At 36.2% G+C, this 230686-nt stretch carries 219 protein-coding genes and 2 tRNA genes (1 of these 221 running past the window's edge); 134 read left to right on the forward strand and 87 right to left on the reverse strand.

Going from position 1 to position 230686, the window contains the following annotated elements:
- Positions 1-2104: the 3' portion of a PD-(D/E)XK nuclease family protein gene (locus tag ICG50_RS00925; RefSeq protein ID WP_187659034.1), read on the forward strand. Its footprint begins 656 nt before the window's first position; the window shows 2104 of its 2760 coding nt (coding positions 657-2760); the start codon falls outside the window, past its left edge; its stop codon occupies positions 2102-2104.
- A gap of 48 nt (positions 2105-2152) precedes the next feature.
- On the opposite strand, the gene ICG50_RS00930 is transcribed toward ICG50_RS00925, so the two are convergent.
- The 3 genes from ICG50_RS00930 to ICG50_RS00940 form a co-directional block, all read right to left on the reverse strand.
- Positions 2153-2935: an alpha/beta fold hydrolase gene (locus ICG50_RS00930; protein ID WP_187659035.1), complete on the reverse strand. Its 783-nt coding sequence runs from the start codon at positions 2933-2935 to the stop codon at positions 2153-2155.
- Positions 2936-3099: 164 nt separating this feature from the next.
- The gene (locus ICG50_RS00935; RefSeq protein WP_187659036.1) at positions 3100-4392 is read right to left on the reverse strand and encodes an aminopeptidase P family protein; all 1293 of its coding nucleotides are present in this window, start codon (positions 4390-4392) and stop codon (positions 3100-3102) included.
- 105 nt (positions 4393-4497) lie between these two features.
- Complete coding sequence (locus ICG50_RS00940) at positions 4498-5094, reverse strand: Crp/Fnr family transcriptional regulator (RefSeq protein WP_187659037.1); 597 nt, start codon at positions 5092-5094, stop codon at positions 4498-4500.
- Between the two features lie 87 nt (positions 5095-5181).
- Between ICG50_RS00940 and ICG50_RS00945 the strand changes: the two genes are divergently transcribed.
- From ICG50_RS00945 to ICG50_RS00980, 8 genes are all read left to right on the forward strand, one after another.
- Positions 5182-6033: a ChaN family lipoprotein gene (locus ICG50_RS00945; RefSeq protein WP_187659038.1), complete on the forward strand. Its 852-nt coding sequence runs from the start codon at positions 5182-5184 to the stop codon at positions 6031-6033.
- 83 nt (positions 6034-6116) lie between these two features.
- Positions 6117-6986: a hypothetical protein gene (locus tag ICG50_RS00950; RefSeq protein ID WP_187659039.1), complete on the forward strand. Its 870-nt coding sequence runs from the start codon at positions 6117-6119 to the stop codon at positions 6984-6986.
- 161 nt (positions 6987-7147) lie between these two features.
- Positions 7148-7987: a succinate dehydrogenase cytochrome b subunit gene (locus ICG50_RS00955; RefSeq protein WP_187659040.1), complete on the forward strand. Its 840-nt coding sequence runs from the start codon at positions 7148-7150 to the stop codon at positions 7985-7987.
- Positions 7988-8005: 18 nt separating this feature from the next.
- Positions 8006-10015, forward strand: a complete 2010-nt coding sequence (locus ICG50_RS00960) for a fumarate reductase/succinate dehydrogenase flavoprotein subunit (protein ID WP_187659041.1) — start codon at positions 8006-8008, stop codon at positions 10013-10015.
- A gap of 7 nt (positions 10016-10022) precedes the next feature.
- Positions 10023-10784: a succinate dehydrogenase/fumarate reductase iron-sulfur subunit gene (locus tag ICG50_RS00965; protein ID WP_187659042.1), complete on the forward strand. Its 762-nt coding sequence runs from the start codon at positions 10023-10025 to the stop codon at positions 10782-10784.
- Positions 10785-10949: 165 nt separating this feature from the next.
- A complete protein-coding gene (locus ICG50_RS00970) occupies positions 10950-11789 on the forward strand; it encodes an endonuclease/exonuclease/phosphatase family protein (protein WP_187659043.1) in 840 nt (279 codons plus the stop codon).
- Positions 11790-11828: 39 nt separating this feature from the next.
- Complete coding sequence (locus tag ICG50_RS00975) at positions 11829-14672, forward strand: GH92 family glycosyl hydrolase (RefSeq protein WP_187659044.1); 2844 nt, start codon at positions 11829-11831, stop codon at positions 14670-14672.
- Positions 14673-14721: 49 nt separating this feature from the next.
- Positions 14722-15492 carry a nitrilase family protein gene (locus ICG50_RS00980; RefSeq protein ID WP_187659045.1) on the forward strand — a complete coding sequence of 257 codons (771 nt, stop codon included), beginning with the start codon at positions 14722-14724 and terminating at the stop codon, positions 15490-15492.
- 25 nt (positions 15493-15517) lie between these two features.
- Here the strand turns inward: ICG50_RS00980 and ICG50_RS00985 are convergent, their stop codons facing one another.
- The 3 genes from ICG50_RS00985 to ICG50_RS00995 form a co-directional block, all read right to left on the reverse strand.
- Positions 15518-17113 carry an Ig-like domain-containing domain gene (locus ICG50_RS00985; protein WP_187659046.1) on the reverse strand — a complete coding sequence of 532 codons (1596 nt, stop codon included), beginning with the start codon at positions 17111-17113 and terminating at the stop codon, positions 15518-15520.
- A gap of 122 nt (positions 17114-17235) precedes the next feature.
- The gene (locus tag ICG50_RS00990) at positions 17236-17556 is read right to left on the reverse strand and encodes a hypothetical protein (protein ID WP_187659047.1); all 321 of its coding nucleotides are present in this window, start codon (positions 17554-17556) and stop codon (positions 17236-17238) included.
- A gap of 73 nt (positions 17557-17629) precedes the next feature.
- Complete coding sequence (locus ICG50_RS00995; protein ID WP_187659048.1) at positions 17630-18313, reverse strand: ComF family protein; 684 nt, start codon at positions 18311-18313, stop codon at positions 17630-17632.
- Positions 18314-18410: 97 nt separating this feature from the next.
- On the opposite strand from ICG50_RS00995, the gene ICG50_RS01000 reads away from it, so the two are divergent.
- From ICG50_RS01000 to ICG50_RS01035, 8 genes are all read left to right on the forward strand, one after another.
- On the forward strand, positions 18411-19952 hold the full coding sequence (locus ICG50_RS01000; protein ID WP_187659049.1) for a glycine--tRNA ligase: 1542 nt from the start codon (positions 18411-18413) through the stop codon (positions 19950-19952).
- Positions 19953-20266: 314 nt separating this feature from the next.
- Positions 20267-21151, forward strand: a complete 885-nt coding sequence (locus ICG50_RS01005; RefSeq protein ID WP_187659050.1) for a LytR/AlgR family response regulator transcription factor — start codon at positions 20267-20269, stop codon at positions 21149-21151.
- 33 nt (positions 21152-21184) lie between these two features.
- Complete coding sequence (locus ICG50_RS01010; RefSeq protein ID WP_187659051.1) at positions 21185-21841, forward strand: response regulator; 657 nt, start codon at positions 21185-21187, stop codon at positions 21839-21841.
- Between the two features lie 324 nt (positions 21842-22165).
- A complete protein-coding gene (locus tag ICG50_RS01015) occupies positions 22166-22528 on the forward strand; it encodes a hypothetical protein (protein ID WP_187659052.1) in 363 nt (120 codons plus the stop codon).
- Positions 22529-22553: 25 nt separating this feature from the next.
- Complete coding sequence (locus ICG50_RS01020) at positions 22554-24581, forward strand: tetratricopeptide repeat-containing sensor histidine kinase (protein WP_187659053.1); 2028 nt, start codon at positions 22554-22556, stop codon at positions 24579-24581.
- Positions 24582-24916: 335 nt separating this feature from the next.
- Positions 24917-25189, forward strand: a complete 273-nt coding sequence (locus ICG50_RS01025) for a hypothetical protein (RefSeq protein ID WP_187659054.1) — start codon at positions 24917-24919, stop codon at positions 25187-25189.
- Positions 25190-25277: 88 nt separating this feature from the next.
- Complete coding sequence (locus ICG50_RS01030) at positions 25278-27329, forward strand: tetratricopeptide repeat-containing sensor histidine kinase (protein WP_187659055.1); 2052 nt, start codon at positions 25278-25280, stop codon at positions 27327-27329.
- Positions 27326-27991 carry a response regulator gene (locus tag ICG50_RS01035; protein WP_187659056.1) on the forward strand — a complete coding sequence of 222 codons (666 nt, stop codon included), beginning with the start codon at positions 27326-27328 and terminating at the stop codon, positions 27989-27991. The genes ICG50_RS01030 and ICG50_RS01035 overlap by 4 nt, the downstream gene beginning before the upstream one ends.
- Before the next feature lie 186 nt (positions 27992-28177).
- Here ICG50_RS01035 and thiL read toward each other — a convergent pair whose 3' ends face one another.
- A complete protein-coding gene (gene thiL / locus ICG50_RS01040) occupies positions 28178-29224 on the reverse strand; it encodes a thiamine-phosphate kinase (RefSeq protein WP_187659057.1) in 1047 nt (348 codons plus the stop codon).
- Positions 29225-29324: 100 nt separating this feature from the next.
- Between thiL and ICG50_RS01045 the strand changes: the two genes are divergently transcribed.
- On the forward strand, positions 29325-30251 hold the full coding sequence (locus tag ICG50_RS01045; RefSeq protein WP_187659058.1) for a 1-phosphofructokinase family hexose kinase: 927 nt from the start codon (positions 29325-29327) through the stop codon (positions 30249-30251).
- Positions 30252-30330: 79 nt separating this feature from the next.
- On the opposite strand, the gene lepA is transcribed toward ICG50_RS01045, so the two are convergent.
- The gene (lepA, locus tag ICG50_RS01050; protein ID WP_187659059.1) at positions 30331-32127 is read right to left on the reverse strand and encodes a translation elongation factor 4; all 1797 of its coding nucleotides are present in this window, start codon (positions 32125-32127) and stop codon (positions 30331-30333) included.
- Positions 32128-32316: 189 nt separating this feature from the next.
- On the opposite strand from lepA, the gene dusB reads away from it, so the two are divergent.
- Positions 32317-33309, forward strand: coding sequence for a tRNA dihydrouridine synthase DusB (gene dusB, locus ICG50_RS01055; RefSeq protein WP_187659060.1), 993 nt, complete (start codon positions 32317-32319; stop codon positions 33307-33309).
- On the opposite strand, the gene ICG50_RS01060 is transcribed toward dusB, so the two are convergent.
- Entirely contained in the window at positions 33306-34505 is a 1200-nt protein-coding gene (locus ICG50_RS01060; protein ID WP_187659061.1) for an FtsX-like permease family protein, read from the reverse strand. The two genes, dusB and ICG50_RS01060, sit on opposite strands and share 4 nt — an antisense overlap.
- Position 34506: 1 nt before the next feature.
- Positions 34507-34899, reverse strand: a complete 393-nt coding sequence (gene rbfA / locus ICG50_RS01065) for a 30S ribosome-binding factor RbfA (protein ID WP_171221360.1) — start codon at positions 34897-34899, stop codon at positions 34507-34509.
- Between the two features lie 216 nt (positions 34900-35115).
- Here rbfA and mce point away from each other — a divergent pair, with 216 nt between their 5' ends.
- On the forward strand, positions 35116-35517 hold the full coding sequence (mce, locus tag ICG50_RS01070) for a methylmalonyl-CoA epimerase (RefSeq protein WP_187659062.1): 402 nt from the start codon (positions 35116-35118) through the stop codon (positions 35515-35517).
- Between the two features lie 106 nt (positions 35518-35623).
- Positions 35624-35697, forward strand: a tRNA-Ile gene (locus ICG50_RS01075).
- A gap of 192 nt (positions 35698-35889) precedes the next feature.
- Here ICG50_RS01075 and ICG50_RS01080 read toward each other — a convergent pair.
- Entirely contained in the window at positions 35890-36096 is a 207-nt protein-coding gene (locus ICG50_RS01080; RefSeq protein ID WP_187659063.1) for a hypothetical protein, read from the reverse strand.
- Between the two features lie 77 nt (positions 36097-36173).
- Complete coding sequence (locus tag ICG50_RS01085) at positions 36174-36764, reverse strand: riboflavin synthase (RefSeq protein WP_187659064.1); 591 nt, start codon at positions 36762-36764, stop codon at positions 36174-36176.
- 60 nt (positions 36765-36824) lie between these two features.
- On the opposite strand from ICG50_RS01085, the gene pdxA reads away from it, so the two are divergent.
- From pdxA to accC, 6 genes are all read left to right on the forward strand, one after another.
- Positions 36825-37871, forward strand: a complete 1047-nt coding sequence (gene pdxA, locus ICG50_RS01090) for a 4-hydroxythreonine-4-phosphate dehydrogenase PdxA (RefSeq protein ID WP_187659065.1) — start codon at positions 36825-36827, stop codon at positions 37869-37871.
- Positions 37872-37956: 85 nt separating this feature from the next.
- Positions 37957-38496: a YceD family protein gene (locus ICG50_RS01095; RefSeq protein WP_187659066.1), complete on the forward strand. Its 540-nt coding sequence runs from the start codon at positions 37957-37959 to the stop codon at positions 38494-38496.
- A gap of 9 nt (positions 38497-38505) precedes the next feature.
- Positions 38506-38700, forward strand: coding sequence for a 50S ribosomal protein L32 (rpmF, locus tag ICG50_RS01100; RefSeq protein WP_121312109.1), 195 nt, complete (start codon positions 38506-38508; stop codon positions 38698-38700).
- A gap of 158 nt (positions 38701-38858) precedes the next feature.
- On the forward strand, positions 38859-39860 hold the full coding sequence (locus tag ICG50_RS01105; RefSeq protein WP_187659067.1) for a beta-ketoacyl-ACP synthase III: 1002 nt from the start codon (positions 38859-38861) through the stop codon (positions 39858-39860).
- Positions 39861-39884: 24 nt separating this feature from the next.
- The gene (gene accB, locus ICG50_RS01110; RefSeq protein WP_187659068.1) at positions 39885-40364 is read left to right on the forward strand and encodes an acetyl-CoA carboxylase biotin carboxyl carrier protein; all 480 of its coding nucleotides are present in this window, start codon (positions 39885-39887) and stop codon (positions 40362-40364) included.
- Between the two features lie 97 nt (positions 40365-40461).
- Complete coding sequence (gene accC / locus ICG50_RS01115) at positions 40462-41808, forward strand: acetyl-CoA carboxylase biotin carboxylase subunit (RefSeq protein ID WP_187659069.1); 1347 nt, start codon at positions 40462-40464, stop codon at positions 41806-41808.
- Positions 41809-42013: 205 nt separating this feature from the next.
- Here accC and ICG50_RS01120 read toward each other — a convergent pair whose 3' ends face one another.
- The 4 genes from ICG50_RS01120 to ICG50_RS01135 all read right to left on the reverse strand — a co-directional run bounded on the left by ICG50_RS01120 (position 42014) and on the right by ICG50_RS01135 (position 48801).
- Entirely contained in the window at positions 42014-43918 is a 1905-nt protein-coding gene (locus ICG50_RS01120; protein WP_187659070.1) for a S9 family peptidase, read from the reverse strand.
- A gap of 106 nt (positions 43919-44024) precedes the next feature.
- Complete coding sequence (locus ICG50_RS01125) at positions 44025-45329, reverse strand: DUF5689 domain-containing protein (protein WP_187659071.1); 1305 nt, start codon at positions 45327-45329, stop codon at positions 44025-44027.
- A gap of 5 nt (positions 45330-45334) precedes the next feature.
- Positions 45335-45946 (reverse strand): choice-of-anchor J domain-containing protein, encoded by a 612-nt coding sequence (locus ICG50_RS01130; protein WP_187659072.1) that lies wholly within the window; start codon positions 45944-45946, stop codon positions 45335-45337.
- A gap of 11 nt (positions 45947-45957) precedes the next feature.
- A complete protein-coding gene (locus ICG50_RS01135; RefSeq protein WP_187659073.1) occupies positions 45958-48801 on the reverse strand; it encodes a carboxypeptidase-like regulatory domain-containing protein in 2844 nt (947 codons plus the stop codon).
- 139 nt (positions 48802-48940) lie between these two features.
- Here ICG50_RS01135 and ICG50_RS01140 point away from each other — a divergent pair, with 139 nt between their 5' ends.
- From ICG50_RS01140 to amaB, 3 genes are all read left to right on the forward strand, one after another.
- A complete protein-coding gene (locus tag ICG50_RS01140) occupies positions 48941-50041 on the forward strand; it encodes an endonuclease/exonuclease/phosphatase family protein (RefSeq protein ID WP_187659074.1) in 1101 nt (366 codons plus the stop codon).
- Positions 50042-50101: 60 nt separating this feature from the next.
- On the forward strand, positions 50102-50638 hold the full coding sequence (locus ICG50_RS01145) for a 3-hydroxyanthranilate 3,4-dioxygenase (RefSeq protein ID WP_187659075.1): 537 nt from the start codon (positions 50102-50104) through the stop codon (positions 50636-50638).
- A gap of 135 nt (positions 50639-50773) precedes the next feature.
- A complete protein-coding gene (gene amaB, locus ICG50_RS01150; protein ID WP_187659076.1) occupies positions 50774-52327 on the forward strand; it encodes an L-piperidine-6-carboxylate dehydrogenase in 1554 nt (517 codons plus the stop codon).
- Positions 52328-52391: 64 nt separating this feature from the next.
- Here the strand turns inward: amaB and ICG50_RS01155 are convergent, their stop codons facing one another.
- From ICG50_RS01155 to ICG50_RS01175, 5 genes are all read right to left on the reverse strand, one after another.
- On the reverse strand, positions 52392-52967 hold the full coding sequence (locus ICG50_RS01155; protein ID WP_187659077.1) for a PhnA domain-containing protein: 576 nt from the start codon (positions 52965-52967) through the stop codon (positions 52392-52394).
- Between the two features lie 18 nt (positions 52968-52985).
- Positions 52986-53480 carry a DUF6646 family protein gene (locus ICG50_RS01160; RefSeq protein ID WP_187659078.1) on the reverse strand — a complete coding sequence of 165 codons (495 nt, stop codon included), beginning with the start codon at positions 53478-53480 and terminating at the stop codon, positions 52986-52988.
- A gap of 66 nt (positions 53481-53546) precedes the next feature.
- Positions 53547-54284, reverse strand: a complete 738-nt coding sequence (locus tag ICG50_RS01165; RefSeq protein ID WP_187659079.1) for a metallophosphoesterase — start codon at positions 54282-54284, stop codon at positions 53547-53549.
- Positions 54277-55428, reverse strand: coding sequence for an ATP-binding protein (locus tag ICG50_RS01170; RefSeq protein WP_187659080.1), 1152 nt, complete (start codon positions 55426-55428; stop codon positions 54277-54279). The genes ICG50_RS01165 and ICG50_RS01170 overlap by 8 nt, the downstream gene beginning before the upstream one ends.
- A gap of 75 nt (positions 55429-55503) precedes the next feature.
- Complete coding sequence (locus ICG50_RS01175; protein ID WP_187659081.1) at positions 55504-56370, reverse strand: aldo/keto reductase; 867 nt, start codon at positions 56368-56370, stop codon at positions 55504-55506.
- A gap of 251 nt (positions 56371-56621) precedes the next feature.
- On the opposite strand from ICG50_RS01175, the gene ICG50_RS01180 reads away from it, so the two are divergent.
- The 11 genes from ICG50_RS01180 to ICG50_RS01230 all read left to right on the forward strand — a co-directional run bounded on the left by ICG50_RS01180 (position 56622) and on the right by ICG50_RS01230 (position 67710).
- Positions 56622-57626, forward strand: coding sequence for an AAA family ATPase (locus tag ICG50_RS01180; RefSeq protein ID WP_187659082.1), 1005 nt, complete (start codon positions 56622-56624; stop codon positions 57624-57626).
- Positions 57627-57695: 69 nt separating this feature from the next.
- Positions 57696-58562, forward strand: a complete 867-nt coding sequence (locus ICG50_RS01185; RefSeq protein ID WP_187659083.1) for a DUF58 domain-containing protein — start codon at positions 57696-57698, stop codon at positions 58560-58562.
- A gap of 5 nt (positions 58563-58567) precedes the next feature.
- A complete protein-coding gene (locus ICG50_RS01190; protein ID WP_187659084.1) occupies positions 58568-60202 on the forward strand; it encodes a BatD family protein in 1635 nt (544 codons plus the stop codon).
- Between the two features lie 2 nt (positions 60203-60204).
- The gene (locus ICG50_RS01195) at positions 60205-61203 is read left to right on the forward strand and encodes a vWA domain-containing protein (RefSeq protein WP_187659604.1); all 999 of its coding nucleotides are present in this window, start codon (positions 60205-60207) and stop codon (positions 61201-61203) included.
- A gap of 70 nt (positions 61204-61273) precedes the next feature.
- Entirely contained in the window at positions 61274-62311 is a 1038-nt protein-coding gene (locus ICG50_RS01200) for a vWA domain-containing protein (protein ID WP_187659085.1), read from the forward strand.
- Positions 62312-63037: a tetratricopeptide repeat protein gene (locus ICG50_RS01205; RefSeq protein WP_187659086.1), complete on the forward strand. Its 726-nt coding sequence runs from the start codon at positions 62312-62314 to the stop codon at positions 63035-63037.
- A 94-nt stretch (positions 63038-63131) separates the two neighbouring features.
- Positions 63132-64898, forward strand: coding sequence for a BatD family protein (locus ICG50_RS01210; RefSeq protein WP_187659087.1), 1767 nt, complete (start codon positions 63132-63134; stop codon positions 64896-64898).
- Between the two features lie 8 nt (positions 64899-64906).
- Positions 64907-65650, forward strand: a complete 744-nt coding sequence (locus ICG50_RS01215) for a tetratricopeptide repeat protein (RefSeq protein WP_187659088.1) — start codon at positions 64907-64909, stop codon at positions 65648-65650.
- Positions 65651-65758: 108 nt separating this feature from the next.
- Positions 65759-66115: a hypothetical protein gene (locus ICG50_RS01220; protein ID WP_187659089.1), complete on the forward strand. Its 357-nt coding sequence runs from the start codon at positions 65759-65761 to the stop codon at positions 66113-66115.
- Positions 66116-66205: 90 nt separating this feature from the next.
- Positions 66206-67225: a phenylalanine--tRNA ligase subunit alpha gene (locus ICG50_RS01225; RefSeq protein ID WP_187659090.1), complete on the forward strand. Its 1020-nt coding sequence runs from the start codon at positions 66206-66208 to the stop codon at positions 67223-67225.
- Positions 67226-67302: 77 nt separating this feature from the next.
- The gene (locus ICG50_RS01230) at positions 67303-67710 is read left to right on the forward strand and encodes a hypothetical protein (RefSeq protein ID WP_187659091.1); all 408 of its coding nucleotides are present in this window, start codon (positions 67303-67305) and stop codon (positions 67708-67710) included.
- Here ICG50_RS01230 and ICG50_RS01235 read toward each other — a convergent pair whose 3' ends face one another.
- The gene (locus ICG50_RS01235) at positions 67711-67929 is read right to left on the reverse strand and encodes a hypothetical protein (protein ID WP_187659092.1); all 219 of its coding nucleotides are present in this window, start codon (positions 67927-67929) and stop codon (positions 67711-67713) included.
- A 1-nt stretch (position 67930) separates the two neighbouring features.
- The gene (locus ICG50_RS01240; protein ID WP_187659093.1) at positions 67931-68926 is read right to left on the reverse strand and encodes an NAD(P)H-dependent glycerol-3-phosphate dehydrogenase; all 996 of its coding nucleotides are present in this window, start codon (positions 68924-68926) and stop codon (positions 67931-67933) included.
- Positions 68927-69144: 218 nt separating this feature from the next.
- Between ICG50_RS01240 and ICG50_RS01245 the strand changes: the two genes are divergently transcribed.
- Together ICG50_RS01245 and ICG50_RS01250 are read left to right on the forward strand one after the other, a co-directional pair.
- Positions 69145-69735, forward strand: a complete 591-nt coding sequence (locus ICG50_RS01245; protein WP_187659094.1) for a hypothetical protein — start codon at positions 69145-69147, stop codon at positions 69733-69735.
- A gap of 306 nt (positions 69736-70041) precedes the next feature.
- Positions 70042-70611: a hypothetical protein gene (locus tag ICG50_RS01250; RefSeq protein ID WP_187659095.1), complete on the forward strand. Its 570-nt coding sequence runs from the start codon at positions 70042-70044 to the stop codon at positions 70609-70611.
- 96 nt (positions 70612-70707) lie between these two features.
- Here ICG50_RS01250 and nadD read toward each other — a convergent pair whose 3' ends face one another.
- The 5 genes from nadD to ICG50_RS01275 form a co-directional block, all read right to left on the reverse strand.
- Complete coding sequence (nadD, locus tag ICG50_RS01255) at positions 70708-71289, reverse strand: nicotinate (nicotinamide) nucleotide adenylyltransferase (protein ID WP_187659096.1); 582 nt, start codon at positions 71287-71289, stop codon at positions 70708-70710.
- Positions 71290-71361: 72 nt separating this feature from the next.
- Positions 71362-71931 carry a guanylate kinase gene (gene gmk / locus ICG50_RS01260; RefSeq protein WP_187659097.1) on the reverse strand — a complete coding sequence of 190 codons (570 nt, stop codon included), beginning with the start codon at positions 71929-71931 and terminating at the stop codon, positions 71362-71364.
- A 67-nt stretch (positions 71932-71998) separates the two neighbouring features.
- Entirely contained in the window at positions 71999-72859 is an 861-nt protein-coding gene (locus ICG50_RS01265) for a YicC/YloC family endoribonuclease (protein ID WP_187659098.1), read from the reverse strand.
- Positions 72860-72939: 80 nt separating this feature from the next.
- The gene (locus ICG50_RS01270; RefSeq protein WP_187659099.1) at positions 72940-73830 is read right to left on the reverse strand and encodes a DMT family transporter; all 891 of its coding nucleotides are present in this window, start codon (positions 73828-73830) and stop codon (positions 72940-72942) included.
- Positions 73830-74183 carry an arsenate reductase family protein gene (locus tag ICG50_RS01275; protein ID WP_187659100.1) on the reverse strand — a complete coding sequence of 118 codons (354 nt, stop codon included), beginning with the start codon at positions 74181-74183 and terminating at the stop codon, positions 73830-73832. Before ICG50_RS01275 ends, ICG50_RS01270 begins: the two co-directional genes overlap by 1 nt.
- Before the next feature lie 71 nt (positions 74184-74254).
- Here ICG50_RS01275 and ICG50_RS01280 point away from each other — a divergent pair, with 71 nt between their 5' ends.
- From ICG50_RS01280 to ICG50_RS01290, 3 genes are all read left to right on the forward strand, one after another.
- Positions 74255-74710: a DinB family protein gene (locus ICG50_RS01280; protein WP_187659101.1), complete on the forward strand. Its 456-nt coding sequence runs from the start codon at positions 74255-74257 to the stop codon at positions 74708-74710.
- Between the two features lie 73 nt (positions 74711-74783).
- A complete protein-coding gene (locus ICG50_RS01285; RefSeq protein ID WP_187659102.1) occupies positions 74784-75926 on the forward strand; it encodes a cystathionine gamma-synthase in 1143 nt (380 codons plus the stop codon).
- Positions 75927-76132: 206 nt separating this feature from the next.
- Complete coding sequence (locus tag ICG50_RS01290; RefSeq protein WP_187659103.1) at positions 76133-76372, forward strand: hypothetical protein; 240 nt, start codon at positions 76133-76135, stop codon at positions 76370-76372.
- A gap of 122 nt (positions 76373-76494) precedes the next feature.
- Here ICG50_RS01290 and ICG50_RS01295 read toward each other — a convergent pair whose 3' ends face one another.
- The 6 genes from ICG50_RS01295 to ICG50_RS01320 all read right to left on the reverse strand — a co-directional run bounded on the left by ICG50_RS01295 (position 76495) and on the right by ICG50_RS01320 (position 80465).
- Entirely contained in the window at positions 76495-77388 is an 894-nt protein-coding gene (locus ICG50_RS01295) for a DUF3078 domain-containing protein (RefSeq protein WP_187659104.1), read from the reverse strand.
- Positions 77389-77483: 95 nt separating this feature from the next.
- Positions 77484-77990 carry a DUF2480 family protein gene (locus ICG50_RS01300; protein ID WP_187659105.1) on the reverse strand — a complete coding sequence of 169 codons (507 nt, stop codon included), beginning with the start codon at positions 77988-77990 and terminating at the stop codon, positions 77484-77486.
- A 62-nt stretch (positions 77991-78052) separates the two neighbouring features.
- On the reverse strand, positions 78053-78376 hold the full coding sequence (locus tag ICG50_RS01305) for an SUF system Fe-S cluster assembly protein (RefSeq protein WP_187659106.1): 324 nt from the start codon (positions 78374-78376) through the stop codon (positions 78053-78055).
- Positions 78377-78382: 6 nt separating this feature from the next.
- Positions 78383-78802: a SufE family protein gene (locus tag ICG50_RS01310; protein WP_187659107.1), complete on the reverse strand. Its 420-nt coding sequence runs from the start codon at positions 78800-78802 to the stop codon at positions 78383-78385.
- Entirely contained in the window at positions 78799-79239 is a 441-nt protein-coding gene (locus ICG50_RS01315; RefSeq protein ID WP_187659108.1) for a hypothetical protein, read from the reverse strand. The genes ICG50_RS01310 and ICG50_RS01315 overlap by 4 nt, the downstream gene beginning before the upstream one ends.
- Positions 79240-79250: 11 nt before the next feature.
- Positions 79251-80465 carry an aminotransferase class V-fold PLP-dependent enzyme gene (locus ICG50_RS01320; RefSeq protein ID WP_187659109.1) on the reverse strand — a complete coding sequence of 405 codons (1215 nt, stop codon included), beginning with the start codon at positions 80463-80465 and terminating at the stop codon, positions 79251-79253.
- 169 nt (positions 80466-80634) lie between these two features.
- Between ICG50_RS01320 and ICG50_RS01325 the strand changes: the two genes are divergently transcribed.
- Positions 80635-81996, forward strand: coding sequence for a serine hydrolase domain-containing protein (locus ICG50_RS01325; protein ID WP_187659110.1), 1362 nt, complete (start codon positions 80635-80637; stop codon positions 81994-81996).
- A 116-nt stretch (positions 81997-82112) separates the two neighbouring features.
- On the opposite strand, the gene sufD is transcribed toward ICG50_RS01325, so the two are convergent.
- From sufD to ICG50_RS01345, 4 genes are read right to left on the reverse strand one after another with little or no spacing between them, the layout of a single operon-like run.
- Positions 82113-83429 (reverse strand): Fe-S cluster assembly protein SufD, encoded by a 1317-nt coding sequence (sufD, locus tag ICG50_RS01330; RefSeq protein WP_187659111.1) that lies wholly within the window; start codon positions 83427-83429, stop codon positions 82113-82115.
- The gene (gene sufC / locus ICG50_RS01335) at positions 83429-84181 is read right to left on the reverse strand and encodes a Fe-S cluster assembly ATPase SufC (protein ID WP_187659112.1); all 753 of its coding nucleotides are present in this window, start codon (positions 84179-84181) and stop codon (positions 83429-83431) included. The genes sufD and sufC overlap by 1 nt, the downstream gene beginning before the upstream one ends.
- Positions 84182-84211: 30 nt before the next feature.
- On the reverse strand, positions 84212-85660 hold the full coding sequence (gene sufB, locus ICG50_RS01340) for a Fe-S cluster assembly protein SufB (RefSeq protein ID WP_187659113.1): 1449 nt from the start codon (positions 85658-85660) through the stop codon (positions 84212-84214).
- 16 nt (positions 85661-85676) lie between these two features.
- Positions 85677-86006, reverse strand: a complete 330-nt coding sequence (locus ICG50_RS01345) for a HesB/IscA family protein (RefSeq protein ID WP_187659114.1) — start codon at positions 86004-86006, stop codon at positions 85677-85679.
- A 273-nt stretch (positions 86007-86279) separates the two neighbouring features.
- Between ICG50_RS01345 and ICG50_RS01350 the strand changes: the two genes are divergently transcribed.
- From ICG50_RS01350 to ICG50_RS01380, 7 genes are all read left to right on the forward strand, one after another.
- On the forward strand, positions 86280-87137 hold the full coding sequence (locus ICG50_RS01350) for an MBL fold metallo-hydrolase (protein WP_187659115.1): 858 nt from the start codon (positions 86280-86282) through the stop codon (positions 87135-87137).
- A gap of 365 nt (positions 87138-87502) precedes the next feature.
- Entirely contained in the window at positions 87503-89083 is a 1581-nt protein-coding gene (locus ICG50_RS01355) for a S8 family peptidase (RefSeq protein WP_187659116.1), read from the forward strand.
- Positions 89084-89125: 42 nt separating this feature from the next.
- Positions 89126-91015: a M1 family metallopeptidase gene (locus ICG50_RS01360; RefSeq protein WP_187659117.1), complete on the forward strand. Its 1890-nt coding sequence runs from the start codon at positions 89126-89128 to the stop codon at positions 91013-91015.
- A 72-nt stretch (positions 91016-91087) separates the two neighbouring features.
- On the forward strand, positions 91088-91501 hold the full coding sequence (locus ICG50_RS01365) for a hypothetical protein (RefSeq protein WP_187659118.1): 414 nt from the start codon (positions 91088-91090) through the stop codon (positions 91499-91501).
- 16 nt (positions 91502-91517) lie between these two features.
- Positions 91518-91892: a ribonuclease P protein component gene (rnpA, locus tag ICG50_RS01370; RefSeq protein ID WP_187659119.1), complete on the forward strand. Its 375-nt coding sequence runs from the start codon at positions 91518-91520 to the stop codon at positions 91890-91892.
- 78 nt (positions 91893-91970) lie between these two features.
- Positions 91971-93608 (forward strand): S41 family peptidase, encoded by a 1638-nt coding sequence (locus tag ICG50_RS01375; RefSeq protein WP_187659120.1) that lies wholly within the window; start codon positions 91971-91973, stop codon positions 93606-93608.
- 1 nt (position 93609) lies between these two features.
- On the forward strand, positions 93610-94422 hold the full coding sequence (locus ICG50_RS01380) for an OmpA family protein (protein WP_187659121.1): 813 nt from the start codon (positions 93610-93612) through the stop codon (positions 94420-94422).
- On the opposite strand, the gene ICG50_RS01385 is transcribed toward ICG50_RS01380, so the two are convergent.
- The 4 genes from ICG50_RS01385 to ICG50_RS01400 form a co-directional block, all read right to left on the reverse strand.
- Positions 94423-94869 carry a GNAT family N-acetyltransferase gene (locus ICG50_RS01385; protein ID WP_187659122.1) on the reverse strand — a complete coding sequence of 149 codons (447 nt, stop codon included), beginning with the start codon at positions 94867-94869 and terminating at the stop codon, positions 94423-94425.
- 5 nt (positions 94870-94874) lie between these two features.
- A complete protein-coding gene (locus ICG50_RS01390; RefSeq protein WP_187659123.1) occupies positions 94875-95846 on the reverse strand; it encodes a DUF4837 family protein in 972 nt (323 codons plus the stop codon).
- A 38-nt stretch (positions 95847-95884) separates the two neighbouring features.
- Complete coding sequence (locus tag ICG50_RS01395) at positions 95885-98152, reverse strand: LysM peptidoglycan-binding domain-containing protein (RefSeq protein ID WP_187659124.1); 2268 nt, start codon at positions 98150-98152, stop codon at positions 95885-95887.
- Between the two features lie 86 nt (positions 98153-98238).
- Positions 98239-99426: a phosphoglycerate kinase gene (locus ICG50_RS01400; RefSeq protein WP_187659125.1), complete on the reverse strand. Its 1188-nt coding sequence runs from the start codon at positions 99424-99426 to the stop codon at positions 98239-98241.
- 232 nt (positions 99427-99658) lie between these two features.
- On the opposite strand from ICG50_RS01400, the gene ICG50_RS01405 reads away from it, so the two are divergent.
- The gene (locus ICG50_RS01405) at positions 99659-100807 is read left to right on the forward strand and encodes a DNA polymerase III subunit (protein WP_187659126.1); all 1149 of its coding nucleotides are present in this window, start codon (positions 99659-99661) and stop codon (positions 100805-100807) included.
- Between the two features lie 4 nt (positions 100808-100811).
- On the forward strand, positions 100812-101195 hold the full coding sequence (locus tag ICG50_RS01410) for a DoxX family protein (RefSeq protein WP_187659127.1): 384 nt from the start codon (positions 100812-100814) through the stop codon (positions 101193-101195).
- On the opposite strand, the gene ICG50_RS01415 is transcribed toward ICG50_RS01410, so the two are convergent.
- From ICG50_RS01415 to ICG50_RS01440, 6 genes are all read right to left on the reverse strand, one after another.
- A complete protein-coding gene (locus ICG50_RS01415) occupies positions 101187-103460 on the reverse strand; it encodes a helix-turn-helix domain-containing protein (protein ID WP_187659128.1) in 2274 nt (757 codons plus the stop codon). The genes ICG50_RS01410 and ICG50_RS01415 overlap by 9 nt on opposite strands.
- Positions 103461-103567: 107 nt before the next feature.
- Positions 103568-104146 (reverse strand): OmpH/Skp family outer membrane protein, encoded by a 579-nt coding sequence (locus ICG50_RS01420; protein WP_187659129.1) that lies wholly within the window; start codon positions 104144-104146, stop codon positions 103568-103570.
- A 252-nt stretch (positions 104147-104398) separates the two neighbouring features.
- Positions 104399-105244: a class I SAM-dependent methyltransferase gene (locus tag ICG50_RS01425; protein WP_187659130.1), complete on the reverse strand. Its 846-nt coding sequence runs from the start codon at positions 105242-105244 to the stop codon at positions 104399-104401.
- A 54-nt stretch (positions 105245-105298) separates the two neighbouring features.
- Positions 105299-107170, reverse strand: coding sequence for a tRNA uridine-5-carboxymethylaminomethyl(34) synthesis enzyme MnmG (gene mnmG / locus ICG50_RS01430; protein WP_187659131.1), 1872 nt, complete (start codon positions 107168-107170; stop codon positions 105299-105301).
- 1 nt (position 107171) lies between these two features.
- Complete coding sequence (ybeY, locus tag ICG50_RS01435) at positions 107172-107594, reverse strand: rRNA maturation RNase YbeY (protein WP_187659132.1); 423 nt, start codon at positions 107592-107594, stop codon at positions 107172-107174.
- Entirely contained in the window at positions 107587-110961 is a 3375-nt protein-coding gene (locus ICG50_RS01440) for a DUF4175 family protein (RefSeq protein WP_187659133.1), read from the reverse strand. Before ICG50_RS01440 ends, ybeY begins: the two co-directional genes overlap by 8 nt.
- A 132-nt stretch (positions 110962-111093) precedes the next feature.
- On the opposite strand from ICG50_RS01440, the gene gltX reads away from it, so the two are divergent.
- Positions 111094-112599 (forward strand): glutamate--tRNA ligase, encoded by a 1506-nt coding sequence (gltX, locus tag ICG50_RS01445; RefSeq protein ID WP_187659134.1) that lies wholly within the window; start codon positions 111094-111096, stop codon positions 112597-112599.
- 35 nt (positions 112600-112634) lie between these two features.
- On the opposite strand, the gene ICG50_RS01450 is transcribed toward gltX, so the two are convergent.
- Complete coding sequence (locus ICG50_RS01450; protein ID WP_187659135.1) at positions 112635-113261, reverse strand: PorT family protein; 627 nt, start codon at positions 113259-113261, stop codon at positions 112635-112637.
- A gap of 78 nt (positions 113262-113339) precedes the next feature.
- Between ICG50_RS01450 and ICG50_RS01455 the strand changes: the two genes are divergently transcribed.
- Positions 113340-114326, forward strand: coding sequence for an SPFH domain-containing protein (locus tag ICG50_RS01455; RefSeq protein WP_187659136.1), 987 nt, complete (start codon positions 113340-113342; stop codon positions 114324-114326).
- Between the two features lie 29 nt (positions 114327-114355).
- Here ICG50_RS01455 and ICG50_RS01460 read toward each other — a convergent pair whose 3' ends face one another.
- The 4 genes from ICG50_RS01460 to ICG50_RS01475 form a co-directional block, all read right to left on the reverse strand.
- Positions 114356-114610, reverse strand: coding sequence for a DUF6327 family protein (locus ICG50_RS01460; RefSeq protein WP_187659137.1), 255 nt, complete (start codon positions 114608-114610; stop codon positions 114356-114358).
- Positions 114611-114613: 3 nt separating this feature from the next.
- Positions 114614-114964, reverse strand: a complete 351-nt coding sequence (locus ICG50_RS01465; protein ID WP_187659138.1) for a competence protein — start codon at positions 114962-114964, stop codon at positions 114614-114616.
- Positions 114964-115293 carry a YtxH domain-containing protein gene (locus ICG50_RS01470; RefSeq protein WP_187659139.1) on the reverse strand — a complete coding sequence of 110 codons (330 nt, stop codon included), beginning with the start codon at positions 115291-115293 and terminating at the stop codon, positions 114964-114966. Before ICG50_RS01470 ends, ICG50_RS01465 begins: the two co-directional genes overlap by 1 nt.
- 281 nt (positions 115294-115574) lie before the next feature.
- Complete coding sequence (locus tag ICG50_RS01475) at positions 115575-117260, reverse strand: glutamine--tRNA ligase/YqeY domain fusion protein (protein WP_187659140.1); 1686 nt, start codon at positions 117258-117260, stop codon at positions 115575-115577.
- A 117-nt stretch (positions 117261-117377) separates the two neighbouring features.
- Here ICG50_RS01475 and folB point away from each other — a divergent pair, with 117 nt between their 5' ends.
- Positions 117378-117737, forward strand: a complete 360-nt coding sequence (gene folB, locus ICG50_RS01480) for a dihydroneopterin aldolase (RefSeq protein WP_187659141.1) — start codon at positions 117378-117380, stop codon at positions 117735-117737.
- A gap of 98 nt (positions 117738-117835) precedes the next feature.
- Positions 117836-117906, forward strand: a tRNA-Cys gene (locus tag ICG50_RS01485).
- A gap of 210 nt (positions 117907-118116) precedes the next feature.
- Here ICG50_RS01485 and ICG50_RS01490 read toward each other — a convergent pair.
- Genes ICG50_RS01490 through rnr form a run of 4 tightly spaced genes read right to left on the reverse strand, consistent with a single transcriptional unit; the run spans position 118117 to position 122405 of the window.
- Entirely contained in the window at positions 118117-118770 is a 654-nt protein-coding gene (locus ICG50_RS01490) for a GldM family protein (RefSeq protein WP_187659142.1), read from the reverse strand.
- Between the two features lie 9 nt (positions 118771-118779).
- A complete protein-coding gene (locus tag ICG50_RS01495; protein ID WP_187659143.1) occupies positions 118780-119472 on the reverse strand; it encodes a LysE family translocator in 693 nt (230 codons plus the stop codon).
- 53 nt (positions 119473-119525) lie between these two features.
- The gene (locus ICG50_RS01500) at positions 119526-120191 is read right to left on the reverse strand and encodes a head GIN domain-containing protein (RefSeq protein ID WP_187659144.1); all 666 of its coding nucleotides are present in this window, start codon (positions 120189-120191) and stop codon (positions 119526-119528) included.
- Positions 120192-120224: 33 nt separating this feature from the next.
- Positions 120225-122405 carry a ribonuclease R gene (gene rnr, locus ICG50_RS01505; RefSeq protein ID WP_187659145.1) on the reverse strand — a complete coding sequence of 727 codons (2181 nt, stop codon included), beginning with the start codon at positions 122403-122405 and terminating at the stop codon, positions 120225-120227.
- Between the two features lie 112 nt (positions 122406-122517).
- Between rnr and ICG50_RS01510 the strand changes: the two genes are divergently transcribed.
- The 5 genes from ICG50_RS01510 (at position 122518) to ICG50_RS01530 (ending at position 128080) form a co-directional block, all read left to right on the forward strand.
- Positions 122518-122751 carry a DUF2007 domain-containing protein gene (locus tag ICG50_RS01510; protein WP_187659146.1) on the forward strand — a complete coding sequence of 78 codons (234 nt, stop codon included), beginning with the start codon at positions 122518-122520 and terminating at the stop codon, positions 122749-122751.
- 636 nt (positions 122752-123387) lie between these two features.
- The gene (gene rpiB, locus ICG50_RS01515) at positions 123388-123819 is read left to right on the forward strand and encodes a ribose 5-phosphate isomerase B (protein WP_187659147.1); all 432 of its coding nucleotides are present in this window, start codon (positions 123388-123390) and stop codon (positions 123817-123819) included.
- Between the two features lie 331 nt (positions 123820-124150).
- The gene (locus tag ICG50_RS01520; protein ID WP_187659148.1) at positions 124151-125053 is read left to right on the forward strand and encodes a cation diffusion facilitator family transporter; all 903 of its coding nucleotides are present in this window, start codon (positions 124151-124153) and stop codon (positions 125051-125053) included.
- 12 nt (positions 125054-125065) lie between these two features.
- Positions 125066-125887 (forward strand): NAD(P)H-hydrate dehydratase, encoded by an 822-nt coding sequence (locus ICG50_RS01525; protein WP_187659149.1) that lies wholly within the window; start codon positions 125066-125068, stop codon positions 125885-125887.
- Positions 125888-125956: 69 nt separating this feature from the next.
- On the forward strand, positions 125957-128080 hold the full coding sequence (locus tag ICG50_RS01530; protein WP_187659150.1) for a Tex family protein: 2124 nt from the start codon (positions 125957-125959) through the stop codon (positions 128078-128080).
- A gap of 77 nt (positions 128081-128157) precedes the next feature.
- Here ICG50_RS01530 and ICG50_RS01535 read toward each other — a convergent pair whose 3' ends face one another.
- Positions 128158-128361, reverse strand: coding sequence for a Sec-independent protein translocase subunit TatA/TatB (locus ICG50_RS01535; RefSeq protein WP_187659151.1), 204 nt, complete (start codon positions 128359-128361; stop codon positions 128158-128160).
- 140 nt (positions 128362-128501) lie between these two features.
- Between ICG50_RS01535 and ICG50_RS01540 the strand changes: the two genes are divergently transcribed.
- From ICG50_RS01540 to ICG50_RS01650, 23 genes are all read left to right on the forward strand, one after another.
- Positions 128502-129371: a M23 family metallopeptidase gene (locus tag ICG50_RS01540; RefSeq protein WP_187659152.1), complete on the forward strand. Its 870-nt coding sequence runs from the start codon at positions 128502-128504 to the stop codon at positions 129369-129371.
- 1 nt (position 129372) lies between these two features.
- Positions 129373-129741: an SdpI family protein gene (locus ICG50_RS01545; RefSeq protein WP_187659153.1), complete on the forward strand. Its 369-nt coding sequence runs from the start codon at positions 129373-129375 to the stop codon at positions 129739-129741.
- A 2-nt stretch (positions 129742-129743) separates the two neighbouring features.
- A complete protein-coding gene (locus tag ICG50_RS01550; protein ID WP_187659154.1) occupies positions 129744-131249 on the forward strand; it encodes a GH3 family acyl-acid amido synthetase in 1506 nt (501 codons plus the stop codon).
- 104 nt (positions 131250-131353) lie between these two features.
- Entirely contained in the window at positions 131354-132229 is an 876-nt protein-coding gene (locus tag ICG50_RS01555) for a carboxypeptidase-like regulatory domain-containing protein (RefSeq protein WP_222940121.1), read from the forward strand.
- Positions 132230-132271: 42 nt separating this feature from the next.
- Entirely contained in the window at positions 132272-133963 is a 1692-nt protein-coding gene (locus tag ICG50_RS01560; RefSeq protein ID WP_187659155.1) for a DUF6909 family protein, read from the forward strand.
- A gap of 9 nt (positions 133964-133972) precedes the next feature.
- Entirely contained in the window at positions 133973-134953 is a 981-nt protein-coding gene (locus tag ICG50_RS01565) for a hypothetical protein (RefSeq protein ID WP_187659156.1), read from the forward strand.
- An 87-nt stretch (positions 134954-135040) separates the two neighbouring features.
- Positions 135041-135898: a glucose-1-phosphate thymidylyltransferase RfbA gene (rfbA, locus tag ICG50_RS01570; RefSeq protein ID WP_187659157.1), complete on the forward strand. Its 858-nt coding sequence runs from the start codon at positions 135041-135043 to the stop codon at positions 135896-135898.
- The gene (gene rfbC / locus ICG50_RS01575) at positions 135899-136450 is read left to right on the forward strand and encodes a dTDP-4-dehydrorhamnose 3,5-epimerase (RefSeq protein WP_187659158.1); all 552 of its coding nucleotides are present in this window, start codon (positions 135899-135901) and stop codon (positions 136448-136450) included.
- Entirely contained in the window at positions 136444-137298 is an 855-nt protein-coding gene (gene rfbD, locus ICG50_RS01580) for a dTDP-4-dehydrorhamnose reductase (protein ID WP_187659159.1), read from the forward strand. The genes rfbC and rfbD overlap by 7 nt, the downstream gene beginning before the upstream one ends.
- Positions 137299-137301: 3 nt before the next feature.
- On the forward strand, positions 137302-138060 hold the full coding sequence (locus ICG50_RS01585; protein WP_187659160.1) for a class I SAM-dependent methyltransferase: 759 nt from the start codon (positions 137302-137304) through the stop codon (positions 138058-138060).
- Positions 138048-138761, forward strand: a complete 714-nt coding sequence (locus ICG50_RS01590; protein ID WP_187659161.1) for a glycosyltransferase — start codon at positions 138048-138050, stop codon at positions 138759-138761. The genes ICG50_RS01585 and ICG50_RS01590 overlap by 13 nt, the downstream gene beginning before the upstream one ends.
- A 286-nt stretch (positions 138762-139047) precedes the next feature.
- Complete coding sequence (locus ICG50_RS01595) at positions 139048-140013, forward strand: glycosyltransferase family 2 protein (protein WP_187659162.1); 966 nt, start codon at positions 139048-139050, stop codon at positions 140011-140013.
- Positions 140014-140016: 3 nt separating this feature from the next.
- A complete protein-coding gene (locus ICG50_RS01600) occupies positions 140017-140784 on the forward strand; it encodes a class I SAM-dependent methyltransferase (RefSeq protein WP_187659163.1) in 768 nt (255 codons plus the stop codon).
- Between the two features lies 1 nt (position 140785).
- Positions 140786-142642, forward strand: coding sequence for a glycosyltransferase family 39 protein (locus tag ICG50_RS01605; RefSeq protein WP_187659164.1), 1857 nt, complete (start codon positions 140786-140788; stop codon positions 142640-142642).
- Between the two features lie 57 nt (positions 142643-142699).
- Positions 142700-143248 (forward strand): hypothetical protein, encoded by a 549-nt coding sequence (locus tag ICG50_RS01610; protein ID WP_187659165.1) that lies wholly within the window; start codon positions 142700-142702, stop codon positions 143246-143248.
- Between the two features lie 111 nt (positions 143249-143359).
- Positions 143360-144601, forward strand: a complete 1242-nt coding sequence (locus ICG50_RS01615; RefSeq protein WP_222940123.1) for an oligosaccharide flippase family protein — start codon at positions 143360-143362, stop codon at positions 144599-144601.
- Between the two features lie 42 nt (positions 144602-144643).
- On the forward strand, positions 144644-145321 hold the full coding sequence (locus tag ICG50_RS01620; protein WP_187659167.1) for an acyltransferase: 678 nt from the start codon (positions 144644-144646) through the stop codon (positions 145319-145321).
- Entirely contained in the window at positions 145321-146547 is a 1227-nt protein-coding gene (locus tag ICG50_RS01625) for a hypothetical protein (protein ID WP_187659168.1), read from the forward strand. The genes ICG50_RS01620 and ICG50_RS01625 overlap by 1 nt, the downstream gene beginning before the upstream one ends.
- On the forward strand, positions 146544-147707 hold the full coding sequence (locus tag ICG50_RS01630) for a glycosyltransferase family 4 protein (protein WP_187659169.1): 1164 nt from the start codon (positions 146544-146546) through the stop codon (positions 147705-147707). The genes ICG50_RS01625 and ICG50_RS01630 overlap by 4 nt, the downstream gene beginning before the upstream one ends.
- A 50-nt stretch (positions 147708-147757) precedes the next feature.
- Entirely contained in the window at positions 147758-148873 is a 1116-nt protein-coding gene (locus ICG50_RS01635; RefSeq protein WP_187659170.1) for a DUF1972 domain-containing protein, read from the forward strand.
- Positions 148806-150170 (forward strand): O-antigen ligase family protein, encoded by a 1365-nt coding sequence (locus tag ICG50_RS01640; RefSeq protein WP_187659171.1) that lies wholly within the window; start codon positions 148806-148808, stop codon positions 150168-150170. Before ICG50_RS01635 ends, ICG50_RS01640 begins: the two co-directional genes overlap by 68 nt.
- The gene (locus tag ICG50_RS01645) at positions 150167-151150 is read left to right on the forward strand and encodes a UDP-glucuronic acid decarboxylase family protein (protein ID WP_187659172.1); all 984 of its coding nucleotides are present in this window, start codon (positions 150167-150169) and stop codon (positions 151148-151150) included. The genes ICG50_RS01640 and ICG50_RS01645 overlap by 4 nt, the downstream gene beginning before the upstream one ends.
- A 6-nt stretch (positions 151151-151156) precedes the next feature.
- Positions 151157-152524 carry an undecaprenyl-phosphate glucose phosphotransferase gene (locus ICG50_RS01650; RefSeq protein WP_187659173.1) on the forward strand — a complete coding sequence of 456 codons (1368 nt, stop codon included), beginning with the start codon at positions 151157-151159 and terminating at the stop codon, positions 152522-152524.
- Here ICG50_RS01650 and ICG50_RS01655 read toward each other — a convergent pair.
- The 4 genes from ICG50_RS01655 to ICG50_RS01670 are packed head-to-tail and all read right to left on the reverse strand — an operon-like array spanning position 152521 to position 157489.
- Positions 152521-153705, reverse strand: a complete 1185-nt coding sequence (locus ICG50_RS01655; RefSeq protein WP_187659174.1) for a glycosyltransferase family 4 protein — start codon at positions 153703-153705, stop codon at positions 152521-152523. The genes ICG50_RS01650 and ICG50_RS01655 overlap by 4 nt on opposite strands.
- Positions 153705-154790, reverse strand: coding sequence for a non-hydrolyzing UDP-N-acetylglucosamine 2-epimerase (gene wecB / locus ICG50_RS01660; protein WP_187659175.1), 1086 nt, complete (start codon positions 154788-154790; stop codon positions 153705-153707). The genes ICG50_RS01655 and wecB overlap by 1 nt, the downstream gene beginning before the upstream one ends.
- Positions 154787-156106: a phenylacetate--CoA ligase family protein gene (locus tag ICG50_RS01665; protein WP_187659176.1), complete on the reverse strand. Its 1320-nt coding sequence runs from the start codon at positions 156104-156106 to the stop codon at positions 154787-154789. Before ICG50_RS01665 ends, wecB begins: the two co-directional genes overlap by 4 nt.
- A 57-nt stretch (positions 156107-156163) precedes the next feature.
- Positions 156164-157489 carry a T9SS type A sorting domain-containing protein gene (locus tag ICG50_RS01670; protein ID WP_187659177.1) on the reverse strand — a complete coding sequence of 442 codons (1326 nt, stop codon included), beginning with the start codon at positions 157487-157489 and terminating at the stop codon, positions 156164-156166.
- A gap of 104 nt (positions 157490-157593) precedes the next feature.
- Between ICG50_RS01670 and purD the strand changes: the two genes are divergently transcribed.
- Positions 157594-158868: a phosphoribosylamine--glycine ligase gene (gene purD / locus ICG50_RS01675; RefSeq protein WP_187659178.1), complete on the forward strand. Its 1275-nt coding sequence runs from the start codon at positions 157594-157596 to the stop codon at positions 158866-158868.
- Here purD and ICG50_RS01680 read toward each other — a convergent pair.
- Complete coding sequence (locus ICG50_RS01680; protein ID WP_187659179.1) at positions 158860-159090, reverse strand: DUF6341 family protein; 231 nt, start codon at positions 159088-159090, stop codon at positions 158860-158862. The two genes, purD and ICG50_RS01680, sit on opposite strands and share 9 nt — an antisense overlap.
- 45 nt (positions 159091-159135) lie before the next feature.
- Here ICG50_RS01680 and ICG50_RS01685 point away from each other — a divergent pair, with 45 nt between their 5' ends.
- Entirely contained in the window at positions 159136-160065 is a 930-nt protein-coding gene (locus tag ICG50_RS01685) for a DUF6427 family protein (protein ID WP_187659180.1), read from the forward strand.
- 80 nt (positions 160066-160145) lie between these two features.
- On the opposite strand, the gene upp is transcribed toward ICG50_RS01685, so the two are convergent.
- Positions 160146-160799: a uracil phosphoribosyltransferase gene (gene upp, locus ICG50_RS01690; RefSeq protein WP_187659181.1), complete on the reverse strand. Its 654-nt coding sequence runs from the start codon at positions 160797-160799 to the stop codon at positions 160146-160148.
- A gap of 133 nt (positions 160800-160932) precedes the next feature.
- On the opposite strand from upp, the gene ICG50_RS01695 reads away from it, so the two are divergent.
- Together ICG50_RS01695 and ICG50_RS01700 are read left to right on the forward strand one after the other, a co-directional pair.
- Complete coding sequence (locus tag ICG50_RS01695) at positions 160933-161538, forward strand: DUF4254 domain-containing protein (protein ID WP_187659182.1); 606 nt, start codon at positions 160933-160935, stop codon at positions 161536-161538.
- Between the two features lie 59 nt (positions 161539-161597).
- Positions 161598-162599 (forward strand): glycosyltransferase family 9 protein, encoded by a 1002-nt coding sequence (locus tag ICG50_RS01700; RefSeq protein ID WP_187659606.1) that lies wholly within the window; start codon positions 161598-161600, stop codon positions 162597-162599.
- 28 nt (positions 162600-162627) lie between these two features.
- Here ICG50_RS01700 and ICG50_RS01705 read toward each other — a convergent pair whose 3' ends face one another.
- The gene (locus ICG50_RS01705) at positions 162628-163683 is read right to left on the reverse strand and encodes a ferredoxin--NADP reductase (protein ID WP_187659183.1); all 1056 of its coding nucleotides are present in this window, start codon (positions 163681-163683) and stop codon (positions 162628-162630) included.
- A 120-nt stretch (positions 163684-163803) separates the two neighbouring features.
- On the opposite strand from ICG50_RS01705, the gene ICG50_RS01710 reads away from it, so the two are divergent.
- The 22 genes from ICG50_RS01710 to ICG50_RS01815 all read left to right on the forward strand — a co-directional run bounded on the left by ICG50_RS01710 (position 163804) and on the right by ICG50_RS01815 (position 183727).
- Complete coding sequence (locus ICG50_RS01710) at positions 163804-164139, forward strand: PadR family transcriptional regulator (RefSeq protein WP_187659184.1); 336 nt, start codon at positions 163804-163806, stop codon at positions 164137-164139.
- Positions 164140-164141: 2 nt separating this feature from the next.
- On the forward strand, positions 164142-164762 hold the full coding sequence (locus tag ICG50_RS01715) for a hypothetical protein (RefSeq protein WP_187659185.1): 621 nt from the start codon (positions 164142-164144) through the stop codon (positions 164760-164762).
- A 1-nt stretch (position 164763) separates the two neighbouring features.
- Positions 164764-165456 carry a hypothetical protein gene (locus ICG50_RS01720; protein ID WP_187659186.1) on the forward strand — a complete coding sequence of 231 codons (693 nt, stop codon included), beginning with the start codon at positions 164764-164766 and terminating at the stop codon, positions 165454-165456.
- A gap of 55 nt (positions 165457-165511) precedes the next feature.
- Complete coding sequence (locus ICG50_RS01725; RefSeq protein WP_187659187.1) at positions 165512-166978, forward strand: DUF5687 family protein; 1467 nt, start codon at positions 165512-165514, stop codon at positions 166976-166978.
- Between the two features lie 33 nt (positions 166979-167011).
- Positions 167012-167710 carry an ABC transporter ATP-binding protein gene (locus tag ICG50_RS01730; protein WP_187659188.1) on the forward strand — a complete coding sequence of 233 codons (699 nt, stop codon included), beginning with the start codon at positions 167012-167014 and terminating at the stop codon, positions 167708-167710.
- 89 nt (positions 167711-167799) lie between these two features.
- A complete protein-coding gene (gene porW / locus ICG50_RS01735; protein ID WP_246448706.1) occupies positions 167800-170580 on the forward strand; it encodes a type IX secretion system periplasmic lipoprotein PorW/SprE in 2781 nt (926 codons plus the stop codon).
- A 4-nt stretch (positions 170581-170584) separates the two neighbouring features.
- Positions 170585-170989 carry a bactofilin family protein gene (locus ICG50_RS01740; RefSeq protein ID WP_187659189.1) on the forward strand — a complete coding sequence of 135 codons (405 nt, stop codon included), beginning with the start codon at positions 170585-170587 and terminating at the stop codon, positions 170987-170989.
- Positions 170958-171191 (forward strand): AtpZ/AtpI family protein, encoded by a 234-nt coding sequence (locus tag ICG50_RS01745; protein WP_187659190.1) that lies wholly within the window; start codon positions 170958-170960, stop codon positions 171189-171191. Before ICG50_RS01740 ends, ICG50_RS01745 begins: the two co-directional genes overlap by 32 nt.
- Before the next feature lies 1 nt (position 171192).
- Entirely contained in the window at positions 171193-171591 is a 399-nt protein-coding gene (locus ICG50_RS01750; RefSeq protein ID WP_187659191.1) for a hypothetical protein, read from the forward strand.
- Between the two features lie 116 nt (positions 171592-171707).
- Positions 171708-172862 carry a F0F1 ATP synthase subunit A gene (atpB, locus tag ICG50_RS01755; RefSeq protein ID WP_187659192.1) on the forward strand — a complete coding sequence of 385 codons (1155 nt, stop codon included), beginning with the start codon at positions 171708-171710 and terminating at the stop codon, positions 172860-172862.
- A gap of 96 nt (positions 172863-172958) precedes the next feature.
- Positions 172959-173150, forward strand: a complete 192-nt coding sequence (gene atpE, locus ICG50_RS01760) for an ATP synthase F0 subunit C (protein ID WP_171221220.1) — start codon at positions 172959-172961, stop codon at positions 173148-173150.
- An 84-nt stretch (positions 173151-173234) separates the two neighbouring features.
- The gene (locus ICG50_RS01765; protein WP_187659193.1) at positions 173235-173735 is read left to right on the forward strand and encodes a F0F1 ATP synthase subunit B; all 501 of its coding nucleotides are present in this window, start codon (positions 173235-173237) and stop codon (positions 173733-173735) included.
- Positions 173735-174268, forward strand: coding sequence for an ATP synthase F1 subunit delta (gene atpH, locus ICG50_RS01770; protein WP_187659607.1), 534 nt, complete (start codon positions 173735-173737; stop codon positions 174266-174268). Before ICG50_RS01765 ends, atpH begins: the two co-directional genes overlap by 1 nt.
- Before the next feature lie 21 nt (positions 174269-174289).
- Positions 174290-175867 (forward strand): F0F1 ATP synthase subunit alpha, encoded by a 1578-nt coding sequence (gene atpA, locus ICG50_RS01775; RefSeq protein WP_187659194.1) that lies wholly within the window; start codon positions 174290-174292, stop codon positions 175865-175867.
- Positions 175868-175949: 82 nt separating this feature from the next.
- The gene (gene atpG / locus ICG50_RS01780; protein ID WP_187659195.1) at positions 175950-176810 is read left to right on the forward strand and encodes an ATP synthase F1 subunit gamma; all 861 of its coding nucleotides are present in this window, start codon (positions 175950-175952) and stop codon (positions 176808-176810) included.
- 79 nt (positions 176811-176889) lie between these two features.
- Complete coding sequence (locus ICG50_RS01785; RefSeq protein ID WP_187659196.1) at positions 176890-177327, forward strand: GNAT family N-acetyltransferase; 438 nt, start codon at positions 176890-176892, stop codon at positions 177325-177327.
- A gap of 41 nt (positions 177328-177368) precedes the next feature.
- Entirely contained in the window at positions 177369-178835 is a 1467-nt protein-coding gene (locus tag ICG50_RS01790) for a lipopolysaccharide biosynthesis protein (RefSeq protein WP_187659197.1), read from the forward strand.
- A gap of 1 nt (position 178836) precedes the next feature.
- Positions 178837-179271, forward strand: a complete 435-nt coding sequence (dut, locus tag ICG50_RS01795) for a dUTP diphosphatase (protein ID WP_187659198.1) — start codon at positions 178837-178839, stop codon at positions 179269-179271.
- A 25-nt stretch (positions 179272-179296) separates the two neighbouring features.
- Positions 179297-180307: a sugar phosphate nucleotidyltransferase gene (locus ICG50_RS01800; protein WP_187659199.1), complete on the forward strand. Its 1011-nt coding sequence runs from the start codon at positions 179297-179299 to the stop codon at positions 180305-180307.
- 6 nt (positions 180308-180313) lie between these two features.
- Positions 180314-181663: a tetratricopeptide repeat protein gene (locus tag ICG50_RS01805; protein WP_187659200.1), complete on the forward strand. Its 1350-nt coding sequence runs from the start codon at positions 180314-180316 to the stop codon at positions 181661-181663.
- Complete coding sequence (gene lolB1 / locus ICG50_RS01810) at positions 181660-182448, forward strand: lipoprotein insertase outer membrane protein LolB1 (protein WP_465254281.1); 789 nt, start codon at positions 181660-181662, stop codon at positions 182446-182448. The genes ICG50_RS01805 and lolB1 overlap by 4 nt, the downstream gene beginning before the upstream one ends.
- A 22-nt stretch (positions 182449-182470) precedes the next feature.
- Positions 182471-183727, forward strand: a complete 1257-nt coding sequence (locus tag ICG50_RS01815; RefSeq protein WP_187659202.1) for a murein hydrolase activator EnvC family protein — start codon at positions 182471-182473, stop codon at positions 183725-183727.
- Positions 183728-183777: 50 nt separating this feature from the next.
- On the opposite strand, the gene ICG50_RS01820 is transcribed toward ICG50_RS01815, so the two are convergent.
- Positions 183778-184287, reverse strand: coding sequence for an acyl-CoA thioesterase (locus tag ICG50_RS01820; protein WP_187659203.1), 510 nt, complete (start codon positions 184285-184287; stop codon positions 183778-183780).
- A gap of 60 nt (positions 184288-184347) precedes the next feature.
- Positions 184348-185292, reverse strand: coding sequence for an HU domain-containing protein (locus tag ICG50_RS01825; protein ID WP_187659204.1), 945 nt, complete (start codon positions 185290-185292; stop codon positions 184348-184350).
- 101 nt (positions 185293-185393) lie between these two features.
- Between ICG50_RS01825 and dprA the strand changes: the two genes are divergently transcribed.
- Positions 185394-186497 (forward strand): DNA-processing protein DprA, encoded by a 1104-nt coding sequence (gene dprA, locus ICG50_RS01830; protein WP_187659205.1) that lies wholly within the window; start codon positions 185394-185396, stop codon positions 186495-186497.
- 10 nt (positions 186498-186507) lie between these two features.
- The gene (locus tag ICG50_RS01835) at positions 186508-187941 is read left to right on the forward strand and encodes a hypothetical protein (protein ID WP_187659206.1); all 1434 of its coding nucleotides are present in this window, start codon (positions 186508-186510) and stop codon (positions 187939-187941) included.
- A gap of 10 nt (positions 187942-187951) precedes the next feature.
- Here the strand turns inward: ICG50_RS01835 and trpS are convergent, their stop codons facing one another.
- Positions 187952-188929, reverse strand: a complete 978-nt coding sequence (gene trpS, locus ICG50_RS01840; RefSeq protein WP_187659207.1) for a tryptophan--tRNA ligase — start codon at positions 188927-188929, stop codon at positions 187952-187954.
- Between the two features lie 73 nt (positions 188930-189002).
- On the opposite strand from trpS, the gene ICG50_RS01845 reads away from it, so the two are divergent.
- Positions 189003-189740 carry a lysophospholipid acyltransferase family protein gene (locus ICG50_RS01845; RefSeq protein WP_187659208.1) on the forward strand — a complete coding sequence of 246 codons (738 nt, stop codon included), beginning with the start codon at positions 189003-189005 and terminating at the stop codon, positions 189738-189740.
- Positions 189741-189822: 82 nt separating this feature from the next.
- On the opposite strand, the gene ICG50_RS01850 is transcribed toward ICG50_RS01845, so the two are convergent.
- From ICG50_RS01850 to recA, 4 genes are all read right to left on the reverse strand, one after another.
- Positions 189823-191451, reverse strand: coding sequence for an outer membrane beta-barrel protein (locus ICG50_RS01850; RefSeq protein ID WP_187659209.1), 1629 nt, complete (start codon positions 191449-191451; stop codon positions 189823-189825).
- Entirely contained in the window at positions 191448-191999 is a 552-nt protein-coding gene (locus ICG50_RS01855; protein WP_187659210.1) for an RNA polymerase sigma factor, read from the reverse strand. Before ICG50_RS01855 ends, ICG50_RS01850 begins: the two co-directional genes overlap by 4 nt.
- 27 nt (positions 192000-192026) lie before the next feature.
- Positions 192027-192437, reverse strand: coding sequence for a hypothetical protein (locus ICG50_RS01860; protein ID WP_187659211.1), 411 nt, complete (start codon positions 192435-192437; stop codon positions 192027-192029).
- Between the two features lie 103 nt (positions 192438-192540).
- A complete protein-coding gene (recA, locus tag ICG50_RS01865) occupies positions 192541-193545 on the reverse strand; it encodes a recombinase RecA (RefSeq protein ID WP_187659212.1) in 1005 nt (334 codons plus the stop codon).
- A gap of 246 nt (positions 193546-193791) precedes the next feature.
- Here recA and ICG50_RS01870 point away from each other — a divergent pair, with 246 nt between their 5' ends.
- Genes ICG50_RS01870 through ICG50_RS01880 form a run of 3 tightly spaced genes read left to right on the forward strand, consistent with a single transcriptional unit; the run spans position 193792 to position 196211 of the window.
- Entirely contained in the window at positions 193792-194526 is a 735-nt protein-coding gene (locus ICG50_RS01870) for a lysophospholipid acyltransferase family protein (protein ID WP_187659213.1), read from the forward strand.
- A gap of 3 nt (positions 194527-194529) precedes the next feature.
- Positions 194530-195519 (forward strand): acyl-ACP desaturase, encoded by a 990-nt coding sequence (locus tag ICG50_RS01875; protein WP_187659214.1) that lies wholly within the window; start codon positions 194530-194532, stop codon positions 195517-195519.
- 47 nt (positions 195520-195566) lie between these two features.
- The gene (locus tag ICG50_RS01880) at positions 195567-196211 is read left to right on the forward strand and encodes an HD domain-containing protein (protein WP_187659215.1); all 645 of its coding nucleotides are present in this window, start codon (positions 195567-195569) and stop codon (positions 196209-196211) included.
- Positions 196212-196263: 52 nt separating this feature from the next.
- On the opposite strand, the gene ICG50_RS01885 is transcribed toward ICG50_RS01880, so the two are convergent.
- The 5 genes from ICG50_RS01885 to ICG50_RS01905 form a co-directional block, all read right to left on the reverse strand.
- Positions 196264-197046 carry an enoyl-CoA hydratase/isomerase family protein gene (locus ICG50_RS01885; protein ID WP_187659216.1) on the reverse strand — a complete coding sequence of 261 codons (783 nt, stop codon included), beginning with the start codon at positions 197044-197046 and terminating at the stop codon, positions 196264-196266.
- A gap of 12 nt (positions 197047-197058) precedes the next feature.
- Positions 197059-198471, reverse strand: a complete 1413-nt coding sequence (locus ICG50_RS01890; protein ID WP_187659608.1) for a sensor histidine kinase — start codon at positions 198469-198471, stop codon at positions 197059-197061.
- A gap of 122 nt (positions 198472-198593) precedes the next feature.
- Positions 198594-199133: a CopD family protein gene (locus ICG50_RS01895; protein ID WP_187659217.1), complete on the reverse strand. Its 540-nt coding sequence runs from the start codon at positions 199131-199133 to the stop codon at positions 198594-198596.
- Between the two features lie 8 nt (positions 199134-199141).
- A complete protein-coding gene (gene hemH / locus ICG50_RS01900) occupies positions 199142-200155 on the reverse strand; it encodes a ferrochelatase (protein WP_187659218.1) in 1014 nt (337 codons plus the stop codon).
- A 99-nt stretch (positions 200156-200254) separates the two neighbouring features.
- Positions 200255-201127: an AraC family transcriptional regulator gene (locus ICG50_RS01905; protein ID WP_187659219.1), complete on the reverse strand. Its 873-nt coding sequence runs from the start codon at positions 201125-201127 to the stop codon at positions 200255-200257.
- Positions 201128-201355: 228 nt separating this feature from the next.
- On the opposite strand from ICG50_RS01905, the gene hemA reads away from it, so the two are divergent.
- The 10 genes from hemA (at position 201356) to ICG50_RS01955 (ending at position 210866) form a co-directional block, all read left to right on the forward strand.
- The gene (hemA, locus tag ICG50_RS01910; protein WP_187659220.1) at positions 201356-202615 is read left to right on the forward strand and encodes a glutamyl-tRNA reductase; all 1260 of its coding nucleotides are present in this window, start codon (positions 201356-201358) and stop codon (positions 202613-202615) included.
- Positions 202616-202664: 49 nt separating this feature from the next.
- On the forward strand, positions 202665-203597 hold the full coding sequence (gene hemC, locus ICG50_RS01915) for a hydroxymethylbilane synthase (protein WP_187659609.1): 933 nt from the start codon (positions 202665-202667) through the stop codon (positions 203595-203597).
- Positions 203598-203600: 3 nt separating this feature from the next.
- Positions 203601-204272, forward strand: coding sequence for a uroporphyrinogen-III synthase (locus ICG50_RS01920; protein ID WP_187659221.1), 672 nt, complete (start codon positions 203601-203603; stop codon positions 204270-204272).
- A 30-nt stretch (positions 204273-204302) separates the two neighbouring features.
- Entirely contained in the window at positions 204303-205331 is a 1029-nt protein-coding gene (gene hemE, locus ICG50_RS01925; protein ID WP_187659222.1) for a uroporphyrinogen decarboxylase, read from the forward strand.
- 7 nt (positions 205332-205338) lie between these two features.
- Positions 205339-207171, forward strand: a complete 1833-nt coding sequence (locus ICG50_RS01930; protein ID WP_187659223.1) for a hypothetical protein — start codon at positions 205339-205341, stop codon at positions 207169-207171.
- 23 nt (positions 207172-207194) lie between these two features.
- The gene (gene hemF / locus ICG50_RS01935; protein WP_187659224.1) at positions 207195-208097 is read left to right on the forward strand and encodes an oxygen-dependent coproporphyrinogen oxidase; all 903 of its coding nucleotides are present in this window, start codon (positions 207195-207197) and stop codon (positions 208095-208097) included.
- Between the two features lie 17 nt (positions 208098-208114).
- Positions 208115-209113: a porphobilinogen synthase gene (gene hemB, locus ICG50_RS01940; protein ID WP_187659225.1), complete on the forward strand. Its 999-nt coding sequence runs from the start codon at positions 208115-208117 to the stop codon at positions 209111-209113.
- 108 nt (positions 209114-209221) lie between these two features.
- Positions 209222-209596, forward strand: a complete 375-nt coding sequence (locus ICG50_RS01945) for a c-type cytochrome (protein WP_187659226.1) — start codon at positions 209222-209224, stop codon at positions 209594-209596.
- A gap of 19 nt (positions 209597-209615) precedes the next feature.
- Positions 209616-210086 (forward strand): methylated-DNA--[protein]-cysteine S-methyltransferase, encoded by a 471-nt coding sequence (locus tag ICG50_RS01950; protein WP_187659227.1) that lies wholly within the window; start codon positions 209616-209618, stop codon positions 210084-210086.
- A gap of 66 nt (positions 210087-210152) precedes the next feature.
- Complete coding sequence (locus ICG50_RS01955) at positions 210153-210866, forward strand: 3'-5' exonuclease (protein ID WP_187659228.1); 714 nt, start codon at positions 210153-210155, stop codon at positions 210864-210866.
- A 48-nt stretch (positions 210867-210914) separates the two neighbouring features.
- Here ICG50_RS01955 and ICG50_RS01960 read toward each other — a convergent pair whose 3' ends face one another.
- Complete coding sequence (locus ICG50_RS01960) at positions 210915-213857, reverse strand: S8 family serine peptidase (RefSeq protein ID WP_187659229.1); 2943 nt, start codon at positions 213855-213857, stop codon at positions 210915-210917.
- Positions 213858-214083: 226 nt separating this feature from the next.
- Here ICG50_RS01960 and ICG50_RS01965 point away from each other — a divergent pair, with 226 nt between their 5' ends.
- Genes ICG50_RS01965 through ICG50_RS01975 form a run of 3 tightly spaced genes read left to right on the forward strand, consistent with a single transcriptional unit; the run spans position 214084 to position 217096 of the window.
- Positions 214084-215526, forward strand: coding sequence for a nucleoside recognition domain-containing protein (locus ICG50_RS01965; protein WP_187659230.1), 1443 nt, complete (start codon positions 214084-214086; stop codon positions 215524-215526).
- Positions 215526-216683 carry a DUF6438 domain-containing protein gene (locus ICG50_RS01970; RefSeq protein ID WP_187659231.1) on the forward strand — a complete coding sequence of 386 codons (1158 nt, stop codon included), beginning with the start codon at positions 215526-215528 and terminating at the stop codon, positions 216681-216683. The genes ICG50_RS01965 and ICG50_RS01970 overlap by 1 nt, the downstream gene beginning before the upstream one ends.
- A 17-nt stretch (positions 216684-216700) precedes the next feature.
- Complete coding sequence (locus tag ICG50_RS01975) at positions 216701-217096, forward strand: hypothetical protein (protein ID WP_187659232.1); 396 nt, start codon at positions 216701-216703, stop codon at positions 217094-217096.
- Positions 217097-217212: 116 nt separating this feature from the next.
- Here ICG50_RS01975 and ICG50_RS01980 read toward each other — a convergent pair whose 3' ends face one another.
- The 7 genes from ICG50_RS01980 to ICG50_RS02010 form a co-directional block, all read right to left on the reverse strand.
- On the reverse strand, positions 217213-219672 hold the full coding sequence (locus tag ICG50_RS01980; RefSeq protein WP_187659233.1) for a T9SS type A sorting domain-containing protein: 2460 nt from the start codon (positions 219670-219672) through the stop codon (positions 217213-217215).
- Positions 219673-219869: 197 nt separating this feature from the next.
- On the reverse strand, positions 219870-222356 hold the full coding sequence (locus ICG50_RS01985) for a T9SS type A sorting domain-containing protein (protein WP_187659234.1): 2487 nt from the start codon (positions 222354-222356) through the stop codon (positions 219870-219872).
- 47 nt (positions 222357-222403) lie between these two features.
- Complete coding sequence (locus ICG50_RS01990) at positions 222404-223063, reverse strand: 3-oxoacid CoA-transferase subunit B (protein WP_187659235.1); 660 nt, start codon at positions 223061-223063, stop codon at positions 222404-222406.
- A gap of 2 nt (positions 223064-223065) precedes the next feature.
- Positions 223066-223767 carry a CoA transferase subunit A gene (locus ICG50_RS01995; protein ID WP_187659236.1) on the reverse strand — a complete coding sequence of 234 codons (702 nt, stop codon included), beginning with the start codon at positions 223765-223767 and terminating at the stop codon, positions 223066-223068.
- Between the two features lie 231 nt (positions 223768-223998).
- Positions 223999-226314 carry a penicillin-binding protein 1A gene (locus ICG50_RS02000; protein ID WP_187659237.1) on the reverse strand — a complete coding sequence of 772 codons (2316 nt, stop codon included), beginning with the start codon at positions 226312-226314 and terminating at the stop codon, positions 223999-224001.
- 4 nt (positions 226315-226318) lie between these two features.
- Entirely contained in the window at positions 226319-226810 is a 492-nt protein-coding gene (locus tag ICG50_RS02005) for a gliding motility lipoprotein GldH (protein WP_187659238.1), read from the reverse strand.
- Positions 226788-227984 carry a PSP1 domain-containing protein gene (locus ICG50_RS02010; RefSeq protein WP_187659239.1) on the reverse strand — a complete coding sequence of 399 codons (1197 nt, stop codon included), beginning with the start codon at positions 227982-227984 and terminating at the stop codon, positions 226788-226790. The genes ICG50_RS02005 and ICG50_RS02010 overlap by 23 nt, the downstream gene beginning before the upstream one ends.
- Positions 227985-228167: 183 nt before the next feature.
- On the opposite strand from ICG50_RS02010, the gene ICG50_RS02015 reads away from it, so the two are divergent.
- Positions 228168-228581: a lipocalin-like domain-containing protein gene (locus ICG50_RS02015; protein WP_187659240.1), complete on the forward strand. Its 414-nt coding sequence runs from the start codon at positions 228168-228170 to the stop codon at positions 228579-228581.
- Between the two features lie 59 nt (positions 228582-228640).
- Here the strand turns inward: ICG50_RS02015 and trhO are convergent, their stop codons facing one another.
- Together trhO and ICG50_RS02025 are read right to left on the reverse strand one after the other, a co-directional pair.
- Positions 228641-229999 carry an oxygen-dependent tRNA uridine(34) hydroxylase TrhO gene (trhO, locus tag ICG50_RS02020; RefSeq protein ID WP_187659241.1) on the reverse strand — a complete coding sequence of 453 codons (1359 nt, stop codon included), beginning with the start codon at positions 229997-229999 and terminating at the stop codon, positions 228641-228643.
- A gap of 207 nt (positions 230000-230206) precedes the next feature.
- Positions 230207-230617, reverse strand: coding sequence for a BrxA/BrxB family bacilliredoxin (locus tag ICG50_RS02025; RefSeq protein WP_187659242.1), 411 nt, complete (start codon positions 230615-230617; stop codon positions 230207-230209).
- Positions 230618-230686 lie beyond the last annotated feature (69 nt).

The following is a 230686-nucleotide window of genomic DNA, read 5'->3' on the forward strand; positions in this document are numbered from 1 at the left end:
CCTAGACAAAGCCAAAATCTATTGGGATATCGACGAGACTTTGCTTCACGATTCCTTTCACGATGCGGGTTTGTTCCAAAGAAAATTCAAATCGGAATGGATTTATTACAAAACACATCCTTACGAATGGATTGTCAACGACTTTACGGAAACCAAAAACATCCACGTCATTGCGACATCAAAATCTATCGGTCAAGCCAAAATCACCGGAAGTATTATTGAAAAACACATCGCCAAAAACGATTCTAATCTTCAGAATGTTGCTGTCGTTTTAGGCGAAGAAAATTTGTTGTTACCGGTTTTACATTCGTTACCCGATAGCGTAAATGCTTTGAACGTAACCATGGGATTTTCGAGTAAAAACAATCCCGCACAATTGCTGATTGCCAAATTGTTCAAGCTGCACTCCAATGCGCTGTCTAGGAATCCGAGCAGTTATGTGATGTACTACAAAGATGTGCTCGATGTTTTGACGCATCCGCTTATTGAACCTTATGTTTATGCCGGCGAATTGGTCAACCGAATCAACAAAAACAATTACACTTTTATTACCCATAAAAAGCTTGAAGAATTATATACTCAAGAGAATGCTTTGTTCGGAATGTTGTTCCGAAAATGGGATACAAGCTCTGTAAATGTACTTGAAAATCTGTCTCAGATTCTACTCCAAATCAAAGCCAATCTGAGTTACGACAACGAAGATGAAAAAATCACCAATGCCTTTGTCTATTCCGTCTTTAAAGTGATTAACAAAATGACCTCTTATTTTGGCCAACACCAAAACATTGACGACATCAAAACGCTGCACGCCATTTACAAACAAGTGATTGACGTGGCTGAAGTTTCCTTTGAAGGCGAACCTTTAGACGGTCTGCAAATCATGGGTGTTTTAGAAAGCCGTGTGCTCGATTTTGAAACCGTAATCATCACATCGGTTAATGAAGGTAAATTTCCTGCGGGAAAAAGCACCAATTCCTTTATTCCGTATGATGTGAAGCGAGAATTAGAGTTGCCCACTTACAAAGAAAAAGATGCTATTTATACGTATCACTTCTACCATTTATTGCAACGTGCCAAAAACATTTATCTGATTTACAACGCCGACAGCGATGGATTTGATGCTGGAGAAAAAAGCCGGTTCATCACTCAGTTGGAAGTCGAAAAACAACCGAATCACAACTTAACCTTTCAATATTTTAATCCGAAGGTGCCGAATATTGCGCACCAACCGATAGTGGTTCCCAAAACAGAAAGTGTTTTAACACGCTTGCGCGAAATTGCCGAAAAGGGTTTTTCACCTTCGTCATTAACGACTTATATCAGAAACCCGATTCAGTTTTATTTCCAACGCGTGTTGCGCATTTCCGAAACCGATGAAGTGGAAGAAAATATTGCAGTCAACACTTTGGGAACGATAATTCACGGCGCTTTAGAAGCTTTATACAAACCATTTATCGGAAGGGTTTTAACGAAAGTTGATATCGAAAGTTGTTTCAAAAAAATAGATGACGAAGTGCTGACGCAATTCAAAGAAGTTTACAAAGAAGGTGAAATCAAAAAAGGCCGAAACCTATTGGCTTTTGAAGTAGCCAAACGCAATGTGTATAATTTCCTCAAGCTCGAATTAGAGTTGCTGGAAAAAGGAGATGAAGTGCAAATCATCGCTTTGGAACAAACCTTTGAAAGAACTTTGGAAGACGAACGCTTACCGTTTCCGGTATTAATCAAAGGAAATGTGGACCGAATTGAGCTTCGCAACGGCAAAATCAGAATCATTGATTACAAAACAGGTAAAGTGGAGCAAAAAAGTGTCACTTTAAAAGATTGGAACGGTTTAACCGAAGACATCAAGAACGATAAAATCATTCAGATTTTGGCGTATGCGTTTATGTTTGAAGAACAAGCCAAAGGTCGCGACATTGAAGCCGGTATCATTTCATTTAAAAATTTAAAATCGGGGTTTTTACCGTTTAATTTCAAGCAAGATAAAGAAGTAGCGGAGGTTATTTCGCCTGAAATTATGGAAGCTTACTTAGAACAGATTGTGGTTTTACTACAGGCCATTTTCAATGTGGAAATGCCTTTTGAGGAGAAAATAAATTGATTTAACCGCAAAGGTCGCAAGGGTATTACGCGAAGAGCGCAAAGGTATTTATACCTTCTTCAAGAAATTCAACAACACTTTCAGCAATTCCTTTTCGTTTTCGATGTGGCTCATGTGACCGTCGGGGAAAGTGGTGAGTTCGACTTTGGTGCCTTCAATTTGTTCCAAACTGTCTTCGTAAAGGAGTACGCCGTCTTTTTGGCCCAGAACCAACTGCATCGGATAGGGCGCAAAATGGAGAATGACTTCGCGGTCTTTACGGATTTTCATACCTTCTAAGGCCGCAACGATACCTTGCAATGGTGTTTTTAGCGCTTGTTCTTTTACCTTTTCTATTTCATTGGCTAAGCGTTCGCGGTTGTCTTCAGCAAATAAATTGGCGATGGACATACTGACAAAGGCGCCATAATTTTGTTTGACACAGACAACAGCGCGGTCGCGATTGGTTTTACGCTCGTCACTATCTGCTCGAGAAGTGGAATTCAACAAGAACAAGCCTTTCATGTGATCGGGATACAATTCGGCGAAAGCCAAAGCCACATAACCACCCATAGAATGACCAACGAGAACTACTTTCCTGATTTTTAAATGCAAGAAAAGCGAAAACAGCATATCGGCGTGGTCTTCCATTGCGTGAACATAACCGAGACATTCGGTATCGCCGTGGCCTAACAAATCAACGGTAACGACGCGGTGCTTCTTAGCCAGTTCAGGCACGAAAGCGTTCCACATCGTTTTGTTTTCTAGAAAACCGTGCAATAACACCACAGCGGTTCCTTTACCTTCGTCGGTAAAAGAGATTTTAGTGTTTTTATAGGTAATGGTTTTCATAGATGCAAAAATAGATTTTTACCAGTAAGAAGTTAAGTTTTTCCCTAAGAATAATTAAGCTTAATGAAATTCTTAATTACTCTTAACTCCTTAATGTTAAAAAGTAAAACGACCCACTTTCGTGAGCCGTCTTATCCCTTATTTCATTTTCCTTATCCCTTTAATTAGGAATTCATCAAACTCTCAATTTCCTCCACTTCAATCGGGATATTTCTCATTAGGTTGAATGGTTCTCCTTTTTCCTGAATCACCACATCATCTTCGAGACGGATTCCGAAACCTTCTGCCGGAATGTAGATTCCGGGTTCAACAGTAAAGACCATATTGGCTTGCATTGGCTCATGCAGTAAACCGTAATCGTGGGTGTCTAATCCCATATGATGTGAAGTTCCGTGCATGAAATATTTTTTATAGGCCGGCCAATCGGGGTTTTCGTTTTGGACATCGGCTTTGTCGATTAGGCCTAAGCCTAACAATTCCGAGGTCATGATTTTGCCCACCTCAACGTGGTATTGTTTCCAGTAATTTCCGGGCACCAACATTTTGGTGGCTTCGTTTTTCACGCGCAACACGGCATTGTAAACTGCTTTTTGTCGGTCATTAAATTTTCCCGAAACCGGAATCGTTCTGGTCATGTCGCTGGAATAGTTGGCATATTCGGCACCAACATCCAACAGCAATAAATCGCCGGCTTTGCATTGTTGGTTGTTTTCAATGTAATGCAACACATTGGCATTGTTTCCCGAAGCGATGATTGGAGTGTAAGCGAACCCTTTGGAACGGTTGATTAGGAATTCGTGGGCGAACTCGGCTTCGATTTCGTATTCCATTACATTTGGCTTAGTGAAATTCAAGACTCTGCGGAATCCTTTTTCGGTGATGTCACAGGCCTTTTGGATTAAATCCAACTCTTCGCTTTCTTTTACCGAACGCAATCTTTGTAGAATTGGGTTTGATTTTTCGACTTTGTGCGCCGGATAGTTTTCTTTCCACCATTTGACAAAACGCGCTTCACGGGTTTCGGTTTCGATGGTCGCACGGTAATGTTCATTGGTGTTGATGTACATCGTTTCGGCATACGTCATCACTTCTTTCAAAGTCTTGTGGAAATCCTGTAACCAAATCACCGATTTGATGCCTGATACTTCGAATGCTCTGTCTTTGGTAAGCTTCTCGCCTTCCCAAATGGCAATGTGTTCGTTGGTTTCTTTTAAGAATAAAATTTGTTTCAAATGCTCATACGGTGCATTCGGATAAAGCAACAAGATGCTCTCTTCTTGGTCGACACCTGATAAGTAAAAAATATCACGGTGCTGTGCAAAAGGCAAAGTGCTGTCGGCCGAAACCGGATAAATATCATTGGAATTGAAAACCGCTACACTGTTGGGTTTCATTTGTGCGGTGAATTTGGCTCTGTTTTTTACGAACAAATCGCGGTCTATTGGATGGTATTTCATTTTTAGACTATGTTAGATTATTAGATTGTTAGACTTATTGGATTTAGTTTACCAAAATTACGGATTAGTCCAAAGCGAATAGTAGCCAAATGGCGTTATTTTTTATCACCCAATATTTTTCCGGATGCGGCTCATGTGTCGATTGGAGATGCCGAGGAAAGACGCCAAGTAATGCAATGGCACTTCTTGTAAAAGTTTGGGTTCGGTGGCTAATAGTTTTTTATAGCGTTCTTCGGGAGTTAATGTCAGTAAATCAATGCGGTAATCGTCAATCAGCATGATTTGTCTTTCGATTAAGTTGTGGTAAAACTGTTGGAACGCTTCGTTATTGGCTAACAAATCCTTGAAACTATCCAAATCAATCACCCAAAGTTGGCAGTCAACTAGTGCTTTAATACTTTTTCGGGAAGGTATTTTATTTAGAAAGCTGTTTAAAGACGAAGTAACCGAATTGCGCAAGGCTAAATAGGTGGTTTTTTCTTCGGCCTCGACTAAAATGGCGTGTTGCAAAATGCCGCTTTCGACATAACAGAAATAGGGACAAACTTGGTTTTCATCGACTAAAAGTTGGTTCTTTTTTAAAGTCAAAACCTTGAAACGATTGGCTATTTCGGGAAGCTGTTGTTCCAAATGATTGTCAGCATCATTAATAAAATGATGCAGATACTCCAAAAAAGCCGTACTGTCGATTAGTGTTTTCATGAATAAAGTGCAGTACAAAAATATTCTTTTTTGGGTCACATTTTTTTATTCGCTCATTAATGAATAATTTTAAACAAAATTAATCTCATGAAAAAGGTCTCATTTCTCCTCGCATTATTGGTTTGTTTTGGTTTATCGGCGCAAGACAAAAAAGCTTACCAACTTTTTGATAAAAAAGGTAAAAAAGTAACCTACGAAAAACTGCTCAAAGCCGCTGAAAAAGCGCAAGTGGTTTTGTTTGGCGAATACCATAACAATTCGGTGGTGCATTGGTTACAATTGGAACTCACGAAAGATTTAGCCGAAAAAAAACCATTAGTTCTTGGTGCAGAAATGCTTGAAGCCGATAATCAAAAACAGTTGGACCAATACTTGAAAGGAGAAATCAACCAAAAACAATTGGATACTACTGCGCGACTTTGGCCCAATTACAAAACCGATTACAAACCCTTAGTTGATTTTGCTAAAGAAAATAAGTTGCCTTTTATCGCTACCAATATTCCCAGAAGATACGCGTCTATGGTTTCCAAAAAAGGATTTGAAGCTTTGGAAACTTTGACATCAGAAGAAAAATCATGGATTGCTCCATTGCCTATTGCTTATGACGAAAATTTACCGGGTTATGTCAATATGATGAAAATGATGGGTGATCATACGAGCCCAAATATGCCAAAAGCGCAAGCCAGTAAAGATGCTACGATGGCTTATTTTATTCAAAAGAATTTAAAACCGGATTCGATTTTCATTCATTACAACGGCACTTATCATTCCGATAACTTTGAAGGAATCAGTTGGTATCTGAATAGAAATGAGCCTAATCTGAAAATAATCACTATTGCGACAATAGAACAAGAAGATTTAGAAAAAATATTGCCAGAAGAATACAATAAAGCAGACTATATTCTCGTTATAGATGAAGATGTAACAAAAACGCATTAACAACGTCTTAACACTATCAATCAAAATCAATCACCCAAAGCGTTATCAAATTATTTGGAACATAGCGGAAAAATCAAAATCAAATGAAAAAAGTTTATATTCTTCTAATCTTCTTTATCGCAGCGCTGCCATTTTTTTCATGCAGTAGCGATAGTGCGCCGGAAGAACCAATGTTAATTATCAAATTCCAATTTGATGAAAATCAGGCGCGCCTTAATAATTTAGGGCAACCTTCAATCGTTGCCTCAGGAAATGCGGCACAATCACCAATCTTCAATACAATATCGGCTCATTATATGGAATTGGCACCGAATGCCTTTACGCAAATTGGTCAAGGAACTGTGATTTATCATGCTCCGGAAACTAATTTAGGCGGTGCTTCGGCCATCGATTTTGATCAATCTAAAATAGTGTCTGAAGGTGAAACATTCTTGAAAATCCCTTTGAGTCAAGTAACTTCGGGCAGTTATGAATGGATGCGTGTTTCTTTGTCGTATCAGAATTACCAAATTAACATTCGCCACCAAAATGTAGATTACACCGGAACTTTAGCCAGTTTTGTGGGATTTAATACTTATGTTAGCGAATTTAATATTGGCAACAACATTTTTCAAGTGAATGGCAACAGAGCTCAAGGATATTGGGCCTTTGGATTGAATAATCAACCTTATTCTGCTTCGGGCCAAGCTCCGGCAAATGCCACTACCGTTCCAAATCCGATTGCCACAACTTCTCCAATTCCACAAGGATCTTGTGTAGTCACCGGAAAGTTTGCCTCCAATTTGGTCATCAATGGAAATGAAACAGATGACATTGAAATTAAACTTTCACTATCGATTAACAACAGCTTTGAGTGGCAGGAAGTCAATGCCGACGGAAAATTTGAACCTTCGATTGGTGAAAATGTAGTCGACATGGGATTAAGAGGTTTGATTCCGAGTTATGTTCGATAGTTTTGTTTAAGTTTTTAACCTAAAAAAAGCCGTTTAAACAGTTGAAAATCAACAAGTGTTAAACTCACTTTAAATTCATTATAAATTAGAACGAAAAGGTTGTAGTTAATACCAAATAGGTGTATTTTTGTGTGATTTTTTTAAACAAACTATACACAATTATGGCGAAATCTGCACTTTTAAAGTCATCCCTAGCAAAAAAATACTGGATGGCTCTTACAGGTTTATTTTTATGCTTGTTTTTAGCGGGTCACTTAGCGGGAAATCTTCAATTAATTTTTAGCGATGCATCAGCCTTCAACAAGTATGCGTTGTTTATGACCTCTAATCCGGCGGTAAAACTTCTATCTTATCTAACTTACATTTCAATTCTTTTCCATGCAGTCGATGGATTTTTATTGACGTATCAAAACGTGAAAGCAAGGCCAATTGGCTATGCTAAAAACAATCCTTCCAAAAACAGTAGTTTTTCTTCGAGAAACATGGCGGTTTTAGGAACATTGATTTTGGTTTTTATCGTTACTCACATGGTTAACTTTTGGGCCGTAATGCATTTTGATGAAAAAATGCCTTTGCAAACCATTAGTGTTAACCAAATGGGAGCCAAAATAGATTATTACATCACAACAGATACCGGAAAGTTTTTCCCGACTGATTCTTTGCAATTAAACCAAATGGGCATAGAAATCAGAAACAGAACAGAGTTTTACAACAAAGAAGCCAATGTAATAATGGGTGAAGGCTACAAGGACTTACACAAAATTACGGTGGCCTTCTTTAAAGATGCTAAAACCGGATTGATAGCTACGATAGCCTATGTATTGGCGATGTTTGTTTTGGCTTTCCATTTGCTTCACGGTTTCCAAAGTGCTTTCCAATCACTTGGTTTAAACAATCCTAAGTATACGCCGGCCATCAAAGGCTTCGGAAAAGCATTTGCCATTATAGTGCCGCTATTATTTGCTGCTATTCCGGTTTACATTCACTTTTTTCTAAAATAATCAACATCAGTATACATCATGAAGTTAGATTCTAAAATACCAGAAGGTTCTATTTCAGAGAAATGGACTAATCATAAAAATCATTTAAAATTAGTTGCCCCAAATAACCGTCCTAAAATCGATGTAATCGTTGTTGGGACTGGATTAGCCGGTGCTTCTGCTGCCGCTTCTTTAGGGGAAATGGGATACAATGTAAAAGCATTTTGTTTCCAAGATTCTCCAAGAAGAGCGCACTCTATTGCTGCCCAAGGTGGAATTAACGCTGCCAAAAATTACCAAAATGATGGCGACAGTACTTACCGATTATTCTACGACACTATCAAAGGTGGCGATTACAGAGCTCGAGAAGCAAACGTTCATCGTTTGGCTGAAGTTTCTGCCAATATCATTGACCAATGTGTGGCACAAGGTGTTCCTTTTGCCCGTGATTACGGCGGAATGTTAGACAACCGTTCGTTTGGTGGAACGCAAGTGCAACGTACTTTTTACGCTGCCGGACAAACCGGACAACAGTTACTTTTAGGAGCTTATTCTGCTTTATCAAGACAAATTGGGGTTGGAAATGTAGAAATGTTCAACCGTCACGAAATGTTGGACTTGGTAAAAGTTGACGGAAAAGCCCGTGGAATTATTGCCCGTAACTTGGTTACCGGAGAATTAGAAAGACATTCGGCTCACGCCGTAATTATAGCTTCAGGTGGTTATGGAAATGTATATTTCCTATCCACCAATGCCATGGGAAGTAACGTAACTGCCGGTTGGAAAGTTCACAAAAGAGGCGCATTATTTGCCAATCCTTGTTTTGTGCAAATTCACCCAACTTGTATTCCGGTTCACGGGGTAAACCAATCGAAACTGACTTTGATGTCGGAATCGTTGCGTAACTCGGGTAGAATTTGGGTACCAAAGAAAAAAGAAGATGCCGAAGCCATTCGTGCCGGGAAGTTAAAACCAACGCAATTAAAAGAAGAAGACAGAGATTATTTCTTAGAAAGACGTTATCCTGCTTTTGGAAACTTAGTACCACGTGACGTAGCTTCTAGAGCCGCTAAAGAGCGTTGTGATGAAGGTCACGGAATTGAAGCCAATGACACTAACGAAGGTGTTTACTTAGATTTCTCTACCGAAATTCAAACCAAAGGTCGCCAAGCGGCTTATTCTCAAGGAAACCACAATCCGTCCGCGGAAGAAGTGACCAAGCTGGGGAAAAAATGGTTGGAAGAAAAATACGGGAACCTTTTCGCGATGTATGAAAAAATTACCGACGAGAATCCATACGAAACGCCAATGAAAATTTATCCGGCGGTTCACTACACTATGGGTGGCGTTTGGGTAGATTATAATTTACAATCCACCATCCCGGGTTGTTTCGTTGCCGGAGAAGCGAATTTCTCTGATCACGGAGCGAACAGATTGGGAGCTTCGGCTTTGATGCAAGGTTTGGCGGATGGTTATTTCGTATTGCCTTACACGGTTTCCAACTATTTGGCTGACGAAATCAGAACCGGAAAAATTTCAACCGATTCTCCTGAATTCGCCGAAGCGGAAAACAGTGTTAAAGAAGCGATTGATAAATTCTTAAGCAATAACGGAACGAAATCAGTTGACCATTTCCACAAACGTTTAGGTTTGATTATGTGGAACAAAGTAGGTATGGCTCGTAACGAAAAAGGATTGAAAGAAGCCATCGAAGAAATCGCAGCGCTTAAAGAAGAATTCTATAAAGACGTTTACGTTCCTGGAAGTTCAGACGAATTAAATCCTGAATTAGAGAAAGCACTTCGTGTAGCCGACTTTATCGATTTAGGACAGTTAATGGCGATGGATGCACTTCAAAGAAAAGAATCTTGTGGTGGTCACTTCCGTGAAGAATACCAAGATTCAGAAGGAGAAACCCTTCGTGATGACGAAAACTTTGCCTTCGTTGGCGCCTGGGAATACATGGGCTACGACATCAGCAAAGAAGTGCTGAACAAAGAAGAATTGAAATACGAGTTTATCAAAATAGCCGCTAGAAACTATAAATAATTACATTATGTCTGCAGCAAAAAACATCAATATAACCCTTAAAATTTGGCGTCAAAAAAACGCTAAAGCCAAAGGTCAAATAGAAACTTATAAACTAGATAACGTTTCTACTGCCAGTTCATTTTTGGAGATGTTAGACCAATTGAACGAGCAATTAATCAACAGCAAGAAAGAACCTGTGGCTTTTGACCACGATTGTCGCGAAGGAATTTGCGGTATGTGTTCTTTGTACATCAACGGTCGTGCTCACGGACCGGATACCGGAACAACGACTTGTCAGTTGCACATGCGTAAATTCAACGACGGTGATACCATTTATATCGAGCCATGGAGAAGTAAAGCTTTCCCGGTGGTAAAAGATTTAGTAGTTGACCGTAGTGCTTTCGACAGAATCCAACAAGCCGGTGGTTTCGTTTCGGTAAATACTTCCGGAAGAACGATTGATGCCAACGCCACTCCAGTGCCAAAACATGACGCCGACAGGGCTTTTGAAGCGGCGGCTTGTATCGGTTGCGGAGCTTGTGTAGCGACTTGTAAAAACGGTTCCGCTATGCTATTCGTTGGTGCCAAAGTATCACAATACGCTTTATTACCGCAAGGAAAAGTAGAAGCTACCCAACGTGTTTTAAACATGGTACGTCAAATGGACGAAGAAGGATTCGGAAACTGTACCAATACCGGTGCGTGTGAAGTAGAATGTCCGAAAGGCATTTCTTTAGAAAACATCGCTCGTATGAACAGAGAATATTTAAAAGCAAGTATAATATAGGCATTAGCCAAAAGGCATAAAGCATTAGAACGCATTCATTCATTTGGATGCGTTTTTTTATGGCGTTCCCCTGCGGTCAGGCTGTCCGCAGTACACGGTACTTGCTCCCATCCTTAACGCAAACTCTGCTGAAAAGATGTATATTTGATACAAACAACATCCACCATGAAAACCTATTTAACTGGCTTGCTTTTGCTGCTTATTTTTTCCAACACAATTTCAGCACAAAAACTCAAGCTAATGACTTATAACATCCGATTAGACATCGCTTCTGATGGAGAAAACGCTTGGCCAAATCGCAAAGACTATTGGGCTTCACAAGTAACTTTTCACGAACCGGATATTTTCGGAATTCAAGAAGCTTTACCGAATCAAGTAACAGATATTGCGACAATGTTTCCGGATTATAGTTATGTTGGAATCGGCAGAGACGGCATTGGAAAAGGAGAATCATCCAATATATTCTATAAAAAAGACCGATTTAAAGTCTTGCAAGAAAACACGTTTTGGCTCTCAGAAACACCCGATAAAATCTCTAAAGGTTGGGACGCAGCGCTCAATCGTGTTTGTACTTATGCTTTATTCAAAGACACTAAAACCAAACAAACATTTTGGGTTTTCAACACGCATTTAGATCACATGGGCGAATTGGCGAGAACGAATTCGATTCTTTTAATCCTGTCCAAAATAAAAGCTCTCAATACCAAAAACTATCCGGTGTTTTTTATGGGCGATTTCAATTCGGAACCCAATGAAGAACGAATTATTAATTTGAAAAAAGAAATGCTCGACAGCCAAGATATTTCAACAGAAAAACCTTTTGGCCCAAGCGGCACTTTTAATGGGTTCAAACACAATGAACCCGTAACCAAACGTATCGATTATATCTTTTTGTCCAAAGACAATCCGTTTAAAGTTAAGAAATACGGAATTTTGAGTGATTCCAAAAACCTAAAATATCCTTCAGATCATTTGCCGGTTTTCATCGAACTCCAATTTAATTAAATGCATTTTTTATATTTGGCATTACAAACAAACTACACAATGAAAATTCAATTCTCCAACTTACTTTTTCTGTTTTCGATTTCCATTTTTGGTCAAAATCTTCACCAACACATCAACCCCATGATTGGAACCGGTGGTCACGGACACACTTATCCTGGTGCCACTGTGCCATTCGGAATGGTGCAATTGTCACCCGATACCCGAATCGACGGCAGTTGGGACGGCTGTTCAGGTTATCATTACGACGACAATACGATTTATGGCTTTTCACACACCCATTTAAACGGAACCGGTTGTACTGATTATGGCGATATTATGTTGATGCCAACTATGGGCGAACCTATGTTGAGTCCAAAAGATTATAGCTCTACATTTTCACATGGTAACGAAAAAGCAACTGCCGGATTTTACAGCGTGAAACTTGACAAGCACAATATTGATGTGGCTTTAACTTCTTCTTCTCGCGTTGGTTTTCACCAATATACTTTCAATAATTCAGGTCAAGCCAATATTATTTTGGATTTAAACCACCGTGATAAATTGTTGCAAGGCGAAGTTCGAATCGTGAATGCCAAAACCATAGAAATCCTCCGAAGAAGTGAAGCTTGGGCGAAAGACCAATACGTTTTTGCTCGAATTGAGTTCAGCCAACCGATGCTAATCAATAAAATCAGAAGTAATAGTTCGGCTAAAGCTTCTGTAACCAACAAGGTATTTTCCGGTACGCAATTAGCTTTAAGTTTCTCTAAAAAAGTGACTAAAGGCGATAAAATTTGGGTCAAAGTCGCTTTATCACCAACGGGTTACGAAGGCGCAAAATTAAACATGAGCGAAATTCCGGGTTGGGATTTTAGTAAAGTTCAAAAGGCCGCCGAGCAACTTTGGGACCAACAATTGGCCAAAATTGAAATCACTGAAACCAATAAAGACAAACTATCAATTTTCTACACCGCTTTATACCATACGATGGCGCAACCGAATATTGCGCAAGATATCGACGGTAAATACCGTGGTCGCGACAACAAAATTCATAAAGCGGAAGGTTTTGATTATTACTCGGTATTCTCACTTTGGGATACATTCCGTGGCGCGCATCCTTTGTATACTTTAATCGAAAAGAAACGCACGGTCGATTTTATCAATACGTTTTTAAAACAATACGAACAAGGCGGAAGATTGCCCGTTTGGGAATTGGCGTCGAACGAAACCGATTGTATGATTGGCTACCACTCGGTTTCCGTGATGGCGGATGCAATGGCGAAAGGCTTGACCGGTTTTGATTACGAACTGGCATTTAAGGCGGCCAAACATTCTGCTATGTTGGATCATTTGGGGATAGAAGCCTATAAAAGACAAGGTTTTATCTCGATGGACGACGAACACGAAAGCGTTTCTAAAACCGTTGAATATGCCTATGACGATTGGTGTATTGCACAAATGGCCATGATGCTGAACAAAAAAGACGAGTACGATTACTTCATGAAACGTTCCCAAAGCTGGAAAAACGTCTTCGATTGGAATACGGGCTTTATGCGTCCAAAGAAAAACGGCGGTTGGGACAAGCCTTTTGACCCGCGCGAAATCAACAATAATTTTACCGAAGGCAACAGTTGGCAGTATTCATTCTTTGTGCCGCAAGATATTCCGGGCATGATTCAAGCGTATGGCGGAAATCAAGCATTTGAAAAAAAACTGGACGAAATGTTCAACAGCGAAAGCAAAACTACCGGTCGAGAACAAGTTGATGTTACCGGTTTGATTGGTCAATACGCGCACGGCAATGAGCCAAGTCATCACATGGCCTATTTATACAATTACATTGGCAAACCCGAAAAAACAGCAGCGAAAGTCAATTTTATTCTGAATAATTTCTACAAAAACACGCCAGATGGTTTGATTGGTAACGAAGATTGCGGCCAAATGAGCGCTTGGTATGTGTTGAGTTCGATGGGGATTTATGCAGTAACACCTGGTAATTCGGAATGGAGTGTTACACAATCCCATTTTGAAAACATTAAAGTAAATTTTGAAGACAATACATCCAAAAACATTTCAAAAACAATGCCTGTGGATGAAATGAAATATTTCGGAATAAAAAACAACGGCTTAACTGTAGCTGATGGTTTTTCTTTCAAAGATATTGTTCCCGTTCCGGTTATACTGGCGAAAAGCAAATCGTTTAAGGATTCTATGGAAATTGACTTTGATCATCCACATCCGGATCATTTGGGTAGTTATTCCTATAGAATTGTTTATAATGATGAAAAAGGCGTGCCTTTTAAACCATACCAAGGAGAAAAAATTATTTTGAAAGAAACGGCGAAAATAGACGTAAGATTTGCCGAAATGATTGACAATCAACCTTTCAAAAGCCAGATTATTTCGGGTAATTTCTTCAAAAAACCCAATAATTATACTATAGACATCAAATCAACTTACAATCCACAATACCATGCCGGTGGTGCTGAAGGTTTATTAGACGGAATCAACGGCACAACCAACTGGCGCAAAGGCGATTGGCAAGGCTACCAAACTCAGGATTTTGAAGCTATTATTGATATGCAAAAAGAACAATCCGTAAGTGAGTTTCACAGTACTTTTCTGCAAGACCAACGTTCCTGGATTTTGATGCCGACCAAAGTGGAATATTATATTTCTTCGGACAACATCAATTTTACTTTAGCCGGAACGGTTGACAACAATATTGACCCAAAAACCGACGACAATCAAATAAAAGATTTTAATAGTAGTCTGCCAAAAACGCTGAAAGCACGATATGTTAAAGTGAAAGCCTATAATTACGGAAAACTACCGGAATGGCATTTAGGTTACCCATACAATGGTGATGCTTTTATTTTTATTGATGAAATAGTCATAAAATAATCTGTATCAATCTATTCAATCCGTTTAATCTGTGGCTAAATTATAACCCATGAAATTAAAAATTGCTCTAATCCAATCGTCTTTAACTTGGGAAAATCCAACCGAAAACCGCAGCCATTTGGCCCAAAAAATAACCGGATTTATGGAAGATGTTGACTTAATCATTCTTCCCGAAATGTTTTCTTCAGGCTTTACGATGAATCCGAAAACGGTCGCGGAAACCATGCATGGCGAAACGATTTCCTGGCTCCAACATTTGGCGAAAGCCAAAAACTGGGCGATTACCGGAAGTTTGGTGATTGAAGAAAACGGTCATTTTTACAATCGATTGGTGTTTGTTTTTCCGAATGGCGAAATCAAAACTTATGACAAAAGGCATTTGTTTACTTTGGCCGGAGAAGACAAAGTGTATACCGCCGGAAAAGAAAAACTCATCATCGATTACAAAGGATTCAAGATTTGTCCGCTGATTTGTTATGATTTGCGTTTCCCGGTTTTTGCTCGAAATGTGGAAAATTATGACTTATTAATTTATGTAGCCAATTGGCCCAAACCACGCGTCAATGCTTGGGATATTTTGCTCAAAGCGCGTGCGGTAGAAAACATGAGTTATGCGATTGGTGTGAATAGAATTGGAACCGATAGTAATCATTTAGAATACGTAGGTCATTCACAAGCGGTCGATTTTCTTGGCAACTACATTTTGGAACCACAAGAAATTGAGGGCGTTTTTATAGTAGAACTGGATAAAGAAAAACTACTCGAAACCAGAAGTAAATTGGCTTTTCTGGATGATAAAGACAAATTCAAAATAGTTTAAATCCCAAAGGCATAAAGAAAAAAACCTATCCGCCAAGATTAAACGGCTGAATCCAATCCCAATTGGGACGAACATCAATTTCTCCCGGTAGATAAATCACCTCTTCCGTTTGCCGTTTTTCTTGGAAGCTTCCCGTGTCCCAAACCTTATTTTTGTTGTTATCGTAGATGATTCTCAAAGTATATTTTGAAGGTTCAATGGCGTCAAAAGTAATAGTTGTAGCACTTTCCGAATATTCTGTGTATTTGACTTTCCCCTCTTTATCTGTAAGTTGCACAATCAAGGGAAAACTATTCACATTTTCCAAAACAACCTTTAAATTGGCATAATCAGAACTGTTTTTGGTACTGACTTTATAAGTTAACGTATCATTTTCTCTTTCAAAAAAATCAGTCATGGCGCCAGGCATTGCTTTTATGGTATATCGTTCCAACGGTTCTCTTTTAAAATCCAAGTATAATTTTTGATTGAAATCATCATATTCGGTTGTAAAATTAATCGCGACAGAATCTTTATTGGTGATACTTATTTTAGCTTTATCCAATTTCACAATAGGTGTCGTACTGTTCAAAACATATCGTTCTCGAAGGGGCAAATTACCCGAAAAATCAGCACTAAAAGAGAGCGTGTCTGCTTTTGCGGCTTTCATTTTAACAATAAAATCGGTTTTATATTGGTCTTTTTCAACATTTACTTGAAGCGAATCTGCTTTTAGGGGTTTGAACCAAATTTGCAACGAATCCTTTTTAGGCATTTGAGTGACTATTGACGGAATGATTTCAGTACCATTTTTAACGATTACTTTAGTGTCTTTACCTTTGCCTTCATAACCCATTACCATTCTTGATTTTGCAGCCAATGATGGTTTGAAAGCTTTAAAAGGTAAAGTTTCTTTGAATAATTCTAATTCAAAAATGGTATCATTGGGTATGGTAATGTATTGTTTTTGAAAACCAATCTTGTCTGATTTCGGGTTAAAAACATTATTGTTGTTGTCTTTCAAAGCTACCAAAAGGTATTTTCCTTCTTTCAAATTTTCGAGCTTGACTACTTGCAAACTATCTAAAGTATTGGTAATATATCTTGGTGTCTCTTTATAGATAGTAGAATCGTTAAACTTTTCATTGATTTCATACAACATTACCGATACAAAATTATCGGTTTTCCTTTCCAAAGCGTCTTTGACCTTCACACTCAACGCCAAGGAATCAATATAACTGCCGGTAGAAAAAACGTATTTGAATTGGGAATACGGATTGCCTTCGTTATTGTCTTCTATACTTTGACCAAAATTAAAACTGTAAGTAGTATTTGGCTGCAAAGTGTCTTTTATTTTGATCGTCAATGTTTTGCTGGCACTGTAAGGCAAAATCTCCGGTTGATTTTTCATAGGAGGCGAAATAATCAACTGTTTGTTGGCATTTTTGAGCTTTACATATTCATCAAAAACCAACTTGATTTCTTTTCCGGTAAAATTGGTGGAGAAATTTTTCGGCAAACTCGATTTTAAAACCGGCGCAAGGGTATCCTTATCTCCACCGGTAATCGAGCCACGCTTGGCGCAACCAATGGTTAAAAGCACCAGCAGTAAAGAAAAATATTTGAAGTTCTTGTTGGGCATAAAGCATTTTTTCAATGCACAAAATAACAATTATATTTAGTGCGAATGAAATGTTTTAGCCGAAACTTAACAAATTGGGTCTTGCTCCATTATTTATAAAGCTATTTCCCGTTGCACTATGGTCAATTATACGATAGTACAAAGAGTCCAACCAAACCAGCTACTATTGATAAAGGTAACGCTACAGTCTTGACTACTGAGAATTTTCTTTTTTTGATCTCTGTAATATCATTTATAGGAATTTGTTTTTCCTCAAAATCTTCTGAAACAAGTATAGTGTTGTCTTTGACATTATGAAAAACTACTTTGGAATACTTTTGATTTCGTTCAATCTTGTATGTTTTTCCGGTTTCCATCTTTGCTGGGTCGTTTTCCATGGCTTTGTAGCTAAAACAACTTTGGAGTAAAATTAAAAGGGCAATTCCTAAAAATATTTTTCTCATATCTATAAATTTAAGGAGTTAATACATCACGAATATAGGAAAATATTTTCATTTTATAAATTTTTGTAAAAAATTAGCTATGTGACATGGCCATGCAAATGATACTGATTTTGGCATTCGGAATTTTTAAGAGTTCTCGACTACAAGCTTCCAGTGTTGAGCCGGTCGTAATCACATCATCTATCAACAAGAAATGCTTGCCATGATGATTTTCGGAAAAAGTAATGTCGAAAATTGTGTTGCTAATCTCTGCTCTGCCTAAAAGTGACTTCTTGGTTTGGGTTTTGGTGTATAATTTTCGATACAAAATGCTTTCTTCATAGGGAATGGCTAAATTTTGTGCCAATGCTTTGCCGAACATTGTCACTTGATTATAACCTCGTTCTCGAAACCTTCTCTTATGCAACGGAACCGGAATGATGTAATCGATGTTTTTTAGTGGTTCCACATCTTTTAATTCTGCTGCATACCAATCGCCCACAATGGTTCCGATTTCTTGATGCCCTTTGTACTTTAATTGGTGCATCATTTCCTGAACAATGCCTTTTTTGTGGAAATAAAATAACGCGGCACCAAACTCTAACGGGATTCTCCCATAGAACTTTTGGAACATTTCGTTCTCTTGATTTTTGTGGAAATTAGTCAGCGGAATTTCATGCCGGCAATGCGTACAAATCACCAATTCGTCACTCAATAAAAAGGAATGACAACCGGCGCACGATTTTGGAAAAAATAAATTCAGCAAGTGATTCCACATAAAAAAGTAATTTTCTTACATAAAATTATAAAAAAATTCTATTCTAATTGATTTTTAGGCCTTTTTTTATCATCACTTTTTATATTTTTGCAGCATTATGGCAAAACAAGAAGATTTATTTAAGAATGTAGTTTCGCATGCAAAAGAGTACGGCTTTATTTTCCCGTCGAGCGAAATATATGATGGTTTGAGCGCAGTATATGATTACGCGCAAAACGGCGTCGAATTAAAAAAGAACATAAGAGAATATTGGTGGAAAGCTATGGTGCAAATGCATGAAAATATTGTTGGTCTTGATGCCGCGATTTTGATGCATCCGACCACTTGGAAAGCTTCGGGTCACGTGGATGCGTTTAACGATCCGTTGATTGACAATAAGGATTCTAAAAAAAGATACAGAGCCGACGTTTTAATTGAGGATTATGCCGAAAAATTAAACCTGAAAGCCAAAAAAGAAATTGAAAAAGCCCGCGAGCGTTTTGGCGCTTCTTTTGACGAAGAGCAATACAAAACGACCAATCCGCGAGTGATGGAATATTTGGCCAAAGAGCGTGAAATTCTGGAAAGAATGGGTCGTTCGCTTGGTGCCGGAGATTTAGAAGATGTAAAAGCCTTAATCGAAGAACTGGAAATTGCCGATCCGGAAACCGGATCGAGAAATTGGACGGATGTGAAGCAATTCAACTTGATGTTTGGCACCAAACTCGGAGCTTCAGCTGAAAATGCTATGGATTTATACTTGCGTCCGGAAACCGCTCAAGGTATTTTCGTGAATTTCTTAAACGTGCAAAAAACCGGAAGAATGAAGATTCCGTTTGGTATTGCGCAAACCGGGAAAGCTTTCCGTAACGAGATTGTAGCGCGTCAGTTTATTTTCCGTATGCGTGAGTTTGAACAAATGGAAATGCAGTTTTTTGTAAAACCGGGTGAAGAAATGAAATGGTACGAGTACTGGAAAGATACCCGTTTGAAATGGCATTTGTCCTTAGGTTTAGGCAAAGAAAATTATCGTTTCCACGACCACGAAAAATTAGCGCATTATGCCAATGCGGCTTCCGATATTGAATTTAATTTCCCTTTTGGTTTTAAAGAATTGGAAGGTATTCACTCGAGAACCGATTTCGATTTGAAAGCACACGAACAATTTTCGGGTAAAAAACTGCAATATTTTGATAACGAGACCAATTCAAACTACGTTCCTTATGTAGTAGAAACTTCCGTTGGTTTGGACAGAATGTTCTTGTCGGTTTTCGCTACTTCTTTAAAAGAAGAAACTTTAGAAGATGGTTCAACACGAACGGTTTTACGTTTGCCGTCTGTTTTGGCGCCGACCAAAGCTGCGGTTTTACCATTGGTGAAAAAGGATGGTTTACCGGAAGTCGCTCAAAAAATCATCGAAGATTTGAAATGGGATTTCAACGTAGCTTATGACGAAAAAGATGCGGTTGGTCGTCGTTACCGAAGACAAGATGCCTTGGGGACGCCTTTCTGTATTACGGTGGATCACCAAACCTTAGAAGATGAAACGGTAACCATTCGCCACCGAGATACTATGGCGCAAGACCGCGTTAAGATATCGGCATTGAGAGACATTATCGGCAATGAAGTTTCTATGAGAAATTGGTTGATGAAGATGTAACATTATAGTATTCATTCCTGCAAAGGATAAAAACCAAAATCCCAAATTCTAATAAGAATTTGGGGTTTTCTATTTTTGTAAGTATTTATCCTGAATAAAATCCACATATCAACAGATTAGGCGTTTCTGTCAACAATTTGAAAAACAAAAAATTCGATGGTATATTTTCGTTACAACGAAAATCGATTCGTTTGGTCGTTTTTATTTTTGTTTTTAATTTTTAATACTAATATTTAGTTTAACATAAAGTTTCCCCAAAACTACCTGTTAATTTAATCAGAAAATGCTGTCCCTAAATCAACGGATAAGCGTTAATGAGCCACACTTATATAATTATTGATGACAATCAAGACGATGTCACGAAAACTCAGATTATAGCTGAGCGCTTTCGTAACTTGTCTTTCGTCGCTTCTGCCAATAGTTATGACGAAGGAGTGAATCTTATTTTAGAACACCAACCCCATCTTGTTTTTCTCGAGATTGATCCTTCAGACAAAAAGAGTAATCTTGCTTTGTCACTAATAAACGAGTTGTATCGTTATTTAAGTGTTGTACCCAAAATCATCATTACAACTTCTAAAAAAGACATGGCCTACGAAGCCTTGAAATATGAAGTGGTTGATTATTTGCTGAAACCATTAGACATTAATGATTTCAGAAAAGCAATTTTGAAATTTGACCGCGCTATTAAATCGGACTTACCACATATGGAACTGAAAAATCCGGTGGCAACTTTTGAAGTATTGGATGAGACGATGACCGAAGCACCGGAAACTGCTGAACATGATGTTGAATTGAAAAGCATTCCGGTATCAGCTGAAATGCCGATTGTCGAACAAAAACAACAATCACTTATAATATGTATTAAGTCGTACGGCGATTACCGATACATTGACTCAAATGATGTATTGTACTTTGAAGCCGATAACAATTCGACTGATATTCACCTTAATAATGGTGAAATGATAACTGCTTTTAAAACTTTGAAGCATTTCGAAACCGTTTTACCGCAAACCCAATTTCTTCGTATTCATAACAGTTACATTATTAATGTGGACCAAGTTTCGAGGATTCATACCGGAAATACCGTTTGCTACATTAAAAACTCCACCACCAAATTACCGTTCTCAAAATCCTATAAAGACAATGTCGATTTGATTATTACTCGCATCGCCGGCGGAAATTATTTGGAGATATAGAAGAAAAATAGTACGTTTACTAAAATTTAGAATATGGAAGTAAATGTATTAATGATTGATGATCATCCTCCGATTATTGAAGGGTATAAATCCATACTGTCATACAATTCCCATGGTTATGTCCTTAATATTACTACAGCTTTAAGTTGTGAGTCAGCCTATGAGTTGATTTCAACTACAAAAAATTCATTTGAAATCGTTATGATAGATTACACAATGCCGCCTTATTTAGAGCGAAATATCGAATGTGGTACCGACTTAGTTCCAATCATTCGAAAATATTTAGGACAATCTAAAATCATGATATTGACTTCCCATTCGGAGTCATTTTTGCTCTTAAAGCTATTAAACGAATGCAATCCTGAAGGATTGTTGGTAAAAAGTGACATTATGGCTGAGGAATTTCTAGAGGCTTTCGATGCCGTTGTAAGAGGCGAAAACTATTATAGTAGTACCATTACTCGTCTCAAACAAGAGGTAAAAGAAACTGCCAAAGTTCTCGATAGTTATAACAGACAAATAATTATGTTATTGGCACAAGGAATTAAAACCAAAAACCTTCCCGACTATCTATATCTTTCAAAAAGTGCAGTTGACAAAAGGAAAGCTTTTATCAAAGAATTTTTCTGCATTGAAAAAGGCAACGATGAAGACATCCTAAGAGAAGCTCGAAAAAAAGGATTAATATAGCTGTTGCATTCTCTAAATCAACATTTTTATCGATTTTAGAAAAATGTACACTTTTAGTGTACCTAAAAGTCATTTTCATCCATTAATTTTACCTCAATAAAAAACTCAATTTTATTATGGGTAATAAAAGCAAGACTCACCATCTTGACATGTAGCTAAATCTGAGTGGTATCATATTTGGTGAAAATTAATTGAAATTTGTTCTGTTTATTTTGGGTTTGTTATTAAACAGGAGTATGCAAAAACCAACCTAAATGCAGCCTTGGCTTTGATGTTTGGACGACTTAAAGCTCGGGCTGTATTGTTTTAACCGATGACTGATTTATGAGACCATTATTTATTATACTATTCTTTGTACTGTTTTCTTCTTTAGGTTTTGCCCAAGATAGCGACCAACAAGAATATGCTTATTTAAAAATAAAAACCGGTGAAGAAACCATTACCTATGAATTTGATTCTGTTATTGACTTTAATGAAAATACTGAGAAAATATTAAACGAAATCACAGTATCTCATCCTACTAATAAAAAAGAAAAAGAACCTTTACTTACCATTGAAATCTCATTCACCATTACTTCTAAGAATGAGTCGAGTACCATAACGGGTTCTATTACCGCAGCTCATTCTTCAATAATCGCTTCTGCAAAAAAGCTTCAAACACAATTGCTGGCAATAGCAATAGGATAATTATATTTTTAATTAAATTGGCTACATGAACAAAAGCGCTGGGTTTTTTATACTTATTTTAATCATCATTTTAGGTTGTAACTCTAAATCAACCCATAAAACAAGCAACGCCACCAACGACTCTATTCAAAAATACCTTGACTTAGCCGGGAATGATACTTTAGATTTTGATAAAAGAATAAAGTACAATGATAAAGCATTAGGGTTTTTGGATTTGGAGAGGAATGATAGTTTGAGTAGGGAATATTTGAGTAGAGTTAATTATTTATATTTAAAAGCAAATAATTTTCAAAGTTTTGAAAAAGTAATAAACCATTACAAAATCAAAGTTTTTGAAAAAAATGATAGTTTAGGAATTGCAAGATATTATAAATACAAAGGGCATTATCATCATTTTAAGAACGCAAATGACTCTGCTTTTTACAATTACATTGAAGCTGAAAAGATTTTTCAATTTTTGGATAATAAATATGAGATTGCTCTAATAAATCTCAACAAATCATTTATACAAAACAACATAAACGACTATTTAGGAGGTGAACTCTCTGCTAAAAAAGCACATAATTACTTTAAAGAAAAAAAATTTTATAATAAAGAATTTAAAAGTTTAATTTCACTTGGTAATATTTATCAATCAATAGGTGTAAATGAGAATGCCATAAAATGCTATAAAGATGCAATGAATTTAATTGATAAAATTGATGATTATGATTATGTTGAAAAAAACCCTAAAGTAACTTGTCTAAACAATATTGGAAATGTTTATAGAGAACAAAATAACTTTAAAAAAGCGATATTTTATTTTAACCTCGCCCTGAAAGAAAAAAAAATAACTGAAAAAGACCCTGTATTATATGGGTTATTGTTAAATAATTTGGGCTATTGTTATTTAAAAACAAATCAAAAAGGGACAAAAAATTTATTTGTAAAGGCACAAAAAATTTTTGATAGTATCGGGTTAAAAGATGAGAATGCTATCTGTAATATTAATCTGTCTGAATATTTTTCCAAAAAAGGTGATTCGTTAAAAGCTAATTTTCATGCTGAACTAGCTTTAAAATTAGCTAAAGAATCAAAAGCTTCTTATTACTACTTAACCGCCTTAAGTCATGCCGGAAGTATCAACTCAAAGAAAGCACCTAATTACATTAAAGAGTACCATCGGGTTAACGACAGTATGCTATTTGCGGAAAGAACCGCCAGAAATGAATATTATAAAATTCAGTTAGACACAGACGAAATAGCACAACAAAAAGACACTGCGGTTAAACAGAAATCAATTCTGATTTTAATCGCTGCTCTTCTTTTTTGTATTTGTTTCTTGATTTTTATTATTGCCCGCCAAAGATTAAAACAAAAAGAATTCCGGTTAAAACAAACCGAACAAAATGCCAGTGAAGAAATATACCAACTCATGCTTGTCCAAGAGGATAAAGAAGAAAAAGTACGTCAATTAGAAAAAAAGCGAATCGGACTTGAATTGCATGACGGGATTTTAAATAAGCTGGTCAGCACTCGGCTTAATCTTTCCATATTATCCATTAGTCATGATGAAGGGACGGTTAAAAAATGCTTAGACTACATCAAGAGCATTCAAAGTATAGAAAACGAGATTCGGAATGTTGCCCATGATTTAAACCAAGATTCCTTTTCAGACTCCAATAGCTTCAGCAAGCTGTTAAACAACTTAACGGAAGACCTGAACGCAACAACCAAGACATTGTTTAAACTTGAATTCAATGATGCCATGGATTGGAATAACGTTTCCAATAGCAAGAAGATGAATTTGTACCGTATTACACAAGAAGCTAGCCACAACATTATCAAACACGCCAAAGCGAAGAATGCCGAAATCAATATTGTAATGGATGACCATAAAATAAACCTCTCGATTATTGACAACGGAATTGGGTTAAAGCCATCCCGATCTGAAAATGGAATTGGGTTAGAAAATATGAAGCACCGCATAAAAAATTTAAATGGTAAATTTAAAATTACTTCACAGCCCAACCTAGGAACTTCTATCCATATCACAATTCCCAAAATTGACTAATTGAATAGTCGAGATATATTCTTTTACTCCCAAGAGAATAATATTGCTGTTTGCAACTTTAAAATATGCCTCAATCGCAACTTCTTTAAACAACGTTGTTAACATATCCTGAAAATTATCAACATTTTTAGGAAAATTGCCAAAATCATCCACCCGAATTTGACTATCATTCACTCACAAACGAGGTCATTCTACCATAAACACCAATATATATAGGGATTCCCAGAGACATCCTTTTTAGTTTTACATCGTGAAAGTGTGAAAGCCCTCAAATCATTTAAAGCCCACACTCATTAAAACGAAACAAAAACATTAACAATAAAAAGTCTCAAATTATGAAAAAATTAGCAACAACTTTCGGACTATTGGCTTTAATGCTTGTAGTTACTTCATTTACCACTCCAGTAGATACAGGTGGTAGAACTCCAGGTGGTATGGGTTACACTCTTGAAACAGGTGGTAGAACTCCAGGAGGTATGGGTTACACTCTTGAAACAGGTGGTAGAACTCCAGGAGGTATGGGTTACACTCTTGAAACAGGTGGTAGAACTCCAGGAGGTATGGGATTCAATTTAGAAAGAGGATCTGTTATGCCAAGCGTAAACTAAAAAATTAAAAAAATATTATTTAAGCTATCAAGATTTCTTGGTAGCTTTTTTTTATTGTATATATTTACCTTTTATAAAAAAGACAACTTTGAAAAAAGGATTATTTATAATTATAATGCTGTTTTTTTTGGGATGTAAACAAAAAAAAACAACTAACCTTGGTTTAAATAAAACTAAAGACAGTTTATCTTATTTTAGTAAAGAGTTATCAGATGACAGAAAAAATCTTGAACAAAAAAAACAAGTTGTAAAAAAAACTTTGTCATACATTGAAGACAAAGAAAATTCACTTGAAAAAAGGGAAGTTCTCCTTTCAATAATATCCTTTCAAGTATTAAATCAGGAATATTATAAGTTTGATTATGTTTATAAATCTTTACTTGAAAATTCAATTCTCTCAAATGACTCTCTCAACATTGCTAATGCCTACCGTTTTAAAGCAAGTTATTTAAAAAATAATATTGTTTTTGATAGTGCTTTTTATTTTTATGGTAAGTCTGAAAAAATTTATAGTAAAATTAATGATCAAGAAAATTTAGGTAATGTTCTACTAAACAAAAGTGTTACGCAATATTTTGCAAATGATTTTCTCAAAGCTGACTTAACAGCAATAAAAGCATATAATATTCTCAAGAAACAAGACGATAAATATAAAATCTATTTGAATTTAACAGTTCTTGGAAACATAAACAATGAATTAAATGAGTATGAAAAAGCGCTTAATTACCACAAAAATGCTCTTGAGATAATTGAAAAATATAAAATAGATAATAATCAACATCCAAAAGCAACTTGTTTGAATAATATAGGTCATACCTATAAACTACAAAAAAAATATAATGAAGCTATAACTTATTTCAATTTAGCATTATCAAATAAAAATTTATTAGTCGACACACCTGATTTATATGTTTTATTACTCGACAATTTAGCTTATTGCAAACTAAAAATTAAGGACAATAGGGATTTACCTAAAATGTTTTTAGAATCATTGAATATAAGTGATAGTTTAAAACTTTACTCAAGTTCTATTTATAGCTTAAATCATCTTTCTGAATTTTACGCAGAAAAAAAAGATTATCAAAAAGCAAGAATTTACTCTACGAGAGCTGTAAATCTATCAAAATTGACGAAGTTGCCAGTTGATATTCTTAGCTCTTTAAAACAAAGTTCTTTAGTCTTCCCTCCAGAAGAAGCTAAGAAACTCTCGTTAAATTACATCAGGATTAATGATAGTCTTCAACAAGTTGAAAGAAAATCACAAGAAAAATTCGCACGGATCCAACTCGAAACCGACGAAATCATTCAAGAAAACGAAGGTTTAGCCGAGAGTAACAGAAACCTTCTCTATGTATTTGTGGTTTCATTCATCTTGGTAGTCCTATTGTTTGTCGTTAGAGCACAAAGAGCGAGAACTAGGGAGTTATTGTACAAACAAGCCCAACAAAAAGCCAACGAAGACATTTACAACCTCATGATGTCACAACAAGCTATTATTGATGAAAGTCGAAATAAGGAGAAAAAGCGTTTGGCTCAAGATTTACACGATGGTGTTCTGGGCAGAATGTTTGGTTTGCGCTTAAACTTAGACAGCTTAAATTCCAGTACTGAAGAAGATGCGGTTCGAAAACGTTTCGAATTATTAAACGAACTCAAAACCATCGAACAAGACATCCGCGAAATATCCCACGACTTAAATAGAGAAAAACAAGTTTTAATTAATAACTTTGTTTCTATCGTTCACAATTTATTAGAAGAACAAAAAACGGCATTTGAAGTGAATGTCAACTATACTATTGATGAAAATGTAGTTTGGGATAAAATAGGTAACGCCATCAAAATCAATTTATACCGTATCCTACAAGAAGGTTTGCAAAATATTAATAAGTATGCCAATGCTAAAAACATCTTGGTAGAGATAAAAGGCGATGAAGAAAATGTATATTTGAAAATCCAAGACGATGGCGTTGGATTCGATGTCAATAAGAAAAGTAAAGGAATCGGCATGCAAAACATGATATCCCGAACCAATGATTGCAAAGGAATCATCGACATCAATTCTAAAAAAGACAACGGAACCAAAATTGTAATTACTATTCCAATCGAAACAAAACAACCTATAATTGTAGAACAAGAATGAAAAGCCCTATCCAAATTTTAATCGTAGACGACCATCCCTTTATTATCGAAGCCTACAAAAATGCCATTAATAAATATGGCCAAAAAGGCTTTGATTTTGTGGTAACCCAAGCCAACAACTGTAAATCGGGCTACGAGAATATTATTGATGCAACTAAAAAATTTGATATTGCTTTTTTTGACATCAGTATGCCGGAATATGCCGAAAAAGGAATCTACTCCGGAGAAGATTTAGCCATGTTGATGAAAACCGAAATGCCGGAATGCAAAGTGATTTTGTTGACCATGCACACCGAATTACTTAAGATAAATAACATCATCAAAAACATCAATCCAAGTGGCTTAATCATTAAAAACGACTTGACTTTTGACGAGTTGCTTTTTGCTTTTGATAAAATCATTAACGACGAAAGTTATTACAGCCAAACCGTAATTAAATTAGTCGGTCAAGCCCAATACAATAATATCGAATTAGACGTTTTTGACAAACAAATCCTATTCCACTTATCAAAAGGGGTAAAAACTAAAGATTTACCAACCTATATACCGCTTTCCTTAAGCGCTATCGAAAAAAGAAAACTAAATATTCGCGAAATATTGGAAGTTGCAGGCGGAACAGATGTTGATTTAATCAGAGAAGCCAAGAATAAAGGTGTCATTTAACGATATTACGGGAAACCGTAACAAATATGCGGGAAACCGTAATTAAACGCTTAGCTACAATGACTAACTTAGCTGAATGATTTCAGGGTTAGTATTTGTAGAATTAATCCAGTAGTTATAAAACTTAAAACTACTACTTAATTTACAAGACTTAGGGGGAAGCGATACTTTCGGGTATCGCTTTTTTTATGCTTCCATAGCGTCCCAACCACGGGCTTTCAAAGGAATTTTGGTATTAGCTCTGGTAATTAAGTGTATGCCTTCGCTTTCTTGTGTTAAATGACCAATAACCGTAAAATTAGGATTGGCTTTGATTTTATCAAAATCTTCTATGGCAATTGTAAACAACAATTCATAATCTTCACCACCATTAATCGCAACAGTTGTCGAATCAATATTGAACTCTTCACAAACATTAATAAACTGTGGGTCAACCGGAATTTTCTCTTCGTATAAATTACAGCCGACTTTACTTTGCTTACAGATATGAATAATCTCCGAAGACAATCCATCCGAAATATCAATCATCGAAGTCGGTTTAACTTCTAGTTTTTCCAATAAAATTCTTATGTCATGACGCGCTTCCGGTCTTAATTGGCGCTCAATTAAATAAGTATACGCATCCAAATCGGGTTGGTTGTTTGGGTTTACCTGAAAGACTTGTTTCTCGCGTTCCAAAACCTGTAATCCCATGTAAGCTGAACCTAAATCACCTGTTACCACCAGTAAATCGCCCTCTTTCGCACCATCTCTGTAAACAAGTTCGTTTTCATTCGCTTCCCCAATGGCAGTAATCGAAATAATTAATCCTTTTTGAGAAGAAGTTGTATCGCCTCCAATAACATCCACATTATAAAATTTCGCCGCCAAAGCAATCCCATCAAACAGTTCTTCCAAGGCTTCCAGCGGAAAACGATTTGAAACCGCTACTGAAACGGTTATCTGAGATGGTTTTGCATTCATAGCGCAGATGTCGGAAACATTCACTACAACCGCCTTATAACCTAAATGACGCAATGGCATATAAGACAAATCAAAATGCACTCCTTCAATCAACAAATCAGTGGAAACGACTGCTTTTTTATCTTTAAAATCTAAAACAGCGGCATCATCGCCTATACTTTTCAAGGTCGAAGGTTGCTTTACATCAAAATTTTTAGTCAAATGGTCTATCAAACCAAATTCACCCAATTGTGATAATGAGGTACGTTGCGGTGTTTTATCTTCTAACATAGTTACTCGATTTTAGGTTGCAAAGTTACAAAGTTTTTTAGCCATAGTTTGCACAGATTCTCGTTGATTATTTGCAACTTTATAGGAATAAATTTTTACCATGAAATCACACCAAATTATAACGCTAACCCTCAATCCTTCATTAGACAAAAGCACTCATTTTTCCGGATTAGTGGCTGAACAAAAAATCCGTTGTGACAAACCAAGATACGATGCCGGCGGTGGCGGAATAAATGTTTCCAAAGCGATTGCCAAACTTGGCGGAAATTCTCTTTGTATCCATACTTCGGGCGGTTCGTCTGGCAAAATGTTAGAAGAATTAGTAAACAACGAAGGCATTGAAAGCCAAGTTATTCCAACACAAAATTGGACCCGCGAAAATTTCATCGCTTTTGAAAACCAAACTAAAGCACAATACCGATTTGGGTTTCCCGGAAATGAACTGACAGAAGCCGAAAAAGAAACCGTAATCGAAACCATCAAAGAAATAAAAACCAATTATTTAGTCCTCAGCGGAAGTTTAAATGAAGGTTTACCAACCCATTTTTATCAAATAATCGCTGAAACGGCAAAAGCTTCCGGAATAAAAGTAATTGTAGATACTTCAGGCGAAGCATTGCAGAAAGTGCTGGACAAAGGCGTTTATCTAATTAAACCCAACATTGGTGAATTGGCCAAATTAATCAGAGCAGAAAGATTAGCATTACCCGAAGTAGAAAAAGCAGCCAAAACCTTAATCAAAAAAGGAAGTGCTGAAATTGTAGTGGTGTCACTTGGAGCAGAAGGCGCCATTTTAGTCTCAAAAAACCAAACCGAATTTGTGGCTGCGCCAAAAGTTATAAAGAAAAGTACGGTAGGCGCCGGAGACAGCATGGTCGGTGGAATGGTTTGGGCTTTGTCACAAAATAAAACCTTAAAAGAAGTCCTGCAATGGGGTGTTTCCTGCGGAACAGCAGCTACTATGAACGAAGGCACTCAGCTTTTCAAAAAAGAAGACGCCGTGAAATTATTTGAAGGTATTCAGTAACAAAAAACCCAGCAACTTTCGCCATTGGGTTTCTTCTATATTCTCAGCTACTTAGTTACTCAGCAACTCAGTCAATTATTTAATCATTCAATTTTAAAACGGCCATAAACGCTTCTTGTGGAATTTCAACATTGCCTACTAAACGCATTCTTTTCTTTCCTTTTTTCTGTTTTTCCAACAGTTTACGCTTACGCGAAATATCACCACCATAACACTTGGCGGTAACGTCTTTACGCAACGCTTTGATTGTTTCACGAGCAATAATTTTTGCCCCAATCGCAGCTTGAATCGGAATGTCAAATTGTTGTCTTGGGATTAATTCACGCAACTTCTCGCACATTTTTTTACCAATATTGTAAGCATTACTTTCATGAATCAAAGCCGAAAGCGCATCAACCGATTGTCCGTTTAACAACACGTCTAATTTAACCAGTTTGGATTCTTTCATACCAATTGGCGTATAGTCAAACGACGCATAGCCTTTGGAAACTGTTTTCAATCTATCATAAAAATCGAATACAATCTCCGCCAATGGCATGTCAAAATTCAATTCTACTCTTTCTGTCGTTAAATAAGTTTGATTGGTAATCACACCACGCTTTTCAATACACAAACTCATTACGTTTCCAACATAATCAGATTTGGTAATGATAGTAGCTTTTATAAATGGTTCTTCCACTCTATCTAAACGAGAAGGTTCAGGTAAATCAGAAGGATTATTCACTACAAAAGGCGTAGTAGGTTCTTTTTTGGTGTAAGCCATATACGAAACGTTGGGAACCGTAGTAATTACGGTCATATCGTATTCGCGTTCCAAACGTTCTTGAATGATTTCTAAATGCAGCATTCCTAAGAATCCACAACGGAAACCAAACCCTAAAGCGGCTGAACTTTCCGGAGTAAACACCAAGGAAGCATCATTCAATTGCAATTTCTCCATCGAAGCACGTAAATCTTCGTAATCTTCAGTATCTACAGGATAAATTCCGGCGAAAACCATTGGTTTAACATCTTCGAATCCTGTAATCATATTGGTAGTTGGCGTTTTAGCATCGGTTAAAGTATCACCAACCTTTACTTCTTTCGCTTCCTTAATTCCTGATATTAAATAGCCAACATCTCCTGTAGAAATGACATTCTTAGGAACTTGATTTAACTTCAAAGTACCTACTTCATCGGCAAAATACTCATTGCCGGTCGCCATGAATTTGATTTTTTGACCTTTTTTTATTTCTCCGTTTTTGACACGGAAAATAACCTCGATTCCTCGGAAAGGATTGTAATGCGAATCAAAAATTAAGGCTTGTAAAGGCTCGTCTTTGTTTCCTTTTGGTGCCGGAATTTTTTCAATAATGGCAGCTAAAATATTTTCCACGCCAAAACCGGTTTTACCCGAAGCATGAATAATATCTTCCAATTTACAACCTAATAAATCGATAATATCATCGCTAACTTCTTCCGGATTAGCGCTTGGCAAATCCACTTTATTTAAGACCGGAATAATTTCCAAGTCGTTTTCTAAAGCTAAATACAAGTTAGAAATGGTTTGTGCCTGAATACTTTGCGCAGCATCAACAATCAAAAGCGCACCTTCACATGCGGCAATGGAACGAGAAACTTCATAGGAGAAATCAACGTGTCCGGGAGTATCAATAAGGTTCAGAATATAATCTTCGCCTTTGTACTTATATTCCATCTGAATGGCGTGACTCTTAATGGTAATGCCACGCTCGCGTTCTAAGTCCATGTTGTCCAACAACTGGGCTTTCTCTTCACGAGCAGTAACGGTTTGTGTAGCACCAAGCAATCGGTCCGCAAGCGTACTTTTTCCGTGGTCAATGTGTGCAATAATGCAAAAATTTCTAATATGCTTCATCTTCGTAAATCTGTCATTTTTTAGCTGCGCTCTGTTCGGCTTATGGCCTCGGGTGGGCAAAAACACGTTTGCGTTTAATCGGCAAATATAGGCTAAATTCATCAGTTTCAAAACGCAAAAAAAGTCTTTGTTCGTTTGTCTTTCTTCTATTCTCTTAAAAATCGTATTTTTGCCAAAAAAAATTAAAGCATGCCCAAAATCGGCAACATTTTATTACCTGATTTCCCTTTGCTACTTGCGCCTATGGAAGATGTGAGCGATCCTCCATTCCGCAGACTTTGTAAGTTACACGGTGCTGATTTGATGTACTCAGAATTCATCTCTTCCGAAGGCCTGATTCGCGATGCGATGAAAAGCCGAATGAAATTGGATATTTTCGATTACGAACGTCCTGTTGGCATTCAGATTTTTGGTGGTGATGAAGAAGCGATGGAGATGTCTTCAAGAATTGTTGATGCAGTACAACCTGATTTAGTGGATATTAATTTTGGCTGTCCGGTTAAAAAAGTAGTTTGCAAAGGCGCCGGTGCCGGAGTTTTAAAAGATGTCGATTTGATGGTGCGTTTGACCAAAGCTGTTATCAAAGGAACTTCGCTTCCGGTTACGGTAAAAACGCGTTTGGGTTGGGATGAAAATTCCATCAATATTGATGAAGTTGCCGAACGTTTACAAGATATTGGGGTACAAGCTTTGACGGTTCATGCCCGAACCCGTGCCCAAATGTACAAAGGTCATTCAGATTGGTCGCACATTCAAAGAATCAAAGAAAACCCAAGAATTACCATGCCTATTTTCGGAAACGGAGATATTGATTCGCCCGAAAAAGCATTGGAATACAAAAACAAATACGGTTTAGACGGGATGATGATTGGTCGCGCTGCGATTGGTTATCCGTGGATTTTTAACGAAATCAAACACTACTTCAAAACCGGAGAACATTTGGCACAACCCACAATGACCGATAGAGTCGAAGCCGCCAGAAATCATTTAACTTGGTCAATGGATTGGAAAGGAGAACGCGTTGGGATTGTAGAAATGCGCCGTCATTACACCAATTATTTTAAAGGAATTCCCAACTTCAAGGAACACCGTTTAAAATTGGTTACCCTAGAATCCGCTGAAGCATTATTCAAAGCTTTGGACGAAATTCAAGATGTATATTCGGGTTTTCAGTTTGTTTAATCCAACAACTTTTTGCTTACTCTACTACTCGCAATCCAACTGGAAATAAAACCCAAAGAGATGATTGTCAAGAAAACAATCAACACATTTTGAACACTAAAAACCACCGGATAAGCCAAGGTTTCAGTGATCATAACCAAACTAAACTGTTGCTGAATCACCACAATAATTATTCCCAAAAGCAATCCGATAATACCGCCAAAAACACTCAGTAAACTGCCTTGCAACAAGAAAATTCTCTTCAAATCTTTAATTTCTGAACCCAAATTGTAGAGTGTTTTCAAGTTAGATTTTTTATCCAAAACCATCATAATTAGCGCTCCTATTAAGTTAAAAAGCGCAATAATGATTACCAAAGTAAAGATCAAATACACCGCTATATTCTCGGTGTTCAACATTTTGTATAGAGTCGCGTTTTGCTGCGCTCTGTTTTTGATGTCGACTTTATTTTGAAAAAGTGTATTCAGTTTTTCAATGACATTCGCTTCATCAACATTGGGTTTCAGCTTAATCTCCACACCCGAAATCTGATTCGGTTTTAATTCTAATAAATATTGCGCCAAAATCAAATCACAAAACACATATTTACTATCTAAATCTTCACTAATGGCATAAATTCCTATCGGAATCAACTTGGCTTTGTTGAACGCTTCGGCTTCACTTTCAATAACGCCTTTGCCCTTTCTCGGGACATAAACCTCAAACGGATTATTAAAATCAAAAAGGCCTAAAGACAATTTCTCTGAAATTCCATAACCAATAACAACCTGAACCGTATTGGGCTCTAACCATTTTCCATTAATCAAATTTTGATCTACCACATTGGTTTTGGTAAAATTGGCATCGACACCTTTTAAATAAGTCACTTGTTCTTTGCCGTCAAAAAAGAAAAGCACTCGTTCTTCCACAACTTTACTGAAAGAAGCAACGCCTTCCATGCTTTTGAGTTGGGATTCTTGTTCGGGTGAAATAACAAAAGATTTTCCTGAAATGGGATTGACTTTTAAATCGGGATCAAAGTCATTGGAAAAAGACAAACTAAAAACCCGCAATCCGCTAAAAACAGAAAGCACCACAAACAAAGCCATGGCGCCAACAATAATTCCTACCGAAGCGATACCCGTAATAATATTAATAGCATTGTTTTTACTTTTGCTAAAAAGGTATCGTTTGGCTATGTATAGCGAAAAGTTCAAATTAGAATTTCTTGCGTTTGTCTAAAAGGTCGCGGTTTTCAATCGGATTTTCTTTTCCGGCCAAAGCATTGTCAATTTTTTCAATGTAATCCAACGAATCGTCGATATAAAAAGCTAAATTCGGCACTTTGCGCAATTGTAGTTTTACTCTTTGCGATAAATCATGCTTAATCAAAGGCGCATTGGTTTTAATGGCTTCCAATAAATCTTTAGCCTTATCTTGTGGAAAAACGCTCAAATACACTTTGGCAATCGACAAATCGGTAGTCACGCTTACTTTTGAAACTGAAATCACCAAGTTAGAAATACCGTTTTTACGCACTTCTCCTTGAAGAATATCTACCAAATCCTTTTGCAATACACTGCCAATTTTTTTCTGTCTGTTCGTTTCCATGGGGCAAAAATACAACTTTTAAGTTAGAAAGTAACTGAGCAACTGAGTAACTGAGTTTTTTTCAGGAGCTATTCCTGCTGTCCGTTATATCTTTTTCCGGCTAAAAATCCGTAAAAAGGATGCCACTTCCATCAGGGCTAATTTGTGAAATCCTTATCTTTGAATTTTTAATCTGCTCAGCGACTCAGTCCCTCAGCAACTCAGTAACTCCATAAAATGAGAAAAATAGAACATATCGGCATCGCCGTAAAAAGCCTGGAAACTTCCAACCTGCTTTTCGAAAAACTCTTCGGAAATCCGCCTTATAAAGAAGAAGAAGTCGCCAGTGAAGGCGTAAAAACTTCTTTTTTCCTGAACGGGCCAAACAAAATTGAACTCCTCGAAGCCACCAATCCAGAAAGCCCAATTGCTAAATTTCTAGAAAAAAAAGGCGAAGGCATTCACCACATCGCTTTTGATGTAGAAGACATCCTTTCTGAAATGGAACGCTTAAAAAATGAAGGCTTCACCATCTTAAATGAAACGCCTAAAAAAGGTGCTGATAATAAGCTGGTTGCATTCTTACATCCAAAAGGCACTAACGGCGTTTTGATTGAACTTTGTCAAGAAATCCGCTAAAAATAGTTGCAACGAAACAAAAATAGTAGTAATATTGCAACCTCTAAATAAAGCCATGGCTTTATTCACTGAACTCCAAAACCAATAAAAGTCAGTGAAGTAAACCGGTCCTATAGCTCAGTTGGTTAGAGCACCTGACTCATAATCAGGTGGTCCTTGGTTCGAGCCCAAGTGGGACCACAGTAAAAAAGACCTCCTTTTGAGGTCTTTTTTATCTAATTTAAAATCCCATAAAGGGAAATTTTCGTTAATTAGAAATAGGATTATGTCATAATTTTTAGAAATAAAATACTAATTCACTTTAGAATCAGTACTTTTGGACATTAAATTTCTATTAACATAATGGATTAAATATTTAATTTATTTTGGAGATTAGATTTTTTTTATACTTTTACGCACTATGAAAATTGTCCCGAATAGAATAATTACCATTCTGGTTTTGCTTTTGTGGAGTTTCGCAAGCCATGCTGCGCCTGCTGAACCACCGCAACCATCACTGCCGCCACCCCCGCCTGGCTTGCCTTTGGACGGAGGTGTATTGATATTGATGGCCATTTCATTAGCCTTCGGATTATACAAAATTTACCAATTGAACATAAAAAAAGCATCCCGTTAAAAGGATGCTTTTTTCTTTATAAATGCACGAATTTTAAAAATTAGTGCCTCAAAGAAGACAATCGTGCCACGTATTTTCCCACAACATCAAATTCTAAATTTATTTTTGTGCCTATTTTGAACGATTTAAAATTAGTGTGTTCATAAGTGTAAGGAATAATTGCTACACTAAATTCATTTTCTTTAGAATTCACAACAGTCAAACTAACTCCATTTACCGTGATTGATCCTTTTTCAATGGTAATATTGTTTAATTGTTTATCGTATTCAAAAGTAAAATACCAACTCCCATTCGCTTCTTCAATTGATTTACAAATTCCGGTTTGGTCCACATGCCCTTGAACTATATGTCCGTCTAGCCTATCTCCTAATTTCATGGCGCGTTCTAAATTGAGCAAATCACCAACTAGCCAATCCGCAAGATTGGTTTTTTCAATAGTTTCTCTAATGGCCGTTACAGTGTATTCGTCATTATTGATGGCTACTACAGTGAGACAAACACCATTGTGAGCTACACTTTGGTCAATTTTTAACTCATGAGTTATGGCAGAAGAAACCGTTATATGAACATTATCCTGGTCTTTTTTAATTTCTTTGACTATTCCAAGGGTTTCAATTATTCCTGTAAACATTATGGTTTTATTTTACTAAATTTGCACTTCAAAATTAGCAATAAATAACTAGTCCTTCTTATGAAAAAAGCAGAAAATATCATCGTTGGGATTTCAATTGGAGATTTAAACGGTATTGGAAGCGAAGTAATCCTTAAGACTTTTGAAGATTCCAGGATGCTGGAGCTTTGCACACCGGTTATTTTTGCCAATGTAAAAGTGCTTTCGTTTATCAAAAAAACTTTGGAACTCACTGCTCCGTTGCACGGTATTGATAAGATTGAGCAATTGGTTGTTGGTAAAATCAATGTGTTGAATATTTGGCGAGAAGGTGTTGATTTGAATTTTGGGCAAAATGATGAAAACATCGGAAAGTATGCCATAAAATCATTTGTCGCTGCTACCAAAGCTTTAAAAGAAAATCATATTGACGTTTTAGTTACAGCGCCTATTAATAAATATAATATACAATCCGAAGAATTTAAATTTCCGGGACATACTGATTATTTAGACCAAGAATTAGAAGGAAATGCTTTGATGTTAATGGTTCAGGACAACTTAAGAGTAGGTTTATTGACTGACCATATTCCTGTAAACGAGGTAGCCAAACATTTGACTGAAAAATTAATCATTCAAAAAGTAGAAACCATCAAACAATCTTTGATTCAAGATTTTGGTATTAACAAACCTAAAATTGCAGTTTTAGCTTTGAATCCACATGCAGGAGACAATGGCGTGATTGGCAAAGAAGATGACGAAATTTTGAAACCATCATTAAAAAAATTATTTGAAAAAGGCACTTTGGTTTTTGGCCCATTTGCTGCCGATGGTTTTTTTGGGAGCAACCAATATGATAAATACGATGCAGTAATTGCTACTTATCACGACCAAGGATTGATTCCGTTTAAAACTTTGTCTTTTGGGAATGGTGTAAATTACACCGCCGGTTTAAATAAAATCAGGACATCTCCCGATCATGGAACGGCCTATGAAATCGCCGGAAAAGGAATTGCCGATTACAATTCATTTAAGGAAGCGGTTTACACAGCGATTGATATCTATAATTCTAGATTTCAACACTTGGAAATCAGCAAGAACCCCTTGAAAACAAAAGAAAAACAGTTATAAACAAAAAAATGTTCATAAGGTTATTGGAATTCCAATAATTTTATATCTTTGCACTCCCGAAATGTCGGGTCAAATTGTTGTTTAGATGAAAAGTACAAATGAATATTTAATTCCTTTTGTAGGGTTAAAATTAGGAAAGCATCAGTTTGAGTTTAAAATAAACAAAAAGTTCTTTGACGAATTTAGTTTTGATGAATTCGAAAGTTGTGATATTGACGTAGAGGTTGTCTTAGACAAAAAATCAACTATGTTGGAAATCAGCTTTAAACACAAAGGAACTGTAAACGTTCCCTGTGACTTAACCGGAGAACCATTTGATTTACCTATCAAAGGAAAAATTAAATTGGTAGTACAGTTTGGTGAAGAATTCAACAATGATAATGATGAATTATTGATATTGCCTCATGGCGAACATCAAATAGATTTATCGCAATACATTTATGAAATGATTGTATTGTCTGTGCCTCTCAAAAGAGTTCATCCCGGTGTAAAAGACGGCACATTACAAACAGAAGCATTGAAAAAACTAAACGAATTACAAGTTAAAGAAGTAAAAGAAGTAAAAAAAGAAGATGATATTGACCCGCGTTGGGACAAATTAAAACAACTATTAACGGATAAATAATATAGTACAATGGCACATCCTAAGAGAAAAATCTCGAAAACTAGAAGAGACAAAAGAAGAACTCATTATAAAGCAACTGTTGCTCAAATCGCTACTTGCCCGGTAACCGGTGAAGCGCATTTATACCACAGAGCATACTGGCATGAAGGAAAAATGTATTACAGAGGACAAGTTGTTATTGATAAATCAGTAGCTGTTGCTTAATTAAGGTTTTTTTACAAAACAAACTCCCACTTTATGGGAGTTTTTTGTTTTCATTAATTTTAGCAAATATCCAATCCTAATCAGCTTAGGTATAAAATTTTTTTGTAATTTCCACAACTTTACGATTTAACAAAATCGACTGGAAAAATACCATTTTTATGACTAAAATTACAGCCGCAATAACCGCAGTTGGAGCTTATGTTCCGGAATTTGTACTCTCAAATCAAGTACTGGAAACTATGGTTGATACCAATGACGAATGGATTACCACTCGCACCGGAATCAACGAAAGAAGGCTTTTAAAAGAAAAAGGTAAAGGCACTTCACATATGGCCATCAAAGCCGCTCAAGATTTAATTTCCAAAGCCAATATCAATCCTGAAGAAATCGACCTGGTTATTATGGCTACGGCAACTCCGGATATGCCGGTCGCAGCCACAGGTGTTTACGTAGCTAGTCAAATTGGTGCGGTAAACGCTTTTGCCTATGATTTACAAGCGGCTTGTTCGAGTTTCTTATTTGGCATGTCGAATGCTGCAGCTTACATAGAATCAGGAAGATACAAAAAAGTACTGTTAATTGGTGCCGATAAAATGTCTTCCATCATTGATTATACTGATAGAGCTACTTGTATCATCTTTGGTGATGGTGCAGGTGCGGTTTTATTTGAACCAAACTATGAAGGTTTAGGTCTTCAAGACGAATTTTTAAGAAGCGACGGAATCGGTAGAGAATACCTAAAAATTGATGCCGGTGGTTCAATCCTTCCTCCAACAGCCGAAACGGTTGCCAACGGACAGCACTTTGTTTTTCAAGACGGAAAAACCGTTTTCAAATACGCCGTTTCAGGCATGGCAGATGTTAGTGAAAAAATAATGGAGCGCAACAACTTAACCAAAGACGATGTCAATTGGTTAATTGCACACCAAGCTAACAAAAGAATTATAGATGCGACTGCAAACCGAATGGGCTTGGATGAAGAAAAAGTCTTAGTAAATATTCAAAAATACGGCAATACAACCTCAGCTACATTACCTTTGCTGTTGAGTGATTTTGAAAATCAATTTAAAAAAGGCGATAATTTAATTTTTGCCGCATTTGGTGGTGGATTCACTTGGGGTTCTATCTACTTAAAATGGGCATACAACAAACAACAATAAAACTAATTCTAAAACTAACTAATTATGGATTTAAAAGAAATTCAAAACCTAATCAAATTTGTATCCAATTCCGGGGTTGCTGAAGTAAAGTTAGAGACAGGTGACATTAAAATTACAATCCGAACTACCTTAGAAGGCAATTCACCTGATATCACTTATGTGCAACAAGCGCCAATGCAACAAGCCATTGCTGCTCCTGCTGCTGTTGCTCCAGTTGCTGCTGCACCGGTTGCCGCTGCTCCTGCTGCTGATGACAACTCAAAATATGTTACTATAAAATCACCAATGATTGGAACATTCTACCGCAAACCATCTCCGGACAAACCGGTATTTGTGGAAGTTGGTAGTACTATCCAAAAAGGTGACGTACTTTGTGTAGTTGAAGCGATGAAGTTGTTCAACGAAATCGAAGCAGAAATCACCGGTAAAATCGTTAAGATTTTAGTAGACGATATGTCTCCGGTAGAATTTGACCAACCGTTATTCTTGGTAGATCCATCTTAAACTATTTTAAATTATGAATTATAAATTATAAATGATGGCAAGCTGTCAATTATAATAATTTAAAATTTAAAATTTCTAATTTAAAATTCTTAAAAAGATGTTTAAAAAAATATTAATTGCCAATAGAGGGGAAATTGCGCTTCGCGTCATCAGAACCTGTAAAGAAATGGGCATCAAGACTGTGGCGGTTTACTCTACGGCCGATGCGGAAAGTTTACACGTAAAGTTTGCAGACGAAGCCGTTTGTATTGGACCACCGCCAAGTAATTTATCTTACTTGAAAATGTCGAATATCATTGCGGCTGCCGAAATCACTAATGCCGATGCCATTCATCCGGGTTATGGTTTCTTGTCTGAAAATGCGAAATTCTCTAAGATTTGTCAGGAACACGGCATCAAGTTTATTGGTGCTTCGCCTGAAATGATTGACCGTATGGGTGACAAAGCTTCGGCTAAAGCGACCATGAAAGCGGCCGGAGTTCCTTGTGTTCCCGGTTCTGACGGTTTATTAGAATCTTACGAGCAAGCTTTAGAATTGTCTAAAGGTATGGGCTTCCCGGTAATGTTGAAAGCTACTGCCGGTGGTGGTGGAAAAGGAATGCGTGCCGTTTGGAAAGAAGATGAATTATTAAAAGCGTGGGAAAGTGCGCGTCAGGAATCAGCGGCAGCGTTTGGGAATGACGGGATGTATTTGGAGAAATTAATCGAAGAGCCACGCCATATTGAAATACAAGTAGTAGGTGATTCTTATGGAAAAGCCTGTCACTTATCAGAAAGAGATTGTTCGGTGCAACGTCGTCACCAAAAATTGACTGAGGAAACGCCGTCTCCGTTTATGACGGACGAATTGAGAACTAAAATGGGTGAAGCCGCTGTAAAAGCCGCAGAATTCATTAAATATGAAGGTGCCGGAACAGTAGAATTCTTGGTGGACAAACACCGAAATTTTTACTTTATGGAGATGAACACTCGTATCCAAGTAGAACACCCAATTACGGAACAAGTTATTGATTACGATTTGATTCGTGAGCAGATATTAGTTGCGGCCGGTGTGCCAATTTCGGGTAAAAATTATTTACCGCAATTGCACTCTATAGAATGTCGTATTAACGCTGAAGATCCGTACAATGACTTCCGTCCTTCACCGGGTAAAATTACCGTTTTACATGCGCCGGGTGGACACGGAGTGCGTTTAGATACTCACGTTTACGCTGGTTATACTATTCCGCCGAATTATGACTCGATGATTGCCAAGTTGATTACAACTGCGCAAACCAGAGAAGAAGCCATCAACAAAATGAAGCGTGCTTTGGATGAGTTTTACATTGAAGGGATTAAAACAACCATTCCATTCCACAGACAATTGATGGAAGAGCCGGATTATGTAGCCGGAAATTACACTACGAAGTTTATGGAAAGTTTTAAAATGAACGATCCGGAATAGATAGAAAATAGAAACCCAACTTGAGAGAGTTGGGTTTTTTGTTGGGCTAAGTTTCCAAAAATTAAAACGGCTTTCCCTTTAGCCCCGATTGTAGCTAGCTACCGTGTAGCGCGGAAAGCGGGAATATGGATGGCAAGAATGCTCAAACCAATCGCTCCTGATTAAAAAAACAAAACCCAACTTTTTCAAGTTGGGTTTTTCATTATTATAGCGTTTCTTTTAGCCATTTGTAAAACTCACGTTGCCATACTAAAGCATTTTGTGGTTTTAAAACCCAGTGGTTTTCTTCGGGGAAGAGCATGAAACGGCTTTTGATGCCTCGTAATTGAGCCGCTTGGAAAGCTTCTTGTCCTTGCCCGATAGGCACTCGGTAATCTTTTCCACCTTGGATGATTAAGATAGGTGTGTTCCATTTGTCGACCATTTTTATTGGATTGAATTTGGTATAGGCTTTTTGGGCATCAGCATTGTCTTTTTCCCAATAAGCGCCGCCGTGGTCCCAGTTGTTGAAGAAGACTTCTTCGGTGGTGCCGTACATACTCTCTAAATTGAAAACTCCGCAATGCGAAATAAACGTTTTAAAACGGTTGTTATGAATGCCGGCGAGGTAGAATACTGAATAACCGCCATAGCTCGCTCCAACAGCACCTAAACGCGTTTTATCGACATAACTTTCTTTGGCCACATCATCAATCGCTGAGAGATAGTCATCCATTACTTGTCCGCCCCAATCTTTAGAGATTTGTTCGTTCCAAGCTTGTCCGTGACCGTACATGCCGCGGCGGTTTGGCGCTACGATTACATAGCCTTGAGATGCCATTAAGGAGAAGTTCCAACGGAAAGAATACGTTTGGGTTAACGGTGATTGCGGTCCGCCTTGGCAGTATAAAAGCGTTGGGTATTTTTTGGTTTTGTCAAAATTCGGAGGAAGAATTACCCAAACCAACATTTTCTTACCATCAGTGGTGGTTACATAACGTCTTTCGTATTTGGGTAAGGCCAATTTGGCGTAAGTCTCGTCGTTGGTTTTGGTGAGTTGTAGCCAAGTTTTTTTCTTGAAGTTGTACGAATAGATTTCGCTGGCGTGGTTCATGTCGGTGCGCGTTACGATGATGTTATCGCCTGAGAAACCTACCAAGTCATTCACGTCAAAATCGCCTGAAGTGATTTGTCTCACGGTAACTGCAATTCTAGTTAAACCCGGGAAATTGACTTCGAATAAATGTTTGGCTCCGTCAACCGCTGCGGTGAAATATACTTTTTTACCATCGACACTCCAAAGGAAATTATCGACACTGCCGTCCCAATTGGCGGTAAGATTCATGTCGATTCCTTTGAAACGAACGATTAAATCGTTTTTATCGGCTTCGTAACCGTCACGTTTCATTTGCAACCATGTTAGGTTTCCGGTTGGGGAAAACACCGGATTCATATCATAACCTGGATTGTTTTCGGTTAGGTTTTTGGTGGTTTTGGTTTCGAGGTTGTATTCGTATAAATCGGTGTTGGTAGAAACGGCATAATCGGTTCCCGCTTTCTTTTTGCAAACGTAGATGATGCTTTTGCTATCAGGAGACCAAATGTAATCTTCATCGCCACCGAAAGGTTTTTGTGGACTATCATAGGGTTCGTTAGGCATAATGTCGATTGGCCTTGCTTTGGTTCCTTTGTTTAAAGCATAAAAAACGTGGTTATGGGTACCGTTGTTCCAGGTATCCCAATGGCGGTAATCTAAACCATTGTAGACTTGTGCATCGGATTTGCTTAAATCGGAGTGAATGTCTTTTCCTAATACGTTTTCGGTTTTTACTTCTTGACTCGAAAGAATATACAAACCATCCGGGGAAACATTTTTGTCTGTCATTATTTCTTTGGTGTCAGCTACTTCCGTTGGTGTTCCGTCGGTTACCGGAATGGTGTAGAACTTAGTAGTTGACTTGTTGTCGGCCACTGATGGTGTGGCTACTTTGTAAACGATAGTTTTTCCATCGGTTGAAATTCCTAAAGCGGTTACTCTTCCTAATTTCCATAGGGTTTCCGGACTAAGGACTTCTTGGGCTGTGGATTGTAAGGCCATAAAACTAATGAGGGTAATAAAAATATTTTTCATTTTGATTTCATTTTGATTTCATTTTGAAGTACGTAAAAGTAATGAATTTATAAAATAAAAAAAGTCCCGATTACTCGAGACTTTTATAATTGTATTTTGGTACTACTTATTGCACTTTTACATTGTCAACTTTCCATTGGGAAGCGCCGGCAGTCGTTGATACATATTTGAAAGCTATGCGTACGTTTGGTTGTCCGATGAATGCCGCTAACGATACGTTGCCTGAATCTCTCCAAGTGGTACCGGATGTAGCTAAATTAAACCCGGACAGAGTTGTCCAGGTTGCCGCTGTTGGCGTACCCGAACCTGAATAGTTGGTCGATACCAATACTGCAAGAGCTGTTCCGGAGAATGGTCTTACTGTTTGGAAAGTCAAGTTGGCTGATGGCACACTTGTCAAGTCAATTGATGGTGAAATCAACCAGTCTTCATTGTTTTGAGCACCACTTGAAAAACCATTCATGTTGGCACAATTCCCTGGGTTACCTGCTGAATCTAATGACCAAACTTGGTTGCCAATTACACTGAATTTTGTCCAGTTAGGAAAATTGGTTGTGAATGTTTCTTCGAACAATGGTTGCACTCTTGGTCCGTTTAGCTGAACATCATCCAAAGATCTGATCATGAACTGGAAAGTACTTCCGAATTTAGTTAAAACACCTCTTAGTTTTCCGTTCCCTGAAGGAATAGCTGCGGAAGCAAAAGTGGCATATTCACTTACTCTAACGATAAGTGTATTTCCTGCAGCATCAACCACATTGTGATTAGTTCCACCACCAATCGTGAATACATCTTCATCAAAATAATTTTGGTTTAAAGAAGCGTCCGTAAATTGAACGTTATCTAACTCAATTAACTTATTAATGTTATTGTTATTCAATGTTTGAGCGATGGTTAAATGGTTCACCAATTCGTCTTCATTTACTTTAGTACAAGAACGGGTTAAAACACTTTGGTATTCTACCGGAGAAATTCTACCTACTTCATCGTCTGAAGTATCCTCTAGTGTGTTACCATTGTACAAAGACCCGATAACTGTTGAATTGTTTTCTTTAACGAAATACCTGTCTTTCATATTTACAAATACTTTTCTTCCCGGTTCGTATTTTGTATAAAGATTGTAATCATCTACTGAAACACTGAATCCAACGGTTCCATCTACTGAAACAAAAGAAATGGATTTGTAAAAGTTTCCTCCAACATCACTTGAAGTAACATAAGCTTCAATAATGTCATCGCCTGTATGTTGGGCATAAGACGTTGCCGCTAAATTAGTGAAGTAGCTCACATCTTTGGTGGCTGTTAAATCTGTACATTCGCCGCTTAAATCAGGATTGTCGTACGATTCATCTACACAACTTGCAAAGGTTGCAAAAAGTGCAATGGTCAAAAGTTTTAATAAATTTTTCATAGCTATTAATTGTTTTCGTAAACTTTTACTTTGTCAACTTGGAAAAGACCGTCAAGTGTAGTTCCGTTTCCGGTTACTCTGAAGGCAATGTGAATGATTCCGCTGTACGAAGATAAATCAATTTCTCCGGATGGAATATATACGTAACCGTTTGTTGTTTCGTTTGCTACTGTTGCGTCTAAGGCAGTCCAAGTAGCACCTAATACGTTTGTTCCGTCAAAATCTGTAGAGATCAATACTTCTAATTTATTGGCTGGATTGTCTACAAAGTTTGTTGCTGATGAAAATGAAAATACTACATTTTCAGCATTGCCTAAGTCAATGGCAGGTGTGATAGCCCATCCGATATTTGAGGCTTGTCCACTTCCGAAAGTACTAAACTGGATATAGCCATCGTCGTTGAATTCTCTTTCTGTCCAAAGTCGCGTTCCGGTTTCTGCATAATTGGTCCAACCCGGGAAGTTGAAATTTCCGTTGAAATTAAAGAAAGGACTATCAGAAGAAAACCCTTCTGAAAAAATCAACGCTTTAAAAGGGGCAATTTCTGCCTCTTCGGAACAACTCCAAAACATAGTCGAAGCCACTAGTGTTAAGCATAATTTATATATATTTTTCATAGTATATTTTATTAGAAATTAATGTAAAAATTAACAAAATATGTTCTGCCGTAACCGTAGAAATATTTTGGCCCGAATGATGGCGTTCCGTTTGCATTATCTTCTTGAAACTCTGCAAATGTTGCTTTTCTTGATTGCTCAAAACCACCTGTTTTGTAGATTACATCAAATACATTGTTGATTGATGCGAAGAAACCAAAAGTAGAACTGTTCACTCTCCATGATTTTCCTCCTACTAAGTTTACCAAAGTAATTGGGTCAAATTTCTCTTGTTTCAAAGCAGCGCGAACTGCTTCGTTTGTACCTCCGTCAAACCCTGTACCTGTTGTAGGATCTTCGACCACAAAGTTAGTAGTTCTTAAAATACTTGAAACATCAATATAAGTGTCTGCTAAATAGTTGACATTAGCTCCAATCCACCAAAATTTAGGATCGCGGTATTCTAGACCAAGAGAGTAAGCTTGTTGCGGAATTCCCGGCTGTTTGTACCCTTTTAAGTAAGCTCTGCCAAAATCAGTAATTGGATTCGCGTTCGTTTCAGAGGCTTGTCCGTCGTCATTTACTTTTAAGTTTGGATTTTCATCGTAGGTGTATTGACCGTAAGAAGCCGCACCGTTTACTTTAATCGTAGAAGTCAATTGGTATTCAAAACCAAACTCTCCACCGATGTTTTTCTTGCTGATTCCGGTTACAATTTCACTAATGAATGAATCGGTATCGGTGTCACCGTCTTCACCTGCATCAAAAAGGCCTTCTCCGTAGTAGAACGATATTTCAGTAGCATCTTTTACTTTAGCAAAGAAACCTGTTAATCTTGCTTTGAATTTAGGTGCTTTGATGATATAACTTGCATCTGCACTCATGATGGCTTCACTTCTTAAATCAGGCGTAATGTTGTTGTTAAGTCTGGCATTTGAAAACGAGTTTCTTAAGTTAGGCGCTTTGGTCATGTAAACTCCGTTGAAGTCTAACATTTGGCGACCGGTAAGTTTATAAGTTAAACCTCCTTTGAAACCAAAGTTTTCGAAGATAACTTTTTCACTTTTTCCAAATGAATTGTTGGCATAAATACCATTTCTGTATAATCCTTCTCTCTGGTATTCCGATCTTGCGAAAGATTGAGCCATATAGAAATCGATTGTTTTGTAAGTGAATTTAAACTGTGTAAATCCTTCAAAAGTTGTCGCTAACAATTTATAGTTGTAACCATAAGTATCACCTACTCTTACTTGTCTGTTAGGATTGTTCAAATCAGTCTGTGAAGCAGCACCTGTAAAGAAAGGATCTATATCTTCAAAATAAGTTCCTCCCAACAAATCCAATAATTTTTGGTAGTTTCTTGAGCTTAGTTTTTTGAAGTTAACTCCCGCATTTAAAGTAATGTTGTCGGCAATTTGCGAATTGATGTAAGAGTTTGCACTCCATAATTTATCGGCTGTTCTGTCTTCGTATAAAACGTAGGCACTTTTACCGGCTCTATCTTCATCTGTATTAACGCGATAAATATCAGTCCAATCAACTTGCCCATCGTTAACAAAATTATTTCTGGCAATATCGGCACTTGGGTTGTTATAAGTTGGATTCCCGTTTTCATCTAAAATCGGATTCCCGGAACCATCAAGAGCCGGCACATAATAACTAGGTGAGTTTAAATAGTAACTTGGTAAGTTTTTATAGTAAGTTGGATCAGGATTGTTGGCCAATTGAAAATCAAGTCTACTGTTTCCAATATGTCCAATTTGATAAGCTACGTTAGTGTTTAAGTTAGTCTTATCAGATATTTTCCAATAATGACTTAACATATTGATTGGTTCTTCAATCTCTTTTACTCTTGAATTTCTCTTTTCACCGTCTTGCCATCCCCAATATGAGTTGTATTTAAAATCTTTTAATCGGGTAACCTCATCCGTGTTTGGTGACGTTTTAGCTCTGCTGTTTTGTGCAAAGATGGAAGTAAAGTTTAAACTGTGTTTGTCATTAAATTTTTTCTCAACACTGGCAAATAAAGAGTTGGCACTATAATTAGTTCCATCAAAGAATCCTTCTTGAGCCCATCGTCTTGAAGCAGAAACCACAAAAGCCCATCCTTTGTTGTTCATCCCTGAAGCATGTGTTCCCATGGTTCTCCAACTGTAATTGGTGTTGGTTCCTGAGAAAGATATTCTTGATCCTTTTCTATAAATTGAAGCTCTGGTGTTAATTTCTTGTGTTCCAAGAATTCCTCCAAAAGTATAATCTGACGGTCCGGAACCCATAGTAAACTCTTGGTTTCTGGTGGCATCGTTTAATCCACCCCAATTACTCCATTGTGGTCTTCCGTCATAAATTTTATTCATTACAATACCATTAATCATGGTAGTCCCATACTCGTTATCTAAACCTCTGATTCTGAAACGGGCTTGACCCCAATTAAAAGCTGCAGCTTGTTGAAAAACATCTCTGGAAGCTTGTAATAATCCCGAAGTACTTTCAGAACCACTGTTGTCATCCCCTAAATCATTTTCGGTAATGGTAACCAAACTCAGCTGTTGTTCTGAGGTAATGTCTTCTTCAAAAACAATAACCCCTAAATCAACTACTTTCCCGGTTTCTACTTCAACTACTAATAATTGATCTTTGTAACCGAAACTTTTAATTTGCAGTAATTGACTGCCTTTTTCAACTTCCGTAAAAACAAAAACACCCGCTCCGTTAGTTAAAGCAGTCAAAGTAGTGTTTTGAATAGAAGCAACGACATTTTGTAATGGTTTCTGTGTTTTAGAATCTACAACTTTTCCTGTAATTCCGGTCGTGGTTTGTGCAAAACCAAAAAACACTTGCATCACAAATAAAGTACTAATAACAAGTTTTTTCATAAATAAAAATAAAATTAATTTTTCTATAGTTAAGTGTTAATGAAAACTTAACAGCCGACAAATGTACATCTTTTAATAATATTATCTACTTTTGGCCCGAAGTTTGTAAAAAACTTGATATTAAATTAATATACATTTTATGAGAATTAGAAAACTGATAGCTCTTTTCTTTGTTTTATTCGCAGTTTCTGCGGCAAATGCCCAGACAAAAAAGTATAATATACATACGGTTGCGTTTTACAATTTAGAAAATTTATTTGACACCATTAACCAGTCGAATAACGACGAAGAATGGTTGCCTAACGGAGCTCAAAACTGGACTTCCAGTAAATACAAGCAAAAACTACACAATTTAGCCCGAGTACTTTCTGAAATCGGAACCGGTGAAAACCCTAATAATGCTCCCACGTTAATTGGTGGTTGCGAGATTGAAAACAGAGGCGTTTTAGAAGATTTGGTAAAAGAACCACTCCTTATTAATAAAGACTATGGTATTGTACATTTTGATTCTCCTGATAAAAGAGGAATTGATGTAGCATTATTGTACCAAAAGAAACACTTTAAACCGACAAGTTTTAAAAATATTCCGTTATTAATTTATCGCAATCAAGAAGGCAAAGCTGACAAAAAAGACAATGAAGAAGTAACTGACGATAAAGCAGAAGCGGGCAAAGACGACAGAGTTTATACTCGTGACCAACTTTTAGTAACCGGTTTCCTTGATGGTGAAGAAGTAAGCATCATAGTGAATCACTGGCCATCCCGTTCCGGTGGTGAAAAGAAAAGTTCCCCTTTTCGTGAAGCTGCCGGTAGATTGAACCGACAAATTATGGATTCCATTTTCAAAATCAACCCAAATGCAAAAATCATTACCATGGGTGATTTAAACGACGGAACCTACAATAAAAGTGTTAAAGAAGGTATTGGTGCCAAACGCAAAAAAGAAGAAGTAAAACAATCCGGTATTTACAATCCGTTTGAAGAAATGTTCTACAAAGGAAACTCTTCATTATTTTACCGCGATGCCGGAGATATTTTTGACCAAATCATGATTTCCGAAGCGTTCATTCAAAAAGACTATTCGTCATACCGTTACTGGAAAGCCGGTATTTATAACAAGCCTTATATGATTACCAAAACCGGACAATACAAAGGATATCCGCTCAGACATAGTTTAACCGAAATTGGTTATAGCGACCACTTTCCCGTCTATATCTATTTGATTAAAGAAATCAAATAATTTAAAAGTCCCGATAGTTCGGGACTTTTTTATTTTATAACTTTACCTAAAATTTAAACCATGACTGTAGCCAAACCCTTTAACCTCAACCAATGGATAAACGACAACCGTCATTTGTTAAAACCACCCGTTGGCAACAAAAATTTATACGTTGATTCAGGAGATTATATTGTCATGATTGTCGCCGGTCCAAACGCCCGAAAAGACTACCACTACAACGAAACCGAAGAACTATTTTATCAACTCGAAGGCGAAATCACCGTTTACATCCAAGAAGACGGCGAAAAAAAAGCCATGAAACTCTCCGCAGGCGATATGTTTCTGCTTCCAGCCAAAGTGCCGCACTCACCGTCACGTTCGGAAAATTCTATAGGATTAGTCGTGGAAAGAAAAAGAAACGGAAAAGACATCCCAGATGGTTTGCTTTGGTTTTGTGATCACTGCAACCATAAATTGTATGAGGTTTACTTCGAGTTAAACGATATCGAAAAAGACTTTTTACAACATTTCAATCATTTTTACAATTCCGAAAAGCTGAGAACCTGCGACAAATGTGGTACTGTAATGGACACCGACCCCAGATTTACTTCAAAGTAATTTTTAGGAGCTAATCCGGCTATCCATTATATCTTTTCATGATTAAAAAAATCATAAAAAGGATACCATTCCTATCCGGGCTAAAATTCAAAATAAACGATTACTTTTGCAATCACTAAAACAAATAAACTTATAATGTCAACAATTGCACAACAATTCGGCATGACCGAAGCCTTAGAAATATTAGGCATAAAAGCCATCAACGAAGGAACTTCTACCGGGAATAACCATTTTTCAAACGGTGAAATTTTAGAAAGTTATTCTCCCGTAGACGGACAATTAATCGGAAAAGTAAAAACCACTACGCCTGCAGATTACGAAAAAGTAATGCAAACCGCCAGCGAAGCTTTCAAAACTTTTCGCTTAATGCCGGCGCCAAAACGTGGCGAAATCGTAAGACAGTTTGGTGAAAAATTAAGACTATACAAAGAACCTCTTGGAAAATTAGTTTCCTACGAAATGGGGAAATCTTTACAAGAAGGTTACGGAGAAGTTCAGGAAATGATAGACATTTGTGATTTTGCAGTAGGTTTATCGCGCCAATTACACGGATTAACGATGCACTCAGAACGTCCGGGTCACCGCATGTACGAACAATACCATCCGCTTGGAATCGTCGGAATTATTTCGGCTTTTAATTTTCCGGTTGCTGTTTGGGCTTGGAACACCGCTTTAGCCTGGATTTGCGGAGACGTTTGCGTTTGGAAACCCTCTGAAAAAACGCCTTTATGCGGAATCGCTTGTCAAAATATCATCGCCGAAGTATTGAAAGAAAACAACCTTCCGGAAGGAATTTCTTGTTTAATCAACGGGGATTATAAAGTAGGTGAATTAATGACACATGATAAAAGAGTGCCTTTAGTTTCAGCTACCGGTTCAACTCGTATGGGTAAAATCGTAGCGCAAGCTTGTGCGGCTCGTTTAGGCAATTCCCTTTTAGAATTAGGCGGAAACAATGCCATCATCGTAACTCCGGATGCGGATATCAAAATGACGGTTATCGGCGCAGTTTTCGGTGCTGTTGGAACCGCAGGACAACGTTGTACTTCAACTCGCAGATTAATCATCCACGAGAGTATTTATGACAAAGTAAGAGATGCGATTGTTGGTGCTTATGGCCAATTGCGAATCGGAAATCCTTTAGACCAAAACAACCACGTTGGACCACTAATCGATACGCATGCGGTTGAAATGTACAGCAAAGCCTTAGAAAAAGTTATTGCCGAAGGCGGAAAAATATTAGTGGAAGGCGGTGTTCTTTCTGGCGAAGGTTACGAAAGCGGTTGTTACGTAAAACCGGCTATTGCCGAAGCTGACAATTCATTTGAAATTGTACAACACGAGACTTTTGCTCCGGTTTTATACTTATTAAAATATTCGGGCGATGTGCATGATGCTATTGCGATTCAAAACGGCGTTGCACAAGGTTTATCTTCTGCGATTATGACCAACAACTTGCGTGAGGCAGAAGCTTTCTTGTCGGTTGCCGGTTCAGATTGTGGTATTGCCAATGTAAACATCGGAACTTCCGGTGCTGAAATCGGAGGTGCTTTTGGTGGTGAAAAAGAAACCGGTGGCGGCCGTGAATCAGGTTCTGACGCCTGGAAAGTCTATATGAGAAGACAAACGAATACGATTAATTATACTACTAGTTTGCCATTGGCACAAGGGATTAAATTTGATTTATAGCCGAAATAAATCGATAAAAAAAGTCCCGAATTATCGGGACTTTTTTATTGGTATAAACTTAAAGTTATTTAGTTTTCTTAACGTATTGCGTCAAAATCACTATATGTTGTCCTTCAACTCTGCCTTCAATTTGTTCGGCGTTGTCCCAAACTACTTTAATATTGTGAACCGCTGCGCCGCGTTTTGCAGTGAAATTCGCGCCTTTCACATCCAAATCTTTAATTAACACCACTGAATCTCCGTCGAATAAAAGATTGCCATTAGAATCTTTGTGTACAATTTTGCCTTCTTCATCTTCTCCTTCTCCTGTGGCTTTCGCCCATTCTAATGCCTCTTCATCCAAGTACATCATGTCGAGTAAATCGTGGTTTTTTAATCGCGCTAACATGCGCCAAGAAACAATTTGCACCGGAAGATTTTCATTCCACATGCTATCGCTCAAACCACGCCAATCATTGGCATTAGTGGTGTCAGAATTTTCGATTTGGTCTTTTAAAGATTTTGTAATTAAAATACAATTTTCAGGAATGTCTTCGGTTTTTGGCTCAACTAAATAGACAACTAAATTCTCTTCGCTTCCGCTGATTTCACATTTGGAATCGCTTCTGTCTTTTAATCTTTTCTCGGTAACAATACTCATTAGGTTTGGCTTAAATTATTATAGGTTGAACGAAGCACCAATAGTAAACACGAATTGGTTATTATAGTTTTCAAATCCGTTTACATCGGTATCATATCTGGCTAATGGCACATTGGCTTCGGCAAACATTCCGAATCCATTAGTGAAAAAATATCTCGCACCAAGATGTCCGCCAAAATTTCGCAACCCTAAATTCAATCCCGGATAAACATCAATATTATCACTCAATTTTAAAACGTTTCCGATATTGGCATTGAAACGCACTTTCAAATCGGCTCTATCTTCAAAACGAGGCTTAAAGCCTGCTATTTCATTGGCATTGAGCATATAACCTGCCACGATTCCGAAAGACATGTTTTCGCCCACTCCGAAATCAGCGGAAACACCTATTCCGGTTCCGCCATCTTGCATAGTCATACCTACTTGTCCTTTAATGTCTCCTTTTCCTTTAAACGCTTGTGCATTGGCAAAACTTACCACAGCCAAAGCTACCATAGTGATTATTTTTCTCATAATTATTTAAATTAAAGCACAAATATAAGGTATTAGAAAATAGTAATTTGCAGAATTATTTTGAAATCAATTCCTGCCTTTTTCGTTAAAATACAATTCGTTTAAAGGTTCACTTTGCCAAAATTCTTTAGTGTGGACATCCATAATCGTCAATGGTCCTTTAAAAGCGGCTCCGGTATCCACATTCCAAACACAAGCTTTTTGCACCGGAATGGTTTCTCCTATTCGCGTGACCGGAGTGTGACCAATGTAAATCTCGTCATACAAAGTGAGCCTTCTTGGATACAACCAACTGTCTTTAGCAATAGTGGAATCTAAAGCCAATGCCGATTCCCACAGCGTTCTGTCCCAATAAAATAATTTAGGGAAATATTCATAATGAATGCCATTCATATTCGTAAATCCGGCGTGAATAAACAACCGGTTTTCCTCATCGAGAAAATAATTGTCCAATCCAATTAGAAAATCAATATGCAGTTTCTTCGTCGCTTCCGATATTTTTTCATAAGCCAAAACCGTAGCTTCACCGCCGTGTTTGTACCACATTTTTTCGTCAAAATTCTTTGTATTGCCTTCTAACCAATCTAACAATAACTCATCATGATTGCCTCGAAGAAAAATGCAATGCTGTTTTTTACCCAAATCGATTAAATAATTAATGACTTGTGGCGATTCGCTCCAACCATCGACATAATCACCCAGAAAAATAAGTGTGTCATTCGTGGTTACCTTAGCCCTTTCCATGACTTGGTGAAGTGCTCTTAATCCGCCATGAATATCGCCGATTACTAATATTCTATCCATTAATTTCGTTGTATTTCATTTTTCTTAAAATGCGCATCGCCTCTTTAAAACTCAAATAAACATTGGCTTTCTTTTGGGCTTTCAAGAATGGCTTGGCTTCAATTAATTTTTGCTTGGCTTCTTCAAAACCGTTCAAATAACAAATCATCAAAGTGGAAGACAAATTCTCTAAGTCTTTTTCTTCGCGTTCGGAAATCGTGATTCCTTTTTGCAATTTATTAATTAAAGCCAAATTAGAATTATAAATGTGATGCAGCATTTTTTTATTGTAAGCCGGTGGTTCAAACAGCATTTTGGTTTCCATTTTGTAATACCCATTGTCAAAAAAATGTATCGTCAATTGTTCCAATGGATAAAAACTGGTTTTGTCATTCAACCCAAGCGGAACATGTTCTACAATCGTAAAACTATGGTCGTCATACTGAATAGAAACCACATCGAGTGCCGAATAAAAAAGCTTTACTTGTTCGTTAATCAATTCAATATCGACTCGGGAAAGATAAGTCGTATCGCGGATTTTTTTCGGAATTCCGGCCCAACAAATCACAAATAACTCTTTGAAAACTTTATATTTCGAAGGCATATCACCGTGTCGTACATTCATGAAATCCATCACACCATCGAGCGTGTAAGCTATGCTGTTTCGCGAATTGTTTTCAATGCTAATCACCGTTTCGATATTCTGCTTCGAATACGGAATTTTATCTTCTGTTGGCATCGAATTACTGCCCACTCTCACAAAAACGGTATTCGCCAAAATCGTGTGAATGTTTTTCTTGAAAAAAGACGTTTTGTGTTTCGGTTTAATCGTTACCAAGCCAACAACTCTGTCTTTGGGCAAATTGGGGAAAGGCACATTTTCGTATTGAATTTTAGGCGGATTCTCCAAGTAAGCGTTGACCAAATTCTGTATCCGACTGTCGTCAAAAAAATCGTCGCCCAAAATTTCGTTTTCCTGATCTTCAACACCAACAACAATATAAGAATTATTCGAAGGATTAGAATTAGACAACGCGCAAATATGTTTTAAAAACTTGGCTTTTCCTTCTTTGGTATGCAAATTCAACTGACGCTTCTTATCATAAAAACTGCACTCATCGTTGTGAGCTAGGAGGTTTTTTATGAGAAGACGCTTGTTTATCATATAGTGGTCAGTGTTCAGTAATCAGTGTTCAGCACTCAGTCACTGCCAACTGAATACTGAACACTGAATACTAATTTACGGTACTTCATTCCCCATACTTTCCGTCCAAATGGCAAACCAATCTTCTTGTTCCAATTGCAATTCTGTCGCTTTCATTAAGGATTGAATTCGGGCGACATTAACCGTTCCGGCGACCGGAAGCACTTTGGCCGGATGTTTTAAAATCCAAGCCAATAAAATCGTATCCGAACCAAAATGGTATTTTTTTACCAATTCTGCCAATAGTTTTTTTAGTCTTCTGGTTTGTTCAATGTCTTCTCTAAATACGGTTCCCAATGGATTCCAACTCATCGGACGAATGTTATGCAGTTGCATATAATCAAAACTGCCGTCTAACATCGCTTCATGATGTGTTGCCGAAAATTGCACTTGGTTGTAACTGATTTCGGTTTTTTGACGAATCAATTCGGTTTGCCACGCGGTAAAATTGGACAAACCAAAATCTATAATCTTGCCTTCTTTTTTGAGTTTTTCAACGGCTTCCACAATTTCATCAGCTTCCATCAACGGACTTGGGCGATGCAAAAGGAAAACATCCAAATAATCGGTTTGGAGATTTTTTAGGGATTGCTCTGCCGACCAAATAATATAGTCTTTGGAATAATTATAGTGTTTGATTTTATTGTCTCTACCATGAGTAAGTTGTATGCCGCATTTTGAAATCAATTGCATGTCTTTTCTATCTATTTTACTTTGGGCGAAAGCCTTTCCAAAATCGGCTTCGGTAGTGTAACCTCCGTAAATATCGGCATGGTCGAAAGTGGTGATTTGGTTTTCAATACAAAGCTGTATGAGATGCGCCATTTCGGAAGTATTAAGCTTTTTATCCCAAATGCCCCAATTCATAGTTCCGGCAATTATGGGCGATAGTTTTGTTTGCATTTTTATGATTTTTAAGAAATGTATTGTAATTGTTTTTGTTTTTTGCGCTTTGGAAAAATTTCTTATTTTGCCGACGAAAAATAAGAAAACAGTTTAGGTCTTAAAATTATAAAAAGAAAATCATAAATCGTCCTTAAAATTGGGATGTTTTGCAAAGTTTTAACGCATTATTAACATCGCGTAACCTAATAAATTTTCACTTTTGAAATGTTAAAATTATAATGTACATATAGTAGAACAAATAGAACACTATGGAAGAAAATGGTACTGCTTTAGATATCAGAGCAATTAATGCAAAAATAGAACATGAAAGTGCTTTTATCGACTTGTTGACGATGGAAATGAACAAAGTCATCGTAGGTCAAAAGCACATGGTTGAGCGATTGTTAATTGGACTTTTAGGACAAGGGCATATCCTTTTGGAAGGTGTTCCGGGTTTGGCAAAAACCTTAGCCATTAACACCTTATCACAAGCTGTTCACGGGAGTTTCAGCCGTATTCAGTTCACACCCGATTTATTACCGGCAGACGTTATCGGAACGATGATTTACAATATCAAAGCTAATGAGTTTTCGATAAAAAAAGGACCCATCTTCGCCAATTTCGTTTTAGCCGATGAGATCAATCGTGCGCCGGCCAAAGTACAATCGGCTTTATTGGAAGCCATGCAGGAAAAACAAGTGACGATTGGCGATACGACTTTCAAATTAGACAAACCGTTTTTGGTATTGGCTACGCAAAATCCAATCGAGCAAGAAGGAACTTATCCTTTACCGGAAGCTCAAGTTGACCGTTTTATGCTAAAAACCGTTATCGATTATCCAAAAATGGAAGAAGAGCGAATGGTAGTTCGTCAAAACTTAAAAGGTGCTTTTGAAAAAGTAAATCCGGTAGTTACTGTTGAGCAAATTCTTCGCGCCCAAGAAGCCGTTCGTGAAGTTTATATGGACGAGAAGATTGAAAAATACATCTTAGACATCATTTTTGCCACTAGAACTCCTGAAAAATACAAATTAGAAAGTTTAAAACCATTGATCAGTTTCGGAGCTTCTCCTCGTGGAAGCATCAACTTGGCTACTGCAGCCAAATGTTATGCTTTTATCAAACGTCGCGGTTATGTAATTCCGGAAGACGTTCGTGCTGTGGTTCATGATGTGTTACGTCATAGAATCGGAGTAACTTACGAAGCCGAAGCCGAAAACATTACCTCAGTTGACATCATCAACAAAATCGTAAACGAAATTGAAGTACCTTAATTTAGTTGGCATTGCTCAGTAATCAGTTGGCAGACTGAACACTGAACACTGAATACTGAACACTAAAATATGGAGACCAAAGACCTTCTCAAAAAAGTTCGTAAAATCGAAATCAAAACCCGAAGATTGAGTGATCACATCTTTTCGGGCGAGTACCACACGTCATTCAAAGGCCGCGGTATGACGTTTTCGGAAGTGCGTCAGTACCAGTTTGGCGATGATATTCGTGCCATCGATTGGAATGTGACCGCACGCTACAACGAACCGTATGTAAAGGTTTTTGAAGAAGAGCGCGAATTGACCATGATGTTAATGGTAGATATTTCGGGTTCGGAAAGTTTTGGAACCAAAAACCAACTGAAAAGCGAAATCGTAACCGAAATTGCAGCCACGATGGCTTTTTCAGCGACACAAAACAATGATAAAATAGGTTTGATTTTATTCTCAGACCAAATCGAATTGTACATTCCGCCCAAAAAAGGAAAATCGCATGTATTGCGCATCATCCGTGAACTAATCGAATTCCAGCCAAAAAGTAAACGAACCGATTTGTCTCAAGCATTGAAATTCCTATCAGGAACCCAAAAAAAGAAAGCGATTGTATTCGTGATTTCAGATTTCATGGTCGAAGACGATTACGAGAAAACCTTGAAAATAGCCGGAAAGAAACATGATATCACCGGTGTCAGAGTGTATGACATTCGGGAAGAAAAAATGCCAAACATTGGGATGGTAGAAATGGAAGATGCCGAAACCGGAGAAGTTTTAGTTGTCAATACCGGGGCTAAAAAAACGCGTTTGAACTACGAAAAACAATACCAAGACAAAGTGAATTATTTTAAAGATATTTTCTCCAAATGTGGTTCAGGTACTGTAAACACTCGCGTGGATGAAAGTTATGTTACCAAATTATTGGGTTATTTTAAATCGAGATAAGCAACATGAAAAGTAAATTAGTTCTGTTTTTATGCCTGCTATCAATTACTGTTTGGGCCCAACCCAAAAAAGTAACAACCTCTATTGACACCACCAAAAACAAAATCGGCGCCGAGTTCCAACTGACTTTAAAAACCGATGTCGATACCTTATCCAAAGTAAAATTTCCGGAAAGCAAGTTTTTTGGTGCTTTGGAAGTGATTCAATCTTATAAAATTGACACGGTTAGAAAGGGCGAGCGTTACGAATTGATCAAAAAATACGGCTTAACGCAATTCGATTCCGGAAAATATACCATTCCAAGAATTCCGGTTATGATAAACGGAAAGGTGTCATTTTCAGACAGTCTTAAAGTCGAAGTCAATGATGTAAAAGTCGATACATTAAAACAAAAAATGTACGACATCAAAGACATCGTTAAGGTAGAAAGTCCAATGGGAACCTGGTGGATTTATGTATTGATTGCTTTGTTAATTGCCATTGCCGGATTCTTTATCTACAAATTCATCAAAAAGATTCAGACCAAAGAGAAAGGCGAAGTTATTGTTTTCAAAACACCCATAGAAAAAGCAACGACTTTACTCCAACAATTGGAAGGCAAAGAGCTTTGGCAAAAGGGCGAAATCAAAAGTTATTATTCAGAACTGACTGATATTGCCCGTAATTACATTGAAGAAGAAATTCACATTCCGGCCATGGAAAGCACCACTTCGGAACTCATCGAAGGACTGCGAAGAGCCGCAAAACAAAAAAAATTAAAGCTTTCCAATGAAACCGTTGAAAACTTAGAAAAAGTCTTAAAACAAGCCGATTTGGTGAAATTCGCCAAAGTAAAACCGCTCGACTTTGAAATCGAAGAAGACAAAAAACGCATCTCAAATTCAATCGTAACCATTCACAAATCGATTCCGGAAATGGTGGAAGAGGACGATGAATTGGCGCTTTGGAACGAACAACAAAAAGAGTTGGCCCGATTGCAAAAACTCAAAAAACAAAAACGCATCAGAATCATTACTACCATAGGAATCGTATTGGGAATGATCGTGATTGCTCTCGGTAGCTTGATTTATTTCAAAGGTTTTGATTATGTCAAAGACAATCTGATTGGTCATCCGACTAAAGATTTGGTGGAAGGCGAATGGGTTTACAGCGAATACGGAAATCCGGGTGTAAAGGTGGAAACGCCAAAAGTCTTAAAAAGAATTGATGCCGAAAAAGCGCTTCCAAAAGAAACCATCGCATTGCTCAAAGAGATGCAAATCTTTATTTACGGCAGTATGATTGATAATTTCTACCTTGGCGTGTCAACAGCAACTTTCAAACAAGAAACCCAAATCAATTTAGAACAAGCCGCAGAAGGTAGTTTGAAAGTATTTGAAGTCCAAGGCGCGAGAAATATTATTGTGAAAACTGAAGATTTCGATACACAAAAGGGAATCAGCGGGAAAAAAGCTTACGGAACCTTGGTTATGATTGATAAAAATAACGGCAAATCGACCAAGTTGTATTACGAAATTCTGGTTTTTGCACAAAGCAATGGCTTGCAACAAATCACCATTATGCATGAAGAAAGCGATAAATATGGTAAACAAATTGCTGAAAGAGTGTTGAATTCGGTGGAATTAAAAATAGCAGACTGATGATGAAAGAAGTGAGTTTTTTAAATCCTGAATTTTTCTGGTTGTTTTTATTGCTTCCGGCGGCTCTAGCATGGCAGTTTTGGAAAAGAAAACAATCGGCGACTTTAATAATAAGTTCCGTTAGAGGTTTTAAAACCGAAAAATCATTGGCAGCCCAATTAAAACCATATTTGTTTGTACTGCGATTATTGGCGTTAAGTGCATTAATTATTGCAATGGCGCGACCGCGAAAAGTTGACATCAGTAGCCAAACTAAATCGACTAAAGGAGTTGATATTGTCATGGCAATCGACGTTTCCGGCAGTATGTTGGCCAAAGATTTAAAGCCTAATCGTATGGAAGCTTTAAAAAAAGTGGCCGAAAACTTTGTCTCCGGCAGACCCAATGACCGAATCGGAATTGTGGTTTACGCTTCTGAAGCTTATACCAAAACACCGGTTACCAGTGATAAAGCCATTGTTCAAGACGCCATTAGAAGCATTAAATACGACAACGTTTTACAAGACGGAACCGGAATCGGAATGGGATTAACCACAGCGGTGAATCGTTTGAAAGACAGCAAAGCGAAAAGCAAAGTAATCATTCTTTTAACCGACGGGGTAAACAATGCCGGATTTATAGAACCCGAAACCGCTTCGCAAATTGCCAAAGAATACGGAATTAAAGTGTATACGATAGGAATTGGAACCAATGGCGACGCGATGTTTCCCTATGCCTATGCACCCAACGGTGGCTTTTTATTCCGAATGATGCCGGTGGAAATCGATGTGGCTTTGTTAAAAACCATAGCCAGAAATACCGGTGGAAAATATTTCAGAGCCAATAACAATAGTAAACTGGAAGCCATTTATAACGAAATCAACAAACTGGAAACCACCGAAATTCAAGAACTGAAATTCTATGATTATGATGAAAAATTCAGGCCCTTTGTTTGGATTGCCGGCCTCTTGCTCTTGTTAGAATTCGGATTGCGAAATACAGTTTACAGAAGTTTTATTTAATTACGAGTTAAAAGAATATCATGTCAAAAGATTTAATTCATAATTTAAAATTTTTAATTCATAATTGAATATGTACGAGTTAGAAGAAAAAGGGTATTTGTATTTCTTGATTGCCATTCCGGTATTGGCGATGCTTTTCTTGTACGTACAATACTGGAAAAGGAAAAAACAACGAGAATTTGGCGATTTGGATTTATTGAAAAAATTAAGTCCCGAAAAATCTATTTTTAAACCCGTTTTGAAGTTGATTGTATTTCTTTTGGCTTTGACTTGTTTAATTATTGGTTTAGTCAATCCAAAAATGGGAACCAAAATAGAAACCGTAAAACGAGAAGGAATCGATATTGTTTTTGCCATTGATGTTTCGAAAAGTATGTTGGCCGAAGACGTAGCGCCAAGTCGATTAGAAAAAAGTAAACAATTGGTCTCTCAAATCATTAATAATCTGGGCAGCGACCGAATCGGAATTGTAGCCTATTCCGGAAGTGCTTTTCCGGTTTTACCGATAACTACCGATTATAGCGTAGCCAAAATGTTTTTGCAAAGCATGAATCCGGGCATGATTTCCTCGCAAGGAACTTCGATAGACCAAGCGATAAACTTGGCTACGACATTTATTGACAAAAAAGACAAAACCAATAAGTTATTAATTATAATCAGCGACGGCGAAGATCATTCTGAAAGTTCCCTTAATGCTGCAGAAGAAGCTAAAAAATTAGGCTTGAAAATCATCACAATTGGTGTTGGAAGTGAAAAAGGCGGTCCCATTCCTTTAAAGAGAAATGGGGTTGTAGAAACTTTCCAAAGAGATCAAAATGACGAAGTAGTTATAACCAAAAGGAATCCGGATGTTTTAAAAGAAATTGCAAAAGCTACCGGTGGTGGTTATGTCGATGGCAATTCCACTAAAACTGTTTTAGATTATGTAAAAAATGCTTTAGACAATATTCAAAGAACCGAATTTGAAAGCACACAAATGGCCGATTTCAAATCGCAATTCCAATGGTTTTTAGGGTTTGGGTTTTTCCTTTTGTTTTTAGATATTTTCTTATTGGAGAAAAAAACCAAATGGGTAGAAAAGATGAATTTATTTAATGAAAAAGAATAAATGAAGAAGTTATTGATTTATAGTTTACTGCTAATTTCCTTTTTGGCGAAAGCCCAAGAAAAAGGAAAAGATAAAAATTTGCCCAGAGGAAACGAATCTTTTGTAGAGAAAAAATATGCTGATGCTGAAGCAGAATACCGAATTTCCGAATCCAAAAACCCCAAAAAATCGATCGCGCCTTATAACTTAGGGAATGCTGTTTACCGTCAGAATCAGAATAATGAAGCCAAATACCATTATGCCAAAGCGTTGAAAAATGCCAAAACGAAAACTGAAAAACACCAAGCGTTTCATAATATCGGAAACACTTTGATGAAAAATAAAGATTATTCCGGCGCCGTGGAAGCTTATAAAAACGCTTTGCGCAATAATCCGGCAGATGATCAAACCCGCTACAATTATGCTTTGGCTAAAAAAATGCTAAAAGACAATCCGCCCAAAAAGAACGACGATAAAAGCAAAGACAAAAAGAACCAAAAGGAAGACGAAAAGAAAAAGAAAGACAATAAAGACAAAGACAAGGACAAAAAAGGGCAAAACGATAAAGACAAAAAAGAAGACAAAGAAAAAAATCAAGGAAAACCTCAACCACAACCGGGCGGAATTTCCAAACAGCGCTTAGAGAATTTATTAGATGCTGTAAACAACGAAGAGAAAAAAGTGCAGGATAAAGTCAACAAACAAAAAGTGCAAGCCAATCCGAAAAAAGCGGAAAAAGATTGGTAATATTTAGGAGCGAATTTTAAAATTTCGTTAAATAACAACCTAGAAAACAAAGACTTTACCAACTTTGTGGGTCGAAATAAATGATAAAAGGAAAATGAAAAAGGGAATTGTTTTATTACTCTTATTGTTCGCAAGTTCGCTTGTGGCACAAGTTCAATTTGAGGCCAAAGTGAGCAAAAATTCATTGGGTATCAACGAAAGATTGCGCATTGAATTCAATATGAATGCCGACGGCGATAATTTTGTAGCACCGGCTTTTGAAAGTTCAGGTTTTAGGATTGTTGGCGGACCAAGTCAATCGGTAAGTCAATCCTGGATTAACGGTAAAAGTACCTTCCAAAAATCTTACATCTACATTTTATTGCCTACTCAAAAAGGACAATTGACCATCAAACAAGCGTCAATTGAAATCAACGGACAGATTTATAAAACTTCTCCGGTAAAGATCAATGTAACCAATGCTGTAGAATTACCCAAAGACCCAAACGAAGCACCGTCTATTTCAGCAGATGACAATATCTACTTAGTGGCTGACATATCGAAAGCCAATCCCTATTTAAATGAACCAATTACTGTGGTTTACAAATTGTATTTCAGTTACAACATTGGAATTTCTAATTGGCGTGAATTGAACAAACCTAAATACAATGATTTTTGGAGTCAAAATATCGATATCAAACAACTCAAAGCCGAAGACGGTATGTTTAAAGGCGAGCGTTATCGTTATGTGATTTTAAGAAAAACCGTTTTATACCCACAGAAATCGGGTAAATTAGAAATCGAACCGCTCTCTTTAGATATCGATTGTCAAGTACCAACCAACCGAAGAAATTTTTGGGGCCAACCTCTGATGGTTGATGACAGCAAACGTGTTTCAGCCGGTAGCAAAGTCATCAATGTAAAACCATTACCTGAGTCCGGAAAACCGGAAGATTTCAGCGGTGCTGTAGGTCGATTTGACTTTCAAGTAAAACCTTCTAAAACCGTGCTGAAAAATGGTGAATCTTTTGATTTGAACATAAGTGTAGTTGGAACCGGAAACCTAAAATTGTTCACTTTACCGAAACCTATTTTGCCTTCCGCATTAGAAATGTATGATCCGGTACACGATGAAAATGTCAATACACCATTAACTGGAATGTCGGGAAGAATTTCAGACAAATACACCATTATACCACAATATAAGGGCAATTATCAAATCAAGCCCATGAGTTTTACTTATTTCGATTTGCCTTCCGGTAGGTATAAAACCATTACTTCAAAACCAATAACAATCAATGTTATGGACGGTCCAAGTATAGCATCCACCGAAAAAACAAACCCAAATGAAGTAGCCAAAACCAAAGTTGAAGTGACTAAATCATTTGCCTATAACAAACAAAAAACGGCTTTGAAATCGATGGAGAAAGAAGATTTCTTGGGTTCAGGATTGTTCTATTCTTTGGTATTTTTACCGTTTTTAGCCATACCTTTATTGATTGTCGGAAAACGAAGAAAAGAAGCTTCTGATAATGATGTGGTTGGTAATAAAATCAAAAAATCGAATGCATTGGCGAAGAAATATTTGGGTGATGCCAAAAAACATTTGGGTCACAAAGAGCCTTTTTATATCGCTTTAGAAAAAGCTATGCACAATTTCCTGAAAGCCAAATTAAACATTGAAACTTCAGAAATGAGTAAAGAAAAAATATCCGAAATTTTACAATCAAGAAGCGCAAATGCAGAGACGATATCTGAATTTATAGCTTTAACCGAAAACTGTGAATTTGCCCGATATGCGCCTTCTTCAGAAACCGCGATTCAATTAGATTATGACAAAGCGGTGAGTATTATTTCTGCCTTGGAAAAACAAATTAAATAAGTAGCAACATGAACAAATTACTCTTTATTTTGCTATTCGTTTCCCAAATCATTTGGGCACAAACGCCTTTTGAACAAGGCAATCAATACTACCAAAAAGAAAATTACCAAGCTGCAATTAACAGTTTTGAAAGTATTGTCAATGCGGGAAAAGAATCAGCAGAAGTGTATTTTAATTTGGGTAATGCTTACTACAAATTGCATAAAGTTGCTCCGGCTATTTACAATTATGAAAAAGCATTATTACTTAGTCCGAATGACGAAGAAATTAAAACCAATTTAGATTTCGCCCGAAAAATGACCATTGACGACATCAAAGTCATTCCGAAAGTTGGGTTTCAAAAACTGATTTCCGATTTTACTTCGAAATATTATTATGATACTTGGGCATGGATTGCCGTGGCTTTTGCTTTCTTGTTTTTGGCTTTTTTTGCCGGATATTATTTTTCAAAAAAAACCATTCTAAAACGCATTTTCTTTTTTGGAATGTTTGGTTGGTTGGCCGGGATTGGCCTTAGCGCAGCATCGGGATTTTATGAAAAAAACAGAATAAACAATGAAAAGCCTGCCATCATTTTTGCCGAATCTACTGCTTTAAAAAACGAGCCAAAAGTGAATAGCCAAGAGGCAACCGTATTACACGAAGGCACAAAAGTCTACATCTTAGAAAGCATAGCCAACTGGAAAAAAGTGGAACTCACCGACGAAACTACCGGTTGGATTGAAGACAGTGCGATTAAGGAGATTAAATAGTTTTCAGTCGCAGTCACAGTTTTCAGTTTACATTGGTTTTCAATAACTATCTTTGCCGACTGACGTTATGAACTTATAATTCATAACTCATAATTCATAACTCAAAAAATGTCAAGAGACGAACAATTAAAACAACGCTGGGATAAAGTCGTTACCATTCTTTCCAATCAATTTGCGGAAGGAGATTTACTCGACTTAGACGCTATTATATACCTAATCGGAGTGCAAGAACTCGGGAAAGTGCACCAAACTTTCAAAAAAGACGAAAAACTCAACCTGATGCACATCGCCATCTGTCGTTTGCTCGAGCCTTATGGTTACTACGAATTTGACTATGTTGACAAAGAAGGTTGGCCGCATTACAATGTCAAAGAAGCATTACCGCCGTTAAAAGCCGGAGAACAATCGGTTTTGATGAAAGAAGCGATTGTGAATTACTTTTTAGAACGAGAAGTAATAGAATAGCATTTGGTCTAGGTTTTTCATTAAAAACTTCCAACTTCCAACTCCTAACTTCCAACTTTTCCCTAAATTTGCACCTTCAAAGTACGACCGATGATAGATAAGATTAAAGAACACATAGAAGAAGCTAAAGCCTTCAATACCAAAAATAAAGAAGCTTTAGAAAATTTCCGTATCAAATATTTGGGCAGCAAAGGCTTGTTGAAAGAGCTTTTCACCGAATTCAAAAATATCCCGAACGACCAGAAAAAAGACTTCGGACAAGTAATCAATACCCTGAAAACCGTTGCGGAAGAAAAAGTAAAAGCGATTCAGGAAGAATTGGAAAGCAAAGAAGAAGTCAAAGGTTTCTATGGCGATTTAACGCGTCCGGCGGAACCGGCGATTATTGGTTCGCGTCATCCTATTTCCATAGTAAAAAACCAAATCATCGATATTTTCTCTACCATCGGATTCAATGTTTCTGAAGGTCCGGAAATCGAAGACGACTGGCATAACTTCACCGCTTTGAACTTACCCGAATACCATCCGGCAAGAGATATGCAAGACACATTTTTCATCCAAACCAATCCCGATGTATTGTTAAGAACGCATACCTCATCGGTTCAGGTTAGATACATGGAAAACAACAAACCACCCATTCGTACCATTTCACCGGGAAGAGTGTTCCGTAACGAAGCGGTTTCATCTCGCTCGCACTGTATTTTCCACCAGGTTGAAGGTTTGTATATAGACAAAGACGTTTCATTTGCCGATTTAAAGCAAACGCTTTTATATTTCACCAAAGAAATGTTTGGCAAGTCCAAAATCCGTTTGAGACCAAGTTATTTCCCATTTACTGAACCAAGTGCTGAGGTTGATATTTATTGGGGATTAAAAACCGAAACCGATTACCGCATCACGAAAGGAACCGGTTGGTTAGAAATCATGGGTTGCGGAATGGTAGATCCCAATGTTTTGAAAAACTGTGGTATCAACCCCGAAGAATACAATGGTTTTGCCTTTGGAATGGGCATTGAGCGCATTGCCATGTTATTGTACCAAATCGGCGACATCAGAATGTTTTATGAAAACGATGTTCGTTTCTTGGAGCAGTTTAAGTCGAGTATATAAATAAAAGTCAAAAGGGATAAGCGAAAAGACATAAGAACTTTTACTTATCCCTTATTACTAATCCCTTTTCCCTTACAATGAAAGCAGACATCACCATTCCCAAAGTAGAAAACGTATTCCTGGCGGCCGTGCAGGAATGGAGTGATGATTTTATGGATAAGGTTTGGCATGTTTATTTGGTCAACGATTCTGACTACGATTTAGACAGCGTAATGGTCGTTTCCAAAGCTTTTGGCACCATTGATGGCGAAATGAAAAAAACGGCGCTCTTACGTCATGCCTTTATGCAAGTGCCTTCGGTTTCTGTGGCCAAAATAGAAATGATAGAAAACAACGTACTTCGTTTGAACAACGAGTTTATGGTCACATACTTTATTGGAAGTACTTTATACGACAAGAAATTCATCTTCAAAGCGCAATCCATCACTCCGGATTATGTGGAAGAAGTGCCGATTTTATTTGTGGATGGTGTTATCGCAAGATAGCTATTGATTGTTTTGTTGTTTTACTTTTTGTTTCCAGTTGACATAACCTAAAACAAAAACTCCAACCAAAATAAAAACCAAAGCCCTAAAATAAAAAGCGGGAGCAGAAAGTTGAACCATTAAAGGTTTCTCTTGAATTTCAAATAGTACATTAAAGACCGACATAAAAATTCCCCAAAAAGCACCGGTTTTGATTTGGTATTGCCATCTTTCACTCATCTTAGTCTAGTTTATCGGTTAGTTTTTTGAATACTTTCTTAGCCTCTTTACCTTCATATAAAACTTCATATACTGCATCAATAATGGGTGTCTTCGCTTTGTATTCTTGGTTTAGTTTGTAGGCACTTTTTACGGCATAATAGCCTTCAGCCACCATACTCATTTCCATTTGAGCGGCTTGAACCGTATACCCTTTTCCAATCATATTCCCGAACATTCGGTTTCTTGAAAACACGGAATAACCCGTTACCAATAAATCGCCTAAATAAGCCGAGTTGTTGATATTTCGTTTCATCTTGTGCACTTTTCGGATAAACTTTTTCATCTCGCGAATGGCATTGCTCATAATCACCGACTGGAAGTTATCGCCATAGCCTAAACCATGGGCAATTCCGGCAGCTATGGCATAAATATTTTTCAACATAGCGGCATATTCGGTTCCGATAATATCGTCTGAAATTTTGGTTTTAATGAAATGACAGCTCAAATTATTAGCGACCACTTTGGCTTTTTTTGGATCAGCACAGGCAATAGTTAAATAAGATAATCTTTCTAAAGCCACTTCTTCCGCATGACACGGACCGGTTATTACACCAATATTGTCGTATGGAATATCAAAATTTTTATGGAAATGTTCCCCTACAATTAAGAAAGTCTCAGGCACAATTCCCTTAATCGCAGAGAAGATTACTTTGCCTTTCAAATCAACCGTTAACTTTTCTAATTCTTTGCTCAAAAAAGCTGACGGGATTGCAAAAATTAAATAATCGGCATAAGCCACAGCTTCATTTATATCATTGGTCAGTTTTAATTTTTTGATATCGAACTCAACTGAACTTAAATAATTTGGATTATGTTTCTCGGTTTTTAAATGGTCTATAGCCGATTGGCTTCTCATATACCAAGCAATTTCATCAAGGTTTACACAAAGCATTTTTGCAATAGCAGTAGCCCAACTTCCGCCACCGATTACTGCAAATTTTGGAGAATCATTCATGAATAGTAACTTTAATTATGCCCAAAAATACTCAATTTTAAATGATTAAAGGGGAAGTTTTTAAAATAGCAATCAAGGAAAATCATTATTGACTATTGTTCTAAAAATAATCATTTTTACTATTATTCTTATTTATTGACATTTTTTATGCATTTCGTCGTTTTTATTATTCATTTTAAAGGCAATGTTATAAATTAGTATTCCCAAATCTTTTAAATATGAAAACAAAATTACTTTATCTTTTTGTTGGCGTCATTGCGCTGACATTTGCCTCTTGTGAACAAGACAATGTTTCTGAAACGAAACAACTTTCACAATCTAAAAACAACAACAACAATCTTGTGGTCAACACCGTTGGTTTGACGCCCTGTACAGTAGCTAATTTAATGGCCGGTCAAAATTACGATGCCGGAGACTTAAGCGTTTATTTCGATCTAAATAATGTTTATGTTGAATATACTACTACAGATAATTGGTACATTAGGAAAACCCATTTATATGTTGGCAATTGTCAATTAATTCCAAGAAACAATAGTGGAAATCCTATTCCGGGACAATTCCCTATAAGTAATGCACTTTCTAATGGCACTCAAACAATAACGTATACCATTCCAAAATCTACATTGCCGGCTTGTTTTTGTATTGCCGCTCATGCGGAAGTATATCGTTTACAAAATGGAACTGTTTTTCAATCAGAAACTGCTTGGGCAGCCGGTGAAAGATTCACTCAAAAAAGTTGGGCAACGTTTTTCAGTGTATGTCAAGATGATTGTTTTGATATTGAAGATTACTACTTTGGCAAACCGTAAAAAATAATTCACAGCATGCTAAAAACCAGCTTTAATCAAGTTGGTTTTTTTTATGCTCATTTGTATCATACCTAAAATTTTCAAGTTTGAGTCACCTATTTTGCTGTTTTAAGCGAAAAACTGACGTTTTTTTAGTAAATCTAACCATGTTAATCTTACAATAAAAAATATTGAAAAATATCATTACATTAATCTTTTTCTTATTTTTTATCTTAATTTATGCATTTCATCGATTATTTTGCGCACTTTGCAGATTACTTTTATACTTTAGCAGTCCCAAATCTACTAATTTAAGATCTACAAATTATGAAAACAAAATTATTTTATCTGTGCTTAGGTGTAATCACCTTAACTATGGCTTCTTGCGAATCTGAAAACAATTCTGATTCTAGTGTTAACAATCTTGCCGCTAAACAAAATGAAGTGGTCAATAGTACTAATGTAAATTTGCCCGACTTTTCACCTTGTGTGACAACAGATCTTCTAGCCGCGAGACGTTTTGATGCTGGAGAATTCAGAGTTTATTTTGACGCAGAAAAAGTCTACGTTGAATACGAAACAAACGAAGATTGGTATATTAGAGAAACCCATTTGTACATTGGTGATCAAGAATTAACCCCATTGAACCGAAGAGGTGAGCCGGTTCCGAATAATTTCCCATTTGGTGGAGTACACCCTGATGGAGAACAAAATGTGGTTTATTCTGTTTCTAAAAGCACCCTGCCAAAGTGTTTTTCTATCTCTGCTAACGCAGAAGTATACTTTGTCCAAAATGGAGAAATTGCTCTAGTTGAGACCGCTTGGGCAAGAGGCGAGCGCTTTACTCAGACTAGTTGGGGTATGTTTTTTGACGTGTGTCAATCAAGCTGTTGGTAATAAAGTCCGATTTTAATGAGTCCACAATATCTTTTGGATAAATCATAAACAAACCTTCCTTTTGGGAGGTTTTTTTTTGATAGCTCTCAAACAAATCTATTTCTTATAAAAATTATTGTGGTCTATATATTCCCAAACCTGGTGTGGTAATAATGGTCGAATGTTTTTTTTACTTTTAATATTGTCACGAATAAAAGTCGAGGATATTTCTACAATAGGCGCGTCGATTTTGCAAATACTAGCGTGATTTTTAAGTGCTATATTTTCCGGTTCATCCGAAATTCTGGGATAAATATAAATATCATGATTTTGTAAAATATATTCATAGTTTTTCCATTTATGGAACGATTTTAAATTGTCTTCTCCCATGATTAACGAAAACTCATGTTGTGGATATTTGTCCATCAAATGTGCTAAAGTATTCACCGTATAATTCGGTTGAGGTAATTTAAATTCGATGTCGGAAGGTTTGATTTTTGGATACTCTTCGGTAGCCAATCTGACCAAATGCAACCGTTGGTAATCATCCAACAAAGTGTTCTTTTGCTTCAACGGATTGTGTGGCGTTACAACCATCCAAATTTGCTCCAAATCAGAATGTTCAGCCATATGATTTGCAATAATCAAATGCCCAACATGAATAGGGTTAAAGGTGCCGAAATATAAACCAATTTTCATCTTTACAGAGATAAGGGATAAGGCATAAGGCATAAGGCATAAGAAACTTACTTATCCCTAATCCCTTGTTGCTTATTTTACAAATTCTTTCACCAACTCATACGCTTCCGCTTTAGCCACATCCAAATCATAATTCTTGATAATGGTATCAAATTGTGGCGCAGTGGCCAATTCTACGTGGGCTTTAGCAATGCGCATGTTGATTTTCTCATCGCTTTCGGTGGAACGTTCTTTTAAGCGGCGTTTTAATTCATCGACGCTTGGTGGTTTTACGAAAACGGCTAACGTTTCTTGCGGAAATTTATGTTTGATACGCAATCCACCGGCCACATCGATGTCGAATATCACGTTTTTGCCTTTGGCCCAAATGCGTTCTACTTCGCTTTTTAAAGTTCCGTAAAAATTATCGCGATACACTTCTTCCCATTCGATAAAATCCTCGGCTTTGATGTGTTTTTTGAACTCTTCAATGGTGATGAAATAGTAATCTTGACCATGCACTTCTTCGCCACGTGGTTCACGAGTTGCAGCCGAAATAGAGAACTCTAAATTCAACTCCGGTTGCGCTAATAAATGCCTTACTATGGTGGTTTTCCCCGAACCAGATGGCGCTGAGAATACTAATAATTTTCCTTTGTTCATTTCTTTCTTGTGATTAGTGACTAGTGATTAGTAATTAGCTATTCACTAATCACTAATTACCAATTACTTATAAAACATTAAGCACTTGTTCCTTAATTTTCTCCAACTCATCCTTCATCATCACGACCAATTTCTGCATTTCGGAATGGTTTGATTTTGAACCCATGGTGTTGATTTCTCTACCCATTTCCTGAGTGATGAAGCCTAATTTTCTTCCATTGGCTTCCGTTCCGGCTAAAGTTTCTATGAAATAGTTTAAATGGTTTTCCAAACGCACTTTTTCTTCGGTGATGTCGTATTTTTCGAGGTAAAAAATCAATTCTTGTTCGAAACGATTTTCATCTACGTTTTCTTTTAATTCGTCTAAAGCCGTTCTCAATCTTGTTTTAACCGTTTCCACTCTTTCGGCATCATAAGCCACGGCATTGTTCATCAACGTCATGATATTGGCAATACGGTGTAGAAATTCTTTTTCCAATGAAACACCTTCGTCTTTTCTGAACTGAACGATGTTTTCCAAAGCTTCATCTGTAACGGTTTGTATTTTCTTCCATTCGTTTTCGTCAATTTCATCGCGCTCGGTTTTTAACGCATCAGGCATTCTGACGGCCATTTTCATCAATTCGGTTTCATCCGCATTGGGAATCACGGCTTTCATTTGGTTGATATATCCTTTGACAATCGGCACATTGATTTTAGAAGAAGTTTCTTCGCCGGTTACCTCAACATACAACGAAAAATCAATTTTTCCGCGCTCTAATCTTTGCGAAAGTTGGTTGCGCAATCCCAATTCCATTTCTCTGAAAACAGAAGGCATGCGCGTGTTTAAATCCAAACCTTTGCTGTTAAGCGATTTGATTTCTACTGTAATTTTTTTGGTTGGTAATTGCAAACTTGCTTTCCCGAAACCGGTCATCGATTGTATCATTCGTGTGTATTTCTAATATTTACAAATATAATTAAAAGTTTACAGTCGCAGACGCAGTTTGCGGTTTTTGCTGTGACTGATTACTGAGACTGAGACTTTTTTTGGAGCACTAAATAAACCCCAACAAATATCAAAACAGCCGAAAGAATCTTAACCCAAGTCAGTTGGTCTTTGCCCAAACTCATGGCGAAAACGGTTGCAAAAAGTGGTTGCAAATAAATAAAAACCGCCACGGTTGTCGGCTTCAATTCGCGCATGGAAACCAAATTGAACAAGTAAGTGAAGAATGTGGTGAAAACCACCACAAAAACAATTTCCCACATAATTACTGACGGAATGGTTTGCCATTGAATTTCCTGGTATTCACTCCAACCAAAAGGAATGACCATCAGCAAACCAAAAGTATAAATCCATTTGACGAAAGTGAAAGCGTTGTATTTGTCCATTAATTTCTTAACCACAATCAGGTAAAAACCATAGGAAACCGCATTGATAAAAACGAGGAAATTACCCAACATTGCATTGGTGGCATTACCCATCGATTTGCCATACAAAATCAAAAATCCGGTACCGAAAAGCCCGAGTAGGATACCAAAAATCTTTCGGGTTTCCATGCGCTCTTTCATGATTATGGCAGATAAAATCAAGACAATAATTGGCGTCGTTACCATAATTACCGCAGAAGAAATGGGCGAGGTGTAGCTCAATCCTTTGAAGAAAGTCAGCATGTTTAATGCCACACCAAAGAAAGCGGCGACTATAATTCGCGGAAAGTCATTGCGTTGGATTTTTTCTTTTGGCCCAAAAAAAGAAACCAGCCAAAACAAAATCGTAGCGCCTAAAACCCGAAGCAAAATAAATCCAAATGGTTTGATGTAAGTTGGCATCACATCTTTGGCAATCGTAAACGAAACGCCGTAAATCAATGATACCATTGTCGCTGCCAATAATGCCCATGCTCTTTTTGACATTAGCTCAAGACTTTTATAACTTCAATGATGTTTTTTTGGCCGTTGCCAATGTAAATTTTGTCATCAATGATAAAAACCGGACGGCTCAAAAAAGTATAATGTTGTAATAAATATTGTTTATAATCGGCTTCCGTCAAAGATTTGTTTTTCAAATCCATCGACTTGTACAACTGAGCTTTCTTACTGAACAACGCTTCATAACTGCCCGAAAGTTGGTGCATTTCTTCCAATTCCTGTTCGGTTATCGGGTTTTGACGAATGTCGTGAAACTGCAATCTATCAGCGTTGGGAAGTGATTTTATGATTTTACGGCAAGTGTCACAAGAAGCTAAATAATATATTTTATCGGTCATAAAAATTCTTTTTGCAAAGGAAATTCATTTCCACTTATAATCTGTAATTTTATCGAAAATTTAAAAAAATTATGGACGCTACCTTCAAAATTTGGGAAACCAACAGAAAGCATTTTGCCCAACTGATTGACCGCTATACTTTGGAACAACTGAACAAAATTCCGGAGGGTTTTAGTAATAATTTGGTTTGGAATTTAGGTCATATCATTGTGGCGCAACAAGGTTTGGTGTATCGCCTTTCGGGATTGCCAATCAATGTTACGGACGAAATGAATGAAAAGTACAGAAACGGTTCTAAACCAACCGGAACCACAACACAAGCCGAGTTAGACGAGCTAAAAGCGCTTCTTTTTTCACTTTTGAAACAAACCAAAGAAGATTATGCGGCTGGAAAATTTGTTACTTACAATGAATACACAACCGGAACCGGATTTCATTTGGCCAATATAAAAGATGCGATGGAATTCAATAATTATCACGAAGGATTGCATTTTGGTTTTATGATGAATATTCGAAAATTTGTGTAGCGTTAATAAAATCGAAAAGAGTCTTTTCAACCGAATAATAAAAAGTAAATTTGCGCTTTAATACAATACCAAAATGAAATTCAACACCAAAGTTATACATGGTAACCAACACCATGAAGAAGTAACCGGAGCGGTTATGCCACCGGTATTTCAAACCTCAACGTATGCACAAACATCACCCGGAAAACCCGTTGGTGATTACGAATATTCTCGTGCTGCCAATCCAACCCGACAAGCTTTAGAAGATGCTTTGGCAAGTATTGAAAACGGTGCTCGTGGTTTGGCTTTTGCCTCAGGATTAGCCGCAACCGATTGTTTGTTGCGTATGTTCAAAGCCGGTGACGAAATCATCGCGATGGACGATTTATATGGCGGAACTTACCGTTTGTTTACCCGTTTGTACAAAGATAGCGGCATCAAATTCCATTTTGTGGATATGAATGATTTCGATACATTCCAATCGTTGATTAATGAAAACACGAAGTTGGTTTGGGTAGAAACGCCTACGAATCCGTTGATGAAATTGGCAGACATTGCCGAGATTGCTAAAATCACTAAAAAGCACAACATCCTATTTGCGGTTGACAATACTTTTGCTACGCCTTATTTGCAAAAACCTTTGGATTTAGGCGCTGATATTGTGATGCATTCGGCCACGAAATATTTAGGCGGACACTCTGATGTAATTGCTGGTGCTTTAATTATCAAAGACAAAGATTTAGGGGATGAATTGCATTTCAAACAATTTGCCACCGGCGGAACCTTAGGTCCAATGGACAGTTTCTTGGTTTTACGTGGTATCAAAACTTTGCATTTGCGTGTACAAAGACATTGTGAAAACGGAGAAAAAGTAGCGAACTTTTTAGCCAATCATCCTGAAGTAGCAACAGTTTATTATCCGGGATTGCCTGATCATCCTTTTCATGAGATTGCCAAAAAGCAAATGAGTGGTTTTGGCGGTATGGTTTCTTTCACCTTCAAATCAGGGAAAAAAGAAGACGCAATTTCATTTTTGGAAAAACTAAAAGTATTCACTTTGGCCGAATCACTTGGCGGAGTGGAATCTTTGGCTAATCATCCTACTTTGATGACGCATGCTTCGATTCCGGAAGACAAACGAAAAGAAATTGGAATTACTGATGACTTAGTGAGATTAAGCGTTGGAGTAGAAGATATCACTGATTTATTAGCTGATTTAGAGCAAGCTTTTCGATAGCTAGACTTCTTTTAGCCAATACTTAAAGCCAGATTGTAATACTTCTGGCTTTTTTTGTAAATTCAATTAGGCTTATAAAAAATTGTATAAGAAAAATTGTCTTTTTATTGATTTTTTGTGTATTTCATCGATTATAATTGTTGTTTTGGCGATTATTTTATTTTAATTACTTAGGTTTATCTTGTATAATTAAAAAATTTGACCCCATGAAAACAATTAACCTAGAAAATACTTCTAAAGTATTACTTATGTTGTTCTTACTATTTAGCACAACTTCTTTTTCATTTACAAAATTTCCAACTGAAGCAAGTTCCAGTGGTCATGAATCCAGAACATGTTTTGTGAGTAAAGCGAAAAAAGCGCCTAAAACAACTGCCAAAACTTATGCTAAACCATCCAAAGCATTTGCCATGCAGTCTAAAAGTAAAAAATTCTTTAAGAAATAATTTTAACCCAAAAGTAACGCTAAGTATTGTTATTGATTAATAGTAATAAACCTCTTAGCTGCATAAAAGAGAGAGCCGATTTATCAAATAAATCGGCTCTCTCTTATTAAAATAGATTAGAATCAGAATCCATAATTGACACCAATTCCAATAATCTGACGGGTTTGAAATCCTCGGTAAGCGTTGTCGTCATAAATAGTTTGAAAGGCAAAATTGGTGGTCAAATATTTATTCACTTTCATCACAATATTTAACGTGTAATCTATATCTACGTTATAAACTTCTTCTAAATAGTTGGTATAAGAGTTAAAAATGTTTTCAGCACTAACATTTTCCATGATATTGAATTTGTAGTAAGCGTTTATCGCTGCTCCAAACTCATATCGAGAGTTATCCCCTTGCGCCACACCAAAAGCCGGTCCGAGATCTGTAAAGTGCTTGTGTACCATAATTACTTTTGAAGTAGCAGGAGCAACGTTTATTTTTAGATTGTCACTCTTTTTCCACATCATACCAGGACCAAATTGGGTGAAAGTTGGGGATAAGAAATGAGATATTTTAATGGTGTTATCGGCAGGATCAAAACCGGAATCAAATTGGGTTTTAAAATTAAAGAAGAAAGAGTAAAACCATTCCCCGGATGCTTTTTTTCCTAATAGAGAATTAATCTCAAATCGGTCATCTGTTTTTTGCAATTCCTGACCATTGATTTTAGTCAAACCGTAATTTGCATTTATTTTGTTATCCCAAGTCCAAGTGTCACTTTTATAATTGATATCATATTTTAATGCTGTATTCCCGGAGATACTGCTTTGACCACCGGCCAACCAATTATTAAAACTTGCCTGATTTAGCAATACAGTTGCAAGACCTTTTTTCTCCCATCCATTTGGTTTTTCTTCTTTGATCTTGGCTACTGTTTCTTCCGTTTTTTTCAATAGTTCTTTTTCACTGACTTGTGAAAACACTTTGTTTACTGATAAAAGAAATAATGTTGCCAATAAAACTCTTTTCATTTTTTACTTTTTTAAAATTCGATGCAAAGGTAAGAATAGATTCGATTAAAACAAATCTAAAAGAAAAGGTAATTGTTTGATTATCAGATTAAAATCTATTTTGATTTTTTAAATAATGGAACTGCAGAGCAGGCTTCGCCATACATTATGCTTTTGGCGATGGGTTGCAGTTTTTGAACTGCCATGATGTAGGCGCTTTCCGGAACAGGTTTTTTAGAACAACCTTTGATGATGACCGGCTTGTCTTGGTAAGGAGTATAATCCAAAGTCGGAAGAATTTCTTGGTATAAAGCTGTTTCCAAATCGTTTAGATTTCCACTCACCACTTTTTGAGCAAAAGGCGTGACTTGGGTAGCCACTAAAATAGTAGCCCAAGCGGGAACTATAGCATCTGTTGAACAATGAATAGCCACGAAATGATTTTGGTATTGCGCCCAATCGTGATTTTTTAAGGCTTCGCGGAAGTCTTTTTCTTTAAGAATAAAACCCTCCAACAACCATTGTGAAATGTCAATTTGCGTCCGAATGCCGTTTGGATAATAATCTTCCAAATCGAACACTTCTAACACGGAATTGGCTACTCTGTTAATGATTTCGTCCATAGTTTTAGTTTGCAGTCGAAGTCTAAGTCGCAGTAACTGAAAACTGCGACTGAAGACTAATTTTACAACATTCCCAGTTCTAATTTAGCTTCTTCACTCATCAAATCTTTGCTCCATGGCGGATCAAAGGTGATTTCCACTTCACAATTCTTAACGGTGTCTATTTTTTTGATTTTTTCTTCTACTTCACGAGGTAAAGTTTCCGCCACCGGACAATTTGGTGAAGTTAGTGTCATTAAGACTTTTACTTCATTGTCTTCGTTAATCATCACGTCGTAAATTAAGCCTAATTCGTAGATATCTACAGGAATTTCCGGGTCATAAATGCCTTTTAAGGTTTTCACCACATTTTCGCCTAAATTGATATCGTCTTTAAATTCTTCCATAGTTTTTTAATTTTTAGCATTAAACGCCAAAGCATACATTTTAAGTTTTTTTATCATCGAAACCAATCCGTTAGCTCTTGTTGGCGACAAGTGCTCTTTTAAGCCAATTTCATCAATAAAATCGGTATTAGCCTCTAAAATATCAGAAGCTTTTTGATTGGAAAAGGCACGAATCAGAATCGCAATAATCCCTTTGGTTAAAATCGCATCGCTATCGGCGGTAAAGATTACTTTATCTCCTAATTGCTCGGCATGAACCCAAACTTTCGATTGGCAACCGGTAATGATATTCTCTTCGGTTTTGTATTGCTCTTCAATTAATGGCAGCCCTTTTCCAAGGTCGATAATGTATTCGTAGCGTTGCATCCAATCGTCAAACATCGAGAACTCGTCTACGATTTCGTCTTGTATTTCTTTTATGCTCATTCTTCTTTTTCTTTGGCCAATGCCACAATTTTATTGACTAATTTCTCTATTTCCTTTGGTGGAAAACCATGATCAAAATCAGTGGTTTCATAATCTTTTTCTTGGTAACGGATTTTTAGATTGGCAATTGGCGCACCATCGTAAAATCGTTTTTGCGTTGGGTCTTTTAATTTGGGCACTTCTTCTAAATTGATTTTGGCAAAAGCCCCTACTAATAAGGCCCAATCAGCATCAGAAATCGTAATTTCTTCCTTTGGCGCTTTTTCACTTCGGTCTCTTGAAATGGTTGCTTTTTGATTGACAATGACAATCTTTTGATAAAATCCTCGGGTATTAGCTGTGTATTGAATTACCGTATTGGTCAAATCGTTTTGCGCTTCATTGGTACAACTTTTTCCAAGAAAAATCGTTAGTAAAATCATAGTAATTGCTTTCATCTGTCTTTGTTTTAAGATAACATCATTTGGGCTTTTTTTATCGCTTCAACCATAACATCTATTTCTTCTTTGGTGTTGTAAAAAGCAAAACTTGCTCTTATCGTTCCCGGAATTTGGTAGAAGTCCATGATCGGCTGTGCGCAATGATGTCCGGTGCGCACCGCTATTCCTAGCTTATCTATAATTGTGCCAATGTCGTAAGGATGTATGCCGTCGATGTTAAACGAAATTACGGAAGTTTTTTGTTCTGCGGTGCCGAAAATTTTCAATCCTTCGATTTCTGATAATTTCTCCGTGGCATATTCCAATAATTCGTGTTCGTATTTTGCGATGTTATCAAAGCCGATTTCGTTCAAATAATCTATCGCGGTACCGAGTACAATTCCGTCGGCTATATTGGGCGTTCCGGCTTCGAACTTGTGCGGCAAATCGGCGTAAGTCGTTTTTTCGAAAGTGACTGTGGCAATCATTTCGCCGCCGCCTTGATATGGTGGTAATTTGCGTAACCATTCCTCTTTTCCGTATAGAATTCCGATTCCGGTTGGGCCACAAATTTTATGTCCCGAAAAGACATAGAAATCACAATCCAAAGCCTGAACGTCTGGTTTTAAATGTGGTGTAGCTTGAGCGCCATCGATTAAAATAGCGGCTCCAACTTCATGCGCTTTGTCAATCATATACTGAATCGGGTTTATCGTTCCCAAAGCGTTTGAAATATGATTTACGGTTACGATTTTGGTTTTAGCCGAAAGTAATTTGTCGTATACCGACATGATTAATTCGCCATTTTCATTCATCGGAATGACTTTCAATGTTGCACCGGTTCTTTCGCAAAGCATTTGCCAAGGCACGATGTTGCTGTGGTGTTCCAATGCGGAAACCAAAACCTCATCGCCTGGTTTTAAAAAGTCCGCAAAACCATTAGCAATCGCATTAATTCCATGGGTTGTTCCCGAAGTAAAAATAACTTCATGGGCATGTTTAGCGTTGAGGTGCTTTTGTATTTTACCTCTGGAAACTTCATACGCATCAGTGGCCAATTGGCTCAAAGTATGCACACCACGGTGTATATTGGCATTGATTTCTTGGTAATATTTAGATATCGCATCGATAACCACTTGTGGTTTTTGCGAAGTTGCGCCGTTATCAAAATAGACGAGCGGTTTGCCATTAACTTTTTGGGAAAGTATCGGAAAATCGGCTCTGATTTTTTGGATGTCTAACATGGTATTATTTAGAAAAATTCTAAATACAAAAGTAGCTAAAATGGAATTGTTTTTTGCTAAACAAATATTAATATTTTGTGTTCATTAAACCCTATAGCTAATCTAAGAAATAGAGGCGTAAATAACTTATATGGTTGAAATTTTATAAATTGCTTCCAAATTAATTTCCATGAAAAAATTCCTCAAAATATTCGTTGTTTTGTTGTTGATTGCCTTGGTTTATCTCCGCATTGAAAATTATCCGCAACTTGATTTGATTTCAGGTTTTTCGGCTAAAAGCGTAGCTTCCGGTCATTTTATTGATGGCAGAAGTATAGAAACCATTCAGAAAGGGGACAATGATATTGACAAAGTCGATTGGGCCACCAATGAAATAGATGAAAACGGAAAATTGGCGGTTTCTAAAGTCTATGGTTTAAAAACCCGCAAAGCCATTTACCGTGAAGGATTGGGCGCAACATTAATTAATGATGATTTTGATGTCACCAAACCTTACAATACTCCGAAGCGAACTTTTTTAAAGAACAATTTGCCTTATCCTTATGGAAACAATAATCCGGTAGACACTGTTTTTGCTAGTGTTGATTATTACAAATTGCAAAAAGCGGTAGAAGCTGCTTTTGATAAAGCAGGAGAAAAGAACAAACGAACACGTTCGGTGGTTGTATTGTATAAAGACCACTTGGTTGCCGAAAAATATGCGCCCGGTTTTACGGCTACTTCTAAAATTTTAGGTTGGTCGATGACTAAAAGTTTAACCGCCACTTATTTCGGAATTCTTCAAAAACAGGGCAAAATCGACATCATGAAACCGGCACCGATTGCTGAGTGGAAAAATGACTCACGCTCCAAAATCACCATTAATGATTTATTGCACATGAATTCCGGTTTGGAATGGGAAGAAAGCTATTCTAAAATTTCCGATGCCACAAAAATGCTTTTTATTGCTGAAGATATGACCAAACCTCAAATCGACAAACCTTTGGTTGGTCAACCGAACAACAGTTGGAATTACTCTTCGGGAACGACTAATTTACTTTCCGGCATTTTGCGAAAACAATTCAAAACCCATCAGGAGTATTTAGATTTTTGGTATAGCAGTTTGTTGGATAAAATTGGGATGAATTCTGCCATAGTGGAAGTCGATATGGCCGGAAATTTTGTGGGTTCTTCCTATGGTTGGGCAACAACGCGTGATTGGGCGAAGTTTGGTTTGCTTTATTTAAATGAAGGAAACTGGAATGGGGAACAAATTTTTGATCCGAGTTGGGCTAAATATGTAGCCACACCAACCAATAGTTCTAACGGTCTTTACGGCGGTCATTTTTGGCTAAACGCCAATGGTAAATATCCTGACGTTCCGAGAGATTTATACCATTGCAGCGGTTTTCAAGGGCAAATGGTGTTTATCATCCCGTCGATGGATTTGGTAGTAGTTCGAATGGGATTGAGTGAAGACTTTGACAGTAATGCGTTTTTGAGAGAGATTATTGGGAGTTTGAAAAAAGACAACAAGAACTCAAAAGGCTAATACTCTAGCCCCGATTGCAGAGAAATTAAAAAGTCCCGAGTTTATCGGGACTTTTTAATTGTAACGAAAAGCGGGAACACGGACTCCAAAAATGCCCAAGCCATTCGCTCCTAATTTTATAAATCGAATCCTAAATTCACGCCCAATTTCGTGGCGATGATTTTGGTGATGCGTTTTTTCAATTCCGGGATTTTGATGCTTTCAATGACTTCGTTGGAGAAGGCGTACATCAATAAAGCTTTGGCTTCTTTCTTCGGAATACCGCGGGATTGCATGTAGAACATGGCGGTTTCGTCTAATTGTCCAATCGTACAACCGTGGGAACATTTTACGTCATCGGCAAAGATTTCCAATTGCGGTTTGGCGTTGATGGTAGCTTTGTCGCCTAACAAAATGTTGTTATTTTGTTGGAACGCATCGGTTTTTTGCGCTTCTTTTTCCACGTAGATTTTACCGTTGAAAACGCCTGTTGAACTTCCGGCCAAAATGGTTTTGTAGTTCTGGTGGCTTTCGCAATTGGGCGTCGCGTGATTGACCAAAGTGTAATGATCAACATGTTGCTTGTCGCCAATAATGGTAATACCTTTTAAGGTTGAATCGATTCTTTCGCCAAAGTGGTAGAAATTCAGGTTATTTCTCGTGATGTTGCCACCAAAAGAAAACGTATGTACCGAAACTCTGCTTTCTTGTTTTTGAGAAATATAAGTGTTGTCAATCAGGTTGGCTGATTGTAAGTCGTTTTGAATTTTATAGTAATCAACGATGGCGCGTTTTTGGGCGAAAATCTCGGTAACCGAATTAGTCAGCACCGGATTTTCGTTTAAGCATTGGTGTCTTTCAATGATTTGAACGTGTGCATTTTCTCCAACAATGACCAAATTTCTAGGTTGAACCATTAGGGCATTTTCAACGCCTGTTGAGAAATAAATGATTTCGATTGGCTTTTCCACCACTTTGCTTTTCGGGATGTTGATGTACGCACCTTCATTGGCGAAAGCCGTATTCAACGTTGTCAAACTTTCGTCTTTACTGGCAATTTTATTGAAATACTCATCGATAATCATTTTGTATTTCGGTTTGTTTAAAGCGGATGACATCAAGCAAACATCCAAACCGTCATGTGTAGTTGCCGATAAAAACGAAGCAAATTTTCCATCTACAAAAATCACTTTGTGCGTGTCGATTTCGTGTAAGAAGTATTTTTTTACCTCAGCAAATTCAATCGCATTTTCGTGTTTTGGGAATACGGAATAGTCATTTTTTAAGATGGCATTCAGCGAAGTATATTTCCAAGCTTCCTCTTTTTTGGTTGGAAACCCTTTATTTTCAAAGTTTTTTATGGCGGAAGTACGCACATCGTGCAATTCCGAATGAACATCAATATGTTCTTCGAAAGCCATGAAAGACGAGATTAATTTTTCTTTCAATTCCATTATGCTTCTTGCTCTTGTTTAATCCAATCGTATCCTTTTTCTTCAAGTTCAAGCGCTAATGAAGCGTCGCCTGATTTTACAATTTTTCCGTCCATTAAAACGTGAACAAAATCAGGTATGATATAATCTAACAAACGTTGGTAGTGCGTGATTACCAAAACAGCGTTGTTTTCGTTTTTAAGCTTATTTACTCCGTTGGCAACAATTCTCAACGCATCGATGTCCAAACCAGAATCGGTTTCGTCAAGGATGGCTAATTTGGGTTCCAACATCGCCATTTGGAAAATCTCGTTACGTTTCTTTTCTCCACCCGAAAAACCTTCGTTTAGCGAACGCGATAAAAATTTGCGGTCGATTTCTAATAATTCTGATTTCTCACGGATTAGTTTCAGCATTTCGTTCGCCGGCATTTCCTCTTTACCGTTGGCTTTGCGGCTTTCGTTGATGGCGGTTTTCATAAAATTCGTCACTGAAACGCCAGGAATTTCTACCGGATATTGGAACGATAAGAAAACGCCTTTGTGCGCTCTTTCTTCGGGAGCTAATTCTGAAATATCTTCGCCTTCCAAAAGGATTTCACCTTCGGTTACGTTGTAATTTTCATTTCCGGCAATGATAGACGAAAGCGTACTTTTTCCGGCACCGTTTGGTCCCATGATGGCGTGTACTTCTCCGGCATTCACCGTTAGGTTGATTCCTTTTAAAATCTCTTTATCTTCAACACTTGCGTGTAAGTTTGTTATTTGTAACATTTTTGAAATGTGTTTTATTCTGATTTATGATTATCCTACTGAACCTTCTAACGAAATCTCCAATAACTTTTGAGCTTCCACCGCAAACTCCATCGGCAACTTATTCAATACATCTTTGCTGAAACCGTTTACGATTAACGCAATGGCTTTTTCGGTTGGGATTCCGCGTTGATTACAATAGAACACTTGGTCTTCACCGATTTTGGAAGTCGTGGCTTCGTGCTCAATTTTGGCTGAAGAATTTTTACTTTCGATATAAGGAAAGGTATGCGCGCCACAATTATTCCCCATTAACAACGAGTCACATTGTGAGAAGTTACGAGCGTTATCAGCTCTGGCACCAATTTGCACCAAACCTCTGTAGCTGTTTTGTGATTTTCCGGCAGAAATACCTTTGGAAATGATGGTTGATCTGGTGTTTTTACCCAAATGAATCATCTTGGTTCCGGTATCGGCTTGTTGGAAATTATTGGTTACGGCGATTGAATAAAATTCGCCTATAGAATTGTCGCCTTTCAAAATCACAGACGGATATTTCCAAGTGATGGCTGATCCGGTTTCGACTTGTGTCCACGAAATTTTTGCGTTTTTCTCGCAGAAACCTCTTTTGGTTACAAAGTTGAAAACACCGCCTTTGCCTTCTTTGTTCCCGGGATACCAGTTTTGAACAGTCGAATATTTGATTTCGGCATTGTCTAAAGCAATGAGTTCTACAACCGCTGCGTGTAATTGATTTTCGTCGCGACTTGGCGCAGTACAACCTTCTAGGTACGAAACATAACTGCCTTCATCGGCAATCAACAATGTTCTTTCGAATTGACCGGTTCCGGCTTGGTTGATACGGAAATACGTGGATAATTCCATTGGACAACGAACGCCTTTTGGAATATAACAGAATGAACCATCGGAGAAAACCGCTGAGTTTAAAGCAGCATAAAAGTTATCTTTTTGCGGTACAACTGTACCTAAATATTTTTGAACCAAATCCGGATATTCGCGAATCGCTTCAGAAATACTCATGAAAATGATGCCTTTTTCGGCTAAAGTCTTTTTGAAAGTTGTGGCTACAGAAACTGAATCGACTACAATATCCATTGCGATATTGTTCATTTTTTTCTGTTCGTCTAAGGAAATTCCCAGCTTTTTGTACATCGCTAAAAGTTCAGGATCTACATCGTCTAAGGTTTTATTTGGATCCGCTTTTTTAGGTGCTGAATAATATGAAATCGCTTGAAAATCGGGTTTTTCGTAATTCACATTCGCCCAATCCGGTTCTATCATTTCCTGCCAAGCGCGAAACGCTTCAATGCGCCAATCAGTCATCCATTGCGGTTCTTCTTTTTTCAAAGAAATAGCACGAACGATGTCTTCGTTGAGCCCAATAGGAAACGTCTCCGACTCTAATTCAGTATAGAAGCCGTATTCGTATTCTTTATTTTCGAGTTCAACTTTTAAGTCGTCTTCGGTATATTTTGCCATTTTGTTTGTTTAATTTTTAAAGCGAAAAACTTTCGCCACATCCGCAAGTCCTTGATGCATTCGGATTGTTGAATACAAATCCTTTTCCGTTCAATCCGCCTGAAAACTCTAAAACAGTTCCGGCTAAGTATAAAAATGATTTTTTTTCAACGGCAATTTTAACATGGTTGTCTTCAAAAACCTTGTCGTTTTCACCCAATTCTTTGTCAAATTTTAATTCATAGGACAAACCGGAGCAACCGCCACTTTTTACGCCTACTCGAACATAATCTTGGGCTGCGTCGAAACCGTCATCTTTCATCATATCGATGATTTTTTTGCTCGCTGTATCGGAAACTTTAATCATGGTTATTTTGATTTTGTCTAAATAAAAGGCAAAGTTAACACAAATATCTTTTTTTTCTGCATAATGAGGCATTTTTATAACTAATTTAAGAATAGAAAAAAATGATTTTGGAGAATTGAAAGCGTTGGATTTTTAGTAATTTGCAAACCATTTTACAAGATTAACCGAAGAAAATTCAACAAATGAAATAGTCTTTGAACCATTAGACAAATAAACTAGGTTTTCGTTCTAAAGACTATCACATATGACCAATTAAAAAAAATAAATCTTCATATGAAACTATATCCCATAGAAGCAGGAAATTTTAAACTCGATGGCGGCGCAATGTTTGGCGTAGTGCCAAAAACAATTTGGTCCAAAACCAATCCGGCAGACGAGAATAATTTAATTGACATTGCGGCAAGATGCCTATTGATTGAAGACGGCAACCGGCTGATTTTGATTGACACCGGAATGGGCAACAAGCAATCCGACAAATTTTTTGGGTATTATTCCCTTTGGGGAAGCCATTCACTTGATGGTTCTTTGGCTAAATATGGTTTCCATCGCGATGATGTTACCGATGTTTTTATGACCCATTTGCACTTTGACCATTGTGGCGGAAGTGTCAATTGGAACAAAGACAAAACCGATTATGAAGTCGCTTTCAAAAATGCGAAATTTTGGACGAATGACAACCATTGGGAATGGGCAACTAAACCTAATCTTCGAGAAAAAGCCTCTTTTCTTTCGGAAAATATTTTACCGATGCAGGAAAGCGGGCAATTAAATTTCATCAAAAGACCGGTTGGTGATTTTGGACATTCAAACGAATTAGGATTTGGAATTTTTTACGTTGATGGACATACCGAAAAAATGATGATTCCGCATATTCAATACCAAGACAAAACGATTGTTTTTTGTGCAGATTTGATTCCGACTGCCGGTCATTTACCCTTACCTTATGTTATGGGTTACGATACGAGACCATTGTTGACTATGCCGGAAAAGTCAAAGTTTCTTCAAGCCGCTGCCGCAAACAATTACTTTCTTTGGTTAGAACACGATGCTCATAACCAAATCATTACGGTGGAAAACACCGAAAAAGGGATTCGTTTAAAAGAAGTGTTCCAAGTGGAAACCGTTTTGTAATCAAATCATTTTAACGAAATAAAAGCCTTTGGTTTAGTATGATGATATTGAGTCAATCATTGTTGGCTCAAACTTCTTCCGTTTTTTTACTTTAAAATAATTTATCTATGACTATTTTTCTTTTGAAGCCGCCTAGACCACGCCGATAAAGGAATTATCAAAATAGTAGCTATTCAGAAATTCACTAAAATTGAAAGGGTTAAAATATTTTTACTCAAGACTTTTTATATTTTTGAATAGCTATAAAATTTTAAGCTGTTCTTTTGGGCTTGATGTTTGAACCGATACTAAATTATTGTTAATCCCTTTTTTGTTGGTGTAAAAGAAATTATTTTTACTGCTTGTAAACAATCAAATGATTTAAAATGAGAACTTTAACACACTTGTTTTTATTATCGGCTACTTTATCAATGACTGCCCAACAAGTAGCACCGACAAAATCTTATAAAAATTCACCATTAACGGAAGACCAAGAAAAGCGTTGGAGTCATCTTGATTTAGAGAAAGATTCTATTCCGGGGATGAGTGTAGATAAAGCTTACGCTGAGCTTTTAAATACCAAAAAAGGCAATAAAGTGATTGTCGGCGTCATTGATTCAGGTGTTGATATTAGTCATCCAGATTTGAAATCCGTGATTTGGACCAATAAAAAGGAAATTCCCAGAAATGGCAAAGACGATGACAAAAACGGGTATACTGACGATGTTAATGGTTGGAATTTTTTAGGCAATTCGAATAATGAAACTTTAGAGTTGGTTCGTTATTTAAGAAAGGGTGACGATGGTTCTGAAATGTATAAAAAAGCACAAAAAGAATATGAAGCTGAATACCAAAAAGTCTTTCCTGAAAAAGAAACGGTTGATTTATTGGTAGAGGCTGATAAAATAGTTAAAGCGCATTTAAAAAAAGACAAATACACTGTTGATGATTTGAACAATATCTCTTCTATTAAATATGAACTATACAAGAGCAAAAAAATTATGTTGTCTTATGCGGATTATGCGGGGGAAAAATTTCACCAAAGTTTGGAAGAATACAAAGAGTATGTTTACGACAGACTAAACTATAATTTGAACAAAGAATTCGATGGTAGAAAACCGGTAGGCGACAATCCAGAAGATTTTAATGATAAAAAATATGGCAACAATGTGGTTTATTCTAAAGAAAGAAAAGACTCCTCTCACGGGACGCATGTTGCCGGAATTATTGCCCAGGTAAGAAACAATGGAATCGGAGGCGATGGCGTGGCCACCAATGTTGAAATTATGCCAATTCGCGCTGTACCCAATGGAGATGAATACGATAAAGATATCGCATTAGCCATTCGATATGCCGTTGACAATGGTGCCAAAGTCATTAATGGAAGTTTTGGAAAAGACTACTCTCCACATAAAGAATGGATTTGGGAAGCTATGAAATATGCCGAAAGCAAAGATGTTTTAATCGTTCTCGCGGCAGGAAATGACGGAAAAAATGTAGATGTTGAACCCAATTATCCTGAAGATACTGCAGATAAAAAAAATGAATTGGTCAACAATGTGATTAAAGTTGGTGCTGTCAATTACAATTACGGAGAAAATGTTGTTGCTGATTTTTCAAACTTTGGCTCTGATAATGTAGATGTTTTAGCACCAGGTGTTAGAGTATATGCCACGGTGGAAGATCATGATTTTAAATACCAACAAGGCACTTCTATGGCATCACCAAATGTGGCCGGAGTTGCAGCCTTAATTCGTTCTCATTATCCTAATTTAAAGGCAAAACAAGTAAAGCATATCATAATGCAATCAGGAACGCCAATAGATTTTGAGGTTTATGTTGGAGAAAATAAAGAAAAAATGCCTTTTTCAAAAGCAAGTGTTTCGGGTAAGATTGTAAATGCTTACAATGCCTTGAAAATGGCCGAAGAACTATCAAAAGAAATTCCGAAAGAACCAAAATTATAATTGTATCGGGAAGTTTAAACTTTCCCAATTTTTTTAGAAAGCATGACAAACAAACTTTTTTCTATTGCCGTTTTACTATTCACCTCAACAATCATTGCCCAAACAGATAGTTATTGGCAACAAAAAGTTGATTACAAAATGGAGGTTTCCATGGATGTTAAAACCTATCAATACAAAGGACAGCAAGAATTACTTTATACTAATAATTCAAAAGACACTTTAAGAAGCGTTTACTACCATTTATTTAACAATGCGTTTCAACCGGGAAGCGAAATGGATGCTCGCCTACAAACCATTCCCGACCCGGATAGAAGAATGGTTCATAAAGTCAAAACCGCTGATGGAAAAGAAATCAAGGAAAGCCGACTCAAGTCTTTAAAACCAAGTGAGATGGGCTTTTTAAAAATATCGAATTTTAAACAAGACGGTGTTTTAGCCTCAACCAAAGAAGTAGGAACCATTTTAGAAGTCGATTTAGCGCAACCGCTTTTGCCAGGAAAATCCACTTTATTAACCTTAGATTTTGAAGGACAAATACCAATTCAAATAAGACGTTCCGGCAGAAATAACATCGAAGGTGTTGAACTTTCAATGGCACAATGGTATCCGAAAATGGCCGAATTTGATTTTGAAGGTTGGCATGCTGATCCCTATATTGCAAGAGAATTTCACAGTGTTTGGGGTAATTTCGATGTCAAAATTACAATCGATAGAGACTATATTTTAGGAGGAACGGGGTTTTTGCAAAACAAAAACGAAATTGGTTACGGCTATCAAGACAATGGCGTTGTGGTTAATATCCCGAAGAAACAAAAAACACTAACTTGGCACTTCTTAGCACCAAACGTATTAGATTTTACTTGGGCAGCCGATAAAAATTACCTTCATGATGTAGTGAAAACAGATTTCGGTACCACTTTACATTTCTTGTATAAAAACAATCCGAAAATCATTGACACTTGGAAAAAAGCACAACCGAAGACAGTACAGTTAATGGACTTTTACAACAAAACCGTAGGTAAATATCCATACGACCAATACTCTGTGATCCAAGGCGGCGATGGAGGTATGGAGTATGCCATGTGTACGCTGGTTTTAGGCGAAGGTACACTTGATGGCTTGGTGAATAGTGTGATTTCTCACGAAATGGCCCATTCTTGGTTCCAACATGTTTTGGCCTCTAATGAAAGTAAACATCCGTGGATGGACGAAGGTGGCGCGTCATTCTTAGAAGATTTAGGGGTAAACGAAATTGCAGAAACTAAAACTAAAAACCCATTTTCAGGAGCTTACAAAAGTTACCTGGATTTGGCCAATTCCGGTTTAGAAGAACCGCTATCCACTCATGGTGATCGTTTTAGTTATAATAAGGTTTACAGTACTTGTTCGTATTATAAAGGCGAGTTGTTTTGGACGCAATTAATTTATTTGATTGGTGAAGAAAACACCATGAAAACATTAAAACGTTATTACGAAGATTTCAAATTCAAACACCCAACACCTAATGATCTTAAGCGAACTGCGGAAAGAGTTTCGGGCGCCAATTTAGATTGGTATTTAACCGAATGGACACAAACCACCAACAAGATTGATTATGGCATCAAAGAGGTTAACGAAAACAACGATTCAACAACAGTCACTTTAGAAAGAATTGGTAGAATTCCTATGCCAATGGATATTTTGGTAGACTATACCGATGGTAGTCAAGAAAGTTTTTACATCCCGTTGCGGATGATGAGTTTTGAAAAAGAAAACCCAAATCAAAATCTTAAAAGATCTACACTTGCTGATTGGGCATGGGCTTTTCCAACTTATAACTTATCCATCAAAAAACCCAAAAACAGCATTAAAAAAATCACTATTGATCCTAGCGGCTTAATGGCCGATGTGAAAAAGGAAAACAACACCATGATTTTTTTGAATAGAAATTAATCCGAAAGCGTCTCCATGGAGGCGCTTTTTTTTGGAATAGAATTTGTAGATTTACCACAAATATTTTTCACCATGAAGAACTTAAAAATTCTATTGCTTTTGATGGCTTTTGGCTTTGGTTTTCAAAAAAGTTATGCCCAACCCATACGATTTAAATCGAGCAGCGTTAGTTTTACCGATAAAAAAAATGACGGCACTTGGAACGAATGGTCCGATTTTGTTGAAGCCAATGTTTTAATCACTTTAGATCCTAAAAAAGATTTGATTCTCATCAATTCTGCCGAAGTGCAATCCTTTAAAATCAAAGCTTATGGAGAAATTGAAGACAATGATGAGGTAAACATTGTTCCCTTTGAGTGTGTTGACAACCGGTATTCCAACTGCAAAATATTAATCATTACCAAGAAAAAAGAAAGCAACAGAATGCAGATTTACATCAATTACAACGAAGTAAAATTTGTTTACAACATCTACAATTCCAATTAATTTACCTCCAAACAAAATGGATTTCTCTTATCCAAAAGCTGAAAAACTCAAAAGCAAAACCATTATAGATTTATTGTTCTCCGAAGGAAATTCAGTGGGCAAATATCCTTTGCGTTTGGTGTATGTCGCTCATGATTTCGAAGAAGATGTTCCGCTGAAAATGGGGGTTTCTGTATCCAAAAAACACTTCAAAAAAGCCGTTGACCGTAATTATTACAAACGGGTACTTCGGGAATGTTACCGACAAAACAAAGCTCAATTAATCGCCTCTTTGGACAAAAAATACTGCTTTATGTTCTTCTATCAAACCAGTGATAAATTATCTTATCAGGAAATCGAAGAGAAAACGAAACAGCTTTTCGAAAAATTTGGAAAGACCATCCAAGAATAAAAAAATGTTAACAGATAACCTATCCGTTTTTGTTTGAAGTAATTTAGTATATTCGTTATCCCAATAAATCAAAGCGTTATGTTTTTATCATTCAAAAAAAGATATATTATCCCAACAATATTAAGTGTTTTTCTATTTGTTGGCGTAAGTTTTAAAGACGATTTCTTCGAAATTTCTAAACAAATAGAAATCTTTACCACGCTTTTCAAAACCATCAATCAAAACTATGTCGACGAAACCAATCCGGCTGAATTAATGGACAAAGCCATCAAAAGTATGTTGGCCGATTTAGATCCTTACACCAATTATTTCAACGAACAAGATGTTATCAAATTCAAAATCAATAATACCGGAGAATATACCGGAATTGGTGCATTAATTACCCGAAAGGAAGATAAACTAATCATCAAAGAACCTTATAAAGGTTTTCCTGCTGACAAAGCCGGATTGAAAGCGGGCGATGAAATCATTCAAATTGGAGATGTGCTGTTAGCCGATTTTAAAGACGATGCTTCACAATTGTTGAAAGGTGCCAAAAATACCAAAGTTGACATTAAATATATCCGACAAGGCAAACCGCTAACTACACAATTAATTTTAGACGAAGTAGAAGTAAAAGCCGTTCCTTTTTATGGAAAAGTAGATGATAAAACCGGTTATATTGTCTTGTCACAATTCAACAAAAAAGCCTTTCTGGAAACCAAAGAAGCCTTGGAAAAATTAAAAGCCGATGGCGCAACCCAAATCATCTTGGATTTACGTGGCAATCCGGGTGGCTTGTTACATGAAGCGGTAAATATTTGTAATTTATTTGTGCCAAAGGGCGAAATCATAGTAACTACCAAATCGAAAAACGAGAAATACAACAACACTTATAAAACCACTCGCGAACCTATAGATACCGAAATTCCTTTGGTCGTAATTGTTGATGGGAAAAGTGCTTCGGCTTCTGAAATTGTTTCCGGTGCTTTGCAAGATTTAGACCGTGCCGTAATTGTAGGCAGCCGAAGTTTCGGAAAAGGATTGGTACAACGTCCGATTGATATGACATACGGAACGCAAGTAAAAGTTACGATTTCAAGATATTACACTCCGTCAGGAAGATGCATCCAGGCTTTAAATTACAATAAAAAAGACAAAAGCGGTAAGGCAACAAGGACTGAAGAGAAAAACTTTAATGCTTTCAAAACCAAAAAAGGCAGACCGGTTTTTGATGGCGGTGGCGTTTTACCTGATGTAGAAATCGAGGAAACTAAAACGAGTGCAATTGCAGACGCTCTTCAAAAAAATGACGGTATTTTTAATTACGTAACTCATTATTACTATAAAAACCCAACCCTAGGAGATAAAATCCCAACCATTACTGATGCTGATTTTTTAGATTTTAAAGCCTTTTTAAAACGTGAAAAAATTGAGTTCAATACCGAAACTGAAATTGCCCTCAAAAATACTTTAGAAAAAGCCAAAAAAGAACAAGTAGATTCAGCCATTAACTCGGAATACCAACAATTATTAACTGCTTTACAAAGAAGTGAAGAAATCCTAATTGACAAAAACCAAAAAGAAATTAAGAATTTGATTCTAGATGAAATCATTAAGCGATATCAATATAAAGAAGGATTGTATCAGTATTATGCCAAAAGCAATTTAGAAATCAAAAAGGCCATAGGCGTGTTGAACAATACTGCAGAATACAACAAGATTTTAAAAATTTAACATGAAACTACTAAAATATTTGCCCCTACTTTTATTTGGTTTTTTAAATGCTCAAGAAGAAGTAGTTCATTCGGTTTATTTTGACTTTGACAAGTTTACATTGAATGAAACTCAAGTTAAAGATGTTATTGATTTTATCAAAAAAACGGATTCCACTCGAATTGAATCTATTCAGATTTTTGGTTACACAGATGATATTGGTAAAGAAGCTTATAATTTTAAACTTTCCACCCAACGCGCTACGGAGATTCAGAATAAATTTATTGAAAACGGAATCAAGAGCAAAATCATTGTCACCATTGAAGGTAAAGGAAGAATTTTGATTGATGATGACATATTGGATAATCTGCCGGAAAAACGCTCTAAAAATCGCCGTGTTGATGTGGTTTTAAACTTAAAGCCATTACCTAAAATTGAAATCCCCGGTTTTTACAATACGATTCAAAAGAAACATATTGTAGGTGATCACATTTACCTCGATAATGTATTATTTGAAAGAGGAAGCAGTAAATTGACCTTTAAATCAAAGACAGAATTAGACAAAATTGCCAAACTTATAATGAAGTACAAAAACCTGCAATTTGAGATTCAAGGTCATGTTTGTTGTACACCACCATACCAAAAAGAAGCGATTGACAAAGACACCAAAAAACGCCAGTTGTCTACCAACAGAGCGCAAACCGTATACAAGTATTTGATTTGGAAAAAAATTCCAAAGGAAAGAATGTCGTTCAAAGGTTATGGCAACACCGTTCCGCTTGGAAAGGGCGCAGAATATGACCGTAGAGTAGAATTGGTGATTTCAAAAGTATAATTACTCCTTCTTCATTTCAATGTGCGGAATGTCATCTTCCAAATACATTTCACTGGTTTGTATAAACCCGTGACTTTCATAAAATTTCTTCAAATACAACTGCGCTGAAATCGTAATTTTTCTCTGATCGAAATGGGTTTTGATGACTTGAATGGCTTCACGCATTAAAATGTGGCCTAATTTTTTGGCCCGCGAATGTTCTTTAACCACCACTCGACCGATAGAGGCTTGCTCAAAATAATCATGCGGTTTGAAAAGTCGGGCATAAGCCACGATTTCTTCATTATCTTCTCCTATCAAGTGCAATGCCTTCTCGTCTTTGCCATCAATGTCCTGATAAACGCAATTTTGCTCCACTATAAAGACTTCTGCTCGCAATTGTAGCAAATCATAAAGCTCTTTAGTCGAAAGTGCTTCAAATCGCTTTATTTTCCATTCTAAATACATGCTTTCTATTTTTTGAATTGAATCGACTTGATGATGGCTTCTAATTCGAACATCAAATCGCGTTTTTCTTTCGATGGTGCATAACAAAAACCTTCCAGCACCAATATTCTTTTATTCTCTTTATCAAAAATAACATAATTGATAAAAGGTCCCGACATGAAGTCGTTTTTCATTTGCCAAGTTCCTTTAGTTTCATAGGCTTTTCTTCCGGCCAAAGTGGTTTTAAAAAAATAGGGCGAATAGGCTTCTTCTGTTACCATCTGAGTTCTGTAAGCCGAGCCGTGAATATATTTTCTACCGATAGAATCTCTAGTTCTTACAATATCATTCACTGCGTTGTTGGGATTAATACCTTTCCAAGGAATTTGGTAGATAATTACACTGGTATTGCCACTAGTAATTTCGCTTTTGAGCCAAATAAAATTCTTTCTTCGCATGACATATTCATATTTCGAAGGAATCAATAAATCGATATTGAATTTGGTTTGAATTTTTTTGGTTTCCAACAAGGAGTCTTTGAATATTTTATGGCTTTGCGCAATTTCGATGGCTCTCATTTTTTGAATGATATCCGGTGCGTTTTCCTCTAAAATTTCTATAATTTCAGCCGTGGTTTTTCCCGAAATATGAACAGCATTTTGTGGAGCTGAAAATTCGTTTTCCTTGATTTCAAATTTAGTTTCATTGCTCTTTTTGATAATGATGATATTTCTGGCGTCTGTTGAAAAACCTTCAAAAAGTTTAACGGGATATTGATTAATGGTGAATAAAGGTTCTTCCTGTGGTAAACCCAAAACTGGAGAAGCAAATTTATTTCGAATGCTGTCGCCTACTTCACCATTCCAAAGCTGGTCATCAATAATTACAGCAATAGTGTTTATTGCGGCCTTTGAATCGACCGGAAACTTGTCCTTTTTAAACGAACAAGAACTCACGACAAACGTGACAAAAAGCCATAAAAAAAGGGTTTTATTCATAATTGAAATAAAACCCAAATTTATAGAAGATTTTCGGATTAACCGTTGTTAATTTTTAACTTCATGCCTGGTTTCAAACTTTCGTTTTTGATGCCGTTCCATTTTTTGATATCAGAAATCGTAACACCCGGATATTTTTTAGCAATGCTGAATAAAGAATCCCCTTTTTTCACGTAATAAGTTTTAACTTCGTTTCTGTCAATAGCAGCAATATTCTCTTTTTTAGATGATTTGGTTTCATTAACCGCCACTTCTTTTTTAGAAACGATAAGGGTTTGACCCACTTTTACATTATGGTCTTCCATATCATTCCAATCTTTAATTTCCGCTAAAGAAACATTGTATTTTTTGGCAATTGTACCAAGATATTCTCCTTTTCTAACTTTGTGTTCAACAATTTTAGTTTCGGTTTTAGGCTCTTCTGTTACTGCGTTTTCATCTTTGTTAGCCAAGGCTAATTTTGAACCCGTTTGAACATGCAAATCATCCAAATTGTTCCATTTTTTCAAGTCTTCTAAGCTAACATTGAATTTTTTAGCGATGCTGAAAAGGTTATCACCTCTCTGAACTTCGTAATAATCACTTGGATTTTCGTTAGCATCAACAGTATTGTTGTTAAAAGCAACAGCAGTATCTACTTTGTTTTCAACGATAGCTCTATCGGATTTCACTTCTTTTCTAACCGTAGTAACAACTCTTTCGTTTTTGATGATTTTTAAATTAGCACCTAATGCGATATTATTGCTTCTTAATCTGTTCCATTTTTTTACTTCTGCAACTGAAACACCATATTTATTTGAAATCTCTCCTAAATTATCACCTTTTCTTACTTTGTGGTATTTCACAACGTCTTTATAAGAAACCACTCTTTCTTCTTTGAATATTTTGCTTGAATTCGACGCCACAACAGAGGAATCAGAAGGATTTGTAGGCTTACTTTCGTTGGAAGCAACTTCATTATTTTCGTTTTCAGCTACATAAATTTTTAAGTTTCTACCCAATGGTGCTTTGCTACCTCTTAAATGATTCCATTTTTTCAACTCACCAATGGTGATGCCGTACCTATTTGAAATCTTACTTAGACTTTCACCTCTTCTGACTTTATGGTATTTAACATTGGAAGAAGGACTAGAATTTGAAGAGGCCAACATCGTTCTTTCAAACGGCTTTTCTCTTTTGCTGTCTTCATAATCTGCGTAAGCGTAAATTTTATCTTCATTAGAGGTAAACACCGCAATTTTATCAACCGGCAATCTCAAAAAGTGATTTTGACCTGAAATAAACGGAACAACTTCTCTTTTGTAGGACGGATTTAAAAACTGCAATTCTGCAACAGAAACATCCATTAAATCAGCTATTTGCTTGAAGGTCATTGTTCTTTTTACCATTACGGTATCCGTAGCAAAATGATTTGCTACAGCTCTGTCCGGTTTGATTCCATGCTCTTTGTGGTACTCAAAAATATACATCGTAGCCAAGAAAGCCGGAACATAACCTTGTGTTTCTTTGTGCAAAAAAGGCCTGATATTCCAATAGTTTTGTTTTCCACCTGAACGGCGAATTGCTTTCGCTACATTTCCCGGACCGGTGTTATAAGACGCTAAAACCAAATCCCAATCGCCAAAAATGGCATACATGTTTTTCATGTATTGTGTTGCGGCATTACTGGCTTTCAAAGGATCACTTCTTTCGTCAACGTATGTATCTACTTTTAAACCGTATTGTTTTCCGGTTTGGTACATAAACTGCCATAAACCTGTAGCGCCAACTCTGGAAACCGCTCTTGGATTTAAAGCAGATTCTACAACCGATAAATACTTAATTTCCAGTGGAATATTTTGTGCCGCTAACGACTCTTCAAACATTGGGAAATAATACTGAGAAATTCCGATTAATCTTTCGAAAGAACGTTTTCTGTTCTTTAAAAACGATTTGATTACGTTTTCTAAACCTTGGTTGTATTCGATGTTGAACGGCGATTTTTCGTCTAATGCTTTTAATCTTTCCTTCAAAAGCTCTGTTGGCAGTTCATAGTCGACTTTTTGATCCACATCAATATTCTTAATGTCGAAAGTCAATTCGTTATACAAATCTAAACTCGCCAATTCCTTCATCCACATGCTGTCGATGCATTTGGCAATATTGTCGTGAACAAAACTCGCCTTTATAGAATCCAGAACTTCTCTTTGGGTTAGTTCTCTTTTGGGTAATTTATTCTGAACCGGAATCACCTTGATGGTATCTTGGGCAAAAATTGCCGAAGAAGCCAAAAGGAGTGCCATCGTGGTTATTTTTTTAATATTCATATGTAATATTATAAGTGGTATTTATTTCAGATTGTTAATTGTATAATTAACAACGTAATTAATTGTCTTTTATTGTGTTGCAAATGTTAATTTAAAATAGCAGCTATTCCCGGTAAATCTCTTCCTTCTAACATTTCCAACATGGCGCCACCGCCTGTTGAAACATAACTCATTTTTTCTTCTAAACCGAATTGTTTTACGGCTGCTACTGAATCTCCTCCTCCAACAAGTGAAAATGCACCGTTAGCTGTTGACTCTGCAATATAATTGCCTAATGTAATCGTTCCTTTGGCAAAATTCTCCATTTCAAAAACGCCTAATGGTCCGTTCCAAAGTATCGTTTTTGATTCCATAATTACTTTTTTGAAATTCTCCAACGATTTTGGTCCGGCATCTAAACCTTGCCATCCGTCAGGAATTTCGCGAACGTCCACTACTTTTGTATTGGCATCATTTGAAAAAGCATCGGCTGCAATTACATCCACCGGAATATGTATTTGAACGTTTTTTTCTTTGGCCAAACGCAAAATTTCCAAAGCCAATTCTTGTTTGTCATCTTCACAAATAGAATCACCAATTTTTCCACCTAAGGCTTTTACGAAAGTAAACGTCATTCCCCCACCGATAATCATGTGGTCTACTTTGTCTAAAATATTTTCGATTACCGTAATTTTGGAAGAAACTTTCGAACCTCCAAGTACTGCGGTTACCGGTTTTACTGAATTTTTCAATACACGATTCAAACTCTCAATTTCTTTGGCCAAAAGCATACCGAAACATTTGCTTGTTGGGAAAAACTTTGCAATGATTGTGGTTGAAGCGTGTGCTCTGTGTGCTGTTCCGAATGCGTCATTCACATAAATATCGCCTAATGAAGCTAATTCTTTGGCAAAATTTTCATCTCCGGCTTCTTCTTCAGCATAAAAACGAAGGTTTTCTAATAATAAAACTTCGCCCGGTTTTAAATTTTTTGCAGCATTTTGTGCAATTTCACCTCTGCAATCTTCTGCAAAAAGAACATTAACTCCTAAAACTTCTGATGTTTTGGCGACAATATGTTTTAACGAATATTGGTCTTGCTTTCCTTTAGGTCTTCCTAAATGTGACATCAAAATTATACTTCCTCCATCGGCAAGAATCTTATCTATCGTTGGCTTTGCGGCTTCAATTCGGTTAGCATCAGTAACCTTAAAATTCTCGTCTAAAGGCACATTAAAATCAACTCTTATTATCGCTTTTTTGGCTTGGAAATTAAAATCTTGAAGTGTTTTCATCTAAAATTTAAGTGGTTATGATTCCTTGCAAATATAATAAAATTTAATTTCATCGGTGAATTTTGTGCGTTTGTCGATGATTTTTAAGAAAAAATTAAGTTGTAAGCCATTTATTGTCAATCAAATAGTGTTTTATCACCTAATGACATACAACAAGATTAACTAATGGGATTTGAATCCGATTGGTGAATTTTGCTTTTCTTTTAGCCAAAAATTTGCTCTATATTTGCTCATGCAGTTTTCAGAAATACTTGGTCAGGAATACCTGAAAAAACATCTCGTTACCAGTGCTTTGTCGGGAAGAATTCCGCATGCACAGTTGTTTGTTGGTCCGGAAGGCAGCGGAACCTTAGCTATGGCGATTGCTTATGCGCAGTTTGTTTTGTGCAATAACATTGGTACCGAAAATGCCGGTGGAAATGAAAGTTGCAATTTAAAATTCCAATCGCTATCTCATCCTGATTTGCATTTTGTTTACCCGAATGTAACTAATGAAGATGTCAAATCTAAACCTAAAAGTGCTGATTTTATATTGGATTGGCGTGAATTCGTTTTGAAAAACCCTTATGGCGGTTTGTTTGATTGGTACAAACATTTAGGTGTTGAAAAAAAGCAAGGAATGATTCGCGTAGAAGATGCTCAAGACATTCTGAAATCATTGGCTTTAAAATCCTATGAAGGTGGTTATAAAATTATGATTGTTTGGATGGTTGAAAAGATGAATCTCGAAGCCTCCAATAAGTTGTTGAAACTTTTAGAAGAACCACCGGAGAAAACACTTTTCCTCCTGATTTCGGAGAATGAAGAAGACATCATTCAAACGATTCGTTCTCGTTGTCAGGCATTGCATTTTGGTGCTTTACCAGAAGCATCAATAGTTAAAGCCATGAGAGAACGGTATTTTTTAGATGAGTCTTCTGCCTTAAAAGTAGCACATTTGGCTCAAGGAAATTACAACAAAGCCCTCCATATTTTGAACAATGACAACAAGGATTTTCCTTTTGAAGAATGGTTTGTAAATTGGGTAAGAGCGGCCTTTAGGGCTAAAGGAAATGCAGCAGCCATACACGATTTAATTTCCTGGAGTGAAGAATTGTCGAGCATCGGTAGAGAAGGTCAAAAACAGTTTTTGGCTTACTGTATTGATATGTTCCGTCAGGCACTGTTGTTAAACTATCAGACCGAAAAATTGGTGTATTTAGAACCTGAGGTTGAGGGTTTCAAATTAGAAAAATTTGCTCCATTTGTGACCGGTAACAACATTAATGAAATTTTCAAAGAGCTATCAGATGCTTCTTATCACATTGAACGAAATGGCAATGCCAAAATAATATTAACTGATTTATCGATAAAACTTACCCGATTAATCCATAATAAATAAACCTATGAACAATACTGCTTCTATCTTAGTTTTGCTTTTTTTAGCGGTTACTTTTGTACAATCTGCTTATGACAAAGTGTTTGAATGGAAAGGGAATGTGGAATGGCTTAAAGGTCATTTTGAAAAGACCATTTTAAAAAATAACGTTCCGCTTGCCTTATTTATTATTCTAATTTTAGAATTAATTGCCGGAATTTTTGCGCTGGTTGGTTGTGTTGAATTAATGGTTAATGGCGGAAAAACATTTGGTTTTTATGCCGGCGTTTTTTCTTCAATTACCTTAATTTTGTTATTATTAGGTCAAAGATTAGCCAAAGATTACGATGGCGCCAGAACCATCGCTATTTACTTCGTTCCCTCGGTTTTAGCGGTTTGGTGGTTAAGTTAGGCCACTTTTTCTGGCGGCTTGAAACATTTTTAATTCGTCCCAAGTAAATTGGTCACCATATTCTTCTTTCAGTCCGCTTAAAGACTCTTCTTTAAATCCTTTGAATACAATGGCTAATGCTTCTATTTTATCTTCCGGCAAAATATCGTAAATCTTAATGGTTTGGGTTTCTATTAATTTGGCTAAATGACTGCCAATGGTTTGGGTTGTTAATTTTCTGATAGCGGCAATTTCTTTAATGGAATTCTTTTGCAACCACAATTCATAAGTTTCTTGAACGGTTGATTTCTTAGGTTCTTTCGCTGTTTTCTTTTTGGCATATCTTTCAATATCATCATCATCTTCTACAAGTGTGACATTGACATTCTTGAACTCTTGTTTGATGGTTTCCAACTTATTAACTCTGTAATTTCGAATTTCTTCTGAAGACAGTTTTTCCTTTGAAATGGTTTCCCCTTTTACAACTGTTTCTATCAATAATTTGGCTTTCATCAAGCGCAAAACGGCTTTGATTTGAAGCTCTTCCAAAACCAATAATTCTTCATAATACCCTTTTACTTTTTTGAGGCGTTGGACTTCTTCTAATTTCCAAAGAATTTCATAAACCAAGTTATCCATTGGTAACATAAAATAGTTAAACGCGGCTTGAACTCTTTCATTTATAAATTGAAAATCAAGGTTTTCTGAAAACAATTTATTCAATTGGGAAATGAATTTTCTAGATGGATCAATTAGTTTCTCTATTTCTTTAGCTTGTTTTTTGGCCCAAGTAGCATGTTTAGATTTTGTCGAAACTGTTGATGCGTCGTTGTAACTGTATTGGTGATTGCGCCATTCCTGGGCTAAATCATTCCAATCAAAACTGTTCCTTACAAATTGTTGAATAAAAGCTTTGGTGTCTTGTTGTAAAGTGGTTTGAAGCAATTCTTCGGTAGCTTTGTTTAAGGAATACTCCATCACATCTTGGTCGTTGGAAATGCCATTCATTTGTAACGGAGAAAGCAAAATCAAGCCGTTTAACGAACGCAAACGTGAAAGTGCCACATAGGCTTGTCCGGGAAGAAAAACTTGTGAAACATCGAGTGCTGCTTTATCAAAAGTTAATCCTTGACTTTTGTGAACCGTAATAGCCCAAGCCAATTTGATTGGATAATGGACAAACGTCCCTAAAACCTCTTCTTCGATTTCCTTTGTGTTTTCATTTACAGAGTATCGAATATTTTCCCATTCATATTTTTCGACTTCAATGGTTTTGTTTTCATCGGGGAAATGCACGAGGATTTCTCTCTCGGAAAGCGATTTGATGATGCCCATTTTTCCGTTAAAGAATTTTTTTTCGAAGGACAAATCGTTTTTGATGAACATGATTTGAGCGCCAATTTTCAATTCCAAATCCAATTCTAAAGGATATATTTTATCTGGAAAATCGCCAATAATTTCTGCAGTATATGATCTTTCGCTTCCCTCTAAATCAATCAATGATTGAGCATTTATGTTGTCTGCTTTGGCGTTGTGTGTGGTTAAAATGATATAACCTTGGTTGGTTTTCAAATCGAAATCAGGTTTGATAAATTGGTTTAAAATCTGAATATCATCCTTGGTGATTTTATTGTTTCGAAGATTATTCAAGACCGAAATAAAAGTATCGTCTGTTTGTCTGAAAATAGTAGACAGTTCAATATATAAAGGCGGATTTCTTTCGATTACATGGGCGTGAAAAAAGAATTTCCCTTTATAATAATTGCGAAGTGTTCTCCATTCATCCTCTCTTATGACTGGAGGAAGTTGCAGTAAATCGCCAATAAACAAAACTTGAATACCGCCAAATGGCAGGTTGCTTTTTCTAACGGATTGCATCATAAAATCCATTGCGTCCAATAAATCGGCACGTAGCATACTAACTTCGTCAATAATGAGCAATTCCATATTTCGGATGACTGCTTTCTTTAAGCCACTCATTTTGAAATGTCTTCTCAAAGTAGACCGACTTTCGAACTTAGTGTTTTCGGTAAATTGTGGCGATGAATTATCCGGTAAAAATCCGCCAAAAGGCAGTTGAAACATCGAGTGAATGGTAACGCCACCGGCATTTAAAGCGGCGATTCCTGTGGGCGCTACAACTACCGTGTTTTTGTGTGTAGTTTGAATGATTTCTTTTAGCAGCGTCGTCTTTCCCGTTCCCGCTTTTCCGGTAAGAAAAACAGATCGGTTGGTTTGGTTGATGAATTGCAAAACATAGTTTGCTTCGGCAGTTACAGATTTCATGGCTTGTAAGTTTTATAAGACACAAAGTTAAAGTATTGTCTGTCAATATACAACAAAAAAACGCCTCTATTTTGAGGCGCTTTATAATCTGTTAAATTGAATATTAATTATTTCTTATCTTCTTTTTTAACTTCCGGTTTCTCTTCCTTCTTATCAGCAGATTTGTATTTATCGTTAATCAATTTAATTACTTCTTTTGTTATGTCATAACTGTCTTTAGCATATAAAATGGAAGGAGAAACATCACCGGATCCGTATATATAATCGTACCCTTTTTCTTTTCCGTAGTCTTTAATTACTTTTCTGTAGCTTTTTACTAATGAATCCATTTCAACACCACTTTCATCTTGTAGCTGTCTTAACATGGCTTGTTGTGCATAACTTAATTCTTGTTCTCTTTGTTGTAATTCGGCTCCTTTTTGTTGCGCCCAAACTTGCCCATTTGCTTGTGCATTTTTTTGGAAATTGGCTGCTTCAGATTTGAAACGATTGACTTCGACTTCCAATTGGCTTCCCATAACTTTAGATTTGTCTTTGTATTTCTCTCCGATATCTTTAGCTTCTGTTGATTCTTCCATTAGTAAAGAGGTATCAATATAAGCGGTTTTAAATTCTTTCGTTTCTGTAGTTTTATTGCAGGATATTATTGAAATGGCCAATGCAAAAAGTAGAACTGTTTTCTTCATTATTTATTGTGATTTGATAAATTAATTTTCGGTTTCAAAAGTATAAAAATAAAAAGCAATAATCTAACTGAAAAAGCATGATGATAGTCTCTTTAAAGCTGTATAAGATTTAATTATTGCTTTTGTTAAAACAATAATCATGCGCTATAGAATTTGGGTTTAAATAAAGCGTTTTAAGCGAGCTTTAAATCCCAGATAGCGTTTACCTTTCTTGTTGGGGTTTTTTATAGAATACGGTCTTCTATTTGGTTTTTATTGGTTTTTTATGATATAAATCTGCGATGAAAACTCTTTGGTCTTCTGTCCGTTTAAATTTGACTTCCATCCAACAAAAAAAGCCCGAACAAAGTTCATTTTCCCAGTTTTGTATTTTTCAGAAAGTAAGCTGACATAAAAGCTGTCAAATTTCATTGGTAGCACTTCTGCCAATTTCATTTCTTTTTCTGCAAATAATTTTTCTATAGCTGTTTTAGAGAAATGCCAAATGTGTCTTGGCACATCATAAGCGGCCCAATGTCTTCCATAAAAATTGGCGTCAAAAGATTTGAAATTTGGAACAGCAATTACAATTGTTCCGGAAGGCTTTATCAATCTCTTTAATTCTGTTAGGTATTCATCTAAATTTGGAACATGCTCTAAAACATGCCACATGGTAATTACATCAAATGAATTACTTTCTAAAGCTGATAAACTTTCTGCAAAAGTTACGCCTTTATTGAGGGCAATTCCTTTAGCTTTTTCACTAGGTTCGACTCCTGTTGTTTGCCAACCGTCATTTTTGGCTACCACTAAAAAATCTCCGGTTCCGGCACCAATGTCTAAAATTTTCCCTTTAGGAGACTGTGCGTTGATTAACTTCAATTTATTTTTAAGGGCTATGCCTTTGATAAAGTGATAGGCTCTTTCAAACAAAGATCGTTTTCCATCCGTATGAGAAATGTAGTCGTCGCTTTCGTAATAGCTTGGTAATTTTTCTAAACTTGGCTTAGGAAAAGTAATTAAAATGTCATATTCGGGATTGTGGTGCAATTCGAATATTTCTTTTGAAACCGAATAATCTTTTACTTTTTGAAAAAAAATATTATTTTGAAAACTCATATAATGCTTTATTGATAAGGCTTGGCAAAGATAGTTTCACGTGGAACACAACAACTATCTTCCCATGTAAATTAATAAAACCGAAATATCGGCTGGTGAAACACCGCTAATTCTAGAGGCTTGTGAAATAGTTACGGGACGAATATTGCTAAGTTTTTGTTTGGCTTCTATTGACATTGATTTGATTTTATTGTAATCAAAATTCTCCGGAATTTTTATATCTTCTAATCGAATTAATTTTTCGGCATTGTTTCTTTCCTTTTCAATATATCCCGAATACTTCACCTGTATTTCTGCTTGCTCAATTATTTCTTTGTCCAAATCATTTTCCTGGATGTATTTTTGAACTTTATCAAATTTCAAAATATCTTCTAATTCCATTTGAGGACGGGAAAATACTTTAAACATTTTATCCGATTGAACCATTGGAGCACTTTCTTTTTCGACTAAAATAGGATTCGCTTCTTCTTGCGTAACGCTGGTTTCTTTGAAGAAATTGACCATTTTTTCGCTTTCATTGAACTTGTGTTCCATTCTTCTCATTCGTTTTTCAGACGCTAAACCAATTTCGAAAGACTTTGGTGTTAATCTGAAGTCTGCATTATCCTGACGCAGTAGTGTTCTATATTCCGCTCTTGAGGTAAACATGCGATAAGGTTCTTCTGTTCCTTTGGTAATTAAATCATCTATTAAAACGCCAATATAAGCTTCATCGCGACGAAGTATCATTGGTTCCATTTCTTTTACTTTCAACGCGGCGTTCATTCCGGCCATCATCCCTTGAGAAGCGGCTTCTTCGTATCCGGTCGTTCCGTTGATTTGCCCGGCAAAATATAAGCCTTCAACCAACTTGGTTTCGAGCGTATGTTTTAATTGCGTTGGCGGAAAATAGTCGTATTCAATGGCGTATCCCGGACGGAAAAACTTAACCTTTTCAAATCCTTCTACCGAACGCAAAGCTTTGAATTGAATGTCTTCGGGTAAAGACGTTGAAAAACCATTCACATAAACTTCGACAGTATTCCAACCTTCCGGTTCTATGAAAAGTTGGTGTCTTTCTTTGTCTGCAAAACGATTTATTTTGTCTTCAATTGACGGACAATATCTTGGGCCAATACTTTTAATTCTTCCATTAAACATTGGTGATCGATCAAATCCTTCGCGTAAAATATTGTGTACTTCATTCGAAGTATAAGTCATATGACACAATTTCTGATGTGTCAAAGGTTTGGTTTCATCTGAATACGAAAACTTATCCGGAATCAAGTCTCCTGGCTCTTCTCGCATTTTAGAATAATCCAAAGAACGGCCATCAACTCGTGGAGGCGTCCCTGTTTTCATTCTTCCGGATTCGAAGCCTACTTTGATTAAATCTTCGGTAATTCCATACGCGGCACTTTCACCGGCTCTACCTCCTCCAAATTGTTTGTCGCCAATATGAATCAATCCATTTAAAAAAGTTCCATTAGTCAGAACAACTGTTTTGGCTTTTATTTCGATTCCTAAAGAAGTAACAATGCCTTCAATTTTGTTATTTTTAATCAATAGCCCTTTGACCATTTCTTGGTAAAAATCCAGATTCTCTGTTCGCTCCAACATCAAACGCCATTCTTCAGCAAAACGCATTCTGTCACTTTGGACTCTTGGCGACCACATGGCCGGTCCTTTTGATTTGTTAAGCATTTTAAACTGCACAGCGGTCTTATCCGAAATAATTCCTGAATAACCTCCAAGCGCATCGATCTCACGAACAATTTGTCCTTTTGCAATTCCTCCCATTGCAGGGTTACATGACATCTGCGCAATGTTTTGCAAACTCATGGTTACCAATAAAGTTTTGCAACCTAAATTGGCTGATGCCGCTGCGGCTTCGCAACCTGCGTGACCCGCTCCTACAACTATGGTATCGTATTTTTCTAAAAACATTTTAATTTTGTTTCACGTGGAACATCTTCATTTTCTCTTCTTCTTTATCACGCATTATTTGTTCGTCTGCATCAGACTTGTCTTTATATCCGCAATAATGCAAAACTCCATGAACCATTACACGTTTCAATTCGTCTTCAAAAGAAACTTTGAAATCTTGCGCATTTTCGCGAACTCTTTCAACGGAAATAAAAATATCTCCGTGTAGCTCATTTCCTATAGAATAGTCAAAGCTAATGATGTCGGTTAACGTGTCGTGATTAAGGTATTGTTGGTTTATTTCCAACAAATAATCATCATCGCAGAAGATGTAATTAATCTCTCCTTCGTTCTTTATTTCGGAGCTTATGACTTTGGAAAGCCAATCGGCATAAACCGATTCGTTGTCTAAATTGAAATCTGACTCGTAATTAAAACTAATCATTCTTGATAAAATATTCTTGAACCTTTTGGTTAAAATTGGAGCGCAAAGGTAAGCTTTGTCTATTTAAAATTTCTATACTATTCAAATATTCTTGAAGCTTGCTCGGAAGCGCATTCGCCTGATTGCTAAATTCTTTCTTATTCGTTTCTGATTGTCGTTTCTTATCTTCTCCTTGTTGCTGTAAAGCTTTTTCTAATTTTAACAACTCATATTTTACATTCAAAATCTTTTGAAGTGTTTCATTGTTAAACCCTTTATTTAATAATTGCTTCTCGATTTGTTTCATTTGGTCCAAAGTATTTTGACCATTTCCGCCAACGCCTTGCTTTTTCAATTCCTTTTCTAAAGCTTCACGTAATTGCTGTTGCTCTTTGTAAATCTCCATGATTGCTTTTGCATCTCCTTCGCCGTCTTGTCCTTGTTCTCCACCTTTTTCATTGCCTTGTCCTTGACCTGATTTTCCGCCTTTTTGACCTTGACCTTCTTTACTGCCTTGTTGTCCTTCACCAGGTTTTTCGCCCTCTTTTCCTTCTTGACCCTCACCTGGTTTTTCTCCTTTTTTCATTCCCTTTTTCATCTTTTCACCAAGGCCTTCTTGCTTCTTGATGATGTCCGGTAATTGCATTCCGGCTCCTTGTCCTTTTCCGGGTTTTGGTTTGCCTTGCCCTTGGCCTTCCATTTGCATCTGCATTTGCATGCCGTTGAGAATGTCACTCAACATATCAGCCAATTTATTCGAAGAAGAAACAGCATACTGTTGGTGTGAATTTCCCTTTGGCACATTGGCTTCCGCTAAATTTTCTAAAGCTTTATCTACATTGTATTGGACATTTCCAATTTCTTTAGTTACATCCTCAGCGATTTTTGGATTGCGTAAAGACATGGCAAATAAACTGTCATCCACATGTTTGAATTGTTGTTTTAAATCTTGTTGTATTTTTAAATTTTTATTGAACGATGGTGCACCGCGTTTCAGATTTTTAAACTGTTTCATCACATCTTCTTGAGAAAATGAATACGCTAAAAGATTGTCCAAAATCTGACGCAACATCGCCACATCTTCTTCCATTTGTTCCATGTCGCCGGATTGCATTTGTTCCGCCATTTGCTGGCTCATTTGCTTCATCTTTTTGGAAGCGCTTTTTTGCTTAGGCTTTGCTTTGTCTTTTTGTTGCTTTTGCAATTGGTCTTTAGCGTTCTTTAAATCTTCGTCTATGCTTTTCTCTTTTTCATCGGTGTTAGGCAAATCCATTGGAGATTTTAATTCCTTATTGTCTTTGTCTAACTCATTCAATTCTTCTTGAAGTTTGTCAAACTCTTTGTTGATGTCATCCTGTTTTTCAGCATTGTTCTCCTCATTCTTATCGGCCAATTTATCTTGCTTTTCAGCTAGTTTGTCTAGTTTGTCTGCAATCTGCTCCGTTTTTTTCTCCACGTAATAACGCTTGGTTAATTCCACTAATTGTTCCAAACTCTTGGTTTGGTTTTTACTAGCTTGTTGGAATTTCTCCATCTTTTCAAACAACTCTTCTTTGCTTATTTTGTCATTCAGTTTTTGAAGTTCGTCTAAAAGCTTTTGGTTTTTCTCTAATTCTTCTTTGGTTTTCTCCAAACGTTCTTGCAACAATTCTTTCTTCTCGTCTTTTTTATCTGCCTTGAACTGTTCCAAATTGTCTTTCATCTTCTCCGAAAACTCTTTCATCAATTCGTCTTGTTGTTTCTGACGTTGGATAAAATCGTTGACTTTTTGCTGTTCTTTATAATCCAGATTGTCTTTTTCTTTGCCCATTTTTTGCAACTTCTCCATTTCGGATAATTGTTTGTCTTGTGCTTTTAAAGATTTGGCCAATGAATTAATGTTTTCGTTTTGCTGTTGCAACATTTCGTCTTGCTTCTCGGTTTCAGTCGATATACGATTGCTGAATATAGAAGATTTAGTGCTTTTAGAATTGTGAATCGCATCGTTATCAAAAATCTCAAAATAGTATTCATACGAAACGCCTTCTTCCACCGGAAGATTGCTTGGAAATGAAAACACAAACTGGTCATAAACATCTTTCTTAACGTTTATGAAAGCTTTTTTAGCAATATTTGGCGTGTCTTTAGGATAATAGACTATTTGCAATTTAGAAAGTCCGTAATCGTCTGAAACTTGTCCGAGCACATAATTTTTATTCACTTTCAAACTATCTGGAGCATTGTTAACCGTGATGGTTGGAAATTGATCTTTGATAACCGAAATCTGATAATTCAATTTCTCGTAATTCTGAACTTTCTCATTTGAGGTCAAAATTTGATAATCGGTGTTTTGAAGAATGCTTTTTGACAATGAAAACACATTTTCGTTCTTGATAAAAGCAAAGCGATTGTTGGCATTTACCCAATCCACTTTTTGTGTAGCCAAAGTGTTCATTCTCCAAGTTACTTTAGTTCCTTCAGGAATAATCGCATTACCGGTTCCTTTAATGACTTCTGCTTTTTTATTCAAATAACCTGGGAAATTCAAGACCATTTCAAAGTTGGCTATCGACGGAACGGTTACTACTTTCAACTCATAATCGCGGGAAGAAACCTCATTGGCTTCAATATGAAATTCTAAATCTTCTGTAGGTTTCGGAATTACAAACTGGAATTCACCGGCTTTACTACTTTCCATAAAATAACTTTCCTCACCAATATAAATCATAGCATTCTCCGGAAAAACTTTACCAACGGTTTTCACTTTTAGTAAAAAATCTTTGTTTTGTTCAGTTTGCAAATTGTCATTCACCAACACAAATTCGAATGGAGCCGGTGGTAAAAATTGTTGTTTAAAATTGACCACGCGATTCAAACTTTGGGACAAAATGTCGCCTTTGCCTGAAATCAGGAAAAACAAAAAGAACAAAATCGGAATAACAGCCAACGGTAAGTATTTCTTGTTCTTACCTAAATTTATGGCGTTGCCAAAAGGAATCGGCTGCAAAGTATTCGCTTTTTGGTCGATTGACGCTAATAGTAATTCAGATTTATTTTGGTCTTGAGATAATTGCAAAAAGTTGGTCAACTTGTCGCCAACTTCGTTAAAATGATTTCCAATGATGTTGGAAGCTTGGTTGTAATCAATTCCTTTTTGGAGTTTGAAAAGCTTGAAAATCGGGAAAAGAATAAATCGCAAAAGCAGAAACAATTCCACAACAACGAATACAGCAAACAAAATAGTTCTCGCCGTTGGTTTCAACCAAAGAAAATATTCCACAAAAAGTGTGAAGATAAAATACAACAATCCTAAGCCGACGAAAAATATCGTTCCGCGCAGCAATTCATTGGTATAAAACTTTCGAATAAAGTCTTCTAACTTTTGATAAATAAGGGTTGATTTTTCCACTTTTTAGCCAATCTTTTATATAACCGATAAATGTACAATTTTTGGCGAATAACCAACGTTAAAAATTTGCCAATGAAAATTCGTGAAATTCTTGGCTAATTAAATTTTATCTTTGCACAAAATTTTACTAAAATGTCAAGACCTGTTAGAGTTCGTTTTGCCCCAAGTCCGACCGGACCATTGCACATTGGTGGCGTGAGAACCGCCTTATTTAATTATTTATTTGCCAAAAAACATAACGGTGTTTTCTATTTACGAATTGAAGATACCGACCAAAATCGCTTCGTTCCCGGAGCGGAACAATATATTTTTGAAGCTTTGGAATGGTTGGGCATTGCGCCAAGTGAAACCGTTGGAAAGAATGAAAAATTCGGTCCGTACCGTCAAAGCGAAAGAAAGCCTTTATACAAACAATACGCTGATCAGTTGGTAAATTCGGGTTGGGCTTATTATGCTTTTGATACAACAGAAGCATTAGACTCATGGAGAAAACATTATGAATCTAAAGGAGAAACTTTTATTTACAATTGGAAATATAACCAGCAATTGGATAATTCTCTAAATATTTTTCCAACAGAAACCGAAAAAAGAATCGCGGCTGGCGAAGCTTATGTGATTCGTTTTAAAACGCCTGTGAATGAAACTTTGCATTTGCACGACATCATCCGCGGCGATATTAATTTTGAAACTAATTTGTTAGACGATAAGGTTTTATTCAAGTCTGACGGCATGCCAACTTACCATTTAGCGAATATTGTGGATGACCATTTGATGGAAACTTCTCATGTTATTCGTGGGGAAGAATGGTTGCCATCGATGCCTTTACACTGTTTGTTATATAAAGCTTTTGGTTGGGAAGCACCTGAATTTGCACATTTACCTTTAATATTAAAACCTATCGGTAACGGAAAATTATCCAAACGCGATGGCGATAAAATGGGATTCCCGGTATTTCCATTAGAATGGAAAAGTGAAGAAGGCGTTTCATCAGGTTACAGAGAAAAAGGATTTTTCCCGGAAGCTGTAGTTAACTTCTTGGCTTTGTTAGGTTGGAATGACGGAACTGAACAGGAATTGTTTTCACTCGAAGAATTGGCTGAAAAGTTTGATTTAAACCGTGTGCACAAAGCCGGAGCCAAATTTGACCCGGATAAAAACAAATGGTTCAACCACCAATATTTGCAAAAACAAAGCGATGAAAGTTTGGCCGAAGCCTTTGCTCCTACTTTAGCTGATAAAGGAATTACGATTGAAAAAGATAAATTAGTAAGAATCGTTTCTTCGATAAAAGAACGTGCCAATTTCGTTTCCGAATTTTGGGATTTGGCGGATTATTTCTTTGTAGCACCAACATCTTATGATGAAAAAGCCGCTAAGAATTGGAAAGAAGAAACGCCGAATTTAATGCAACAATTGATTTCTGTTTTGGAAAATGTGGGCGAATTCTCTTCGGCAAACATTGAAACTATCGTCAAAGATTGGATGACCAAAAACGAAATCGGTATGGGAAAAGTGATGCAGCCGTTTCGTTTGAGTTTGGTTGGTGCTTTAAAAGGGCCACATCTTTTTGACATTGTGGAATTGATTGGCAAAGAAGAAACCATTAAGCGATTGGAGAAAGCGATTGCTACTTTATAAAAAAGAAAAGTCCCGAGTTAATCGGGACTTTTTTATTAGAAGTAAAAAATAATATTTCCGTTTACCACCGAAGCATTTCCTTTAAAATCTCCATCAATCTTTCCAAACATATTGTTGATTCCGTATTGATAAGTAACATTCAACCTAACGTTTCTAACACCTGCCGTTAAGCCCACAACCGGATAAATAGTAACATTACTGATATCGGTTAAATCTTTGGCTAAAACACCCGGATTGCCTTTGACAATATAGTCTTCATCGGTTTCATCTAAAGCCAATTTGCCATTGACTTGGACCATTGGGCCAAATTCAACACTCAAGTGGTTTTCTATAAACTTATAACTCAACTGAAAAGTGATATTAGCACAAGATAATTTGTAATTGGTTTCTCTTTCATTTAAAAATTGACTTAAAGTCGCTACTGTGAAATTGTATTCACTAAACTGCAACCCGTAAATCGCATCCCAATCGTTAAAGGCATTTCCTCTCATGGAAAGTCCAACATTCCAACCATCGCCGGGTTTGGTTTCGAAGTCTGAAGTATTGACATTGAATTGATTTAATCCTAGGGTTATTCCAATCATATTGGAATCTCTGTAGCCGTGTTGTGCTGACCCGATTGTTGTGGCCAACAACAAAAGGATGATAAGATTTTTGTTCATGAAATGATGACAGTTAATTTGTAACAAACATACATATATTTCGTATAAAGACTGTAGTAACAATTTAAATAATAAGAAATGGACATTTTTTTAATTGGCTTTTTGGTCTTCGGACTTTTTGTATTGCTCTCTTCTTTTTTTACTGTCAAGCAGCAAACCGCTGTAATTATTGAACGTTTTGGGAAATTTTTGAGTATCCGACAATCCGGACTTCAATTAAAAATTCCGTTGATTGATAGAATTGCCGGTCGTGTGAATTTGAAAATTCAACAATTGGATGTGATTATTGAAACCAAAACCAAGGACAACGTATTCGTTAAACTAAAAGTTTCTGTACAGTTTATGGTAGTAAAAGATACGGTTTATGATGCTTTTTATAAATTAGAATATCCGCATGACCAAATTACTTCTTATGTTTTTGACGTGGTTCGTGCCGAAGTACCGAAATTGATTTTGGATGATGTATTCGAAAGAAAAGACGATATCGCCATCGCTGTAAAAAGAGAATTGAATGAAGCCATGACGACTTATGGTTACACGATTATCAATACTTTGGTTACCGATATTGATCCGGATATTCAAGTAAAAAATGCGATGAACCGAATCAACGCAGCCGATAGAGAAAAAACCGTAGCCGAATTTGAAGCCGAAGCCTCAAGAATTAGAATTGTAGCCAAAGCCAAAGCGGAAGCAGAAAGCAAACGCTTACAAGGACAAGGTATAGCCGACCAAAGAAGAGAAATCGCCAAAGGTTTGGTAGAAAGTGTGGATGTTTTGAACAAAGTTGGAATAAATTCACAAGAAGCTTCGGCTTTGATTGTAGTAACGCAACACTATGATACTTTACAAGCGATTGGTGCCGATACCAATTCGAATTTGATTTTGTTGCCTAATTCGCCACAAGCCGGAAGCGACATGCTAAATAATATGGTAGCAAGTTTTACGGCAAGTAATTTGGTAGGAGAATCCATGAAAACCGGATTGAGAAAAGTAGAACCTAAAAAAGGTAAAAATCTTCCGAGTGCCGGACATTCAGAAGAAGAAACTCCGGAATCAGAATCATAATTCAGATAATCACAATAAAAAAAAGAGGCTTAATCGCCTCTTTTTCTATTTATAAACCAACTAATGGCATACGGAATCAACATTTTTAAAATCATGCCGAAAGTACCTGAAAATACATTTTTATATATTGTATACAAACCTTCCAATGGTTCGGCCGGAAGAATACTTTCTTTGGTTTTCTCGAAACTCAATTTCATTTTCTGATAATGAATTTCCTTTTCCAATTTCAGGATTTCTAAATCGTGCTCGATTTCGGCGTAGGATGCGTATTTTTTTGTTCCCATAATTTATTCGTCAAAAAAGATTTCTGAGAATTTCTCTAAAATTGGTCCTTCCACGATTTTGTCTTTAACCAAGAATAAAAGCGCCGCTAAAATCGAATAGATTCCGGCCACAGCCAAAAATCCTAAAGGATAACTATCGAACATTTTTCCTAAAGCCAAAGCTCCGGCTATCGAAACGAAAAGTAAAACAATCGTCAAGCAAATGGCAATCAGCATAAACTTAACCATCAAAGTCGTTGACTTCATGGCCACTTTAAAACCCCAAAGTTTATAGTAAGCTATACTGCTTTCCATATAAGCTTTGGCATTTTCCTGAATATCGTCTACGTTTTCTTTTATTTCTTCGAAAGCCATTATTTCTGCAATTTGGCGTTTTGTTTTTTAAGTTCGGCTAATTTCTCTTCCAAGAAGGAAATGGCTTCTTCGGCTTTATAACTCGATTTCGAAAGAAGATTATCTACCGTTTCTTTTAGCTCGTCTTTGGACTGCGAAAATTTTTCTTTGGCTTCTTCTTCAAAAGAACCAAACTTTGATTTGGCTTGGTCTTTTAAATCATCCAAACTGTCTTTGATTTTTTCTCTCGTTTTCGAACCTTTATCAGGCGCAAATAAAATTCCGATTCCAACTCCGATTGCAGCACCGGCCAAAAGAGCCAAAATGCTATCACCACTTTTACCAGACATAATTTTTGAATTTTTAATTTTATTAAAGTTACGAAAATTTTACTGAAAAGCTGTTAAGATGTCGTTAAACAGCCAATATTCATTTTAAAGCGATATAATCACTGTTCGTTTATGGTCTTATAAATTGACATTCCGAACTTTAAAAAATCCAACAAAACCAATTTATGAAAGCTGATTTTAATTGTCTAAAATTATATGGTTTTAAGTTACAATAACTTTTACTAATAATAGAAAAAGCCTGCTATTACACAGACTTTTCATTTATAAAATCTATACTGAATTTATTCTTTGCTTTCTACTTTGGCCCAAGTATCTCTTAAGCCAACCGTTTTGTTAAAAACCAATTTTTCGGCAGAAGAATCTTTGTCGACACAAAAATACCCTAAGCGTTGGAATTGGAATTGGTCTAAATTTTTAGCCGATAGCAAACTCGGTTCTACATAACCGGTAATGACTTCCAAAGAATTTGGGTTGATAAATTCTTTAAAATCTATTTCTTTATTGCCATCCGGACTTTCATTCGAAAATAAACGGTCATAAATTCTAACTTCTGCTTCAATGGCATGCGTTGTTGAAACCCAATGAATCGTTCCTTTTACTTTTCTTTGAGAAGCTTCGGTTCCACTTCCGCTTCGGGAATCAGTGTCGTATGTACAATGAATTTCGGTTATATTTCCGTCAGCATCTTTGACAACACTTTCGCCTTTAATGATATAGGCATTTTTCAAACGCACTTCGGTTCCTAAAGTCAGGCGGAAAAACTTCTTATTGGCTTCTTCTTGAAAATCTTCTCTTTCGATGTATAATTCTTTAGAAAACGGGACTTTTCTATAGGTCATCACTTCCTCTTCGGGATTGTTTTCGGCTTCTAACCATTCTTCCTGACCTTCCGGATAATTGGTAATCACCAACTTCACCGGATTTAAAACTGCCATTACACGAGGTGTGGTTTTATTCAATTCTTCGCGAACGCAAAATTCTAAAAGCGAAACATCTATCAAATTGGTACGTTTAGCAATTCCAATAGTTTTGGCAAAATTCCGAATCGCCATCGGTGGATAACCACGTCGACGCATACCTGAAATCGTACTCATTCTTGGATCATCCCAACCGGTAACGTGATTTTCTTCTACTAATTGTAGCAACTTTCTTTTGGAAACTACGGTATGAGAAAGATTTCTGCGGGCGAATTCTCTTTGCTTTGGACGAACTTTAGTTTCATCATAAACTTGGTCTAAAAACCAATCGTATAATTCACGGTGAGGCAAGAATTCAAGTGTACAAAACGAGTGTGAAATTTGTTCCAAATAATCGCTTTCGCCATGAGCCCAATCGTACATTGGATAAATACACCAATCATTTCCGGTACGGTGATGATGTGAATGTAGAATACGATACATAATCGGATCACGCATTAACATATTGTTGTGAGACATGTCTATTTTGGCTCGAAGAATATGAGTTCCGTTCGGAAATTCACCATTTTTCATTCGTTCCAAAAGGTCTAAATTCTCTTCAATTGTGCGATTTCTATAGGGAGAATCGGTTCCAACTTGTGTCGGAGTTCCTTTTTGCTTAGCCATTTCTTCCGAAGATTGGCTATCAACATAAGCTTTTCCTTTTTTGATAAATTCAACAGCCCAATCGTATAATTGTTGGAAATAATCTGAAGCATAACACTCCTTATCCCATTTATAGCCTAACCATTCGATGTCTTTTTTAATTGCGTCAACGTATTCCTGCTCTTCTTTGGCCGGATTAGTATCATCAAAACGCAAATTGACAGGCGACTGATAATCGATTCCTAAACCAAAATTTAAACAAATAGCACTAGCATGCCCAACGTGTAAATACCCGTTAGGTTCAGGCGGAAAACGAAAACGTAATTTGCTTTGAGGCAATCCGTTTTTCAAATCTTCTTCAATAATTTGTTCGAGGAAATTAAGGGACTTCTCTTCTGTTGACATTATTTTTGTAATTTTAGCAAAGATATTAAAAACGTTACGAGTTACAAGTTGCGAGTTGTAAGTTTGTTCAAAACCAAACAACTCGCAACTTGTAACTCGAAACTGGAAACTTAACAAATGGGAACTATTAAATTACAAAATATAAGAACCTTTTCCTTTCATGGTTGTTTGGAAGAAGAAGGCAGAATTGGTTCAGATTACCGAGTTGATTTGGAAATTAAAACCGATTTAAGAAAATCTTCAATCACTGATGAACTCAAAGACACAGTTGATTACGTACTTTTAAACCGAATCGTGGAAGAAGAAATGGCGATACGTTCCAAATTATTAGAACACGTTGCCCATAGAATCATCACCAGAATTTTTGGGGAAATACCTTCAGTATCAAGAATTTTATTAGCCGTTTCCAAGCTCAATCCACCTATTGGCGGTGATGTTGAAGCGGTTACAATTGAAATGGAAGAATACCGTAGCTAAGTACGATTTACAAAGATAGAAGTACAAAGGACTAAAACAAAACTTTTTGCCTTTTGCCTTTTGCCTTTTAACTTTTTTAGTATATTTGCCGTCCAACTGGCATCGTGGCCGAGCGGCTAGGCACCGGTCTGCAAAACCGACTACTCCGGTTCGAACCCGGACGATGCCTCAAAAGAGTTACAGTAATGTAGCTCTTTTTTTTGTGGTTAATTTTTAGAAAAAATTAAGTAAAGATTATGTTCGAACCCGGACTGTGCCTCTTAAACCTTCAAGGAAACTTGGAGGTTTTTTTGTGGTTAATTTTTAGAAAAAATTAAGTAAAGATTATGTTCGAACCCGGACTGTGCCTTCTAAACCTTCAAGGAAACTTGGAGGTTTTTTATATTACTCTTATTACCATTGGACTTATCAAAATACAACTTATTGTGATATTAACCTTTACTTTTATATCGAAAATTGCAATTTCATCTCCTTTAGAAGCATACTTGCTTATCTCTTTAAAAGTTTTTTCGTCAATTTTATTACCTTGAATAACAATGGTTTTTCTGCCAGGAATCTTAAGACTGAAACTATTTATTGTATGGACTATATTTAAGTTTTTGTCACCAGGGATAACTCTAATAATAGCATCTTTAAATTGATTCATATTAGCCAATATTAAAGAATCACCTTTTATATAATTAAAACAAGTAATTGAACTTTTTGTGTTTCTTATCTCAAAAACATGCTTTTCTTTAATTCTCTTATTATCCTTTAAAATAATATCAATGTTTACAATTGTTTCAGTACCAGGACCGGGATTAAGTGTGTAAATATTTTTATCCTTTTTTATAACATCTCTTCCTGAAACCTCAAATGATTTGCTATTGGGTACATCAATAAATAATTCATTCATCATTCCCCTAAAAACAGTTTTTAAATCCTTTGGAATAATCAAATCCTTATCTGTATGTTTTACGACAGAAAGCGTATCATTTTGGCCGTAAAATGAAATAGATAAGAAAGACAAAAAGAGGAAAATTATTTTTTTCACAAGGAAAGTTTATTTTTTTTCTTCCAACTTTTCAAAAGCAGAATTGACGATTTTTTGTTCTTTGGGAAACCAAGCTTGAGACAACAAAACCACACCGCAAATAATCAAAGCAATGCTAATAATTTTTTTGATCAAAAGAATATTTTTAGGGTTAAGTTGGTTTCGCAATTGCTTTGCCAATATGATTTTAAATAAATCGGTGATAAAATACACTATGATTAATGTTGAAAAAAAAGTCAACATTCTCGAAGTCTTTAATTCTAGTTGTGGACCAATAGTGATTAGGATTGCTAACCAAAATCCGAGTACACCGATATTGATAAAATTTAAAAAGAAACCTTTGATAAAGAGCGATAAATAATTGGTTTTAGCCAATTCTTTTGGGTCAATCTCATCGATACTTTTTTTAGATTCTTTTTTGTTTTTTACAAAAGAAATAATGCCGTAAGTGAGCATTACCAATCCGCCAAAAATAAACAAAGCGGGATCATCTTTGATGCTTTGAATCAATCGGTAACTACTAAAAAAAGCAATTAAAATAAAAATAATATCCGCTAAAACCACACCTAAATCAAACATCACAGCAGCTCGAAATCCTTTTACTACACTGGTTTCAAGTAATACAAAAAATACAGGTCCAATCATAAAACTCAGAAAGAAACCCAGCGGAATGGCAGATAAGATATCGTTAAGAAAAATCATGTTTTGAATTTTGACAATGCAATTTAGAATTTAATTTTAACTATTTAAAACTATTATTGTTTTGCTTCTTCAATGTTTCCACCTGCTATCACTTTTTGATTGATTTGTTTTGGTTTACCATAAATAGTGATATCACCACCGGCACGAACTTTAGCTTCCACTAAATCCGTTGCATAAATATCTGCTTCTCCTCCGGCATTTAGTGCTATAACTGTTTGGTTGGTTTTGAAATTTTTAGCCTCAAAAATACCACCGGAATTGACTAAAACATCTTGAGTATCTGCATTTCCTTCTAAGTTAATAGTAGAACCATTTGCCACTCTAACATTTAGTTTTCCAACCTCTAAAGTCAATCTGATTTGAGAACCTTCTTTAGCATTAATTTCAAAAGAAGTAGAGTTAATTTTATCACCGCAGGCAATTCTTGATCCTTCATTGGCTTCCACAGCAGTAAGATTGTTGAAATAAACGGTAACTGAAATATTATCACCTGAAAGTAATTTAGTTAATGGCATTCTTATTTTTAATTCGCCATTTTTATTGACTAATTCCACTTCATTAGCTTCTTTACCATCAATTACAACTTTGTTTTGATTACTTTTTACTAAGTAAACATCTATTTGGTCAAAAGAGGTCACTTTTGTAAAATCACCCACATTTTTCTCTACTTGTCCGAATGCTATCGAACTGAATACTAATAAACTATAAACTAATCTCATTTTTAATTTTTTATAATTATACTAAAATTTTCTTTATTCATTTCGCCTAATAAAATGAAAATCCAATTGTTTTTTAACCAAATCGGCATTTTTTACTTTGACATAAACTTCATCACCTAGTTGTAAAATACTATTAGTAGCTTGACCAACCAATGCATATTGTTTCTCATCAAAAGTATAATAGTCCTCTTTTATTTCTCGGATTCTTACCATTCCTTCACATTTATTTTCGATGATTTCTACATAAATTCCCCATTCGGTTACGCCTGAAATTACCCCTAAAAACTCTTGGTCTTTGTGGTCTTGCATGTATTTTACTTGCATGTATTTCACCGAATCTCTTTCGGCTTGCGCTGCTAAACCTTCCATATCACTGGAATGAGCGCATTTTTCTTCGTATTCTTCTTGGCTGACACTTTTTCCGCCATCGAGATAAAATTGCAACAAACGATGTGCCATAACATCAGGATAACGTCGGATTGGTGAAGTAAAGTGACTGTAAAAATCAAAAGCCAATCCATAATGACCTATGTTTTCCGTAGAATATTTAGCTTTACTCATACTTCGAATGGTTAATGTATCTACTAAATTCTGTTCTTTTTTTCCATTAACTTCATTCAATAAATTATTCAACGACTTAGAAATATCTTGTTTGGATTTCATATTAATGGAATACCCGAATTTCGAAATCACTGTTTGAAGATTAATCAACTTGTCTTCATTAGGTTCATCGTGAATTCTATAGATAAAAGTTTTCTTTTGTTTTCCAATAAATTCGGCTACTTTTCTGTTGGCCAACAACATAAATTCTTCAATCAAATGATTGGCATCTTTAGAAATTTTAAAGAAAACACCAACCGGTTCTGATGCTTCATTCAAGTTGAATTTTACTTCTACTTTGTCAAAGGATATCGCGCCATCAGCCATTCTTTTTTTACGAAGAATTTTAGCTAAATCTTGCATTTTTAAAGTCGCTTCTACAATTTCCTTAGGTGCTTTATACTCTTTTCCCGTTAGTGAAATTTCTGCCGGAATTACATCCGAACGCGTTTCAATAATTTGCTGTGCTTCTTCGTAAGCAAAACGTTGTTCTGAATAAATGACCGTTCTTCCGAACCAAGAATCTAAAACTTCAGCTTTATTATTCAATTGAAAGATAGCGGAGAACGTATATTTTTCTTCATTTGGTCGAAGTGAACAAGCAAAATTAGACAATACTTCGGGTAACATTGGTACAACTCTATCTACTAAATATACCGAAGTAGCTCTTCTGTAAGCTTCATCATCCAGAATAGTTCCTTCTTTTAAATAATGGGAAACATCAGCAATATGAACACCAATTTCGTAATTTCCATTATCTAAAACTTGGAAAGATAACGCATCATCAAAATCTTTTGCATCTTTTGGATCAATAGTAAAAGTCAACACTTTTCGCATATCACGACGCTTAGCTATTTCCTCTTCAGTTATTGAAGTATCTAATTTATTAGCAAAGGCATCCACTTCAATTGGGAAATCATACGGTAAACCATATTCGGCTAAAATCGCATGAATTTCGGTATTGTGCTCTCCTGGTTTTCCTAAAACTTTGATTACGGAACCGAAAGGAGAATCCGCTTTTGCCGGCCAATCTTCTAATTTTACTAAAACTACATCGCCGTGTTCGGCATCGCCTAATTTGTTTTTTGGAATAAAAATATCGGTGTACATTTTAGCATTCGCTGTAGTAACAAAGCCAAAATTCTTTTGAATATCCACTACACCAACAAATTCTTCTTTGTGTCGTTCTAAAATCTCAAGGACTTCAGCTTCCGGTTTTCTGGAACTTCTTCGGTCATAAACATAAGCTTTTACTTTATCGCCGTCTAAAGCATGATTCAAATTAACAAATGGAACAAAAACGTCGTGTTCTAATTCGTCACAAACAAAATAACCGGCTTTTCTACTGGTCATGTCAATGGTTCCTTCGTAATATTTTTGGCTGGTCGCTTTAACTAAATACTTCCCGGGTTCGGATTCGATAATCAATTTTTGTGCAGCTAATACTTTTAAATCTTTGATGATTTCGTTTCTGCTTTTGGTATCATCCAACTCAAGGATAGCAGCTATTTGTTTGTAGTTGAATGGTTTATTGGCATTCTTGGATAATATTTTAAAAATCTTCTCGGAAAATGTTTTTTCGTTTTTCCCGAACTTTTTAGGTTTCTTACTCATTGTATCTCTTCTATTAATGCTGAAAATTACGAAATAGTAATTAGTAAATAGTAATTAGTGATTAGTTTTAATTAAAAAATAACAATTTGTATCTTTATAAAAAATAATAAAAATGACCGAATTTATAACGATTGCTACTTTTAATTTCGCTCATGAAGTCATGGTTTTAAGAACCATTTTAGACCGGGAAGGCATTCCTTATTTGTTTCAAAATGAGAATCTGGTTTCTGTTGATCCACTAGCCAGTTTGGCTTACGGTGGAATTCAATTGAAAGTACATCCGAACGATATTCAACAAGTTCAAACCATTTTAGATGACTTAAATAATAATTTAAAAATCGTTTAAAATCTCAAAGTTGTTAACACTTATTAAAAACAACAAAAAGTTTTTTAAAATTATTTAAAATTTATGATGGTTATTATAGGGTGTTAATAGATGCAATAACTTTTTTGAATTGACAGCGTTTTAAAAGTTATGCAAACTTATACAGAGAAATTAACAACGGAATGAAAAGATAAAAGTCTTAAAATGAGTATTTTTTTTAGACTTGTCAACAGTTGTTAACATGTGAAAAACAAAGCAAATTTTTAATAAGTTTAATAACGAATTTTTGTTGAAAACCATCTTTTTAATATTGATAAGTATTCTAAAAAAAGAGCAAACTAAATTTGATTTTCTCATTCCCCTTTTTGATTAGAAAAAAAAGCCATACAACCTCAAAAAACTTCTAATTTTCTATCCAAAGTTGTTAACAATCCGTGTTAATTTAAAGTTAACTGATTATCAAGGATTTGCAAAACACTATCAACATTATATAATTTTAACATTTGATTTAAATATTATGTAATGATTTTCAAATAGATATAAATAAATCGCAGTTAAAGGAAAACCTTAAGTTTTTAAAATCAAGTAGTTACAAGAAAGTACAAAACCAAGCAATAGTTTGCGTAAATTTGTGATCTAAACAACAAAAAAAACAACATGAAAATATCCATTGGAAACGATCACGCCGGACCGGATTACAAAAAGGCCATAGTCTCATTTTTAGAACAAAAAGGTCACCAAATAGTTAACCACGGAACCGATACTTTTGATAGTGTCGATTATCCTGATTTTGGTCATTCGGTTGCGACTGACGTTGAATCTAAAAAAGCCGATTTTGGCATAGTGATTTGTGGCTCAGGAAACGGAATAGCTATGTCAGCCAATAAACATCAAGGCATACGTGCTGCACTTTGTTGGACTAAAGAAATTGCCGCCTTAGCGCGGCAACATAATGATGCCAATGTGATTAGTATTCCGGCAAGATATACTTCTATTCAACAAGCAGTAGAAATGGTGGATACTTTTTTAAATACAACTTTCGAAGGTGGAAGACACGCCACAAGAGTTGATAAAATTTCTTGTCAATAAAGAATGATAGCCTTAAACCCTAAAACTGTAAGTGATTACAATACCTTAAGCAGAAAAGTGGCATTGCTTACTTTTCTGTTAGGGAGTTTAATAGTATCACTTTACTATTTTACAGCCTATAGCGGGGTAATTTACATTAGTTTTTTATTCATGGTTTCTTTTTTTCTTTTAAACAGTCTTCTTTTTATCATTTTAGTTTCTTTTTTCTTTAAAAATAAAAACGATAGAAAATCTATTCTGATTTCTCTTCTTATCATGTTTATGAATATACCCATAGGGTATTTGTATTTGCAAATAGGATTTAAAATTTATGGACATTTAAATTCATAAAATGAGCGAAGTTCACATTCACAAGCATGAAGTAAAAGGGAAAAACCTAGTGCTTTCTATAATCCTAAATTTGATTATTACCATAGCGCAAGTAGTGGGTGGCATCATTTCAGGAAGTTTGGCGCTAATTTCCGATGCTTTACACAATTTTTCCGATGTGCTTTCGTTAGTTTTTAGTTTGATTGCCCATAAATTATCAAGAAGAAAGGCATCTATCAACAATACTTTTGGTTACAAAAGGGCTGAATTGATTGCGGCTTTTGTCAATGCTTCCACTTTGGTCATTGTAGCCTTTATTTTGATTTATGGAGCGATTGGTAGATTTATTAGTCCGCATCCAATTGAATCCGGATTGGTAATTTGGTTGGCTTTGTTGGGTATTATTGTCAATGGTCTTTCTGTGGTTTTTCTCCGAAAAGATGCCGAGCATAATATCAATATGAAATCAGCTTATTTGCATTTGTTAACCGATATGATGGCTTCTGTGGCGGTTTTAGTTGGTGGTTTGCTAATGAAATTTTATGGTTGGTTTTGGGTTGATAGTGTAATGACTATTGCCATTGCGATTTATTTGATTGTGGTTGGTGTTAAATTATTAATCACTTCCACTAAAATGCTGATGCTTTTCACCCCTGATTTTATTGACATCAAAGAATTGGTTCGCGAAGTACACAAAATTCCGGGTGTGAATAAACTGCACCACATCCACGTTTGGCATCTTAACGACGAAGAGTTGCACCTCGAAGCGCATTTAGATTGTTCACAGGATATTAAAATGAGCGAATTCAATGAATTATTACACGAAGTTGAACAGGTTTTGTTTTTAAAATTTAACATCAATCATATCAATATACAACCCGAATTCAAAAAACAAGATCCAAAACATTTTATAGTTCAGGATTAAAAAGATTTCAAAATGATTATCGTTGACCAAAATCTTATCCGAAAAATAATCAAAAAAAGGTTGCCCGATTCACACAAAGGCGAACACGGCCATGCCTTGATTATTGCAGGAAGCCGAACCAAAATGGGTGCAGCGATTATTGCGGCTAAAGCTTGTTTAAGAAGCGGAATAGGTTTAGTAACATTGAACATTCCCAAAAAAGAAAGAGGTGCAATTTTTACGGCTATTCCCGAAGCGATGATTGAACTAAGAGAAGAAAATAACGATTGGGAAAAGTACAACGCCTTAGCTATCGGGCCGGGTTTTGGAACTGATAAAACAGCCGAAAGAAAAGTAGAATTTCTACTAAAAAATGCAAAATCACCGGTTGTTTTTGATGCCGATTCGCTAAATATTTTTGCCCAAAAGCAACAATTATTGACTAAACTTCCACCAAATTCAACGTTAACTCCTCATGTCAAAGAATTTGATCGCTTGTTTGGCATTCATTTTTCAGTCGAAAAAAGACAGCAAAAAGCCATGGAGAAAGCCATAGAACTAAATTGCATTATCGTTTTAAAAGGACACAAAACGTTTGTCACAGACGGCAAGCAATGTTTTCAAAACACCACCGGAAATCCCGGTTTAGCCAAAGGTGGTTCAGGCGATGCATTAACTGGAATTATTACGGCATTTTTGGCCCAAGGCTACGAACCGATAAACGCAGCAACTTTAGCCGTTTATCTTCATGGAATGGCTGCTGATTTAACATTGGAAACCCAAAGCGTAGAAAGCATGTTGATTACCGATGTGATAGCTAATCTCGGGAAAGCTTTTCAAAAAGTTTTAGAATAAATCTTTGCGTCCCGAAGTTTCGGGATTGCGCAATACTTTGCATCTTTGCGGTTACAAGAAATTTACACAATGACCAACATACAATTCATTCAAAACCAAGTTACGGCTTCACCAAAAAGCATTGAAGCCACTCTAAAATTACTTTCAGAAGATTGCACAATCCCTTTTATTTCTCGTTACCGAAAAGACCAAACCGGAAACTTGGACGAAGTCGTTATTGAAAATATCGCTAAACTTTCTAAACAGTTTGACGAAATCGTAAAAAGAAAAGACAGCGTTTTAAAAGCCATTGATGAACAAGGACAGCTGACTTCAGAACTAAAAAATAAAATAGAAAACAGCTTCGATTTGCAGGAGATTGAAGATTTGTATTTGCCTTATAAAAAGAAGAAAAAAACCAGAGCCGATGTAGCTCGTGAAAACGGTTTAGAACCTTTGGCTAAAATCATCATGGCGCAAAATTCGGATGATATTGAGTTTATGGCTTCCAAATATTTGAATGCTAAAGTACCAAATGAAGACGACGCATTACAAGGCGCACGCGACATTATCGCCGAATGGATCAACGAAAACATCTTTATCCGAAAAAATCTCCGTCGTTTGTTTCAAAGAAAAGCAGTTGTGGAAACCAAAGTCGTGAAAACCAAAAAAGACGATGAAGCGGCTCAAAAATTCTCGCAATATTTCGACTGGGCTGAACCGATTTCCAAAGCGCCATCGCATAGATTATTGGCCATGTTGCGCGCCGAAGCGGAAGGGTTTGTCAAATTAAATGTCGAAATCGAGAAAGAAGAAGCGATTGAATTCATCGAAAACAATACGATAAAAAACAATCGCGAAACAGCAGACCAACTGCGCCTAGCCATCAAAGACAGTTACAAAAGATTATTAGAACCGGCCATTTCCAACGAAACGTTGCAAGAAGCTAAAGCCAAAGCCGACGCGAAAGCGATTGAAGTGTTTGCCGGGAATTTAGGCCAACTTTTATTAGCGCCACCATTAGGAGAAAAGCGAATTTTAGCGATTGATCCCGGATTTAGAAGCGGTTGTAAAATTGTTTGTTTGGATGAAAAAGGCGATTTGTTATACAATGAAACCATTTATCCGCATCAGCCGCAAAATGAAATTGCAATGGCGATGAAGAAAATCAAATCGATGGTCAATGCCTATAATATTGAAGCGATTTCCATAGGTAACGGAACAGCAAGTCGCGAAACCGAATTCTTTATCAAAAAAATTCCTTTCGACAAACCGGTTCAGGTTTTTGTGGTTTCAGAAGCCGGCGCATCAGTGTATTCTGCCAGCAAAATTGCCAGAGATGAATTCCCCAATTATGACGTAACCGTTCGAGGCTCAGTTTCCATTGGAAGACGACTTTCAGATCCTTTGGCAGAATTGGTGAAAATTGATGCCAAATCCATAGGCGTCGGACAATACCAACACGATGTCGATCAAACCAAATTAAAAGAAGAATTAGACACCGTTGTCGTTCGGTGTGTGAATTCGGTTGGAATCAATATCAACACAGCCAGCAAATCACTATTGAGTTATGTTTCAGGAATCGGCGAAAAAATGGCTGAAAACATAGTCGCTTTCAGAAGTGAAAACGGTCCGTTTGAAGAGAGAAAACAATTGAAAAAAGTACCTCGTTTGGGTGACAAAGCATACCAACAAGCCGCAGCTTTTATCCGAATCAAAGGCGGAAAAAATCCGTTAGACAATTCGGCCGTACATCCGGAAGCTTATCCAATTGTAGAAAAAATGGCGAAAGATTTAGGGTTAAAAACAACCGAATTAATCGGCAAGAAAGACAAAATCAGTTTAATAAAACCCGAAGTTTATATCACTTCAGACATTGGAATTCTGGGAATCAAAGACATACTAAAAGAACTCGAAAAACCGGGATTAGATCCAAGAAAAGCCGCCAAAGTTTTCGAATTTGATGCCAATGTCAAAACCATCAAAGACGTCCGTTCCGGCATGATTTTACCCGGAATTGTCAATAACATAACGGCGTTTGGTTGCTTTGTTGATATCGGAATTAAAGAAAGTGGTTTGGTGCACATTTCCCAACTCAAAGAAGGTTTTGTGTCTGATGTAAATGAAGTAGTCAAATTACACCAACACGTTCAAGTTAAAGTCGTTGAAGTCGATGAAGAACGAAAACGCATTCAGTTGACCATGGTGTTTTAAAAGCATCAAAAATAAAATCCCAAATACCAATTGATTATTGTTGGTATTTGGGATTTAAAATATTAAATTTTGTGAAGTTATTCTTTTGCAGTAGTTTCTTCTTCTTTTTTAGGCTCGGTTGTATCGTCTTTAGCTGCTTTTTTGAATTCTTTCACGCCACTACCCAAACCTTTCATTAGTTCCGGAATTTTTTTACCTCCAAAAAGCAATAAAATAACGGCCAAAATCAACATCATTTGTGGGAATTCAATTGTGCCAAGAAATATGGTTAAAAAGTTCATGATAATTTGAATTAGATTAAATATTTGACAAATGTAGAAAATAAATCAATAACTGCTATTGATTTACTCTCAAAGAACGTTAAACTTTATAAAATCTTAAGCAGATTTAATTTCTATATTTGTGGTATAATCTAAGACCAATGTCGGAAAAACGGCTTAAACGCAAAATCATTAAGAAAAAGTTATTCACTAAAAACCGTTTGGTTATTTTGAATGAAGACACTTTTGAAGAAGTATTTTCCTTGCGTTTGACGTTGATGAATGTATTTGTAGTAGCCAGTATTGGCGCATTGTTGATTATTTTCATCACCACTTATATTATTGCCTTTACCCCATTACGAGAATACATTCCGGGTTACGCATCGACTAAATTAAAAAGAGACGCAACCGAATTGGCACTGAAATCCGATTCCTTAAGCAATGCGCTCAAGAAAAATGAAGCTTATATTGCTTCCATTAAAAAGATTTTGACCGGCGATTTGGATTATGCCAAATTCAGTAAAGATTCTATAACCGCTACCAGTCTTGAAACTATTTCTGAGGAAGATTTACAGCCCACTGAAGCCGATTTGAAACTTAGAGAACAAGTGGCCAGAGAAGACAAATACAATCTCTTTGAAAAAGCCAAACCTAAAGTAAGTGTAGTGTTTTTTCCACCGGCAAAAGGAATGATTACCGAGAAGTTTAACCCCAAAGAAAAGCATTATGCCGTTGATGTGGCTTTGGCTAAAAATACCCCAATAAAAGCCGTTTTAGCCGGAACAGTTATTTTTGCCGATTGGACACCAACAACAGGAAACGTAGTAATCATTAGACACAACAATGGATTTATATCAGCCTATAAACATGCAGCATCCATAACCAAAGACCAAGGTGATGCCGTTAGAACCGGAGAAGTCATAGCGCTCGCCGGTTCAACCGGACAAGAATCTACCGGAGTGCATTTGCACTTTGAATTGTGGAAAGACGGTTACCCAATTGATCCCACTATTTTTATAGCTTTTGAATAATATGGAAGAATCAGTAATTTACTTTTTAGAAAACACTTTGTTTATTTCCTTTTTAGTGGGATTCATTTTTTTGATTACGGCTTTAATCACTTTGAAATTTCCACCAAAGAAAATCAATTATTTATACGGTTATCGAACAACAGCTTCTATGAAAAATCAAGAGGTTTGGGATTTTGCTCAACGGTATTCAGGGATAAAAATGATTCAGGCCGGTTTATTTTTAATGCTTATTTCCTTTGTCAATGTATTTTTAAATTTCAAAGATGAATTTTTTACAGTAGCTTTTGGAATGGTATTCATAATAGCAGCTGTTATTTACTTATTTGTTTCGACAGAAAAAGCCATTAGAAAAAATTTCCCAAACCATTAATGATGTCTATAAAATCAATAGCCGCCAAATTATTTGCCAAAAGCATTCACAAAAAAGTCCAAGCTTGGGCTTCAAATCCTGTTGAAACGCAACAAAAAGTGCTAGAGGATTTAATCGGTCAAGCCAAATTTACCTTGTTTGGAAACGACCACGATTTTCTTAACATCAAATCTTTTGAAGATTTCGCTGCTAAAGTTCCGATTAGAGATTATGAAGAATTGAGACCTTATGTAGACAAAGTGGTCAAAGGCGAAGAAAACATCCTTTGGAAAGGCAAACCCATTTATTTTGCCAAAACATCGGGAACGACTTCTGGCGCCAAATACATTCCGCTGACCAAAGAATCGATGCCATTTCACATCGAAGCCGCCCGAAATGCCATACTAAGTTACATCCACGAAACCGGCAAAGCAGACTTTGTCGACGGCAAAATGATTTTCCTGCAAGGCAGTCCGATTTTAGAAGAGAAAAACGGAATTAAATTAGGAAGACTGTCCGGGATTGTAGCCCATTTTGTGCCTAAATATCTCCAAAAAAACCGCATGCCGAGTTGGGAAACTAATTGCATAGAAGATTGGGAAACCAAAGTCGATGCGATTGTAGAAGAAACATTTTACGAAAACATGACCGTAATTTCGGGAATTCCTTCTTGGGTGCAAATGTATTTTGAAAAACTGCAGCAAAAAGGCCAAAAACCCGTTGGCGAAATCTTTAAAAATTTCAATTTGTTTATTTATGGTGGCGTAAACTATGAACCCTATCGCGCCAAATTTGAAAATTTAATAGGCCGAAAAGTCGATTCGATTGAGTTGTTTCCCGCTTCCGAAGGCTTTTTTGCCTACCAAGATTCACAAAAAGAAAAAGGCATGTTGCTGTTATTGAATTCAGGCATTTTCTACGAATTTATAAAAGCAGACGAATTTTACACAGAAAAACCAAGACGCTATACCATCGGCGAAGTCGAATTAGGAACCAATTACGTTTTAATCATTTCCACGAACGCCGGACTTTGGGCCTACAACATCGGCGATACCGTTCAGTTTACCAGTTTAAAACCTTATCGCGTCATCGTTTCCGGAAGGATTAAACATTACATTTCTGCTTTTGGCGAACACGTCATTGGCAAAGAAGTGGAAAGCGCTTTACAAGAAGCCATGCAAGGAACCAATGTTCGCATAAACGAGTTTACCGTGGCGCCGCAAATCACACCAAGCGAAGGATTGCCTTACCACGAATGGTTTATCGAATTCGATTCTGAAGCTTCGGGAGAACCCGAAAACCTGGATGATTTTGCCTTAAGAATTGACCAAGCCATGCGAAAGCAAAACACTTATTACGATGATTTAATCGTTGGCAATGTGTTGCAAACACTAGTCATTACCAAAGTCGCCAAAAACGGGTTCCAAGAGTATATGAAATCCATCGGAAAACTTGGCGGACAAAACAAATTACCGAGATTGGCTAACGACAGAAAGATTGCCGATTTTTTTAAAAATAAAGAGCGATAGGTTCGGGCATTTTTGTAATCCATTTTCCTGCTACCGAAACTCGCTGTAACGGCGTTACGAGCTCAAACAATTTCGGTATCAGGGCTAAAAAGCAAACTAAAGGAATGAAAATAATAGTTTTAATGGTCGTTTTGTTTTTAAAAACATTAGGGGTTTCCGCCCAAATTAAAGGTGTCGTCAAGGACAGTTTATCAGGCCAACCGATTTCGTATGTCAATATTTGGGTGGAGAATGAAAATATCGCCACCACTACTGAAGAAGATGGTACTTTTTCCCTCAATGTTTCGGGAAACAAAAATTTGATTTTTTCGGCGCTTGGTTACGAAAAGAAAACCAGTAAAGCTGCTCAATCGGCTGAGGTTTTTTTAAACGCTAAAGCTTTTGATTTAGAGGAAGTAGTTATATCGAACAGTATTGAAACTAAAAGGATTGTCATTGGTCAAACCGAAAACACTATTGCCCAAGCCTTTGACAACGGACCAAGAATTGACGTGAAATATTTTCCATACAATCCGGCTTATAATAAAACAAGATACCTCAAAAAAGTAACTCTTTCTACTGACAGTAGGATTGAAGACGCTACAATTAGAATTCGATTTTACAGTGTCGATGCCAATGGTTTTCCGGGAGAGGAAATGCTAAAAAAAGATTTAATAGTTACCGTTAAAAATGGCACGAAGTCTAATAAAATAGACCTATCAGATTATAATTTGGTTATGCCGAAAAACGGACTCTTTGTGGGTTTTGAAAAGCTAATGATAGAAAAAAACAAGAAAGAGAGAACAGTAACCGACCAGAATACGCAAACCACACAAATTCTAAAAACCTATTACCCGTTTATCCTATACAACTATGTAGAAAGAGACGCGCTTTTTACTTTTTCTGGCGGAAAATGGAACAAACAAACAAACGAGTCCAACGGCATGCCGGAAAAAGTAAAAGGGTATGAACCGGCAATCAACCTAATTCTTTCGAACTAAACGACAAAAACCCTATATTTGCGGGTTAGAAAACAAAATTTAATGAAGGAAATTAAAAACATTTCGCGCTCACGAGCGCAAGAATCGTCGGCAGCTATTGAACGATTGTATATTACCATGAGACATTTATTCAACAGAGGTTTTTATAAACCCATGGGTGTTTCAGGGGAAACTTTAAGAGAGGCATTATTGTCGCTAAGACCCGAAATTTACGGCAGCATCGCCGAAGAAAAAGTAGAACTCAACGGGTTGCTTTATGTTATCGAAAGACTTCCGGTTGGCATTGAAGAATGTCGTTTTATCAACTTAACTTCAGATGAAGGCTATTCAAAATCGCATTTTCAAGCGATAGTTCCACCCAAAAGAAGAAGAAATTGTTATCGCATTGATGAAGAACAAATGAACGTGGAAATCACGCGCGGGCGTTCCGATATTTATGATATTTTAACGCATTTGACTTTTATTTTTATCGAGTCACACAAAATTAAAGACCGCGTTTTATTAGACGAATCTAATGTTGAATTGACCCGAGATTGGCAAAAATTAGAACAAGCGGTTTTACAAAATAAAAAGTTTACGCAGTCAGAAAAGGAAGTGGCGATTTCCCATGCCGCCAATGTTTTAGGCAGAAGTTTTTCGGAAGTGTTAGACATTTATGATGCTTTTGGCACCAAAGAAAAACCGGATAGATTTTTACACGTAATCTATTGGCTTGGCAAATTGGCCATCGAAGAAATCGTGGAGAACAACAAAAGAACGATTACGTTCAGTCCGATTTTAAGAGAAAGATTAGGCCATCACATCCATGGTGAAATTTGGGCAACAACCATTAAAGAAACCTTAAAAGCCAATAATTTATTGGAAAGACCAATCCACATTATCAGTGCAAACATGCACAGTGTAATGAATTCGCTCTTTGCTACGACGGTTTTGAAAACCAAATTCAAAGACAAATCGGATTTCTTTATTTATGAAGAATTGAGTAAATCAGGTGCTGATCCGGTTAGAAATAAAGTAGAGGAATTTGCTGTAAAACACGGGATGATTTCTTTACCTGACCAATCGGGAACCAACATTGATGTTCAGATTTTTGATACCGCCAAAATTGATTGGGTTAAATCGAGTTTCCCAAAAGCTAAAGTAGGAAAAGAAAGTCCGGTGCTAATCGTAATGGATTATGCTTTTGGCGAACAAGCCTTTGAAACCATTGACGAATTATTAAAACCCTACAAAGAAGGCAAAACCAAAACTTTCCTAAAGGTAGAATCGGTTTCTATCATGGGGAAAGCCGGTATTTTACAAGGCGGAAAAGGCGATATAATGATTCCATCAGCACACATCAACGAAGGAACTGCGGATAATTATCCGTTTGAAAACGAATTGACAGCAGCAATGTTTGAAGGCAATGATATTCCGGTATTTTCAGGACCTATGGTAACCGTATTAGGAACATCGCTTCAAAATAAAGATTTATTAAAATTTTTCCATGAATCTACTTGGGAAGTTATAGGTTTAGAAATGGAAGGCGCTTATTATCAAAAGGCCATTCAGTCAGCTTCTAAAATCAGAAAAAGCATTCATCCGAATGTTAAAGTTCGTTACGCATATTATGCCTCGGATAACCCATTAGAAACCGGAAGCACCTTGGCTTCGGGCGGATTGGGAACTACCGGTGTCAAACCAACGTATTTAATTACCATTAAAATATTAGAACAAATCTTTAACGTAAAATAATCATTTTTTATGAGCGCAACACCTCAAAATAACACGGACAATCAGGAAATAGATTTATCTCAAATTTCTAAGAGAATCGGATCTTTTTTTGAAAATATTGCCACCCAAGTTTTTAAAGCATTTTTATTTTTTAAAAGAAACATCATTTGGATTGGAATTTTGTTCGTTTTAGGTGCCGGACTTGGATATTACTTTGACAAAAACAACAAAGTCTATAACAATCAGATAATTGTTTGCCCCAATTTTGGTTCAACGGATTATTTATACGCTAAAATAAGTTTGATTAATTCCAAAATTCAGGAACAAGACACTTTGTTTTTAAAAGAAGTAGTGGGAATTAAAAATCCGGCAAAGTTTATCAAAATTGAGGTACAGCCCATTTCGGATATTTATAAGTTTATTGAAGAACGAGATAAAAACTTCGAGGTTTTAAAGTTAATGGCAGAAGATGGTGATGTAAAAAAAATCATCAACGATAATTTAACCAGTAAAAATTACCCGTATCATTTAATTTCATTTGTAACCCTCAATGAAACTTCTAAAGACAAAACGGTAGAACCGTTGTTAAAATATTTCAATGATTCGGATTATTATAAAGTTATTCAAAAGCAGTTTATGGATAACGTTAAAATCAAAATAGCGGACAATGACTCGATAATTTCACAAATTAACGGGGTTTTAAATACCATTTCAAGTACAAACGCTTCGCCTAAAGGGGATAAGTTATTTTACTACAATGAAAACTCTCAATTGGGTGATGTACTAAAAATCAAACACGAAATTAACTATGAACAAGGAATGCGAAGGTTAGACTTGATCAATTTGGATAAAATTATTAAAGACAACAGCCATACTTTAAACATCAAAAACAAAGAATCTTTGAATGGTAAAATGAAGTATGCAATACCCTTTTTCTTCATAGGAATCTTTGTTCTCTTTGGATTGATAAAAAGGTATTACAAATACCAAATGGCTAAATTGAACAATTAATTTATAAAAGTGCAAAGCTTAATCGCAAAGGTAAAAACACGATTGAGTGCTATTACATTTGATTGAATGAAACAATAAGTAAGACAGATGAAAGGAATAATATTAGCAGGAGGTTCCGGAACAAGATTGCATCCATTGACCTTAGCGGTTAGTAAACAATTAATGCCTATTTATGACAAACCGATGATTTATTATCCGTTGTCTACGTTGATGTGGTCAGGAATTCGCGAGATATTGATCATTTCTACACCACATGATTTACCGCTTTTCAGACAACTTTTAGGTGATGGTTCGAGTTTGGGATGCCGATTTGAATATGCCGTTCAAGAAAACCCCAATGGGCTGGCAGAAGCCTTTATCATCGGAAAAGAGTTTATTGGAAACGATAAAGTAGCTTTGGTTTTAGGCGATAATATTTTTTATGGCACTGGACTTTCTGATTTGCTTTTGGCCAACAATAATCCGGATGGAGGTATTATCTATGCCTATCATGTTCATGATCCGGAACGTTATGGTGTAGTAGATTTTGACGCAGAAGGCAAAGTCTTATCGATTGAAGAAAAACCATCGCAGCCAAAATCTAATTTTGCTGTTCCCGGAATCTATTTTTATGACAATGATGTTGTAGCAATAGCAGCCAATATAAAACCAAGTCCACGTGGGGAATTAGAAATAACCGACGTCAACAAAGAGTATTTAAAAAGAGGAAAACTCAAAGTAAGTATACTCGATAGAGGAACCGCTTGGTTAGACACAGGAACGTTTAATTCCCTAATGCAAGCCAGCCAATTTGTTCAAGTAATAGAGGAAAGACAGGGATTAAAAATTGGCGCTATTGAAGAAGCTGCCTATAAAATGGGCTTTATTGAAGCCGAACAATTAAAAAAATTAGCCCAACCGTTGTTAAAAAGCGGTTATGGTAATCATTTATTAAGTTTGATTTAAATGAATTTTATTCCAACAAAACTCGAAGGATGTTTTATTATTGAACCCAAAATAATCCTTGATGAAAGAGGTTATTTTATGGAAAGTTTCAACGAAAGAACTTTTCAAAACGGGGTTGGACAAGAAGTTCATTTTGTTCAAGACAATCAATCCTATTCTTCAAAAGGAGTTTTACGCGGATTGCATTATCAAACAGGTGAACATGCACAAGCTAAACTGGTAAGAGTATTGCAAGGAGAAGTTTTAGACGTTGCAGTCGATATTCGCCCTAATTCACCAACATTCGGACACTATGAAGCTGTGGTTTTATCGGGAGATAATCAGCGGCAATTTTTTGTTCCGAGAGGTTTTGCCCACGGATTTTTAGTGCTCAGTGATACGGCAACATTCTTTTATAAATGCGACAATTTTTATAACAAAGAAAGCGAAGGCGGAATTATCTACAACGATAAAAGTATCAATATTGACTGGAGTTTTTCTTCAGACAAGCTCATAATTTCAGAAAAAGACAAAGTACAACCCACTATAGAAAATGCCCCAAAAGCATGGTAGTTTTAGTCACAGGAAGTGCCGGACAATTAGGTCAAAGTTTGCAATTTATTGCACCCAATTATCCTGAAATTCAGTTTCTATTTTATACATCAAAAGAATTAGACATAACGAATTTAGGGCAGTGTAAGTTAATTTTTTCCAAACATCAACCTGATTTTTGCATAAACGCAGCTGCTTATACCGCTGTTGACAAAGCCGAAAGCGAACCGGAAAAAGCACATTTAATTAATGTAATAGGGGCTAAAAATTTAGCTGAGGTTTGTAAAGAACTACAGACCGTTTTACTCCACATTTCAACAGATTTTGTTTTTGATGGAGAAAAAAAGGTTCCGTATACCGAAACGGATTTGCCAAATCCAACAGGAATTTACGGTCAAACAAAATTGGAGGGCGAGAAGGCCATTCAAAATACCTGGGAAAAGCATTTCATCATAAGAACTTCTTGGGTTTATTCTCCATTTGGAAATAATTTTATGAAGACTATGTTGCGTTTGGCTTCAGAAAGAGACAGTATTTCTGTTGTAAATGACCAAATTGGAACACCAACGAATGCGGTTGATTTAGCAACGGCTTTAATTCAAATCATTTTAACCGACAACCGACAACCGACAAAAAACTATGGCATCTATAACTTCAGTAATGAAGGACAATGCAGTTGGTATGATTTTGCACAAAAAATATTTGAAGTTAACGGGATAAGTATAAATTTACAACCAATTGCAACTTCGGGATTTCCAACACCTGCCAAGAGACCGGAGTTTAGTGTTTTGGACAAAACTAAAATCAAGAACACTTTTGGTTTAGAAATTAATAACTGGAAAGGGAGTTTACAAGAGCTTAAGCTTTAAAAAATGGATATATCAGAGTTCTCAAGATTAAATGACAAGGGTAATTATAGCAGACATCCATGGGAGACCTCAAGGAAGAATGTTTTACATACCTTTTTAAAACAATCAGAAATCCAATTTCCAATAGAAAGGATTGTTGACATTGGCAGTGGAGATGCTTTTGTAATTCACACTTTAGTAGAGAAAAATTTAGCTAAGGAATATTACGCCATTGATACGGCTTACACTCCCGAAGTCATCGCTCAGTTAAAATCAAACAACAATAACAGTCAAGTTGTTTATTTTCAAAACCTTAAAGAGTATTTAACAACAGTAACAGAAAAAGCACCAACATTATATTTGTGCATGGATGTTTTGGAACATTTAGAAGAGGAGAAAATCATCCTTGACGACTTACAGTCAAAAGACAACAATTATTTCTTTTTTGCCGTTCCTGCTTTTCAATCTGTTTTTTCAAGTCACGATGTTTTATTAGGACACTACAGGAGATACACACTGAAGCAATTAATGACTGTTTTAAATAATTATCAGTTTACCATTATTGATAAAGGATATTATTTTACTTCATTACTGTTGTTTAGAAAGCTGGATAAGTTTCTTAAAAAAGACAAAGACGAATCAATAGACAATTGGGAAGCAGGTAAATTAAAAACAGCCGCAATCAATACCATGTTAACCATTGATTTTAAAATCAGTTTATTGTTAAAAAAACTTGGTGTAACAGTTCCCGGACTTTCTTGTTATTGTTTATGCAAAAAATAGCTATTATAATTCCATGCTATAATGAAGAAAAACGATTAAAAATTTCTTCATTATCTTATTTGATAGAGAATACTTCTATCGATATATATTTGGCCAATGATGGAAGTAAAGACAGAACATTGGCTGTTATAAATGAATTTGCTTCAGAAAATCCAACACGATGTTTTGTATTGAATTTTGAAAAAAATGAAGGAAAAGCGAACACTATTTTTAAATCGGTAAACTTGTTATTAGAAAAGAATAAGTATGATTTTATAGGGTATTTTGACGCAGATTTTTCTACACCCGAATCTGAAATCAAAAGATTGTTATCCGAAATTAAAAATGACGAAACTTCATTTTTGTTTGGCTCAAGAATACTGTTACTCAATTCCGGAATCAAAAGAAAATACCATCGACATATCATAGGAAGAGTAATAATTACATTAATCAATCTAAAATTCAAGTTAGGCATTTACGATACTCAATGTGGGGCAAAAATATTTTCGAGCTCTATACTGCAACAAGTTTTTGAAAAGCCATTCAAGACTTCCTGGCTCTTTGATGTAGAAATTTTTATTCGATTAAAGAAGAAAAACCTTTTAAGTAAAGGAAGGGAAATCCCGGTGTATAATTGGAAAGATGTTGATGGTTCAAAACTAGGCTGGAGAACAGGGTTTAAAATAATCTCAGAAATGCTTACCATTGTTAGAAAATATTAAATAATAATTATTTAAGGCAATACAAAAAAACAATCACTATACAAAATTCTTAAAGCAACACACGAAGCACTTTGGTATTTATAACTTATCCATTTAAGAATGATGTTTATGGTATGATTTTGCTAAAAAGATATTTGAAGTTAACAATATAAAGAGTAATTTGCCTCCAATTCCAAATAACGGTTTTTCCAATACTAACCAAAAGCACAAAACACAGCATTTAAGTTAAAAACTAAAAATTCAAAGTTGTTTTTAGAAGTGAAAAAAAATGGAAAGAGTTTAAGAAATGAGAGAAAACAGTATCGATATATCCATCATTGTTCCACTGTATAATGAGGAATTGGTTTTTGAACAATTAATTCAAAGACTTAAAGGCGTAATTTCTTCTACGAGCTTTAGTTGTGAGGTTATTTTAGTTAATGATGGCAGCAGTGACCAAACCGCTGAATTAATAGAAAAGATTTGTAAAGAAGACAATCGTTTTACCGGGATAATACTTTCAAGAAATTATGGACATCAATTAGCAGTTAGCGCAGGATTGGCCAATGTAAGAGGGAAAAGAGGCGCGATGATTATTGATGGCGATTTACAAGATCCTCCGGAGTTAATAATCAATTTTTATAAGTTATTAATAGATGGATATGACGTAATTTATGCCATCAGAAAAAACAGAAAGGAAAGTTTCTTTAAAAAGAAAGCCTACAATTTATATTACCGTTTGCAGAAAAAAATATCCAATTTTAATATTCCTATCGACAGTGGAGATTTCTCCATGATTAGCCGAAGAGTAGTGGATAATTTAAACGACATGCCCGAAAAAAGCCGATACATCAGAGGAATGAGAGCATGGATTGGTTTTAAGCAAATTGGTTATGAATATGACCGTGATGAGAGACAAGCCGGCGAAACTAAATACAGTTGGTCAAAACTCTTTGAATTGGCCTTCAACGGCATCTTTAATTTTAGTGATTTTCCTGTAAGATTCATTGCTAAATTAGGTTTTTTAACGGTTATTTTTTCATTGTTTTATTTTGTTTACAATCTATACAGAAAGTTTTATTATAACGATGTTCCTCAAGGATTTACAGCAACAATTTTAGCCATTATTTTGTTTAGCGGTGTTCAGTTAATTTCGTTAGGTATTATAGGTGAATATGTTTTGCGTATTTATAATCAGGTAAGAAATAGACCATTATTCATTATCGATAAAATAATCAGAAAAGAAGAAAGCAATCTTAATAATGAAGCTTAATTTATGAATCACGAATACTACAAAGAATATTATGATTTGGAGCGAAATCACTGGTGGTTCATTGCTAGAGAAAAAATCATATCCAATTATATTACCAAATTACTTAGAGAAGATAAACAAGATATCTCTTCGATAAGAATTCTAAATATTGGTTGCGGTCCGGGTAGAAGTTCAGAATATTTGTCAAAATTTGGAAATGTTATTTCCATTGAATATGATAAATTTTGTTGTGAATTTGCTTCTCAAAAAACGGGGCTTGAAATCATTAACGGCTCAATTACAGAAATTCCTTTTCCTGAAAATTCCTTTGACTTGGTTTGTGCTTTTGATGTCATCGAACATGTTGAAGACGACCAATTAGCCGTGACCGAAATGAAAAGAGTTTTAAAAGATGATGGAATTATTTTCATCACCGTTCCGGCTTTTATGAGTTTGTGGAGTCATCATGACGTAATCAATCATCATTTCAGAAGGTATAAATTACCGGAAGTTAAGAAGCTGTTTTTATCAAAAAACGATGGTAAGCTGATTTTTTCTTCTTACTTCAATACATTCCTATTCCCCCCCATTTATTTATTCAGAAAAATAAGCAATTTACTTAAAACGGGTGAAAAAAGAGCCGGCTCAGGCAGTGATTTCGAAGCCTTCAAGCCCGGAATATTAAACAATATATTGTTTAATATTATGCATTTAGAAACAAAATTTATCAATAAAAATATAAGTTTCCCATTTGGTGTATCGATTCTTTACACTTGGAAAAAACATAAGTAAAATGAAACTAGTATATTGGATAAAAAGCAACAAGTGGTTGGTGATAATATTATTTTTGGCAACGGCATTAAGGGTCTATAATGTTGATTTTCAAAGCATTTGGTTAGATGAAATTCATACAATAAATGAAGCAAATCCTAGCTTAAGTTTCAGTGAGATGTATCAATTGATGATGATTACTGAACCACATCCGCCTTTGTATTTTATTTTAGTAAAAATAGTATTCACCGTTTTCGGATACACAACATTTGTTTTGAGATGTTTTTCGGCATTGCTTGGTGTTGGAGGATTATTAGCTGTTTATTTTCTTGGAAAAGAATTGATGAATAAGCAGGTTGGTATTATTAGTGCTTTGCTTTTAAGTGTAAATTATTTTCATTTGTATCATTCACAAGATGGGAGAATGTATTCCATGTTGTTTTTAACCACTACTTTATCATTTTTGTTCTTGGCTAAATTTATTAAAAAGCCATCTTACCAAACGGCTGTTTTACATGGGTTTTTTGCTGTTTTAATGATTTACACTCATTTTTTTGCATTATTTGCCCTCTTTGCAGAATATTTAATTTTGTTATTTTTTATTCTAAAGCCATTCAAAACAGACTCTAAGAAATTTTTCTTCTTTTCGTGCATTTCTGGGTTGATAACACTAGTACTTTATTTACCGAGTTTGAAATTGTTTTTTGCTGCTTCAGAAAGGACATCTATTTGGATTCCAATCCCCGAAGTTGATGTTTATACCCAAATGTTTAAAGAGTTTTTCGGTCAATCAGAAATTGTTTTATTCTTTGTAATTGCCTTGTTATTTTATGGTTTTATTCGATTATTTGAAAGCACTAGGGAAGAAAGTGTCACCATAAATCCTGATAAAAATGAGCTAAATTTCAGCTTTTTTATATTGATTACGTGGATAATGGTTACGCTCCTAATTCCATTAGTATTGTCCTTTGTCAATTTACCCATGTTAATAAGCCGTTATTTTATAAACATACTTCCGGCATTAATTATTTTGATTTCAATAGGTATTTTTTATATACGAAACCACATTGTTAAATTAGGCATTATTGCTTTAATAATTGTTTTTTCATTAATAGATGTAGTTATTGTAAAGAGATTTTACACCAGCACCTATAAAACACAATTCAGAGAGCTGAGTTTATTCATTCAGAAGAACAAAAAGACAGACGAAAAAGTGGTGAGCAGCTTGGCTTGGTATTTTCCTTTCTTCCTCAATAATAAGGAAGTAAAAACAAATTTAATAGAAAATAATTTAGATAGTTATGTAGCCGAAATGATTAGCGGTAAGGAACAAACAATCTCTTTTTGGTATGCTGATGGACATCAAAGAACCTATAATCCTTCACAGGCAACCCTCGATTTTTTGAATGCAAACTTTGTAGTTGATTTGAACAGCGATTTTTATGATTGTTGGACAAAACATTACATTCTAAAGAAAGATTATAACCCAAAAGTTGATATATCAGCATTTTATCCACTAAAAATGTTAAATGGAGATAGAATGAATTATTCTTTTGAAAGTTTTAATGTTACTAATGATAAAATTATTTTTAATGGATGGGCTTATCTTGAAAACCAAGATGCATTAACAACTCGGATTTATGTACTTGCATTTGATGAGCAAAATAATTACACTATTTTAAACATTCAAAACACCACAAGAAAAGATGTTACAACTTACTTCAAAAGTAAATTTAATATTGATAATTCAGGATTTTCAGCAGAGATTGACAAAACTGCATTCAGAAAAGGAAACTATAAGTTAGGAATTTTGCTTTTTGATGACCAAAATAAATCAAAAGGATTGGTAATTACGGACAAGAAAGTCACCATTGATTAATAATTTAAAACAACGTATTTTACATATTAATTTTATATTTGCAAAAAAACAATAAATATGAAAACTAAAAGTCTTATCCTTTTTGTGTTGCTAACAGTAAGTTTTTTTTCTTGTAAGGAAGAGAAAAAAGTAGAAGACAACACAAGTACAGAAGTCAAAAATGTCGACACAAAATTTAAAGTTTCATTTGAGTTATTAGCTCTAAAAGACGATAATTTTCATCTTTATTACACTGAAGATGGCTCCATAAACTTTACAGAAGAAAAATCACTTTGGTATCCATATAAAGGGAGTGATAAACCTCAAGAGGTGGTTTTCAGTTTGCCTGAAGATGCAATTCCAACCAATTTAAGAGTTGATTTTGGTCACGATGTCAATAAAGAACAAACTGAAATTGTATTGAAAAAATTCAAGATGAATTATTACGAAAAATCTTTTGAGGCAAAAGACTCTTTGATTTATTATTATTTCTATCCAAATCAAGAAAGTACAATTTTAGATAAAAAGACATCTACTTTAAAACGAATTAAACTAGATCAGAATTCACCACCAATTTTATATCCGCATGAAACACTTTCTCAGGAAATAGATAAATTAGTGAAATAGATTCAGTAAAATAATATCGAAATGCTACGAATGAATAGATTTGTAGCATTTTTTATTTGACTACATTTACATTTATTCAAGTAAAGAATGTTTAAAGGGAAAACGACAAATTTGCTTAAAAACAATAATCTCAAAAACCTAATTACCTACGGTTTTGGGCAAGGGTTTAACTTACTAACACCTTTATTGGTGATTCCCTATATCGTTGCCATTTGTGGTGAAGAAGGTTATGGCAAGATTGGAGTTGGAATGGCATTGGCCTTTTTCATCATGGTTTTTGTGGATTATGGTTCCGAAATTGTCGGGGTAAAACAAGTCGCGATTAATAGGGAAAACCATTCTGAATTAGAGCGTATTTTTGCCACCACTTATTTAGCGAAACTATTTTTGTTGTTGGTAATGTTGGTTTTATCCGCAATCTTATTTTGTGTTATCCCTTATTTCAGCGAAGAAAAAACACTTTTCTTTTTTAGTTTGGCCATGGTTGTTGGGCAATATATTAATCCAACGTGGTTTCTACAAGGCATCGAAAACTTCAAATGGATAACCATACTCAATATTTTGTCTAAGGTAATTTACTTAATCGGTGTTTTTCTCTTTATCAATAAAGCCGAAGATTATGTTTACAGCAATCTCATCTGGGGAATTGGAATGATTGTAGCCTATGGAATTACTTGGATTTATATCGTTTTCCAGCATTCTTTTTCTTTCTCAAACGTAAAGAAGGGCGAAGTAGTCAAAATGATTAAAGATAATTTTTCAATTTTTTCTTCCCAAATTTTTGTATCTCTTCAAATGTATTCTCCAATAGTTTTGATAAGTTTTTTTGGCGGAAATGCAATGGCAGGTCAATACAAAATCATCGACCAAATCATTGTAATTTTTAAAACTTATATTTTACTTTTCTTCAATTTTGTTTATCCAAGAGTGTGTTATTTGTTAGAAAAAAGTACCGAAGAAGCGCTCCGATTCTGGAAACTTTACAATGGCTTGAATTTACTTTTTATAACGGTATCCATGTTGATGATTATGCTATTCTCCGTGGAAATTGTTTCCTATTTTAATCCGAAAGAAATAACAACCATCAGTAATCTGCTCAAATTGGCCGTCCTTATTCCGATAGTGCAAGGCATCTCAATCCCATTAAAACAATTGGTTTTAGGCGCTAATAAGCAAAGAGAGTATGTTAAAGTTACCATGATTATTACTTTAATTAGTTTGTTAATAATAGGAGTAGTTACGCCAATCTACCATGTTTTAGGCGTACTTTTAGCCTTAATCGCAACCGAAATCATTACCTCATTCATTTTTTTCAAAACGATTAAAAAAAGCTTATTTCTTCGCACAAGTTAAAAACTATTGTATTTTTGAAACGTGTAGTAAAATTGTGCTTAGATGATTAAAAAACTATTTCAAAAAATGCTGGCCAACTCCGGAAAAAGGTATCAAATTGATGACCGAATTCCAACCCAATTGATTTATTCGACGCTATACCATCGAATGATTATGTTGATTAGAGGGTTTTTGAAAACCGGAAAAAAAGTTTTCATCGGCTGCAACACAAGAATCTTAAACTCAGGCAACATCGTTTTTGGCCAAAATGTTACTATAGGAAGCCATTGCGAAATTGACGGTTATGCTTCCGAAAAAATAGTTTTAGGCGATTGTGTCAAAATAGGATGCTATTCTAAATTACTTTCGACCAGTCATTTATCAAAATTTGGAAAAGGATTGGTCATGGGAAACAATTCGGCCATAGGCGATTTTACTCATTTTGGAGCACCCGGTGGCATTGAAATAGGAAACGATGTGATTATGGGCTCCTATATTTCTTTTCATTCTGAAAATCATAATTTTAACGATACCTCAAAACTAATCAGGGAACAAGGCGTTACTTCTAAAGGCATTAAGTTAGGGAATAACATTTGGGTTGGAGCCAAAGTGACCTTTTTAGATGGTTGCTCTGTCGGAAACAATTCTGTTGTTGCCGCCGGAGCAGTGGTAAACGGAGTTTATCCGGACAATGTTGTTATTGGTGGTATACCGGCCAAGGTAATCAAAACTTTAGCCTAATGAAAATAACCATTCCTAACAATTGGTTTCATCAATTTCTGTTTATACTTTGTATAGCAGTTCCTTATTTAGATAATTTTGAGTCAACTATATCTGTCTGGAGCTTGGCTTTTGTACTGACTATTCAGCAAAAATATTCGGTTTCTTTATTCAAATTAATTATCCCTTACGCTTTAATTTTACTCATTGCGATTATAGTTTCCTTTAATTACGATTATCAAAAATATTTAGTTATTAGGGACATAACCTACTTGTGTAAACCGATGATTGGGTTCTTTTTAGGATACCAGTTATGTGGTAGGAATTTTCAAAATGCATTTAGATTAATAGTAAAAACAGGTGTTTTTATTGCCATATGCCATATAATAATAATACTGAATGCCATTTTTATTTATGGAGCAAGAACGGTGTCCGACTTGAGATTTTATTCGGGTTACTTTAGTGATTATGAAATTTACACGTTTATTATTTTATTGTTTCACAAAGAGTTTCAGCTCGATTATTCTAAAAAGACATTACGGATACTCACTGTTATTGTTGGGTTTTCTGCATTTATGTATTTGGCCCGAACCAATTTTATCCAATTCGTCATACTTTTTCTCGCGGTTAAAGGGTATTTAGTACTTAATAAAAAAGCGATAATCATCATGGGCAGTATTATCATTACTGTGGTGGTTGGTTATTCTATAATAGTCTCTACCAATCCACGACGAGGCGCTGATGGACTTGAAGGGTTTCTATATAAAATAAAAGTGGCACCCATGGAGCCGTTTAAAACCAAAATCAATAGAGAAGACTATAAGGATTTTAATGACAATTATCGTTCTTATGAAAATATTCTAACCATACGTCAAGTAACGAGAGATGGAGCAACCACTACAATCTTTGGTAAGGGAATTGGTTCCCAAATTGATCTGAAACAACATGTTTGGCTGGGCGATATGCACCTAAGATTTATTTCTATTCTTCACAACGGATTCATGATTGTCTTTCTAAAATCTGGGTTACTGGGTATTGTTATGTATTTGTTTACCATCCTCTTTTTCTTTCGGAAATTTAAAACAGACAACCCAACAGTCAAGAGTATCAACCTGCTTTTTATAGGAACGGGCGTTTTCCTTTTGGTATCCAATTGGGTATTTTTAGGATTTTATAATTTAACAGAAACCAAATCAATTCTAATAGGATTCTTAATTGCCTATAGAGAGAAATTAAACAACCCATGAAAAGCATCCTTTTTATACACCAATCTGCCGAACTCTATGGTTCAGATAAGACCATATTAATGTTTATCTCAAGTTTGGATAAGCAACAATATAAGTCGGTGGTGATACTTCCTTTTGACGGACCATTAAAAAGAGAGTTTGAAAAAAACGGTATTGAAGTTGTCATTGCGCCGGTTTTGAAACTTTACCGGAAAATGTTTACTCCAAAAGGGATTTTAAATTTCTTCAAAGAATACCGAAACGGATTAAGACTATTGAACGAGCTTCACAAAAAACACCATTTCAATATCGTCTATTCACACACTTTGGCCGCATTGATAGGCATTATATTTGCCCGCAAAAACAACATTAAACACCTTTGGCATGTTCAGGAGATCATAGCAAAACCGGTAATTTTCAACAAAGGATTTGTCAAATTATTGTCGTTAGAATGCAATCATGTAGCGGTTTATGACTCCAAAACCACCATGGATTTTTGGATAAAAGGCAATGAAAAATTGGCCAAAAAATCACATGCAGTTTGTAATGGTTTAGATGTTACCCAAAAACAAAATGCGAGTCAAAATGAAATCGCTTCAATTAGGAAAGACTATTTCAAAGTTGGCGAAAACGAGTTGGTTATAGCGCTAGTCGGAAGAATTAACAGTTGGAAAGGCCAACAGTTATTACTGGAAGCATTCCACAAAATAGCCCACAAGTACGAAAACATTAAATTAGTTTTTATAGGTTCGGCACCACCAAACCAAGAAGTTTTCGAAATAGATTTAAAGAATAAGGTAACGGATTATGCCCTTACAGATAGGGTTGTGATTATTCCTTTTCAAGAAGAGATTTGGAAATTTTGGGATTCAATCGATATTGCCGTTGTTCCTTCGACAGAACCGGAACCTTTCGGAATGGTAGCCATTGAAGCCATGCTTTCCAAAAAACCCGTAATCGCTGCCAATCACGGTGGTTTGACCGAAATAGTATTGCCCAATGAAACGGGTCTGTTATTCGAGCCCAACAATGCCAATGCGTTAGCCAATGCGTTAGAAAGTATTATAGTCGATGCTGAAAAGAGACAGCTTTTTGGGGAAAAGGGTTATAATCGAACCTTAAATCATTTTTCATTGCAAAAACACGTTGAAAAATTCGAAGACATTTTTGAAAAAATTTAAATTTCGGCTGTTTAAATCCCTATTTTTGCTCCTTTAAAAGAATTTCCTGCATGAAAATAGCCATATTAGGAACTCGTGGTGTGCCCAATTATTACGGAGGTTTTGAGCAGTTTGCTGAATTTTTTTCGGTTTATTTGGTCGAACAAGGTCATGAGGTATATTGCTACAATTCCCACGATCATCCTTTTCAGGAAAAATCTTTTCACGGGGTGAATATCATCCACCAATATGATCCTGAACACAAAATGGGAACTTTTGGGCAGTTTATTTATGATTACAATTGTATCATGGATTCTCGAAAAAGGGATTTTGATATCATTTTGCAATTGGGTTATACCAGTAATTCCATTTGGTATTTTCTTTTACCCAAAAAATCAATAATCATAACCAACATGGACGGTTTAGAGTGGAAAAGAACCAAATATTCCAAACCGGTTCAGCAGTTTTTGCGATTTGCCGAAAGACTCGCCGCTAACAGCAGTGATTTTTTAGTCTCGGATTCCTTGGGCATCCAAAAATTCTTGAAACAGAAATATAAAAAAGAGTCAACTTACATTGCTTACGGCGCTTATCCTTTTACCAATCCTGACGAAACAATTCTAAAAGAATATGGTTTAGAAAAAGAGCAATACAATATGATTATGGCGCGATTTGAGCCGGAAAATAATTTGGATATGGTCTTGGAAGGCGTTGCCCTAAACGAAGACAAAACGCCTATTTTGGTTATTGGAAAACACCAAACTAAATATGGCGCCTACTTAAAAAACAAGTTTAAATCCCATACCAATATCAAATTCATTGGCGGCCTATACAATTTAGAACACTTGAACAACCTTCGCTACTTTTCAAATTTGTATTTTCACGGACATTCCGTTGGCGGAACCAATCCTTCATTGTTAGAAGCAATGGCCTCAAAAGCACTGGTAATTGCGCACCACAACGACTTTAATAAAGGGATTCTAAAAGAGAACAGCCACTATTTTTCTACTGCGAAAGAGGTGAAAAATATTCTGAATACTATCAAAAAAAATGATAACTTGCAATTAGTTCAAAACAATTTTGACGCCATTGTCAACGAATTTAATTGGGAGAAAATAAATGGGGAATACTTACAACTCTTTGAAGAATGTTTTGCAAAATCTGACAAAAGAAAGCAAAGAAAATAGTTCTTTTATTCCAACTCTTCTTGTCCTTGTTACCATTCCGCTGAGCTATGCCATCAATAATATAGCGATGGGTTTGTTTTTGCTCACCGTCATTTTTGCTTTTAGAAAAGCTAATTTTTCCGGCCAATTCTATTTGATTTTACCCATTGCCCTTTACCTTTTAATGGCCCTATCCTACTTTTGGTCTATTGATTCCAAAAGCACACTGTCGGCATTATCAAAAGAAATCCCATTGCTCATCATACCCATAGGATTTTTATTGAGTAAAGATTTTTCAACAGTTCAAAAGCAAAAAATAATTGCCTATTACAGCTACGCAATAGTTCTTCTGACGCTTTATTTCTTAGCACGAGCAGTGATTAGATATTGGTCACTAGAGGATTCCAGAGTGTTCTTTTACCATGGCGAAAACGATAATGATTTTGGTTTGGTTCCCAAATTATTAAACGCCATTCATGTATCTGTGTTTGTTGCTGTTGCCTTCTTCTATTTTTTTACCAAGGAGTTAAAATCCAAAACCGACATTCTTTTCTCCGTTTTGCTTTTTGGATTTGTATTGTTGCTTTCTTCCAAAAACATCATCTTGATTTTTATTCTCTTGGTCTTACTTCATGTTTTCTTTTTTTCAAAATCATCACACAAACTTCGCTTGCGAAATCTAATTGTTTTTGGGTTGATTATTGGACTGGTCTTTTCATTTGGCCGAATAAAAAGCAGGTTTCAGCACGAGTTTCAAACCCACTCGGATAAAAGTTTAAGTGCCAATGTAGTCGAAGGTGTTCCCGACGGTGTTCATTATGTAAGTCTGAAAGAAGCTTGGACCAAAGAAAAATTCACCCCTAATGATTATTTTCCGGGAACGGCATTCAGAGTTTATCAGTTCAGAATATTTACCGAGTTAATCAATGAAGACAAAGTAATTTTCACCGGTTTTGGTTTAAATGCATCCTATCCGAAAATTGAAGAAAAGGCCCAATATTACAATTTATTTTTAGGCGCAGAAGGTATTGAAGGCTACCAAAACAAAAACTTCCATAATCAGTACATTCAGATTTTCGCTGAAATAGGCATCTTCGGTTTTATATTATTGTTATTAATGCTCATCATTAACGTTAAAATCGCATACAAATCGAAAGATTTTATCCATTTTGCTTTCGCAATTCTAATGATAAGTTTATTTTTGACAGAATCATTTTTATGGAGACAAAGAGGTGTGGTATATTTTACAATGATGTATTGTCTTTTTAATTCCGGAATTGCCCTCAATAATTCCAAAGCAGCAAAAAAAAGTATATGAAAAGAATATTAATTACCGGAGCAGCAGGTTTTTTAGGTTCCCATCTTTGTGACAGATTTATAGCAGAAGGCTATTTTGTAATTGGAATGGATAATTTGATTACAGGAGATTTGAAAAACATTGAACACTTGTTTAAAGATAAAAATTTCGAGTTTTATCATCATGATGTAACCAAATTTGTTCACGTGCCCGGAAAAATCGACTACATTCTTCATTTTGCTTCACCGGCAAGCCCTATTGATTACCTAAAAATTCCAATTCAAACCTTGAAAGTAGGATCATTGGGAACGCACAATCTATTAGGTTTGGCCAGAGTGAAGAAAGCAAGAATTTTAATTGCTTCTACCTCAGAAGTATATGGTGATCCACTGGTTCATCCGCAAACAGAAGAATATTACGGAAACGTAAACACCATCGGTCCAAGAGGTGTTTATGATGAAGCCAAGCGTTTTCAAGAATCCATAACGATGGCTTACCACACTTTTCATGGAGTAGAAACCAGAATCGTCAGAATTTTTAATACTTACGGACCAAGAATGCGTCTTAATGACGGTCGTGTAATTCCCGCTTTTATCGGACAAGCTTTAAGAGGCGAAGATTTAACCATTTTTGGTGATGGAAGTCAAACGCGTTCCTTTTGTTATGTTACAGACCAAGTAGAAGGTATTTTCAGATTATTGCATTCCGATTATGTATATCCGGTAAATATTGGAAATCCGGATGAAATTACTATTAAAGATTTTGCGGATGAAATCATTAAACTCACCGGAACCAATCAAAAGGTGGTCTACCATCCATTACCGATAAACGATCCTTTACAACGCCAGCCTGATACCACAAAAGCCAAAGAGATTTTAGGTTGGGAAGCCAAAGTAAAACGAGATGAAGGAATGAAATTGACCTATGATTATTTCAAATCACTTTCGAATGAAGAACTTTTAAAAGAAGAGCACAAAGATTTTAAAGGATATATCCATTAGTATTTTATGGTTGCACAGCAAACAGGAAGATATTCAAAATATATTAGACCGATAAGTATTTTATTCGATCTGATGGTGGTAACATCATTAAGTTTGTATTTCTTTAGAGAATTGAAACTTAATATATATTACTATTTCTTGTACCAAACGTTTACTTGGTTTCTGATTGCTGTTATAGTAAAATATTACGAGGTTTTTAGGTTTACAACTCCGGTAGAGATTATCTCCAAATTGGTCAAACAATTCAGTCTGTTCTTGCTCGTAGTTATTGCTTTCTTTCCTTTTGCCAAAACGGCTATTTTCAGTGGGAAAGCTATTGCCATCTTTATCACTTTAAGTTTTGTTATTATACTAACATTTAAATATTTTCTGTTTTTTTACTTAAAGAAGTACAGAATTGTAACGGGAAGTAACTTTAGAAATGCTGTTATTATTGGCTATACACCGGAAGCAATTCGACTTAAAGAAGTATTTGAAAACAGAAAAGATTACGGTTACCGATTTTATGGTTTTTTTTCGGATAAGAAACAAAATCCGGAAATTTTAGGAAAAATCGATGAGCTGAAAATGTATACTATTGAAAATAAAATCGATGAAATTTATTGTTCCTTAAATGAAATTTCAAACGAAAAACTAAAAGAGTTAGTCGAATTTGCCGACGATAACAAAAAGGCCATCAAATTCATTCCCGACACCAAAGAAATATTTTCCAAAAATTTAAAAGTCGATTATTACGAATTATTCCCCGTACTTTCATTACAAAAAACACAACTGCACAATCCTTTAATCAAAGGTTTTAAGCGTGCATTTGACGTGGTATTTTCTTTGTGTGTGATTGTTTTTATCCTATCGTGGCTGATTCCAGTTTTGGCCATTTTAATCAAACTAGAATCAAAAGGCCCAGTGTTTTTTAAACAAGGAAGACCGGGATTGGATGAAGAAGAATTCTTCTGTTATAAATTTCGTTCCATGCAAGTCAATGGATTTACCGAAAAAGAAGCCTCTAAAAATGATCCAAGAGTTACCAGAATGGGTAAACTGATGAGAAAAACCAGTATGGACGAATTACCACAGTTTTTCAATGTATTATTAGGCGATATGTCAGTAGTTGGTCCAAGACCGCACTTATGGTCTCAGAACAAAGCCTACGCGAGTAAAATTAAAAAGTACATGGTTCGCCATTATGTAAAACCCGGAATTACCGGATTGGCACAAGTCAAAGGATTCAGAGGTGAAATTGAAACCGAAGAAGACATGGTGAACCGAATCAAATTGGATGTTTTTTACATTGAAAATTGGTCGATTATCATGGATTTAAAAATCATTTTCCAAACCGTAATAAACATCTTCAAAGGAGAAGAAAAGGCTTATTAGAAAACCTTTTTCGAAATCAAATCCTTGATTTGGTTGTCCAAATGAAAAGCGGTTTGGGCAGTATTAAAAATACGATTCTTCATTACATCCAAATCTCTTTTACCCAACTTAGAGATGGCAATCAGTTTTTGGTTTAAATCCTGAAAATCTTCCACTTTAGCAACCCAACCTAAATCATGTTCTTGTACAATGGTTTCTCCTTCGCCACCGCCAAAATAAAGGATGGGAAATCCTAACGAACCATATTCAAAAATTTTAGAAGGAACCGAACCGTAAATTCTGGTTTTTAAAGGTACAATGGCTATGTCAAAAGTTTTTAAAGTTTCATGCAACGCATTTCGTTCCATCATGCCGTGGAAGAATATTTTTGGTTCTTTTTGGTTTGAAATAAGCGATTCAATTTGATTTTTTTCAGCACCATCACCATACAGATGCAATTCGATGTTTAACTCTTTTAGTTCGATTTTTTCACACAGTTCCAATACGCCTTGAGCAACACCTAACAAGCCGGCATAAAATATTTTTAAGGGTTGATTTTCTGTGGTTTTCAAATCTATTTCATTTACTTGATGGTCGGGATAATTTCGATATAAAAAACACTCTTTTTCAGGGTAAATGGTTTTTATGTGGGTTATAATTTCATTCGATTGGCCCAAAATCAACGTAGCTTTTTTATAAATATAACGCTCAAAGTATAACGATATTTTATGGGAAAAAGAACCACTTTTCAATGCTTCGAGTTCAATGGCAGCCAAGGGCCACAAATCGGATACATTGAGAATTATTTTTTTATTTTTAAGCGAAAGCACTAAAACCGAAATAAAGGAAAGCAATAAAGGAGGCGATTGAACCACCACTTTTTTCGGCGTTTTTTTTAACAGTAAATAAAAGAACAAACTCATCGAAAAAGACAATATGGAAACGATTCTAACCAAAATATTTTTACTCACACTCGGAAAAATCCATAGCCTTTTTACGGTGATATTCTCCCGGTTTTCGGATACTGAGAATTTTCCTTTGTATTCCGGAAACAATTCGCCTTTCGGATAATTTCCCAACGGACAAACCACGGAAACGGTATAATTATTTTGATGTAATTTCAAGGCTAACTGCTCAATTCTGTTGGCAGCAGCGCCTTTTTCGGGCGGATAATAATTGGATATGATTAGAATTTCTTCCATTATTTTTTTAAAAGTATCTCGATAATTCGCTCTGAGGCGCATCCGTCCCATAGCTCCGGAATTCCAGCTTTTCTTGGTCCGTTAAGGAGAAATTCCGCATATACTTTTTCCAGATTTTCAATTGAAGTTCCCACCAAAGTATTGGTGCCGATAGTTTGCGTTTCCGGTCTTTCGGTATTGTTGCGCATGGTAAAACAAGGAATGTTTAAAACGGTAGTTTCTTCAGAAATTCCGCCTGAATCCGTTATCACCGCAAAACTGTTTTTAATTAGAAACATGAAATTCAAATAGCCTTGGGGTTCTACCAAAATTGTATTTTTCAGGTCCAATTTGTTTTCGCCCAAAATAGCTTTTGTACGCGGGTGAATGGGGAAAACTATTTTCTGGTCACCAACCATTTTATCAATACCTTGCAGTAAGGCAATCAACGATTTTTCTTCATCAACATTCGCGGGACGATGTAAAGTTAGGATGATATAATTGCCTTTAGCTAAACCAAAATTATCCCAAAATGTAGGAGCTAAAATTCTATTCAAATTTTGATATAAAGTGTCAATCATCACATTGCCGACAAAGTGAATATTGGAAACTTCGGCGCCATATTCAATTAAATTATCCGTTGCGGTTGTTGAAGTGGTGAAGAAATAATCGGTAATACTGTCCGTAACTATTCGGTTGATTTCCTCCGGCATGGTCATGTCTCCCGAGCGAATTCCGGCTTCAACATGTGCCACTTTTACGTTGCTTTTTTTGGCCACGATAGCACATGCCATGGTCGAATTGACATCGCCTACAACCAAAACCAAATCACACGGATTTTGGATTAATTCTTTTTCAAAGGCAATCATAATGGCCGCAGTTTGTTCGGCTTGTGAACCGCTTTTCACCTCCAAATTGGCATCCGGTTGCGGAATATTCAGTTCTTCAAAAAAGGTATCGCTGAGGTTTTTGTCATAGTGTTGACCGGTATGAACCAACCGATAGGAAATTTTTGATCCTTCGGTTTGCTTTTTCTCAATCGCTTTAATGAGGGGAGCGATTTTGATAAAATTGGGCCTGGCGCCTGCGATTATGGTGATTTTCATAAATTATTTACTATCGAAACAAACTGCTTTAATTTGCCGCTTTTGCTTCTTTCTAATTTTTCTTTTCGAGTGAATCTGAAAGTCAAACCACTTTCCAAATAGGTTGATATGGCTTTTTCTATTTTTTTTATTTGCGCCGATGTTAATTCGATTCGACTTACGTATTCAATATCAAAAGTATCGATTTTCGTTTGTTTAATGACAAATTCTTTTACATTTCCATCGTCTTCGATAATGCTTTTGGTTACGTAATAAAAAGTCAATCCCGGAGATTTTTTACCGCTTGGCAAAAGAGCTACGTCATTGGTTCTTCCGATTAACTTTTTCAGGATTGGTTTTCTGAAAGTACTTTTCTCGTCCAAAACACCAACATCGCCAATATCATATCGAATGAAAGGATGTGCTTTGTTGTATAGAGACGTAATTACAATACGGCCTTCTTTTCCATTCGGCAAAACAGTATCATTTTCGTCTACAATTTCTACCAATAAAGTTTCAGAATTCACCTGCCATTCGCCTTGAGGGTTTTGGAAAGCAATCAAGTCCAACTCAGAAGCGCCGTATTCATTCACAACAGAAACGCCAAATTGTTTTTCAAGTAAAAGCTTATCGTCATCAAATAACATTTCCGAAGTAACGATACAGCATTTTAAAGTGGGACAAACGGTTTTTAAAACGATGTTTTTTTGTTCCAAGAATTTGGCAAATAACACGATGGAACTCGTATAACCGTTTATATAATCGAAGCGCTTTTGTTTGAATTTTGAAAGAACGGTTTCCAAAACCTTATCCGATAAATCAAAAATAGGAAAACGATAACGATGGCCTAAAAAGTCTTTGAAACGCTCTTTTTTGTAGCCCAAAAAATCTAATGGAATGCCATAAAAACGGGCTTGTAAAGACGAATTGAAATCTATTCCAAACCAGCCAAAACGATTAAAAATATTGACCCAAGTCAAAGCGTGAGAGAATTTGTCTTTAGCAAAAACAAAAGGATCACCACTTGAACCGGAAGTTTTATTGACATAAACATTTTTGAGATTATAGCCATTGGAAAGTCTTTCTGCTAATGGTTTTTGAAAATCTCTTTTGGTCATTATCGGAAGTTTATGCCAGGCATCGGGGATGGTTTCTCCAACCAATTTTTTATAAGAAGCATTGTTTTTAAAGTGAAAAGCAACAATTTCATTTTTTCTTTTAATCACATAATCTTCGTATTCGGCTTGCGATAGGGATTGAATTTTTTCAAATTCCCGACGGGCATCCTTCATGGGATAGCCGTTGAGTTGAAGCGATAAGTCGAATATATGGAACATAAAAGCAAAAAAAAGGGCTAACAAATGTCAGCCCTTAAAAATACTATTTTATTAGTATTAATTTTTTATAATTTTAATAGTTTCTGATTTGTTACCTGAATTAATTTCAAAGAAATAAACTCCAGAAGCATAACTAGAAATGTCTATAGTGTTCTCAACACCGTTGAATTCTCTTGTTACCATTACTTTACCCGATAAATCGGTAACTTTTAAAGTGTATGAATCTAACCCTTCAGTTTGTAAATTTACTAATGAAGTAGCCGGATTTGGATATACTTTGAATTTGGTTGTATTGAAATTATCATTAGACAAAGTTCCGGTGAATTTGAAAATACCACCTGTAAATGGATCTTCATTAAATCCTGCACACCAACCTGTTGAGCCATCAAAAAATGAAACAATACCTCTTTGAGCTCCTGAATCGATTGTCGTCCAAGTTGTACCATTGTTAGTACTATAGGCAGAACCTGAAGGATTTCCTGCAGATGTAGCTACTAATGTTGTAGTTCCCGGAACATAAGATAAGACTCTGTAAGCACCAGTAAAAGGAGTTCCTGCAGACCAAGTAGCACCACCGTCAGTGGTGGTATAGAAAGTATAAGTAGTTCCTGCCGTTTTTAATAAACAGCCATTAGTAAGCGAACTCATTGTCAATCTAGCACTTTGAGCAGTTCCTGCAAAATCAGTTACAGGAGCTTGTGAAGCGGTCCAAGTAAGTCCCATGTCTGAAGATTTTAAAATTCTTCCTTTGTTGGTAACCAACCAAATAGTATTGCCAATAGTTACGTTTCCGCCATTGTAACCATACTCAATTGTTGCTCCTGAACCCAAAGGATTTGGGATATTTGCACCCGGTACGGGATCCCATGTTTCTCCACCATCAGCAGTGGTGTAAATCTCGAATTCGCCCGCAACAGCATCTCCAAAAGAAACCCCATTGTTAGCATCAAAAAAATGAACCCCATTTATAAATGAAGTCGCGGCATTAAAAGTACCAATGTTTTGTTGTTGCCAAGTTGCACCACCATTAGTAGTTTTATAAATAACACCGTTGTTTCCAATGGTTGGAGTCAATGCACTTACCCAAGCTGTAGTAGCACTAATTGGTGCAATATTGTTAATGGTCAAAGTTGGGTCGCCAACATTGATAGTTCCAGGCGTCCAAGTTATTCCTCCATCAGTAGTTTTAGTAAACTCTTGAATTACATTTGAAGCGCTTACGCCATCATAAGCCAATGCCCATACAGTAGTTGGATTCACTATATGAATTTCTGAAAGTCCTCTGCTGATGTTATCAAAACCAGTTGCTTGACTTGTCCAAGATTGTGCGTTTAAGGTTAAACCTACAAAAACCAAGGAAAAAGAAAGTAGAAATTTTTTCATAATAAAATTGTTTTTTATTTTGTACTAAATTAGATAAAAATAGGCTACAAAAAAAGAATACTTGTATTTTTGTATACTTTTAACACAACACACAACAACATCAAATGACAATTTTACTACTTGGCTCCGGAGGAAGAGAGCATGCCCTTGCCTATAAAATGCTAAAAAGCCCAACTTGCAATCAACTTTTTGTAGCTCCCGGAAATGCCGGAACTTCATTTATAGCAACTAATGTTTCTATCAGTCCAATTGATTTTGACAGCATAAAAGATTTTGTGTTAAAAGAAAACATTGACATGGTGGTTGTTGGGCCGGAAGACCCTTTGGTACACGGAATTTATGATTTTTTTAAAAATGATAAGGCGATTAACCATATTCCGGTAATTGGACCATCCAAAGTGGGTGCACAATTAGAAGGAAGTAAAGAGTTTGCCAAAGAATTTTTAATCAAACACAAAATTCCTACTGCTGCCTACGACAGTTTTACATCAGAATCGGTTGAAAGAGGATGTAATTTTTTAGAGACACTCCAACCGCCTTATGTTTTAAAAGCAGATGGATTGGCTGCCGGAAAAGGGGTTTTAATTCTTAACGATTTAGCTGAAGCCAAAACCGAATTGCGCAATATGTTGGTTCATGCCAAATTTGGTACCGCCAGTTCAAAAGTAGTTATCGAAGAATTTTTGGATGGAATTGAGTTAAGCTGCTTTGTTTTGACAGACGGTAAAAATTATAAAATGTTACCCACCGCCAAAGATTACAAAAGAATAGGAGAAGGCGACACCGGATTGAATACCGGAGGTATGGGAGCTGTTTCCCCCGTGCCTTTTGCAGATGAAGTTTTATTAGAAAAAATAGAGACCAGGATTGTTAAACCAACAGTAGATGGTTTACAAAAAGACGGAATTGAATACAAAGGATTTATTTTCATCGGACTTATTATTGTGAAAGGGGAACCTATGGTTATCGAGTATAACGTGAGAATGGGCGATCCGGAAACCGAAGTTGTGATGCCAAGAATCCAGTCAGATTTGGTAGAATTATTTCAGGCAGTTGCCAATCAAAAACTGGATGAAGTGACTTTAGAAATTGACCCAAGAAGCGCGACCACTATCATGGTGGTATCCGGCGGATATCCCGAAGACTACAACAAAGGTTTTGAAATCACCGGAATGGAATACGTAGATGATTCTATCGTTTTTCATGCCGGAACTAAATTAGAAAATGGTAAAGTAGTAACCAACGGTGGAAGAGTACTGGCAGTTACTTCTTTTGGAAATAACTTTCAAGAAGCCATAAAAAAATCTTACCAAAATATAGACAAGCTACATTTTGATAAGATGTATTTTAGAAAAGATATCGGATTCGATCTAGCTTAAGAAAGAATGAGCCGTTGTATCTTGGTTTTCTTCGTTGTTGTCTTGGTGCTTTTTCAATTCTTTACACCAGTAAACGATATAGTAGCTACAAACAATAATTAACGTCCAACTAACAATGTTAGCTAACCACCAATTACTCAATTCTAAGGAACGCAACCAATCTAATGGTTTGAATAAAAAGTCTACGAATAAAGTTTGAATGCCTTCAAAAAATGCTTTCATTTTATAAAATGTTATATTTACACCACAAATGTATAAAATATCCTCATGATAACAAGCATTTTTAAAAAATCGAGTATTCTTAATTATGGCTTGATTACAATTTTAGTATTGGTCTCCTTTTTTATTTTCCAAAATAGTGATTTGGGCAACAAAATGGCAGACAATACTTTAACGGCTAATTTGCTATCCATCATACTTATACTAACGTCCTTTTTTTTGGTCAATTTTATTGTTAAGAAAAACGGACTCACAAAAGCAAGCAGTTACACTATTTTATTTTTTCTATTGTTTTTATTGCTTTTTCCGGTTGTATTTAACCATTCTAATTTGTTGTTTGCCAATTTTTTTCTGCTGTTAGCCATGAGAAGATTGATTTCTCTACAAACTCTAAAAGCACCTAAAGAAAAAATATTTGATGCCTCGATGTGGATTTTCATAGCGAGTTTGTTTCATTTTTGGAGTATTCTTTTTATCCTATTAGTTTACATTTCGATTATTTTTCATGTTTCGAGAGATTATCGCAATTGGCTATTGCCTTTTGTGGCTTTTGTGACCACAACGGTAGTGTTTCTGTTGGCCGCTTTATATTTTGACAAGACTTGGATTGACCATATTTTAAAACAAACCCAAACCCATTTCGAACTCGATTATTTTACTAATAATTACCAAAATGCAGCGCTTTCTTTTTATGTGGTTATAGCTTTGTATTTTCTTTTTTCGATGGTATTTTCATTAACCAACAGACCACTAATTTTACAAGCATCTTATAAGAAAATGATTTTCGGATTTTTGATAGGAAGTATAGTTTTCATCCTTTCTCCGGAAAAAAATAATGCCATGTTGTTGTTTACTTTTTTCCCTTTAGCCGTGATGACAACCAATAATATTGAGTATTCCCAAAACAAAATGTATCAGGAAATCGTATTGTTATTACTAATCACAGGAAGCTTTTTTGCCTTTTTTGCTCAGTTATAATTTACTGCCATTTGATATTAAGAGGAGAGCCCAGTGGGCTTCAGGTACACGAACTTTAGCTCGTAAGGAAGCAACTGTCTTTATAATTTACTCCCATAGGCCAAATCACCGGCATCACCCAAACCGGGTATGATGTAGTTTTTTTCGTTGAGTTTGTCGTCTAATGCAGCCACCCAAAGATGGCAATTATCAGGAAGATTTTTTTCTAAATAAGCAATGCCTTCAGGGGCAGCAATTACAACTGCAATGTGGATTTCCTTGGGTTTTTGTTCCAAATGCAATTTGTGCAAAACCGCCACTATCGATTGTCCGGTGGCCAACATTGGGTCAATTAAAATTAGAATTTTATTTTCAAAAGACGGTGCAGCTTGGTATTCGACTAAAATATCAAACTTATCATCATTGTCATAATGATGACGATAAGCAGAAACAAATCCGTTTTCGGCATTGTCAAAAATGTTCATAAAACCGGTATGTAAAGCCAATCCGGCACGAAGTATCGAACACAAAACCACATGATCAGCAATCGTAGTTGTATGTTTAATGCCTAAAGGCGTTTGCACCTCAATATTTTTATAGTCCAATGTTTTGCTCAATTCATAAGCCATAATTTCGCCAATACGCTCGATGTTTTTTCGAAAACGCATGCTGTCTTTTTGAATGTTGACATCGCGAATTTGGGCCAAAAAATGATTGAGAATACTATTCTGCTCTGAAATGTAATGAATATGCATGGACGACTTAAATTTTGTATGTTATGGTAAAAGTATAAAAACTATCTTTGCACCCGAGACCTTTAGGTCGAATTTTATCACCCGAGCCGTTAAGGCGAACGGAACAAAGTTAAATGAAATAAATTTTACCGATATGTTTTCACAATTTGCATTTCCTATTTTCGAACAAAGTATTAAAGATTACCACCTTATTGATGATGTATATCAACCAACGTTAAACCCTTACACTAAAGGAACTATTGAATATTTATTGTATGCCAAAAATTGGGTTGATACCGTACAATGGCACTACGAAGATATTATTCGTGATCCGAATATTGATCCGGTTGCGGCTTTGGTTTTGAAAAGGAAAATCGATGCTTCAAACCAAGTGCGTACCGATATGGTAGAATATATCGATAGTTATTTTCTGCAAAAACACAAAGACGTTCAAGTAAAACCAAATGCTAAAATCAACACCGAAAGTCCGGCTTGGGCTATCGACCGCTTGTCTATTTTAGCGCTAAAAATTTACCACATGAACGAAGAAGCTACTCGCGCAGAAGCTTCGGCCGAACACAGAGCCAAATGCCAAGAAAAACTAAATGTATTGTTGGACCAAAAAAGTGATATGTTTATTTCCATCAATGATTTGTTGACCGATATTGAAAATGGTGACAAGTTCATGAAAGTGTACAAACAAATGAAAATGTACAACGACGACGATTTGAATCCGGTGTTGTACCAAAACAAAAAATAAAAAACGACAAACTTTTGTCAAACCCAATCACACATATAGCCGTCATCCGATTGTCTGCCATGGGCGATGTTGCGATGACGGTTCCGGTTATCCGAGCTTTTGTCCAGCAAAATCCGACCGTGACAATTACAGTGGTTTCACGCCCGTTTTTCCAACCTTTTTTTGACGAAATTCCGAATGTAAATTTCTTCGCTGTTGAGGTGAAAGGCAGACACAAAGGTTTCCTTGGTTTGCTGCAATTGTATTCCGATTTAAAAAAACAAAATATTGACGCTGTTGCCGATTTGCACAACGTTTTGCGGTCTATAGTCCTCCGAAATTTATTTGTGCTAAACGGAAAAAAAGTGGCGCACACCGACAAAGGCAGAGCCGATAAAAAAGCCTTAACCCGTGTTGAAAACAAAATCTTCCAACCGGTAAAATCAATGGTGGAAAGACATATTGACACTTTCAAAGAACTTGGTTTTTTTGTTGATTTATCCAATCCGATTTTCCCCGAGAAAGCCATTTTAACAGATGAAATCTTGAAAGTTTCAGGCGGAAAAGAAAACAATAAATGGATAGGCATTGCGCCATTTGCTCAATACGAAAGCAAAGTTTATCCGTTAGACTTGATGCAAAAAGTAGTTAATGAATTGGCCACCAATCAACACTATAAAATCTTCCTTTTTGGTGGTGGAAAAAAAGAAACAGACCAATTAAATAGTTTGGCCACAGCTAAAGAAAATGTAATTGTCGCTGCCGGAAAATTTTCTTTGGATCAAGAATTACAACTCATTTCCAACTTAGACCTCATGCTTTCCATGGATTCCGGAAACGCTCATATTGCGGCGATGTTAGGCGTAAAAGTAATCACACTTTGGGGCGCCACGCATCCTTACGCAGGTTTTAAACCATTCAACCAACCGATTGAAAACTGCCTGACTTCGGACAGAGAAAAGTATCCGTTATTGCCAACATCGGTATACGGAAACAAAAAAGTAGAAGGTTATCAAGACGTCATGAGAACCATCTCAGTTGAGAAAATAGTAAACAGTATCCAGTCGCAGTTAACAGTCTGAAAACGGGAAACTGCGACGGAGAACTTTTTTACACATCATCAAAATCCACATAAATCTCCGAAGAAGTCGGATGCGCTTGACAAGTTAAAATCAATCCGTCAGCGATTTCGCCATCAGTTAAGATTGAATTCTTTTTCATCTCAGCCGAACCATTGGTAATTCGCGCCAAGCAAGAACTGCATATGCCGCCTTGGCAAGAATAAGGCGCATCGATGCCTTGTTTTAAAGCGGCTTCCAAAACCGTTTGTTTTTGTGACATTTCAAAAGTGGTTTCTTCGTCATCTACCATTACGGTAATTTTGGTATGACCTTCATGCGAAGTAGCGGTTGTATTTTCGGCAGCGGTGGAAGTGGAGAACAATTCAAATTTGATGTTTTTCTCAGGAATGCTGTGTTCTTTCAACACATTGGAAACCAAATTAATCATTTCCTCCGGACCACATAAATAGAATTTATCAAACTCTTTTTCTTTGTGTTTGTTATTCAAAACAAAATTTACCGTTGATTTTTCAATTCGGCCGAAAAGTTCGTTTTCTACTTTGGCTTGACTGTATACAAAATGCACAAAAAAACGGCCGACATATTTCAATTGCAAGTCGTGAAGTTCATCGTGAAAGATAGTTTCTTCCGGAGTTTTATTGCCGTAAACCAATACAAAAGAGCTATTGGGTTCACTTTCCAAAACCGATTTTAGGATAGACATTACCGGTGTAATTCCGCTTCCTGCTGCAAAAGCCGCATAGTTTTTTAAGTTAGAAAAAGAAGGTTCAAAAGTAAATCTTCCTTCCGGTTGGCTGACTTCTAAAATGTCGCCGGCTTTCAAATTGTCATTGGCAAATTTAGAAAAGTGACCACTTTTCACCGCTTTAATGGCGATGCGCAATTCACCACTATTGGGCGAAGAACAAACCGAATAAGCACGACGTACTTCTTGTCCGTCAAGGGTCAATTTAAGATTAACGTATTGACCGGCAGTGAATTGGTATGCTGATTTTAATTCTGCCGGAATAGTGAAAGCAACAGAAACAGCATTTGGTGTTTCGCGCTTTACTTCTTTGATATGTAATTTATAGAATGAAGACATGAAAGTTTGTTTTGACAAAGGTAACGAACGTATCACTTTTGAGAAAATAATTATTTATACCCAAGTATTTTATGTATATAAAAAACTTATGTATATTTGAATTTCAAAAATGAAGAGCCAATGAAAAATTCACAATTATACAAAGGAAGTTTAACCACCATAGTGATGAAACTTTTGGAAGAAAACGGCAGAATGTATGGTTATGAAATTACCCAAAAAGTAAAAGACATTACCAAAGGCGAACTAAAAATCACCGAAGGCGCATTGTATCCGGCATTGCATAAATTGGAAGCAGAAGGCGTTTTAGAAGTCGAAGTCGAAAATGTAGACAATCGATTGCGAAAATATTATAAGCTTACAGAAAAAGGTTCGGCCGAAACCATCAACCGTTTAGCGGAATTGGAAGATTTTATACGAAACATGCAAACTTTGGTTCAACCTAAATTAGACTACTAGCCATGAAATTAACAAAAGAGAACATTCAGTTTATAGATACTTATTTAAAAAACAGTGATGTGATTTATATTGATATCCGTCAGGAAATGCTTGATCATATTGCTTCTGGAGTGGAACAAAAAATGGCAACCGGACAGCAGGATTTCTATGACGCATTTAAAGAATACATGGTTGTAAATAAAAGTGAGATTCTCAAAAATAACAGAAACCGCTCGAGCTTTTCCTGGGATGTTATCCGTCAATTTTTGTTGTTTTTGGTCAAACCATATAGCTTGGGTGTGGGCGTTTTGTTGTTTATTTTTTTTAAGAATGTAGATGTGAATCTTTATTTTTCAGAGGATTTTACCGTTAGGAATTTATTTTTTGTACTGCTAATTGGTGTGGTGCTGTTTCAGTTGTTTTACTTTTATATTTATTTAAAAAAACGATTCTATGCCATAGAAAAAACAGGCGCTATATGGTTAATCCTTTATTATTTGCAACTATTCTTTTTGCCTGCTTTTGGAACCAATGATGTTTCAGCAATAACCCTCACGATTTCCTCTTTTTTGTTCTTAGGATATGTTGTCTTTTTTATACAAGAATTAGTAAAATTTCACAAACACCGATTTAATTATATTTAACATGAAACTCAACGCCGAACAAGTCGAAAGACTTTATGCATTCACGCGCCAACATTATGTGGAATATTACGATTTGCAAACCGAATTGGTTGATCATTTGGCGAATGCCATAGAGGAACAATGGCAACAAAACCCAAAATTGTCTTTTGAGGAAGCACTAAATATTGAATTCAAAAAATTTGGCGTTTTTGGCTTTATGGAGGTCGTTGAAAAAAGACAAGTAGCTTTGAATAAAAAGTACAATAAATTGGTTTTAAATGAAATGAAAGTCTTTTTTTCGGTTCCAAAAATCATCGGTACTTTTTCGGCCATTGGCATAGTCTTTTATCTGCTCAAATTTTTTCAGGAAGGCTTAGAAATAGCTCAAGGGTTATTCGGAATTTTGATTGTTGTTTTTATTATTGGTTTAGCCATACTTTCGAGAAGAAATAAGAAGAATACGCGCCAAACAGGTAAAAAATGGTTGTTAAAGGAAATTATTTTTGGCTATAGTTCCTTAGCAGGATTAATTAATTTGCCGATACAATTAGCCTTGCGATTAAACGGAAAACACTACTCAGATTCGTCTTTGATTTTGTTCAGTTTATTACTGGTGCTATTATGTTTAACAACTTATATTGTCTTGGTTTTAATTCCTTCCCAAGCCGAAAAACACCTCAAAGAAACTTATCCTGAATATGAATTTGTAAACTAATTTGTAACATTTTATTATTTTTAAGAACTAATTTCGAAAACCTAAACCACCAACTATGTTCAAACATTTCATAAAACTCGAATGGAAGTCTTTTCTTCGTTCGGCTTCTTTTGGCAGTAATCTAGCTCTGAAAATCATTATGGGATTAGGAGCATTATACTTTATGGCCTGTTTCGCCATATTGGGAACAGCCGTGTTTTTTATTCTAAAAGATAAAGGAATGGAGCCATTGGCAACCATCAATAAATTTATGATTTATTATGTGCTTTTCGATTTAATCATTCGATACTTTCTTCAAAAAATGCCGGTGACTAATATTAAACCGTTGCTGATTTTGCCCATCAAAAGAGGTACAATTGTTCATTATTCGTTAGGGAAAACAATCATTTCTTTTTTCAATGTCTTGCATGCTTTTTTCTTTATTCCGTTTACTATAGTGTTATTGGTTCAAGGGTATGGTATCCAAGCATTTTTGTGGTTCTTAGGAATGACGGCTTTGATTTACACTAATAATTTTATCAATATTTTGGTGAATAGTAAAAACGTTGTTTTTTATAGTGTTTTGACAGCATTGGCAGCATTGGCAGCTTCACAATATTATGGTGTTTTTGATTTCACCATTTATTCGAAACTTTTCTTTCAAGGAATGTATGATACGGTTTATCTGTTTCTTATTCCCATTATTTTATTGGTTACAACTTACTATTTTTCTTTTAGTTATTTCAAAAACCGATTGAATCTCGACGATGGATTGGCCAAGAAAAGCGATGTGGCGAAGACTGAAAATTTCATTTGGCTAGACCAATTCGGAACTTTGGGCACTTTTCTCAAAAATGACATTCGATTATTGAAACGAAATAAGCGTTCGAGAATGACCTTGATTATGAGTGGTCTCTTCATTTTCTATGGGTTATTGTTCTTTACCCAAGCCATAGAATCTTATGACAATCCGTGGATGAAAGTCTTTGCCGGTGTCTTTGTTTCGGGTGGATTTTTGTTCACTTTCGGGCAGTTTGTGCCGAGTTGGGACAGCGCTTATTATCAATTGATGATGAGTCAAAACATCCAATACCGCGAATACATCAGTTCGAAATGGTGGTTGATGGTGATTGGAACCGTAATTTCTACCATTTTAGCCTCATTTTATCTGTATTTCGGAGTACACACCTACTTGATTATTGTGGTTGGGGCTATTTTTAACATTGGCGTCAATTCGCATTTGGTGATGCTTGGCGGTGCTTTTGTAAAAACGCCTATCGACTTAACCACTTCCAAACAAGCCTTTGGTGACAAGCAAGCCTTTAACATGAAAACGATGTTGATTTCGTTACCAAAAATGTTGGTTCCAATGGGATTATATACTTTGGGCTATTACTTATTTTCTCCTAATGTTGGACTGATATTCGTAGCTGCAGCCGGTGTTTTAGGTTTTGCGTTTCGAAATTATGTGTTCAATCAAATAGAGAAAATTTACAAAACCCAAAAGTACGAGACCATCGCCGCTTACAAGCAGAAAAACTAATTACTATTCACTAATTACTAATTACTCGAAAAAATGATACAAGTTAACAATCTTTCAAAAACATATGGCAACGGCGTAACAGTTTTAAATATCGTCAATCTTGAAATCCCAAAAGGACAAAGTTTTGGTTTAGTGGGAAACAATGGCGCCGGAAAAACGACTTTCTTTAGTTTGCTACTTGACTTAATTCAACCGAGTTCCGGGCATATTATAAACAATAATGTTCAGGTTAATACCAGCGAAGCCTGGAAACCGTTTACGGCAGCATTTATAGATGAGAGTTTTTTAATTGGTTATTTGACGGCCGAAGAATACTTCTATTTCATCGGAGATTTACGTGGACAAAACAAAGCTGATGTAGATGCGTTATTAAAAAAACACGAAGAATTTTTCAACGGAGAAATCCTAAATAGCCGAAAATACCTCAGAGATTTATCCAAAGGAAACATGAAAAAAGTAGGCATTATAGCGACATTAATCGGAAATCCTGAAGTGATTATTTTGGATGAACCATTTGCTAATCTTGACCCAACTACCGTAAATCGTTTGAAAAAAATTATCAAAGAATTGGCCGATGATTCTAATAGGACTGTTTTGGTTTCCAGCCATGATTTGGTTCACACAGTTGAGGTTTGTAACCGAATTGTAGCTTTGCATTTAGGCGAAGTCGTGAAAGATATTCAAACATCGCCTGAAACTTTAAAAGAATTGGAAGCATTTTTTGCAGTCTAATTTTTTGCCATATCAAAAAGAAACGTATTTTTACCAGTTAGTTATACTATTTATGACTTTTTCACGTTACTATAAAAATACGTTTCGCTTTGAAAACCAATACTATTAAATATCTTATCTACTCTGGATTGCTTGTTTTTTTGATAGCTTGTTCTACCAAAAGAAATACTTTTCTCTCCCGAAATTCACACGCGCTAAGTACCAAATATAACATCTTATACAATGGTGATATCGCTCTGCAAAAAGGAATTGAAGATGTAAAATTGCAAAACAGTGACAACTTTTGGGAGTTGCTTCCTATTGAGAGAATGCAAGTAACAGAAGACAGAATGTTACCGGGGGAAAATAGAAATGCTAACTTTGAAAGAGCCGAAACCAAAGCTACCAAAGCCATTCAGAAACACTCCATGAACATTCAAGGTTCGGAGAAAAACCCTCAAATGGATGAAGCACACTTGCTTTTGGGACAATCAAGATATTACGAACAACGTTTTGTACCGGCATTGGAAGCCTTTAACTATGTGCTTTACAAATATCCGAAAAGCGATAAAATCTACGAAGTAAAAATTTGGCGCGAAAAAACCAATATGCGTTTAGAAAATGACGCTATTGCCGTTAACAATTTGACTAAGCTTTTAAAAGAAATCAAATTCAAAGACCAAATCTTTGCAGATGCTAATGCGGCATTGGCACAAGCCTTTTTGAATTTGGAAGAAAAAGACAGCGCTGTGGCTAAAATAAAATTAGCTACAGAGTTCACCAAATCCAATGAAGAAAAAGCAAGGTACCGATTCATATTGGCACAACTCTATGAAGCATTAGGCTACAAGGACAGCGCTTATGCTAAGTACCAAGAGGTAATCGATATGAATAGAAAATCGGCACGGCAATATGTGATTCAAGCGCATGCCAAACAAGCCGGTCAGTTTGATTATAAAAGCGGTGATACGATTGCTTTCATGAAAAAGTTCAATGACTTACTTGAAGACCGAGAAAACCGTCCGTTTTTAGATGTAATTCACCACCAAGTGGCTTTGTTTTACGACAAACAAAACATGTTAACCCAAGCCAAGAAGCACTACAATCTTTCGCTTAAAAAGAAAACCCAAGACAGTTATTTGATCGCTTCAAATTATAGAAACTTGGCAGACATCTATTTTGACTCGGCTAAATACTTAACTGCCGGTAAATATTTTGACAGCACCTTGGTGCATTTAAAACCAAGGACTCGCGAATTTAATTTGATTAAAAAGAAAAGAGAAAATCTGGAAGATGTTATTAAGTACGAAGCTATTGCTCAAACTAACGACAGTATAATTTTATTGTATTCGATGTCGGGCTCTGACAGAACGGCTTATTTTGAAAAACATATTGATAAGCTTAAAAAAGAAGAAGAAATTGCGCAAAAATTAGCTGAAAAAGAAGCTCGAATCAAAGAAAATCAAGAACGAGGAGATGGTAAAATGGATGCCGACGCCAAACCTAAAAAAGCTACTTCATTGTCTGCTTCCAATGGAAATGACGCAACATTTTATTTTTATAATCCAACAACCGTTGCTTATGGACAAAAAGAATTCCAAAAAATTTGGGGGAAAAGAACACTTCAAGACAATTGGAGATTAGAAACGAGCGCGCCTAAAAAAGAGGATAAAGAAGCTGATGGGGACGAAAAAGAAATCGATAAAGATTCCAAAGAAGCTATTGTAGAGGAACGTTTTACTCCCGAATTTTATATCAAGCAATTGCCAACAAGTCAAACACTCATTGACAGTTTGAGTAAAGAAAGAAATTTTGCTTATTATCAATTGGGCGTTATTTACAAGGAAAAATTTAAAGAATACCAATTGGCGGCAGATAAGCTAGAACGCTTGTTACTAAACGATCCGGAAGAAAGATTGGTTTTGCCTTCGATGTATAATTTGTATAAAATCTATGAAATCATAGACAAGTCGAAAGCAGAAGGCATGAAATCGAGAATTATCACTTCTTTCCCTAATTCGAGATACGCCCAAATTTTAAACAATCCGAATGGTGAATACGCCGAAAACAGTGATTCGCCAAAAGCGGTTTATGAAAACCTATATAAAAGGTATCAAGAAGGGGATTATAAATTGGTTTTGACAGATACCGAAAGTGCTACAGACCGATTTACGGGAGATGAAATTGTCCCAAAATTAGAATTACTTAAAGCCAATATTATCGGAAAGTTAGCCGGTCTTGATGAATATGGCAAAGCACTTAATTTTGTAGCGTTGAATTATCCGAATAGCGAAGAAGGCAAAAGAGCCGAGAAAATGATATCGGTAGATTTACCAAAACTGCAAGCGTTACAATTATCAAGCTTAGACTCCAAAAACTGGAAAATTTTATACCGAACCAAGGACTTTGAGGACAAAGGAACCAAAGTTCTTCGAGACAAGATTGCAAAATTCATCAAAGACAGAGATTTAGCTAAGTTGACGATTTCTTTGGATATTTACACGATGACCGATAATTTTGTAGTGATTCATGGCATGAATTCTAAAGATTTAGCAGAAGGAATAACGGCTATATTAAAAGACTATAAGGATTATAAGGTGCTAGAAACCCCAATTATTATTTCAACAGAAAACTATACCATAGTTCAGATTAAAAAGAATTTAGACGAGTTTTTAGCCGGAAATCTAACCGACAATCCAACCCAACCTAATTGGGACGGGACTTTTGAAAAACCGGTAGTTCAAGAACAAAAACCAGTTCAGCAAGAAGTGCAAAAAGACAGTAAAGAAACACAGCCTGTAAAAACACAAAAAGGAATGGAAGAAAGCGAAGACCAAATTGGCTTACCTCCATCGCCTCAATCTTCAAGACCACCAGCCAAAAAAGGATAAAGTCATGTTTGAAAAAAGTCCAAAATCATACACGGATCTTTTAGGAAAAACCAACAGAATTGTGGAAGGAACTACTATTACCGGTGATATTATTTCTCCTGCAGATTTCCGTTTGGATGGGCATCTGATAGGAAATTTTCAGTCAAAAGGAAAAATTGTTATTGGTCCGGCCGGAAGCGTTAAAGGTGATATCATATGTAAAAATGCCGATATCGAAGGCACTTTTGAAGGCAAAATACAAGTGCAGGAAATCTTGAATGTCAAATCAAAATCCCACATTATTGGAGAAGTAATTTGTGGTAAACTGTCTGTAGAACCAGGAGCAGAATTCAGTGCGTCTTGCGTCATGAAACCCCATGTCAAAAATCTTCCTAATAATGGACAACCAACCGAAGAGAAAAGCGCCTAATAAGTGGTTGGCACTCATCAATATTCCCGTTCAAATGGGCGTTATCGTTTTTTTATTTGCCTATTTAGGGCGTTGGCTTGACGAAAAGTACAGTAATCCACACAACATTTATGTAAAAATTTTAACCTTGTCCGGTGTAGCAATAGCATTTTACAATCTTAACCGACAGTTGAAAGAAATTAATAAATCAGATAATCAGTAATATGAATTTAGACAAATTCAAATCCATTTTCACCGTTTTAGTTTTAGGAATAATCGGTTTTGCTATTCACAAAATCTTGTTTTATTTTTGGGTACCCAAAGCCTACGAAACGGGATTTATTTATTCCATTGAACTCTTGTATTTGTTCTTTTTCTTCTTTTCTTCGATGTTGATTTTGGTGCTGGATAAGGTTAAAGAAAAGAGCATTAACTCAGTAGGTTATACCTTTTTATTGCTCACTACCTTAAAAATGGGAATTGCTTTTCTTTTTTTGAAACCAATATTGGCTGCAGACTTGCCTAAAACGCCCACAGAAAAAATGAATTTTTTTATCATTTTCATTTACTTTTTGGCAATAGAAACCTATGTAACTATCAGAATTTTAAATAATAAACAATAAATCAGTTTTAAATTGACAATTCTGTCAAAAAAATTAAAACATATACTTTTTAATATTAATTAATATTGTACTTTTGCACCAAATTTGAGAAAATAAAATTTAGATAATTATCAGATATGGTGTTTTCAAAAAAACCACTCCGTTTTATCATCGCTACCTTAGTAGCTTTTTTACCATTAGTAAGTTCGGCAAACCCAACAGTTGATTCAACCCAAGTTTCAGCAGAAACTACTCATGCGGTTGAAACTACTCATGGAGAATCAGCAGAACCAAAAGACGTTAAAACCGAAATCAAAGAGTTCATCGACCATCACTTGAAAGACTCTTATGACTTCAATATTTTTGGGTACAAAGACGAAGCAGGAAAACAACATCACGTTGGATTTCCGTTGCCGGTTATTTTAATTGATAACGGATTACAAGTTTTCTCTTCTTCAAAATTCCACAATGATCATGAAGTTGCAGAGGTTAACGGAACTTTCTACAAATTGCACCACGGTAAAATTTATAAAGTTGACAGCGCTCAAGGCGAAGTAACCATGGATGAGCACCACCATGCTACCAATGAAAAGCCGCTTGATTTTTCTATTACCAAAAACGTATTCATGATTTTTGTAGTAGCTTTAATCATGTTTTTGTTATTTAAAAGTTTGGCTAAATCATACGTTAAAAACGGAGGCATTGCTTCAGGAGTTGGTCGTATTTTCGAACCGATTGTATTATACGTAAGAGACGAAATCGCTATTCCTAACATCGGAGAGAAGCACTACAAAAGATACATGAGTTATTTATTAACCATCTTCTTCTTTATTTGGTTCTTAAATATCTTCGGATTAACACCACTTGGCATCAACGTAACCGGAAACATTGCCGTTACTGCTTGTTTGGCTTTAATCACTTACTTAATCACAACTTTTACCGCTAAAAAAGATTATTGGGGTCACATCTTCTGGATGCCGGGCGTGCCTGTACCAATGAAATTCATTTTAGCGCCAATTGAATTATTGGGAACGATTATCAAACCTTTCTCGTTAATGATTCGTCTTTATGCGAATATCGTTGCGGGTCACATCGTATTGATGAGTTTGATTGGGTTAATGTTTGTTTTCAAAAACTGGATAGGAAGCAGCTTGTCTTTCTTCCTTTCGTTTGCGATTTCTTTAATTGAAATATTAGTTGCTTTATTGCAAGCTTATATATTTACTATGTTGTCGGCGCTTTATTTTGGTTCGGCCGTAGAAGAGCATCATCATGATGAAGCTCACCATTAAAATTTTAGATATCAAATATTAAATTTTAAATATCTGAAATTTAATATCTAATATCTAATATCAAAATTGAATGTTTAATTTTTAATACATATTTTTATGGAAATTCCTAAAATCATTGGAGCTGGATTAGTAGTAATCGGAGCTGGTATCGGTATCGGAAGAATTGGTGGTTCTGCAATGGACGCTATTGCACGTCAACCGGAAGCTACTGGTAAAATCCAAACAGCTATGCTTATTGCTGCTGCGCTTATTGAAGGTATCGGATTTGCTGCTTTATTCGCAGTATAATTCAAACAAAACAAAAAGCTGCAACGGTTGGTTGTAGCTTTTGTTTAAAAATTAAATTAAAAGACTATATAATTACTTTATAATATGGAAAAGTTAATAAATGATTTTTCATTAGGATTGTTTTTCTGGCAATTTTTGATTTTCGTAGGATTGATTTTCTTATTGAAAAAATTTGCTTGGAAACCTATTCTTGATGCTGTAAACGAAAGAGAAGAAGGAATCAGAAACGCTTTGCTTTCTGCTGAAAATGCAAAGAAAGAAATGCAAAATCTTAAATCAGATAATGAGAAATTATTAGCTGAAGCAAGATTAGAGCGTGATACCATGATGAAGGAAGCTCGTGAAATCAAAGAAAAAATGATTAACGATGCTAAAGCAGAAGCACAAACTGCCGGTCAAAAAATGATCGAGCAAGCGAAAGCTTCTATCGAAAGCGAGAAAAATGCAGCTTTAGCTGAATTGAAAGCTCAGGTTTCGACTTTGTCATTAGACATCGCTGAAAAATTATTAAAAGACGAATTATCTAACAAAGAAGCTCAAACCAAATTGGTAGAGAAAATGTTAGGTGATGTAAAATTAAATTAATCGTTATGTCAAGAGCTGCGATTAGATACGCGAAAGCAATTTTAGAAACGGCGGTTTCAAGCGGAAATGCTGCTAAAGTAAACGAAGACATGTTGTCAATCGTTGCTTCAGTGGCCGGAAGCGCTGAATTAAGCGAATTTCTATCAAGCCCAATCATTTCTTCAGAGGTGAAAATGAGTGCTTTGAAAGAAGTTTTTGCTACGGTTCAGTCAGAAACCAATGCTTTATTCAGATTGCTTCAGGAAAACAAAAGATTTGAAATTTTAGCTGAGGTTGCCCAACAATTCAATGCCCAATTCGACGTAATGAATGGTGTTGAATTAGCCAAAGTAACTACCGCTTTCCCAATTACTGCTGAATTGCAAAATCAAGTATTGGCTAAGATTGCTACGATTTCAGACAAAAAGATAACTATCGAAAACATCGTAGATCCATCAATTATCGGAGGATTTATTTTGAGAATAGGAGATAAACAATACAACGCTTCTGTGGCAAACAGATTGCAAGAATTAAGAAGAGAATTTAGTAATTAATACCATTAAAGATATATCAAAATGGCGGAAATTAAAGCTGCTGAAATTTCAGCAATATTAAAAAAACAATTAGAAGGATTCCAATCTGGCGCTACTTTAGAAGAAGTGGGATCAGTACTTCAAGTAGGTGATGGTATCGCTCGTGTGTATGGTTTGTCAAACGCACAATACGGTGAGTTAGTACAATTCGATAACGGATTAGAAGCTATCGTTTTGAACTTAGAAGAAGACAACGTGGGTGTTGTACTTTTAGGACCATCAACCGGAATTAAAGAAGGTTCTATCGTAAAAAGAACCCAACGTATCGCTTCTTTGAAAGTTGGTGAGCAAATCGTAGGTCGTGTTGTAAACACACTAGGTGAGCCAATCGACGGTAAAGGACCAATCGGTGGTGAGTTATACGAAATGCCATTGGAAAGAAAAGCTCCTGGAGTTATCTTCCGTCAACCGGTAACTGAGCCGTTACAAACCGGTATCAAGTCAATCGACGCGATGATTCCTGTAGGTAGAGGGCAACGTGAGTTGGTTATTGGTGACCGTCAAACCGGTAAAACTACCGTTTGTATCGATACTATCTTGAACCAAAAAGAATTTTACGATGCTGGGCAACCGGTATTCTGTATCTATGTTGCTATTGGACAAAAAGCTTCAACAGTAGCGGGTATTGCAAAAACATTAGAAGAAAAAGGCGCTATGGCTTATACAACAATCGTTGCAGCTAACGCTTCAGATCCTGCGCCAATGCAGGTATATGCTCCAATGGCAGGTGCTGCTATCGGAGAGTATTTCAGAGATTCAGGTCGTCCGGCTTTGATTATCTATGATGATTTATCAAAACAAGCGGTAGCTTACCGTGAGGTGTCTTTGTTGTTAAGAAGACCACCGGGTCGTGAGGCTTATCCTGGAGACGTATTTTACTTACACAGCCGTTTATTAGAAAGAGCTTGTAAAGTAATTGCGGATGACGATATCGCAAAAAACATGAACGACTTACCAGATACTTTGAAACCAATCGTTAAAGGTGGCGGTTCATTAACAGCTTTACCAATCATTGAAACTCAAGCGGGTGACGTTTCTGCGTATATCCCAACTAACGTAATTTCGATTACTGACGGTCAGATTTTCTTGGATGGTGATTTATTCAACTCTGGAGTTCGTCCGGCGATTAACGTAGGTATTTCGGTATCACGTGTTGGAGGGAACGCTCAAATTAAATCAATGAAAAAAGTAGCAGGTACTTTGAAATTAGACCAAGCGCAATTCCGTGAATTGGAAGCGTTCGCTAAATTCGGATCTGATTTGGATGCGGTTACTTTAAACGTAATTGAAAAAGGTAGAAGAAACGTTGAAATCTTGAAACAAGCCGTAAACGATCCTTACACCGTTGAAGACCAAGTAGCAATTATCTACGCTGGTTCTAAAAACTTGTTGAGAAATGTTCCTGTAAACAAAGTAAAAGAATTCGAAAGAGATTTTATCGAGTACTTGAACAACAAACACAGAGATGTTTTAAACGCTTTAAAAGCCGGTAAGTTAGACGATAACATTACGGACGTTTTAGAGAAAACAGCTAAAGAAATTTCAGCGAAATATAACTAAGAATTATTTTAAATTTTGAATTATAAATTTTAAATGGTTACCATAATTTATAATTCAGAATTTATAATTTAAAATAATATAAATGGCAAACTTAAAGGAAATCCGTAATAGAATTACTTCCGTTCAGTCGACGATGCAGATTACATCGGCGATGAAAATGGTTTCTGCCGCAAAGTTGAAAAAAGCACAAGATGCCATTACAGCAATGCGACCTTATGCCGAAAAATTAACGGAATTATTACAAAGCGTTAGCGCTACTTTAGACGGAGATGCCGGTGGACAATACACTACGCAACGCGAAGTAAACAAAGTATTGATTGTTGTCATAACTTCAAACAGAGGTTTGGCCGGAGCATTCAATACTAATGTTATCAAGCAAGCGAAAGAGGTTTCTGATCGTTACGCCGGAAAACAAGTAGACTTTTTTGCTATAGGTAAAAAAGGAAACGACTTTTTTAGAAAAGTAAATACCGTAATCGAAAACAAAAGCGAAATATTTGACAACCTAACTTTTGATAACGTTGCCGACATCGCTAACGTATTAACGGATAAATTCGTTTCCGGTGAATACGACAAAATCGAAATCGTTTACAACCAATTCAAAAACGCAGCAACACAAATCGTTCAAGTAGAGCAGTTTTTACCTTTAGCACCAATCGCTTCTGATAAGCCTGTTTCAACCGGAGATTACATTTTTGAACCTTCAAAAGAAGAAATCGTGTTGACTTTGATTCCAAAATCATTAAAAACACAATTGTACAAATCTATTAGAGATTCTTTTGCTGCGGAACACGGAGCGCGTATGACGGCAATGCACAAAGCAACAGACAACGCAACCGAATTGAGAAACCAATTGAAATTAACTTACAACAAAGCGCGTCAAGCGGCGATTACTAACGAGATCTTAGAGATTGTAGGTGGTGCAGAAGCTTTGAAAGGATAAATTTCAAAACAATATTTTACAAGAAAGAGTCAACGAGAGTTGGCTCTTTTTTTATTACTTTTAAATTAAAATTCAACCAATGCAAGTCAGAGAACTTACAACCATTACAGAAATGCTCGAACAATTCAGCACCATGCAATTTCTGTATCCCAATATGACTATCGAACGCTATGAATCATTCTTGAAAGATATGATCCCAAAGAGCTACAAACAAGCTGCTGTTTTCGAAGACAATATTTGCATCGGATTGACCGGCTTTTGGTTTGGCACCAAATTATGGACCGGAAAATACATAGAAATCGATAATTTTATTGTTCATCCCGACCATCGTAATAAAGGAATAGGCTGTATTATTTCGAATTATATAGATGAAAAAGCCAAAGAGCTTGACTGCACTTGCATCGTCTTAGATGCATTCACCGGAAACTTTCCGGCGCACAAATTCTATTATAACTTGGGTTATGTACCAAGAGGTTTTCATTTTATCAAAACTATTGACGAAAATGGATTTTCATAATCCAATAAAACCCTATTTTTGTTACACTAACCGGAATCACCTTGAGTTTATATAAAAGTCTTTTTAAACAAACACTAATCTATGGTTTGGCAACAGTACTGCCAAGAATGATTAGCTTTTTGCTGAATCCATTGTTTGTAAAAAAGCTCCCAACCCAAGAGTTTGCCGATGTGTCTATCGTATTCGCTTGGCTGGTCTTTTTCAACGTGATTTTATCCTACGGAATGGAAACCGCTTTCTTCCGATTTTACAATACCGAAGACAACAAGAAAAAAGTCATTTCTACTTCTACTGTTTCTATTTTTTGGACGTCAATCGCCTTTTTAGGATTGGCTTTATTGTTCAGAAATACGCTTTCAGATTGGTCCGGCATTAAAGTCGAATACGTCACGTATACCATTTGGATCTTGGTGTTAGATGCTTTGGCGATTATTCCGTTTTCCCGAATGCGCGCGACCAAAAGACCAATGATGTACGCCATTGTTAAGATAGGCAATGTGACGATAAACATGATTTTAAATTTGTTTTTCTTATTGCTTTTACCGCAATTAGCACAAGCCAATCCCGATGGTTTTTTCAGTACCATTTATTATGAAAACTTCCAAGTCGGCTATATTTTTGTAGCCAATTTGATGGCGAGTTTCCTAACTTTTGTAGTGCTTTCTCCGGATTATTTGAAAATCAATTGGAGTTTCGATTTCAAACTTTGGAAGCGAATGATGCAATATGGTTTGCCCATTTTAATCGCAGGAGTAGCCTTTGCCATCAATGAACATTTTGATAAAATTCTCTTAGATTGGATGAATGTTTCTAAAGCAGACATCGGCGCTTATTCGGCTTGTTACAAAATCGGAATGTTTATGGTTTTATTCAGAACGGCTTATACCTTAGGAATAGAACCGTTCTTTTTCAGCCATGCCGCCAATGAAAATGCCCAACAAACCTACGCCACAATTACCAAATATTTTGTGATTTTCGGTTCGTTCATCAGCCTTTTCGTAATTGCGTTTATCGATTTATTAAAATTACCGCTGGTTCCGGAAGATTCTTATTGGGTAGCTATTAAAGTAGTACCGTTGATTGTCTTGGCCAATTTCTTCCTAGGCATTTACACCAATTTGTCGGTTTGGTACAAATTAATTGACAAAACCAGAATGGGCGCTTATATTTCTATTGTTGGTGCTTTGGTGACACTTTTGCTCAATTATTTGCTCATCAAACAAGGATTCAGCTATTACGGTTCAGCAATCGCAACTATAGCAGCTTATGGAACGATGATGATTATATCCTATAAAATGGGACAAAAACAATATCCTATTCCTTATGACATCAATACCATTTTAAAATACTTAGGACTTTCCATTCTCTTTTCGGGAATCTCATTTTACATTCCCGTTTTAAGAGAAAATTATTTCGTTAAGGTAATTTTACTATCACTATTTTTATACTTTATTTACCGCAACGAAAAAGAAATACTACTTCGAATCATAAAAAGAAAAGCCAAATAAAATGACCATCAAAATCATCAATAAATCCCAACACGAATTGCCCAATTATGAAACCATAGCCTCAGCAGGAATGGATTTAAGAGCCAACTTGACCGAATCAATCGTGTTAAAATCTTTAGAAAGAACCATCGTAAAAACCGGTCTTTTTATCGAATTACCTATCGGGTACGAAGCCCAAGTTCGCCCAAGAAGTGGTTTAGCCGCTAAAAAAGGAATCACCGTCTTAAATTCACCCGGAACAGTTGATGCGGATTATCGTGGGGAAATCGGTGTGATTTTAGTAAATTTATCCAATGAAGATTTTGTCATTGAAAATGGCGAAAGAATTGCCCAACTAATCATCGCCAAACACGAACGCGCTGAGTGGATTGAAGTTCAGGAATTGTCTGAAACCTCAAGAGGAGAAGGCGGATTCGGGAGTACAGGTGTAAAATAAGTTAAACAGTCTCAATTAATATAAAATGAAAATTATAGTACCAATGGCCGGTCGAGGATCGCGTCTTCGTCCACATACGTTAACCATTCCAAAACCCTTAATTCCGGTTGCCGGAAAACCAATTGTTCACCGTTTAGTAGAAGACATTGCCGGTGTTTTGAATCAAGACATCGAAGAAGTGGCTTTTATTATTCATGAAAGTTTTGGTAAAAAAGTAGAAGAAGAACTAATCGCGATAGCCCAAAAGCTAGGAGCAAGAGGAACCATTTATTACCAAAACGAAGCGTTAGGGACAGGTCACGCCATAATGTGTGCCAAAGATTCTTTGAGCGGTCCGGCAGTAATTGCTTATGCCGACACTTTAATCCGAGCCGATTTTGATTTAGACAAAACCGCCGACAGTGTAATTTGGGTAAAACAAGTGGAAGATCCAAGTGCTTTCGGAGTAATAAACTTAAATGAGAACAACGAAATTATTGAACTAGTTGAAAAACCCAAAGAGTTTGTTTCTGACTTAGCCGTAATCGGAATTTATTATTTTAAAGACGTTGCCGTATTGCGAAATGAGTTGCAATCGGTTTTGGACAACAACATAATTCATGGCGGCGAATACCAAATCAATGACGGAATTAAACAAATGATGGCAAAAGGCATGAAATTTGTGCCGGGAAAAGTAGACGAATGGATGGACTGTGGAAATAAAGATGTAACGGTGGAAACCAACTCCAGAATGTTAGGCTTTTTGCACAATGACGGAGAAAATTTGATTGCCGAATCGGTTCGATTAGAGAATGCAACGATTATTCCACCATGTTATATTGGAGAAGACGTCGCGATTATCAATTCTGTTGTTGGGCCAAATGTGTCTTTAGGTAAAGGAACTCATGTAAGCAATACCAAAATTCAAAATAGTTTAGTGCAAACACACGCGCATATCAAAAACGCTAAATTGGATAACGCGATGATAGGAAATCACGCTACCTTTGACGGTGAATTCAAGAGTATAAGTATCGGGGATTATTCGGTTTTAGAATAGAAAGAAATGAAAAGACTTGTAATTTATGGTTTGTTACTCGGAATGTTCTCCATTCCCAATATTGTTGTGGCCCAAGAGGAACCCAACAATATCGCTGTGATAGACGATGGATTTCAAGACCATTTCTACGAAGCTTTAAAACAAAAAAGCATCGAAAACTATGATAAAGCGATTTTGTCTTTAGAACGATGCAAGGAAATTCAACCTGAAAATCCGGTTTCGTATTTTGAATTAGGCAAAAATTATTTGGCCCAAAAAAAATACAAAGAAGCTTACGATAATTTTGAGAAAGTTACTCAAATGGACCCAAATAACAGATGGGCTTGGGTTGGCATGTATGATGTTTGTTATGACACACACGATTACAATCAAGCTATTGTTATAGTCGAAAAATTAATTGAATTCAAAGCAGAGTACAAAGAAGATTTGACGTCACTTTATATGAACACACAACAGTTTGATAAAGCTTTGGAACTTATCAACGAGTTGAATGAAAAAGTAGGGAAGTCAGACAAACGCGAATTGTATAAAGCGGATATTCTAAGAGATGCCAAATACCAATCGGCTGAAAAAAACCATTTGGTTGACCAAATCAAAAAATTTCCGAAAGAAGAATCAAACTATATTTCTTTGATTTACATGTATTCCCAAAGTAATCAAGAAGAAAAAGCCTTAGAAATAGCCAAAAAACTGGAAAAAGAAATCCCAACTTCTGATTGGGCTCAAGTGAGTTTATTTAAATTTCATTTGAATAATAATGACGGTGACAATGCGGTGAAAGCGATGAATTTGGTTTTGCCAAGCCCAAAAATAGATGCCAAAATCAAACATAGAATCCTAAATGAGTTCCTGATTTTTGCCAAAAACAATCCGAAATACGAAGTCGATTTAGACAAAGCCATTTCTTATTTTGACAACGATAAAGAAGTAAAAGTTGCCAAAGAAATTGGCAAATTCTATTATACGAAAGCCAATTGGGATAAAGCCATCAAGTATTTGGATATGCATCTTAAAAATGCTCAAGACGACGTAGAAACCCAAATAATAATGCTTCAAGCCTATACTGAGAAACAAAATTTCATTGTTTTAAGTAAGAAGGCCGAAGAGTTGACACAATTGTTTCCAACGCAACCACAGTTTTATTACTATGCCGGATTGGCCTACAACCAAACACAAAATTTTAAGAAAGCAGCTTCAAGCCTAGAAACTGGCTTGGATTTTGTTATCGATGATACAGCTTTGGAAATCAATTTCAACATTCAATTAGGGGAAGCCTTCAATGGTTTGGGCGATATGAAGAAGAAAGAAAAGTATTTTACTAAAGCCAATGAACTCATTAACAAACAAAAGAAATAATGAAGTATTGGTATTTTATTTTGTCCGTGGTTTTTTTAACCTCTTGTAAATCAAAGGCGGTTTTAGTCGACTCTAATTCGAAACCAACCGTCACAATCGATGAGAATGCCATAAGTTCTCAAAAAATCATTAAGAATCACTACAATAATAAAAGTGATTTTTCTACGTTATACATTAGGTCAAGCGCCAAATACAGAGATGAAAAGCAATCCCAAAATGTTACAGCCGAAATCAAAATCAAAAAAGGCGAAAAGATTTTAGTAAGCATTCGTTTCCTCGGAATTACTATGGCCAAAGCCTTGATTACGCCTAATGAAGTGAAGTATTATGAAAAAATCAACGGTACTTATTTCGAAGGAGATTATGCTTCGTTGAGCGAATGGTTGGGCACCGATTTGGATTTCGATAAAATTCAAAACATGTTGGTTGGAAAACCGATTGACGATTTGACCCAACAAGATTATGCTTATGAATTAACCGATAAGTTTTATAAATTGAGTACCGTTAAGGACAAGACTGAAAAGGCTTTTTCCTTTGAATCGAAAAATTTTTTACTAAAAAAACAAGAGATAACACAACCTGAAAAAGACAGAACATTCACCGTGAATTATCCGAATTTTCAGGATTTTGCGTCCGCTATTTTGCCGGCTAATTTGCAGATAAATGCGATGCAAAAGAAAGGGAAAACAGAGATTTCCATCGATTATAATTCGGTTACCTTTAATGAAGACCTTTCATTTCCTTATAGCGTTCCCGATGGATATGACCGAATTTTTATAAATTAGACTTGCCAAAATATATTTAACTATGCCAAAATTCTTTTTCTGCCTACTCTTCTTTTGTTTAGCTACGCCAATGTGGAGCCAACCGCCTACACAAGAAGAACTCGAACAGCGAAAAATTAAAATTCAACTCGAAATTCAAGAGAAAGAAAAGCTGTTACAATCAGTTAAGACCAAAGAGAAATCAGTCGTTAGTCAGCTAATGATTCAAAAAGAAAAAATCGGATTGAAAGAAAAATTAATCAAGACGACCGAAAAGCAGACCAAGTTATTGAGTAACGATATTTATATCAACCAGCTTAAAATTAACCAACTCAACCGTGACTTAGAACAACTCAGAAAAGACTACTCAGAGATGATTGTAAAGTCTTATAAAAGCCGTTCTGAGCAAAGTAGGGCTATGTTTTTATTGTCGTCGCAAAACTTCCTTCAAGCTTATAAAAGAGCTCAGTATATGAAACAATATGCGAGTTACCGAAAAATGCAAGGGGAAGAAATCAAAGGGAAAACTACTCAATTAGTAGCTTACAATGAAAAAATTGGCGCCCAAAAATCAGAAAAGGAAAAACTAATTGCTGAAAATGAAAAGGAAAAACAAGCCTTGGTAAAAGAAAAGCAAGAACAAGAAAAAATAGCCAATCAAATTAAGAAAGAAAAAGGAAAGATTACGGCTGAAATCAAGAAAAAGCAAGCGGAAACGAAAAAGATAGATGCTCAAATCAAAAAAATGATTCGCGAATCGATTGCTGCAGCCAACAGAAAAACAGCGGCAGCCAATGTTAAAGCAAACCCCAAAATCACAGCCGCTGAGAAAAAGGCTATTGAGACTTCAACTAAAATCGTTTTAACACCGGAAGGCAAAATAGTTTCTGATAATTTTAAAGCGAATAAAGGCAGATTACCTTGGCCGGTGGAAAAGGGTGCTATCAGTTTAGGTTATGGTAATCAACCACATCCGGTATTTAAGACTTTAGAAGTGCACAACAGCGGTATTGAGATTTCTACAGAAAGTGGTGCTTCAGCCAGAGCTGTTTTTGCCGGAGAAGTTACTCAAGTACAACAAATATCACCACTCAAAAAAGCAGTTTCTGTTAAACACGGGGATTTCTTTACCATTTACCAAAATTTAAGTTCAGTAAACGTTCAAGTAGGAGATAAGGTTTCGGCCAAACAATCGTTAGGTAAAATCAGGACTGATGCCGATGGCAGAACAGTACTTAAATTCTTGGTTTCACAAAACTCTACGCTTTTCAATCCAACCACTTGGTTGTCAGGAAGATAAAAAGATAAAAAAAGTCCTGATCCCGTAGCGTCTGGACCGGACTTTTTTTGTTATACAAATAATGCTTTCAATTCAGTAGCGTCGTGTGGATTCATTTTTCCGGCCAGAACCAAACTCAATTGCTTTCTTCGAAGTGCGGCATCATATCTTGATTTTTCCAACTCGGTTTCCGGTTCGATAGCCGGAACTGGAACAGGATTACCGGTTTCGTTTACTGCTACAAAAGTGTAAATGGCTTCGTTGGCCTTAGCTCTGCTTCCCGATTCTCTATCTTCAATCCAAACATCAATAAATATCTCCATGGAAGAGGTAAAAGCTCTTGAAACTTTGGCCTCAACCGTTACAACGCTTCCCAATGGAATAGCTTTATTAAAAGCCACGTGATTTACTGAAGCCGTTACCACAATTCTACGCGAATGTCTTCGGGCGGCAATACTGGCAGCTCTGTCCATTCTGGCGAGTAATTCACCACCAAAAAGATTGTTCAATGGATTGGTTTCGCTGGGTAAAACTAAATCGGTTAAAACCGTTAAAGATTCTGAAGGATGTTTTGGCGTCATGTCAATTTTTTGGCAAAGGTAATTACAGAAAACAAAAAATCCTGATTTCTCAGGACTTTTTTATAATTCTTCTATCAGCAACCAAGCCTCTTTATTGTCGAGTTTTTGAATGTCTTTCATTGTGCCTTGGGCTTCGGTGTATGAAGCATAACTTCCATAAAGCACCGGAAACATGCCGTGTTTGTTGGCAGGTAATCTTTTGGCTTTAAAGCCCAATTTCAGCAAAGCTTGATAAGCATTCTCGGCATTGCTCTCTATTCTGAAAACGCCTGCAACCACATGATAAGGCATTTTTTCATTTGGAACAGTCAAGGTTACGCTTGGCAACGGATTTTCGATGAAGAAGGTTGCTTCTTGTATTTTTTGATTAATTTTTTTCTGAACGTTGGATTGCACCAATAAAGTTTCTTGTTCAACTTGCATTAAATAATTGTCATACAATTTATAACCCAAAACTCCGGTCAAACCTATAGAAAGGGTAACAATTGCAGCGTATTTTAAAGCTTTATAACCGCTTCTTTTTTCTGGTGTGAAAGAGATAGGTGCTCTTTCTTCTAAGGTCTCAACGGCTTGTTTGTATGCTTCACGCTTTACCGCAGGAGAAACAAACGAACTTAAACCAAAAGATTCTTTCAAGTAATTGATTTGATCAACCGGAACAAACACCAAGTTTTTTTCAGCGTTTAAAGTGAACTCTCCAATATTTTTGATTGAAAAACGACCAAACTCTTGGATATTGTTTTTCCAATCAGCAACTTCATTTTGAATGGCGTTTACCGCAATTTCATAAGCTATCTTTTCAGTTTGTGCTAAATGATTGGCCAACAAACCATCGTTGTTTTTGAGGAAAGGATTGAACGATACCAATTTCTTCGGCGGATAAAACGAATGGGCATTTTCATCCAATTGTGCCGACTGGAATTCGGTCAAAAAAGCACCGAAACCAGGAACGGTAACGCATTGATAACGATATAATAATTGGGAAATGTATGGTTCAATCTTCATACCAACAAATTTAGAGAAACAATAGTAGTATCAAAAAATTATTCACAAATTTTATTAACAATCCAAAAGAAAAATATTTAGTTTTGTAGTAATTTATTGATATGAATACAAACGAACTTTTTCATCTTTTAGCCCTTTCACAAGTTGACGGTGTGGGTGATATTGTAGCCAAAAAACTCATAAGCCATTGTGGTTCAGCGGAAAATGTTTTTAAATCAAAGTTGAAAGCTTTAAAAGCCATTGATGGTGTTGGCGAAGTGTTGGTTAAAAACCTTAAAGACAAATTCGTTTTTGAAAAAGCCGAAAAAGAATTGCACTACATCCAAAACGAAAAGTGTCAGGTCTTGTATTTTCAAAATGAGGATTATCCCGAAAGGTTGAAGCATTGTATTGATGGCCCGATTTTGCTTTTTGCTTCAGGTAATTTTGATTTTAACAATCGCAAAATGATTAGTATTGTGGGAACAAGACAGATTACGTCCTACGGTACGGAATTTTGTAAAAAATTCCTCGAAGATTTAGCCATTTTCAATCCTATCGTTGTCAGTGGATTTGCCTATGGCGTTGATATTGTTGCCCATCAGTCGGCTATGGAAAACGATTTGCAAACTATTGGAGTTTTGGCTCATGGATTGAATCAAATTTATCCTAAAACGCATAAAAAGTATGTCGCCAAAATGGAACAAAACGGTGGTTTCCTAACAGAATTTTGGAGTACTTCCAATCCGGAAAAAGAAAATTTTGTAAAGCGAAATCGAATTGTGGCCGGAATGAGCGAAGCCACAATAGTGATTGAAAGTGCCGATAAAGGCGGTTCGTTAATTACAGCCAATATGGCCAATGATTACAACCGAGATGTCTTTGCCGTTCCGGGAAGAACGTCTGATAAATACAGTCAAGGGTGTAATGATTTGATTAAAACCCAGCGCGCCCATTTGATGACCTCGGCAGCGGATTTGGTTTATTGTTTGAATTGGGCATTAGAAGTCAAAGAAACAAAATCGATACAAAAACAACTTTTTGTGACTTTGGATTTTGAAGAACAAAAAATTTATGATTACTTGCAGAAAAATGGCAAACAATCCCTTGACATGGTGGCGCTTGAGTGTGACTTTCCGATATTTAAAATTTCTTCCATTCTTTTGACTATGGAATTAAAAGGAATTGTTAGACCTTTGCCCGGAAAATTGTTTGAAGCAGTTTAAAATCAAACCCATGAATATAATTGAAATTGCAGTTTTATTGTCTATAGAAACTTCCAAAATGCCTTTTTTGAAAGCAACAGATTTTGCCGAATTTGAAAGCAAATTAGAGGACGAAAAACAGAATCATCCCAATTTAACTCAGGAATCAATCACTTCTTTTCTGGCCGCCTTAAAATACAGTCCAAAACAGTTTCAAGCGGTGATGAACAATAGAGCGTTGTTCAATTTTTTCGCTAAAAAAAATCGCTCCAAAAAACAATTTCAGGAAGTTACTATTGAAGACGAACAAGCTATTAAGGGTTTTATTCAAACGTATTTAATAGCCGAACTCAATCCATTTGTTTATGATAAAATGGGAGCCAATGATTTTCAGGAAATTGCTTCTTTGTCTGAAGCCCATCCTTATTTACCGGATAGAGTTACTGAAAAAATGTTCTACTATGCTGCAGAAAAACTGGATTTGGCCAATCAGACTTTGAAACCGCCTTTCAGAGATTTCTCCAAAATATTGTATATCAAAGACGCTAATTTCTTCCTTTTTTTGAATGGATTAAAAAATGAGGTTATTGAAGTAAAAGTCAAAGCATTTTTCACTACAGTAATGAATATGTACATTGCCGATAAGAGTTCTGAATTGGCCAAGAGAACGTTTACGGCTATGAAAAATTATCATTCGCTTGACGAAAATCTTTCTAAAAATATTGGCATGTTGAAGGAAAGTGCCGAGATCAATTACAAACCGTTTGCGGTTAACGCCAAAAAATATTATTGGATTTATGCGGTAGTAGCAACATTAGTAATATGGAGAGTTTGGCTATTTGTAGGCGATATTTCAGAGATGAATTCTCAGTTCGATAGTTATCAGAATTATGACGATTATGAAATGCAGTCTGAATCAAGAAAAATAGACCGTTATTACACAGATATGAAGTTTAAAATTGATAGCTTCCGGGTGTTTTTAGCCGATTATAATCAATCAAAAATCAGAAGATTAACCCATTTCAGTAATATAAAAACCGGTCAAAATCCGTTTGAAACTTTTTATGAAAACCAGCCGACGGGAGAGAGTAATAATTACTTAAAGGTAAGCAATGTCTCTAATTATGACATGGTGCTTTTGGAAAATGCGGTTTTATATGACACCATAAAAATGCCAAGAACAGCTCATTTTATCAAGGCCGGAGAATCTGCTGAAGTCAACTTTAACAATGTTGATGCTAAAACCATTTTTAATATTTATATGGGCAAAAAACTAGCTACTTTTCAAACAGAAAGCACCCATTTATTTATTAGAAACGGATCGGTTGTAGAATACCGTTTCAGCGAGTTGATTCCGAATGTAAAAGAAGTCCTCGAAACCGATTATATATTCAAAAATGACGCAGCTATTGACTTTATCAATGGCCATTTGAGAATAGATTCAGAAGGATTAATCGAAAATTAACCAATAAAAATTATTCGAAACCGAGTTTCACCCTTACTTTTTGTAAAACACCATCGGCAATAGTTCCTGCTTTGGCGGCACCTAATTTCAATAAAGCATCAACTTCTTCCTGATGACTCATATAATAGTTGTACTTTTCTCTTTCGGTTTTGAAACGTTCACAAATCAATTCAAACAACGCTTGTTTGGCATGACCGTAACCAAAATCTCTGTTAGCATTGATATACTTGATTTTCATTTCGGCAATCTGATCCGCATTGGCCACTAATTTATAAATGCCAAATATTTTACAAGTATCCGGATTTTTTGGTTCTTCTAAAGGCGTACTGTCAGTTTCTATACTCATGATTTGCTTGCGTAAGGCTTTATCTTCCAAGAAAATATTGATGATATTGCCTCGAGATTTACTCATTTTAAAGCCATCTGTTCCCGGAACATACATGGTTTCTTCTTGCACTTTTCCTTCCGGAATGACAAAAGTTTCCCCCATTTGGTGGTTAAAACGAGAAGCAACATCACGGGTGATTTCAATGTGTTGCATTTGGTCTTTTCCCACCGGAACAAAATTAGCGTCATACAATAGAATATCCGCAGCCATTAACATTGGATACGAAAACAAACCGGCATTCACATCTTCCAATCGATCGGCTTTGTCCTTGAAAGAATGGGCTAAAGTCAAACGTTGAAAAGGGAAAAAGCAACTCAAATACCAAGACAATTCGGCTGTTTGAGGCACATCGCTTTGACGGTAAAAAATCACCTTGTTGACATCCAATCCACAAGCCAACCAAACAGAAGCAGTGCTGTAAGTGTTTTGACGAAGCTCATCGCCGTTTTTAATTTGAGTAACTGAATGTAAATCAGCAATAAAGAGAAACGACTCGTTGCTTGGATTTTTTGACAGTTCAATCGCAGGCAAAATCGCGCCCAATAAGTTTCCTAAATGTGGCGTTCCCGTGCTTTGAATTCCGGTTAAAATTTTTGACATCTTCAATTTTTTTCTAATCGCAAAGTTAAACGTTTGTATTAAAAATTGCATACCTTTCATTACATTTGACCACATGAGAGCATTGAAAATTGTTTTTTGGACGCTTTATCGCGTTTGGTTCTATATTTTGATGGCGATTCCTATCATCATTATGTTTCCGTTTCTTTTTATTTCTATTCTTTCTGAGAAATGGTATTCTTATTTTTTCGTGATGGCGAGAATCTGGGCCAAATTCATTCTTTTCGGCATGGGTTATCGTGTTAGAGTTGCCTTTGAAGAAAAACCTCAAGAAGGGAAAAGTTACATGTTTGTAGCCAATCACACTTCTATGACTGATATAATGTTGATGCTTTCTATTGTGAAAAACCCTTTTGTTTTTGTAGGCAAAAAAGAGTTGTCTAAGATTCCGTTATTTGGATTTTTCTATAAACGAACCTGCATTTTAGTAGACAGAAAAAGTTCTAAAAGCAGAATGGCTGTTTTTGAAAGAGCCCAAAATAGACTAAAGCAAGGGGTAAGCATCTGTATTTTCCCCGAAGGCGGCGTTCCTGATGAAAGCGTGGTTTTAGATGAGTTCAAAGACGGTGCTTTTCGCTTAGCCATTGAGCATGAAATTCCAATTGTTCCAATGACTTTTTATGACAACAAAAGGCTTTTCTCGTATACATTTTTTAGCGGAAGCCCCGGAATAATGAGAGCAAAAGTCCATTCTTTTTTTGAAACCAAAAATCAAAGTCAAGAGTTTAAAAAGACTTTAAAAGAAAATGTCAGAGCCTTAATTTTAAATGATTTACACAACGATTTAAAATAAAAAGAGTTCCTAACTAGGGAACTCTTTTCAGTTATTACTCGAAAGCAATAACACCACTTAACTAATTTTAAACAAGCACAAACTAAAATTTATAGCTGATGCCACTGTAAATTCCAAACAAATAAGGTTTGAAGTTACCGGCATCTGAACTGAAGGTGTTTAATTGGTATTTGAACGTTGGTTCGACATTGAACTCAAATGATTTCATAAAGCCATATTTTAATCCAATACCAAAATTAGTGCTGAAATGAATGTTGTTCAAATTGTTGGCTTCACCTAAGAAGGTACTTCTGTTTTCAGAGACCACGTTAACCGCATTGTCTTGAAGGAAAAGCGTACTGAAACCACCGATAATTTTGATGCCGAATTTCTTGTCTAATAAAGCATAGGTCATTTCTACAGGCATTTCTAAATAACCCATTTCCTGATTGATGTACCCTTTGTTTTTATTGGCAAAAGAGTCTTCAAAAGGCAATAATTCTGATTCGGAAGTAACAGCATTAGTATTGACTGTTACGGCGCTATGGACTTGTATCATTGAACTTTCAGGCGTTGCATTGATATGTTTTAAGGTTCTCGATTCTATTCCGGCAAAATAAATAATGTCATTAGTGTTGTAACTCATATTGAATTTGTTCAATCCGGTTCTAACCGTGAGTTTTTTACTAACGGCATAACTAACACCGATTCCAAAACCAACTCCGGTATTATAGGATTTAGAATTGTTTACTAATGTTGAATCGATAGGCGAACCATTAGTAGCTGAACCCAAGAAAATAGGCGAAACATTGGAAGTGATTTGCCACCTGTTTAGTTTTGCCTCTGGTTGTAGCTTGTCTTCTTTTTTAGTAAGCAATTCTTCCAACTCATTTTTAGCAATACTGTTGTTTTTGGCAGTATCATTAATTTTATTTTCGATTTCTTTTAAAGCAATTTTCGAATTATCATTCTCTTTTAAACTTTCAAGATTAAGTTCTTTATTGATTAATAACGGATTGGCATTGTTTGATTTGTCAGTTTCGTTTTTGTTGGTTTGAGCAAGCAGTTTAGCTTCACTCAGTTCGCCTTTGGCTTGAGGATTATTAGCAGACAGGTTATTTTTTTCTTTACTGACAGCCAATTGAAGTCCTTCTTTTTTCAAAGTTTCGTTAACTAAAGTTTCGTTTTTCTCCGAACTCAGTTTATTTATAGAAGAACGGTTTTTCTTTGATTTGCCTTGGACAATCGCTGAGTTTGAAGGAGCTGAGTTTGTAGAAGATTTTATTTTTTCAGCATGGTTTTGTTCGTTTGTTGTTGATTTATTAACGATGGGATCGCCATTGTGAGCTGATTTTGGTATACCGCCATTGGATTTTTCTTGATTAGAAATGGCTTCTTCAGAAATGGCATTCCTTTTTGAATTGACTTTGTTAGGGTCATTATTTTTTATAACAACATCCGTTTTTTTTCCATTAGTTTGGTTAGAATTATCTTCGATTACAATAGGGTTTATTGGAGTAATATCATCTTTTAAAACTTGGTTACCAATTAAAATTCCTATCAGAAATACAGCGGCAACACCGGAGAATTTCCACCAAAACGGAATCACTCTTTTGCGCTTTTTCTCGTCGAGTTTTGCTTCAATATTGTTCCAAAAATCTTCAGCCGGATTGGCTTCGAAATCTCTGAATTTTTCTTGAAAAAGTCTATCTATGTTCTTTTTATTATTCATTTTGCAGAAGGGAACTTTTTAGTTTCTTCGTTTTTGTATTGTTCTATTTTTTCTTTTAAAATCATTCTGGCTCGGGCCAAATTCGATTTTGAGGTGCCCACTGTAATGGTCAACATTTCCCCAATTTCAGCATGCGAAAAGCCATCAATTACATAAAGGTTGAAAACCAATCGGTACCTATCGGGTAATTCCTGGATGATTCTCAATAAATAATCCATGGTAATGGAATCGTCTTCTATTTCAACTTCTTGATCATCGGCTATATCTTCATTAACCAAACTTAAAAAAGTCTGATTTCTGTATTGCTGTAAAACATGGTTAATCATAACCCTTTTCAGCCAACCATCAAAAGAACCTTTAAACGAAAATTGCTCAATTTTTTTAAAAATAAGGATAAACCCATCTTGTAAATTGTCTTGTGCCTCAGCATAATTGCGCGAATATTTCAAGCATACAGCAAACAGTTTTGGTGAGTATAATCGGTATAACTGTTCTTGTGCTTTTCTATTGTCGTTTTTGCAATCATTTATGAGTTGTTTTAAATCCAATTTTCAAAAATTGATTGTTTCTTTTATTTAGTTTACCACGGGAATTTCATATTCTAAAAAGATATTTTCTCCTTGATCATCTTGCCCTTGCCAAAATTTGAAAACATAGGAACCATTACTGGTTACTTCAAAGTTAAAGGAGCATTCAACGAGATTATCTTCTGTAAGTTCTTGACAGTCGCTTACTTGCTTTACAGCACTTTCAATGGCGACAGTTCTTATGTTCAGATCTTTGTTATAATAAATCGTGTTGAAAAAGTGACAGGTTGTTGGTCTACGGTAATACATTTTAATTTGATAGACTTCACCCATCGTAAATTCTGTGGGAATTTCAACACTCTCAACTGGCAATAATTCAAATAAATAATCCGTTTGATCATCAGGAGTACAAGAATTAAATAAAAAAACTAAAGCTATAAGAGAAACTATTTTTTTCATAATGGTAAAAGATTTTTTGTTTTAGATGTAAATGTCCACAAATGGTTGCGTTAAGTTACTAAAAAAAAACGTCTCGTTTTTTTAACGAGACATTTTTTAATTTCTAAGCATTGTTTTCTTTGATAAGGTCTTTTATTTTTTGTTCTAATTCATCGGCAAGCTCCGGATTATCTTTGATTAAAACCTTTACAGCATCTCGACCTTGTCCTAATTTGGTGTCACCATAACTAAACCAAGAACCTGCTTTTTTAATCACTTCGAACTCAACCGCTAAGTCGAGTATTTCTCCGGTTTTAGAAACACCTTCTCCATACATAATGTCAAATTCTGCCGTTTTGAATGGTGGCGCCACTTTATTTTTTACCACTTTTACTTTGGTTCTGTTTCCAATTACGTTTTCACCATCTTTAATTTGTGATGAACGACGGATGTCTAAACGAACCGATGCATAAAACTTCAAAGCATTTCCACCGGTAGTTGTTTCAGGGTTCCCGAACATAACGCCGATTTTCTCTCTCAATTGGTTGATGAAGAAAACCGTACAATTAGTTTTGCTGATGGTTCCGGTTAATTTTCTTAAAGCTTGTGACATCAAACGCGCGTGCAATCCCATTTTAGAATCACCCATTTCGCCTTCGATTTCACTTTTTGGAGTTAAGGCCGCTACCGAGTCAATAACCACTATATCAATCGCACCCGAACGAATTAGGTTTTCAGCAATTTCCAAAGCTTGCTCTCCGTTATCCGGTTGGGAAATGATTAAGTTTTCAATATCAACCCCTAATTTCTCAGCATAATTTCTATCAAATGCGTGTTCTGCATCAATGAAGGCTGCAATGCCACCTGCTTTTTGAGCTTCAGCAATCGCGTGTAAGGTTAATGTAGTTTTACCTGAAGATTCCGGACCATATATTTCTATAACTCTTCCTCTTGGGTATCCGTTTACGCCTAAAGCTAAATCCAAACCAAGAGAACCGGAAGGAATTACTTCAACTTCTTCAACGGCTTTATCTCCCATCTTCATTACGGTTCCTTTGCCGTAGGCTTTGTCTAATTTATCTAGTGTTAGTTGTAAGGCTTTTAATTTGGCTTCTTTTTCTGAACTCATTTTTTTTAAATTTAGTGGCATAAAAATAATGCTTTTTTTGATGTCATAAGAGACAAATTAGAGGAGTTTTGAACAAATTGTTTTAAACTTTATAAAAGCAAACATTATTTTTTAAAGGTAAAAAAAATTGATTTTACAGCGGTATACTAAAAGTGTATATTTCGTTAAACTTTTATAATGTTTTTTATCCTTGCTTTATTTTTCATCCCTTGATTTTTACTTACTTTTGCGTACTATTTTTACGTTATGGAAAAACTTATATCCTACCCAATTTCAGTAATTTATTATTTGTGTTTCGGATTGACATTGGTCATTTTTCATCCTATTCAGTGGGTTTGTTACACTATTTTTGGGTATCAAGCCCATAAAAAAAGTGTCGATTATTTGAATTTCTTTTTAACTAAATGCACTAATATTTTAGGAACCACTTATACTTTTGAAAACAAAGAGAGTATTCCTCAAAATGCTCCCATTATCTTTGTGGCCAATCACCAAAGTTTGTTTGATATCATTGGCATTATATGGCATTTAAGACGATTCCACGCCAAATTTGTCAGCAAAAAAGAGTTGGGCAAAGGCATCCCAAGTGTTTCCTATAATTTAAGACATGGCGGTTCCATTTTAATTGACCGAAAAGATCCCAAACAAGCCATTCCGCTAATTAAAGGGTTGTCGGAATACATCGAAAAACACAAACGTTCCGCTGTAATTTTTCCGGAAGGGACAAGAAGTAAAAACGGAAAACCCAAAGAATTTGCCCAAAGCGGCTTAAAAATCCTATGTAAATATGCGCCATCTGCTTATGTTGTGCCAATTACCATTAATAATTCGTGGAAAATGGTTAAATTTGGAGCTTTCCCCATGGGCTTAGGCAATCGTTTGCAATTTATCATTCACGAACCGATAGCTGTAAAAGATTTTCCGTTTGACGAATTGATGGTGAAAACAGAACAAGCGATAGTACAATCTATAAAAAATTAAAAAATGCCTCAAAAGAATGTTAGACTTGAAGTCATGCAGTTTCTGGAAAAAGACGTCAACCGATTTGTTGATGAGTTTTTAATTCCGGTAGAAAAAATATGGCAACCATCAGACTTATTACCTAATTCAGAAAGTGAAAATTTCTTTGAAGAAGTAAAAGAACTAAGAGAAATTGCCAAAGAGTTACCCTATGATTTTTGGGTAGTTTTAGTGGGTGATACTATTACTGAAGAAGCATTGCCAACCTATGAAGCCTGGTTAATGGATGTAGAAGGCGTTGACAATGTGGAACGAAACGGCTGGGCAAAATGGGTTCGCCAATGGACTGGTGAAGAAAACCGCCACGGTGATTTATTAAACAAATATTTGTACTTATCAGGACGTGTCAACATGCGTGAAGTGGAAATGACTACGCAACATTTAATCAATGACGGATTTGATATTGGAACCGGTCGTGATCCTTATAAAAACTTTGTCTATACCAGTTTTCAAGAATTGGCAACTTACATTTCTCATAATAGGGTTTCCCAAATTGCCAAACAATATGGGGACAAGAAATTATCCAAATTGTGTAAAATGATAGCCGGAGACGAAATGCGTCATCACCACGCTTACAGCGAATTTGTGAACCAAATTTTCAAAGTTGATCCTAGCGAAATGATGTTGGCATTTCAATACATGATGAAACAAAAAATTGTAATGCCTGCGGTTTTCTTGAGAGAATCGGGAGAAAAAATAAGTACTGCTTTTGAAGAATTTTCGAATTCGGCTCAAAAACTAGGCGTTTATACTGCCGCGGATTATGTTGATATCTTAAAGAAATTGACCGAAAAATGGGAGATTGATAAAATAACCAACCTTACGGCAGAAGCAGAAAAAGCAAGAGATTATTTAATGAGATTGCCGGAAAGAATGGCGAAGATTTCAGAAAGAATGGTCTTGCCCGAAGAAACCAAAATATTCAAATGGGTTGAACCTGCTTTGATTCGATAACCAATACAAATCCTTTCCAACGAAAGGATTTTTTTAAATCCATTAAGATGTCAATACTTGATAAAACCATACTTTTTGTAAAAGAAAAACTCAAAAACGCCGAAGGTGGACACGATTGGTTTCACATAGAACGGGTTTATAAAAACGCGGTTTTAATTGCTCAAGGTGAAGATTGTGATTTGACCATTGTAAAGTTAGGCGCATTGCTTCACGATATAGCGGATAGTAAATTCCACAATGGCGATGAAACGGTTGGACCAAGAACGGCGCGCACTTTTTTAGAGGCCGAAAAGGTTGATGAAGTCACTATTGTGCATGTGATAAATATTATCGAAAACATTTCGTTCAAAGGCGGAAACTTCGAAAAGAAATTCCACTCTAAGGAACTCGAAATTGTTCAAGATGCTGACCGATTGGATGCGATTGGCGCGATTGGTATTGCCAGATGTTTCAACTATGGAGGCTTCAAAAACAGGGCCCTTTACAATCCGGCCATTGCTCCCAAACTTAACATGAGTAAGGAAGAATATAAAAATTCGGAATCACCAACACTCAATCATTTCTACGAAAAACTATTGTTGCTGAAAGACAAAATGAACACCGAAACCGGGAAAAAAATAGCAGAAGCGCGCCATTTGTATATGGTAAACTTCCTATCGCAGTTTTATGCGGAATGGGAAGGTGAGAAATAGTGGTCAGTAAGCAGTGGTCAGTATTCAGTTCTTTATCTTTTGAAAACCGAAATTATTTTCCTGTAAAACTGGCTTTTCTTTTTTCCAAGAAAGCCGTTGTACCTTCTTTAAAATCTTCAGTGCCAAAACATTTACCAAAATTTCTGATTTCTACATCATAACCGTCCACATCGTGTTTGTAATTGGCATTAATCGCTTTTATGGCTTTCCCGATGGCGTTTGGAGAATTGCGCATGATTTTAGCAGCAATGCCTTTGGTAAATTCTAAAAGTTCGTTCTGTGGCACTACGTGATTGACTAAACCATACCATTTTGCTGTTTCCGCATCAATCATTCCGGCGGTCATAATCATTTCCATAGCGCGTCCTTTTCCAACCAATTGTGGTAAACGTTGCGTTCCTCCATAACCGGGAATAACACCTAATGAAGTTTCCGGCAAGCCCATTTTAGCATTGTCTGAAGCTACTCTGAAATGACAAGCCATTGCCAATTCTAAGCCACCACCAAGTGCAAAACCATTCACTGCTGCAATAACCGGAGTTTTCAATTTTTCAACAAAATCAAATAGTAATTCTTGTCCTTGTGCCGCCAATTGTGCGCCTTCTTCAATAGAGAAACTGGCAAATTCCGAAATATCTGCTCCGGCAACGAAAGCCTTTTCACCTTCACCGGTGATGATAATTACTCTCACTTCGGAATTATTTTCCAAGCTTTCAAAAGCGTCATGTAGTTCTTGTATGGTGGCTTTGTTTAAAGCATTTAATTTTGCCGGACGGTTGATAGTGATTTGTCCGATGCCGTTGTCAATAGCAATGAGTATGTTTTCGAAGTTCATAAGATGTGTGTTTTATTTAACAATAGGAAGTGATACCATAAAAGTGGAGCCTTTTCCCGGTTCGGTTTCAAAAGTAATAGTTCCTTTGTAATTTTCGATAATGTTTTTGATAATTCCCAAGCCTAATCCCATACCGCTGGTTTTGGTGGTGAATTTGGGTTCAAAGATATGCTCGATATTTTCTGCGTCTATACCAATTCCGTTGTCTTTTACTGTAATAATCACATTGTCTTCCACTTCATTAACCGAAACCAAAATGTGTTTTTCTTCTTGCTCTTCCGGAATGGATTGTGTGGCATTTTTAACCAAATTGGTAATGATTCGAATCAATTGTGTCCGATCGAGTTTTGAAATAATCTCTTCTTTATTGCTTTCAAAAACGATATAATCTTCGTTAAAAATATCTAGTGCCAATTCAACTACATCAACCACATTAAGGTTTTCATTCTGTTGCGCGGGCATCGAAGCAAAGTTGGAAAAAGCCGAAGCCACTGAACTCATCGTATCAATTTGCTGAATCATGGTTTTGGAATAATCATTCAGTTTTTGCTTTAATTCAGGATCATTTGGGTCAAATTTTCTTTGGAAACTTTGCACGGTCAAACGCATAGGTGTTAACGGATTTTTGATTTCGTGTGCGACTTGTTTTGCCATTTCGCGCCAAGCTTGTTCACGCTCGCTTTGGGCTAACATGCTGGCACTTTCTTCTAACTTGTCGACCATTTGATTATAAGCATTGATCAAAGAGTTGATTTCTTTGCTGTTGGCTTCGATGACAATTTTCTCGTTCTTTTGGTTCAAACTCGTTTCGTTGATTTTATCCGAAATGGTTTTCAGCGATTTAGTAATGTAACTCGCTAAGAAATACGCTAAAGCAAAAGCAATGACTAACATAAAGGAATACACCTGACTCAATCGCAATAGAAATTCGCGCAATTCGGTTTCGTAAAAACCATCGTCTTCCACATACGGAATATTCAAAATGCCCAATGGTTTGAACTTGTCATCTTTGATTTGGCTGTAAGAAGAACGGTTTTTTACGCCGTCAATGTTTTTAATATCCACATATCTTTTGTCAACTGAAGATTGAACGAGTTTGAGGATATAATTAGGAATGGGTGGCGCGACTTTGTCTACAGAAAAAGTCGACTTAGACGATTTGACTAATTTTCCTTCAAGCGAATAAATATTGATTTCCAAGTTATGAATATCGGACAACTCGTGAATTTTATCTTTGAAAACCAGTCTTAGATTTTCGGGCGTCAACGGATAAGTGGTGGTGGAAAGCACATAGTTGATGTGCTCTTTTATCGCAAATTCTTTTCGGTCTAAGCGTTCTTGATGGTAATCTTTGGCTTCGTTTTTAAACTGGATAATCGAAATGGAAGCCATCAAAATAGAAGCCATCAATATCAAAATAATCATCGACAGGAAAATCCTGATGCGAAGCGAAAGCATTGACATTTTGAAGCCGTTTAGCATTTATTAAGTTTTCAGTCGCAGTTTTCAGTCGCAGTTTTTCTGTTAACTGAGACTGAGACTGTCAACTATTTTTTCTCTCTTATTCGTTTGTAAAATTTAAAGCCCAGCATAATCAATACCGAAAACAAAACGATTCCGACTACGCCATAAATCCAGTTGAAAGCATTTTTTAAAATTACTAAAAAAACTACTGCAAACAAGATAATCGTTGCGCCTTCGTTCCACAACCTCATAAAGTTGGAACTGTATTTGAATTCGTCATTTTGCAACTGATTATAAATCTGATGGCATTTGAAATGATAGGCAAACAATAAAACCACAAAACCTAATTTGACATGCATCCAAGGCATTTGCAACCAAGCCGGGATTATAAGTAACAACCAAAAAGCAAATATTGTTGCTAAAACTGCACTCGGCCAAGTAATGATGTACCACAAACGATACGTCATGATTTTGTATTGCTTTTGCAGAATTTCTTTCTCGGGCGACGGCTTATCGTTGGCTTCAATTTGGTACACAAACAAGCGAACGATATAAAACAAACCCGCAAACCAAGTGATGACAAAGATGAGGTGCAAAGATTTTATGTAGTTGTAGAGTTCCATTTAGACAATTATTTACTCCAATCCTTAATCCAATTCGCCACAACCTGACACCATTCGTCTTCATCATTCATACAAGGCACTGCCATAAATTCTTCTCCACCGTGATGTAAAAACTGTTCGTTGGCTTCCATAGCAATCTCTTCTAAAGTTTCAAGACAATCCGCAACAAAGGCCGGAGTAACTACAGCTAATTTTTTAATCCCTTGTTCTGGCATTTTATTGATTTCAACATCCGTGTAAGGCGTTAACCATTTGTCGCCCGCCAATCGAGATTGGAATGTTTGACTGTATTTGCCTTCCGGAATACCTAATAATTTTACGACTTGTTTTGTGGTCTCATAACATTGATGACGGTAACAAAATTCGTGAGCAGGAGAAGGTGTGTTGCAACAAGACCCATCGATTTTACAATGAGATTTAGTAATATCCGTTTTACGAATATGACGTTTTGGGATTCCGTGATACGAAAATAATAAATGGTCGTAATCAAATCCTTCCAAATGTTTTTTAATCGAATTGGCTAATGCCTGAATGTAATCCGGTTTGTTGTAAAATGCAGGTACATTGGTAAACGTCATTTCCGGGAAATACTTTTGACGCAATTCTTCAGCCAAAACAACAATGGTTGTGGTTGATGCCATAGCGTGTTGCGGATATAATGGTAAAAGCATCACTTCGGTAACCCCTTTGTCTTTCAATTCTTGCAATCCTTTTTGAATAGTGATTGTTCCATAACGCATAGCAAGAGCTACGGGAATTTCAACTTTGGAAGCAACTTTTTTGTGCATTTTTTTCGAAATCACAATCAAAGGCGAGCCTTCACTAGTCCAAATTCTGGAATAAGCTTCTGCAGATTTTTTAGGACGAGTTTGTAAAATAATCCCGCGCACTAAAAGCGCTCTTAATAAAAATGGTACGTCGATAACGTATTTGTCCATTAAAAATTCATCTAAATACGGTTTAACGTCTTTGGCAGTTGGACTTTCGGGCGAACCGAGATTGACTAATAATACTCCTTTCATTTTGGCAATTTTAATTTTGTTAAAAGTAATGAAACTTTTTTTTTGGCTTTTGGCTAAATAAATTTTTTACTAATGGTTTGATATACGAAATCAATGCGATTAGGTATTGGCATTCAAACTCATTAAATATTTTTTCGGTGTTGTGGCAAATTTCTTTTTGAAAGCGGCAATAAAATGACTTCCGGTGCTGTAGCCGATTTTGAGCCCAACTTCATTCACATTATAAGAACCGGAATCTAACAACTGTCGGGCGTAATCCATTTTATAGTCGAATAGGAAACCATAAACGGTGTCGCCGTAAATTTGCTTGAAACCCATTTTTAATTTTTTCAAACTTAGCCCAACTTGCTCTGAAAGTTCTTCTAATCCCGGCGGTTCGGCCATATTGGCAATCATGATTTCTTTGGCTTTTTTGATTTTCATCACATTGTCTTCGTCAATCAGGAACGGACATTGCTCGGCATTTGGATCTTCATTTCGGTTAAAATACAAACTCAATAATTCGTAACCTTTTCCTTTGTAATAAAGGTTTTTGATAGACGGATTTAATGAATAATGGAACATCTGACTCAAAACAATAGCCATTGACGGACTGATATTTTCTTCTTTATAATATTTTTTGTCGTTGTTCTCCGGACTCAAGAACGGAATATGGTCGGATTGATTACTAAACAAAGAATGGAACTTTTGGATGGAAATAATAACAGAAATCACCCAAGAATTAGGCGCCAATTCTAAGTCCAAAGGCAATTCTTTTTGCGGATTGTAGAATAACAATGACTTCTCTTCTTTCAAATCCAAAGCATAATTTCCCTGATTGAAGACAAATTTAGCTCTGCCTTTGATGCCAAAGTGAAATTGGATGAGCCCTTGACTGATGTGCCTTTTCACATGAAAATGGTCATTTCCATCGTTTTGAAAACGAATTAAAGTAAAATCATTTTCAATAGTTATTATTTCTTGAGAACCCATAGCGACATTTTTTCGTATATGATTTCGAAAGCAAGTGAAATTCTTATTTAGAATGAATCTACATAAAGAATTCGCGAAGACTTGATTTCATTGCAAATTTATGATAAATAACGCTAAAAAGATATTTGGTAATCAAAATATCTCACAGCGACACAAAAAGTCCCTACAGCGTTACTTTTATAAATTGTATAGTAATATTTTTGTTGAACTTTTTAAGGAAAGTAGTCTATGGAAAATTTTAATATGTCGAAACACACCTCTTTTTACGCCGTTGGATTAAGTTACAAAAAAGCAGATGCTGAAATCAGAGGAAAGTTCAGTTTGGATGCCAAAGCTAAATCAACTTTGTTGATGCAAGCCGAAGCCGAAGGAATCGAAGCCTTAATCGTTACATCAACGTGTAACCGAACTGAAATATATGGTTTCGCCAATCATCCATACGAATTAATCAAATTACTTTGTGAAAACAGCCAAGGCTCAGTTCCTGAATTTCAGGAAGTGGCTTACATCTATAAAAACCAAGAAGCAATCAATCACATGTTCCGCGTTGGAACCGGTTTAGACAGCCAAATATTAGGTGATTTCGAAATTATCAGCCAAATGAAAATTGCTTTTGTTGAAAGCAAATCAAACGGTCTGGTAAATGCTTTTATGGAAAGATTAGTCAATTCAGTTATCCAAGCCAGTAAAAAGATCAAAACCGATACCGATATTTCTACCGGAGCGACTTCGGTTTCTTTTGCGTCTGTGCAATACATTATCAAAAATGTAGAAGACATCGCCAATAAAAACATTTTGCTTTTCGGAACCGGAAAAATTGGCAGAAATACTTGTGAAAATTTGGTCAAACATACCAAACACGAGCAAATCACACTAATCAATCGTACCAAAGACAAAGCCGAAAGACTAGCTCAAAAATTAGATTTAGTAGTAAAAGATTACGCCGATTTACAGTTGGAATTGCAAAAAGCAGATGTGGTGATTGTAGCCACCGGTGCTCAAAATCCTACTATTGATAAAGCGATTTTAAATCTCAAAAAACCATTGTTGATTTTGGATTTATCGATCCCGAAAAACGTCAATGAAAATGTAAAAGAAGTGGAAGGCGTGACTTTGATTCACTTAGACCATCTTTCTCAAATTACAGATGAAACTTTAGAAAACAGAAAACTCCACATACCGGCAGCTGAAGCCATTATTGAAGAAATCAAAGAAGAGTTTATGGCTTGGGCCAAAAACAGAAAATTTGCCCCAACCATTCAAGCGTTGAAAGAAAAATTAAATTCGATCAAAGAAGGCGAATTGAATGTGCAACGCAAAAAATTATCCAATTTCGACGAAGAGCAAGCAGAATTAATCAGCAATAGAATCATCCAAAAAATCACCAATCATTTTGTAAATCACCTGAAAGATGGCGATTCTATGGATGAAGGCATCGAATGGATTGAAAAAGTTTTTCAATTAGACCAAGAGAAATCATTCTTTTAAAACTCCGCGCCTTTGCGTCTTTGCGAGAAAAATAAAACCAATGCACAAAGTGAAAGAAAAAACTATTAGAATAGGAACGCGAGACAGCGAACTAGCACTTTGGCAAGCCCATACCGTTCAAAAAAAACTCAACGATTTAGGCTATAAAACCGAAATTGTTGCCGTAAAATCGCAAGGCGATATCATCCTTGACAAACCTTTATACGAACTCGGAATCACCGGAATTTTTACCAAAACTCTAGACATCGCTATGATTAATGGCGAAGTGGATATCGCAGTGCACTCTATGAAAGATGTGCCAACGGCTTTACCAATCGGTATTGTACAAGCAGCAGTTTTGGAAAGAGCCAATGTGTTGGATATTTTAGTCCACAAAGGCAATCTCGATTTTCTAAACGGAACCGGAATGATTGCCACCGGAAGCTTACGCAGACAAGCGCAATGGCTGAATAAATACCCCAATCACACGGTTACTGATTTACGCGGAAACGTAAACACACGAATGCAAAAGTTGAAGGATAACAACTGGAACGGAGCAGTTTTTGCAGCAGCCGGTTTAGAAAGAATCAATTTAAAACCGGAAACTTTTATCGATTTAGATTGGATGATTCCGGCACCGGCGCAAGGCGCAATGGTGGTTGTAGCGATGGGTAATGATAATTATACCATTGATGCCGTTTCACAATTGAATGATATCGAAACCGAAATTTGTACTTATATAGAAAGACAGTTTTTAAGAACATTGGAAGGCGGTTGTACCGCGCCAATCGGAGCTTTGGCCAAATACAATCAGCATGATGACACGATAGAATTTCATGGATGTCTGCTTTCGCTTGACGGAAAACAGAAATTTGAAATCAAGAAAGCGGTGGATATTTCAGCATGGAAGAAGTTAGGATTTCACTCAGCACAAGAAATTTTAGAAAATGGAGGAAGTGACTTGATGGCTGAAATCAAAAATCAGCTTAAACCTAAAGTATAAACGATGGAAAATCAAATTCGCCTATTGTCAACCAAAAAGCTTTCTGAGAATCAAAAGCAATTATTGTTGAGTGCGAATTTTGCCATAGAAGAAGCCGATTTTATCGATGTGGTGAATAAACATTTTGACATTGAAAGGATTAATGATTTTTTAATCTTTACTAGTCAGAATGCAGTTGAAAGTGTTTTGGAAAATAACAAAATAACCGAAATAAAAACCCGAAAATGCTTCTGTGTAGGTGAAAAAACCAGAGCATTGTTAGAACAAAATGATTTTGAAGTAATAGTAAGCTCGGATTATGCATCGGAATTGGCTTCAATTATTTGTAACCAATATTTCAAAAGCAGTTTTACGTTCTTCTGCGGGAATTTGAGAAGAGATATTTTACCGGATTCACTGACTTTAGCCGGAGTAATTTTCGAGGAAATTGAAGTCTACGAAACCGTTTTGACACCACACAAGGCAGCCGATAATTTAAACGGCATTATGTTTTTCAGTCCGTCAGGCGTGCAAAGTTTTTTGAAAACCAATATCATTCGGGACGAAATTTGTTTTTGCATTGGAGGTACGACGGCCAAAAGTTTGAGAGGTATTACTAAGAAAGTACAAATCGCCAATCAACCAACCATTGAAAGTACCATTATAAAAAGTATAGAATTTTTTAATAAAATATAGTTAGCACAAGCTAACGACAAAACCTAAAACATGATTAAAAACGATTTATTCCTTCGCGCCTTAAACAATGAAACAGTAGAACGTCCACCGGTTTGGATGATGCGTCAAGCGGGAAGATATTTGCCTGAATTCAGAGCTTTACGCGACAAATACGATTTCTTCACCCGTTGTGAAACGCCGGAATTAGCCGCCGAAATTACGGTTCAGCCCATTAGAATTGTAAAACCGGATGCTGCGATTCTGTTCTCGGATATTTTGGTGGTACCAAGAGCGATGGGTATTCACGTAGAATTGAAAGACAATTTGGGACCAATAATTCCCGATCCAATCAGAACAATGGAACAAGTGAATCAGGTTTTTGTTCCGGATGTAAATGAAACTTTAGGCTACGTTTTTGACGCCATTAAATTGACCAAAGAAATGCTAAACGATGAGGTGCCACTTATAGGTTTTGCCGGTTCACCATGGACGATTTTCTGTTATGCCGTAGAAGGAAAAGGCTCGAAAAGTTTTGACACGGCCAAAGGATTTTGTTTCTCCAACCCAATTGCAGCGCATACTTTATTGCAAAAAATTACCGATACGACTATTTTATATTTAAAAGAAAAAGTAAAAGCGGGTTGTAACGCCATTCAAATTTTCGATTCTTGGGGCGGAATGCTTTCTCCGGTTGATTATCAAGAATTCTCGTGGCCATACATCAACCAAATCGTTGAAGCTTTAGCCGAAGATACCAAAGTAATCGTATTCGGAAAAGGGTGTTGGTTTGCGCTAAATGACATGGCGAAATCAAAAGCCTCAGCACTTGGTGTTGACTGGACATGTTCGGCCAGAAACGCTCGTTATTTATCGGGCGGAAAAATCACCTTACAAGGAAATTTCGATCCGTCAAGATTATTGTCTCCAATTCCAACCATCAAAAAAATGGTGCACGAAATGATAGACGAATTCGGAAAAGACAGTTACATCGTAAACTTGGGTCACGGTATTTTACCTAACATACCGGTAGATCATGCCAAAGCATTTGTGGAAGCGGTGAAAGAATACGGAAATAAATAAGTTTTTTATGCGAAAAGAGATTTATGGATTGTTGTTGTTTAGTTTTTTTGCCATGATTTCAAATTATGTGCAAGGTCAAACGTTATTGAGTGATAGTCTGAGAATTGAAAAAATAATTAGCAAGCAAATAAATAACGATTTGAGAGGCCAGATTATAGTGGTTAAGGATCCTACTGATGTAGCCTTTCTCTCAGCTTATATCGACAAAACAAAAACCCATCCATCTCAAAGGGAACGAGTTCATATCATTAATGACAGAAAAACAATAGGCGGTAGGTATAAACAAGGTGATGCAACCGTTTTGCAACAGGTTTTAGAAATTTTAAACAGTGAGGATTATCATGCCATTGATGAATTTTTAGAACAAATGAAGCAAGAGTTTGATGATTCATTGCGTCCCTATACATTGAATGATGCTGTTAAAAGCAAGCTTTTCGAGTTAATAGCCGTACCCGAATTGGAAAGTTCAATTATCTATTATTTAGACAGACAGAAAATTGAAGGTAGAACCCAACTCTTTGAAACCAGATTGTTTTCAGACAAATCAACACAAACAGAATTATTAATCGAAAAACTTTGCGAAGAGAAATCTGTTAGTGATAAGGTAGCGAATTATTTTTCTAAAACTATAAATCAAAAAAAACCAAATTTTAGCACGAGTGATATTTTACCTAGAATATATGAGAAAAGTTCACCTGTCGCCCAAAAAGAATTAATAAATGAATTGTATACTTATTTAGATAAAAACCCCTTTCAACCGGAAGAGTTTAGCAGCATTGAAATTTCAACGGAAGAAACGGATACTATACAAGTATTAGGGATTGATGAGCAGAAACATTTCAAAAAGCAAGTTTTATATCAAGTACTTGGGAGTAATGATAAAAGAAATTTGGCTTTAATTAATAAGCTTAAAGAGTTGTCAAATCATGAAATCCTTAAAGATCAAAATGCAGAATTAGAATATTTAATAACCAATGCAGAATTTTCTTTTTTGGACTTGAGCAAAAGAAAACAAATATTGTTAGATAAAATGAAGGAAAGGAAAACTTATAGTGATTCCTTCAGCGATTTTTTTTCAGACGAAGAAATCAAAAATGATTCACAACTTCAAGTGTCCTTACTTCAAAATGGAGAAACGTTAGGGTTTTTCGAAAAGGACTATTGGATTGCCCAAATTAAAAGCGCTTTTTCCTATTTGGATTCAAAGTCATTTACAGAACTAGTTCAAAATAGCATTAAATCTAGTGAAACAAGAAATGTGTTTTTGGTAGAATATTTTTTGTTAGATATAAAAACAAAATGGTTAGCAGAAAATGGTTTTAAAACCAAAACACTTACCAATCAGCAAAAATCTGATTTTTTAAATGACATAAGAGAAGACAAACGCAGTAACATTTTTACCGCAATGGAACTCAATGAAATAGGCGTAAGCTTGGAGCCGGAACACATCAAACAGACTGAAAATTATAATGTACTCTTCGAGAAATTCATCAATTTAAGTGGTGGAAAAATTAAAGAAGTAAAGTCATGTATTCAATATATTTATGATGAGTATTTCAATAAAAGCGGACCACGTGTATTCATAAGCTATAAAGACAAATGCTATATTCTTATTCCCGAACAGTACTCTGAGTTTTCCGAGTTAGGTCTAATCCGATTGGTTTTAGATCAGATTGTAGAAGAATCGGGGATTACTGAAAAGTATTATTTTCTGGATTTATACAGAAATGCGGATACTTATGGAGAGTATAGTCTTTTTGGCGAAGCCCAATTAATTGAAAAACTCACTACTAAATTTGAAATGGATATAAGTCGTAATCCGCAAGATGATTATAGATAAGATAAACAAAGCGCTTCACCTAAATGAAAAATAAATTCTACACCTACATCCAAAACCTCCAGGACCAAATCACTTCTGCCCTAGAGGCAGTCGATGGCGGAGCCAAATTCCGTGAAGACCTTTGGCAACGACCTGAAGGCGGCGGCGGAAGAACGCGTGTTATGGAGAACGGAAAAGTTTTCGAAAAAGGCGGTGTAAACATTTCAGCGGTTCACGGTAAATTACCGGAAGCGATGCAAAAAATGTTCAACGTAGGCGAAGCCGATTTTTTTGCGTGCGGATTGAGCTTGGTCATTCATCCAAAAAGTCCGATGGTGCCAACGGTTCATGCCAATTGGCGCTACTTCGAAATGTACGACGATAAAGGAAATGTTATCAATTCATGGTTCGGTGGCGGACAAGATTTAACGCCTTATTATTTGTTTGAAGAAGATGCGAAACACTTTCACCAAACGTGTAAAACCGCATGCGACAAACACAATTCGGAGTTTTATCCAAAGTACAAAAAACAATGCGACGGCTATTTTTGGAATGCACACAGAAATGAAGCCCGAGGAATCGGCGGTTTGTTCTTCGATTATTGCAAAGAAACAGAATCAGTGTCAATGGAAGATTGGTACAATTTTGTAACCGAAGTTGGGAACAGTTTCTGCGAAGCGTATGTTCCGATAGTAGAAAAAAGAAAAGGATTATCGTATTCCCCCGAACAAAAAACCTGGCAGGAAATCCGTCGTGGTCGTTATGTCGAATTCAATTTGGTTCACGACAAAGGCACATTATTCGGCCTAAAAACCAACGGCAGAATTGAAAGTATCTTGATGAGTTTACCACCGCACGTGCAATGGGTTTACGACCATCATCCGGAAACCAATTCGATAGAAGAAAAATTAATTAAAGTATTAGAAAATCCAATAGATTGGATTTAACTTAAAAAATAAAAATTATGTTTCCACTACAAAGAGGCAGAAGATTACGCGTCAACGAAAGCATTCGTTCTTTGGTTCGCGAAACGAGTTTAAGTCCGAGCGACTTTATGTTCCCAATGTTCATAGCAGAAGGCGAAAATTACAAATCTGAAATCTCCTCAATGCCCGGCATTTTCCGTCGTTCAATCGATTTAACGGTAGAAGAAGTAAAAGAAATTTACGCTCTGGGAATCCGCGCCGTAAACATCTACGTAAAAGTCGACGAAAGTCTAAAAGACAACACCGGCAAAGAAGCCTGGAATCCAAACGGATTGATGCAACAAGCGATAAAAGCCATTAAAACCGCTTGCCCGGAAATGATTGTAATGCCCGATGTAGCTCTCGACCCATATTCGATTTACGGTCACGATGGTATCATCGAAAACGGCGATATTGCCAATGATGCCACTAATGAAGCACTGGTAAAAATGGCGGTTTCTCACGCGCAAGCCGGAGCCGATTTTGTAGCACCAAGCGACATGATGGACGGACGTGTTTTGCGTTTGCGCCAAGGTTTAGACGCTGCAGGTTTTCAAAATGTAGGCATTATGAGTTATTCCGCTAAATATGCTTCGGCATTTTACGGTCCGTTTCGCGATGCCTTGGACAGTGCGCCAAGAGAAGCCGATGTAGTCGTTCCCAAAGACAAAAAAACCTATCAAATGGATTACGCCAACCGCATCGAAGCCATCAAAGAAGCTTTAATGGACGTAGAAGAAGGCGCCGATATGGTCATGGTAAAACCCGGAATAGCGTATTTAGATATCGTTCGCGAAGTTAAAAACGCCGTGAATGTTCCCGTAACAGTTTTCCACGTTTCGGGCGAATATGCTATGATTAAAGCCGCTTCCGAAAGAGGTTGGCTCGACCACGACAAAATCATGATGGAGCAATTAATGTGTATCAAGCGTGCCGGTGCCAGTTTGATTTCGACTTATTTTGCCAAAGAAGCTGCAGTTTTACTGAATCAAAAATAGGAGCGAATGGTTCGTGCTTTATCGGTTATCCATTTTCCCGCTGTCCGCACTACACGGTAAATACTCCCATCGGGGCTAATTAGGATTTGTATTGAATTTTTGTACACTATGAAAAGAATTATTTTACTCACTTTTATCATAACCTTCACGTCTTGTAAAAAAGAAACCGAAGACAACTACGGTCAACCCAAACAAGACAATACCGCAGTAGCCATTTCCGGTCAGGAATTATTTGAAGGCAAAGGAACGTGCACCGCCTGCCATTTGCCCGACCAAAAAGTAATCGGACCAAGCATTACTGAGATTGCCATAATCTACAAAGAAAAAAAAGGTAGCATTGTTTCTTTCCTCAAAGAAGAAGCCGACCCAATTGTTGATCCAAGTCAGTACGAAACCATGAAAACCAATTTCGCCATCACCAAACAAATGAGCGACGAAGAATTGAAGGCGTTACAAGAGTATATTTACACTTTTTCAAAGTAATATTTCCTAACTTTAGGGCATGGAAACAGCCTTTATTAGAACACCACTCGGCGTCGCCAAAATTGCCGGCGATGACAAAGGAATTTCAGTAATCTCCATTTTAGAAGAAGGCGAAGTGACTTCCGAAATCCCACCTGTTTTGCAAGAAGCCATTAGTCAACTTAATGATTATTTTCAAGGAAATCGAAACGATTTTGATTTCAAAATGAACCCTAACGGAACCGAATTCCAACAAAGAGTTTGGCAAGAATTACTAAATATTCCTTTTGGTAAAACCATGTCTTATTTAGATTTATCCAAAAAGTTAGGCGATGTCAAAGCCATTCGCGCGGTAGCATCTGCCAATGGTAAAAATCCATTATGGATAGTCGTTCCCTGTCATCGTGTAATTGGAACAGATGGTTCGTTAACCGGTTATGCCGGCGGACTTTGGCGAAAAAAATGGTTGTTGGAACACGAAAGCCCAAGCGCACAACAATCACTTTTTTAACTATTTTTCTTTCATATTTAAAATAAATGTTTAATTTTAAATCAGTTAATTCTTAAATTTTACTTTATGATTGAAAAAATCCCTCTCAATAACATTCTCTTTCTCGATATTGAAACCGTACCCGAAGAACAAAACTTCAACGCTTTGGATGCTGAGATGAAATCCCTTTGGGAACAAAAAACCCAGTACCAAAGAAAAGACGAATACACACCCGAAGACTTTTACGAACGCGCCGGTATTTGGGCTGAGTTTGGTAAAATCGTTTGTATATCGGTCGGTTATTTTGCCAACAAAAGCGACATCAGAAATTTTAGGGTAACTTCCTTTTTTGGCGAAGAGAAAAAGATTTTAAAAGATTTCTCTAATTTATTGGACACGCATTTCAATGGCGCCCAACATCTTTTATGCGGTCACAATGCCAAAGAGTTTGACATACCTTTTATAGCTCGAAGAATGATTATCAATCAAATTGTGATTCCGGCTAAACTGAATTTATTTGGCAAAAAACCTTGGGAGATTCCACATTTAGACACTTTGGAGCTCTGGAAATTTGGTGATTATAAACATTTTACTTCTTTAAAATTATTGACCAAAATTCTTGGCATACCATCTCCAAAAGGCGATATCGATGGCAGTCAAGTGGCTCATGTATTTTATGTGGAAAAAGACATTGACCGAATCGTAACCTATTGCGAAAAAGACGTCATTGCAGTAGCGCAAATCTTTCTCCGACTCCGCAGAGAGGATTTATTGATAGAGGAGGAAATATTACACGTATAAAAAAAGAGGTCAATTACGACCTCTTTTATATTAGTTTTTTTTATCGGATTAGTTTTTTCTTAAAACTATTTTCTTTGTGATTGAACCTTGATCATTGGCAATATTTACAAGGTATACTCCATCTTGAAGATTTTCTATTCCAAAAGAAGTGTACACTTGGTTGGTTTCTTTCGTCATAATAGCTCTTCCTTGTAAATCATATAAAGTTATTGTTGCTTTATCAGTTAATGCCGGAATGGCAATATTTACAATTCCTTTGGTAGGATTTGGGTATATACTGCTGCTTAAAATCGGATTGGAAACTACAGAAAGGGCTACTTCAACACTACAAATGTCAATACTGAAATTATTAATACTTCCACCATCTTCATTGTATGGGTCAACAACTCTTAAAGTCCACACACCATCAGCCGGCAAGGTATTCAAAGCACTTAATGGATTAACCGGAGCAATACTTCCACTTATAGCTGGTGTGCCTGCGCATGTCGGTTCACCACCATCATCATCCATAGTACAATCAATATCAGATTGACCGCCACAAGCTTCTTCGAGTAAGGTAATGATTGGACTTCCAATTGCCACAGGTCCTTCAAGAACGATGGTCATGTCTTGAACCCAAGTATGTGAAATATTGATATTTACGTTTAAATCACCTATAGTATAACCGCCTGTAATGGTTAAAGGTACCGAGGCAGTTGAGTTTGGAACATCCGCAATAATAGCATCAGAATAGTCTTCAGCAGCAAAATTTAGGTCACAAACAAGATTACCGGTATCAAAATAGTAAACTATTGCATTACTTGTTATTGCGGTACCACAGTTGTTTTGAGGAATCACTCTCCAATAATATCTGGTAGCTTCTGTCAAACCAGAAATATTGTATTGGTTATTGGCTACTTCATCAGTTAAAAACAAAGAAGAGAAATTTGGAAATTGAGAAACTTGAATATTGTATGTTAACGCATTTGGTTGTGTATTCCACTTTAATAAAGCCGTCGTCGATAATCCATTTTGTGCGTTTGCCGGCGTTTGCAAAGCTACCGGCTGAAAAGAAGTGCCGTTAAAAACTCTTAATGTTTTATAACGCGTTTCAGTTTCAGTTGTGCTTGTACCTTTAATTCCAACAAAATATTCACCTGGGGTAATTCCCGCTAAACCAGAAACAGTCATAGTAACTGAACCATTTGTACTCAAGGAAGTAGGAGAGAAAGTTGCTGTTGCTCCGGTAGGTAAGTCTATGGCAGAGAAAGTTGTGGTTCCGGCGCCTGATTGTGTATAATTAAAAGTATAAACAGCATTTTGATTGGAACAAACAGTCAAGTTATCTGAAGTAGAATTGATAGCAAAATTTGAAGTTAATCCAGTAATTACTAGGGAGAATTTTTGACTGCCGGTAACTAAAGTTCCTTTGTGTTTAACAGTAATGGTATATTGCCCGGCTGTTGGAGTGTCAATTTTAACTTGTTCAACATTATCAACATTGTTATCTGCTGTTCTTATGGCCGGACTATTTGGATCCCAATCCAATTTCCAAGGAAAATAAGTAGTAGAGTTTTTCACAACTCTAATGTCTAAATCATTGACTAAAGCAGGCGTTGGATCATTTGCCCCAAAACCTCCAGTATTGATTGTACCCGGGACGTCAGTCCAAGTTATAGAAGCAATTAATGGGGTTGATCCATTAGAGTTTACAGTAATGGTATACTCTTGTCCATTAGCTAAATTTTCTTCAGAAACCCATGAGGTTAATCCATTATTAGTGATTGTCTGTGCCGCTTGTTTACAATTCAACAATCCCCAGCCAAAAACCGGATCCGGACCTTCTTGACCGGCATCATCAGCGGTATGACAAGCTAATCCTTTAAGGGTTGAAGCACGCATAAAACTGTTGGTTAGGTTTTTATAATGTTGTTGTAGTAAAATAAGACTTCCGGCCACATTTGGCGATGCCATTGAAGTTCCCGATAGTGCAGCGGTAGCAGTTGTACTTGAACTTCCCGTAGAAGTTACATTAGTTCCGTTTCCGGTAATATCCGGTTTAATTCTAAAATCGTCTGTTGGGCCTTGGCTACTTGAAGGGTTGATAGTTACTCCAGAAGTAAGTGTTCCGTCTGCTGCTGTAGTGGCATCTAGACTATTGGCTACAACTAAATTATTTTTAGCCCCTTTATTTCCTACTAATTTGTCAAAACCAAAAGCTATTGGTTCAGCATTGTCGTTATTACCACCTTCATTTCCGGCAGACATTACTGCTAGATAGTAAGGCGCATCATAGGCAATGTCATCCCAAAGATAAGCGGAATAGGTATAAGAGCCAATATACCATGCAGGTAAAGGAGTACCGGAACCTGAAATAGGAGTGCCATAGGAGTGGTTAGAAACCAACATACCTTCCATGGTTTCAGAAACCACTTCAGCGTCATCAAAACCCCAATCAAAAGTACGCGCATTAGCTTGAGACGCCATTCCTTTTACACTAGCCGGATTGGCAGAAGCCACCATAGTTCCGGTAACGTGAGTAGCGTGTAAAATGACACTTGTTGTAGTAGCATCAACCGCCACAACTCTGCTTCCAAATGCATTGTGATTAGTCCTAACATTGCCACCATCCCAAACTCTCACGGTCATTCCTTGTCCGTCTAAATTTAAACCCAAAGATCCTCCGGCATTCAAATGATTCGTTCTAGTTGTTCTAGCTGCATTTACATTGTCTGTAGCGTAATAGATTGGCAATCCTTCAGGGGTAATTTCCATTAATTCCTTAATTCCACCTTCTGGAGTTTCAGTGTAAATGGGCCAATTTCTTAGCTTTGCCATTGCTATTGCTTTTTGCTTTTCAGCAGCGGCTCTTTTTCGGTAAGAAGCTTCTTTTTCTTTAAGCTTTGCCATGTCGTATTCGGCAGTAATTTTCTTGATATCTTCCTGAGACTGACCGAATATCGAACTGGAAATAAATAAGAAAAGAAGTAATAACGAGTAATGCTTTTTCATAATTTTTTTTGAGAATAATTTGTTGGTTGTAATAGTCTGCAAATATATAAATCTTAGAGTAAAATGATTATTTTATTGTTAAATATTCATTATTTTTTAGGATATGTTCAAGACATTTTAATTATTACTTCAGTAATCTCTGTTTCTTAAAAAAATTATTTCATGTCGATTTAAAAATTATTGTTATCCAAATTTGATAAATAGTATATTTACCAAAAAACAGATTATGGTTCTCAGTAGATTTTGGCTTGTTATTTTTATCGCCTCCATTACCTTTGTGATTTTTAGTTTATTTGCAGGTAATAGTTATACCATCGATCATATATTAAACGGAAAAAAAGATGATCCGGTTTTAATTTCAGAAAAATACTTGAATGAAATACCAGAATTCATTCAAGACAGCATTGTCAAAAACGACGAAAAAACGTTTATAATCAATCGAGATACACTCAATCCTGATACAACCTATGTATACAAAAACAAAACTGTAAAAGTTTACAGTGGTGTGCAAAAAACAGATGGCTTGTTACCGACGTGTAAAATGACTTTGTTTGATATCATTCTTCCATTGATGGCTTATTTGGCTTTCTTTTGCGGATTGATGGAGCTTTTAATTATTTCCGGAGCTTCCGAAATATTAGCCAGAAAGTTGAGTCCGGTTTTTGCCAAAGTTTTCCCAACTGTTCCTAAAAATCACGAATCTATATCGTATATGACCTTAAACTTTGCCGCTAATTTCCTCGGATTGGATTCTGCTGCAACGCCATTCGGATTAAAAGCTATGCAAAGTCTACAAGAAATCAATCCTGAAAAAGACAAAGCCAGTGATGCCCAAATCATGTTCATGTGTTTGCACGCTGCTGGTTTAACATTAATCCCAACGTCTATTATAGGATATCGCGCTGCGCAAAATGCAGAAAATCCTGCAGATGTGATGTTACCATGTATTATAACCTCTTTTATCGGAACCATTGCGGCTATGATAATTGTTGGAATTAAACAAAAAATTAACTTCAAAAGCGCTACTTTACTAGTGGCTTTAATGACTGTTGTAGCAGCGATTGTTGGGTTGTTGTTTTATATTAATGGATTGGACTTAGTAGGCAAAAATTTCTTTACCTCAAACCTTTCCGGATTAATGTTGGTGGTCATTATTGGGTTTACTTTGCTTTTTGCCTTCCTTAAAGAAAAGAAATTTGTTGAAAAGGAAACCACCGTTTTTGACGCTTTTGTAGTGGGTGCCAATAATGGAATTCAAACCGGAGTAAAGATTTTCCCTTACGTATTGGGAATGTTAGTGGCCATATCCTTTTTCAGAAATAGTGGTTTGTTTGACATCATTAGTAACGGACTTTCCTTTGTTTTTTCGAACATTGGCGTAAGCAAACAAATTACGGATTCTTTACCGGTGGCAATGTTAAGACCATTTAGTTCGGGTGGTTCACGTGGCTTTATGATAGATTCGATGAGTACTTTTGGCCCGGATTCTTTAACCGGAAGACTGAGTTGTATTTTCCAATGTAGTGCCGAAACGACTTTTTACGTGATTGCAGTTTATTTTGGGTCTGTCAACATTAAAAATACACGTTATACTTTAGCTACTATGCTTTTGGTTGATTTAATCTGTGTGATTACCGCTATTTTTGTGGCGACTTGGTTTTTTAGTTGATGAGAATAGTCATTTTCATATCATTTCTATTGTTGTTTGTCTCTTGTAAAAAAGAGGAAGACAGCAAACAGAATCCCTTTGTCGGTCATTGGTATTTTGATAAAATTGTGGAATATGATGCTTCTAAAGTTAAAATGCCTAAAAGCTATTTAGAAATACAAGATACACCTTATTATAATTTTCAAATACTCAATGATAGTGTAATAAATTTTAAGCAAGGGTTTTACTATTTTGTTGAAAATAAAATAAAATCAGACACATACGGATATGACTTTTTAAGAAGCGCCTATTATCTTGGAACAAAAACAAAATATAAAATAAAAGACTCCAAATTACTTTTCTTTGATGAAACTTCTAAAGAATGGGACACCATAACAATACAAAAGAGATCTGGAGACACAATGATAGTATCCGGTTATTATAAGGCTTCCTATAGGTTGGTTAAAAAGAAAAACACTTATTTCAATGCTAACAATTATGATGCTGTAATAGTTGATAGAAGTCCTTGTTTTGGCAGTTGTCCATTTAATTCTACCTATATTGACAGAAATGGAAATTTTTATTTTAAAGGCTATGATTCCAATACTCAAACTGGGAATTTCAACTCAAAACTTGATAAAAAAACTGTAGATGAGTTATTTAACAGTTTTGATAAAATAGACATTTTTAAACTAAAGGATAATTATTTTGCGATGACTACCTGTAGCCAAACCAATGTTATTTCATTTATCAAAAACGGAAAGATTGTTAAGACAATAAGTAGCTATATTGAATGCCCTATTGATTTAGAATTGGCGATGACACAGCTAAGTTATGCCTATCAAAAAGTTAAGCTTAACTATGATGACCAATTTATTTTTGATAACGAAGATGTTCTTTTTCGATTCAAGACAAAAGGAAAGGACTATTTCTTAAAAGAATCAGAAGATTTTTTTCTTGAAGTTAATTTGCGAAATGGTAAAAAAGTAAATCTTGATTTTATTCCTAAATACAAGCTTGACTTTAATGTGTTTGAAGAAAAGCATAATGTGAAAAGCATAATGACCGATGGGAGGTATTATAAGTTTATCAATAAAGACAATACTACATTTACTGTCGACATTGGCTATAATTTTATAGATAGTAATCCTATTTTAAAAAAAGACAGAAATTTTTAAATTAATAACATAAGCAAATGTCCATTTATATTGCCTTTGACGAATTTTATACCAAAGTAAAAGAAAGCTTGGCTGACGGTACTTTTGCCAAATTAACTTTGGCCAAAACCATCGGCAATACCGATTTGATGAACATTTACGTTCGTCCGGCAATAGAGGAAATGGAATTAAAATTGGAATTAAAGTTCAAGTTTCAAAAGGAAGAAATTTTCGAAATTCATACTATAGAATCAGCTTTTCCCAGATTGTTGGAGTTTATCAATAACCCGTTTTTATCGGCGATATTGTTTACAACAGAATTTGACTTGACTTATAAATTGAATAAAAAAAGGGCTGTCAGCATAACGGAGCAATTTCCGAGTTTTACTCATGCGTCGCCAGTGATTTTAGACTATTTGGCTTTAAAAAAATAAGCCAATTGTATGCATAAAAAAACCACAAAATTCATCTGAGTTTTGTGGTTTTCTGTTTTTAAAATGGGTTCGACTAAATTACCTTTTCAGGAATATCAACTAGGGAAATTTTAAATTTATTCTTTTATAAATTTTGCAGTAAAATTTTCGGTTTCACTTTTCACTGTTAGTATATATATTCCTTTCGATAAAGATTGTATATCAATTTTAGAATTAGTAATTGTTTTTTGTGAAATTAATTTACCGGTTAAATCAAAAATCTCACAGTCATAATTAAAATTACCTGAAGGCAGTTGGATATTGATAAAATCGTGAGCCGGATTTGGATACAATACTAATTTTTCTTGTGTAAAATTTTGGTCTGACAAAACGGAATTCCCACCATATAACCTAATTATATTTGAAGAGCTAATAGATTTATAATTCTTGAAATTACCACTTATAAGAATTTTGCCATCCAATTGAAGGTTTAATTGAGTAACAAAACTATTACTGTCCGCCAAATCAAATCCTGTTCCAATATCAAAAGTTTCGTCAACACTGCCGTCAGCATTAAAACGAACAAGATTTTTTAGCGGGCTTCCCATAAAATAACTGATATGGCCTCCTGCAATAATTTTCCCATCAGGCTGAACTACTATACTTTTTACATTATTTATGTTGAATCCCGAATTGAATGTTGCATCATGACTTCCATCGGTATTTATTCTTGTAATTCCCCATGCGGAAATTACATTATAAGACCCAAAGTAACCACCAACTAAAATTTTCCCATCTGGTTGCAAGCAAATCGTTGATGGAGTGCTATTAAATCCTTCGCCAGCATTAAAACTGGTATCTAAACTTCCATTTGGCAATAAACGAACAATCCTTAAATGTTGTTCGCCATTAAAAAGAGAAAAATCTCCAACAACGATAATTTTCCCATCGTTTTGAACAGCTACTGCATTAACATTATAATTGAACCCAGAACCCGTGTTAAAAGTACTGTCAAGAGTTCCATTTGAATTTAAGCGCTTTACCATAAATCCTCCACCGCATACTATAATTTTCCCATCAGACTGTAAAGTAAAATCAACATCATAATTTGAAAATGAATCAATGTTGAATGAAGTGTCATGACTACCGTCAGGATTGAATCTTATAAAGTTAAAATAACCACTGGAGCCGGCATTTGCGTAATGATAATCTCCTTTGGCAATTATTTTTCCATCGGGTTGTAAAAGCATTTTTCGGGTATAACATCTATCCAAATAACTGACGTTAAATGTATTGTCTTTTGTTCCATCAGGATTTAATCTAATCAATCCATTTTCAAAACGTAATCCGTACAAGGAATAATAACCACCAACAATAATTTTTCCGTCAGGTTGTATTACAGAATCCCCTTCGCTATAATACATGTAAGTGTTGTTAAAACCGGTACCATAATCAAAAGTGTAATCGACAGTGCTATTGTTGTTAACTCTTGATATGTAATTGTCACCTCCTACAATTATTTTTTGATCATTTTGAACTAAAATGGAGTAGACTGGGAACGCTTTCTCTACTGTAAACGAATTGTCTAAGACGCCATTTGGACTTAATCTAACACAATTGTACTTTGTTGTATTGTTATATTTTTGGAATTGACCACCTACTATAAAATTTCCTAAATGGTCCATTGCCAATGTCATAATGCCTGAGCCTGATGTTAGGAATCCTTCGCCTGAGTTTAGTGTAGTGTCTTTGTCTCCATTATCTAATAATCTGATAATACCTTTTTGAGTTACATTCTTATACGTTGAAAAATTTCCAGCTGTGACAATCTTGCCATCAGGTTGAACTAGAACAGATGAAGGTGTGCCACTACCAAAACCTACTCCGATAGAAAAGGTTAAATCTATAGAACCATCAGTGTTTAGGCGAATTATTTTATTTCTCGTATATCCATTATAATTGCCAAAATTACCCACCGCAATAATTTTACCATCGGCTTGTAACGCAATAGAATTAGCAACATTGTCAAATCCACTTCCCGGGTTGAAGGTAGTGTCTAAAGTTCCATCAGCATTAATTCTTACTATGTATTTTCTATTTATATTACTGTAGGAGCTGAAACCGCCAACAATAACCATTTTGCCATCAGGCTGGAGTACAACATCTTGTATGCCCACTATACCGCTAAATCCTGTAATAGTACTAAAAGTATAATCGGTACTTCCATCTGTATTTAATCTAATCACACCATCTCTAATTCCATTAACAGGCGTAGTATATCCTCCAGAAACCAATATTTTTCCATCAGGTTGCAGTACTATGGAGGTTACTTTGAAATAAAATGTGGTTTCAGTTACAAAACTTGGATCTACAGTCCCATCCGCAAGTAGTCTAACAAAGTACTTGCAATCAATTCCTTTGTATTTTGTAAAACTCCCTCCAACAAGTATTTTGCCATCTGGTTGTTGCGCAGTTGCATAAATGATACCGTTAAATCCGGGAATTGGTCCGAAAGAAGTTTCTACATCTGCAGCATTTTGTGCTATAGAATTACTAAGACCAAATACTATAAACAAAAAAAGTATTAATTTTTTCAAAATCAGGATTTTATGTAAAGTTAGCGATAATTGTAAAATTTTTTTTATAGGCGCACTATTTTTTTGTAAATCTCTAGTTGAGCTCAATAAAAATCCCAAAATTAGTTAATCACCATTTCTGGAATATTACCTTCAATGATTAAATCAGCTTCAACGGAAATATTTTTTTGAGAATGTCAGATGGATAATAGAGTACTTTATTTTTTGATAAATTTAGAAACATAATCACCTGATTCAGTATTTACTTTTAGAAAGTATATCCCTTTTTCGAGATATTCAACATTAATTGATGGATTGGAAGCGTTGATCTGAAATACTTTTTTTCCTGTAAAATCTAATATAGAGTATGAAATAGCACTTTGATTCTCGGGGAGTATCATTGTAATTCTATCTTCAACCGGGTTTGGAAAGAGTACTATTTTTTGTTGTTGAAAGGAGGGATTAGACAAAGTAAGCTCTCCACCACGTAGGAGAATTAAATTAGAAGAATCAAAATTATTGAAAGTATCAAATTCTCCACCTACAAGAATATTACCATTGTCAAACAAGGAAAGGCTCTGTATTTCGTTCAAACTAAAAACAGCATTTGGATTAAAAGAATTGTCATTACTTCCGTCTGGATTCAGTCGTACAAAATTATTTAATGGATTACCTCCAATGTAATAAGAAAATCCGCCCATGATTATTTTACCGTCAGGTTGAAGGACAAAATCGTTTATGTAATTGGTCGAAATAGTGGATATAAAAGAGGAATCCAGGCTTCCGTTGAAGTTGAGACGAGCAATTCCACAATTGTTATTTCCACAAATGTTCTGCGAATCATAGGAGCCAATACTTCCTACAACGATAATTTTATTATTGGGTTGAACCATAATTTTTGACAAAGGGCCATTAAAACCATCTCCAGATTGAAATGTAGAATCCACACTTCCATTTGGTAATAAACGCATTATATAATTGTGAGGTTCATTATTATAAATATTAAAATTACCTCCAATAAGCATTTTCCCGTCCGACAGAATAACAATTGATTGAACTCCAATATAACTTCCTAAAACAAAACCTGTTCCTTTATCAAAGCTGTTATCTAAAGATCCATTTGTATTTAATCTAATAAGATAGCCATTAGAAACACCATTAACATCAGAAAAAGTACCACCAACCATTATTTTGCCATCCGATTGAACAGCAAGAGCGTTAATAACTCCATTGGTATATGGGGCATCAAAAGAAGAGTCTATACTTCCATCGGTATTTACACGAACTAAATCTGAAAAATTAGTTCCATTGACATTTATGGCAAATGATCCTCCAACAAGAATTTGTCCGTTCGGTAATTCTAAAATTGTTTTTATGAATCCGTGTACATATCCTAGGCCGGAATTAAAGTTAAAAGAATTATCTATTGTGCCATCGGCATTGAACTGAACAACAATATTTGTTTCAGCTTGATATTCTGTAAATTGACCAGCAACAATATATTTTCCATTTGATTTAATTAGAGTATCGAATATATTGTTATTGAATCCCAATCCATAAGATAGAGACAGATCTTGGGTGCCATTATCCAGAATTCTGAAAATTTTTCTACTTCCACCAACTATAATCTTATTTTCTGAACTTATGTCAATTGAATATAAATTTTCATTGGTGGTAAAATTACAACTATCGTCTATTGAACCATCTGGAAGAAGTTTCACAAACCCTGATCTTGAGCTACTGTTGTATGATGTAAAAGTTCCTATTATTATTAACTTACCATTAGAATCTACAATCATTTTTGAAGGAGATTGAAGATCATTAGAACTAGTTCCATTAGGGAAACTAGTTCCTATATTGAAAGAGTTGTCTATTGAGCCATCAGTTAATAATCTTGCTATTTTTTTTTGATCTAATCCTTTGTAAGTACTAAAATCACCACATACCACAATTTTCCCATCAGGTTGAATGACAACATCATTAACTGTGTAATTAAAACCTAAACCTATAGAAAAACTATTGTCTATTGCACCATCTTCATTTAAGCGAATAATACGGTTTCGAGTTACACCATTAAAATTTGTAAAACTTCCAACAATTATAATTTTTCCGTCGGATTGAGCGACTACTTTAGTGGCTAAAGTATTGAAACCAGTTCCAATGTTGAAACTATTGTCTAATGTACCATCTGAATTAAGACGAGCGATTTTATTGTAATTGTAACTGAGAACAATTATTTTCCCATTGGGTAGTACTAATATGTTATTGATGCCATAAACAGCAGTAAAGGACGAAAAAACAAAAGAATTGTCAATACTTGCGTCGGAGTTTAAACGAATTAAAGTAGGTGCGCTTGTAGATTGATAACTAGAAAAACCGCCGCCAACTAAGACTTTACCATCGGATTGAAGTGTTACTGTTTCAACAGAAGTATTAGCATTTGAACCAAAGCCGGTTCCAATAGAAAAAGAAGAATCGATGGTGCCATTTACATTCAATCTAACGATACGATTACATGGAATTCCTCGATATTTTGTGAACTTGCCAACATAAATTGATTTACCATCAGGTTGAGTGGCAATATCATTGATGACATCATTAAATCCCGGATAAGCGCCGTAAGAATGAACAACATCCATTGGATTCTGAGACCAAATGAAAACATAATGGAATATGGCCAATATTATAAAGAATTTTTTTCGCATTTTTTAAAGGATAAATAAAGTGTAACAATTGGTCTCAATACTTTAAATTAGGAATTGACCATCTCCGGAATTTCACCTTCAATAATTAATTCGGCTTCCGTTGAGGCAATAATATGTTCAACCGAAACACCGGGAGCGCGTTCTAAAAGTTTGAATCCTTTTGGTGTGATTTCCATTACGGCCAATTCGGTTACCACTTTTTTCACACAACCAACGCCCGTTAAAGGCAAAGTGCATTTTTTTAAAATTTTACTCTCTCCGGCTTTATTGACGTGCATCATCGCTACAATAATGTTTTCGGCAGAAGCTACTAAATCCATAGCGCCTCCCATTCCTTTTACCATTTTTCCGGGGATTTTCCAATTGGCTATATCTCCGTTTTCAGCCACTTCCATGGCCCCGAGAATCGTTAAATCAACTTTCTGACTTCTAATCATTCCGAAACTGAAAGCCGAGTCGAAAAAACTCGCTCCGGGTAAAGTGGTAATGGTTTGTTTTCCGGCGTTAATAACATCAGCATCTTCTTCGCCTTCAAAAGGGAATGGTCCCATGCCGAGAACGCCATTTTCCGATTGAAATTCAACCGAAATATCGGTGCGCACATAATTAGCTACCAAGGTTGGAATGCCAATGCCAAGGTTAACGAAATACTTATCCTTAACTTCTTGGGCTATTCTTTTTGCGATATCGTTTTTATCTAAAGCCATGACTATTCTCTTTTTCGGGTTGTACGTTGCTCAATTCTCTTCTCAAATTTTTCTCCTTTAAAAATGCGTTGTACCATAATTCCGGGAATGTGAATTTGATTCGGGTCGAGTGAACCAACCGGCACTAATTCTTCCACTTCGGCTATGGTAATCTTAGCGGCACCGGCCATAGGTGCGTTGAAATTGCGTGCGGTTCCTTTGAAAATTAAGTTTCCGGCTTCGTCGCCTTTCCAAGCTTTTACTATGGCAAAATCAGCTTTGTAGGCTAGTTCCATGATGTGCATTTTGCCATTGAATTCGCGCACTTCTTTGCCTTCAGCGACTTCAGTTCCGTAACCTGCCGGAGTGAAGAATGCAGGAATTCCGGCTTGAGCAGCACGACATTTTTCGGCTAAAGTGCCTTGCGGTGTAAGTTCAACATCTAATTCGCCGGAAAGCATTTGGCGTTCAAATTCGGCATTTTCTCCTACGTAAGAAGAAATCATTTTTTTAATTTGTCTTTTTTGAAGCAATAAGCCCAATCCGAAATCATCAACACCGGCATTATTAGAAATACAGGTTAAATTGGTAGTGCCTTTTTGGACCAACTCGGCGATGCTGTTTTCGGGGATGCCGCAAAGTCCGAAACCACCGAGCATGATGGTCATGTTGTCTTCGATGCCTTGCAGTGCTTCTTGTACAGAGTTTACTTTTTTGTTAATCATGATTGATTAGTGTTGTTTAGCGTAATTTGTTTGTGGTGTAAATTTAGGAATTTAAAAGAGAATAGGGAAGGGATTTGTTTCCGCCTGTTTAAAATAAAAAATTCCGCCTGCACTTGTAGACGGAATTTTCTATTATGTTAGTCCGGATTCCTTCGGCAGTCGCTTCGCTCGTGTGAAGATGGTCTCGTCTTTTGGGACGAGACGCGGAAAGCCGGAAATAGCTCCTAAATTTTACAATTCAAAATCATCAATATTTTGTTCTTCTTCCTCGGTTGGAATTGCGGTGGAATCGGTCTCAACTTTTCTAGGGGTCCAACAATCTACTTTGATGGAAAGATTATCGGGTCTTTCGAATGGATCTTTGGAGATTTGAAGGTCTTTGTCTTCATAACATTTCTTCATCATATAACCCCAAATTGGTAAGGCTGCAGTTGCGCCTTGTCCATAAGTGATCCCTTTGAAACGAGCCGAACGATCTTCACAACCTACCCAAACTCCGGTGACAAGATTAGGCACCATTCCAATAAACCATCCGTCAGACTGGTTTTGAGACGTTCCGGTTTTACCTGCAATTGGATTGGTGAACATGTAGGGATAACCTGTCCAACGATTGTCGCCACTACCACCACCTTCGGTTCTTAAACGCACACCCGAACCACTTTCGGTTACGCCTTCTAAGAGTTTAATTACAGCATAGGCGATGTCTTTATTTAGAACGTCATGGGAATCAGGAACAGGTTCGTATAACACAACCCCATTTTTGTCTTCGATTCTACTTATGAATTGAGGCTTAATATAAACCCCTTGGTTAGCAAACGTACTGTAGGCGGCAACCATGTCTTCTACCGTAATTTCGACTGCCCCTAAGGCAATAGAAGGTTGTGATGGAATTTCCGATTTTACACCCAGTTTTTTGGTTAGGCTTGCTACAGCTTCCGGACCGGTTTTATCGATTAATTTAGCTGACACAGTATTTATAGAAAGCGCTAAAGCGCGTTTTAAAGTCACCATGCCTCGGTATTGTCTGTCGGAATTTTTAGGTTCCCAATCTTCTGTAACATTGTGCCTTCCTTTGTGAATCATGAACGGACTGTCGATGATAGAATCACAAGGTGACATGCCTAATTGTTCAATGGCAGTAGCGTAAACAAACGGTTTGAAAGTCGAGCCTACTTGACGTGCGCCTTGGCCTACGTGGTCGTATTGGAAATACTTATAATCAATTCCGCCCACCCAAGCCTTGATGTGACCGGTTTGTGGTTCCATCGACATTAATCCCGCTTGCAAGAAGTGTTTGTAATACCGTATGGAATCCATTGGCGTCATTAACGTATCGATTTCGCCTTTCCATGAGAAGATTTTCATTTTGGCTTTAACCCCAAAGGAGGCGATGATTTCTTCTTCTGATTTGTCCATGTCTTTCATTACTCTCCAACGCTCTGAGTTTTTCATAGCTTGGTTCATGATGCGTTTGGTTTCGTCATCGGTAATGTTTACAAATGGTGCATTTTTATTGTTTTTTTGCTCTGTAAAGAATTCTTGTTGTAGGTTTTTCATGTGAGCCTGAACGGCTTCTTCGGCATGTTCCTGAATTTTAGAATCGATGGTAGTGTAAATTTTCAAACCGTCGCTGTAAATGTCCCAATCACTGCCATCGGGTCTTTTATTTTCTTTGGCCCAATTTTTCATGTATTCACGAAGGAATTCACGAAAATACGTTGCTGTTCCTTCTTTGTGACTTTCGGGATGGAAGTTTAAAACGATAGGTTTTACGGCTAAAGTGTCACGGGATTCTTTCGCCAAAACTTTGTTTCTTACCATTTGGTCTAAAACGGTATTTCTTCTGTTTTTTACTTTTTCCAGACGACGAAGCGGATTGTAGAGGGAAGGATTTTTAAGCATTCCGACAAACATAGCGGCTTCATCAATAGACAAATCACGCGGTTCTTTACCGAAATAGACTTTAGATGCCGAACGAATTCCAACGGCGGTATTTACAAAATCGGCCTTGTTTAAGTACATGGCGATGATTTCGTTTTTGGTGTATTGGCGTTCTAATTTAACGGCGATAATCCATTCTTTTACTTTTTGAATCACACGAAAAGGCTTGAAACTCGAACCTTCACCATGAAAAAGTAATTTGGCTAACTGTTGGGTTATGGTACTCGCACCACCATCGGAACCAAGTTTTATGGCTGCGCCTAAAGTTCTTCTGCCGTCAATTCCGGAGTGTTCGTAGAAACGCTCATCTTCCGTAGCGACTAAGGCTTTTACCAAATGTGGCGGTAAATCTTCGTACTTAATTGGGGTTCTGTTTTCGTTGTAAAACTTACCAATGGTCACACCATCAGAAGAGATGATTTCGGTGGCCAAATTAGATTCCGGATTCTCTAAATCTTCAAAGGAAGGCATGCTTCCGAAAAACCCCCAAGAAGCCAAAAAGAAAAACAAAATCATTACACCAAGTCCGTAAACCAACAACTTCCAAAACTTATTTTGGTAGTATTTAATGTCTTTAACTGTTGCGGTATTATTTTTTTGTGCCATATTTTTATTCTGTAGATTCGATTCTAAAACCAACATCGGATATTCCTGCCAGTGAAGGAACGCCTTCAATTTTGCCGGTTTGTCTCACTGCGTGTTTGATGTGGATTTTATAAATTCCTTTTTGTGTAAAAAGTTGTTTGTCTTTATAAAACAGCTTATTTTCTTTAATATCGGTAAATCCTTCTCCAAGAAGCGTGCCATCAGGATTGGTCATTTGGTATTCTAAAGTATCTACTTTTACTTGTCTGTTTGGGTGTTCCAAAGAAACAATCAAGAACAAATTATTAAACGGATAATCATCGTTATCTCTGACGTTAACGTACAAATTGTACATTTTTTTGGCGTCTAATTGCGGCAATTCAAAAGTGACTACACTGTCTTTGTGCCATTCTTTTCCAACGGATTTGTATTCGTCAAAAACTCTTTTCTCGTCGCAAGAAAATAAAAGCACCGCGACCAATAGCAGGATAAAATTATTTCTTAATCTTAGGCTCATTGTTATTCTCGGATGAGGGTTTTTTATCGGCACCAAAAGGTTTACGCTTTTTATTTTTATTGTTATTTCTTTTCTTATTTCGAGGTTGGTCAAAACGAGTTAAACTCTCTTGTCCCATGGCGTTGTTGAAATCTTTTTCAGGCTCGGCTACAATTTCAAGGGCAAAATCTTCCAATGAACTTACTTTTTTGCCTTGTTTGTTTTGCGCTACAATTTCTCTAACCTGGTCAATTTTCAACACGTGCCAATTGGCAAAATTGTCAAAATAAGCAAACCACATTAAGCCTTTGAAAATATCTTGTTTTTGACAAACGGCGTCGCCTTTTTCGGTTTTCAATTTGGTTTCAAAATCCGGAAAATCTTTTAGCGCATCCATGTAAGTGTCTAATTCATAGTTCAGACAACATTTCAATTTACCGCATTGACCAGCTAATTTTTGTGGATTCAAAGACAATTGTTGGTAACGCGCTGCCGAAGTATTCACGCTTCTGAAATCGGTTAACCAAGTCGAGCAACACAATTCTCTTCCACAAGAACCAATTCCACCCAATCGAGAAGCTTCCTGACGGAAACCGACTTGCTTCATCTCAATTCTGGTACTGAATTCACGGGCGTAATCTTTGATTAACAAACGGAAATCGACACGATCATTCGCGGTGTAATAGAAAGTTACTTTAGAACCATCGCCTTGGAATTCGATATCAGAAATTTTCATTTCCAATTTGTGTGCAATCGCCAATTCACGGGCTTTTACCTTCATCGGTTCTTCCTTATCACGGGAATCACTCCAGATATCGATGTCTTTTTGAGACGCTTTTCGGTAAACTTTAGGAATTTCAGGACTAGTGTGATTAACCCCTTTTTTCTTCATTTGAATTTTAACCAATTCGCCAGTAAGCGTTACAATTCCTACATCATGACCGGGTGAAGCTTCTGTAGCTACAACGTCACCAATACTTAAAGTAAGTTTTTCGGTATTGCGGTAAAATTCTTTTCTGCCGTTTTTAAACCGCACTTCAATACAATCGAAAGGCGCTTCTCCATTGGGCAAACTCATGTTAGAGAGCCAATCGAAAACGGTTAGTTTGTTGCAGCTATCGGTGCCGCAAGTCCCATTATTTTTGCATCCTTTTGGTGCACCACCATCAGATGTAGAACAACTTTGACAAGCCATAATTTGGATATATGTATGTTGGTCGCTTCGTTTCGATAACGAGGCTACTAATCATAAACGTTAAAAGTGTAAAGATAGTATTTTTTAAAGTTTTTAAAATTCTTTTATCTAATATTTACGCTCGTTCTTTTGCAAGAATTTTTTTCTATATTTGTTTTTTAATACAATAAAAATCTAAATTCAATGAAAAAATTAAGTTTATTCTCTTTGGCAATTTTGTCAAGTTTTGCGATTTCATGTTCCTCTGATGATAGTCCGACTACATCCGGAGATATCTTAGGCAAATGGTATTTTAAAGAGTACAAAGTACAAGGACAAACTATTCCTTATGATGACCATGAAGAATGTGGTAAAGATTATATTCAATTCAATGCAGATGGCTCAGGAGCCAATGTAGATGTTTGGAATTGTGAGTTGGACATCGCCCCTTTTACATATACTAAATCAGGCAACAATCTTTCGATTACTTCTGATGGCGTAACTGATATTGTTCCAATAACTGAGCTTTCAGCAACAACTTTAAAAGTAAAAACGATTTCTGATTTTGATGATGACGGTGATGATGAAACAGTTGTTATAGTTTTAACAAAAAACTAAAAAATAAAAACCGAATTTTAGACTACCCCCAAATAGCGTCTAACTATTTGGGGGTATTTTTATGTTACTATCTTAAATAATTTATCCGACAATCGTACTCGGAACGGCACTTCAAAAGTGACTTTATCTCCGGGTTTGGCTATTGTACTTTCTTGTCCGTTGACTAACATTTTATCTAAAATTAATTCTTCATTTCCTGTTGTTGGTCCGGAAATTATGATTTTATCGCCAATATTGAGTTCCTGGTTTTCGATGATAAAAAGGCCAACTTGCGCTTTTACGTAGTAATGTTCGGCTTTGGCAACCAATACTTTTTTCACCTTTATTTTTTGGCGAATGTCGGTTGTTTTTCTGGCTGTAGCCAATGCAATATCGGAGAGTTCACCCGAGTGTTTGAACTTTAGGTTTTCAGATTTTCCTTTGCGGAAGACTTTGTTTCCAACTTGCTTTCCTCGTCTCAATTTTACTTGTTCGGCCAAAGGCAAATGAGTGATTTCCAGACATTCATTGGAACAACAATTTTCCATCGCAACTTTACAATCGTCACATTGGATAAACAACAAATGGCAACCGTCATTTTCGCAATTGGTGTGATTGTCGCATGGTTTTCCACATTGGTGACACTGCGAAACGATATCGTCAGTAATTCTTTCGCCTAAACGATGGTCGAATACAAAGTTCTTTCCAATGAATTTGCTTTGGAGATTTTCTTCCTTGATTTGTTTGGCGTAGTTGATGATTCCGCCTTCCAATTGGAACACATTTTTAAAACCTTGGTGTTTGAAATAAGCCGAGGCTTTTTCGCAACGAATACCTCCGGTGCAATACATTACCAGGTTTTTATCTTCTTTAAAATCTTTTAATTGTTCGTTGATGATGGGCAAACTTTCTCTAAAAGTTTCTACATCCGGAGTTATCGCGCCTTTGAAATGCCCGATTTCGCTCTCGTAATGATTCCTAAAATCGACCACAATTGTATTTGGATCTTCTAAAATCTGATTGAATTCGTTGGCTTTTAAATGCACACCAATGTTGGTTACATCAAAGGTTTCATCGTTTAAACCATCGGCTACAATTTTGTCTCGAACTTTTACGGTCAATTTCAAAAACGAATGGTCATCATGTTCTACAGCCACATTTAGGCGGATGTTTTTCATGAAATCATAGGCTTCTAAAGTTTCGCGAAAAGCTTCCATGTTTTCGGCCGGAATTGACATTTGCGCATTGATTCCTTCTTTGGCCACATACGTTCGGCCTAAAGCATCGAGTTGGTTCCATTCGATAAATAAATCGTCGCGAAATTTTTTGGGATCTTCAATTTTGGCATACGCATAGAAAGACAAAGTTAGTCTTTGCTTTCCGGCTTGGTCAATAAGCTCGGCTCTTTCTTCTGCGCTTAAGGTGTTATACAGTTGCATGCTATAAACGTTTAAGTGAGAAATATGTTGTGAACTCTAAATGGAAGAATTCGGTGCAAATTTACATTTTTTTGGCAATAAAAAAACCCAAACAATTTTTCAATTGAAAGGGTTTCTCTTTCATAGCATTTCTCCCATTTTCATGGCATCTTGTTACTTAGACGCAATTCAACAGAAAAGGTTGCGTGATGTTTTAAAAAATATTTTTTAGCAGAATTCTGCGTAAGCATCTTTTAGGTTTTCCGCGATTAATTCAGCCGGACGACCTTCGATGTGATGACGTTCTAACATGTGAACCAATTCTCCGTTTTTGAACAATGCCATACTTGGTGATGACGGTGGAAAAGGAAACATTTCTGCTCTGGCTGCGTCAACGGCTTCTTTGTCAACACCGGCAAAAACGGTGATTAAATGGTCCGGTTTTTTAGCGCCATCTAAACTCATTTTCGCACCCGGACGAGCATTTCTTGCCGCACAACCACAAACCGAATTGACAACCACAAGTGTTGTTCCTTCTGCTTTGATAGCGTTTTTTACGTCGGCTGCTGTATATAATTCTTGAAAGCCTGCTTCTGAAAGTTCAGCGCGCATAGGCAATACCATTTCTTCTGGATACATATTTTTTAATTTTAACTATTAGTAACTATTAGATTTTGAAATCTCTTGCAAAGATAATGAGAATTCTGA

The sequence above is a fragment of the Flavobacterium buctense genome, from assembly GCF_014486695.1.
In the GTDB taxonomy this organism is placed as follows: Bacteria; Bacteroidota; Bacteroidia; order Flavobacteriales; family Flavobacteriaceae; genus Flavobacterium; species Flavobacterium buctense.

Excerpts from the sequence above, each read along its gene's own strand:
- ICG50_RS00930 (WP_187659035.1), bottom strand. The coding sequence starts at position 2,935 with ATGAAAACCATTACCTATAAAAACACTAAAATCTCTTTTACCGACGAA.
- ICG50_RS00935 (WP_187659036.1), bottom strand. The coding sequence starts at position 4,392 with ATGAAATACCATCCAATAGACCGCGATTTGTTCGTAAAAAACAGAGCC.
- ICG50_RS00940 (WP_187659037.1), bottom strand. The coding sequence starts at position 5,094 with ATGAAAACACTAATCGACAGTACGGCTTTTTTGGAGTATCTGCATCAT.
- ICG50_RS00945 (WP_187659038.1), top strand. The coding sequence starts at position 5,182 with ATGAAAAAGGTCTCATTTCTCCTCGCATTATTGGTTTGTTTTGGTTTA.
- ICG50_RS00950 (WP_187659039.1), top strand. The coding sequence starts at position 6,117 with ATGAAAAAAGTTTATATTCTTCTAATCTTCTTTATCGCAGCGCTGCCA.
- ICG50_RS00955 (WP_187659040.1), top strand. The coding sequence starts at position 7,148 with ATGGCGAAATCTGCACTTTTAAAGTCATCCCTAGCAAAAAAATACTGG.
- ICG50_RS00960 (WP_187659041.1), top strand. The coding sequence starts at position 8,006 with ATGAAGTTAGATTCTAAAATACCAGAAGGTTCTATTTCAGAGAAATGG.
- ICG50_RS00965 (WP_187659042.1), top strand. The coding sequence starts at position 10,023 with ATGTCTGCAGCAAAAAACATCAATATAACCCTTAAAATTTGGCGTCAA.
- ICG50_RS00970 (WP_187659043.1), top strand. The coding sequence starts at position 10,950 with ATGAAAACCTATTTAACTGGCTTGCTTTTGCTGCTTATTTTTTCCAAC.
- ICG50_RS00975 (WP_187659044.1), top strand. The coding sequence starts at position 11,829 with ATGAAAATTCAATTCTCCAACTTACTTTTTCTGTTTTCGATTTCCATT.
- ICG50_RS00980 (WP_187659045.1), top strand. The coding sequence starts at position 14,722 with ATGAAATTAAAAATTGCTCTAATCCAATCGTCTTTAACTTGGGAAAAT.
- ICG50_RS00985 (WP_187659046.1), bottom strand. The coding sequence starts at position 17,113 with ATGCCCAACAAGAACTTCAAATATTTTTCTTTACTGCTGGTGCTTTTA.
- ICG50_RS00990 (WP_187659047.1), bottom strand. The coding sequence starts at position 17,556 with ATGAGAAAAATATTTTTAGGAATTGCCCTTTTAATTTTACTCCAAAGT.
- ICG50_RS00995 (WP_187659048.1), bottom strand. The coding sequence starts at position 18,313 with ATGTGGAATCACTTGCTGAATTTATTTTTTCCAAAATCGTGCGCCGGT.
- ICG50_RS01000 (WP_187659049.1), top strand. The coding sequence starts at position 18,411 with ATGGCAAAACAAGAAGATTTATTTAAGAATGTAGTTTCGCATGCAAAA.
- ICG50_RS01005 (WP_187659050.1), top strand. The coding sequence starts at position 20,267 with ATGAGCCACACTTATATAATTATTGATGACAATCAAGACGATGTCACG.
- ICG50_RS01010 (WP_187659051.1), top strand. The coding sequence starts at position 21,185 with ATGGAAGTAAATGTATTAATGATTGATGATCATCCTCCGATTATTGAA.
- ICG50_RS01015 (WP_187659052.1), top strand. The coding sequence starts at position 22,166 with ATGAGACCATTATTTATTATACTATTCTTTGTACTGTTTTCTTCTTTA.
- ICG50_RS01020 (WP_187659053.1), top strand. The coding sequence starts at position 22,554 with ATGAACAAAAGCGCTGGGTTTTTTATACTTATTTTAATCATCATTTTA.
- ICG50_RS01025 (WP_187659054.1), top strand. The coding sequence starts at position 24,917 with ATGAAAAAATTAGCAACAACTTTCGGACTATTGGCTTTAATGCTTGTA.
- ICG50_RS01035 (WP_187659056.1), top strand. The coding sequence starts at position 27,326 with ATGAAAAGCCCTATCCAAATTTTAATCGTAGACGACCATCCCTTTATT.
- thiL (WP_187659057.1), bottom strand. The coding sequence starts at position 29,224 with ATGTTAGAAGATAAAACACCGCAACGTACCTCATTATCACAATTGGGT.
- ICG50_RS01045 (WP_187659058.1), top strand. The coding sequence starts at position 29,325 with ATGAAATCACACCAAATTATAACGCTAACCCTCAATCCTTCATTAGAC.
- lepA (WP_187659059.1), bottom strand. The coding sequence starts at position 32,127 with ATGAAGCATATTAGAAATTTTTGCATTATTGCACACATTGACCACGGA.
- dusB (WP_187659060.1), top strand. The coding sequence starts at position 32,317 with ATGCCCAAAATCGGCAACATTTTATTACCTGATTTCCCTTTGCTACTT.
- rbfA (WP_171221360.1), bottom strand. The coding sequence starts at position 34,899 with ATGGAAACGAACAGACAGAAAAAAATTGGCAGTGTATTGCAAAAGGAT.
- mce (WP_187659062.1), top strand. The coding sequence starts at position 35,116 with ATGAGAAAAATAGAACATATCGGCATCGCCGTAAAAAGCCTGGAAACT.
- ICG50_RS01085 (WP_187659064.1), bottom strand. The coding sequence starts at position 36,764 with ATGTTTACAGGAATAATTGAAACCCTTGGAATAGTCAAAGAAATTAAA.
- pdxA (WP_187659065.1), top strand. The coding sequence starts at position 36,825 with ATGAAAAAAGCAGAAAATATCATCGTTGGGATTTCAATTGGAGATTTA.
- ICG50_RS01095 (WP_187659066.1), top strand. The coding sequence starts at position 37,957 with ATGAAAAGTACAAATGAATATTTAATTCCTTTTGTAGGGTTAAAATTA.
- rpmF (WP_121312109.1), top strand. The coding sequence starts at position 38,506 with ATGGCACATCCTAAGAGAAAAATCTCGAAAACTAGAAGAGACAAAAGA.
- ICG50_RS01105 (WP_187659067.1), top strand. The coding sequence starts at position 38,859 with ATGACTAAAATTACAGCCGCAATAACCGCAGTTGGAGCTTATGTTCCG.
- accB (WP_187659068.1), top strand. The coding sequence starts at position 39,885 with ATGGATTTAAAAGAAATTCAAAACCTAATCAAATTTGTATCCAATTCC.
- accC (WP_187659069.1), top strand. The coding sequence starts at position 40,462 with ATGTTTAAAAAAATATTAATTGCCAATAGAGGGGAAATTGCGCTTCGC.
- ICG50_RS01120 (WP_187659070.1), bottom strand. The coding sequence starts at position 43,918 with ATGAAAAATATTTTTATTACCCTCATTAGTTTTATGGCCTTACAATCC.
- ICG50_RS01125 (WP_187659071.1), bottom strand. The coding sequence starts at position 45,329 with ATGAAAAATTTATTAAAACTTTTGACCATTGCACTTTTTGCAACCTTT.
- ICG50_RS01130 (WP_187659072.1), bottom strand. The coding sequence starts at position 45,946 with ATGAAAAATATATATAAATTATGCTTAACACTAGTGGCTTCGACTATG.
- ICG50_RS01135 (WP_187659073.1), bottom strand. The coding sequence starts at position 48,801 with ATGAAAAAACTTGTTATTAGTACTTTATTTGTGATGCAAGTGTTTTTT.
- ICG50_RS01140 (WP_187659074.1), top strand. The coding sequence starts at position 48,941 with ATGAGAATTAGAAAACTGATAGCTCTTTTCTTTGTTTTATTCGCAGTT.
- ICG50_RS01145 (WP_187659075.1), top strand. The coding sequence starts at position 50,102 with ATGACTGTAGCCAAACCCTTTAACCTCAACCAATGGATAAACGACAAC.
- amaB (WP_187659076.1), top strand. The coding sequence starts at position 50,774 with ATGTCAACAATTGCACAACAATTCGGCATGACCGAAGCCTTAGAAATA.
- ICG50_RS01155 (WP_187659077.1), bottom strand. The coding sequence starts at position 52,967 with ATGAGTATTGTTACCGAGAAAAGATTAAAAGACAGAAGCGATTCCAAA.
- ICG50_RS01160 (WP_187659078.1), bottom strand. The coding sequence starts at position 53,480 with ATGAGAAAAATAATCACTATGGTAGCTTTGGCTGTGGTAAGTTTTGCC.
- ICG50_RS01165 (WP_187659079.1), bottom strand. The coding sequence starts at position 54,284 with ATGGATAGAATATTAGTAATCGGCGATATTCATGGCGGATTAAGAGCA.
- ICG50_RS01170 (WP_187659080.1), bottom strand. The coding sequence starts at position 55,428 with ATGATAAACAAGCGTCTTCTCATAAAAAACCTCCTAGCTCACAACGAT.
- ICG50_RS01175 (WP_187659081.1), bottom strand. The coding sequence starts at position 56,370 with ATGCAAACAAAACTATCGCCCATAATTGCCGGAACTATGAATTGGGGC.
- ICG50_RS01180 (WP_187659082.1), top strand. The coding sequence starts at position 56,622 with ATGGAAGAAAATGGTACTGCTTTAGATATCAGAGCAATTAATGCAAAA.
- ICG50_RS01185 (WP_187659083.1), top strand. The coding sequence starts at position 57,696 with ATGGAGACCAAAGACCTTCTCAAAAAAGTTCGTAAAATCGAAATCAAA.
- ICG50_RS01190 (WP_187659084.1), top strand. The coding sequence starts at position 58,568 with ATGAAAAGTAAATTAGTTCTGTTTTTATGCCTGCTATCAATTACTGTT.
- ICG50_RS01195 (WP_187659604.1), top strand. The coding sequence starts at position 60,205 with ATGAAAGAAGTGAGTTTTTTAAATCCTGAATTTTTCTGGTTGTTTTTA.
- ICG50_RS01200 (WP_187659085.1), top strand. The coding sequence starts at position 61,274 with ATGTACGAGTTAGAAGAAAAAGGGTATTTGTATTTCTTGATTGCCATT.
- ICG50_RS01205 (WP_187659086.1), top strand. The coding sequence starts at position 62,312 with ATGAAGAAGTTATTGATTTATAGTTTACTGCTAATTTCCTTTTTGGCG.
- ICG50_RS01210 (WP_187659087.1), top strand. The coding sequence starts at position 63,132 with ATGAAAAAGGGAATTGTTTTATTACTCTTATTGTTCGCAAGTTCGCTT.
- ICG50_RS01215 (WP_187659088.1), top strand. The coding sequence starts at position 64,907 with ATGAACAAATTACTCTTTATTTTGCTATTCGTTTCCCAAATCATTTGG.
- ICG50_RS01220 (WP_187659089.1), top strand. The coding sequence starts at position 65,759 with ATGTCAAGAGACGAACAATTAAAACAACGCTGGGATAAAGTCGTTACC.
- ICG50_RS01225 (WP_187659090.1), top strand. The coding sequence starts at position 66,206 with ATGATAGATAAGATTAAAGAACACATAGAAGAAGCTAAAGCCTTCAAT.
- ICG50_RS01230 (WP_187659091.1), top strand. The coding sequence starts at position 67,303 with ATGAAAGCAGACATCACCATTCCCAAAGTAGAAAACGTATTCCTGGCG.
- ICG50_RS01235 (WP_187659092.1), bottom strand. The coding sequence starts at position 67,929 with ATGAGTGAAAGATGGCAATACCAAATCAAAACCGGTGCTTTTTGGGGA.
- ICG50_RS01240 (WP_187659093.1), bottom strand. The coding sequence starts at position 68,926 with ATGAATGATTCTCCAAAATTTGCAGTAATCGGTGGCGGAAGTTGGGCT.
- ICG50_RS01245 (WP_187659094.1), top strand. The coding sequence starts at position 69,145 with ATGAAAACAAAATTACTTTATCTTTTTGTTGGCGTCATTGCGCTGACA.
- ICG50_RS01250 (WP_187659095.1), top strand. The coding sequence starts at position 70,042 with ATGAAAACAAAATTATTTTATCTGTGCTTAGGTGTAATCACCTTAACT.
- nadD (WP_187659096.1), bottom strand. The coding sequence starts at position 71,289 with ATGAAAATTGGTTTATATTTCGGCACCTTTAACCCTATTCATGTTGGG.
- gmk (WP_187659097.1), bottom strand. The coding sequence starts at position 71,931 with ATGAACAAAGGAAAATTATTAGTATTCTCAGCGCCATCTGGTTCGGGG.
- ICG50_RS01265 (WP_187659098.1), bottom strand. The coding sequence starts at position 72,859 with ATGATACAATCGATGACCGGTTTCGGGAAAGCAAGTTTGCAATTACCA.
- ICG50_RS01270 (WP_187659099.1), bottom strand. The coding sequence starts at position 73,830 with ATGTCAAAAAGAGCATGGGCATTATTGGCAGCGACAATGGTATCATTG.
- ICG50_RS01275 (WP_187659100.1), bottom strand. The coding sequence starts at position 74,183 with ATGACCGATAAAATATATTATTTAGCTTCTTGTGACACTTGCCGTAAA.
- ICG50_RS01280 (WP_187659101.1), top strand. The coding sequence starts at position 74,255 with ATGGACGCTACCTTCAAAATTTGGGAAACCAACAGAAAGCATTTTGCC.
- ICG50_RS01285 (WP_187659102.1), top strand. The coding sequence starts at position 74,784 with ATGAAATTCAACACCAAAGTTATACATGGTAACCAACACCATGAAGAA.
- ICG50_RS01290 (WP_187659103.1), top strand. The coding sequence starts at position 76,133 with ATGAAAACAATTAACCTAGAAAATACTTCTAAAGTATTACTTATGTTG.
- ICG50_RS01295 (WP_187659104.1), bottom strand. The coding sequence starts at position 77,388 with ATGAAAAGAGTTTTATTGGCAACATTATTTCTTTTATCAGTAAACAAA.
- ICG50_RS01300 (WP_187659105.1), bottom strand. The coding sequence starts at position 77,990 with ATGGACGAAATCATTAACAGAGTAGCCAATTCCGTGTTAGAAGTGTTC.
- ICG50_RS01305 (WP_187659106.1), bottom strand. The coding sequence starts at position 78,376 with ATGGAAGAATTTAAAGACGATATCAATTTAGGCGAAAATGTGGTGAAA.
- ICG50_RS01310 (WP_187659107.1), bottom strand. The coding sequence starts at position 78,802 with ATGAGCATAAAAGAAATACAAGACGAAATCGTAGACGAGTTCTCGATG.
- ICG50_RS01315 (WP_187659108.1), bottom strand. The coding sequence starts at position 79,239 with ATGAAAGCAATTACTATGATTTTACTAACGATTTTTCTTGGAAAAAGT.
- ICG50_RS01320 (WP_187659109.1), bottom strand. The coding sequence starts at position 80,465 with ATGTTAGACATCCAAAAAATCAGAGCCGATTTTCCGATACTTTCCCAA.
- ICG50_RS01325 (WP_187659110.1), top strand. The coding sequence starts at position 80,635 with ATGAAAAAATTCCTCAAAATATTCGTTGTTTTGTTGTTGATTGCCTTG.
- sufD (WP_187659111.1), bottom strand. The coding sequence starts at position 83,429 with ATGGAATTGAAAGAAAAATTAATCTCGTCTTTCATGGCTTTCGAAGAA.
- sufC (WP_187659112.1), bottom strand. The coding sequence starts at position 84,181 with ATGTTACAAATAACAAACTTACACGCAAGTGTTGAAGATAAAGAGATT.
- sufB (WP_187659113.1), bottom strand. The coding sequence starts at position 85,660 with ATGGCAAAATATACCGAAGACGACTTAAAAGTTGAACTCGAAAATAAA.
- ICG50_RS01345 (WP_187659114.1), bottom strand. The coding sequence starts at position 86,006 with ATGATTAAAGTTTCCGATACAGCGAGCAAAAAAATCATCGATATGATG.
- ICG50_RS01350 (WP_187659115.1), top strand. The coding sequence starts at position 86,280 with ATGAAACTATATCCCATAGAAGCAGGAAATTTTAAACTCGATGGCGGC.
- ICG50_RS01355 (WP_187659116.1), top strand. The coding sequence starts at position 87,503 with ATGAGAACTTTAACACACTTGTTTTTATTATCGGCTACTTTATCAATG.
- ICG50_RS01360 (WP_187659117.1), top strand. The coding sequence starts at position 89,126 with ATGACAAACAAACTTTTTTCTATTGCCGTTTTACTATTCACCTCAACA.
- ICG50_RS01365 (WP_187659118.1), top strand. The coding sequence starts at position 91,088 with ATGAAGAACTTAAAAATTCTATTGCTTTTGATGGCTTTTGGCTTTGGT.
- rnpA (WP_187659119.1), top strand. The coding sequence starts at position 91,518 with ATGGATTTCTCTTATCCAAAAGCTGAAAAACTCAAAAGCAAAACCATT.
- ICG50_RS01375 (WP_187659120.1), top strand. The coding sequence starts at position 91,971 with ATGTTTTTATCATTCAAAAAAAGATATATTATCCCAACAATATTAAGT.
- ICG50_RS01380 (WP_187659121.1), top strand. The coding sequence starts at position 93,610 with ATGAAACTACTAAAATATTTGCCCCTACTTTTATTTGGTTTTTTAAAT.
- ICG50_RS01385 (WP_187659122.1), bottom strand. The coding sequence starts at position 94,869 with ATGTATTTAGAATGGAAAATAAAGCGATTTGAAGCACTTTCGACTAAA.
- ICG50_RS01390 (WP_187659123.1), bottom strand. The coding sequence starts at position 95,846 with ATGAATAAAACCCTTTTTTTATGGCTTTTTGTCACGTTTGTCGTGAGT.
- ICG50_RS01395 (WP_187659124.1), bottom strand. The coding sequence starts at position 98,152 with ATGAATATTAAAAAAATAACCACGATGGCACTCCTTTTGGCTTCTTCG.
- ICG50_RS01400 (WP_187659125.1), bottom strand. The coding sequence starts at position 99,426 with ATGAAAACACTTCAAGATTTTAATTTCCAAGCCAAAAAAGCGATAATA.
- ICG50_RS01405 (WP_187659126.1), top strand. The coding sequence starts at position 99,659 with ATGCAGTTTTCAGAAATACTTGGTCAGGAATACCTGAAAAAACATCTC.
- ICG50_RS01410 (WP_187659127.1), top strand. The coding sequence starts at position 100,812 with ATGAACAATACTGCTTCTATCTTAGTTTTGCTTTTTTTAGCGGTTACT.
- ICG50_RS01415 (WP_187659128.1), bottom strand. The coding sequence starts at position 103,460 with ATGAAATCTGTAACTGCCGAAGCAAACTATGTTTTGCAATTCATCAAC.
- ICG50_RS01420 (WP_187659129.1), bottom strand. The coding sequence starts at position 104,146 with ATGAAGAAAACAGTTCTACTTTTTGCATTGGCCATTTCAATAATATCC.
- ICG50_RS01425 (WP_187659130.1), bottom strand. The coding sequence starts at position 105,244 with ATGAGTTTTCAAAATAATATTTTTTTTCAAAAAGTAAAAGATTATTCG.
- mnmG (WP_187659131.1), bottom strand. The coding sequence starts at position 107,170 with ATGTTTTTAGAAAAATACGATACCATAGTTGTAGGAGCGGGTCACGCA.
- ybeY (WP_187659132.1), bottom strand. The coding sequence starts at position 107,594 with ATGATTAGTTTTAATTACGAGTCAGATTTCAATTTAGACAACGAATCG.
- gltX (WP_187659134.1), top strand. The coding sequence starts at position 111,094 with ATGTCAAGACCTGTTAGAGTTCGTTTTGCCCCAAGTCCGACCGGACCA.
- ICG50_RS01450 (WP_187659135.1), bottom strand. The coding sequence starts at position 113,261 with ATGAACAAAAATCTTATCATCCTTTTGTTGTTGGCCACAACAATCGGG.
- ICG50_RS01455 (WP_187659136.1), top strand. The coding sequence starts at position 113,340 with ATGGACATTTTTTTAATTGGCTTTTTGGTCTTCGGACTTTTTGTATTG.
- ICG50_RS01460 (WP_187659137.1), bottom strand. The coding sequence starts at position 114,610 with ATGGGAACAAAAAAATACGCATCCTACGCCGAAATCGAGCACGATTTA.
- ICG50_RS01465 (WP_187659138.1), bottom strand. The coding sequence starts at position 114,964 with ATGGCTTTCGAAGAAATAAAAGAAAACGTAGACGATATTCAGGAAAAT.
- ICG50_RS01470 (WP_187659139.1), bottom strand. The coding sequence starts at position 115,293 with ATGTCTGGTAAAAGTGGTGATAGCATTTTGGCTCTTTTGGCCGGTGCT.
- ICG50_RS01475 (WP_187659140.1), bottom strand. The coding sequence starts at position 117,260 with ATGTCAACAGAAGAGAAGTCCCTTAATTTCCTCGAACAAATTATTGAA.
- folB (WP_187659141.1), top strand. The coding sequence starts at position 117,378 with ATGGGAACTATTAAATTACAAAATATAAGAACCTTTTCCTTTCATGGT.
- ICG50_RS01495 (WP_187659143.1), bottom strand. The coding sequence starts at position 119,472 with ATGATTTTTCTTAACGATATCTTATCTGCCATTCCGCTGGGTTTCTTT.
- ICG50_RS01500 (WP_187659144.1), bottom strand. The coding sequence starts at position 120,191 with ATGAGATTAGTTTATAGTTTATTAGTATTCAGTTCGATAGCATTCGGA.
- rnr (WP_187659145.1), bottom strand. The coding sequence starts at position 122,405 with ATGAGTAAGAAACCTAAAAAGTTCGGGAAAAACGAAAAAACATTTTCC.
- ICG50_RS01510 (WP_187659146.1), top strand. The coding sequence starts at position 122,518 with ATGACCGAATTTATAACGATTGCTACTTTTAATTTCGCTCATGAAGTC.
- rpiB (WP_187659147.1), top strand. The coding sequence starts at position 123,388 with ATGAAAATATCCATTGGAAACGATCACGCCGGACCGGATTACAAAAAG.
- ICG50_RS01520 (WP_187659148.1), top strand. The coding sequence starts at position 124,151 with ATGAGCGAAGTTCACATTCACAAGCATGAAGTAAAAGGGAAAAACCTA.
- ICG50_RS01525 (WP_187659149.1), top strand. The coding sequence starts at position 125,066 with ATGATTATCGTTGACCAAAATCTTATCCGAAAAATAATCAAAAAAAGG.
- ICG50_RS01530 (WP_187659150.1), top strand. The coding sequence starts at position 125,957 with ATGACCAACATACAATTCATTCAAAACCAAGTTACGGCTTCACCAAAA.
- ICG50_RS01535 (WP_187659151.1), bottom strand. The coding sequence starts at position 128,361 with ATGAACTTTTTAACCATATTTCTTGGCACAATTGAATTCCCACAAATG.
- ICG50_RS01540 (WP_187659152.1), top strand. The coding sequence starts at position 128,502 with ATGTCGGAAAAACGGCTTAAACGCAAAATCATTAAGAAAAAGTTATTC.
- ICG50_RS01545 (WP_187659153.1), top strand. The coding sequence starts at position 129,373 with ATGGAAGAATCAGTAATTTACTTTTTAGAAAACACTTTGTTTATTTCC.
- ICG50_RS01550 (WP_187659154.1), top strand. The coding sequence starts at position 129,744 with ATGTCTATAAAATCAATAGCCGCCAAATTATTTGCCAAAAGCATTCAC.
- ICG50_RS01555 (WP_222940121.1), top strand. The coding sequence starts at position 131,354 with ATGAAAATAATAGTTTTAATGGTCGTTTTGTTTTTAAAAACATTAGGG.
- ICG50_RS01560 (WP_187659155.1), top strand. The coding sequence starts at position 132,272 with ATGAAGGAAATTAAAAACATTTCGCGCTCACGAGCGCAAGAATCGTCG.
- ICG50_RS01565 (WP_187659156.1), top strand. The coding sequence starts at position 133,973 with ATGAGCGCAACACCTCAAAATAACACGGACAATCAGGAAATAGATTTA.
- rfbA (WP_187659157.1), top strand. The coding sequence starts at position 135,041 with ATGAAAGGAATAATATTAGCAGGAGGTTCCGGAACAAGATTGCATCCA.
- rfbC (WP_187659158.1), top strand. The coding sequence starts at position 135,899 with ATGAATTTTATTCCAACAAAACTCGAAGGATGTTTTATTATTGAACCC.
- rfbD (WP_187659159.1), top strand. The coding sequence starts at position 136,444 with ATGGTAGTTTTAGTCACAGGAAGTGCCGGACAATTAGGTCAAAGTTTG.
- ICG50_RS01585 (WP_187659160.1), top strand. The coding sequence starts at position 137,302 with ATGGATATATCAGAGTTCTCAAGATTAAATGACAAGGGTAATTATAGC.
- ICG50_RS01590 (WP_187659161.1), top strand. The coding sequence starts at position 138,048 with ATGCAAAAAATAGCTATTATAATTCCATGCTATAATGAAGAAAAACGA.
- ICG50_RS01595 (WP_187659162.1), top strand. The coding sequence starts at position 139,048 with ATGAGAGAAAACAGTATCGATATATCCATCATTGTTCCACTGTATAAT.
- ICG50_RS01600 (WP_187659163.1), top strand. The coding sequence starts at position 140,017 with ATGAATCACGAATACTACAAAGAATATTATGATTTGGAGCGAAATCAC.
- ICG50_RS01605 (WP_187659164.1), top strand. The coding sequence starts at position 140,786 with ATGAAACTAGTATATTGGATAAAAAGCAACAAGTGGTTGGTGATAATA.
- ICG50_RS01610 (WP_187659165.1), top strand. The coding sequence starts at position 142,700 with ATGAAAACTAAAAGTCTTATCCTTTTTGTGTTGCTAACAGTAAGTTTT.
- ICG50_RS01620 (WP_187659167.1), top strand. The coding sequence starts at position 144,644 with ATGATTAAAAAACTATTTCAAAAAATGCTGGCCAACTCCGGAAAAAGG.
- ICG50_RS01625 (WP_187659168.1), top strand. The coding sequence starts at position 145,321 with ATGAAAATAACCATTCCTAACAATTGGTTTCATCAATTTCTGTTTATA.
- ICG50_RS01630 (WP_187659169.1), top strand. The coding sequence starts at position 146,544 with ATGAAAAGCATCCTTTTTATACACCAATCTGCCGAACTCTATGGTTCA.
- ICG50_RS01635 (WP_187659170.1), top strand. The coding sequence starts at position 147,758 with ATGAAAATAGCCATATTAGGAACTCGTGGTGTGCCCAATTATTACGGA.
- ICG50_RS01640 (WP_187659171.1), top strand. The coding sequence starts at position 148,806 with ATGGGGAATACTTACAACTCTTTGAAGAATGTTTTGCAAAATCTGACA.
- ICG50_RS01645 (WP_187659172.1), top strand. The coding sequence starts at position 150,167 with ATGAAAAGAATATTAATTACCGGAGCAGCAGGTTTTTTAGGTTCCCAT.
- ICG50_RS01650 (WP_187659173.1), top strand. The coding sequence starts at position 151,157 with ATGGTTGCACAGCAAACAGGAAGATATTCAAAATATATTAGACCGATA.
- ICG50_RS01655 (WP_187659174.1), bottom strand. The coding sequence starts at position 153,705 with ATGGAAGAAATTCTAATCATATCCAATTATTATCCGCCCGAAAAAGGC.
- wecB (WP_187659175.1), bottom strand. The coding sequence starts at position 154,790 with ATGAAAATCACCATAATCGCAGGCGCCAGGCCCAATTTTATCAAAATC.
- ICG50_RS01665 (WP_187659176.1), bottom strand. The coding sequence starts at position 156,106 with ATGTTCCATATATTCGACTTATCGCTTCAACTCAACGGCTATCCCATG.
- ICG50_RS01670 (WP_187659177.1), bottom strand. The coding sequence starts at position 157,489 with ATGAAAAAATTTCTACTTTCTTTTTCCTTGGTTTTTGTAGGTTTAACC.
- purD (WP_187659178.1), top strand. The coding sequence starts at position 157,594 with ATGACAATTTTACTACTTGGCTCCGGAGGAAGAGAGCATGCCCTTGCC.
- ICG50_RS01680 (WP_187659179.1), bottom strand. The coding sequence starts at position 159,090 with ATGAAAGCATTTTTTGAAGGCATTCAAACTTTATTCGTAGACTTTTTA.
- ICG50_RS01685 (WP_187659180.1), top strand. The coding sequence starts at position 159,136 with ATGATAACAAGCATTTTTAAAAAATCGAGTATTCTTAATTATGGCTTG.
- upp (WP_187659181.1), bottom strand. The coding sequence starts at position 160,799 with ATGCATATTCATTACATTTCAGAGCAGAATAGTATTCTCAATCATTTT.
- ICG50_RS01695 (WP_187659182.1), top strand. The coding sequence starts at position 160,933 with ATGTTTTCACAATTTGCATTTCCTATTTTCGAACAAAGTATTAAAGAT.
- ICG50_RS01700 (WP_187659606.1), top strand. The coding sequence starts at position 161,598 with ATGGGCGATGTTGCGATGACGGTTCCGGTTATCCGAGCTTTTGTCCAG.
- ICG50_RS01705 (WP_187659183.1), bottom strand. The coding sequence starts at position 163,683 with ATGTCTTCATTCTATAAATTACATATCAAAGAAGTAAAGCGCGAAACA.
- ICG50_RS01710 (WP_187659184.1), top strand. The coding sequence starts at position 163,804 with ATGAAAAATTCACAATTATACAAAGGAAGTTTAACCACCATAGTGATG.
- ICG50_RS01715 (WP_187659185.1), top strand. The coding sequence starts at position 164,142 with ATGAAATTAACAAAAGAGAACATTCAGTTTATAGATACTTATTTAAAA.
- ICG50_RS01720 (WP_187659186.1), top strand. The coding sequence starts at position 164,764 with ATGAAACTCAACGCCGAACAAGTCGAAAGACTTTATGCATTCACGCGC.
- ICG50_RS01725 (WP_187659187.1), top strand. The coding sequence starts at position 165,512 with ATGTTCAAACATTTCATAAAACTCGAATGGAAGTCTTTTCTTCGTTCG.
- ICG50_RS01730 (WP_187659188.1), top strand. The coding sequence starts at position 167,012 with ATGATACAAGTTAACAATCTTTCAAAAACATATGGCAACGGCGTAACA.
- ICG50_RS01740 (WP_187659189.1), top strand. The coding sequence starts at position 170,585 with ATGTTTGAAAAAAGTCCAAAATCATACACGGATCTTTTAGGAAAAACC.
- ICG50_RS01745 (WP_187659190.1), top strand. The coding sequence starts at position 170,958 with ATGGACAACCAACCGAAGAGAAAAGCGCCTAATAAGTGGTTGGCACTC.
- ICG50_RS01750 (WP_187659191.1), top strand. The coding sequence starts at position 171,193 with ATGAATTTAGACAAATTCAAATCCATTTTCACCGTTTTAGTTTTAGGA.
- atpB (WP_187659192.1), top strand. The coding sequence starts at position 171,708 with ATGGTGTTTTCAAAAAAACCACTCCGTTTTATCATCGCTACCTTAGTA.
- atpE (WP_171221220.1), top strand. The coding sequence starts at position 172,959 with ATGGAAATTCCTAAAATCATTGGAGCTGGATTAGTAGTAATCGGAGCT.
- ICG50_RS01765 (WP_187659193.1), top strand. The coding sequence starts at position 173,235 with ATGGAAAAGTTAATAAATGATTTTTCATTAGGATTGTTTTTCTGGCAA.
- atpA (WP_187659194.1), top strand. The coding sequence starts at position 174,290 with ATGGCGGAAATTAAAGCTGCTGAAATTTCAGCAATATTAAAAAAACAA.
- atpG (WP_187659195.1), top strand. The coding sequence starts at position 175,950 with ATGGCAAACTTAAAGGAAATCCGTAATAGAATTACTTCCGTTCAGTCG.
- ICG50_RS01785 (WP_187659196.1), top strand. The coding sequence starts at position 176,890 with ATGCAAGTCAGAGAACTTACAACCATTACAGAAATGCTCGAACAATTC.
- dut (WP_187659198.1), top strand. The coding sequence starts at position 178,837 with ATGACCATCAAAATCATCAATAAATCCCAACACGAATTGCCCAATTAT.
- ICG50_RS01800 (WP_187659199.1), top strand. The coding sequence starts at position 179,297 with ATGAAAATTATAGTACCAATGGCCGGTCGAGGATCGCGTCTTCGTCCA.
- ICG50_RS01805 (WP_187659200.1), top strand. The coding sequence starts at position 180,314 with ATGAAAAGACTTGTAATTTATGGTTTGTTACTCGGAATGTTCTCCATT.
- ICG50_RS01815 (WP_187659202.1), top strand. The coding sequence starts at position 182,471 with ATGCCAAAATTCTTTTTCTGCCTACTCTTCTTTTGTTTAGCTACGCCA.
- ICG50_RS01820 (WP_187659203.1), bottom strand. The coding sequence starts at position 184,287 with ATGACGCCAAAACATCCTTCAGAATCTTTAACGGTTTTAACCGATTTA.
- ICG50_RS01825 (WP_187659204.1), bottom strand. The coding sequence starts at position 185,292 with ATGAAGATTGAACCATACATTTCCCAATTATTATATCGTTATCAATGC.
- dprA (WP_187659205.1), top strand. The coding sequence starts at position 185,394 with ATGAATACAAACGAACTTTTTCATCTTTTAGCCCTTTCACAAGTTGAC.
- ICG50_RS01835 (WP_187659206.1), top strand. The coding sequence starts at position 186,508 with ATGAATATAATTGAAATTGCAGTTTTATTGTCTATAGAAACTTCCAAA.
- trpS (WP_187659207.1), bottom strand. The coding sequence starts at position 188,929 with ATGTCAAAAATTTTAACCGGAATTCAAAGCACGGGAACGCCACATTTA.
- ICG50_RS01845 (WP_187659208.1), top strand. The coding sequence starts at position 189,003 with ATGAGAGCATTGAAAATTGTTTTTTGGACGCTTTATCGCGTTTGGTTC.
- ICG50_RS01850 (WP_187659209.1), bottom strand. The coding sequence starts at position 191,451 with ATGAATAATAAAAAGAACATAGATAGACTTTTTCAAGAAAAATTCAGA.
- ICG50_RS01860 (WP_187659211.1), bottom strand. The coding sequence starts at position 192,437 with ATGAAAAAAATAGTTTCTCTTATAGCTTTAGTTTTTTTATTTAATTCT.
- recA (WP_187659212.1), bottom strand. The coding sequence starts at position 193,545 with ATGAGTTCAGAAAAAGAAGCCAAATTAAAAGCCTTACAACTAACACTA.
- ICG50_RS01870 (WP_187659213.1), top strand. The coding sequence starts at position 193,792 with ATGGAAAAACTTATATCCTACCCAATTTCAGTAATTTATTATTTGTGT.
- ICG50_RS01875 (WP_187659214.1), top strand. The coding sequence starts at position 194,530 with ATGCCTCAAAAGAATGTTAGACTTGAAGTCATGCAGTTTCTGGAAAAA.
- ICG50_RS01880 (WP_187659215.1), top strand. The coding sequence starts at position 195,567 with ATGTCAATACTTGATAAAACCATACTTTTTGTAAAAGAAAAACTCAAA.
- ICG50_RS01885 (WP_187659216.1), bottom strand. The coding sequence starts at position 197,046 with ATGAACTTCGAAAACATACTCATTGCTATTGACAACGGCATCGGACAA.
- ICG50_RS01890 (WP_187659608.1), bottom strand. The coding sequence starts at position 198,471 with ATGATTATTTTGATATTGATGGCTTCTATTTTGATGGCTTCCATTTCG.
- ICG50_RS01895 (WP_187659217.1), bottom strand. The coding sequence starts at position 199,133 with ATGGAACTCTACAACTACATAAAATCTTTGCACCTCATCTTTGTCATC.
- hemH (WP_187659218.1), bottom strand. The coding sequence starts at position 200,155 with ATGAAAGGAGTATTATTAGTCAATCTCGGTTCGCCCGAAAGTCCAACT.
- ICG50_RS01905 (WP_187659219.1), bottom strand. The coding sequence starts at position 201,127 with ATGGGTTCTCAAGAAATAATAACTATTGAAAATGATTTTACTTTAATT.
- hemA (WP_187659220.1), top strand. The coding sequence starts at position 201,356 with ATGGAAAATTTTAATATGTCGAAACACACCTCTTTTTACGCCGTTGGA.
- ICG50_RS01920 (WP_187659221.1), top strand. The coding sequence starts at position 203,601 with ATGGAAAATCAAATTCGCCTATTGTCAACCAAAAAGCTTTCTGAGAAT.
- hemE (WP_187659222.1), top strand. The coding sequence starts at position 204,303 with ATGATTAAAAACGATTTATTCCTTCGCGCCTTAAACAATGAAACAGTA.
- ICG50_RS01930 (WP_187659223.1), top strand. The coding sequence starts at position 205,339 with ATGCGAAAAGAGATTTATGGATTGTTGTTGTTTAGTTTTTTTGCCATG.
- hemF (WP_187659224.1), top strand. The coding sequence starts at position 207,195 with ATGAAAAATAAATTCTACACCTACATCCAAAACCTCCAGGACCAAATC.
- hemB (WP_187659225.1), top strand. The coding sequence starts at position 208,115 with ATGTTTCCACTACAAAGAGGCAGAAGATTACGCGTCAACGAAAGCATT.
- ICG50_RS01945 (WP_187659226.1), top strand. The coding sequence starts at position 209,222 with ATGAAAAGAATTATTTTACTCACTTTTATCATAACCTTCACGTCTTGT.
- ICG50_RS01950 (WP_187659227.1), top strand. The coding sequence starts at position 209,616 with ATGGAAACAGCCTTTATTAGAACACCACTCGGCGTCGCCAAAATTGCC.
- ICG50_RS01955 (WP_187659228.1), top strand. The coding sequence starts at position 210,153 with ATGATTGAAAAAATCCCTCTCAATAACATTCTCTTTCTCGATATTGAA.
- ICG50_RS01960 (WP_187659229.1), bottom strand. The coding sequence starts at position 213,857 with ATGAAAAAGCATTACTCGTTATTACTTCTTTTCTTATTTATTTCCAGT.
- ICG50_RS01965 (WP_187659230.1), top strand. The coding sequence starts at position 214,084 with ATGGTTCTCAGTAGATTTTGGCTTGTTATTTTTATCGCCTCCATTACC.
- ICG50_RS01970 (WP_187659231.1), top strand. The coding sequence starts at position 215,526 with ATGAGAATAGTCATTTTCATATCATTTCTATTGTTGTTTGTCTCTTGT.
- ICG50_RS01975 (WP_187659232.1), top strand. The coding sequence starts at position 216,701 with ATGTCCATTTATATTGCCTTTGACGAATTTTATACCAAAGTAAAAGAA.
- ICG50_RS01985 (WP_187659234.1), bottom strand. The coding sequence starts at position 222,356 with ATGCGAAAAAAATTCTTTATAATATTGGCCATATTCCATTATGTTTTC.
- ICG50_RS01990 (WP_187659235.1), bottom strand. The coding sequence starts at position 223,063 with ATGGCTTTAGATAAAAACGATATCGCAAAAAGAATAGCCCAAGAAGTT.
- ICG50_RS01995 (WP_187659236.1), bottom strand. The coding sequence starts at position 223,767 with ATGATTAACAAAAAAGTAAACTCTGTACAAGAAGCACTGCAAGGCATC.
- ICG50_RS02000 (WP_187659237.1), bottom strand. The coding sequence starts at position 226,314 with ATGGCACAAAAAAATAATACCGCAACAGTTAAAGACATTAAATACTAC.
- ICG50_RS02005 (WP_187659238.1), bottom strand. The coding sequence starts at position 226,810 with ATGAGCCTAAGATTAAGAAATAATTTTATCCTGCTATTGGTCGCGGTG.
- ICG50_RS02010 (WP_187659239.1), bottom strand. The coding sequence starts at position 227,984 with ATGGCTTGTCAAAGTTGTTCTACATCTGATGGTGGTGCACCAAAAGGA.
- ICG50_RS02015 (WP_187659240.1), top strand. The coding sequence starts at position 228,168 with ATGAAAAAATTAAGTTTATTCTCTTTGGCAATTTTGTCAAGTTTTGCG.
- trhO (WP_187659241.1), bottom strand. The coding sequence starts at position 229,999 with ATGCAACTGTATAACACCTTAAGCGCAGAAGAAAGAGCCGAGCTTATT.
- ICG50_RS02025 (WP_187659242.1), bottom strand. The coding sequence starts at position 230,617 with ATGTATCCAGAAGAAATGGTATTGCCTATGCGCGCTGAACTTTCAGAA.